The sequence below is a fragment of the Pontibacter sp. E15-1 genome, assembly GCF_022601975.1.
Lineage (GTDB): Bacteria > Bacteroidota > Bacteroidia > Cytophagales > Hymenobacteraceae > Pontibacter.
In genome coordinates this window covers 1-162,965 of the sequence record NZ_JAKVIR010000012.1, presented here as the reverse complement: position 1 = coordinate 162,965, position 162,965 = coordinate 1, and the positions used below count along the sequence as shown (strand labels likewise).

General features: G+C 54.4%; 142 protein-coding genes, 1 pseudogene and 1 riboswitch. Of the genes and pseudogenes, 70 read left to right on the top strand and 73 right to left on the bottom strand.

Annotated features, from left to right (window positions below; genetic code table 11):
- Positions 1-196 precede the first annotated feature (196 nt).
- Positions 197-397: pseudogene (locus MKJ04_RS22955) on the bottom strand (IS3 family transposase); the annotation flags it as partial.
- Positions 398-959: 562 nt separating this feature from the next.
- Positions 960-1,604, bottom strand: coding sequence for a fasciclin domain-containing protein (locus MKJ04_RS10420; RefSeq protein WP_241641573.1), 645 nt, complete (start codon positions 1,602-1,604; stop codon positions 960-962).
- A gap of 147 nt (positions 1,605-1,751) precedes the next feature.
- Here MKJ04_RS10420 and MKJ04_RS10415 point away from each other — a divergent pair, with 147 nt between their 5' ends.
- Together MKJ04_RS10415 and MKJ04_RS10410 are read left to right on the top strand one after the other, a co-directional pair.
- Positions 1,752-2,210 (top strand): peptidylprolyl isomerase, encoded by a 459-nt coding sequence (locus MKJ04_RS10415; RefSeq protein ID WP_241641572.1) that lies wholly within the window; start codon positions 1,752-1,754, stop codon positions 2,208-2,210.
- A gap of 373 nt (positions 2,211-2,583) precedes the next feature.
- Positions 2,584-3,888 carry a dicarboxylate/amino acid:cation symporter gene (locus tag MKJ04_RS10410; protein WP_241641571.1) on the top strand — a complete coding sequence of 435 codons (1,305 nt, stop codon included), beginning with the start codon at positions 2,584-2,586 and terminating at the stop codon, positions 3,886-3,888.
- Here the strand turns inward: MKJ04_RS10410 and MKJ04_RS10405 are convergent.
- Positions 3,866-4,591, bottom strand: a complete 726-nt coding sequence (locus MKJ04_RS10405) for a hypothetical protein (protein WP_241641570.1) — start codon at positions 4,589-4,591, stop codon at positions 3,866-3,868. The genes MKJ04_RS10410 and MKJ04_RS10405 overlap by 23 nt on opposite strands.
- A 294-nt stretch (positions 4,592-4,885) precedes the next feature.
- Here MKJ04_RS10405 and MKJ04_RS10400 point away from each other — a divergent pair, with 294 nt between their 5' ends.
- The 3 genes from MKJ04_RS10400 to MKJ04_RS10390 all read left to right on the top strand — a co-directional run bounded on the left by MKJ04_RS10400 (position 4,886) and on the right by MKJ04_RS10390 (position 6,487).
- Positions 4,886-5,560: a hypothetical protein gene (locus tag MKJ04_RS10400; RefSeq protein ID WP_241641569.1), complete on the top strand. Its 675-nt coding sequence runs from the start codon at positions 4,886-4,888 to the stop codon at positions 5,558-5,560.
- Positions 5,557-6,006 (top strand): hypothetical protein, encoded by a 450-nt coding sequence (locus MKJ04_RS10395; RefSeq protein ID WP_241641568.1) that lies wholly within the window; start codon positions 5,557-5,559, stop codon positions 6,004-6,006. Before MKJ04_RS10400 ends, MKJ04_RS10395 begins: the two co-directional genes overlap by 4 nt.
- Before the next feature lie 196 nt (positions 6,007-6,202).
- Complete coding sequence (locus MKJ04_RS10390; RefSeq protein ID WP_241641567.1) at positions 6,203-6,487, top strand: hypothetical protein; 285 nt, start codon at positions 6,203-6,205, stop codon at positions 6,485-6,487.
- A gap of 370 nt (positions 6,488-6,857) precedes the next feature.
- Here the strand turns inward: MKJ04_RS10390 and MKJ04_RS10385 are convergent, their stop codons facing one another.
- Both MKJ04_RS10385 and MKJ04_RS10380 read right to left on the bottom strand, forming a co-directional pair.
- Positions 6,858-8,375: a sigma 54-interacting transcriptional regulator gene (locus tag MKJ04_RS10385; RefSeq protein WP_241641566.1), complete on the bottom strand. Its 1,518-nt coding sequence runs from the start codon at positions 8,373-8,375 to the stop codon at positions 6,858-6,860.
- 232 nt (positions 8,376-8,607) lie between these two features.
- Positions 8,608-9,705 carry a vWA domain-containing protein gene (locus tag MKJ04_RS10380; RefSeq protein WP_241641565.1) on the bottom strand — a complete coding sequence of 366 codons (1,098 nt, stop codon included), beginning with the start codon at positions 9,703-9,705 and terminating at the stop codon, positions 8,608-8,610.
- A gap of 191 nt (positions 9,706-9,896) precedes the next feature.
- Between MKJ04_RS10380 and MKJ04_RS10375 the strand changes: the two genes are divergently transcribed.
- Positions 9,897-10,178 carry a DUF427 domain-containing protein gene (locus MKJ04_RS10375; RefSeq protein WP_241641564.1) on the top strand — a complete coding sequence of 94 codons (282 nt, stop codon included), beginning with the start codon at positions 9,897-9,899 and terminating at the stop codon, positions 10,176-10,178.
- 330 nt (positions 10,179-10,508) lie between these two features.
- Here the strand turns inward: MKJ04_RS10375 and MKJ04_RS10370 are convergent, their stop codons facing one another.
- From MKJ04_RS10370 to MKJ04_RS10350, 5 genes are all read right to left on the bottom strand, one after another.
- Entirely contained in the window at positions 10,509-11,489 is a 981-nt protein-coding gene (locus tag MKJ04_RS10370; protein WP_241641563.1) for an acyl-ACP desaturase, read from the bottom strand.
- Positions 11,490-11,681: 192 nt separating this feature from the next.
- Entirely contained in the window at positions 11,682-12,644 is a 963-nt protein-coding gene (locus MKJ04_RS10365) for a glycosyltransferase (RefSeq protein ID WP_241641562.1), read from the bottom strand.
- The gene (locus MKJ04_RS10360; protein WP_241641561.1) at positions 12,641-13,900 is read right to left on the bottom strand and encodes a hypothetical protein; all 1,260 of its coding nucleotides are present in this window, start codon (positions 13,898-13,900) and stop codon (positions 12,641-12,643) included. Before MKJ04_RS10360 ends, MKJ04_RS10365 begins: the two co-directional genes overlap by 4 nt.
- A 102-nt stretch (positions 13,901-14,002) precedes the next feature.
- Positions 14,003-15,115: a DegT/DnrJ/EryC1/StrS family aminotransferase gene (locus MKJ04_RS10355; protein ID WP_241641560.1), complete on the bottom strand. Its 1,113-nt coding sequence runs from the start codon at positions 15,113-15,115 to the stop codon at positions 14,003-14,005.
- 19 nt (positions 15,116-15,134) lie between these two features.
- The gene (locus MKJ04_RS10350; protein ID WP_241641559.1) at positions 15,135-15,548 is read right to left on the bottom strand and encodes a sugar 3,4-ketoisomerase; all 414 of its coding nucleotides are present in this window, start codon (positions 15,546-15,548) and stop codon (positions 15,135-15,137) included.
- Between the two features lie 145 nt (positions 15,549-15,693).
- Here MKJ04_RS10350 and MKJ04_RS10345 point away from each other — a divergent pair, with 145 nt between their 5' ends.
- Together MKJ04_RS10345 and corA are read left to right on the top strand one after the other, a co-directional pair.
- The gene (locus tag MKJ04_RS10345) at positions 15,694-16,296 is read left to right on the top strand and encodes an IMPACT family protein (RefSeq protein ID WP_241641558.1); all 603 of its coding nucleotides are present in this window, start codon (positions 15,694-15,696) and stop codon (positions 16,294-16,296) included.
- A 334-nt stretch (positions 16,297-16,630) separates the two neighbouring features.
- Positions 16,631-17,761 (top strand): magnesium/cobalt transporter CorA, encoded by a 1,131-nt coding sequence (gene corA / locus MKJ04_RS10340; RefSeq protein ID WP_241641557.1) that lies wholly within the window; start codon positions 16,631-16,633, stop codon positions 17,759-17,761.
- Between the two features lie 321 nt (positions 17,762-18,082).
- Here corA and MKJ04_RS10335 read toward each other — a convergent pair whose 3' ends face one another.
- Entirely contained in the window at positions 18,083-20,806 is a 2,724-nt protein-coding gene (locus MKJ04_RS10335) for a hypothetical protein (RefSeq protein ID WP_241641556.1), read from the bottom strand.
- A 74-nt stretch (positions 20,807-20,880) separates the two neighbouring features.
- Between MKJ04_RS10335 and MKJ04_RS10330 the strand changes: the two genes are divergently transcribed.
- Complete coding sequence (locus MKJ04_RS10330; protein ID WP_241641555.1) at positions 20,881-21,858, top strand: universal stress protein; 978 nt, start codon at positions 20,881-20,883, stop codon at positions 21,856-21,858.
- Positions 21,859-22,085: 227 nt separating this feature from the next.
- Here MKJ04_RS10330 and MKJ04_RS10325 read toward each other — a convergent pair whose 3' ends face one another.
- Positions 22,086-22,982 (bottom strand): RimK family alpha-L-glutamate ligase, encoded by an 897-nt coding sequence (locus tag MKJ04_RS10325; RefSeq protein ID WP_241641554.1) that lies wholly within the window; start codon positions 22,980-22,982, stop codon positions 22,086-22,088.
- A gap of 146 nt (positions 22,983-23,128) precedes the next feature.
- On the opposite strand from MKJ04_RS10325, the gene MKJ04_RS10320 reads away from it, so the two are divergent.
- The 4 genes from MKJ04_RS10320 (at position 23,129) to MKJ04_RS10305 (ending at position 26,209) form a co-directional block, all read left to right on the top strand.
- Positions 23,129-23,779, top strand: a complete 651-nt coding sequence (locus tag MKJ04_RS10320; protein WP_241641553.1) for a hypothetical protein — start codon at positions 23,129-23,131, stop codon at positions 23,777-23,779.
- Positions 23,780-24,392: 613 nt separating this feature from the next.
- The gene (gene dtd / locus MKJ04_RS10315) at positions 24,393-24,845 is read left to right on the top strand and encodes a D-aminoacyl-tRNA deacylase (protein ID WP_241641552.1); all 453 of its coding nucleotides are present in this window, start codon (positions 24,393-24,395) and stop codon (positions 24,843-24,845) included.
- Positions 24,846-24,951: 106 nt separating this feature from the next.
- Positions 24,952-25,857, top strand: a complete 906-nt coding sequence (locus MKJ04_RS10310) for a hypothetical protein (protein WP_241641551.1) — start codon at positions 24,952-24,954, stop codon at positions 25,855-25,857.
- 22 nt (positions 25,858-25,879) lie between these two features.
- Positions 25,880-26,209, top strand: coding sequence for a nucleotide pyrophosphohydrolase (locus MKJ04_RS10305; protein ID WP_241641550.1), 330 nt, complete (start codon positions 25,880-25,882; stop codon positions 26,207-26,209).
- A 67-nt stretch (positions 26,210-26,276) separates the two neighbouring features.
- On the opposite strand, the gene MKJ04_RS10300 is transcribed toward MKJ04_RS10305, so the two are convergent.
- A complete protein-coding gene (locus MKJ04_RS10300; protein WP_241641549.1) occupies positions 26,277-26,981 on the bottom strand; it encodes a 2-phosphosulfolactate phosphatase in 705 nt (234 codons plus the stop codon).
- A 168-nt stretch (positions 26,982-27,149) separates the two neighbouring features.
- Positions 27,150-28,238, bottom strand: coding sequence for a glycine cleavage system aminomethyltransferase GcvT (gene gcvT, locus MKJ04_RS10295; RefSeq protein ID WP_241641548.1), 1,089 nt, complete (start codon positions 28,236-28,238; stop codon positions 27,150-27,152).
- Positions 28,239-28,608: 370 nt separating this feature from the next.
- Between gcvT and MKJ04_RS10290 the strand changes: the two genes are divergently transcribed.
- Positions 28,609-30,090: a sensor histidine kinase gene (locus tag MKJ04_RS10290; protein ID WP_241641547.1), complete on the top strand. Its 1,482-nt coding sequence runs from the start codon at positions 28,609-28,611 to the stop codon at positions 30,088-30,090.
- Positions 30,091-30,134: 44 nt separating this feature from the next.
- Positions 30,135-30,572: a response regulator gene (locus MKJ04_RS10285; protein WP_241641546.1), complete on the top strand. Its 438-nt coding sequence runs from the start codon at positions 30,135-30,137 to the stop codon at positions 30,570-30,572.
- Positions 30,573-30,602: 30 nt separating this feature from the next.
- Here MKJ04_RS10285 and MKJ04_RS10280 read toward each other — a convergent pair whose 3' ends face one another.
- The 27 genes from MKJ04_RS10280 to lon all read right to left on the bottom strand — a co-directional run bounded on the left by MKJ04_RS10280 (position 30,603) and on the right by lon (position 66,994).
- Complete coding sequence (locus MKJ04_RS10280; RefSeq protein WP_241641545.1) at positions 30,603-31,199, bottom strand: ribonuclease HII; 597 nt, start codon at positions 31,197-31,199, stop codon at positions 30,603-30,605.
- Positions 31,200-31,512: 313 nt separating this feature from the next.
- Positions 31,513-32,901 (bottom strand): SusD/RagB family nutrient-binding outer membrane lipoprotein, encoded by a 1,389-nt coding sequence (locus MKJ04_RS10275; protein ID WP_241641544.1) that lies wholly within the window; start codon positions 32,899-32,901, stop codon positions 31,513-31,515.
- A 19-nt stretch (positions 32,902-32,920) separates the two neighbouring features.
- A complete protein-coding gene (locus tag MKJ04_RS10270) occupies positions 32,921-36,190 on the bottom strand; it encodes a SusC/RagA family TonB-linked outer membrane protein (protein ID WP_241641543.1) in 3,270 nt (1,089 codons plus the stop codon).
- 848 nt (positions 36,191-37,038) lie between these two features.
- A protein-coding gene (prfB, locus tag MKJ04_RS10265; RefSeq protein WP_241641542.1) for a peptide chain release factor 2 occupies positions 37,039-38,116 on the bottom strand; the annotation gives its coding sequence in 2 pieces (ribosomal slippage) (positions 37,039-38,055 and positions 38,057-38,116; 1,077 coding nt in all).
- Between the two features lie 102 nt (positions 38,117-38,218).
- Entirely contained in the window at positions 38,219-39,292 is a 1,074-nt protein-coding gene (locus MKJ04_RS10260; protein ID WP_241641541.1) for a branched-chain amino acid aminotransferase, read from the bottom strand.
- A 28-nt stretch (positions 39,293-39,320) separates the two neighbouring features.
- Positions 39,321-39,869: a cob(I)yrinic acid a,c-diamide adenosyltransferase gene (locus tag MKJ04_RS10255; RefSeq protein ID WP_241641540.1), complete on the bottom strand. Its 549-nt coding sequence runs from the start codon at positions 39,867-39,869 to the stop codon at positions 39,321-39,323.
- Complete coding sequence (locus tag MKJ04_RS10250; protein WP_317246713.1) at positions 39,866-40,594, bottom strand: ABC transporter ATP-binding protein; 729 nt, start codon at positions 40,592-40,594, stop codon at positions 39,866-39,868. The genes MKJ04_RS10255 and MKJ04_RS10250 overlap by 4 nt, the downstream gene beginning before the upstream one ends.
- A 10-nt stretch (positions 40,595-40,604) precedes the next feature.
- Positions 40,605-43,646 (bottom strand): tetratricopeptide repeat protein, encoded by a 3,042-nt coding sequence (locus MKJ04_RS10245; protein ID WP_241641539.1) that lies wholly within the window; start codon positions 43,644-43,646, stop codon positions 40,605-40,607.
- A gap of 126 nt (positions 43,647-43,772) precedes the next feature.
- Positions 43,773-44,060: an Asp-tRNA(Asn)/Glu-tRNA(Gln) amidotransferase subunit GatC gene (gatC, locus tag MKJ04_RS10240; protein ID WP_241641538.1), complete on the bottom strand. Its 288-nt coding sequence runs from the start codon at positions 44,058-44,060 to the stop codon at positions 43,773-43,775.
- On the bottom strand, positions 44,008-44,808 hold the full coding sequence (locus MKJ04_RS10235) for a lysophospholipid acyltransferase family protein (RefSeq protein WP_241641537.1): 801 nt from the start codon (positions 44,806-44,808) through the stop codon (positions 44,008-44,010). The genes gatC and MKJ04_RS10235 overlap by 53 nt, the downstream gene beginning before the upstream one ends.
- A 99-nt stretch (positions 44,809-44,907) precedes the next feature.
- A complete protein-coding gene (locus MKJ04_RS10230) occupies positions 44,908-45,468 on the bottom strand; it encodes an NUDIX domain-containing protein (protein WP_241641536.1) in 561 nt (186 codons plus the stop codon).
- A 151-nt stretch (positions 45,469-45,619) separates the two neighbouring features.
- The gene (locus MKJ04_RS10225; protein ID WP_241641535.1) at positions 45,620-46,330 is read right to left on the bottom strand and encodes a flavodoxin family protein; all 711 of its coding nucleotides are present in this window, start codon (positions 46,328-46,330) and stop codon (positions 45,620-45,622) included.
- 94 nt (positions 46,331-46,424) lie between these two features.
- Positions 46,425-47,603, bottom strand: coding sequence for an MFS transporter (locus MKJ04_RS10220; protein ID WP_241641534.1), 1,179 nt, complete (start codon positions 47,601-47,603; stop codon positions 46,425-46,427).
- A gap of 129 nt (positions 47,604-47,732) precedes the next feature.
- Positions 47,733-48,158, bottom strand: coding sequence for a YwiC-like family protein (locus tag MKJ04_RS10215; protein WP_241641533.1), 426 nt, complete (start codon positions 48,156-48,158; stop codon positions 47,733-47,735).
- A 196-nt stretch (positions 48,159-48,354) separates the two neighbouring features.
- Positions 48,355-48,735, bottom strand: a complete 381-nt coding sequence (locus tag MKJ04_RS10210) for a group III truncated hemoglobin (protein WP_241641532.1) — start codon at positions 48,733-48,735, stop codon at positions 48,355-48,357.
- A gap of 82 nt (positions 48,736-48,817) precedes the next feature.
- Positions 48,818-49,603, bottom strand: a complete 786-nt coding sequence (locus tag MKJ04_RS10205) for a copper resistance protein NlpE N-terminal domain-containing protein (RefSeq protein ID WP_241641531.1) — start codon at positions 49,601-49,603, stop codon at positions 48,818-48,820.
- A gap of 417 nt (positions 49,604-50,020) precedes the next feature.
- Entirely contained in the window at positions 50,021-52,216 is a 2,196-nt protein-coding gene (locus tag MKJ04_RS10200; RefSeq protein ID WP_241641530.1) for a family 16 glycosylhydrolase, read from the bottom strand.
- 200 nt (positions 52,217-52,416) lie between these two features.
- A complete protein-coding gene (locus tag MKJ04_RS10195) occupies positions 52,417-53,175 on the bottom strand; it encodes a DUF1835 domain-containing protein (protein ID WP_241641529.1) in 759 nt (252 codons plus the stop codon).
- A gap of 259 nt (positions 53,176-53,434) precedes the next feature.
- Positions 53,435-54,298, bottom strand: a complete 864-nt coding sequence (locus tag MKJ04_RS10190; RefSeq protein WP_241641528.1) for a hypothetical protein — start codon at positions 54,296-54,298, stop codon at positions 53,435-53,437.
- A gap of 366 nt (positions 54,299-54,664) precedes the next feature.
- Positions 54,665-56,563: an acetate--CoA ligase gene (acs, locus tag MKJ04_RS10185; protein ID WP_241641527.1), complete on the bottom strand. Its 1,899-nt coding sequence runs from the start codon at positions 56,561-56,563 to the stop codon at positions 54,665-54,667.
- Between the two features lie 575 nt (positions 56,564-57,138).
- Positions 57,139-58,830: a sodium:solute symporter family protein gene (locus tag MKJ04_RS10180; RefSeq protein WP_241641526.1), complete on the bottom strand. Its 1,692-nt coding sequence runs from the start codon at positions 58,828-58,830 to the stop codon at positions 57,139-57,141.
- Between the two features lie 18 nt (positions 58,831-58,848).
- Positions 58,849-59,112 carry a DUF4212 domain-containing protein gene (locus tag MKJ04_RS10175; RefSeq protein WP_241641525.1) on the bottom strand — a complete coding sequence of 88 codons (264 nt, stop codon included), beginning with the start codon at positions 59,110-59,112 and terminating at the stop codon, positions 58,849-58,851.
- A 681-nt stretch (positions 59,113-59,793) separates the two neighbouring features.
- Complete coding sequence (locus MKJ04_RS10170) at positions 59,794-60,525, bottom strand: SDR family NAD(P)-dependent oxidoreductase (protein ID WP_241641524.1); 732 nt, start codon at positions 60,523-60,525, stop codon at positions 59,794-59,796.
- Between the two features lie 239 nt (positions 60,526-60,764).
- Positions 60,765-61,493, bottom strand: coding sequence for a spondin domain-containing protein (locus MKJ04_RS10165; protein WP_241641523.1), 729 nt, complete (start codon positions 61,491-61,493; stop codon positions 60,765-60,767).
- 414 nt (positions 61,494-61,907) lie between these two features.
- The gene (hslU, locus tag MKJ04_RS10160) at positions 61,908-63,305 is read right to left on the bottom strand and encodes an ATP-dependent protease ATPase subunit HslU (RefSeq protein WP_241641522.1); all 1,398 of its coding nucleotides are present in this window, start codon (positions 63,303-63,305) and stop codon (positions 61,908-61,910) included.
- Between the two features lie 66 nt (positions 63,306-63,371).
- Complete coding sequence (porQ, locus tag MKJ04_RS10155; RefSeq protein ID WP_241641521.1) at positions 63,372-64,418, bottom strand: type IX secretion system protein PorQ; 1,047 nt, start codon at positions 64,416-64,418, stop codon at positions 63,372-63,374.
- Between the two features lie 65 nt (positions 64,419-64,483).
- Positions 64,484-66,994 (bottom strand): endopeptidase La, encoded by a 2,511-nt coding sequence (lon, locus tag MKJ04_RS10150; protein WP_241641520.1) that lies wholly within the window; start codon positions 66,992-66,994, stop codon positions 64,484-64,486.
- A gap of 280 nt (positions 66,995-67,274) precedes the next feature.
- Here lon and MKJ04_RS10145 point away from each other — a divergent pair, with 280 nt between their 5' ends.
- Positions 67,275-69,260 carry an OmpA family protein gene (locus tag MKJ04_RS10145; protein ID WP_241641519.1) on the top strand — a complete coding sequence of 662 codons (1,986 nt, stop codon included), beginning with the start codon at positions 67,275-67,277 and terminating at the stop codon, positions 69,258-69,260.
- 351 nt (positions 69,261-69,611) lie between these two features.
- On the opposite strand, the gene MKJ04_RS10140 is transcribed toward MKJ04_RS10145, so the two are convergent.
- Genes MKJ04_RS10140 through MKJ04_RS10115 form a run of 6 tightly spaced genes read right to left on the bottom strand, consistent with a single transcriptional unit; the run spans position 69,612 to position 75,755 of the window.
- Entirely contained in the window at positions 69,612-70,118 is a 507-nt protein-coding gene (locus tag MKJ04_RS10140) for a DUF6702 family protein (RefSeq protein WP_241641518.1), read from the bottom strand.
- A gap of 6 nt (positions 70,119-70,124) precedes the next feature.
- On the bottom strand, positions 70,125-71,246 hold the full coding sequence (locus MKJ04_RS10135; protein ID WP_241641517.1) for a LysM peptidoglycan-binding domain-containing protein: 1,122 nt from the start codon (positions 71,244-71,246) through the stop codon (positions 70,125-70,127).
- A 15-nt stretch (positions 71,247-71,261) separates the two neighbouring features.
- Positions 71,262-72,575, bottom strand: a complete 1,314-nt coding sequence (gene rseP / locus MKJ04_RS10130) for an RIP metalloprotease RseP (RefSeq protein ID WP_241641516.1) — start codon at positions 72,573-72,575, stop codon at positions 71,262-71,264.
- Positions 72,576-72,630: 55 nt separating this feature from the next.
- Positions 72,631-73,803: a 1-deoxy-D-xylulose-5-phosphate reductoisomerase gene (locus tag MKJ04_RS10125; protein WP_241641515.1), complete on the bottom strand. Its 1,173-nt coding sequence runs from the start codon at positions 73,801-73,803 to the stop codon at positions 72,631-72,633.
- Between the two features lie 6 nt (positions 73,804-73,809).
- On the bottom strand, positions 73,810-74,196 hold the full coding sequence (locus MKJ04_RS10120; protein ID WP_241641514.1) for a four helix bundle protein: 387 nt from the start codon (positions 74,194-74,196) through the stop codon (positions 73,810-73,812).
- Between the two features lie 59 nt (positions 74,197-74,255).
- The gene (locus MKJ04_RS10115) at positions 74,256-75,755 is read right to left on the bottom strand and encodes a GH3 auxin-responsive promoter family protein (protein ID WP_241641513.1); all 1,500 of its coding nucleotides are present in this window, start codon (positions 75,753-75,755) and stop codon (positions 74,256-74,258) included.
- A gap of 168 nt (positions 75,756-75,923) precedes the next feature.
- On the opposite strand from MKJ04_RS10115, the gene MKJ04_RS10110 reads away from it, so the two are divergent.
- Together MKJ04_RS10110 and MKJ04_RS10105 are read left to right on the top strand one after the other, a co-directional pair.
- Positions 75,924-76,358: an OsmC family peroxiredoxin gene (locus tag MKJ04_RS10110; protein WP_241641512.1), complete on the top strand. Its 435-nt coding sequence runs from the start codon at positions 75,924-75,926 to the stop codon at positions 76,356-76,358.
- Between the two features lie 67 nt (positions 76,359-76,425).
- Positions 76,426-76,929 carry a hypothetical protein gene (locus tag MKJ04_RS10105; protein WP_241641511.1) on the top strand — a complete coding sequence of 168 codons (504 nt, stop codon included), beginning with the start codon at positions 76,426-76,428 and terminating at the stop codon, positions 76,927-76,929.
- Positions 76,930-77,036: 107 nt separating this feature from the next.
- On the opposite strand, the gene dnaA is transcribed toward MKJ04_RS10105, so the two are convergent.
- The 4 genes from dnaA to MKJ04_RS10085 form a co-directional block, all read right to left on the bottom strand.
- Positions 77,037-78,461 carry a chromosomal replication initiator protein DnaA gene (gene dnaA / locus MKJ04_RS10100; protein ID WP_241641510.1) on the bottom strand — a complete coding sequence of 475 codons (1,425 nt, stop codon included), beginning with the start codon at positions 78,459-78,461 and terminating at the stop codon, positions 77,037-77,039.
- Positions 78,462-78,566: 105 nt separating this feature from the next.
- The gene (locus MKJ04_RS10095; RefSeq protein WP_241641577.1) at positions 78,567-79,499 is read right to left on the bottom strand and encodes a bifunctional metallophosphatase/5'-nucleotidase; all 933 of its coding nucleotides are present in this window, start codon (positions 79,497-79,499) and stop codon (positions 78,567-78,569) included.
- A gap of 16 nt (positions 79,500-79,515) precedes the next feature.
- Positions 79,516-80,271, bottom strand: a complete 756-nt coding sequence (locus MKJ04_RS10090) for a 5'-nucleotidase C-terminal domain-containing protein (RefSeq protein WP_241641509.1) — start codon at positions 80,269-80,271, stop codon at positions 79,516-79,518.
- Positions 80,272-80,652: 381 nt separating this feature from the next.
- Entirely contained in the window at positions 80,653-81,987 is a 1,335-nt protein-coding gene (locus tag MKJ04_RS10085; protein WP_410896820.1) for an amidohydrolase, read from the bottom strand.
- A 298-nt stretch (positions 81,988-82,285) separates the two neighbouring features.
- On the opposite strand from MKJ04_RS10085, the gene MKJ04_RS10080 reads away from it, so the two are divergent.
- The 9 genes from MKJ04_RS10080 (at position 82,286) to meaB (ending at position 93,454) form a co-directional block, all read left to right on the top strand.
- Complete coding sequence (locus MKJ04_RS10080) at positions 82,286-82,666, top strand: YkvA family protein (protein ID WP_241641508.1); 381 nt, start codon at positions 82,286-82,288, stop codon at positions 82,664-82,666.
- Positions 82,667-82,757: 91 nt separating this feature from the next.
- Positions 82,758-84,608 (top strand): methylmalonyl-CoA mutase family protein, encoded by a 1,851-nt coding sequence (locus MKJ04_RS10075; RefSeq protein WP_241641507.1) that lies wholly within the window; start codon positions 82,758-82,760, stop codon positions 84,606-84,608.
- Positions 84,580-84,960 carry a hypothetical protein gene (locus tag MKJ04_RS10070; RefSeq protein WP_241641506.1) on the top strand — a complete coding sequence of 127 codons (381 nt, stop codon included), beginning with the start codon at positions 84,580-84,582 and terminating at the stop codon, positions 84,958-84,960. The genes MKJ04_RS10075 and MKJ04_RS10070 overlap by 29 nt, the downstream gene beginning before the upstream one ends.
- A 2-nt stretch (positions 84,961-84,962) precedes the next feature.
- A complete protein-coding gene (gene scpA / locus MKJ04_RS10065) occupies positions 84,963-87,107 on the top strand; it encodes a methylmalonyl-CoA mutase (protein ID WP_241641505.1) in 2,145 nt (714 codons plus the stop codon).
- A gap of 312 nt (positions 87,108-87,419) precedes the next feature.
- Positions 87,420-87,977 carry an REP-associated tyrosine transposase gene (locus tag MKJ04_RS10060; RefSeq protein WP_241641504.1) on the top strand — a complete coding sequence of 186 codons (558 nt, stop codon included), beginning with the start codon at positions 87,420-87,422 and terminating at the stop codon, positions 87,975-87,977.
- Positions 87,978-88,229: 252 nt separating this feature from the next.
- Positions 88,230-88,625 carry a hypothetical protein gene (locus MKJ04_RS10055; RefSeq protein WP_241641503.1) on the top strand — a complete coding sequence of 132 codons (396 nt, stop codon included), beginning with the start codon at positions 88,230-88,232 and terminating at the stop codon, positions 88,623-88,625.
- A gap of 395 nt (positions 88,626-89,020) precedes the next feature.
- Complete coding sequence (gene treF, locus MKJ04_RS10050; RefSeq protein WP_241641502.1) at positions 89,021-90,649, top strand: alpha,alpha-trehalase TreF; 1,629 nt, start codon at positions 89,021-89,023, stop codon at positions 90,647-90,649.
- A gap of 173 nt (positions 90,650-90,822) precedes the next feature.
- The gene (locus tag MKJ04_RS10045; protein ID WP_241641501.1) at positions 90,823-91,941 is read left to right on the top strand and encodes a hypothetical protein; all 1,119 of its coding nucleotides are present in this window, start codon (positions 90,823-90,825) and stop codon (positions 91,939-91,941) included.
- A gap of 532 nt (positions 91,942-92,473) precedes the next feature.
- Positions 92,474-93,454 carry a methylmalonyl Co-A mutase-associated GTPase MeaB gene (gene meaB, locus MKJ04_RS10040; RefSeq protein ID WP_241641500.1) on the top strand — a complete coding sequence of 327 codons (981 nt, stop codon included), beginning with the start codon at positions 92,474-92,476 and terminating at the stop codon, positions 93,452-93,454.
- Between the two features lie 307 nt (positions 93,455-93,761).
- On the opposite strand, the gene folB is transcribed toward meaB, so the two are convergent.
- From folB to MKJ04_RS10025, 3 genes are read right to left on the bottom strand one after another with little or no spacing between them, the layout of a single operon-like run.
- A complete protein-coding gene (folB, locus tag MKJ04_RS10035; protein ID WP_241641499.1) occupies positions 93,762-94,118 on the bottom strand; it encodes a dihydroneopterin aldolase in 357 nt (118 codons plus the stop codon).
- Between the two features lie 6 nt (positions 94,119-94,124).
- A complete protein-coding gene (locus MKJ04_RS10030; protein WP_241641498.1) occupies positions 94,125-95,099 on the bottom strand; it encodes a DivIVA domain-containing protein in 975 nt (324 codons plus the stop codon).
- Positions 95,096-96,025, bottom strand: coding sequence for a WD40 repeat domain-containing protein (locus tag MKJ04_RS10025; RefSeq protein ID WP_241641497.1), 930 nt, complete (start codon positions 96,023-96,025; stop codon positions 95,096-95,098). The genes MKJ04_RS10030 and MKJ04_RS10025 overlap by 4 nt, the downstream gene beginning before the upstream one ends.
- 98 nt (positions 96,026-96,123) lie before the next feature.
- On the opposite strand from MKJ04_RS10025, the gene MKJ04_RS10020 reads away from it, so the two are divergent.
- Both MKJ04_RS10020 and MKJ04_RS10015 read left to right on the top strand, forming a co-directional pair.
- Positions 96,124-96,759 (top strand): 4'-phosphopantetheinyl transferase family protein, encoded by a 636-nt coding sequence (locus tag MKJ04_RS10020; RefSeq protein WP_241641496.1) that lies wholly within the window; start codon positions 96,124-96,126, stop codon positions 96,757-96,759.
- Positions 96,760-96,781: 22 nt separating this feature from the next.
- Entirely contained in the window at positions 96,782-97,366 is a 585-nt protein-coding gene (locus MKJ04_RS10015; RefSeq protein ID WP_241641495.1) for a thioredoxin family protein, read from the top strand.
- A gap of 120 nt (positions 97,367-97,486) precedes the next feature.
- Here the strand turns inward: MKJ04_RS10015 and MKJ04_RS10010 are convergent, their stop codons facing one another.
- The 4 genes from MKJ04_RS10010 to MKJ04_RS09995 form a co-directional block, all read right to left on the bottom strand.
- Positions 97,487-98,332: a transglutaminase-like domain-containing protein gene (locus MKJ04_RS10010; protein ID WP_241641494.1), complete on the bottom strand. Its 846-nt coding sequence runs from the start codon at positions 98,330-98,332 to the stop codon at positions 97,487-97,489.
- Positions 98,333-98,538: 206 nt separating this feature from the next.
- Positions 98,539-100,167: an acyl-CoA carboxylase subunit beta gene (locus tag MKJ04_RS10005; protein ID WP_241641493.1), complete on the bottom strand. Its 1,629-nt coding sequence runs from the start codon at positions 100,165-100,167 to the stop codon at positions 98,539-98,541.
- A gap of 99 nt (positions 100,168-100,266) precedes the next feature.
- Complete coding sequence (locus MKJ04_RS10000) at positions 100,267-101,349, bottom strand: MlaD family protein (protein WP_241641492.1); 1,083 nt, start codon at positions 101,347-101,349, stop codon at positions 100,267-100,269.
- A 21-nt stretch (positions 101,350-101,370) separates the two neighbouring features.
- Entirely contained in the window at positions 101,371-102,153 is a 783-nt protein-coding gene (locus MKJ04_RS09995) for an N-acetylmuramoyl-L-alanine amidase (protein WP_241641491.1), read from the bottom strand.
- A 72-nt stretch (positions 102,154-102,225) separates the two neighbouring features.
- On the opposite strand from MKJ04_RS09995, the gene MKJ04_RS09990 reads away from it, so the two are divergent.
- The 10 genes from MKJ04_RS09990 (at position 102,226) to MKJ04_RS09945 (ending at position 111,603) form a co-directional block, all read left to right on the top strand.
- Positions 102,226-104,904: a putative LPS assembly protein LptD gene (locus MKJ04_RS09990; RefSeq protein ID WP_241641490.1), complete on the top strand. Its 2,679-nt coding sequence runs from the start codon at positions 102,226-102,228 to the stop codon at positions 104,902-104,904.
- Between the two features lie 76 nt (positions 104,905-104,980).
- Complete coding sequence (gene panB, locus MKJ04_RS09985; RefSeq protein ID WP_241641489.1) at positions 104,981-105,799, top strand: 3-methyl-2-oxobutanoate hydroxymethyltransferase; 819 nt, start codon at positions 104,981-104,983, stop codon at positions 105,797-105,799.
- 184 nt (positions 105,800-105,983) lie between these two features.
- On the top strand, positions 105,984-106,652 hold the full coding sequence (locus tag MKJ04_RS09980; protein WP_241641488.1) for an RluA family pseudouridine synthase: 669 nt from the start codon (positions 105,984-105,986) through the stop codon (positions 106,650-106,652).
- A 166-nt stretch (positions 106,653-106,818) separates the two neighbouring features.
- Positions 106,819-107,589, top strand: a complete 771-nt coding sequence (locus MKJ04_RS09975; protein WP_241641487.1) for an acyl-CoA desaturase — start codon at positions 106,819-106,821, stop codon at positions 107,587-107,589.
- Between the two features lie 143 nt (positions 107,590-107,732).
- Positions 107,733-108,218, top strand: a complete 486-nt coding sequence (locus MKJ04_RS09970; RefSeq protein ID WP_241641486.1) for a hypothetical protein — start codon at positions 107,733-107,735, stop codon at positions 108,216-108,218.
- Between the two features lie 295 nt (positions 108,219-108,513).
- On the top strand, positions 108,514-109,074 hold the full coding sequence (locus MKJ04_RS09965; RefSeq protein WP_241641485.1) for a 30S ribosomal protein S16: 561 nt from the start codon (positions 108,514-108,516) through the stop codon (positions 109,072-109,074).
- Between the two features lie 11 nt (positions 109,075-109,085).
- Complete coding sequence (gene rimM / locus MKJ04_RS09960; RefSeq protein WP_241641484.1) at positions 109,086-109,667, top strand: ribosome maturation factor RimM; 582 nt, start codon at positions 109,086-109,088, stop codon at positions 109,665-109,667.
- Complete coding sequence (gene trmD / locus MKJ04_RS09955; protein ID WP_241641483.1) at positions 109,667-110,347, top strand: tRNA (guanosine(37)-N1)-methyltransferase TrmD; 681 nt, start codon at positions 109,667-109,669, stop codon at positions 110,345-110,347. Before rimM ends, trmD begins: the two co-directional genes overlap by 1 nt.
- Before the next feature lie 158 nt (positions 110,348-110,505).
- A complete protein-coding gene (gene rplS / locus MKJ04_RS09950) occupies positions 110,506-110,859 on the top strand; it encodes a 50S ribosomal protein L19 (protein ID WP_241641482.1) in 354 nt (117 codons plus the stop codon).
- Positions 110,860-111,015: 156 nt separating this feature from the next.
- Entirely contained in the window at positions 111,016-111,603 is a 588-nt protein-coding gene (locus MKJ04_RS09945; RefSeq protein WP_241641481.1) for an inorganic diphosphatase, read from the top strand.
- A 93-nt stretch (positions 111,604-111,696) separates the two neighbouring features.
- Here MKJ04_RS09945 and MKJ04_RS09940 read toward each other — a convergent pair whose 3' ends face one another.
- A complete protein-coding gene (locus MKJ04_RS09940; RefSeq protein WP_241641480.1) occupies positions 111,697-112,395 on the bottom strand; it encodes a DNA repair ATPase in 699 nt (232 codons plus the stop codon).
- 28 nt (positions 112,396-112,423) lie between these two features.
- Between MKJ04_RS09940 and MKJ04_RS09935 the strand changes: the two genes are divergently transcribed.
- The 4 genes from MKJ04_RS09935 (at position 112,424) to MKJ04_RS09920 (ending at position 114,731) form a co-directional block, all read left to right on the top strand.
- Positions 112,424-112,603 (top strand): hypothetical protein, encoded by a 180-nt coding sequence (locus tag MKJ04_RS09935; RefSeq protein WP_241641479.1) that lies wholly within the window; start codon positions 112,424-112,426, stop codon positions 112,601-112,603.
- 6 nt (positions 112,604-112,609) lie between these two features.
- Positions 112,610-113,017: a 6-pyruvoyl trahydropterin synthase family protein gene (locus tag MKJ04_RS09930; RefSeq protein WP_241641478.1), complete on the top strand. Its 408-nt coding sequence runs from the start codon at positions 112,610-112,612 to the stop codon at positions 113,015-113,017.
- The gene (gene folE, locus MKJ04_RS09925; protein ID WP_241641477.1) at positions 113,010-113,684 is read left to right on the top strand and encodes a GTP cyclohydrolase I FolE; all 675 of its coding nucleotides are present in this window, start codon (positions 113,010-113,012) and stop codon (positions 113,682-113,684) included. The genes MKJ04_RS09930 and folE overlap by 8 nt, the downstream gene beginning before the upstream one ends.
- A 126-nt stretch (positions 113,685-113,810) precedes the next feature.
- Entirely contained in the window at positions 113,811-114,731 is a 921-nt protein-coding gene (locus MKJ04_RS09920; RefSeq protein ID WP_241641476.1) for a TIGR01777 family oxidoreductase, read from the top strand.
- Between the two features lie 77 nt (positions 114,732-114,808).
- Here the strand turns inward: MKJ04_RS09920 and MKJ04_RS09915 are convergent, their stop codons facing one another.
- Entirely contained in the window at positions 114,809-117,133 is a 2,325-nt protein-coding gene (locus MKJ04_RS09915; RefSeq protein WP_241641475.1) for a penicillin-binding protein 1A, read from the bottom strand.
- Between the two features lie 188 nt (positions 117,134-117,321).
- Between MKJ04_RS09915 and MKJ04_RS09910 the strand changes: the two genes are divergently transcribed.
- The 4 genes from MKJ04_RS09910 (at position 117,322) to MKJ04_RS09895 (ending at position 120,254) form a co-directional block, all read left to right on the top strand.
- The gene (locus MKJ04_RS09910) at positions 117,322-117,828 is read left to right on the top strand and encodes a hypothetical protein (RefSeq protein ID WP_241641474.1); all 507 of its coding nucleotides are present in this window, start codon (positions 117,322-117,324) and stop codon (positions 117,826-117,828) included.
- An 88-nt stretch (positions 117,829-117,916) separates the two neighbouring features.
- Positions 117,917-118,750, top strand: coding sequence for a class I SAM-dependent methyltransferase (locus MKJ04_RS09905; RefSeq protein ID WP_241641473.1), 834 nt, complete (start codon positions 117,917-117,919; stop codon positions 118,748-118,750).
- Between the two features lie 95 nt (positions 118,751-118,845).
- Positions 118,846-119,721: a UbiA family prenyltransferase gene (locus MKJ04_RS09900; protein WP_241641472.1), complete on the top strand. Its 876-nt coding sequence runs from the start codon at positions 118,846-118,848 to the stop codon at positions 119,719-119,721.
- 59 nt (positions 119,722-119,780) lie between these two features.
- Positions 119,781-120,254 (top strand): hypothetical protein, encoded by a 474-nt coding sequence (locus MKJ04_RS09895; RefSeq protein WP_241641471.1) that lies wholly within the window; start codon positions 119,781-119,783, stop codon positions 120,252-120,254.
- Between the two features lie 156 nt (positions 120,255-120,410).
- On the opposite strand, the gene MKJ04_RS09890 is transcribed toward MKJ04_RS09895, so the two are convergent.
- The 3 genes from MKJ04_RS09890 to rho all read right to left on the bottom strand — a co-directional run bounded on the left by MKJ04_RS09890 (position 120,411) and on the right by rho (position 123,319).
- Positions 120,411-120,785 carry a transposase family protein gene (locus MKJ04_RS09890; RefSeq protein WP_241641575.1) on the bottom strand — a complete coding sequence of 125 codons (375 nt, stop codon included), beginning with the start codon at positions 120,783-120,785 and terminating at the stop codon, positions 120,411-120,413.
- Between the two features lie 29 nt (positions 120,786-120,814).
- A complete protein-coding gene (locus tag MKJ04_RS09885) occupies positions 120,815-121,261 on the bottom strand; it encodes a transposase family protein (protein ID WP_241641470.1) in 447 nt (148 codons plus the stop codon).
- A gap of 258 nt (positions 121,262-121,519) precedes the next feature.
- On the bottom strand, positions 121,520-123,319 hold the full coding sequence (gene rho, locus MKJ04_RS09880) for a transcription termination factor Rho (protein ID WP_241641469.1): 1,800 nt from the start codon (positions 123,317-123,319) through the stop codon (positions 121,520-121,522).
- A 284-nt stretch (positions 123,320-123,603) separates the two neighbouring features.
- Here rho and serS point away from each other — a divergent pair, with 284 nt between their 5' ends.
- Both serS and MKJ04_RS09870 read left to right on the top strand, forming a co-directional pair.
- Positions 123,604-124,878, top strand: coding sequence for a serine--tRNA ligase (gene serS / locus MKJ04_RS09875; protein WP_241641468.1), 1,275 nt, complete (start codon positions 123,604-123,606; stop codon positions 124,876-124,878).
- 214 nt (positions 124,879-125,092) lie between these two features.
- Positions 125,093-125,869 (top strand): hypothetical protein, encoded by a 777-nt coding sequence (locus MKJ04_RS09870; RefSeq protein WP_241641467.1) that lies wholly within the window; start codon positions 125,093-125,095, stop codon positions 125,867-125,869.
- Positions 125,870-126,164: 295 nt separating this feature from the next.
- Here the strand turns inward: MKJ04_RS09870 and MKJ04_RS09865 are convergent, their stop codons facing one another.
- The 3 genes from MKJ04_RS09865 to polX form a co-directional block, all read right to left on the bottom strand.
- Positions 126,165-126,572, bottom strand: coding sequence for a hypothetical protein (locus MKJ04_RS09865; RefSeq protein WP_241641466.1), 408 nt, complete (start codon positions 126,570-126,572; stop codon positions 126,165-126,167).
- Entirely contained in the window at positions 126,559-127,557 is a 999-nt protein-coding gene (locus MKJ04_RS09860; RefSeq protein WP_241641465.1) for a glycosyltransferase family 9 protein, read from the bottom strand. Before MKJ04_RS09860 ends, MKJ04_RS09865 begins: the two co-directional genes overlap by 14 nt.
- Positions 127,558-127,892: 335 nt before the next feature.
- Positions 127,893-129,596 carry a DNA polymerase/3'-5' exonuclease PolX gene (polX, locus tag MKJ04_RS09855; RefSeq protein ID WP_241641464.1) on the bottom strand — a complete coding sequence of 568 codons (1,704 nt, stop codon included), beginning with the start codon at positions 129,594-129,596 and terminating at the stop codon, positions 127,893-127,895.
- 179 nt (positions 129,597-129,775) lie between these two features.
- On the opposite strand from polX, the gene MKJ04_RS09850 reads away from it, so the two are divergent.
- The 5 genes from MKJ04_RS09850 (at position 129,776) to MKJ04_RS09830 (ending at position 134,092) form a co-directional block, all read left to right on the top strand.
- Positions 129,776-130,198, top strand: coding sequence for a hypothetical protein (locus MKJ04_RS09850; RefSeq protein ID WP_241641463.1), 423 nt, complete (start codon positions 129,776-129,778; stop codon positions 130,196-130,198).
- 167 nt (positions 130,199-130,365) lie between these two features.
- On the top strand, positions 130,366-130,770 hold the full coding sequence (locus MKJ04_RS09845) for an EVE domain-containing protein (protein ID WP_241641462.1): 405 nt from the start codon (positions 130,366-130,368) through the stop codon (positions 130,768-130,770).
- Positions 130,771-130,884: 114 nt separating this feature from the next.
- Positions 130,885-132,375 (top strand): hypothetical protein, encoded by a 1,491-nt coding sequence (locus tag MKJ04_RS09840; RefSeq protein WP_241641461.1) that lies wholly within the window; start codon positions 130,885-130,887, stop codon positions 132,373-132,375.
- Between the two features lie 234 nt (positions 132,376-132,609).
- Positions 132,610-133,158: a bifunctional pyr operon transcriptional regulator/uracil phosphoribosyltransferase PyrR gene (gene pyrR / locus MKJ04_RS09835; RefSeq protein WP_241641460.1), complete on the top strand. Its 549-nt coding sequence runs from the start codon at positions 132,610-132,612 to the stop codon at positions 133,156-133,158.
- Between the two features lie 10 nt (positions 133,159-133,168).
- A complete protein-coding gene (locus MKJ04_RS09830; RefSeq protein ID WP_241641459.1) occupies positions 133,169-134,092 on the top strand; it encodes an aspartate carbamoyltransferase catalytic subunit in 924 nt (307 codons plus the stop codon).
- Between the two features lie 268 nt (positions 134,093-134,360).
- Here MKJ04_RS09830 and MKJ04_RS22865 read toward each other — a convergent pair whose 3' ends face one another.
- Both MKJ04_RS22865 and MKJ04_RS09810 read right to left on the bottom strand, forming a co-directional pair.
- Positions 134,361-135,824 (bottom strand): OmpA family protein, encoded by a 1,464-nt coding sequence (locus tag MKJ04_RS22865; RefSeq protein ID WP_317246712.1) that lies wholly within the window; start codon positions 135,822-135,824, stop codon positions 134,361-134,363.
- Positions 135,825-136,194: 370 nt separating this feature from the next.
- Positions 136,195-137,484 (bottom strand): aminopeptidase P N-terminal domain-containing protein, encoded by a 1,290-nt coding sequence (locus tag MKJ04_RS09810; RefSeq protein ID WP_241641458.1) that lies wholly within the window; start codon positions 137,482-137,484, stop codon positions 136,195-136,197.
- Positions 137,485-137,683: 199 nt separating this feature from the next.
- Positions 137,684-137,789, top strand: a riboswitch (TPP riboswitch).
- Between the two features lie 80 nt (positions 137,790-137,869).
- Here MKJ04_RS09810 and thiS point away from each other — a divergent pair.
- The 7 genes from thiS (at position 137,870) to moeB (ending at position 144,776) form a co-directional block, all read left to right on the top strand.
- Entirely contained in the window at positions 137,870-138,073 is a 204-nt protein-coding gene (thiS, locus tag MKJ04_RS09805; protein WP_241641457.1) for a sulfur carrier protein ThiS, read from the top strand.
- Between the two features lie 163 nt (positions 138,074-138,236).
- The gene (thiC, locus tag MKJ04_RS09800; RefSeq protein WP_241641456.1) at positions 138,237-140,099 is read left to right on the top strand and encodes a phosphomethylpyrimidine synthase ThiC; all 1,863 of its coding nucleotides are present in this window, start codon (positions 138,237-138,239) and stop codon (positions 140,097-140,099) included.
- Between the two features lie 58 nt (positions 140,100-140,157).
- Positions 140,158-140,910 (top strand): hydroxymethylpyrimidine/phosphomethylpyrimidine kinase, encoded by a 753-nt coding sequence (locus MKJ04_RS09795; protein WP_241641455.1) that lies wholly within the window; start codon positions 140,158-140,160, stop codon positions 140,908-140,910.
- Between the two features lie 2 nt (positions 140,911-140,912).
- Complete coding sequence (locus MKJ04_RS09790; RefSeq protein WP_241641454.1) at positions 140,913-141,575, top strand: thiamine phosphate synthase; 663 nt, start codon at positions 140,913-140,915, stop codon at positions 141,573-141,575.
- Complete coding sequence (locus MKJ04_RS09785) at positions 141,553-142,326, top strand: thiazole synthase (RefSeq protein WP_241641453.1); 774 nt, start codon at positions 141,553-141,555, stop codon at positions 142,324-142,326. The genes MKJ04_RS09790 and MKJ04_RS09785 overlap by 23 nt, the downstream gene beginning before the upstream one ends.
- A 163-nt stretch (positions 142,327-142,489) precedes the next feature.
- Positions 142,490-143,599 carry a 2-iminoacetate synthase ThiH gene (gene thiH / locus MKJ04_RS09780; protein WP_241641451.1) on the top strand — a complete coding sequence of 370 codons (1,110 nt, stop codon included), beginning with the start codon at positions 142,490-142,492 and terminating at the stop codon, positions 143,597-143,599.
- Between the two features lie 109 nt (positions 143,600-143,708).
- Positions 143,709-144,776, top strand: a complete 1,068-nt coding sequence (moeB, locus tag MKJ04_RS09775; protein ID WP_241641449.1) for a molybdopterin-synthase adenylyltransferase MoeB — start codon at positions 143,709-143,711, stop codon at positions 144,774-144,776.
- Between the two features lie 43 nt (positions 144,777-144,819).
- Here moeB and MKJ04_RS09770 read toward each other — a convergent pair whose 3' ends face one another.
- Both MKJ04_RS09770 and MKJ04_RS09765 read right to left on the bottom strand, forming a co-directional pair.
- Positions 144,820-145,464 carry a thiamine phosphate synthase gene (locus tag MKJ04_RS09770; protein WP_241641448.1) on the bottom strand — a complete coding sequence of 215 codons (645 nt, stop codon included), beginning with the start codon at positions 145,462-145,464 and terminating at the stop codon, positions 144,820-144,822.
- 186 nt (positions 145,465-145,650) lie between these two features.
- On the bottom strand, positions 145,651-146,664 hold the full coding sequence (locus MKJ04_RS09765) for a glycosyltransferase family 9 protein (protein ID WP_241641446.1): 1,014 nt from the start codon (positions 146,662-146,664) through the stop codon (positions 145,651-145,653).
- Positions 146,665-147,006: 342 nt separating this feature from the next.
- On the opposite strand from MKJ04_RS09765, the gene MKJ04_RS09760 reads away from it, so the two are divergent.
- The 4 genes from MKJ04_RS09760 to MKJ04_RS09745 all read left to right on the top strand — a co-directional run bounded on the left by MKJ04_RS09760 (position 147,007) and on the right by MKJ04_RS09745 (position 152,699).
- Entirely contained in the window at positions 147,007-147,768 is a 762-nt protein-coding gene (locus MKJ04_RS09760) for a hypothetical protein (protein WP_241641444.1), read from the top strand.
- Positions 147,769-147,882: 114 nt separating this feature from the next.
- Entirely contained in the window at positions 147,883-149,115 is a 1,233-nt protein-coding gene (locus MKJ04_RS09755; RefSeq protein WP_241641443.1) for a M16 family metallopeptidase, read from the top strand.
- A 75-nt stretch (positions 149,116-149,190) separates the two neighbouring features.
- Positions 149,191-149,835, top strand: coding sequence for an O-methyltransferase (locus MKJ04_RS09750; RefSeq protein ID WP_241641442.1), 645 nt, complete (start codon positions 149,191-149,193; stop codon positions 149,833-149,835).
- Between the two features lie 356 nt (positions 149,836-150,191).
- The gene (locus tag MKJ04_RS09745; protein WP_241641441.1) at positions 150,192-152,699 is read left to right on the top strand and encodes a LysM peptidoglycan-binding domain-containing protein; all 2,508 of its coding nucleotides are present in this window, start codon (positions 150,192-150,194) and stop codon (positions 152,697-152,699) included.
- Between the two features lie 375 nt (positions 152,700-153,074).
- On the opposite strand, the gene MKJ04_RS09740 is transcribed toward MKJ04_RS09745, so the two are convergent.
- A complete protein-coding gene (locus MKJ04_RS09740) occupies positions 153,075-154,394 on the bottom strand; it encodes an MFS transporter (protein WP_241641439.1) in 1,320 nt (439 codons plus the stop codon).
- A 504-nt stretch (positions 154,395-154,898) separates the two neighbouring features.
- On the opposite strand from MKJ04_RS09740, the gene dnaE reads away from it, so the two are divergent.
- Positions 154,899-158,519 carry a DNA polymerase III subunit alpha gene (dnaE, locus tag MKJ04_RS09735; RefSeq protein ID WP_241641437.1) on the top strand — a complete coding sequence of 1,207 codons (3,621 nt, stop codon included), beginning with the start codon at positions 154,899-154,901 and terminating at the stop codon, positions 158,517-158,519.
- 217 nt (positions 158,520-158,736) lie between these two features.
- Positions 158,737-159,282 (top strand): REP-associated tyrosine transposase, encoded by a 546-nt coding sequence (locus MKJ04_RS09730; protein WP_241641436.1) that lies wholly within the window; start codon positions 158,737-158,739, stop codon positions 159,280-159,282.
- A gap of 78 nt (positions 159,283-159,360) precedes the next feature.
- Here MKJ04_RS09730 and MKJ04_RS09725 read toward each other — a convergent pair whose 3' ends face one another.
- Complete coding sequence (locus MKJ04_RS09725) at positions 159,361-160,368, bottom strand: hypothetical protein (protein WP_241641435.1); 1,008 nt, start codon at positions 160,366-160,368, stop codon at positions 159,361-159,363.
- A 414-nt stretch (positions 160,369-160,782) separates the two neighbouring features.
- On the opposite strand from MKJ04_RS09725, the gene trxA reads away from it, so the two are divergent.
- Positions 160,783-161,142, top strand: coding sequence for a thioredoxin (trxA, locus tag MKJ04_RS09720; RefSeq protein WP_317246714.1), 360 nt, complete (start codon positions 160,783-160,785; stop codon positions 161,140-161,142).
- A 68-nt stretch (positions 161,143-161,210) separates the two neighbouring features.
- Here the strand turns inward: trxA and MKJ04_RS09715 are convergent, their stop codons facing one another.
- Positions 161,211-161,726 (bottom strand): DUF421 domain-containing protein, encoded by a 516-nt coding sequence (locus MKJ04_RS09715; RefSeq protein WP_241641433.1) that lies wholly within the window; start codon positions 161,724-161,726, stop codon positions 161,211-161,213.
- A 296-nt stretch (positions 161,727-162,022) separates the two neighbouring features.
- Here MKJ04_RS09715 and MKJ04_RS09710 point away from each other — a divergent pair, with 296 nt between their 5' ends.
- A complete protein-coding gene (locus MKJ04_RS09710; RefSeq protein WP_241641432.1) occupies positions 162,023-162,424 on the top strand; it encodes a DUF5329 family protein in 402 nt (133 codons plus the stop codon).
- Between the two features lie 69 nt (positions 162,425-162,493).
- Positions 162,494-162,856, top strand: coding sequence for an STAS/SEC14 domain-containing protein (locus tag MKJ04_RS09705; RefSeq protein ID WP_241641431.1), 363 nt, complete (start codon positions 162,494-162,496; stop codon positions 162,854-162,856).
- Positions 162,857-162,965: the final 109 nt, after the last annotated feature.

Genomic DNA, 162,965 nt, shown 5'->3' with positions numbered 1-162,965 from the left:
CCTGAAAACCATAAGTTTTACACCTCAACATGTTGAAAAATAAGGATTTATATCGTTTTTAAGGAGCGACTAATTAAACAGCACTTCGACTAGCTTCAACCAAAAAGGTTTAACAGGCTTTTTTTGATTTAGCTGGATAAAAATGCAGGTGCCCTCTGGAATTGCAACAGTTTGCTGGATGGGTTTTATCAGGCAGCTACCTTATTGTTAAGATATATTCTTCCTGCTGACAAGGAGTCAGATAGCCCAGTGCCGAATGCCTCCTTGCTCTGTTGTACAAGATCTCAATGTAGGCAAATATAGCCTGCCTGGTGGTGAACTTGCAGGGGTAGATTAATTCTGTTTTCAGGGTTTTAAAGAAGCTCTTGGCTACGGCACTATCCCAACAATTTCCCTTGGACTCATACTTTGCACGACCGGCAGCCCTTCCAGTTGCTCTCTAAAGACACTGCTGGCATACTACACGCCCCTGTCTGAGTGAAACAAGAGGGGGTGCCTGTTGTTGACCGCCCTCTGAAAGGCGGCCACCGTGGTCACTTCCGCTTCCATGGTCTCGCTCAAAGCCCAACCCTCCCCGATTTAGATGTAAGTCAGAGCGGATACCCATTTCTCTGCCGGTCTTGCCGCTTGAAAATCCCTTGCCAGGTAGCTCTCCGCCACAACATACATGTGGCTGGAGTCGGTGGTTTGCACCCGGCACTTCTTTTGTATAATGCTTTTTTTCTGGCACTTATGCATCAGCCTGGCCACGCGGGGGCACGACACGTGATTGCCCTATTCTTTGCGTTCCACGGCAATCCTGGGGCTGCCATAGCGGCACTGGCCTTCTGCGCCACTTGCTCAACCGACCGGGATCTATACCTACCGATCACTTGATCATTATATCATGGAATGACCCCTATAAAACAGGAAAGGCAGCCAATGTATCGGCTGCCTTTCCTGTTTTATAGGTGAAGCTGCTACTTGCTCACCGTGATCACTTTATTGACGACATGGATCACGCCGTTCTGGCTCATGGCGTTGTCTTTCAGCACCTCGGCGCCGTTTACCCGCATACGGTTGCCTTGCCGGGTCACCTTCAATTCGTCGCCGCTCAGCGTCTTCAGCGTAGACCCGTCTTGCAACTGGCCAGATTTGAGCATCCCTGCCACCACATGGTTACGAAGCAAGCCAACAAGCTGGGTCCTGTTTTCGGGTTTCATCAGGTTTTCCAGCGTATTTTCAGGCAGGCCCTCAAAGGCATCGTTGGTAGGCGCGAAAAGCGTGTAGGGCCCTGTGCCGCTCAGCGCCTCCACAATCTCGGCTTTCCGGAGCGCAGACGCGAGCATAGACAGTTTTGCGTTGGACGTAACGTTCTCGACAATCGTCTGGCTCGGCATCATCTCGTAGCCGCCAATGTCGGGGTCAGTCGCGCCCAGCCCGGCGTCGTTCTCGCTGGCCAGTCCAGAAGAGGGCTCCGTGCCATTGCCGGCGGCCTCGCTCTGCATGGTGGGCTCGGTGCTCTCCTGCTGCGTTTCGTTTTTCATGTTCTCGCCCCCAGATCCGCAGCCCCAGAGGCTCAAGGTCAGGATACAGGCACAGTATAGCATGGTTGTTTTCGTCATAGGGTATAAAATAAGGTGATTTGAAAGGTTCAGGCGGCAGGTTGCCGCCAAGGCCTGGCTGTATAAGAAATACGGCCTTTCGCTCTCTTAAACTTAAATTTGCGTACTTTTGTTAACTACATTGTTTCAACGACTAAATATTACCTCATGAAGACCGCAGAAATTCATACTGGCAAAGGCGTGATGAAAGTAGAGTTCTACGATAAAGACGCCCCAAAAACAGTACAAAACTTTATAGATCTTGCCAAGAAAGGCTATTACGATGGCCTTACCTTTCACCGCGTTATTCCTGATTTCGTGATTCAGGGTGGCTGCCCCAACTCGCGCGAAGGCGCCAAAGGCGTGGCGGGCACTGGTGGCCCGGGCTACAAGATCGACTGTGAGCTGACTGGCGAGAACCAGCACCACGACCGTGGCGTACTGAGCATGGCGCATGCTGGCCGCAACACGGGCGGGTCTCAGTTCTTTATCTGCCACAGCCGCAAAAACACCGCGCACCTGGACCGTAACCATACCTGCTTCGGCAAGGTGGTGGAAGGCGACGAGGTGATCGACCAGATCAAGGCAAACGACAAAATCGAGAAGATCGTCGTGACCGAGGAATAAGTGGCATCGCCCCAAAAGCGATTTTGCCGCAGTACAACAACAGCCAGCCTTTTTAAAAGGGCTGGCTGTTGTCTTTTCAGGGGATACCCGGAAAAGTAGACTAAGCGGGCGCCGGTTGGGCTAGCGTATAGTTTTCTGATTCAGCCTCTGCAAAACCTGCCGGAAGTGCCCTGTAGCCTGCCTAGAGTATGAATTCAGCCAGTTAAAGGTGAAATTTTAGATTGAAACCGCGTGTAGCAGCCTAATTATGCTTAAATTTACCTAACAACTGTTCGGTTTCTGCAAAAGCCCTGTATGGTTGTGATTTGTTAGACTTTAGATTGTATAAAACGGCAGAGAAGCCCCGGCTTTGCACTGCCTGCACCGATTGTGTATGAAGAAACTTGCTTTACACTGGCAGATCCTGATTGGCATGGCCCTGGGTGTGTTATGGGGAATGCTGGCCAGCGGCCTTGGTCTGGTAGACGTGACGATCGATTGGGTGAAACCCTTCGGAACCATCTTCATCAACCTCCTGAAACTGATTGCCGTGCCCCTCGTGCTGGTGTCGCTGATCACGGGCGTCTCCAGCCTCAGCGATGTGAGCAAGCTCTCGCGCATCGGCTCCAAAACGATCGGCATATACCTGGCTACTACGGTGGTGGCCGTGGTGCTCGGCCTGCTCCTGGTCAATATCGCGGAGCCGGGCAAGGCGTTTTCGGCGGAAAAGCGGGAGGAGTTTAACCAGCAGTTTGCCTCCACCACCACGCAGAAATCCACGGATGCCGCCGCCCTGAAGCAACAGGGGCCGCTGCAGCCGCTCATCGACATCGTGCCTTCCAACGTGTTCGATTCCCTCACCAACAACGGGGCCATGCTGCAAGTCATCTTCTTTGCGCTGCTCTTCGGCATCGCCCTCATCATGATTCCGCCGGACAAGGCCGCTCCGGTCAACGACTTTTTCGAGGGCGTTAACCTCGTCATCCTCAAAATCGTGGACCTGATCATGAAAACCGCACCCTACGGCGTGTTCGCCCTACTGGCCGGACTGGTGGTGGAGTTTGCCGGAGATGACCCCGGCGCCGCGGTAGAGCTGCTGCTGGTGCTCGGCTATTACTGTTTGGTGGTAATTGCCGGACTCGCCATTATGATCTTTGGGGTATACCCCTTCCTGGCCATCACGGTGGGCAAAACGAAGTACAAAGACTTTTTCCGGGGGATTTTCCCGGCGCAGATGCTGGCCTTCTCTACCTCGTCCAGCGCAGCCACGTTGCCCGTGACCATGGAGTGCGCTGAGCAGAATTTAGGTATAAACCGCGAGATCACCAGCTTTGTGTTGCCGCTGGGTGCCACCATCAACATGGACGGCACTAGTTTATACCAGGCGGTAGCCGCCGTTTTCATCGCGCAGGCATATGGTATAAACCTCGACATCATGGCCCAGCTCGGCATCGTGATGACGGCCACGCTGGCCTCGATTGGGGCTGCGGCCGTGCCAGGTGCCGGCACCGTGATGCTGGTGATCGTGCTGCAGCAGGCTGGTATACCCGTGGAGGGTATCGCCCTGATCCTGGCCCCCGACCGAATACTGGACATGTGCCGCACCACCGTGAACGTGACCGGCGACGCCACGGTAGCCATGATGGTGGCCCGAACCGAGAACCAACTGCACCCGCCTACAGCGAAAGTAAGAGTATAGCATACAGCGAGGCCCCCAGCACAAAAGCCCAATAGCGGCTTTTACGCTGCTCGGGCAGCTCCTCCTTCAGCACGTTCAGCACCACGCCACCGCCGATGAAGGCCATCACCATGGCCACGGCTGCTTCAGACACTTCCACCACGTAGCCGACGGCCCAGCCTACCACAATAGCCGCCACCAGCACCCAGCGCCCGATCTTGCTATAGCTTTTCTGGTGATGTTCCTGCAGGCCGATGTCGTTGACGATGAAGTGCAGTGCCATGGCCACCGAGAACAGGATCAGCGTCTTAAGCGAGTCTTCCTCCCGCTGAAAAAGCAGGTAGCCGATCAGCGCGTTGTAGATGGCAAACGAGCCGATGTGCACCCAGAACAGGCCCGAGGTCTTTTCCTCCCTCCCTTCCTGATGCACTTCCTCGCGGTTCGTGATCACGGCACGCTCCAGGCCATAGAAAAAAGCCAGCCCCACCAGGGCCATCAGGTAAATGTGATGCTCCAGAAACGACACGGCCTGTAGCGCCTCCTCCACTTTCTCCTGCCCTTCACTCAGCTCCGGGAACAGGTGCAGAAAAACATAGGCCACCGACACGCCACCGGCACTCGACAGCCAGACACTGCGCGGCACCCCCGCCAAAAACCGCAGCCGTCCGCCAAAGAAGTGGATAAGGGCCAGCACCAACACCGGCCAGATTGAAATATGCTCCATGCCCATACGCTACTGCATACCACGCAAAAGGGTTGCTGTAAAAGCTTTCCGGGCACCTGACCGAAAGCACACGTGGTGCAACATTGTTTATCAGGAAATAATGCTATCTTTAGCTATAAATCAGGGGGTAGTTTAGCTGTTGGCTTCGTGCCGTTTAAAAAGTAGATATGCACTCAATTCAGGTCTGGAAAATAACAATAACTTTAGCTCATTTAACTTCACCCATAGTGCAGCAAATAGGTGTAGACACTCCTGCTAACAACAAGTTAAGTGTAATTTCAAAAAGATAAAACTGTGATAGAGGAAATTTGGAATTATAAAGTACAGATTACACCAATAGTTATTGCTATTCTAATAATTGAATTACCGAACTGGATTCGAAAACTGAAGAAACTATATTATGTACCAATCTATTTTTCTATTTTCCCTCTAAGAGAATTAAATGAGGAACTATCCTTTTATTTAGGAGAAGATTATTTCTTAGGAATTGGTTCTGACCTAAATGACGCTGAACTTAAAAGACTTAAGAGAAAAATAATCATTGAATCAATTTTTTCTACCTTAATATCTGCTGTCTTAATTCCTGCAATTGCTGGTTTTATTTTCGCATTTGTCTTTTCAAACGAAGTTCTTCTTCAATCTTTAGTTGCCATTTTTATTTATAAACTAATTATTGTTATAATGGCGATTTGGAATTTTCGTAATCATGCAATTGCAAGTAGAAAGAATATTCTTCTTCTAATCACAATTTACGTTGGCTATATTGGTGTATTTTTCCAAATGATTAGAACCTCATATAATTGGGCAATTCCATATATCGAAAACAAAGATTGGTCAGGGATGGCAAATGGGTTAGCTGATTTGATTTTTAACAAAGGAATCGCTCAAGGTTTAATTCTTGCTGCTGTGACCGCTATAATAGTAGGAATGTTTACTGACAAAGAAATTCGAGATGAAAATTTAAGATGATAGCAAAATCAATTATAAAACAAAATGCCTTTTTGATAAAAAAATTAATTGAAAATGGTAGAACTGATTTGAATGTCATTGCTCTAATTCTTTGTGAATCTTATTTCAGAAAAACAACAGATAGATTAGTTGAATATCTTGCTATGCCTTTTCTTTATTTATTAAACAAAAAGAGATTTGAAAGCTTAAGTATTGGTGTTGGACAAATACAACTTAAACATTGGATTAAAGTTAAAAAAATTCAATCGCCACTTTCGTTAAATGCGTATTCAAGCTACTTTTCAGTCATAGAGAATTATGATTTACTCAATGAACTAATAAAACAAAACTTGGGCTCAAGATATAATGACTCAAAGTTGATCGCATTTCATACTGGAGAGACTAGAAAGTTCCATTTTAACTTGTTCCAAGAATTAAAAACCCAGATAAGTATTACATTTAAATAGACTATAAGTAATTGCCTTTTCACACTACTATCTATAACCTAGACTGTTGCATCACGGGAATATTTCCCCCTTCATCTTTGTACTAAAACCAATTGAAGGCCGTGTTTTGCCGTAAAGGGAGTAAAGTCATTCGAAATTTAGAAGCAACCACTAAGCTCCCATCAAACTTAGTAACACGACTTTCAGAAAACAGCCCATGGACTTCCATACCTTCCAACAAAGCTTACAAGATAACACGCCTCCCGCCAACGCCTCAGTATACCTGCAGGCACTTTGGTATGACGGCAAAGGCAACTGGGATAAATCGCATGAGCTGATCCAGGACCTGCCCGACCAGAACGCCGCCTGGATACACGCATACCTCCACCGCAAAGAAGGCGACACCTGGAACGCCGACTACTGGTACCGCAAAGCCGGAAAAAAGCGTCCGGATTTGAGTTTGGAAGAGGAATGGGAGCAAATTGCAAAAGCGCTTTTATAGCAAAAAGAGCGGGCAGAAATCTCAACGATTTCTGCCCGCTCTTTTTGTTCCCTTTGGGGGTATGATTTAATACCGGACGATAGGCCATACCTGCCAAGGCCTCTACCTTAGATTCAAATCCGTGGCAGAGGCGTTTGTTGTTTCTGGCCCTCCGCCCCATTCGAGTCGCAGACTCGATTTTATTGGCACGTCACAATTCTGGAGAATTGCGCCAGAGAGGAGCGGTTTTTAGTTTTGGCAAGCAGCCTTTCATCTCATCACTGCCCCCTTCTCCGTCGAGGGGCCCTACCCACAAGGCGGACTAGCTGAGTAATGCCCAATTTTATTCATTTATCAACTCGGAACTCATAATTCGGAACTCGGAACTCATTTAAAAGTCATCTTCGTCTTCTTCGTCCGTGAAGCTTGGCATCGAGAACATGCCGCTGAGCAGGTCCTTGAATTGCAGACCGGTAGCCAGGCGGTTTTTGCTGAGTTGGCTGTGCTCGGCCAAACCGTGCAGCACAAACTCCATCAAAAACAGCTTCTCATCGCCCTTCGACTCTGGCTGGAATTTCTCCACCAGTGCCTTCAGGCCCGGCACGTTTTGCAGCGCCTTCTTGTAGTCTGCCTCCGAGGCGTCGTTCAGGATATCCACCGAGTTGCCTTCGCCGAACCACTCCGTGATGCTCTTGTACGGGCTCCCCTGCTTCGACTTCTTGCCTTTGTCAGGGTCCGGGAAGTACTGCAGGAACTGCGTGCGGATGGCCTTGCCCATCAGCACCTGCGCCACATGGCCGGCTCCCTCCTGCTCACCTTCATACACCAGTTCCACTTTTCCGGTTACGGCAGGTATGGTGTTCAGGAAATCGGCCACGCGCACATACGTCGTGTCTTCGCCATTCATCAGGGCACGCCGCTCGGCCGCACTGATCAGGTTCTCGTAAGCTGAGATCGTTAAACGGGCAGATACGCCGCTTTTGGCATCCACGTACTCGCTCTCCCGCGCCTCAAATGCCACCTGCTCAATCAGGTCGCCGATGATGATATTGGTTTTCACCAGTTGCTGGCCTTCTTTTAACTGCGCCTCCTGCTTCGTGATCTTCTTGCCGGTTTCAATATCCTTCGGATAGTGCGTGATGATCTGGGAGTCGATACGATCTTTGAGCGGCGTCACGATGGAGCCACGGTTGGTATAGTCCTCTGGGTTGGCCGTGAACACGAACTGGATATCGAGGGGCATACGCACTTTAAAGCCGCGAATCTGGATATCGCCTTCCTGCAGGATGTTGAACAATGACACCTGGATGCGCGCCTGCAAATCGGGAAGTTCGTTGATCACGAAAATGCCCCGGTGCGAACGCGGAATCAGGCCAAAGTGTATCACGCGCTCATCAGAATACGGCAGTTTCATGGTGGCCGCCTTGATCGGGTCGGCATCCCCGATCAAGTCCGCCACCGACACGTCGGGCGTGGCCAGCTTCTCGGTATAGCGATCCGAGCGGTGCATCCACTCAATGGGCGTATCGTCGCCGTGCTCGTGCACCATGTCTTTCGCGAAGCGCGACAGCGGCTGCAACGGGTCGTCGTTCAGTTCCGAGCCTTTCACCACTGGTATATACTCGTCCAGCAGATCCACCATCTGGCGCGCGATACGGGTCTTGGCCTGTCCGCGCAAACCGAGCAGGTTGATGTGGTGCATCGACAGGATGGCGCGCTGCATGTCCGGAATAACGGTTTCCTCGTAACCCCAGATGCCCGGAAAAACCTCTTCCTTGTTCTTCAGCTTCTTGATCAGGTTGCCGCGCAGTTCCTGCTTCACTGACTGCGGCTCGTAGCCGGCTGCCTTTAGCTGGCCCAGTGTCTTAATCTGTAAAAGCGTTTCGGCTGGTATGTTTTCGTATTTCATGTATCGCGTATGGTTACCTGCTCCCCCTAAAAACAGGAGGATGCGTTATTTTAGGTTATTGATTTATACCGCTCTTTCAGAGATTCCTGCCTGAAGAGCGCTAAGTTGAAGGTGTGCATGTGCTGTGCTTTTGGTTTTAAAAAAATATCTGGGGCACTTTGTAGCATGCACCTTGTGGTTATAAGCCCTGACACTCACAGGTCTTTCAGACACTGTGAGGTCTTGCTTGAGACTAAAAGTTCTTTTTTCGGTTCTGCTTGTAATCCCGGAACACGAGGTGGCCGAGGCCTTTCAGGCTGCTGTAGTAGGCCTGCCCGTTGTTTACTTTCGTGAATTCGTCCACGAACTGCTGGAGGTATGGGTCGGAGGCGATCATAAAGGTGGTGATCGGGACTTTGATGCGGCGGCACTGGGCTGCCAGGTTCAGCGTTTTGTTAACCACCTTTCGGTCCAGGCCGAAGCTGTTTTTGTAGTAGTTCAGCCCTTCTTTCAGGCAGGTCGGCTTGCCATCCGTGATCATGAAGATCTGCTTGTTTGGCGTTTTGCGCTTCCGCAGGATGTCCATAGCCAGTTCCAAACCTGCCACGGTGTTGGTATGGTATGGACCGACCTCCAGGTAAGGCAGGTCTTTCACCTCTATCTGCCAGGCATCGTTGCCAAACACTAGGATGTCGAGCGTGTCTTTCGGGTACTTCTGTTTGATGAGCTCGGCCAGTGCCATCGCTACTTTTTTGGCGGGTGTGATGCGGTCCTCGCCATACAGAATCATGGAGTGCGAGATGTCGATCATCAGCACGGTGGCCGCCTGGGTTTTGTGCTCTGTCTCGGTCACCTCCAGGTCCTGCTCCGTTAGCCGCAGGTCGCCGATGCCGTGGTTGATCTGGGCGTTGCGCAGCGACTCGGTCATGGAGATCTGCTCCATCGAGTCGCCGAAGCGGTACTCGCGGCGGTCGGTGCTGGTTTCGTCGCCCATACCTGTGTGCGGCGTATTGTGGCTGCCCTTGCCCCCTTTTTTCAGCTTGCCGAATATTTCTTCCAGGGCGCTTCTCCGGATGCCCTGCTCACTTTTGGCCGTCAGTTGCAGACTGCCTTTCTCCTTGTCTTCGTCGAGGTAGCCTTTCTTGCGCAAGTCCTCTATAAAATCACCGATGCCATACTCGTCGCCGGTCAGGTTATACTGCTTGTCGAGCGAGCTGAGCCAGTTCAGCGCCTCTCCCACATCGCCGGAGGTAATGGTGGCCAGCTGCATGAAAATCTTCAGCAGCGACTCAAATCCGGGTTTATCGTCTTGTGGGGGTATATATTCTGAGAATCGGTATCCTATTGCCATGGTAAAAGGGTTTGGAGGTACAACACATAGAGCAGGCGCATTGTTTCTGCGGCGCAGGTTAAATAAAATATGATGAGAAGGGTAATCCACCGCCATACCCCATTTCTCAAAACCTTCCGGCAGCGTTGTTAGTTGATAATGTGCCCCGCATGGTATACGCGGCAATTCATTAACCTCAAACGAAAAAACTTATGAAAGCGATATGGAACGAGACCGTAGTTGCGGAGAGCAGTGAGACCATCGTGATTGAAGGGAACCACTATTTCCCGCCGCATGCACTCAATAAAGCGCATTTTGAAGAAAGCAACAAGCAAACCCACTGCCCCTGGAAAGGCGAGGCTTCATACTACCACGTAACCGTGCAGGGAGAAGTGAACCAGGACGCTGCCTGGTACTACCCCTCCCCGAAAGACGCCGCCAGCGAGATTAAAGACCATGTTGCTTTCTGGAAAGGCGTAAAAGTGCAGGAGTAAATTCTCTGGTCAGGTTCTCTGGTCAGGATTTACAACAAACTTCCATACCTATCTAAATACCTTGCTGGAAAAGCAAGGGTAAGCTGCTGAGTTCAGGAAGCTCGTGCTTTGGGAGGCTGCAAACACTGGCGCAAGCGTCCGCTTATGCCGCTATTTTTTGGGATGTGTGGCGGGTTGGATTGCATGTATTGCACAAGCGGACGCTTGCGCCCTAGCGCGTTATGCATGATGATCAATTTATAGTATAACATCCTGATTCCGATATAAAATTAAAGGCCTGAACATTGCTGTTCAGGCCTTTAATTTTATATATGGTATGCCGTCCTTTTTTTAGGCAATCCAACGGAATTTATACTCCAGGGCAGGCGCTTTCATGCGTTCTGCCACGCGCTTGAAGCGGGCGGGCAGGGCAATCAGGTAATCGCGTGCGCGTTCGCCAGCTTCGTTCAGGTCTGTCATGGCCTCAATCTTCCACTCCTTGATCAGGTCTTCCAGAATGTCGGTGTAGTCTGCTGAGGTATACACCCCGATGCGCTGGGCTGCATCTGTGAAGTGGCCGAAGGTTTTGCCGATGTCCACACCAAGCTCGCGCATGTAGTGGGCCGGCATCACGATCTTTTTACGCATCATGTCTTCAAAAGCCAGCATCATCTCGTTCGGATCGGCTTCGAAGATCTTGCTCACGAAGGCTTTGTAGGCTTTGGCGTGACGGGCCTCATCGGCAGCCACGTGGCCGCAAAGCTTGGCCAACGTCTGGTCTCCCTGCCTCTTGGCGATCTGTGCCACGCGGCGGTGCGAGATGTTGGTGGCTGTTTCCTGAAAGCTGGTATACACGAAAGAGCGGTATGGGTCCATGTCGGTCTGCAGGTCAAATCCGTCTGCCAGCAGATACTGCGTAGACGCTTCCATTTCGCGCATGTTGATGCGGCCACTCAGGTAAAGGTAGCGGTTCAGGGCATCGCCATGGCGGTTTTCCTCAGCTGTCCAGCCGCGGTTCCATTTCATCCAGGGGTTATCGGGGTCCTGTGGGAGTCCTTTTATCGTCATCAGCCAGCTTTCGTAGCTTGGCAGTGCCTCTTCAGTTATCGTGTCGCCTACCAATACTGCCAGCAGGTCGTAGCTCAGGTCACGGGCGCGCTCACGCAGATCCTTGATTTCATCGAAGAAAGTGTCCAATGTAGCATCTGGCAAAAGGTCAGCAGGTTGCCAGCTCTCTTCTACCGTTTTTAGAAGTTCAGAGAACTTTTCACCTACAAAATCCTCCATCCATTTTATAACTTCAGAACGGGAAGTAGTGCTTGCTGTGATCATCTTATAGTGGTTGATTAAAAGTCAAATATAGTTATTTTAACGTCAGTATTGCTGCTCTTGGGGCTAACATTTTTATGCGATGTGCAGTTGTGGCCCGAAAGAGAGGTGCAATAACTTATACGTACGTAAAAAGCGGGAAGTGTTTTACAAATGTCGGGCTTCTTAAATAGCAGCAACAGCCTTTTGGCACTTTTAATTCCTGTGCCTCAGGTAATAGTATACCTTTCGCACCAGCCCCAGGTTTATCCTGCGCCTGCCCAGCTGCCGCATCCAGCGATATACCAGCGGCATAGGCCGCTGCTGCTCAAGCAGGTGCAGCAGTTGCTCCGCCTCCCCGAAATTTCCGGTCAGGTAGGCATGCCGTGCCTCGTATTTCAGCCGCACCGCCAACGCTTCCCGCTCCGATTCTGTCTGCACCAGCGTGGCTGCTTTCCTGCACACCGCCACGGTGGAGGCGAGCAGCCTGTTTCCTGTGTTATACCATCCTTTTGAGAGGGAGGCCGCATGCACCCGCCGCTTCGTCGTTACCTTATCCAAATAAAAATAGTGATATAACCTGGAGGAGCGCACCCAAAAATCAAAGTCCTCATAGGCCAGGGTTTCGTCATACCCACCCAGGGCTTCGAACACGCTGCGGCGCACCATCATGGTGGGCGGACAGATAAAGTATTCGCGCAGCAGCGCGGCAAACACATCGCCGGAAGGCGCATTTGCGTCTAACTGCCCGCCGGGCTTGCGCCGGTAGTGGTAGCCGGTAAACGCGCCGTTTTCGGTGATATACGCTGCATCGGTATAAAGCACCCCGTAGCGTTGGTCTAGCTGCCCAAATGCCTCTACCTGCTGCGCCACCCGCTCCGGCAGCAGCACGTCGTCGGTGGCAAAGTCGATGAGGTAGGTGCCCTGGCTGGCGCGCCAGCCGATGTTAAAGGCGGTGGTGTTGCCCCTGTTATGGCCTGTGCTGATGAACCGGATGCGCGGGTGTTTTGCCACGTACTCCGCTATGATGCTGACGCTGCCATCGGTGCTGCAGTCATCCACCACAACGATCTCGATGTGAGGGTATGTCTGGGCCAGCACCGAGTCCAGGGCCTCGCGCAGAAAACGCGCGTGGTTGTAGCAGAGGCAGACAACGGACACAAGGGGCAACGGACTCATGGACGAATGTACTTAGTATAATAGAGCATAAAAAATACCAGCACCACGGCATAGCGGAGGGTATGGGCTATCTGGATCCCCTCCAGCCCGAAGGGCCCGATGAGCAGGTATACCAGGGCAATATACAGCACGGCAGAGCATACCTGCCAGCCAACGTAGAGCCTCACCTGAGCCTGTACCACCAGCAGGTTGGTCAGCATCACGCTCCACATCCTGAAAAAATCGCCCAGCAACTGAAAATCGAACAGGTACTCGGCCTTGAGAAAGTCTTCGCTGAAAAGCAGCAGCAGCACCCAGTCGCGGAGCAGGTAGACGAGCAGGAGCGCAACCGCCAGCAGGGGCAGCACGAGGTAAAAGGTCAGGCGCACGAACTTGCGCAGCTGCTCCGGCACCTTGGCCAGGGCCGCCATGCGCGGGTATACCAGCATACCGACCACAGCGGTATAGACATTGCTGTACTGCTCCGAGACCCGCACCACGGCCTGCCAAAGCCCCGTCTGGTATAAATCGTAACGGCCGATCACGTAGTCGCGGATATAAAAGTCCGTCAGTTTCAGGCAAACGACTGCACTGAGCGCCATCACGATATACTTCCAAAGGTCCAGGTATACCCGGGCCGGAACCGCGACGTGGCTGAAGGAGGGCAGCAGCCTTTTGCGGTAGAGCACTGGCAACAGCACGAAAAAGATCGCTCCCTGCGCCCCGAGTATCAGCAACAGCAACTCGTGCAGCGCCCACTTGCCGGAGGTCAGGTAAACGGCTGCCAGCCCCGCCAGGCTTATGGCACTTACGCCCAACACGTAGCTCCGCAGTTCCTGCCGGGCCAGCAACACCGACAGCAGGTATAAATTTAATGTGAGCAGCAGACTGCCCAAGCCGAACAGCAGGCTCCACTGCCATACCCCGGGCAGCGCGACAGAACGCAGAAAGACCCCCAGAAAATAATCCGGAAACCCTAGTATGCATGCCAGCGCGGCCACAAAGCAAAGCAGGTTGAGAAACAGCGCAGCCATAAAATAGCGCCGGTACCTTATACTGTCGGGTTTGTCTGTAGCCAGCAAAGAGATGGCCCCGATGTTCACGCCTCCGTTTGGCACGGTGGTGATGATGGCGATCAGGTTTTGGAAATGCGCAAAGAGCGTGATGCCGTTTGGCCCGTAGTAAAGCGCGAATAGCTTGTTAATCGTCAGGCTGGACACCGCACGCACCAGCACCGAGAGAAAAGACCAGAAGGAGGATTTTAAAAGTTGCAGCATAGCAGCGTTGGCGGATGCCGCAAAATAAGTGAATTAGCCGAGCACACAAAAACAGCAGCAGGTCGGACTCCCGGCTGAGCCGTGGGCCAACCGCTCAAGCGCCTATTCATACCTAAAAAAACGCCTCACAGCCTCCACCACACGCTCCTGCTCCTCAGGCAGCAGACCTGGGAACAAGGGCAGGCTCAGGCTTGTGTCCGCCAGTTCCTCAGCCACCGGGAAGTCGCCTGCGCCATACCCCAGAAAACGGTAAGCAGGCTGCAAATGCACCGGCACCGGGTAATGGATGGCCGTCTGTATCGCCTGCCCCCGCAGCCACTGCTGCAACGCGTCGCGCTGTTTTGTCCGGATGTTGAAGATGTGGTATACATGGCCGCAGCCCGGGGCGGTATAGGGCAGTATCAGGTCGCCGATGCCGTGTAACTCGTTCAGATAGATAGCGGCCAGGCGTTGTCGCGCTGCGTTCAGGTAGTCCAGGTGGCGCAGCTTTACCCGCAGCACGGCGGCCTGCAGTTCGTCGAGGCGGGAGTTCACGCCAACCATCTCGCTCTGGTATTTCTGCGCCTCGCCGTAGTTCCGGTACATCCGCACAAAGTCTGCCACGGCGGCGCTGTTCGTCACCACCGCCCCGGCATCGCCCAGGGCACCCAGGTTTTTGGTCGGGTAAAAGCTGAAGGCGGCGGCATCGCCGAAGGTGCCCGCCCGCCGGTTTTTATACATCGCCCCGTGTGCCTGCGCGGCGTCTTCCACTATCCTGAGCTGATGCGAATTGGCCAGTTGCAGCAAAGGCTCCATCGCGCATACCTGCCCATACAAGTGCACCGGCAGTATGGCTTTGGTTTTGGATGTGATAGCTGGGGCAACCGTAGCGGCGGTTATAGTATAGGTGTGCCTGTCGGGCTCTACCAACACTGGCGTTGCCCCCACCTGCAGCACGGCATTGACGGTGGCAATAAAGGTATGCGCCGGCACCACCACCTCATCGCCGGGCCCCACGCCCACCGCTTTCAGGGCGAGCACCAGGGCATCGTAGCCGTTGCCCACACCCAGGGCTGCCGCTGCCCCCAGGTAGCGCGCATACTCCTCCTCAAACGCCGCCAGCTCTCTGCCCAGAATATAGTGTTTGCCCTGCACAGCGGCCAGCAACGCTGCCTGCACGGCGGCCTCGCTGCCTTCCGGAAAATCTCTGAACGCAAAATACGGGATTGGCTTCATCAAGAAAAATATATACAGACTACAGCGTGAGGTGCGTGGCCAGCTTCTTAAAGTGTGCCTTGTCCCGGATGTAGTCTTCTTCGGCGTAATCGGTGGAGGCCATACACAGCGCGATCGCCCCCTCCGAGTACCTGATCTCCGTCCAGCACATGGCAGGTATAAACAGGCCGGTCTGCGAATCGCTCAGCTCAAACTCCTGCACCTGCGTACCGGTGTCCGCCTTCACGCGGATGGTGCCAGCCAGGGCAACCAGCACTTCTTCGGTCGCCTTGTTGGCGTGCCTGCCCCGCATTACTTCCGGGGGTGTGCCGTGCGTCCAGAACACGCGCCGGATGGTAAACGGCACGTTGTCGGCATACTGCGTGGTGGTGATATACCCTATATCAGGGCTGCCGATGCGGTCGAAGGTGAGCAGGTAGGGTATGGCAGACAAGTAGCGGTTGTTTTGGTGGTGTACACAAAGTAAAACCTTTTGCGCCAATAATTACAGTTCCGGCCCCTGGTTTTGCCCTTGGCCACAGATCGGCTACCTTTGCGGTTGGCTATACCCCTATAGCCATGCCCTTATTCCGGACACGATGGAAGACACCTACAACACTATAGAAGCCCCCACCGAAGGCCTTTACAAAGAAAAAGGCAGCAAGTTTATCGCCCTGGCATACCCTGTTTTTACTGAGGAGGAGGTAAAGGAGGTCCTCGCGGAACTGAAGAAACAGTACTACGATGCACGCCACCACTGCTACGCCTATATCCTGGGGGCCGACAAAGCCCGCTTCCGCGCCAACGACGATGGCGAGCCCAATCACTCTGCCGGCGACCCGATCCTGGGCCAGATCCGCTCTGCCGACCTCAGCAATGTGCTGGTGGTCGTGATCCGGTACTTCGGCGGCACCAAACTGGGCGTCGGGGGCCTCATTAACGCCTACAAAACAGCCACGGCCGAGGCGCTGGCACTGGCTACCGTGGTAAAGCAACACGAAACGGCGCTGCTGCAGGCCCACTACGCCTATCCGCAGATGAACGATGTGATGAGCCTCGTGAAAGAGTATGACCTGCCGGTGCGGGAACAGCACTTTGAACTGAACTGCCGCCTGACCCTGGAAGTGCGCAAAAAACTTCAGGAAGAAGTAGTCGCCAAGCTTGAGGATATGGAGGGAGTCAGCGTGACGGTGCAGGAGTGACGAATTGTTGATTGTTGATTGTTGATTGGTAATTGTTGATTGTTGTTGGGAGGTGAATTCCCAAAATCAGGTTGCTGCAGACAAGCTTGTAGCACCTATTTTGTGACTTTCCATTACAAAAATCAACCAATTCGCTATTTTGCGCGAATACCAGCTACTTACCCATTGCGATTTATAAAAATCAGATAAACGATCATACCGATAAACCCACTCCTCCCAAAAGGGAAATTTTTCACTATTGCCGAATTCCCTTCCTCGCAGGAGCGGGGGTGGGTTTATATATATAGCAGTTAATCGCAACGTGAGTTAGCTACAAATAACCTGCAATCCACCAATGTCCAAACGCAAACACCGCCGCAAAACCAATAAAATATTAGATCGCAAGGCTGGGCTGAAGCCGGGTTCCGTAACAGTGCCTACCCAGTCGTACCCGCCGCGCTTTTTTCTGATGTCGTTTAACGAGGAGTATCTGGATGAACTGGAGTTCAAATCCTATGAAGAGTTGCTGCGTCAGGTAAAAGCGAAGCCGGAAGCCCGCCACTGGATCGATATCCGGGGGTATGGCGACCAGAATTTGTTGGAGCAGCTGCAACAGGACTTCGGCTTGCACGCGCTGCAAATGGAGGACGTGATCAACGACTACCAGCGGCCCAAGGTAGAGGAGTTCGACAAGAACCGCCTCTTTATCATCTCCCGGATGCTGCGCTGGTCCCCGGAGTTCAAGTCGCTCGACGATGTGCAGCTATCGCTGTTCACGGGCCCCAACTATGTGCTCAGCCTCCAGAGCGACTATGGCGATTGCCTCGACCCGCTGCGTGAGCGCATCCGGGTGGGCAAAGGCATCATCCGCCACCGGCCCACCATGTATATGGCCTACGCCATCCTGGACGTGGTGCTGGACTACTACTTTCCGGTGATGGCCGATATCGGGGAGTACATCGAGGACCTGGAGCAGCAGGTGATCCGGACACCCTCCAGAGACAACCTCAGCCTAATCCTCGACTTAAAGAGCGAGTTGGTGCGCCTGCGACGCATTACCTGGCCGGAGCGCGACAAGATGACGGAAATTTTGCGCATGGATGATCAGGTGATTCCGGAAAGCATGAAAGCCTACTTCCGCGATGCCTACGACCACAGCGTGCAGCTCATCGACCTGGTGGAAAGCCACAAGGAGTTGGCCTCCAGTTTGGTAGAATTGCACATGTCTACGGTGAGCAACCGCATGAACGAGATCATGAAAGTGCTCACCATCATCTCCAGCATCTTTATACCCCTGAGCTTTATCGTGGGCCTCTATGGTATGAACTTCGCGCACGAAAACCCCGACACGGGCAAAGTGCACCCTTTCAGCATGCCGGAGCTCTACCAGCCCTACTCCTACCCGATTCTGCTTGCCCTGATGTTGGTCCTGATCCTGCTGCAACTCTATTTCTTCTACCGCAAAGGGTGGTTCAGAAGCTTTTGAAAGTGGACACAAGACATTTTTAAGACACAAGACGTTAGACACAAGACACAAGACAAATCACTCTGAGGAGTAGGGGGCACTGTAGCAAATTCTCCCCTTGAGGGGATAGTTCGGGACTTGCAACACACTAGATCTCGATAGAAAGGTGCAAGTAGAAAGGTGCAAGTATGAAACATGATCCGATGATGGGTATGGACTGATAGGTATGGTATGGTAAACTACGCTATCGTAGTCCCCAATTTTATATCCTGCGTCTAATTTCTATTGTCTTGCGTCTTGTGTCTAACGTCTTGTGTCTTAAAAATATCTTGTGTCTACTACCTAATCTGGAAGTTTGAAGTCGATCTGCTTTAGCTCGCGGCGGAAGACTTTGTAGAGAGTATACCTGTTGGAGGCCTCGTTGTAGTAGAGCGTTACTGGTTGGCTGCTCTCCAGGATGCGGTTGCCAATGAGGTTGCCTTCGGCGTCGTAGAGATAGGTTTTCTGGGGGCCGGTTTCCGTGATGGCGTAGATGCGGTTGGCGCCGCCAAAGTTAAAGTACTGCACAATCTTGGGCGCGGAGGTGACATAGCGCTTCTCAAACACCTGGTTCAGGTCCTGGTCAAACACTGTGACCTTGCCCTGCTCCTGCCGCACGATGATAGACGACCTGCCCTGGCTGCCCTCGGGCTCCAACTCAAACATGGCGCGCTTGCTCGGCCTATACAGCTGCTCCCGGTTCAGCACTTTCCCCTGCAGGTTAAACGTCACGACGCTGCCATAGCGCGTCACGGAGGTAAGGGTGGTGCGCCGCAGATCGGCCCCGATGTTCACGGCGATGCTGCCCGTTACCGGCGATTTCAGGTTGATGGGGAAGCCGGGATACGTATCGCCCTGGCGGTTGAGGGCATAGATATACCCATTCTCCAGCACCACCACAATTACGTCGCGGCCGCCCACCCGCAGATGCTGCGGCGCAGTAGCCAGCCGGTAGTCCATGCGGCGGGGCTGCCACCCCTGCACGGCGGCTCCCCGCGAGTCATACATATACAGGTTGCCCATACTGTCGTCGATCAGGAGGCGGTGGTTGCGGTCGTTCTCATAATCAAACACCGCCAGGTGCTGTATGCTCAAAGAATCCCCCAGGTTAAAGGGAAAGTTCTCCAGCTCCTGCCCCTGCTCGTTCAGGGCGTGGATATGGTTGGCCGTGGCAAAGAGGTAGCGCAGCTTCTGCTCCGGCCCCATCTCTGCCTGCAGTATAGTGCCCCGGATAGACACGCCCAAGCTATCGACCCAGCCGCGCTGGGCGTTTGCGCTGATGTTATGCAGTACTCCCGCCGAGTCCTGCACCACTACCTCGCGGCTACGGTCGTTGGGGTTTTGGACTGGGAAGGGCCGTGTCTCGAGGCGGCTGCCGAAAGAGAGCGTTTGCTCCGAAGCAAAGATATCCTGCCCCGCGCCGCTGTTGCCGCGGCTTGGCCTCCGGATCACGAGGCTGGTATAGTATTGCTGCTCCACTTTCGAGAACTGCAGGCTGAGCTGGTTGAACTGCTTGATCAGGGAGGCGTTCTGGAGCAGGTCCTCGCGCTCGGTGTCTTCCACGTAGCGGTTCAGCATATACCAGGCGTTCACGGAGTTGAGGTAGAGGCTGAAATTGGCCTCCTGCAGCGTCTGCTCCAGAAAGGCTTTCTGCATCACCGATTTACCCCACACGTTCTCCTCTGAGATATCGTTCAGCACCGTCCGGAGGGTGGCCGCGCGCTCCGACAGCAGCAGGTAGTCGCCCACCTGCACCACGTAACTTTGCTCAAACCCACTGAAAGCCTTGCCCAGAAGCTCTGCTGGCAGCTCGGGCACATTCAGCAGCTGGATGGTATAGTTGCCATACTGCTCCGTCACGGGTTTTTGCTTGCGGGCCGTGGCCAGCTGCATGCTCAGGCTGCCGACCAGCTTTTCGGTGGCGGCCGGGTTGGCCACATGGGCGAAGGCCACCTTCTCGGGTATGGCGCTGATGCTCGGCGACTCGAGGAAGACAAGGGCAGCCTCCTCGCTGAGCGACTTGGCCAGGCTGTCTACCGTAACCGCGTATACCGATGTGTTCTCCTTCCGGGGCAACCGCAGGCGCGCTATCTCCGCAAGGCCAAAGTGCAGCAGCAGCGCCGTGCGGCTCGGCAGGTATGCCTTCAGGCCAAACAGCTGAGGCTTCTGGGACTGCATCAGCTGGTGCAACGAGTTCTTGAGCTTCTCCGGCGACGAAAAGCCGTTGAGGAAGATCTTGTCCCGTTCCAGCTTCAGCTCCAGCATGGCGCTTTGCGTCAGGGAGGAGAGGTAACGCACCTGCGGCATCACCTCCTGCTTCAGGAAAAGGCCCAGGAAATCGGGCAGCGTTCTGTAGTTGACGAAAACGTTGGCGTATACCTGCGGCTTGCCCAGGTAAGAGGTGTTTCGGAACTCCCCGGCCAGCGACTCGGTCTGCTCGCGGCTAACCCGGCGCACGATTTCCTCCACCAGCACCGCCGAGGGGCTCAGGACGATGTTGTTGTGGTAGGTAAAGTAGGTGAAGCGCGTGCCGAGGCGGGTGTTGGCGATGTCGGTGAGCAAGATGCCCTGGTACTCCCGTGTCTCCTCCTGGTACACATCACTCTTGCCGATGTTCTCGGTGAGGGTGCGCAGAAAACGGTGCTCGGCCACGGTGGCCACGGGCACATAGTACACGTAGCCCACGTCTGCCTTGCCCACCACGTGCAGCGAGGTCAGGATGTCTTTCTCGTCCAGAAAGCGGGAGAGGCGCTGACTGCCGGGCGCCACGCTGTCGAGGGCGGCCAGGTCTTCTTCCAGGCGCTGCGCAAAGGGCAGTATCGAGAAGCTCTCCCAGAGCCCCGTCTCCCGCAGGTGCTGGATGAGGGCGGCATGATTGTTCGTTTCCAGCACCAGCACAGCGCTCTCCGGCACCAGCGTCCACAGGTCTACCTTCTCCCTGGAGTCTTTCCAGCGGTTGAACCCGTAGAAAGCCAGCGAGGCGACCATCACAAACCCGATGAAGTAGAATACAATGCGTTTTGGCATGGCAAGTGTTCTCTAGTTACAAAACTAAGCTATTTTTTTAAGTTTCGCCGGAACCCGGTGCCCTATCTTGCGCTATGGCCATACCTACCGGGCGGGTATGGCCTGCCAAAACAAAACGCGACCGCACGCACGTATATACCAGCACACCCAAACCGTACACGCCCATGTTCAAGATCATCGTTCCGGTAGACTTCGAAGACAGCACTTACAACGCCTGCCACTATGCCCTGCGCCTTGCCGCCGCCGCGCCCCCAGCCGAAATCCTGCTGCTGCACTGCTTCAGGGATTACCTGACCGACCCCTGGGAGCTACCCCTGGGCGAGACGCAGGCACAGACCACCGCCTCCGAGAAAATAACAGAGCGCGTATTGCACCGCAACGAAGACGATGAGCGCGCCAAGCTGGACGAACTGCGCCAGGAGCTGCAGGAAAGCCTGACGGACAGCCAACAGGTACAGCTCTCCACGGCGTTTGTGAACGGGTTGCCGGAGGAGGTGATTCCGGTGGAGGCCCGCCGACTGCAGACAGACCTGATTGTGATGGGCACGGAGGGCGACGACAGCCTGAGCCGCTCTGTGTTCGGGACGATTACCACAAAGATGGCCAAGGAGGCCCGGGTGCCCGTGCTATCGGTGCCCGCCCATGCCCGGGAACGCAACTTGACGCGCATTCTCTACGCCACCGACTTCGACGCGGCCGATGCGCAGGCCATCGCCGACCTGCACCAGTTCTTGGCCCCTTTCAGTCCCCAGATTCTGTGCCTCCACATTACCAAGGAACAGGCCACGGCGCAGGACCAGCAAAAAATGGCAGACCTGGAGGCTGCGCTGAAGCGCCTTGTGCCTACAGGCAATATCAGGTATAAGCTTCTGGAGAGCCCCGACGTGGCAGACGCGCTGGAGGATTTTGTGGCCAAAGAGCAGGTGGATTTGCTTGCCGCCACCAACCGCAAAAGATCATTCCTCGATAGCCTCCTGCACCCCAGCCTCACCAAAAAACTGGTGCTGGAGTCGGAGGTGCCGCTCCTGATCTTCCACGGCCGCGACGCGTAAGGCCTTGCTTCATACCCCTATTACCTATAACAGGCCCGATGAGATAGCTTTCATCGGGCCTGTTGTATGTATGGCACATGCTAGTACTCGACCAATTCAATTACCAGAATTAGTGTTTGTTGTTATATAAATAGAAACGGGTTTCATGCCTCATTTCTAATTTTTAATTTCTAATTTTTAATTTGGCATAGCACTAATTTGATGTATAAACTCAGGCTTCTCTTCCTTTAAACTTCGGCATGCTGTGCCTGCTGAAGCTGTGCCATCAGGGCTTCGTAGTAGCGCTCAAAGGCTCCTTCGCTCATCGGCATAAACAGAAAAGGCTCAATTAACTCCAACTCCATCAGCGCCAACTCACCGTTTTGTTCCACCCCGTCTACCCGGGCATACAGGCAGCCGGGCGCGTGTCTGTCCACGATGGTTTGGGCGGTGGCCAGCAGTGCCGCAGGCGGCTCGGGGGTATGCACCGTGCCGCCGAAAAAGTGCTGTACCCTGAAATCGCCGGGCTTGGCCGTTTTGAGCACCGTATGGCTGTAAACGCCGTTGAAGAACAGGAACGACCACTCTCCCTTCGTTTTGATTTCTTCCACAAAAGGCTGCGCCAGAAAACTCTCCTGCTGCAGCAGTTCGTTCAGCTGGCTCGTGCTGGCCGCTGCCTCCTCGGGCGTCAGGGCAAAGGTGTTCTTGGCCCCGCCGCTTACGGACGGTTTCACGATTAGCTGCCCGGCACCCAATTGGGCAAACACGTCTGTGGCGTTAAACATACTTCCTTTTTCGAGCCACACCGTGGGCACCACGTTCACGCCCTGCCGCTGCAGGTCGAGGAGGTAGCGCTTGTCAGCGTTCCAGCGCACTGTTTTCACGGGGTTCAGTACGCGCACCGGCAGTTGCTCCAGCCTGTCGAGCCAAGTATAAAAGGCATCGATCTTGTCAAAATAATCCCAAGGGGATTTCAGGATCAGGAAGTCGAACTGGCTCCAGTCCACTGCCGGGTCATCCCAGATTTGCAGGGACACGCGCAGGCCTTTTTCTGTCAACAAATCGTAGAGTTTGCTGTTCTCCTCATCAGAAATGCCACTGTAATTTCCGGTATCCGTGTAGGTTATTAACGCTATTTGCTGCATTGCCTTTTTTGTATCATCTTTGCCCCAAAATTAGACGTTCTGCCGGGGCCAGGCAACAAGCGGAGGCGTTTTAGCCATAACTTTTAAGCGGCATCATCACGTATGTATGTATAATTTCGTCCAGCTTGCTTTTTACCCCCTTATTCATGTTATTCCTCCGCTTCCGCATCTCCCGTTATAAGTACAGCCTTGCTGTACGGCTGATGCTGCTGTTGCTGCTCGTGAACGTGTTTACGACCGCCTGCAGCGCCGACATGGGGCGCAAGGAAGATGCCGATGCCCCCGAAGAGCACCGGCTCGCCGCCGCTGATACCGCATCAACCCGGCGCCGCTCCGCAGATGCCGCCCTGACGGTGAGCCTGCTGGGAAACCCCTTTGTTGCCAGCCGCAGCCAGGGCAATAGCCTGAACACGTACTTCGACCACATCAACGCTGATTTTACCGTGGACGCCGACGCCATCGAAAACCGCCACAAGCCCAATATGATCGACACCATCTTCACGATCCGGTCGGGCAATTCGATGATGGAGTTTTACGCCCCGAGCCAGTCCGGGGAACTGCTGCTGCAGGTGGCCGACATCCAGAGCGGCGATGTGCAGCTGCGCCACAACATCCGGGTGGGTATGACGGAGCAGGAACTGCTGGGCAGGCTAAAAGCCCAGGGCAACGAAGTGGTGATTACGCACACCAAAGACCGCATTGTAGCCGCCAACCGAGAGGGTGCCCCTATCTCCCTCCAGTTTCACCTCAAAAATGGCAAAGTAAGCCGCATCCGCTACGAGGGGTATGTGGATTGATTGCTGATTATTAATTGCTGATTGATGATTGTTGATTGCTGTTTCGCCATGCCTTCTTTTGTCCCCCTTCGAAGCCAATCTTGTAGGAAAAAATTTAGAAGCTTTCGAACACCTAAAAGCATCCATGCTACTTCCTTTTTTGTCATCCTGAAAGGATCTTGTGGGCAAGCCGCAATTGCTTAACCTCCCTTCCACCAAGATTCTTTACAGAATGACAATGGATTTTGATGCTTTAAATGCTTTCTGTTTTTTCCCTACAAGATTAGCTTCGAAGGGGGCAGGGGGATGAAACTCTCTGCGGACAATCACCTGTAAGCTATTTTAAAAGCTACTCCCCGTCAAGCAAGAGCCATAAAGGTGCTTCCGGCCGCCTTTCATCCCCCAACCCCATTGGGGACTTTTACAAACGCGCTGCTCTTTTGCTTTACGTCGTTGTTAATTGTTCGCACCCTGGGTGGAGTTGTTTCAAGGTTGATCATACCATACTTTTTGCGATCCATCAATCAGCAACTAACAATCAACAATTATACTGCGAACCAACAATCAGCCACTAACAATCAACAATTAACTCCTTCAACCCTTATCTTTGCCCCAAAAACACACACCTATTTCTATGCGCATTGTATTACAGCGGGTAACGGAGGCTTCTGTTGAGATCGATAAAAGAACGAAGGGCAGGATTGGGCTCGGGTTACTGGTTTTGGCTGGTTTTTGTCCGGAAGACACCGAGGAAGACCTGAAATGGATGGCCGGGAAAGTGGCACAGCTGCGTGTTTTCGGGGATGCGGAGGGCAAGATGAACCTGAGCGTGCAGGATGTGCAGGGGGAATTGCTGGTCATCAGCCAGTTCACGTTGTTTGCCAGTACCAAAAAAGGCAACCGCCCCTCCTATACCAATGCCGCCCCTCCGTCGCTTGCCATTCCGCTGTATGAGCGGTTTGTTGCCCTGCTGGAGCAGGCCCTCGGAAAGCCCGTGCAGACTGGCGAGTTTGGGGCAGACATGAAAGTGTCGCTGCTGAATGATGGCCCTGTCACGGTGGTGATCGACTCCAGAAACAAAGAGTAGCCCGGCAACAAAAAGGCTAACCAATATTACTATATGCAAGTATATTTGTAATATTGGGGCATACCCCTTACGTGTCTACTTATTCCGGACTTAACGCCTGTCAGCTATGCGCAGCATCTCCCGTATTTATGCATTTCTCACGTTCATATTTCTGAGTGTCGCGCTTGCGGGCACGGTAGCGAACGCGCAACAAACCGACAGCACCCAAACCCAGGAAGCAAAGCCACAGCGGTGGCTCGTCGAGACGCTTGACGGTTCCGTGTTTCAGGGGGTATACCTGGGGCAGAGCGAGGCGGGTATACGGCTGCTCACCGACACAGCCGGTGAAATCACCATACCGATGCAGTCCGTGAAAGTATTCCGCATACTAGACGAGCGAAACTTCAGAAACGGGGCTTTCTGGTTTGACAACCCCAATGCCACCCGCTACCTTTTCTCGCCATCGGCCTACAGCCTGCGTAAGGGCGAGGCATACTACCAGAACACATACCTCGTCCTGAGCTCGTTTAATTACGGCGTGACGGACCGGTTCACCATCGGGGCCGGTTTCGAGCTCATTTCCACATTCTCCGGGGAGCCAATCTTTTTCATCACCCCAAAATACTCCTTCCCCATCAATGAGAAATGGAGCGCCGGGGCAGGTGTGCTCTACGCCAACGCCCCGATAGAAGACTTTGATGGCCTGGGTATAGGGTATGGAATCGTGACTTACGGCAACCGCGACAACAACGCCACCCTGGGCGTCGGTTTTGGTTACGTAGACGGGGAAGTATCGGGGCGGCCCCTGTTCACGCTTAGCGGCATGACCCGAATAGGCCGAAAAACCGCCCTCGTTACCGAAAACTGGATCGTGCCGACTGATACATACTATGGCGTGTATTCCTACGGCATCCGGTTTATGGGTGAGAAGATTACCGTAGACCTGGCTTTTCTGAACAGCCCCGACATTGCCCGCGATGTATTGTCCATCGGTATCCCATATGTCGATTTTGTGGTTAAATTTGGGAAATAACATACCAAGCAACACACCGCATATGACGTTAGCCGAGGCGCAAGCCACCGTGGATAAATGGATACAGGAGAATGGGGTTCGTTATTTTAATGAGCTCACCAACATGGCCATCCTGACGGAAGAGGTGGGCGAGGTGGCCCGCATCATCGCCCGCGAGTACGGGGAGCAGTCTTTCAAGAAAAGCGACGAAGGCAAGCACCTGGGCGACGAACTGGCCGACGTGCTGTTCGTCCTGATTTGCCTGGCCAACCAAACCGGCATCGACCTGACCGAAGCCCTGCACAAAAACCTGGAAAAGAAAACCTCCCGCGACAGCCAACGACACAAAGACAATAAAAAGTTAGAGAGTTGAGGAGTTGGAGAGTTTAAATGAAATAAAAAGCTCTACTCACTCCTTAACTCTCTAACTCCTCAATTCTCTAAACTCCTATCAGCTTGTCGTGTTGCCAGACGGGGAGCACTTCGTAGAGGTCGTGCTGGAGGCAGTAATGGATGTCCTGGTGTATGTCCAGGTTCTGGAGGCGGCGCACATGCGACGATTCCTTCAGGAAGGCGAACAGGTCTGGCTTGGCGGCACGGTACAGATGCAGGGAGGCCAGCGTGGCGTCGTTCTCAAAAGTAAAATCCTCCAGCAGGCTCTCGGCCAGGGCACCGGCAAACAGCGTGTCTTCGAGGTTGAACATACCCTTCCAGCCAGCGCATACCACCAACACGTCCAGCTGAAGCTGCTTTAAATGATCCGCCACGCGTTTCAGGTTCAGGAACGAGCCGATCACAATCTCCTCGGCCGCCTCCGACAGGCGAATGGCCCGCGTGCCGTTTGTGGTGGTGATGGCCACTGACCGCCCTTTCACTGCCCCGTCCATGTAGCTGAACGGAGAGTTGCCCAGGTCAAACCCCTCAGCTTTTATACCGTTCCGCTCTGCGGCAGTCAGGCACCCCTGCTGGCTAAACGCCTGGCACTCCTCCAACTCCATTACCGGAAAAATAGCTGTGGCCCCATGCGCAAACGCTGTAACCATAGTGGACGTGGCGCGCAGAATATCCACCGCCACTACTGCTTTTCCTTTCAGATCATACAAGTGCAGCAGCTCGGGGCTGTAGCACACATCTATACTTGCCATCTATTTGATTTTTCGTTGATCGATATTGGTTGTTCGCCGCTCATTCGGCTGGCAGCCCCTGGTCCTGGGAAATGTAGAGCGTTTTTCGTTGATCGATATTGGTTGCTCGTCGCTCATAATTCGCATTCGGAAAGAGGCATCGAACAACATGCAATGAGCAACGCATAACTATTTCTGAACGAAAGGCAGTTTCACCACCTGTGCTTTCATGTCTTTTTTGCGGATGCGGATGTATAGCTCGGTGCCCACTTTGCTCAACTCCTTCGTGACATAGCCCAGGCCGATGCCTTTGCCCAGCGAGGGGGACATGGTGCCCGATGTTACCTCACCCACCACGTCGCCTTCTAAGTTCACGATCTCGTAATGCGCGCGCGGGATGGCTTTCTCCAGCATCTCGAAGGCAACCAGCTTGCGCTGCACCCCGGCTTCTTTCTGCGCTTTCAGGGCATCGGAGTTAGTAAACGCCTTGTCGAATTTGGTGATCCAGCCCAGGCCCGCCTCCAGGGGCGAAGTCGTGTCGTTGATGTCGTTGCCGTAGAGGCAGAAACCCATCTCCAGGCGCAGGGTATCGCGCGCGCCCAACCCGATCGGCTTGATGCCATAGGCTTGCCCCGCTTCCATGATCGCATCGAAAACCGCTTTGGCATTGTCGTTCTTCACATAGATTTCAAAGCCGCCCGCCCCGGTATACCCCGTCGCCGACACAAGCACATCGGGTACGCCGGCAAAGGTGCCTTTGGCAAAGGTATAATAAGCCATACCCGGCAGGTCCAGCGCAGTGAGGGGCTGGAGCGCCTCGATTGCCTTCGGGCCCTGCACCGCAAAAAGCGAAAGCTCGTCTGAGATGTTCGCGAGTTCCACACCCTGCGTGTTAAACTTGTTCACCCAGGCCCAGTCCTTCTCGATGTTGGAGGCGTTCACCACCAGCATGTATTCCTCCTCCGAAAGGCGGTATACCAGCAGGTCGTCCACGATGCCGCCCTCCTGGTTGGGGAAGCAGGAGTACTGCACCTTGCCATCGGCCAGCTTGCTTGCGTCGTTTGAGGTGATGCGCTGAATCAGGTCCAGGGCCTGCGGGCCGCGCAGCAGGAACTCACCCATGTGCGATACATCAAAAATCCCCACCGCATTGCGCACCGTGTTGTGCTCTTCTATATCAGAGGAATAGCGCACGGGCATGTTATACCCGGCAAAGGGCACCATTTTGGCGCCTAACGCTTCGTGCACGTCATTCAACGCAATTTTCTTAAGTTCCATGCTTATCTCAGGTTCTAGCTGTTGTGCGACAAAAATAAGTAAAATTCGCCCCTCTTCCGAACATAATCTCCCGCACGTGCAAGGCCCGCACCTGTTGCCGGCAACGGGCGTCAACATTCTGTGCACGCAAGCCGTACCAGTGTCACTGCCCGCCGGCTACCGTGCCTGTACTCGGGGCCCATAGGATTCTTTTAAAAGCAGCATATAACGCACCTATCAGACCATACAGCAACGTGTTAGACCCCATACCCTTCCATGTGCCTGACCTGCGGCCGTTTTGGCTTCGCGGGCTTCCCGAACTCTCAAAAACTATTGTACCTTTGGCTTCCGCAGCATTGCCTGCCTTTGTGACCAAGGAGAACGCCCTCAAATGAAACTCTCAGTAAAGCTATTCGCCGGTTTTTTACTTATCTCGCTGCTGTTCACGGCAGTGGCCATCGTCAATTTTCAGCTCTCGGAGGATGTGATCGACAATACCGTCTGGGTAACGCGCTCGCAGATTGTTGTGCGCAACTCGGCCTCCTTGCAGCGGAACATCATCGATATGGAAACCGGCTTGCGCGGCTACCTGCTCAACGGGAACGAGACATTTCTGCAGCCTTACCTGCAGGCCAAGGAGCAACTACCTAACCTGCTTCAGGAAACCCGGAGCTTCGTGACCGACTCGCCGGAGCAGACCGACAAGATAGATGACATCATACGGCTGCAGACCAACTTCGAGAACCTGTATGCCGAGCCCCTGATTGCCCTGAAACGCGGCAACACCCGCGACTCGCTGGACCAGGACATCTCCGCCAAGCTTGACAGCCTGGTGCTCGGCGAGAAAATCCTGATCGACTCCGTCCGCGCGGCCTTCCGTGACTTCAACTCCTACGAGTACCAGGTTCGGGGCGAGCGCCGCGCCCGCCTCGAGAAAAGTATCAACACGACCCGGCAGGTGTCCACCATTCTCACCCTGCTCTCGATTATACTCGGGCTTGGCTGGGCATATTATATCACGCGCCTCATCACCGACCGGATCATTAAAATGGTTGGCCTGGCGGAGGAAATCTCGCGGGGCGACTATAAAACAAAGATCATCGACACCTCCCGCGACGAGCTCAGCCAGCTATCGAACTCGCTCAACCGCATGGCCCTCACGATCGACGAGACCTTCAGTGAGCTGGACCGCAAGAACACGGAGCTGGACCAGTTTGCCTACGTGGTGTCGCATGACCTGAAAGCGCCGCTACGGGGCATTGAGGTGGCTTCGCGCTGGGTAGAAGAAGACATGGGCTCCCAATTGCCGCCCAACATACAGGAGTACCTCATGATGATGCGCATCCGGGTGCACCGCATGGAGAACCTAATCAACGGCATACTGGCCCTGGCCCGCATTGGCCGCACCAACCAGATTGCGGAAGAGGTTGACACCAACATTCTCCTGAGCGAGGTAGTGGATATGCTTGCGCCGCCTGCCGGCTTCAAAATAGAAGTGATGGATAGCCTGCCGACGCTGCATACCATCCGTATACAGCTGCAGCAAGTCTTCAGCAACCTGATCAGCAACGCCCTGAAGTACCATGACAAAAAGGCGGGGCTGATAAAAATATCGCACTACGAGACAGACGATTTCCATGTGTTCTCCGTTTCAGACGACGGACCGGGCATCGACCCACAATACCATGACAGGATTTTTGTGATTTTCCAGACCCTGCAGGAGCGCGACGCCGTAGAAAGCACCGGCGTGGGCCTAACCATTGTGAAGAAGATTGTGGAGTGGCAGGGGGGCACGATTTGGCTCACGTCGCAGCCCGGCGAGGGCGCGGCCTTTACCTTTACGTGGCCCAAAAACGCGGAAGACGCGGAATAATTTAATAGTTTTGTCTTAGTTTTACCAGTAGCACCGAATATATAATGAGTGATAAAATTGTGAATATCCTTTTAGTAGAAGATGATTACCTGGATATTATGAATGTAGAGCGCGAGCTCGGAAAAATCAACCTCACGCACCCCTTACATGTCGCTCGGAATGGCCGCGAGGCACTGAATATGCTGAGAGGCACCGAAGGAGCCGAAAAAATCTCCCCGGCACCCAGCCTTATTCTCCTCGACATCAACATGCCCAAAATGAACGGGCTAGAGTTTTTGGCCGAGCTGCGCCACGAGCCGGAATTCAGTCACATCCCTGTCTTTATCATGACGACCTCCAACGAGGAAACAGACCGGATGGCGGCACAGCGCCTGAACGTGACGGGCTACATTGTCAAGCCCCTCACCTTCGACAGCTTTGAGCGCAGCCACTCTTCCCTCGACAGCTTCAGCCTTTTCCTCGACCTGATCAAATTGAAGTAAAAGCATTTGCTAGGCCCGCATAAACCCGACTTAATCAGTTTTAGGGTCTTTGGGTAGCAGGGTGAACGATTGCCGGTGGTGCTCTGTGGCACCATGCATTGCTATACCCGCCCGGTGCCGCCGCGTAGGGTAGCCTACGTTCTGCTCCCAGCCATACTGGTGATGCGTTTTTGCCAGCGTGCACATCAGGTCGTCGCGGTAGGTTTTGGCAAGCACCGAGGCCGCTGCAATGGAAAGATAGCGCCCATCGCCTTTTACCATGGAGCTAAAGGGCACCTCCCCGAAAGGCTTAAACCGGTTTCCGTCCACGAGCAGATAGGCCGGCGACGGCTGTAGCTTTGCCAGCGCCCGGTGCATGGCCAGGTAGGTAGCATTCAGGATGTTGATCTCGTCTATTTCTATAGTCGTGGCCTCCCCTACTGCCCAGGCTACCGCGTCTTTCAGGATATCCACCCGCAACAGGTCCCGCTGCTTTTTGCTCAGTTTCTTGGAGTCGTTCAGGAGCGGATGTTGGTAGTCGATGGGCAGGATGACGGCGGCGGCCACCACAGGCCCGGCCAGGCAGCCCCGGCCTACCTCGTCTACGCCCGCCTCCAGGGTATGGCCACTGTGGTTTGATAGGAGCATGTAAATGGTTACTGTATTGCTGATAATTTACTTTAAGGTACTATTGGTATAAATGTAGCTTCTGCGAACATACCCAATACTACCAAATCGCTCAAACACTTTCCCATACATACGATCATGCTTTATTGATGAAAGAGCTAGCGGCATCAGAACACGCTTTTGCTTTGGAAGGCAATATATATGATTTGGTATAAAATCTCGCAGAGCGCCACCATATACAAAAGAAGGCCTTTCAATTAAAAATTGAAAGGCCTTCTTTTGTATGGACTAATTTATGTTCTCAGGCACTTCGCCCAGAACGCCTTCACCAAGCTTATTTGTTCAGCGCTGTCGGCTCAAACAAGCCAGGCAGTGGGCTTGGAGTGTTCGGGTTTGAGTTAACCTCATCCTGTGGGTAGAGGAATCTCTCAGGAATCTGATTTCCTGAACCCTTCACTGGTATGTTCAAACGGTTGTCCGTTCTCCTGACATCGTTGAAAGCTTCGATATTGCCAATGAAGGTTACATAACGCTCTTCCAGAATCTCATTCAAAAGCGATTCTTTTGGCAAAAGTGATCCATTGTTCTCAAATCCGCCAATAGCAAAGTCAGTAAGCAGGAAGGATTGGTAAGCACCTGCTCCAAACTTGTCATTCAACTTGCTTCTGTACGCATTCAGCGCATCAACAGCGCCCTGCAGGTTATCCTGCCTGGAACGGGCTTCTGCAAGAATCAGCTGCGTTTCTCCGTAAGTAACTAAGGCAAAACCCTGATTTTTGGCAAATGCCCCCGTATAGTTCAGGTCGTAAGCACCAGAAGTGCTTTTATAATAAAAGTTAAAACGGGCTGTTTCATTCGTCTTAGCATTATTACGGTTTCTGGCAAAAACGTCCTTCTGAGCCGGATCGATCAGTTTAGGGGCAAATGCTCCTTCAGCTGTCATGTAGCCGGGTCTTTCGAGCACACCGAATGAGTAAAACACATTCGCATTGTAATATGATTCGAAGTGAGGCACAACCATATTGTTTGCTGGGTCACTGATACCTTGCAGCGCTGCACTCTCAGCCTTTGCATAGTCCCCTGCCTGCAGGTAATAGCGGGCTTTGAGCGTATACGCTACACGGAGCCATTTTTGAGCGTCGCCTCCGAAATAGATGTCCTTCTCAGCTTTTAGGAGTCCTCTGTTCAGAGCAAGATTGGTTATGGCAGAATCCAGCAACACCTGAATGCTACTGTATACCTGAGCCTGTGAGTCAAAAGAAGGCGTTTCTGTGCTGCCAACCTCAGAGAAAGGAATATCTCCGAACAAAGCCGTTGTAGTACCTGCCGCATGGGCCTCCAGTACCTGTGCCACCCCCACTATTTTAGGGTTTATCTCGTTTCTGGCTTTTCCTTTTGCGATACGGGCTTGCGTAATGGTGGCGTAGTAGATGTTAGACCACGGGCTATCGAAGTCGCCTGCTGTAACAATATACTGGTCCAAGTTTACATACTGTCTGTCCACACCAGAAAACTGATCAGTCCACATGCCGGTTATACGGGACATCTCGCCTTCGTGAATCAAGCCGTCAGCCAGCATTACCCCCTGAATCATGTTGTTAACGTCAACAGAATTCCCGCTTGGGTTATTCGGATCTTCCTCGAACCCTTCTACAAAGCTCTCACAACCCATCACCGATAATGCTAGTGAGAAGATGGAGATGTATCTATATATCTTTTTCATTTAAAATTTTCTTTTAGAATTAGAAATTAACTCTGATGGACGCTAAGTAAGACTTAGTACCAGGGTTGTTAAAATACTCTAGGCCGCGCCCGTTACCGGTACCGGTCAGGTTAGTCTCAGGGTCAACGCCCTTAAACTCTTTAGACCAGATAGCCAGGTTACGACCTGTCAGCGAGAACTGCACAGACTGTAGCTTAGTGAAGTTTTTGAACCCCTGGGTAGCCAGCGTATAAGATAGCGTCATTTCCCTGATGCGCATCCAGGAAGCATCCTGAATAAACTGCTCACCATTCGGGCCGAATCCACCTCCGATAGAAGTGAAGTAAGCCTGATCCAAAGCAACGTTACCGCCGCCAAAGTCCTCTACCCTGCCACGGAAGGTATAAGAGCCATCTGCATTGGGGGCATACTTCTCAGAAACCAGGTTGCCACTGTAGGTATAGATAGAAGCAGCGTCCTGTGCAGAAAGAGTTACCTCATCTGCGGTATAAGTAGATCGTCCGAAGTTCCGCAATACGCCTTCTGTACCAGCCCAGATGTCACCACCCTTCGAGTATTCGAACAGTGTGAACAGGCTAAGCCCTTTGTAAGCCAACCTCGTATTGATACCGCCTCTGAAGTCTGGGTTCGGGTTACCGATCACGCCCTCAGTTGCTGCGGTGAGCGGGAACCCATTTTCGTTCGTGGCGATGCTACCATCCTCGTTACGCTCATACCGGCCACCCCAAAGTACGCCAACTGGTTGTCCTTCCACTGCTCTTGATGATACTCCAGTGAAACCAGCAAGGAAAAGCGACTCTACGCCTCTCAAGTCAGTTACCTTATTGCGGTTTCTTGTCCAGTTACCACCAACGTTCCAGGTAAAGTCACCCTTTGACAGAATGCGTCCGTCCACTTCCAACTCAATACCTTTGTTCTCCAAAGTAGCGGCGTTAGCAGTTTTGAACAGGTAACCAGAAGATGGCGCCTGCGGCAGATTGAAGATCGCGTCAGTGGTTTCGTTCGTGTAGTAAGTAGCGCTAAGCGTCAAACGATCCGCGAAGAAACGCAGGTCAGTTCCTACTTCAAACTCTTTTTTGCGCTCTGGCTTCAGTTCGGGGTTACCCTTCACGTCATTTCGCACGAAGGCTCCGTTATAGGCATTGGCATCCAATCCTGGACCCCAGCTTTCGCTGAAGAAGGCAGGAACCCAGTCATCCGTTGTCAGGTATGGACCAGGCTCAACTCCCACTTCACCGTAACCTGCGCGCAGTTTACCAAAGCTCAGAATCCTGCTGTTTGCAAATGGGGCTAACTTACTGAACTGGAAAGCCACGTCGGCGGCAGGGTAAAAGAAAGAACTCTGAGCCTGAGAGCCAAACGTAGAGGCGCTCTCCAAGCGGCCTGAAGCGTTCAGGTACACCATGTCGTTGTAGCCAATCGTGGTTGTTGCATAAGCTGCTGCATTACGACGTGTCGACTCAAAGTCAGACGGTGTTGTATTCTCATTTGTGGCGTTAGAGAAGTTGCTGATACTCTGGCCAAGCACGAAGTTACGATATGTACCCCCAATGCTGTTGTACTTGCGCTGGTTCAGGTTCATACCCACTAGGAATGAACCTGTGACCAGATCTCCAAAAGAATGCGTCGCGCGGGTGATGAAGTCTGCGTTTAGCTGCGTTTCTGCGAGTGTTTCCTCAGTAGCAGATCCGTTTCCGGCATTCTCAGCCGAGAATAACGGGAAGAACGTTAAACGCTGATCAGTGTAATGGTCCGCTCCCGCACGTGCGATAAAGTTTAACCATGTAGTAGGCTCATAGGCAAACTCAAAAGAACCGATAAATCGATCCACATCACTGGTATTGCGCTGCTCATTGATCGTCCAAAGCGGGTTGTTGTAAATTGGGCTTGCATTGTCTCCCAAATATCTTCTGTATGAGCGCTGCCTGCCCAATAAGGCGTCTCCGGCGGCATTGAAGTAGGTGCCTTTATAGTCTCTGATGTCGAAGTCGGAAGGCGTACGCAGGAAACCCAGGTATAATCCAGATGTATTTGACCCTTGCTGCACTCGGTTAGAGCTTATTTTAGAGTAGGTTACGTTACCGCTGGCCTTAAACGCTGGAGCTAATCTTTTCTCTGCATTGATACGGGCAGTTGTTCTGCGGTAGTCGCTGTTGTTACGAATGATGCCCTCCTGGTTCAGGTCAGAAATACTGGCATAGAAGTTTCCATCCTGATCACCGCCACTGAAGCTCAGATTTTGCTCCACAAAGTGGCCGTTCTGGAACACAGCATCAAAGTTATCATCTAGAAATACAGAACGATCATTTTTCTTCGTGATTGGGAAGTATTCCGTGCCATCCTGAGCAACAAATTTTCTACCTGTTTTATCTACATCATCGGCACCCCCTGTTCTGTCCGCAATCTTGTCTCCGAAAGAAAGAGAATTGGTTGGCGAATAATTTCCACCAGACCCTTGGCCATATTTATCCTGTAGGTCGTGCGTGTAGCTAATCTTGTCTAAAGAGTAGGTTACATCGTAGCCAATATTGATTTTCCCCTTGCCTGAAGAACCTCTTTTGGTTGTAATAACCATTACTCCGTTTGCAGCGCGAGAGCCCCACAGCGCGGCGGCTGAGGCACCTTTCAAAATCTGAATAGATTCAATATCGTTCGGGTTGATGTCGTTCAGACGAGACTGCTGTACCACACCGCCTACCCCTGACCCCAAGGAACTGTTGCTAACCGGCACACCATCTATAATGATGAGCGGCTGTACTGAGTTTGTGATGGTAGACTGACCACGAATCTGTATGTATGCACCTGCACCTGGATCACCAGACGAACGGGTAATTTGAATACCAGAGGCTTTGCCTGAAAGGCCAGTTACCGCACTTGTTTCGCCAGACTGAGCAATTTTGGAACCAGATACCTGGCTGGTCGAAGCACCTACTTTGTCTTTGTCTTCTTTGAAGCCCAGAGCCGTTACTACCACTTCCTCTAACTGCTTATTGTCTACAGAGAGCGCAACATTTACAGTGCTTGCGTCGCCTGCCTGGCGTTCAACAGTCTGATACCCAATGTAACGGAACACCAGTGTCGCGCCGCTCGTCGGAACATTTATAGTGTAGGAGCCATTCACGCCTGTGGCAGTCCCAACGGTTGTGCCTTTTACAATTACCGCGACCCCCGGCAACCCTTGGGATGTGCTTTGGTCAGTCACCGTGCCGGTAACCGTTCTGCTCTGCGCATGGGCCTGCTGAAGCAGCATGAGCACCATCGCAAAACTTATCAGTAATAATTTTCGCATGTGTTGTGTGTAGTTAAGGTTGAAATTAATGTTAAAATAAACTGGTTAATTGGAATTACAAGGCAATATAAATTCATTAGCACAGCACCTATGCTACAGATCGGTACAAAAGACGCTTCTGAGACTGGGTGTACAAATCTTCTTAAAAGTCTACTATCAAAGTTTTGGTGAATATTAATCTTAGCTATTGCGCTCTACAACAGACACATCGAAGCTAAAATAAGAATGGATCGATATAAGGGCATTCAATTAGCAAAGATTACTACTTTGCCACTGTGTTGTCCTAAGTAAAAATCGACTGTCAATATTATGGATTAGCAAATTCAAAAGCAATAGGCGATAAAAAAATTAATTCTACAGTAAAGGCCCTGCATTATTAATGTCACAACAATATTGTTATCTATCCTTTGTTATTGTAGCAAGCAAACACTTGACTTAAGCAAGCACTCACTTTAAATCAACTATATTGATGCTTTTTCTCTAACACTAAAGTTATATTTTTAGCATTCTGGCAAAACACTATATTACTTACTATACTACCACAGGCCAGTCCATAACATTAAATACCTGTAATTGTGATATTTTCACATGTGACTCAAAGATTTTTTGAATCATTTCCAGGCATGTACTGACTCACTTATCGCAATAGTATACCAGTAAATGCTGTTTCCCTACAAGAAAATGATAGGACAGTTATGCCTGATAAACGCCCAAATTGTTATGCCTGGTGAGTGTGCCATCTTTCAACAACTTCCTAAAAGCTACAGTGCTCTAGGTATGAAAAAGGCAGAAAAAAAGCAGCGACACCTGTAGGGTACCGCTGCTTTTTTTTGTCTGGAAACAGGTAGCTATGCCTGCATCAGGAACGCTTTGATGTACTCGTCCAGGTCTCCGTCCAGCACGTTTTGCACGTCGGTGCGCTCCACACCGGTCCGGATGTCTTTGATGAGCTTGTAGGGGTGCAGCACGTAGTTGCGGATCTGTGAGCCGAAATCGATGCGCTTTTTGGTGCTCTCGATACGGTCGCGCTCCTCGTTGCGCTTCTCGATCTCCATCTGGTAGAGGCGCGAGCGCAGCATGCGGAGTGCGTGCTCCTTGTTCATCAGCTGCGAGCGCTCGATCTGGCACTCAATCACGATACCGGTTGGCTTGTGCTTCAGGCGCACGGCCGTTTCCACCTTGTTCACGTTCTGGCCGCCCGCGCCGCCCGCGCGGTATGTGTCCCAATCGATATCGCCTGGGTTCACCTCAATATTGATGGTGTCGTCCACGACGGGGTATGAGAACACGGAGGCAAACGAGGTATGACGCCGACCGCCTGAGTCGAACGGCGAGATGCGCACCAGCCGGTGCACACCGATCTCCGACTTCAGGTACCCGTACGCAAAATCGCCGGTAATCTCGAGCGTGGCCGATTTTATACCTGCGCCGTCGCCGGGTTGGTAGCTGATCTGCTTCACGCCAAACTTGTGCGACTCGGCCCACATGATGTACATGCGCATCAGCATCTCGGCCCAGTCCTGGCTCTCGGTGCCGCCCGCGCCCGGGTTGATCTCCAGGATGGCGCTCAGCTGGTCTTCCTCGCCGCTCAGCATGCGCTTGAACTCCAGCCCCTCCACGGCCTCGCTAGCTTTTTTAAACTCCTGCAGAATGTCCTCCTCCGACACATCGCCCTCTTTGTAAAAGTCGAACAGCACCTCGAAATCCGAGACGGCTTTCTCCACCTCCTCGTAATGGTCTGTCCATACCTTCACCAACTTCACCTCTTTCAGGATCTTCTCGGCCTCCTTGGGGTCATCCCAGAAATCGGGGGCCGTGGTTTTCTGCTCCGTCTCTTCTATTTGCTGTTTCTTGGCAGCGTAGTCAAAGATACCTCCTCAAGGCCTCAACTCTGACCTTTAACTCCCTAACCTGTTCAGTTGTCATGGGTTTTAGTGTTTATGTAGATGATGTATACTGTATAAAAAACGAAATGCTGCCATACAAGCCTATCAACTTATACAGCAGCACCCGTCTCTGATTTAATTGTTACAGGCTAACTTTGTGCACCCAGTTGTGGGTATCGGGCGCCTGGCCGGTTCTGATTTTGTTCAGCTCTTCGGCTACGCGGTTCGAGATCTCGCGGCCTTCCACGGCTGGCAATTCATAGTCGGTGCCGTCGTGGTGGATCAGGGCGATCTGCGAGATGATGGCCGCCGTTCCGGTTCCGAACGCCTCTTTCAGCTTGCCGGCCTTCTGTGCCTCAATCACCTCGTCTACGGCCACCTTGCGCTCCTCTACTTTATACCCCAGGTCTTTGGCTACCTGCAGCACGCTGTCGCGGGTCACGCCGTGCAGGATGCTGGTGCTCAGGCTTGGCGTCACCAGCACGTCGTCGATCACGAACATCACGTTCATCGTACCCGACTCCTCCACGTACTTGTGTTCCTTTGCGTCTGTCCAGATCAGCTGGTCATACCCCTTCTCCTGCATTTTGCGCGATGGCAGCAAGGCGGCGGCATAGTTTCCGGCGGCTTTGGCATAGCCTGCGCCCCCCTCTGCCGAGCGTACGTAGTGCGGCTCCACCGCTACTTTCACAGGCTTGTCGTAGTACTTGCCCACCGGGCAGGTGATGATCAGGAAGCGGTACGTGAGCGATGCCCTTACACCGATGTAGTCGTCTGTGGCGAACATCACCGGGCGGATGTATAGCGAGCTTCCCTCTTGCGTAGGCACCCAGTCTTTGTCCAGCTTCAGCAGCTGCTCCAGTCCCTGCATAAACAGGTCTTCCGGCAACTCGGGCATGCACAGGCGCTCCGCCGACTTGTTGAGGCGCTGCAGGTTAGCCAAGGGTCTGAAGAGAAGGATATCGCCGTTCTTGTCCTTGTAGGCTTTCATCCCCTCAAACAGGGCCTGGCCATAGTGCAGCGAAGAAGTGGCCGGGCTCAGCGACATGTTGCCGTAAGGCACCACTTGCGGCTCCTGCCAGGCTCCGTCCTTGTAATCGACCATGAACATATGGTCTGAGAAAGTTTTCCCGAACTGCAGGTTGTTGAAGTCCACCTCCGAGATGCGTGATGTTTCGGCACGCTGAGTAGGTATAGTGAGTGTATCCACTGACATAGTGATTTGTTTTTTGTTGATAATTATTTCAGACACGCGGCTGCCAGGTTATTTCCTCGGCGCCGAGCTCCTGGGTCATTTTACGGCAAAGTGCAAACAGATAGTCAGACAGTCTGTTCAGGTATTTTATAACCAGCTCTTCCACTGGCGAATGCTCCTGCAGATGAATGGCGAGGCGCTCTGCCCGACGGCACACACAACGCGCCACATGGCAGAAGGAGACAGACTGGTGGCCGCCCGGCAGCACGAAGGCGCGCAGCGGCGGCACCTCGGCCGTCATCCTGTCTATTTCCTGCTCAAGCAGGGCAATGTCCTCCTCGTGCAGGTCGGGGGTTTTCATCCTCGACTTCTCTGGGTCGGTGGCCAGCAAGGCGCCGATGGTAAACAGGCGGTCCTGCACTTCCTTCAGCACGGCGGCGCGCCCCTGATTCACGTCCTGGTCGCGCACCAGCCCGATGTAGGAGTTCAGCTCGTCCACGGTGCCGTAAGCTTCGATGCGCAAGTCAGACTTGGCCACGCGGGTGCCCCCGATGAGCGCGGTGGTGCCGTTATCGCCTGTTTTGGTGTATAGTTTCATGGGTGGTGCGGCGACTGCAGTTTCCCGGCAGTCGCAAAATCCTCGTTTATGGTGTCAGACTCGATCAGGCCGTCGCGCATCCGGATGATGCGGTGCGCGTACTTGGCGATGTCCTCCTCGTGGGTCACCATGATGATGGTGTTTCCCTTGGAGTGCAGGTCCTCAAACAGCTCCATGATCTCGTAGGATGTCTTGGAGTCCAGGTTTCCGGTGGGCTCATCGGCCAGGATGATGCTGGGGTTGTTGATCAGGGCGCGCGCGATGGCCACACGCTGCCGCTGGCCTCCCGAAAGCTCGTTCGGCTTGTGCTTGCCGCGGGTGCCGAGACCTACGCTCTCCAGCGCCCGCTGCGCCTTCTCCTCGCGCGCGCTCTTGCCGTAACCGGCGTAAATCAGCGGCAGGGCCACATTGTCTAAAGACGACTGGCGGGGTAGCAGGTTAAAGGTCTGGAACACGAACCCAATCTCCTTGTTGCGCACCTCGGCCAGCTCGTTGTCGGTCATGTTGCTCACGTCGTTGCCGTTGAGGATATAGGTGCCGCCGGTGGGGGTGTCGAGGCAGCCGATGATGTTCATGAACGTAGACTTGCCAGAGCCTGACGGCCCCATAAAGGCCACATACTCGCCTTTGGTTATCGTGATAGACACCGACTTAAGGGCGTGTATGGTTTCCGCGCCCATGCGGTATATTTTCGAGATGTCGTGCGTTTCGATCAGTACGTTCATACGGCCTTTTTCATTGTTGCCATTCGTCGGCACGGGCCGCTATCTCCTGGCGTTTCTGTTCTAATTTCTCACTAAATGTACTATATTCTGACGGATCAAGCAAGCTGCACAAGTTTTCCTGCGCCTGCTCCGCGTAACTGAACAGCCCTTGCTCCAGGCTTTCCAGCGCGTAGGCTTTTTGCAGCCCGGCTGCATAGGGGTTATAGGTGATGCCGCTGAGCAGGATGTTGTAGGCCTGTTCTCCTTTGGGCTTGTAGCTTTTGTAGAAGTCGGCGGCGGCCAGCACCACCTCCTCGTCGTAGAGGAGCATCTTCAGGGCCTGGTCATACCGTGCGGCGGCCTCCTCCTTCCGGCCCCTGGCCTCGGCAACCCGGGCCTTAAAGTACAGCCCCTTGCGCTTGTCGCGGTCTGTGAGGTATAGCTTGTCCATCTTGTTGAGGAGCGCGTCGTAGCGCTCGGTGTGCAGCCATACCTGCAGCTGCTGCAGGTTCAGGGCCGACCGCAGTTCGCCTTCGGGCTGCAGCTGCGGCGAGGCTTCCTGTATGGCCTGGTAGGCGGCGGCCCAGCGGCGCTTGCCCAACAGGTATGCCACGCGCGCCACCAGGGCCCTGCGCTTCAGGTCTTTCTCGGTCACGGCCCGCACCAGCGTTTCCATGTCTGCCTCGCTGAGCTGGGGCAGGAAGGTGAGCAGATACTGGACTTTCTCTTTGTCGGGCACCTCGGTGGCGATGGTTTTCACGTCCTGCTGCAGCACCTCGGCCAGGTCCTGGGCCACGCCGATGGCCGCCTCATTCTCTGTGTAGCCTACTTCCTGAAGCGCCGCCAGTGCCTCCCGGGGCTGATGCGCCAGCGCCAGCGCATACCCATGGCTCAGGTAAGCGGAGGTATAGCCATGGTCTTTTGCCTGCTTAAAGTAAGCCGCCGCGGCGCGATAGTTCTCCTCCTCCAGCATCCACTGGCCCAGCGCGTTGTAGTAGTAGCCGCTGTTGCGCTCCGACTGCAGGGCCAGGTTCTCCACCACCCGCCTGCCCTCTTTGGGCAGGCCGTTGTAATGGTGCACGAGGCCTTTCAGGTAGAGCAGATCGGTATAAAACACCTGGTTGGCCGGCGAGGCCAGGTAGGCGTTGATGCCTTTCAGGCGGGTGGTGTCGCCTTTGTCGAGCCGGCTGATGGTTTCGTTGTAAAACAGCGTGAAGTCCTCCACGGCCTGCAGCGAGTCGGGCATGAAGGTCTCGTCGGTCTGCCAGTCCAGGCCGAGCAGCTGGCGCAGGGTAGCCATGTTGCTGCGCAGGGCCTTGCTCTTGCCCGACCGGCTATCTTCCAGCACTTCCTTGGCGGGGCCCAGCAGGGCCTGGCGGGTATAAAAGGCCAGCCTGTTGCTCCGCACAAAGTCTTTGTCATGGCTGTAATGCTGCGCCAGGTCGAAGTAGTAGGCGGTGCTGTCCTGCACGCTGGTCTGGGCATACAGCAGGGCCAGGTTGTTGTAGAGCTCGCCACTTTCCGGGAACTTCTCCGCCCCCTCCTGCAGCACGTACAGCTTCTCGAAGAAAAACTGTTTCTCGTCGTAGAGATTGCCCAGTCGCACGTACAGTTTCGGGCTAGGGCGCTTCGCAATGGCGTCTTTCAGCCGCAAGATCTCGTTGTTCCGCTGGTTCTGCTGCCGGTAGCGGGCAGCCAGGCTGTAGTTCGCCTTCACGTTGTTGGCGTCATACAGGTCGCTCTCCTGATAGAAGCGCTCCGCCAGAATGCTGTTGTCGGAGGCGGTATACAGGTCTCCGAGGTAATTGTAGTACCCTGCCTGCACATCGAAATAAGATCGGTACTGCGTGCGCATCACCAGTATGGCGCAGGCAATCAGGCTCATCAGGGCAAACGAGAAAAGCGAAAAGCTTCTGGGCTCATACACCACTTTGTATACGGGCAGGCGCTGGTCTATCAGCCGCCCGAAATTAAGCATGATGTAGAGGAAGAACCCGGCCCCGAACGCCAGGTGCGTGTACACGATCATGTCGTGGAAAAAGACCGTGAGCGGATCGTTGGCCGTGGCAAAGGCGTAGCCGATGCTCAGGAAGGCGATGGTGGCGAAGACGAGGTAGAGCACGGCCCCCGTGGGGCGGAACAGGAAAAGGCGCTTGTAGTAAGCCTCGCGCTGCCGCATGCCCCAAAAGCCCGCCACCGTAGAGAGCAGCAGGATCACGTAGCCGTTGATGTAGAACAGGTCGAGGTGCAGGTAGCCCACGTTGCGCAGGTACAGCAGCACCAGGTTGGTGAGGTACAGCATGCTGATGAGCACAAACTGCCACATGCTGAGCCGCTTTTCCGGGGCTTTTGCCTGTGTGTTGAGCCAGAGCAGGGCGTTCACATTTTCGTAGGCCACCCATACCATAAACAGCACGGTGGCCACCAGCGCGCCGATGGAGCTGTAGCTAACCAGATGCAGCGTCACCAGCTCGGCCGGGAACTGGGCCACGCCATACACCATCAGGCCGACGATCAGGATGAGCACCAGCATGGCAAGCAGCCGCAGCGAGAACGTGACCTGCGGCCAGAATGCCTGAAACGCGTAACTCGTGGTGGCCAGCAGCCCAATCGTGATCAGGAGGAGCATCTGGCTGGCGCCATTGCCGAGGCTGCCCAGCAGATCGAGGTTGAAGGTGGCCAGAAAGAGCATCAGCAGCAGCACCCCACCGAAGTAGGGCAGCCGGCGCATGGTGCTGATGGCCGCCGTGTAAAAGGCGAGGCAAATGGCCAGGATACCCAGCAGCAGAGTGGCGGCCACGGTGTTGATGGCGGGCAGGCCCACGTCATACTGCTCGAAGAGCAGGTAGCCGTCGGCGGCCAGCGTGAAGGGCTCCAGCAAGCGCGTCACCTCGTGCACCGGCACCGGCACCACCTGCAGGTCCGTGATTTTATCCCAGCCAAAGGCCAGGTCCTCTCCGGTAAAATAATGGTATACCCCCAGGAGCAGGGCCAGCACTCCCAGCAGCAGCAGAAAAAGATAGGGATACTTGATAGAAGTATCCCAGGCTTTCCAAAACTTGATTTTGTTCATATAGGTGAGGCGACACAAGTATCAAGACACAAGACATATTCAACCCCGCACGCGCAGCGTTGGCTACAGGGACTTTGCCCGGCAGCCAAAGCAAACCAAACCTGTCTTTTTACTTATGGTAGTGGGTTACTCCAGCACTTTCGGTACCCGGAAATAGTCAGAGTCTTTTTTAGGGGCGTTCAGGAGCGCCTCCTCGTGCGACACGGTGTTCTTGCGGATATCCTCGCGCAGCACGTTCACCTCCTCCGACATGTGCGTCAGGGGCTCCACGGCCGTGGTGTCGAGCTCGCGCAGCTTGTCCATCCAGTTCAGGATCTTGTTCAGGTCCTGAAGCATGGCCTGCTCTTTCTCCTCGTTAAACTCAAGCCTGGCTAAGTGTGCTAATTTCTTGATAGTCTGAATATCCGTTGACATGCGTCTTAGTGTGTTTCGTTAGTTCTGTTTGAATGATGTTAAATACCCGCTCTTTCAGCTCGGGCAGGTTTGCCAGCGTCATGCCCTGCGTCTCGATCGGCTCGTGCACGATGATCTTGAGCGGGTGCCAGCGCACTTTCAGCTTCCCGTCCAGGTCGGGCAGGAAGTGCTGGTTGTAGGGCATGGTTACCGGCACCACGGGCAGCTGCTTCTCGATGGCCAGCTTAAACGGACCGTCCTTAAAGGCCATCAGCTTCTCGCCTGCCGTTTTCGGGATCGTGCCCTCCGGGAAGATCGCCAGATTGCGGCCCTGCTCCAACGTCCTGACTGATTTTATATAGCTCCGGGCGCTGCTCACCGGGTTGCGGCGGTCTACGGTGATGTATAATTTATCGTATACCTTGCCCCACAGTGGCACCTTAGCCAGCGAGCTCTTACCCACAAAGTTAAGAAATCCGGGGATGGTATGCAGCATCATCGGGATATCCAGGTAGGAGCTGTGGTTGGCCGTGAAAATATAGCGGCGGGCCGGGTCGAACTTCATGCGCCATTCTACCTGCAGCGGGGCCAGGAACATGCGCAGGAACACCGTAGACCAGCCCCGGTTGATGTTGTGCACGCGGTGCCACCACTTCTCCTTCCGGATCAGGAGCGCCTGCGCAGGGTAGCTAACCACAAACGGAAGCACAAACCAGGTGCAGCACCAGGTGGTATAAATCCGTTGTCCGATATACTTGACCGCTTTCATTTATCCAAAAGTAATCATTCTCGCTTATTGTACAAATTCAACGGGATATCGCCGCTCCGTGTATGGTATAAACGCACCGCCCGGCACCAATGGTATAGATTAGCCCTCCTGCTGTTGCAGCAGCAACGCAACCTTCAGGATGCCTGCCACGCTGATGGCGTCGGTGATCTGGTTGCTCATGGCCATGTGCACGGCCTCCGAGAATTTCACCCGTTTGATGTGCAGTTCCTCGGTTTCTTCAAAAGCGGTTTCGCCGGGCTTTAGTTCCTGCGCCAGAAAAACAAAGCCCTCCTCGTCGGTCACGGAGTTGGAGGTATGGAGCCGCGCGATATTGGTCCATTTTCCGGCGGTAAAGCCCGTTTCCTCTTTCAGCTCCCGCTTCGCGGATTCCAGGATGTCGTTTTCGATCAGGCCGCCGCCCATGGGTATCTCCCAACTGTACTCGTTGAGGGCGTAGCGGTACTGCCCCACCAGGTAGGTATAGCCTTCGTCGTCGAGGGGTATGATGCCGATGGCCTTGTTCTTCATGCTCACCACGCCGTAGATGCCCTCGCCGCCTTTGGGGTTGAGCACCTGGTCTTCGCGCACCCTGATCCAGGGGTTCTGGTATACGTCCTCAGAGGAAAGGGTGGTCCAGGGGTTGTGGGTTTCGTCAATCATCGCTCGGTTTTTGGTCCGGTGCAAAGATAACGGAAGCGCATGGAAAATACGATGTTCCGCTTTTAGGTATGGGAGGAGATTTTATACCTCCCGCGTTAGGTTAAGAGCTGCAAAACTCAGATTTCTCCCTTAGGTCGAAATGACAGATAAGTTAGCGGTACTCCGGGTTCTCGAAGCTCCAGTGCGTGCCGCTGTCCCAGTCTTTCCGGGAGTTGCCGTAGGCGGGATAGCCATTGGCGGCTTTCAGCATGCGGGCCAGGTGCAGCAGATTGTAGGTCATGAAGGTGGTGTTGCGGTTGGTAAAGTCGTTCTGAAAGGCATTGGCTTCTTTGTCGAGGTAGCTCGGGCCGGGGCCTATCTCCCCGATCCAACCGCAATCCGACTGCGGGGCGATGGAATAGCCAATGTGCTGCAGGGCGTATAGCACGCCCATCGAACAGTGCTTCACGCCGTCTTCGTTGCCCGTCACGATGCAGCCGCCCGCTTTGCCATAGTACAGGTACTGTCCTTTATCGTTCATCTTACTGCTCATACCATACAGGCGCTCGATCAGCTTTTGGGCCACCGACGACTTCTCCCCCAACCAGATGGGCGTGCCGATGATCAGGATATCAGCAGCGAAAATTTTCTTAAACAGCTTCGGCCATTCATCCTTTTCCCAACCTTGTTCCGTCATATCGGGGTAAACGCCGGTGGCTACCTCGTGGTCTATCAGGCGTAGCTGGTCAACTGTCACGCCCTCCTTCTCCATGATCTGGATGGCCACATCCATCAAACCCTGCGTATTGCTCACGGCCGGAGATTTCTTCAGGGTGCAGTTTACGTACATGGCCCGAAGCCCGGAAAAATCAATCTTATCCATATCTTTTTGTGTTTGCCTGCCCGTTGCCTTTTTGATGGTATAAAATGTGCTTGCCGCACCAGCAGGTTGGTGTGGCAAGCACAGCCCTGAGGACCTATACCTTTGCGGCCACTGTTTGTACGGCAAAAAGCAGGTAAGCGATGATGAGCAGGGTGGCAACGCCTGTAACCAGAAAGACGGCGGAGGCCCTAAACTGAAACCAGATGAACCCCGCCAGCGAACTGGCCAGCATGGTGCAGATGCTCTGGAAACCGGAGTAAGTGCCGATGGCGGTTGCCGTGTCCTTTTTATCCACCATGTTGCTGATCCAGGCTTTGGAAATGCCCTCGGTGGCGGCTGCGTAAACGCCGTACAGGAAAAACAGCCCGAAAAACACGTAGGTGCTGTGGGTGGTCGCCATCCCGAAATACACGAGCGCAAACAGGGCCAACCCTGCCAGGTACATCTTCTTCAGCCCGAAATTATCAGCCACAATCCCCAGCGGGAACGCAAACAGGGCATACACGAGGTTGTAGAAAATGTACACGCCGATGATCATGGTATCGTCGAGGCCCGCCTGCTTGGCCTTTAGCAGCAGAAACACATCGGAACTATTGAACAGCGTGAAGGCCAGCAGCCCGATCAGCAGTCTGCGGTAGCTTTCCGGGCTGTCCTTCCAGTAATGGAGAAAGGAGAAAAGGGGGGTGGTCGTTTTGGACTTTACCACGCGTTCCCGGTTGTCTTTGAGGTATAGCGAGGCGGCCACGGCCAACACGCCTGGTATAAACGCGATGAAGAACAGGGTGCGGTAATCCTCGGGGTAAAAATAGAGATAGAGCAAGGCAAGGGCTGGCCCCAGCACCGCGCCCAGCGTGTCCATGGAGCGGTGGAAACCGAAGACTTTTCCTTTAGTGGCAGGCGTGGCCTCTTCAGAGAGAATGGCGTCCCGGGCTCCGGTGCGGATGCCCTTGCCAAAACGGTCGATGGTGCGGGCGAAAAACACCCAGAGCGGATAAATAAAAAGGGCCAGCAACGGTTTGGAAACGGCGCTGAAGGCATACCCGAGCTGCACGAACGGCACCCGCTTGCCGGTGTTGTCCGACAGCTTCCCGAAATAGCCTTTGCTCAGCCCGGCCGTGGCCTCTGCCACTCCCTCCAGCACCCCGATCAGGATAATGGAGAAGCCGATTGACTTGAGGTAGAGCGGCATGATGGGGTATAGCATCTCGCTGGCCGTATCGGTGAACAGGCTCACGATCGACAAAATCCAGACAGTGCGGGTGATGTATTTCATTATCGATCCAGTTAAGGCCCACGAATTGAGGTATACCGGTGTGTATACGGAAGAAGCCAGTATACGCAGCACGCTGCTGCGTATACTGGCTTCTATATGTGATGCCCGTCCCTGGGCCAGGCCATAGTATCAGTGCTTTTTGAGGAGGCTGTCTTTCTCTATCCGGATCAGGTACCAGTTGCCGTCGCCGTCTTTGGCTACCTTGGCCTCTAGCAGCAGGCTGGCTTTGCTCCCCCGCAGGGTAAACTTCAGGTCAGCGGGGTTGTCGGCTTTGCCGGGCAGGTCGTCTTCCTCAAAGTTCAGGGCTTTAAACTGGCCTATCCTAGATTTTACCGCTTCCTGCTCCTTTATAAGCTCCACGCCCTGCTTAAACGAGTCCGGTTTGTCTGTTCCGGTAAAATAATAGCCAATCGTGGAGATCAGGAGGGCACCGCCATACAGGAAAAGAAACCAACGAAGCGTCTTTTTCCGGTTGATTTTGTTTTTCAGGAAGGGATAAAACACAAAGTAAAGCACGCCACCTGCCACAAACAAAAGTACTATCGCCTTCACCATATCAGTTTAGTATAAGAGCATGTTTAAAATTCATCTTTTGGGCTGCAAATTGTTCATAAAGGAACCTGACTTCGCCTTTTTATCACCCCATAGCGCTGCTATGCGGCTCAAAAAACGCTTCGCCAGAACCCTTCCTGAACAATTTTCGCTTCCAAAAACGAAATTTAGACATACTCGAGCATGTTTCCGGCATAGCCTATTTCCGCTGCTGCCCGATCTTAAATTGCATCAGCGTTGCCACCTGGCCCGCCCGTTGCACGGCCTCATCCGCCTTCGGCCCGCTGAAATTCTCGGAAACAGTGGCTTGCCAATGCGCCAGCCACCGCTCAAAATGCTCCGGCTTCAGGGCTTCCATACCGTTTAGTTCGATGTGTTTCAGCATGGGGTTCCCTTTATACTTCATCTCCCCGAACAAGACGGTTTCCCAGAAATCATACATCACCGGCATATGCACCTCCCAGTCCAGCTTCACCACGCGGGTGAAGAAATGGCCGATCAACTCGTCTGCCAGTAGGCGGGTATAAAATGTATCCAGTAGCCGCCTGATGTCCTCCCTGTTTTGTATGTCCTGCTTCATGTTCATCTCTCTAAAAATATGGCCGCCACACCCGCGTTCGAAGTATGGCAGCCGAAACCGGGCCAGGGTATGGGTTTGTGTGTTAGTTGAGGTCAGCAGCGACGAATTTGGCCAGCGAGGCCCCTCCTGCTGTCTGCAGGGTGAGCGTATCGCCTTTCAGCGAGAAACTGTCGGCTGTTTCCATTACCTGCAAATACGCGTTTTCATGCGTCATCTGCAAACAGGCCATCCGCGTGGAGGCCATCTTCGAAAATCTGATGCCGTTGCTGCCAGACAGTGCATAGGTCCCGACAAACGAGTTGCACCCTGTATACCCTGTTACGCTGTTGCCGTCTGGCTGAAGCACAAAATGTGGGTCGCGTTGTTGGTTCGCTTGCCGGGCCAACTGCTGCCCGTTCAGCGCCACGAGCTTCCAGTGCGTGGCCATGATGTCGGTTTCGGTGCCCGCTTTCTTCAGGACATACTTTTCTGCCAAGGCTCCCTGTATGCGTTTTCCGCTGCGGTCTAACCTAACCAGCGCATTCTCCTCCACTTTATATGCTTCGGGCGCAGTGCTTATAGAATCGCTGGACAAAACAATGCGACTGCCGGTTTTATCCCAGGCAAAGGAGCCACTGTCTTTGTATACTTCCTGCCCCTTGCCCAAGTATTGTGCCTCCTGCGTGTACGTCAGATCCTGGTTTAGCGTAAGCACAGTCCGGATTCCGGCACAATCGGCGCAGGGCAGCACACCAGTATACCTGCCGCTCCAGTCTAAGGCGTTTTGGCTGTTGTGCAACGGATCAGCGCTATCTGGCTGCTCTCGCCCAGTTTTGCAACCGAAGGCCAGTGCGGCCAACGTGACCAATAAAATCAACTGCTTTTTCATACTGTTCGCCATTGGGGTTTTATGTGTGTTTGCGCGTAGCGGCAACTGCTTCCGCTGTGGGTATAGCGCCTATTTCCAAGAGTTGGAAACCGCTGTCACTGCTTGTAACGTTTGTCAGGCAGTATCCTTATGCGCGGTTTTTTATCCATCTGCAGCTGAACCAAACAGCGCATGAAGCAATCAAGTTGCATTTCTGCCCAAGCTTGAGGTAGCAGGTGTTGGTGGCAGGGTTCAATCTTTTCTACTCCTTTAAGCAACTGGGCGGCGCTCTTTCCCTCAAATCACTAAAAACAATTACTCAGATTTCCCGCTGGTCGAAATGACAGTATGTATTTGAAAAGACATAACACAATACCCCGCCCTAAACAGAAAGGCCCTGGGTATTCCCCAAGGCCTTTCAATAAAGTATAAAATAGTTTATTTCTGAATTACCTGTCGCAGTTGGAACTCCTGTTCGTTCACGCGTACTTTGATCAGGTATAACCCTGCCTCTTTAAGTGGCTTGCCAAATGTTAGGGTATGCGTTCCGGCGGATAATTTAGCGGCTGGTGCCTGCTCTATCACCTTTCCCTGGAGATCATATAGCGTTAACTGCACCTTGCTCGTTTCCGGCAAGTTTAGCTGCACGTAGAAGGCTCCTCTGGAGGGGTTCGGGAAAGATTGCACGCTGGCAGCAACTGGAGCGCTGATATTTTGCGTAGTGCTGGCGCTCATACCACTTGCCCCGGTGCAGGTAACTGTGTTTTTCGATGCATCATAGGGCAAAGCACTGTGCGTTACGCTGTTCACGCAGAAATTCACGGTGACAGTGCCTTTGGCTGTGCTTGTAGTCACAATGTCTACGGTGCCGTTTGCCCCTGTCACGCCGCTTTTGGTATCGGTATAGGAACCCGAGAAGGTGCCCGAAACCGTTGCGTTGGCCACCGGGTTGCCCAGGTTGTCTTTTACTGTAACTGTGGCTAAGCCATACTTACTTCCGCCTGCCGCACTCACCGTGCCGGTTACGATAGAGGAAACAGCTACAGAGGTAGCAGTGGCACTCTGGCTACCCGCCTGGTAACTATCCAGGTTATCATAGTAATAGGTATCGCCGGTATAGGTGTTGGAGGCAAACAGCAAGATCATTTTGGTGACGCCGGAGTTTGAGGCCGCCGGGTCTGGCCTGTCGAGCAGCGTGAACGGGATGCGCTGCCACTGGTTCTGTACGGTCGTTTTTCCGGTGTACCGGCTATGCCGCCCTGTAGGGTAATTGCTGGAAGTGGCTGTCGCTGTTTCCAGTTGCAGCGTAATCTCAGTGCCTACCGGGGCACTTGTGTACACGTCAATGTAAAACTTCTTGCTCTTGCTCGTGTACTGGCTGGCGTCTGCGATGTTGGTCACGTTGTAGGTCAGCACATCATACTGCTGCGCCGCGTTGCGCACGTATTTACCCACCTGGGCCGACGTGTTCACGCCGCTCACCGAAGGGTTCGCTACTTTTGAGTGCGTTCCGGTATAGGTGCCTAGTGTGGCCGTAGCTGGCTGGTCGAAGTTCTCGAAGCTGAATTCTTTTGTAAAGGGAGGCTCTACCTCTACTGGCACGGAAATCTGCTGCGAGCCGCATGAGGTGGAGAAGGTTGCCGTTACGTTGCCGCTGGCGTCGCCGAAGTTTACCACAATGTTCCTGGTGCCCTGCCCAGAGGCGATGGCAGCGCCAGCTGGTACTGTCCAGTTCACCGTGGTGCCGGCAGCAAGGTTGCCAACACTATAGGCCACGCCTGCTTCTTTATTCAGCACCACGCGATTGCCAGTGGCATAGGGCTTAAAGCCATTGTATACCCGCACATAGTCCACATCCATGGACTTCGGGAAGATGCTGTCATCCACGGTACCACCCAGGTTACCTCCAACGGCAACGTTCAGCAGGAAATGGAAACGCTGGTCGAAGGGCCAGTTATAAGGTGCCACATCTTGGGCCGTTTTGGTCAGGAAAAGGATGTCATCCACAAACCAACGGATTATACCCGGCTCCCACTCAATGGCAAAGTCATGGAAAGCGTCTGAAAAGGCGCCGGAGTTTACATAATAGTTAGCTCCCTGGTGCTGGTTGTTTGGGTAAAGGTCCCCGTAATGGATCGTGCCCAAAACCTTATTTGCCTCCGCCGACACATACTCCATAATGTCGATCTCGCCGCTCTTAGGCCAGTTGCCATATACCTGGTCCGTAGACAGCATCCAGAAAGCTGGCCACAAGCCTTTGCCCGCTGGCAGCTTTATCCGCGCCTCAAACCGCCCATAAGCCCAGTCGCCTTTGTTAATCGTCCTGATTCGGCCGGAGGTATAGGCCTTGGACTGTACCCGCTGCTTTTTGGCCGTGATGTGCAGCTGGCCATTGGTTACGGTCACATTGCTTTCCTGGTAATACTGCAGTTCGTTATTACCCCATCCGCAAATGCCCTCGGCACAGCCGTCACCTGTTTGGTGGCTCCATTTGTTGGCATCCAATGTGGTGCCGTTAAACTCATCGGCCCAGACAATTGTTGGGCACTGCTGTGCGTAAATAATCTTCGGACAAATAAATGCCGCAGCAACCATCAAAGTTGCGATCAACCACTTTCTGTAACTGTTTCTCATAATGTTCTGAAGTAAGTTAACACGTACATAATTCATACCCCTAAGGTACTTGCTTACAACCAGTTTGTTCTGGTTTTGGGTACACCATACGCACGTGGTTACTACGTCATAACTACGTCACTTTTAGCTTCAGAAATGAGAAATTCACACATCCAATAATTAATATGAGTAATCAATCACTTAGTGGATATTTGATAAAACTATGCTTGCCCGAGCAGGCGGTTATAAATCGTTTTGACTTGAAGGTCGCTGAAGCCGTAAATACCTTCCCTGGCGGAGAACTCCGCAAATACGGTCGGGAAGTCGGTAGCGGTGGTATTCAGTATTTCTTTGATGACACGCTCGGGCCTGTCCAAGTTGCTGTCCTCCGGAAACCTGTCGCTGTGGGCCTGGCATACCTCTTCCAGATACTGAAAGCAGTCTGAGGGAGTATGCGACAAGGCCTTCAGTTGCTCTAGGTCATGCTGCTGGTATGCCGTCCATAGGTTTTGTCCTAAGGCCATATCTTCGGGTGATAGTTGCACCCTCGCCTGGTAAGCCTGTAGCAGCAGGTTGGGAGAGTAGTCGGAAAAGCCTCTCCATCTATCCGCGCCGGGCTGCGCCACCGGGAACACCCGGTATACGTTGCGCACCGGGAGCGTGGCAAGCAGCGAGAGCACGAACCACATATTTACCTGGCAAAAGAGATCGTTTTCGAACCACAGGCAAACCTCCGATGCACTGGTGAGTTGGTATAGCTTCTCAAACTCCTTGACCGTGTTGCTGAAATAAGTGCTTGGCTGCACGTTATAAGTGGCGGCAATAAAGGCAGCCCGTGTGTTCCAAAAATCCGTGAGGTTTTCGGCTTTGGTCTTGCCCTCCACCAAGCACTCCCGGCACACGATCACCTCATCCTGGAGAGTAAGGTCCCTGAACTGCGTTGCCAGGCAGTCGCCGTTTAAGATGTGGTAGATGCCCATACGCGGTGAATTGCATGCATCTTATAAAGGACGTCTTGACTTTATAGGCTTGCTGCATCGTGCTATTCTTTTATAAAACAGAATATGCCAGTTACAAACTGGCTGCAAAATATAGCCACAAGTTACGCTTTCGCTAAACTTGCGGGATAAGGGGTTTAAGCACATAATTTAGCAAATAAAAACCGAATAGATAATCCGCGAAGATTTTCGTAAGTAAGCTTGAACTAGCCATTAATTATACACGGTGTTGGCAAATCGTTTATTTTAATTCACTTGACAATTTATTTATTGATTCAATTACTTTTTTCAGCTTCAAAGGTGCTTTAGAGTAAGAATAATTTTTTAATTCATATTGTTCAACCACATTGGTGATAACCAAAGATGTAATTCTTGAGCACAATAATGTCACAGTCGAAAATGAACTTTCGTATTGAGAATTATCATTTACCGCAGATTTTAATTGACGAATGCTTATATATTCCGAGTGAATATGATTTGAATACAAAGAATGAGTTCTTGATATGTTACCAATTTTTATTAAAGGATATATTTCGTCCAATTTAATTAATCTTGCATATGATGGATTTATAAATCTTTTTCTTTTAGAAAAAGGTAATCTTTTGAATTCATCCAACTTTCTGATTTTCCTTAATTCTTCAGCCAGTTCATTCCTCATTTTTATAATCGGTTCAAAATCCTTTGGATGCTTTTTAGTCAGCTCAATTTGTTTCCTCAATCCCTGTATTTTATAAACATATGCTCTTATTTCTTTAGAATATTCAGAGTCGACAAAAAATATGTAAGATAAATTAATGAATGTTTCAATTTGAAGTCTTGCAATAGAGTAAACAGCTGTTAGGTCATTTATTTTTAGTTGCTTATCCCGAATTTCAATTAATTTCCCACTTGTAAGGGTTAAAAGTGTTTCATTATGAAATATTATTTGAAATAGCAATTTTTCAAAAAGTCCTGCATCCTCAAATTTTATTCCATTATCATATAAATCTTGAGTACATTCTATAAGAAGAGAATTTAATTCAGTAAGAATTGCTTTTTGATTAGACAAAGACAAGTCATTAACTAACATTAAGGCTTCTATGCTTGTTCTTTGTTGTTCGTTCATAAATGTTTGCCAACTAGCAGATAAACGGAGGTCTATTCGGCTTATCTGCACTATAGGTGGAAATAACTGATACAGGACAATTTTCTTTTTTAGCACGTTATGCACCTTAGCAACTCATTTCATTCACTGTATATCGTCATTACAATATAAGAATTCCAATGGAATCCATACGCTTCTTTTTTATTTTAAAAGTTTCAACTTTCAATATCCCATATCTACAGGTATATCCTTCTAGCATACTTCCCTTCCGAGCTCAACTTTGTTGGCACTTCGATAGAACGGCTTTGGGCAGCATGAAAAACAGCAATACATAAAAAAAGCCCTGCAGCACGATGCTACAGGGCTTTCCTTTAAATACAAAAACGCTTACAACGCACCTGCCTTAATCTCCTCTACCACTGTTGGGTCCAGCAGCGTGGAGGTGTCGCCGAGGTTGGAGGTGTCGCCTTCGGCTACCTTGCGCAGGATGCGGCGCATGATCTTGCCGGAGCGCGTTTTCGGCAGGCCGCTCACGATCTGTATCTTATCCGGGCGGGCAATCTTTCCGATCCTCTCCACCACGGTCTCGATGATCTCGGCGCGTAGCCAGTCCACGTGCTCCGGGCGGTCTTTCAGCGTCACGAAGGCATAGATGCCCTGCCCCTTCACATCGTGCGGGTAGCCCACCACCGCCGACTCTACTACATTCTCGTTGTGGTTGATGGCTTCCTCTATCTCGGCTGTCCCGAAACGGTGGCCCGACACGTTGATCACATCGTCTACGCGGCCAATGATGCGGTACAGGCCATTCTCGTCGCGCTTGGCCCCGTCGCCGGTAAAGTAGAGGCCCTTGTAGGTTGAGAAGTAGCTGAGGCGGGCACGCTCGTGGTCGCCATAGGTTGTTCGGATAATGCCCGGCCACGGAAACTTCATGCACAGGTGGCCTTCCACGCCATTTTCGGTTATCTCGTTGCCGTCGCTGTCTACCAGTATCGGCTGTATGCCCGGTAGCGGCAGGCCTGCGTGGCTTGGTTTCATTGGCGTTACGTTAGCCAGCGTCGAGATCATGATGCCGCCGGTTTCGGTCTGCCACCAGGTGTCTACCACCGGGCAGCGGCCCTTGCCCACATGGCGGTGGTACCAATGCCAGGCCTCCTCGTTTATGGGCTCGCCCACAGAACCCAGCACCCGCAGCGAGTCGAGGCTATACGAGAGCACATCCTCGATATCGCCGCCCATCAACGCGCGAATCGCCGTTGGGGCGGTATAGAAAATGGATACACCGAACTTATCGCAGACCTGCCAGAAACGACCGTTGTCCGGGTAAGTCGGAACGCCCTCAAACATCACAGAAGTAGCCCCCGAAAGCAGCGGACCATACAGCAGGTAGGTATGGCCAGTTATCCAGCCGATGTCGGCGGTACACCAATACACGTCGCTTTCCTGGTACTGAAACACATTGCTGAAGCTGTACTGCGCGTATACCATGTAGCCGCCGCAGGTATGCACCACGCCCTTCGGTTTGCCCGTAGAGCCGGAGGTATACAGCACAAACAGCATGTCCTCGGCATCCATCTCCTCGGCTGGGCACTCTTTGCTCACGCCCTTCACCTCTTCGTGGTACCACACGTCGCGGCCTTCCACCATGTTCACGGCCCAGCCCAGGCGCTCCACCACCACTACTTTCCGCACGCTGTCGCACTGCTCCAGCGCCTCGTCCACCACCCGCTTCACGGGTATCTGCTTCGAGCCGCGGTTCAGGCCATCGGCTGTCAGCACCATGCTGCACTGCGCGTCGTTGATACGGTCGGCCATGGCCGAGGCCGAGAAGCCGGCAAACACCACCGAGTGGATGGCCCCAATGCGGGCGCAGGCCAGCACGGCAAAGGCCAGCTCCGGAATCATGGGCATGTAAATGCAGATGCGGTCGCCTTTTTTGGCCCCGTTGTTTTTGAGCACGTTCGCAAACTGGCATACCTTCTCGTGCAGCTCGCGATAGGTATACCGGATGTATCTTTCCTTGGGGTCGTTGGGCTCCCAGATCAGGGCCAGCTTGTTGCCCCGGGTTTTCAGGTGGCGGTCCAGGCAGTTCTCCGTAATGTTGAGCTTACCTCCCTGGAACCATTTTATATCCGGCTCGTCAAAGTTCCACTCCAGGGTTTTATCCCATTTCTTGCGCCAGGTAAACGTTTCGGCTATATCAGACCAGAACCCCTCCGGGTTTTCTACGCTGCGCTGGTAGGCATCCTGGTATTCTTCAAATGTCTTCACTTGGTAGTTCATCATGACTGAAGTAGTTTTATTTCGTTTAAGATTTACAGTAAATTCTACAGCTGAACGCGTTGCCGGTGCCACTTGCTTTCGCCGCTACTAGCATGTTCGCTATGGTCAGCTGAATAACGGTCCCCTTTCTCTTGTGGGGCAGGAAACGCGTGGTATATGGCTTCGGCATGTACCCATCAGCCCCGGATACCCGCGCCTCTATTAAAGATAAACAGTTCAAGGGTGCCGCGCCAGAAACAGGGTATAGATAATAATAGTCGTCTGCCTTTTATTTTGTTGCGCACCCCTTTGGCACTTAGAGCATGTTTAAAATTCATCTTTTGGGCTGCAAATTGTTCATAAAGGAACCTGACTTCGCCTTTTTATCACCCCATAGCGCTGCTATGCGGTTCAAAAAACGCTTCGCCAGAACCCTTCCTGAACAATTCTCGCTTCGAAAAACGAAATTTAAACATGCTCTTATCCATACCCCGACTCTGAAAACTGTTTCCTGCATGAAGCGAGGCACGGGAGCCGACCGTTTGCCCTGGCCTGTTCCCGTGCCTCGCTTAACAGCAGCGCACGAATGTATGCGCCGGTTAATGATGCACGGTGGCGGCACTTGCCCCGCGCGGAACCCGGATGTCTTCCACTAAATCCTGCACGTGCGCCGGTGGCGCAGGTGTAAACCTGGAGACCACATAAGATACGAGAAAATTCAGAAGCATGCCAAGCGTGCCGATGCCCTCCGGAGAAATATGAAACCACCAGTTCTCCGGCACGTTGGCCGCTGGGTTGACAAACTTAAAGTACACGATGTAGGAAATGGTGAACAGCAGGCCGGAAATCATACCGGAGATCGCGCCCTCCTTGTTCATGCGCTTCGAGAAGATGCCCATAATGATGACCGGGAAGAAGGACGCCGCAGCCAACCCAAAGGCGAAGGCCACCACCTCGGCCACAAAGCCCGGAGGGTTTATACCGAAGTATCCCGCGACAACCACCGCCGCCGCAGCGGAAAGACGCGCCGCCAGCAGTTCGTTTTTCTCTGTAATATCAGGCTTGAAAGTCTTTTTGAGCAAATCGTGGGAGATGGACGTGGAGATCACGAGCAGCAGACCGGCCGCTGTGGAGAGGGCCGCTGCCAGGCCACCCGCCGCCACCAGCGCGATCACCCAGTTGGGCAGGCGTGCGATCTCCGGGTTGGCCAGCACCATGATGTCTTTGTCGATCGTCAGCTCGTTCTGCTCCGGGTTCTTCACGTACTGGATGCGCCCGTCGCCGTTTTTATCCTCATACCCAATCAGGTTGGTTTTCTGCCAGTTGTTTACCCACTGTGGCAGCGAGGCGATCTCCCGGTTACTGGTGGTGTTCAGCATGTTAAACATCCCAAAAGCGCCAACAGCGGGTGCCGTGGTATACAGGATGGCGATAAACACCAGCGCATACCCCGCAGACTTACGGGCGTCTTTCACTTTGGGCACCGTGAAGAAGCGCACGATCACGTGGGGCAAACCGGCCGTGCCCACCATCAGGGCGGCCGTGATGAAGAAGACGTCGATGGTGGCTTTGCTGCCATCGGTATAGGCCGCGAAGCCCAACTGCGTCAGCATGCCGTCCAGTTTGTCGAGCAGGTAGGTGCCGTCGCTCAGCGTGCTGCCCAGGCCCAGCTGCGGGATCGGGTTGCCGGTCAGCATCACCGAAATGAAGATGGCCGGCACCATATAGGCAAACATCAGCACGCAGTATTGCGCCACCTGGGTATAGGTGATGCCCTTCATACCGCCCAGCACGGCATAAAACAGCACAATCACCATCCCGATCACCACACCGGTCTCGATCTGTACCTCCAGGAAGCGGGAGAACACGATGCCCACGCCGCGCATCTGCCCGGCCACGTAGGTAAACGACACGAAAATGGCGCACACCAGGGCCACCAGTCGGGCTGTTCTGGAGTAGTAGCGGTCGCCCACAAAATCAGGCACCGTGAATTTGCCGAACTTGCGCAGGTAGGGTGCCAGCAGCAGAGCCAGCAGCACATAACCGCCCGTCCAGCCCATGAGGTATACCGAGCCGTCGTAGCCCATAAACGAGATCAGGCCCGCCATTGAGATGAAGGACGCGGCCGACATCCAGTCGGCGGCGGTGGCCATACCGTTGGCCAGCGGGCTCACGCCGCCCCCCGCCACGTAAAACTCTTTGGTAGAACCGGCCCTCGACCAGATGGCGATGCCGATGTAAAGGGCGAAGGTGATGCCCACGAGGATATATGTCCAGGTTAAAATTCCCATTGTTTTGCGTTATTAGCGTTAGTCTTCGTTCACATCAAACTCTTTGTCCAGCTTGTTCATCAGAATCACATAGACAAAGATGATCACGACAAAGCAATAGATGGCCCCCTGCTGGGCAAACCAGAAGCCCAGTTTAAAGCCGCCCAACCGGAACTGGTTCAGCTCATCCACGAGCAGAATACCGAACACGTATGACACCGCAAACCAGAGCCCCAGCAGCGTGAGCAGGATGCGCACGTTGCGCCGCCAGTATTCCTGCATTCTTTTCTTTTGATTTTCCATGGTATAAGTATAGGGGTTTTTAGCGTGTCGTTGATAAGTTTTGCCTACAAATAAACTGTTGCCTGTAGCCACGCGCCCTACCTGTACCTGAGGCCGTTAGGGTCCGTAGAATGCGGTTGAGTAAGGCAGTGGATGTTGCGTTTGGCAGGTGCCCACTCAGCAGAAAGTCTTCTGTCTGACCACACTGAATAGCGCTGATGCCGGTTAACGGCAGGGCATTGCCATACATCCTGTAGGCGGTATGGATAGGGCTTTTCTCTTGGTTCAGGGGCATATTCAGAAATACATCAACCCCAAATAAAGCAATATTTCCCAAAAATGTATCCTGCTGTGTCGGGATTATACTCTTTGGCGAGGTAGAGCACCGTAGCTGTTGCGCCTCAAAACAGCCCACGCCCGGTGCTGACGGAGAGGCGTCACATTCTCCTATTCCTGTCATCCTGAAAAAATCTTGTGGAAGCGTGCTGCTATTACTAGGCGATGTGCAGCAGGTTGGGTTGCTCACGAGGCACAAGCGGACGCTTGCGCCATAGAGTTCCGATGGGAAACACATGCTCAAAAACGCCCTCGAGCTGTACCTATCCTCTGGCAGCTTTCCAATAGCTACAGCAGGAGAAATAAAAAAAGAACCTTGCCGGTTGGGCAAGGTTCTTTTTGTGTGGCAAACTGGTTGGCGAAGCACTAGGGCATGTCGCGCACGGATACGATGACATCCTTATACTGGTCTGTGTTGTGTAGAAAATGTACGATCTTCCGGCCTACCTCTTCGGGTGTGGCTAACTCTCCATTGGCTTTATAATCCTGGAACTTCGCTACGTTACTGAAGCGGTTCACGTCGGCCTCCCGGATACTCGCCTGCATGGCCGTATCGACCACCCCTGGCGACAGGGCGTATATTTTTGTACTCGTGCCGCGCACCTCCTGCTCTTTCTGCACCGTCAGCGAGAGCATATCCAGGGCGGCTTTGGAGGCGCAGTAGCTCGCCCAACCGTCCACGGGGTATTTGCCTGCGCCGGAGCTGACGTTCACCACTACTTTCCGGGCCGGGTGCTGCCGGTATACCTCCAAAAACGTGTTCATCAGCATGGCTGGCACAATCACGTTGATGTCGAACACAAACTCAAAGCGCTCGTTCGGCATCTGCTCACCCACATATCCGATATCGCCCAGCGTGCCTGCGTTGTTGATCAGCACCAGCTTTTCGGCACCTTCGTAGGGTAAAAACACCTTCTGCAGGTTATGCTCCACGGCCTCGATGTCCGAAAAATCCATGGGCTGGTGGCGGTAGTTGGGATGCCGCAGGGTGTCGGTGCGCTGCACGCCCACCACGCGGTTATTCTCGTCTTTCAGCAGTTCCTGGGCTATGGCTTTGCCGATGCCTTTACTGGCTCCCGTTATGATGTAGATGTTCACTTCGTTGGATTAAAAATTAGAATTTCTGAATTAGAAATTACGAAGAACAGGGTATAAAGGTATAGCTCCTACATGGTGCTTATGCGGTATGGGCTCGCCCGCATACAAAATAACAGGAGCTGGCACCCTTGCCAAAGCAATAGCGCCAGCTCCTGTTGCTGTAGGCTTACCTGACTTAGAGCCAAGCCCAATTTCTGCTCCTCCATACCCGGAGCGCACATCTCAGCGAACGTTGCCGTTTACTGATGTGTGATCGTCACTTTAATGACAGCCGCGGTGGACGGTATGGTGAAGTCAGGATGCCGGGTGGCCGCTTTCTGAATCTGATTCACCGCATCGTCGGGGCCTATGTTAGTGGCCAGCGGATCCTGAACGGGCTTTTGGAAAGGGCCGGTGCCGGGTGCGGTGTCCTCCTCCGTGCCGGCATCATACAGCACCAGATGCGAGGTCACATCGCCCTCCACGGCATGCAGGCCGTCAAACAAGTCAAGGCCCTTGTCGCCGAAGGCATAAAACCAGTCGTTTGACTGCACAAACATCGTGGCGATCTGCAGGCGGTCGCCGGGTGAGGCCCTGAAGGTAAATGTGGCGACTTCGCCAGCAAAGATCGCGGGTCCGTTATCCGGGCCGCCCGGCGACATGAACGTGCCGGAAAGCACTTTGGACATGCTTTGCAACTCCATAATTTCCTGCTCCGGGAAGCCGTCCTCCGCAATTCGTGAAATCCCCTCGTCGGCTGCCATCCCTACCCGAAACATCGGGTTGTAATGGTCATATACCGCGTACACGCCCGGCGAAAGCGGTACCGTGCCGTCAGCCCGAGGCGTATTGACCAGGTTTGCAGTAGAAACGTTCTCAATGCGCACCGTAAATTTCTTAGAAACAAACTCAAAATCATCAGCCTCTTTGCAGCTGCCAAGCGCCAGCGCCAATAAAAAAATCCAGCATCCTCTAAACCTATATCCCATCGTCTTAAACAAATAAAGTAAAACACACTCCCCAATCGGGAGACCGCCTATACTTACGATTTTAAACAGCTGATTTTAAATCAGATACCAAGACTATTAGCGAATAACGGCTTTTGTGATGCAAGGGTATAAATTATGGAAGTTAACCAAGGTTAAGCTAGATAAAATCCAGATACCTTTCAGCCGGAGGAGGGTATAACCGCACTACATCGAAATAAACCAGTGTAATTGTTATCCTCCGATTCAGGCAGGCAGCACTCCGTGGCGGAAACCACACCAGCCTACACCAAAAAAGCTGGCGCCCCTGCCAAAGCAAAGACGCCAGCTCTTTTAATATATGTTCAGAAAATGCATGAGGTGAGGTGGGGCTAACCTCACATTCGTAATTCGTAACTCGTAATTCGTAATTCGTAATTATAAAATATACTGGCTCAGGTCGCGGTTTTTCACCATGCCCGAGAGTTTCTCCTGCACCGTTTCGCGGGTAATGACGATATGGGCATTGGCGCTGATCTTGTCGGGCACATCGAAGAGGATGTCGTTGAGCAGGCGGCTCATCACCGTATGCAGGCGGCGGGCACCGATGTTCTCCACTTCTGTGTTCACCTCGAAGGCAATCGAGGCGATCTCGTCCAAAGCCTCATCGTTGAAGGTCAGCTCCACGTCTTCCGCCTTCAGTAAGGCCTCATACTGCTTTGTCAGGGCGTTTTTCGGGAACTTCAGGATCTGATAGAAATCTTCCTTCGTCAGGCTGTTCAGCTCCACCCGAATCGGGAAACGGCCCTGCAACTCCGGGATCAGGTCGGAGGGCTTGGCCACGTGGAACGCACCGGCGGCGATGAACAGGATATGGTCGGTGTTGATGATGCCATACTTGGTGTTTACCGCCGAGCCCTCCACAATCGGCAGCAGGTCGCGCTGCACGCCTTCGCGGCTCACGTCGGGGCCTCCGCCGCCCTTCTTGCTCGAGCTGGCCACCTTGTCTATCTCATCGATAAAGATCACGCCGGAGTTCTCCGCCTTGAAGATCGCCTCCTCCTTCACCTCGTCCATGTCGATGAGCTTGGACGCCTCCTCCTCCAGCAAAATCTTGCGGGCCTCGGCAATAGTCACCTTGCGCTTCTTCGTTTTCTTGGGCATCATCCCGCTGATCATCTCCTGGATGTTCATCATCGATGCCTCATCCATACCGGGGGCCAGGCCGCCCATACCCGGCATCGCGCTCTGCTGCACCCGGATCTCGATCTTGCGGTCTTCCAGCTCGCCTTTCCGGATTTTCTCTCTGAATTTCTCGCGGGTGCGCTCGTTCAGCTCATAGTCTGTGTCGGGCATCGCATTCGGGTCGGAAGATGCGTAAGACACCGGCGTGCTGCTTCGGCCCTGGATCGGGGGTATGAGCGCATCCAGGATAATGTCTTCCACCAGCTCTGCGGCCTTTACCTTCACTTCCTCTTTCTTCTTCTGCTTTACCATATTCACCGACTGCTCCATCAGGTCGCGCACCATGCTCTCTACGTCGCGGCCCACGTAGCCCACCTCGGTAAACTTGGATGCCTCCACCTTGGTGAAGGGCGCATCGGCGATTTTGGCCAGGCGGCGGGCAATCTCTGTCTTGCCCACGCCAGTCGCCCCGATCATCAGGATGTTGTTCGGCACGATCTCGCTTTTAATGTTTTCTGCGGCATTCATGCGCCGCCAGCGGTTGCGCAGCGCTATGGCCACGTTGCGTTTGGCGTCGTTCTGCCCAATGATATACTTGTCCAGCTCCGCTACAATCTGGGCCGGGGTTAAGTGTTCTATATTATCTAACATGGTCTTTTCTCCTTTTGATTAAATTGCAGGCACTATTACCTAACAAGGGTATGGCCTGTTGCGTTATCAAATACTTTTATTTTTCAGGAACGTTCGGGTATTGGTGCTCACGGTGATGTAGTGCGTGGCTCCGGATGGATGGAAAAAGGCGCTGCCGTAGTTCAGCTCAAAGGTCCGCACCCGCAGCATGGCCCCCACCGAGAAACCGGCCCCGCCCGAGGACGTATCGAGGCGCAGCTCCCGGCGGCGCAGGTGGTTATACCCGGCCCGAAGCTGAAAGTTCTTGCTGAACACAAACTCAGCGCCCGCCACAAAGTGCCGTGCGATCTTATCGGCCAGCTTTTTCTCTTCCTTCACCTCGTTGCCGTTTTCATCCAGTTGCCCCGGCTCGTTTGGGTCGAGGTACACGATGTCGAACTGGTAGAGGCGGTGCGCCGTGAGCGACAGCCGCACCGGCATGTGCAAGGGCTTGTAGCTTATACCCAGTTGGGCATCAAACGGCATGGGCTGGCGGTCTCCGCCGTCATAGGCTTTCACCTGATAGCCGATGTTCTTGAAGGCGAGGCCCACCGTCAGGTCTTTCTCCGGATGGTTAAAGGCCACCCCTGCATCGGCCAGCAGGCCCACCGCCTGGCTCCCGGCGATGCTGGATACCGCCACCTTTGCCGTGGCCCCCATCGTGAAGGCCTCCGCTTGCCGGGCATGCGTTAGGCTCAGGGTATAGTCGTTTACGTTAAAAGTGCCTAGCTCCGTTCCGGTCGCGTCGCGCTGCACAAAATCCCCGTAGTTCAGGTAATTGACGCCAGCGGCCCAGCGGCCGTATTTCTCCGAGTGGAAGGCGTAGGCTACGCTGCTTTGCCGGATATCCGCCAGATAGCCGATATAGCTCAGCGAAAGCTGGTTGTCCATCTCCTCGTTCAGCAGGGCGGGGTTAGCGGCCACCATGTTCACATCGTGCGCCCCCGCCGACACGTTTATACCCCCCAAAGCCGCCCGCTTGGCACTGTGCGGCAACTCCAGAAAGGAGAAAGCACGCTGCCCGCCTATCTGTGCCTGCGCTGTCAGGGCGAAGCATAGCAGCAACATACTTAGCAGTGGCTTGTGTGCTTTCATGGCGTAATAGGTAATTCTGAATACCAGATAGTATATAAAATGCTACCTGCTCAGTCAGGAAAAGGTCAATTGTTCAGTTCGTCACTCACACGCCCATTCAGAATTTTCTCTTCCGTCACCGTCAGCTTCAGCGGGTATTTCACTTTCTCCTGCAGCAGCGCGATCCGGACCACGTCATCCACACGGTCTACATAATGGATGGTGAGGCCCTTGATGTAGTGCGCCGGGATGTCGTTGATGTCTTTTTTGTTTTTCTGGCACAGGATAATGTCAGTGATGCCGGCACGCTTGGCAGCCAGTATCTTCTCCTTGATGCCCCCTACCGGCAACACCTTGCCGCGCAGCGTAATCTCGCCCGTCATGGCCAGCCGCGACTTTACCTTGCGCTGCGTGAACACAGAGGCAATGGACGTGAAAATGGCTATACCCGCCGACGGGCCGTCTTTCGGCACTGCCCCCTCCGGGAAGTGGATGTGCAGGTCATACTGGTCAAAGAGGCGGTAGTCGATCTCCAGCAGGTCGGCGTGCGCTTTCAGGTAGGAGATGGCCGTCATGGCCGACTCCTTCATCACATCGCCCAACTGGCCCGAGAGCGTCAGCTTGCCCTTGCCCCTGCTCAGGATCGACTCAATGAACAGGATATCACCGCCCACCGAGGTCCAGGCAAGGCCCGTCACCACTCCGGCCGTGTCGATGTCCTGGTAAATCTCTTTGTCGAAAATCTCCGAACCCAGGATCTTGGTCACGTCCTCGGGCTTGATGGACTTGGCAAACTCCTCCTCCATCGCCTTCAGCTTGGCCGTGTTGCGCACCAGCTGCCCGATTTTCCGCTCCAGGTTCCGCACGCCCGACTCGCGGGTATAATCGTCGATCAGCTTTTCGATGGTTGGCTTCGGCACCTTCACGTCCTCCGGTTTCAGGCCGTGCTCCTTGAGTTGCTTCGGCACCAGATGGCGCTTGGCGATCTCGGTTTTCTCCTCCAGGGTATACCCCGTGATCTCGATAATCTCCATCCGGTCGCGTAGAGCAGGCTGAATGGTCTCGAGGGAGTTGGCTGTGGCAATGAACAGCACCTTCGACAGGTCATACTCCACGTCCAGGTAATTGTCCATGAAGGTATGGTTCTGCTCCGGGTCCAGTACCTCGAGCAGGGCAGAGGCCGGATCGCCCCGGAAATCGGAGGCCAGCTTGTCTATCTCGTCCAGGATAATGACCGGGTTGGAGGAACCTGTTTTCTTAATCTGGCTGATGATCTTGCCTGGCATTGCGCCCACATAGGTGCGGCGGTGTCCGCGGATCTCCGCCTCGTCGCGCACGCCGCCCAGCGACATGCGCACGTAGTTACGCCCCAGCGCCTTGGCAACTGAGCGGCCCAAAGAGGTTTTACCCACCCCCGGAGGGCCGTACAGGCACAGAATTGGCGCTTTCATGTCGTTCTTCAGCTTCAGCACCGCCAGGTATTCCAGAATGCGCTCCTTCACTTTCTCCAGTCCGTAATGGTCGGCATCAAGTATCTTTCTGGTGCGCTTCAGGTTGAAGTTGTCTTTGGTATAATCGTTCCAGGGCAGGTCGAGCAGAAACTCGAGGTAATTCACCGCCACCGGGTACTCTGCCGCCTGCGAGTTGAGGCGGCCCAGCTTGTCAATCTCTTTCTGGAAGTGCTTTGCCACCGGCTCAGCCCATTTCTTTTTCTTAGCCCGCTCCCGGAAACGCTCAATCTCCTGGTCGGGCCCCTCCTGCCCCAGCTCGTCCTGCAGCACCTTTATCTGCTGCCGCAGGAAATAGTCGCGCTGCTGCTGGTCAATGTCGGTGTGCACTTTGGAGTGGATTTCCTGCTTCAGCTCCAGCATCTGAATCTCGCGGAGCATCAGCTCCAGCAGCTGGGTGCCGCGCTCGGTGCTGTCGTTCACCTCCAGCAGCAGCTGTTTCTGGGCCACCTCCACGTTCAGGTTGCTCGACAGGAAGTGGGTCAGGAAGCTCGGGCTGTCGATGTTATCGAGCGCCACCTGCGCCTCCTGCGGTATCTCCGGGTTTAGCTTCAGCATCTTGCCAGCCGCGTCTTTCAGCGACTGCACCAGGGCTTTCACATTCTTGCTTTTCTTGTCGAGCGGGGTTTCCTCGCACAGGCTTACCTTGGCCGTCAGGTAGGGGTCTTCCCGCTTGATCTCCTCGATCTTGAAGCGGCTCTGCCCCTGGATGATGATCGTGGTGTTGCCGTCGGGCAGCACCAGCATCTTCAGGATCTTCGCGATCGTGCCGATCTCATACAGGTCTTCGCCCATGGGGTCGTCGCTTACGGTGTTCTTCTGGGCCACTACCCCGATGATCTTGTCGCCGGTATGGGCTTTGCGCACCAGTTTCACAGACTTTTTACGGCTCACGGTAATCGGCAGCACCACTCCCGGAAACAGCACGGTGTTGCGCACTGCCAGAATGGGCAATTCGTCCGGCAGCTCCTCCGTTTTCACGTCATCCTCAATGTCTGCCGTGATGATCGGGATGAGCTCCGTGTCGTCATCGTCTGAAATTCCGCTAAGCAAAAGGTTGTGTAGAAAATGATTGAAAGTATAGTTCATATATAGATTAGTGCCATTATGACAGAAAAAACATCGTATCCCCCGTTTTTCTGATTTGCATTGTATTGTCAAGTCTTGTGCCAAGGCAGGTATGGCAGGTTTTTTTATTTGTCTCGAAGTAAAATTCTGTACTATTGCATGCAACTCTGTTGCTCCCGGCCTCAGCACAGGCTTGGCCGCACATTCCGCGCGCATACGTAGAAGTTGCACGGGTTCAGGCAGCAGCCTGGAAAATATAGTAAAGAATTGATATCTTTGTCACGGTGCAACAATTATCCAGATGAAACGATCGCTCCTGCAGGCCATTTGCTTGATGCTGCTCTGCTTGCCTTTTGCAGGGCAGGGGCAGGGGTATAAGCAAATCCCGCTGGCCCCGGGCAATGGGCAGATCGTGCACAAAAAATCATACAATCCCGGATATGGTATACAATTTCCCAATTTAAATAAAATACCTTACTATCACGAGCCCAAGAAGCTGGCAGCCATACAAAAATTAGAAAAGCGCCGCAAATACGCGCAAATGCTGCCCCTGCTGGAGCGCTACGTGCACAATTTCGGCATCGAGAACTTCTACAAAGACACTCCGTTGTTATGGCGCCTCGGCCAGCTCTATGAAAAGCAGGGCCAGACGGAGAAAGCCACGGTGCTTTACCGGCTGGTGCTCAAGCACCACCGCTCCGATGTGCGCCGCGTCACCTCGCACTTCGACTCGCTGGAGCAGAACACCAAAGACTACTATGTGCCGCTCGACTATTACTACGAGATGGTGGAGTACCGCAAGTCTATCGCTACCTTCAAGCCGCCCAAGGGGGTATACCTCAACATGGGCAACGCGATAAACTCCGACTATGCCGACTACGGGCCCACGCTGAGCGACGAGAACCAGCTGTTCATTTATACCTCTAAGCGCAACATCAACTACCAGGGGATGGAGACGCGCGTGAACGAGGACCTTTTTTACAGCAAGCAGAACAACGGCTTCTGGGAGGAGGCCAAGTCGTTTGGCAAACCCATCAACAGCATTTACAACGAGGGGTCCGCCTGCCTGAGCCGCGACGGGAAAACGCTGTACTTTGCCCGCTGCGAGGCACCCGACGGTATGGGAAACTGCGACCTGTACATGGCCACTCTGCAGCCCGACGGCACGTGGGGAGCCATCAAAAACCTGGGTACAAACGTCAACTCCAAAGCCTGGGACTCGCAGCCGACCCTCTCTTCCAAAGAAGACACCCTGTACTTTGCCTCCGACCGCCTCGGGGGCTTCGGCCTTTCCGACATCTACTTCACCCACAAGACAAAAAGCGGCAGCTGGGCTCCGGCACAGAACGCGGGGCCAGTGGTGAACACGCGCGAGAGCGAGGTGAGCCCCTTTTTCCACCCGCTATACCAGGTGCTGTACTTCTCCTCGCGGGGCCAGCTCTACAACTTCGGCGACTTCGACATCTACAAGACCTACAAGATACAGGGGGAGTGGCAGGAGCCCCGTAACATCGGCCCGCTGGTAAACGGGCGGGGCAGCGAGTATTACTTCACCATCGACGCCGCCTCCCGCAACCTCTACTATGCCCGCTCCGAGGCCGACGACATCGACAACCTGGACCTCTACTCGTTCCCGCTGCCCATGGAGGCGCACCCGCTGGCCGTCACGAAGGTGGAGGGCACCCTCACCGACTCCGTCACCCGCAAGCCGCTGTCGGGCATAATCTCCATCGTGGATTTGGACAACGGCATCGAGATCTCCTCGAAGTACATCCGGCCGGACGGCACTTTTGAGTTCGACCTGATTGACAAGACGCGGTATATGATGCTGATCCAGAGCCCCGATTTCTTCACGATAGAGCGGGAACTGTCGCTGCAGCAGGACACGTCGTTTCAGGTAATGACCACCGTGATCGACTACAGCATCCCGATGGTGTTCCGCAACATCGAGTTCGACCAGAACATGTCGAACATAAAGGAGGAGATGGAGCCGATTCTGGATGAGGTGGCGCTCTTTCTGATCGACCACCCCAAATTCCGGCTGGAGATCGCCGGCCACACCGACGGCTTTGGCGACCCCGATTTTAACCGCTCGCTCTCCCAGGACAGGGCTGACGCCATCAAGCGCTACATCGAGCGCAAAGTCAACATCACCGACGACCGCATCGACGCCATTGGCCACGGCAGCCAGAAGCCCATCCGAACACCGGAAAAGACAGAGGAAGACCGCCGCATGAACCGCCGTGTGGAGTTCACCATCATCAAACCGAAAAAAGGCAACCGCTGACCCGACAGCAGGGCCATACCCTATCCGGCTCTACCCAATCAAATCCCATCAGCTTCTGGAGTTACAAATACTGGCGCAAGCGTCCGCTTGTGCCGCTCTTGAGGCTGGTTATACTCATACCAATATCAATCGATAAGCGCATACAGCATTACCTTTCAAGTAATGCAATTCCCCTCGTGGGGGTAGGGGTGGGGTATTCTGCACAGACACTTCCACATGCACAGAATCTATTTGATAACGGTATTATTCTGAGGCACAAGCGGACGCTTGCGCCATAGAGGGGGTATAAGCAAGGGGGCCAGACTATCGGTGAATAGTCTGGCCCCTTTGCTGCCTTTAACAGGCGATACTTTAAAACGTGAGTTTTTTGCCTGTGTCGCCGCGCTGCATCAGCACGCTTTCGGTCTTGCCCATATGGTTCACGTTCACGATGTTCATCTGGTCGCTGAAAAGGTCTGTCAGGATGGCGTTTTTGATGTATAGCTGCCTGAGGGTGGCCTGCTGCACCGGCACTTCGATGTAGAGCCATACCACGTCGGCTTCCTCCTCAGAGCCCACCAGCCTGGACTTCAGCGGCTTACCTTTCTCCAGTTCAAATGTCAGGGCGGTGCTCAGGTAGGCTGCCAGTTGCTGCTGCACCGCCGCCGAGCTGCCGCTGTACACGACTTTTGCTTTGGCGCGCTGCGAGAGGAGCTGTTCCAGATCATCCATAAAAACCTTCACGGCCACCTCCAGGTGCTGGGTGCGGGGATTGAACTTCACGTCGGTGATGCTGGCATGGTACTCGTGCGCGCTGGCGGGTTGCGTGGCCAGCAGCGCCAGCAGCAGCACTGTACTTAAGAAAAACTTGTGTAGCATAGGATATTATTTGCCGGCGGGCAGGTCGGCCAGTACGCGTTTGGCCATAGTGGGCATGTTCTCGCTCACAATATGCTGCACGTCGTTGATGTTCGACTGGTAGGGTATGTTCACCTTGTTGCCCGACACCAGCTCGCCGTTACTGTCATAGATCGAATAGTGAACCAGAAAATCGCGCTCATAGTTCTCCGCCGCCCTGTCTAAACAGTTCTCATACACGGTTTTCACCTCAAACTGATTGATGAACACATAGTAGTCGATGCCATACTGGCCGTTGAAATAGCTGAAGAAGTTCGGGTCCTTCACCTTCACGCCAAAGTGCTTGCTGGGGTCCTGGGCAATCGAGATTTCGCCTTCGCCCTCTTTCAAACCCAGTTTCTCCTTCTGGCGCTTCATCCAGGCCGCGGCCCCCTCCTTCTCATCCCGCACAGTAGGCTGGTGGTTATACCGCGACTGTTTGTTGTCCTGATAGCTGTAGTTGAGCGATTTATAGACACGGTTCAGTTCGCTTACACTGTCGCGGTACACGCCGCCCAGCAGATGTATGGTTTCGTAGCCCTGGGGGGCGAGCATGGCGTTCAGCCTGTTCCGGAACACGTGCCGCACGTTCTGGCGCGGGATATGCGACTGCCGGGCAATCTCGTAGTCGGCATCCGAAAAGTAGAGGTATGGGTCGAAGGGGATGACCAGGATGCGGCTCTTGGTCTTGTTGCCTGCCAGGGTGGGTGCAGGGGCTGCGGCGGCAGAGTTACTTTCCGGCGTACCCGTCGGAACTGTGGGGCCAGATATAGCCGCGCTGCTGACATGGGTGCTTTTGGCAACCGGTGCCGGGGCGGAAGCGGGTGCTGCTACGGGCGTGGCGGCAGTTTGCGCATCCATGCGCGACAGGTATAGCGTCTGGCCGATTTGCAGCGTATGGTTGTTCCAGGTCTGGAGCGAGTCCAGCGGAATGCCGAGGCGCCGCGAAAGGCTGTAATAGGTATCGCCCTGCTGCACCACATACACGCTGTCGCCGGAGGCTGGCGTGGGTGGCGGAAGCTTGCCGGCGTGGGCTGCTTCTGCGGTACTAAAAACGAAAATAAGGGGTAAAAATAAGCTTGTAAGGGTAAGGGCAAAAAGGGATTTCATGGATGAAACCGTTGGTTAGAAGATCAACTTGAACACATCGTTAAAGATAGCGAAAGCCATCAAGCCGAACAAAATAACCATACCCACTTTTTGGGCGTTCTCCAGGAAGTTGTCAGAGGGTTTGCGCCCGCTGATCATCTCATACGTCAAAAAAACCACGTGTCCGCCATCCAGGGCCGGTATGGGCAGGAAGTTCATAAACGCCAGCACCATCGAGAGCATGCCCGTGATCGTCCAGAACTTATACCAGTTGAACGTATCGCCGAAAATCTGTGCAATTCCGATCGGGCCGCTCAGCGACTTGGAGGCCGACACCTCGCCCCTGAAAATCTTGCCGAAGCCTTTCATGTTGGCCGCGATCACGCTGAAGGCCTGCTCGGTGCCCATCGGGATGGACTCGCCCAGCGTATAGTCGCGGGTGGCCAGCTGCAGCAGCGGCATGGAGTGGAACCCGATGGTGCCGTCTTCGCTCACGTCTGTTTTCAGTTTGATCAGTTTGCCGTCGCGGTCCACGGTCATGGTCACGGCTTTGCCCTTGTTCTGCTGCATCGCCTGCTGAAACTCATGGAAGAACTGCACGCCCTGCCCGTTTACCTTCGTGATGAAGTCGCCCTCCTGCAGGCCTGCCTTTGCGGCGGCGCTGTTGGCCACCACATCGCCTACCTTAAAGGGCACGCGCGGCTCCACAAAAAACGACTCGCTCTTGTTGTCTGCCAGCTTGTCCATCAGGTCCAGGGGCACCTGTATGTCCAGCAACTGGCCGTCGCGCTCCACAGTGTAGTAGGCGTTGCTGCCCAGCAGGGCATCCATCGAGCGGATATCTTCGAAGCGCTCCAGTTTCTTGCCGTTCACCGCCACCACTTTGTCGCCGGTCTTAAATCCGATCTCCTGGCCAATCTCGTTGGCCACGATGCCGTATTTCACCTCATCGGCGGGGATGTACTGCTCGCCGTAGTTGTAGGTGAGCGCGATAAAGATCACGATGCCGGTGATGACGTTGACGATGATACCGCCCATCATTACGATCAGGCGCTGCCAGGCGGGCTTGGCCCTAAACTCCCAGGGCTTCGGCTCCTCTTTGAGCGCCTCCGTGTCCATCGACTCGTCCACCATCCCGGAAATCTTCACAAAACCGCCCAGCGGGATCAGGCCCAGCATGTACTCTGTCTCGCCGATCTTCTTGCCGAATATTTTAGGGGGGAAGCCGATGGCATATTTCTCTACCCGCATCCCGAACCATTTGGCCGCCAGCATGTGGCCCAGCTCGTGCAATCCTACCAGTATCGTCAGGCCCAGCACAAGCTGACCCACCATTACAATTATGTCCATCTAAAAAAGAAAAATTATCACCTACAGCTTATCTGAACGCCCTAGAGCAACAGACTTATTTCGTACTTGTTTTCGCACCCTTCCGGATTAGCTCCGTAGCCTGCACGCGTGTCTCCTTGTCCGTCTCAACATAGCTGTCGTAGGAAGGATTCGCAATATACGCAACTTTTGCCAGACAGCTTTCGATGATGTCGGACATCTGCAGAAAGCCCACTTCCTCGCGCAGGAAAGCACTGACGGCCACCTCGTTGGCGGCATTGAGGATGCAGGGCATGTTGCCGCCCTTTTCCATGGCACTGAACGCCAGCTCCAGATTCCGGAACGTCTTCAGGTCGGGCTGCTCAAAGGTCAGCTGCGGGTAGTCCATGAAGTTGAAGCGCGGGAAGTCAGACTTCAGCCTTTCGGGGTAGCCCATCGCATACTGGATCGGCAGCTTCATGTCGGGCAGCCCGAGCTGCGCCTTGAGGGAGCCATCCTCGAACTGCACCAGCGAGTGGATGATGGACTGCGGATGCACCACCACCTCTATCTGGTTGTTGCGCAGCCCGAAAAGCCATTTTGCCTCGATCACCTCCAGCCCTTTGTTCATCAGCGAGGCAGAGTCGATAGTGATCTTGGCGCCCATCTCCCAGTTCGGGTGCTTCAGGGCCTGCGTCTTCGTGACCTGAGCCAGCTGCTCCGTGGTATACCCCCTAAACGGGCCACCGGAGGCAGTGAGGATGATTTTCTCGATCGGGTTGTGGAACTCCCCGGCCAGGCACTGAAAAATAGCGCTGTGCTCCGAGTCCACGGGGTATATGTTCACGCCATACTCCTTCGCCAGCCCCGTTACCAGTTGCCCGGCCACCACCAGCGTCTCTTTGTTGGCCAGCGCAATTTGCTTGCCAGCTTTGATCGCCCGAATGGTGGGCTGCAGTCCGGCGTAGCCTACCATGGCGGTGAGCACCATGTCCACGGTGCCCATCTCCACCACGGCGCAGAGCGCGTTGGTGCCGGCGTATACCTTTATGTCCTGGTGCTGCAGGGCGTCCTGCACCTGCTCGTACAAATCTTCGCGGGCAATCACCACGGTATTGGGCCTGAACTCGAGGGCCTGCTGTATCAGCAGGGCGGCGTTGCTGTGGGCGGTGATCACCTCCAGCTCAAAATGCCCGGGGTTGGCCCTGATCACATCCAGCGCTTGCGTGCCGATGGAACCAGTAGAGCCAAGTATGGCGATTCTCTTCATAGTGAGTTACGAATTACGAATTCCTGGTTCCGAGTTGGTTTTACTCTTTCCCTGGCTCGTTAATATGATACTATTTAATATTTTAATCAGGCCCTGGCAGTCAGCGTGTGTGCTCTCGAACTGCTTCGCTTCCAAGTAGCCTGTATCATGTAAAAGCTGAAGCCAGTAGGCGGTTTCCCGTGCTTCTTTCCGGGCGATGCTCAGCTTATGTATAAAATCAGATGTTGACTGCCCTCCGGTTGCCTCCTGTACGTTGGCACCGATGGATGTCCCGCTTCGTAGTACCTGCTTCGACAGTATAAATTCCTTTTTGTCTGCAGATAAGTGCTGATACATCCTTACGATTCTCACCGCAAAGGCATAAGATTTCTCAGCAATGATGCTTTTTCCCATCCACTTATTTTTTACTTCCCTCTAACTCGGAACCCGGAATTAGGAACTCGGAACTATCATCAGGAATTCGTAATTGCCAACAGGCCTGAGGCCAGTTGGCGGTCGTTGCTGAGGCGGGGCACTTTGTTCTGGCCGCCGAGCTTGCCCTGCGATTTCATGTAGTGCTGGAAAGCGCCTTTGGGCAGCGGCGTCAGTTTCAGGGGCTGCAGGATGTTTCCGGCAATAAGGTCGTCGTAGTAGGAGTTATACCTGCGCAGCTGGGTATCCAGCTCGGCGGCGAAGGCGGCCAGCTTCGCGGGCGGGCGGGCAAACTCTACCAGCCACTCGTGGTATGACTGCCCCTGGTCCTGGCTCACATAGGGCGCTACCGTAAACTCCGTCAGTTCCACCTCCGGAAACAGCTGCATGGTCTGCTGCATGGCCTTCTCCACCTCCTCCCCGATCACGTGTTCGCCGAAGGCGGATATAAAATGCTTGATGCGTCCGCTCACCACCAGCTTATAGGGCTTCAGGGAGGTAAACCTGACGGTGTCGCCGATGGAGTAGCCCCACAGGCCGGCGTTGCTGCTGATCACGAGCGCGTAGTTCACGCCAAGCTCCACCTCGCCTATCGTCAGTCGGGTCGGGTTGTCGTCGAAAAACTCATCTACGGGTATAAACTCGTAGAAAATGCCGGCGTCCAGCAGCAGCAGCAGCCCGCTGTCGCCCTGTTTGTCCTGATAGGCGAAGAAGCCCTCGGAGGCCGGGAACAGCTCAATGGAATCCACCTCTTTGCCAATCGACTCGAACAGTTTCTTGCGGTATGGCTCGAAATTGACGCCCCCATACACAAACAGCTGGAAATTCGGAAAGATGTCCTTCACCAGCTTGCCCGTCTGCTGCTTCAGCTTGTCGAAATACATCTGCACCCACGGCGGGATGCCCGAGATCAGCGTCATGTCCTGGTCGATGGTCTCCTCGATGATCTGGTCGAGCTTGGCTTCCCAGTCCTCGATGCAATTGGTCTCGTAACTGGGCAGCTGGTTGGTGCGCAGATAACCGGGCACGTGGTGGTTGGCGATGCCCGACAGGCGGCCCGTGTTTATACCCCCTACCTGCTCCAGTTCCGGGCTGCCCGACAGGAAAATCAGCTTGCCGTCCAGAAAAGCGGAGCGGCCGGTTTCATACACGTAAGCCAGCAGCGCGTCGCGGGCGCCGTTGATATGGTTCGGGATAGAGTCGCGGGTGATGGGGATGTACTTGGTGCCGGAGGTGGTGCCCGAGGTTTTGGCCAGGTAGAGTGGCTTGCCCGGCCACAGCACGTCTTGCTCGCCCTCCTTCACCAGCTTGAAATAGCTTGCCAGCCCCTCGTAGTCGCGCACCGGCACGGCTTTCACAAAATCGGCGTGCGAGGCAATGGCCGGGAAGCCGTGGTCGCGGCCGAAGCGGGTGTGTTGTGCCGTGTGCAGCAGCTTTTTGAAGGTGGCCTGTTGTGCCTCCACCGGGTTTTCGATCCAGCTTTGGTGCTTTCTATGCACATACGCAGCCAGTGGCCTGCTCAACAACGCTTTTACACCCATACATCCTATTTTAGTGTGAGGTAAAGATAATTAGTTAAAGCGGCAATGCCATAACCCTCCCGGAAACATCGGAGTATTTACTTAGGTGATTTTTTAACAAAATTTCAGAACTTCACACAGTGGTATAAGTTTATACTACAACCTATAACCCCAAAAAAAAGCAAAACCATGAAAAAACACAGAGCAGAAGCAAAATGGAACAAGGGCCTGAAAAACGGCGAAGGTGAAGTAAAGACAGGCAACGGGGCTGTGCAGGCCAAGTATACATTCGCCTCGCGCTTCGGCGACAGCACCAGCGGCACCTCCCCTGAGGAACTGATCGGGGCCGCCCACTCGGGTTGCTTCTCCATGTTCCTGAGCGCCCTTATGGAAGGCGAAGGCCTCTCTCCGGAGTTTGTGGAGACAAAGGCCACCGTGTTCCTCGGCGAGAAAGACGGCGGACCGCTGATCGAGAAGATAGAGCTGGTAACGCAGGCAAAGGTCGCAGGCCTGGAGGATGCCAAATTCCAGGAACTGGCGCAAAAAGCCAAGGCAGGATGCCCCGTGTCGAAGGCGCTCGGCGCGGTGCCGGAAATCACGCTGCAGGCCAGCCTTGCAGAATAGCAGAATAAAGTAGTATATTGCAGTTGGGCGATACATCAGCCGCTTTTGTTTCACTTAACCTTTATATATGGCAGCATCTGGCAGTAATGCTCGGTCTTCCCTGATTGTGCAGCTTAGCCCTACGCGCAGCGCCAAGCTATCATTCACTGTGCAGCTTGTGCTCGCGCTGTTTTGGCTCGGCTGGGCAAGCTTAGTACTTTTCGCACAGGACGTCCCGGACCGGAACAATATCTTTTATTATGCATTCTTCGGTCTGGCGGTGCTGTTTATGGGGTATGTGGTGCTGCAGAACACCTCGGTATTCGGGGTCCAGTCATACATAGAGGTCACGCGGCAGTACATTGTCCAGAAGTTCGGGGTGTTCCGCACCAAGCACATCATACCTATCCCGGACATAAAGGAGGTATACATCTCGCCTCTGGCCCTGCGTGTCACCCTGCTCGATGAGTCGAAAATTTACCTGGACCTGAAGCAGGTGCGCAAGAAAAAGGACCTGGACAAGATAAAGAACAAAGTACGCGACCTGGGTTCAGAGCACAGCTTTGCCGTGACGGACGGAGCCCAGTTGTAAGGTATAAACTGCATTCAGATTACACATAAAAGCGAAGGGGCTGCACAAATGAATGTGCAGCCCCTTCGCTTTTAGTTACAGTTATGTATAATTTCTTAAGTGCCGGATCAACCGGCTTTGGACTTGAACTTCTTTTGAAGCTCCTGTATGCTCACTTTGAATTTTTTGTCGGTATCGATCAGGTCGGAGACGGTTTGCACGGAGTGGATCACGGTGCTGTGGTCGCGGCCGCCGAAATGGTAGCCGATGGATTTGAGGGAGTGGCTGGTAAACTCCTTGGCGAAGTACATGGCCACCTGCCGCGCGGTCACGATTTCCTTCTTGCGGGTTTTGGCCTTTAGCGAGTCCAGGCTCACCTGAAAGTACTCGGCCACCGTTTTCTGAATAAAGTCGAGGTTTACCTCTGTCTCTACATCCTCGATGATGTGCTTGAGCGCCTGCTTGGCCAGCTCGAGGTCAATTTCTTTGCGGTTGAGGGAAGATTGCGCGATCAGCGAGATCAGCACGCCTTCCAGTTCCCGCACGTTGGTATCCACGCTGTAGGCCAGGTACTCCACCACATTGTCCGGAATGTCGATGCCGTCGCTTTGCATCTTCTTCTGGATGATGGCCATACGGGTCTCAAAGTCCGGGCTCTGCAAATCTGCCGTCAGGCCCCACTTAAAGCGCGACAGCAGGCGCTCCTCCAGGCCTTTCAGGTCGCGCGGGGGGCAGTCGGAGGTCATCACGATCTGCTTGCCGGACTGGTGCAGGTGGTTGAAGATGTGAAAAAACATCTCCTGCGTTTTGTCCTTTCCGCTCAAAAACTGCACGTCGTCGATGATCAGGATATCCACCAGCAGGTAAAAGTTGGCGAAGTCCTGCACGTTGTTCGTCTTCACCGACTCAATGAACTGGTTCACGAACTTCTCCGACGACACGTACAGCACAAACTTGTCGGGGTTGCTGGTTTTGATGTGGTTGCCGATGGCCTGCACCAGGTGCGTTTTGCCAAGCCCCACGCCGCCGTATACCATCAGCGGGTTAAAGGAAGTGGTGCCCGGCTTGTTGGCCACGGCAAAACCCGCCGAACGGGCCAGGCGGTTACAGTCGCCCTCAATGTAATTCTCGAAGTTATAGGCTGAGTTCAGCTGCGAGTTGAGGAAGTTGCGGTCAATCGTCTTCGACTCGAAGGGGCTCTTGATAAAGTTCTGCTCCGGGCGGTATGAGTTGACGACGGCCTGCGGTATTTTCTTGGTCGGGATGTTGACGGTCTGGGGCTTGTTGGCCTCGTTGCCGCGGTCGATGATAATCGAGTACTCCAGCCTGCCCTCGCTCCCCAGCTCCTGGTAGATGACCTTCTTTAAAAGCTGCACATAGTGCTCCTCCAGCCATTCGTAGAAGAATTGGCTGGGCACTTGTATGGTAAGCACGCTTTCGCGGAGCGATATCGGCTTAATCGGCTCAAACCAAGTCTTAAAACTTTGCTCGCCGATATTTTCCTTTATCACCTGCAGGCAGTTACTCCATACAGTAGAACAGTCTTTTATCATCCAATTTTCCAAAACTAACAAGATTCGTTTGGTGAAACAAACCTCTCCTTTAGGGGCAGGGGGTTACAAATTTGATCAAATATCATCAAACAAAAAATTATTTTTTTACGAAGTTGTTACAGGTGTGTTTACCGGCACGAGCGCTGTTCTCACATCTGTCCGCTGCTTTGTTCTCCTGCTGAAAGCGAAGTCGACACGGCCCAGAAAAAGTCCGGACCAGCCCACTTGGTTCACCAGCGTTTCGTGGCCGCTCTCATGGCGCACAAGCTCAGGCGTTTCAAGGAATGTGTGCGTGTGGCCTCCCAGGATCAGGTCGATGCCAGCTACCCGGTTTGCGAGCTTAAGGTCGTCAATTTTTTCCTCTTTATAACTATACCCCAGGTGTGAAAGGCAAATCACGAGGTTACACTTTTGTGCCTGGCGCAGTTCCTGCACCATCTCGCGGGCCACTGCCACAGGGTCTGTATACACCGTTTCGCCAAAGTTGTTTTTGCTCACCAGTCCCTCCAGCTCAATGCCCAGCCCAAACACGCCGATGCGCACCCCCTGCTTTTCGAAAACCCTGTAGGGCTGAAAGCGGTTTTGGAGGATGGTTTTGGAGAAATCGTAGTTGGCCGAGACGAAGGGAAACGCCGCATGGGGCAGCTGCTCCTCCAGCCCCTTCAGGCCGTTGTCGAAGTCGTGGTTGCCGAGCGTGGCCGCGTCATAGCGCATGTCGCTCATCAGCTTATACTCCAGCTCGCCGCCGAAGAAGTTGAAGTAGGGCGTGCCCTGCCATATATCCCCGGAGTCGAGCAGCAGCACGTTCGGCTCCTGTTGCCTGATCTGCTCCACCAGCGTGGCTCGACGGGCCATACCTCCCATGCCTCCGTATTTGCGGCCATCGTCCGGAAAGGGGTCAATGCGCGAGTGCTGGTCGTTGGTGTGCAAAATAGTGAGGTGGATGTTTTGCGCGGCCTCCGCCGCGAACGGCAAGCCCAGCAGGCTGACGCCAGCCGTGCCTACTGCCGCGTGTCTCAGGAAATCTCTTCTGTTAATCATGAGGTATGGATGCTTAAGGAAGGACGGTGACTCTGTTGGTGGTGTCGGAGCCGATGGCCCGGCCCTGGGCCGTGAGCTTGCGGATGTGCTGCAGGATGGCGTCGCGCATCATGATGCCCACTTTCTCGGTCTTCAGCGCCTGCCTGAACACGCCCAGGTTGTCGCCGCCGCCCGCCAGGTAGTCGGAGGTGACGAGGGTATAGTTTCGGGCTGGGTCAAAGGGCTCCCCGCCGATTTTGATGGCCGTGGCCTTCCCGCCCTGAACGGTATAGGTGGCGTTGGCGATGGGGGCATACCCCACCCCGGCCGCCTGATCAAAGAATTCCTGCACGGTGCTGCCTTTCAGCGTCAACACCACCAGCTCGTTCTCGAAGGGCATCAGCTCGAAAATAGTGCCTACCTTCACGGCTCCTAGCGGAATAGGCACGCGCAGGCCGCCGTTGGTGGTGGTGGCCATGTCGATCGGGCCGCTATACAGGCTCCGCGACTCCTCCAGCATCAGGTCTACTACAAAGTTGCCCAGCGGCGACTGGTAATCGGCCTTGCCCAGCGCCACCGGTGCGTGGCCTACGATTTCCTCCATCTTGGCCGTCACCTGCTCGCGGTAGGGTATGATCTTCGCCTCAAGATGCGGGTCGGGGGGTATGGCCCTGGCTACCGGCACATCGGTTTCGGCAAGGCGGGGCGAGGCCACCCACGGGCGCTGGCACGAGGCGAGGCTGAGGGCCAGCAGCAGCCCTCCGACAGCCTTGGGGATATATCTTGTCATGCGTTGTTCTACAGTTCTGTCTGGATTTGTCTTCAAAGTTACCAGCCTCCCCAACACTTACCAAACGAAGTAGGTGCTGCAGCGACACCAGTTACGCGCGCATTCTCCCGCAATCAGCAAAAGGCACACGTTAAGTTGCAGGCAAAACCTGGGGTATAGGCGGCGTTTTATACCAGCACGCCGCCAGCGGCGACTTCTGCTCCTGAGCAATGCTACAGCAACCTGCAACCTCCCAGCCACTCGGGAAATAGCAAAAATACGGTTGCAAATAATAAATGGCTGCATGGTTGGCTGATCCTGTCACAGTCGGGACAACCGTGATTTCAACCATTGCACCATGCAGCCATTTAGCCTCAAAATAGCATCAATCAACCGTGAAGACTATTTTCCCTTGCTTTCCATATAGTTGAGGGTGAGGCCGGTGAGTGTTTTCACGCCCAGTGTGAGGCCGCTTTCATCTATGTAAAAATCGGGGGTATGGTGTGGGGCCACTTCCTCTGGCTTCTTGCCCTTGGCCATACCACCCACAAACACGAAAAGCCCTGGAATCTTCTCCTGGTAAAAGGCAAAATCCTCTGCGCCGGTCACCGCTTTGGTCAGGATCACGTTGTCGCGGCCAGCCACGGTTTGCAGGGTGGGCAGCATTTTGGCGGTCAGGTCAGGGTCGTTAAAAGTGACGGGCGTTTGCGGGATGATAGTGACCTCGGCGGTTGCCCCGGCGCTCTCGGCAATCTTGGTGGCCGTCAGCCTGATCTTCTCGTGCAGCTTCTGTTGCATGTCGGTGTTCAGCGAGCGGATGGTGCCTTCCAGCAACACCTCCTCCGGAATAATGTTGTTGCGCACCCCGCCATGGATCATACCCACTGTAACCACAGCGGCATCCTCAGGAAGCTCCGTCTGGCGGCTGATGATGGTCTGCAGGCCGTTGATGATCTGGGCAGAGGTCACGATCGGGTCGATGCCGTTCCAGGGGTAGGCTCCGTGCACCTGTCTGCCTTTCACCTTGATCTTGAAGACGTCGGCGCTGGCCATGGTGCCGCCCGGCCTGTACTTCAGCTTGCCCACCTCGGTCTGGGAGTTGATGTGCAGCCCGAAGATCACCTCCGGCTTGGGGCCTTTGTCCAGCACGCCTTCCTTCACCATCAGTTTGGCACCGCCCTCCTCTCCTTCCGGCACGCCCTCCTCGGCAGGCTGAAAGATAAACTTCACGGTGCCTTTCAGGTCATTTTTCATACTGGCCAGCACCTCGGCAGTGCCCAGCAGCATGGCAATGTGCGTGTCGTGGCCGCAGGCGTGCATCACGCCCACCTCCTGCCCGTTGTATACCCCTTTGGCTTTGGAGGCGAAGGGCAGGTCTACGCGCTCGGTCACGGGCAGGCCGTCGATGTCGGCGCGCAGGGCCACCACGGGCCCCGGCTTGCCGCCCTTCAGGATGCCCACCACGCCGGTGTGCGCCACCCCGGTCTGCACCTCGATGCCCAGTTTCTGCAGCTGCCTGGCTATTTTGGCGGCTGTCTCGGTTTCGTGGTTGCCCAGTTCCGGGTGCTCATGGAAGTCGCGGCGCCACGCGATCACGTTGGGCTCCACTTTTTCGGCCAGGGCGGTTGCCTTAGGCAGGAGTTTGCTGTTTTGCTGTGCCATGCCGGGCGTAGCCAGCAGGGCCAGGCCCAGTGCCGCCAGCAGGCGGTAGTTTTTTAGGGTATGGATGCGATTCATGTCGTTAGGTGGTATAAAGTGAGGCGCTGAAGATACAGCGTAATTTTCATATTCCCTCAAGCCGCCCCTCACCTTCTGAAGCACACCTTCCCTCACACCGAAAACACACCCGGCATGCGATTCGCCGCCACGCAAATTTTGGCAGGGATGAAGTAGTTGATGAAGTAGTTATGGTATACGTCGCCAGTTTATACCCCCCGCACGACGCTGATCAAGGAAAACGGGCACAGCTAAGTATAAGCGGCTGCATCTTCAGTGCTTCCCGCCACCTCGCTCCTGCTTTCCCGTACAACGGACTATGCTTCAGAAATGGAAAGAATTGGTCAGGCAACTGAAAGAGGATGTGTATACCCTGTACCTCGCCTCGAAAGACCCGCGGGTGCCGTTTGCGGCCAAGGTGGTGCTGGTGGTCACGGTGGCCTACGCCTTCAGCCCCATCGACCTGATCCCGGACTTTATCCCGTTGCTGGGCTACCTCGACGACATGCTGATTCTGCCGCTGGGCATCTGGCTCTCCATCAAGCTTATACCTGCCCCGGTGCTGGCGCACTACCGGCAGCTGGCCAGGGAGCAGATGAACCTGCGCAAGACCAACTACGTGATGGCGGGAGTCATCGTCATCATCTGGCTGCTCATCGGCTACTGGATGTACCAGGCGTATATAGCCCAAATCGGCTAAGGAACGCCTATACCCCCTGTTGCCGCGCTACCCCGCTCCATTTACTTCATAAGGTAAAAAGCCTATCTTTACAACGCAAATAACGACAAGCATGACGACAGAAGAGCAGCAGCACCCCCAACCGCTTTTCCCGGAGTTCCAGCCGACAGGGCCAGAGGCATGGGAGCAGAAAGCCCGGAAAGACCTCCGCGGCACCCCCCTCGAAACCCTGCACTGGCATACCTACGAGGGTTTTGCGGTGAAGCCATACTATACCGCCCAGGATATCGCCGATCTCCCGTTCGCGCAGCTCCGGCCCGGCAATTTCCCGTTTCTGCGCGGCAACAAGACCGGGAACAACAGCTGGCTGAACATCCAGGAGCTGCGCGTGGACGGTGACAGCCAGGCAGCGATTGACAAGGCGGCGGATGCCCTGCGCCGCGGCGCCGACGGCATCCACTTTGTGCTACCCACGCCCGGCGACTTTGACATGGCTTACCTTGTCGCGACCATACCTGTTGGCCAGCACTGCATCAGCTATACCCTGCGCGAGCAGCCAAAGGACTTCCTAAGGAGGCTCTACGCGGCGATGGGAACGCAGCAGGTATCGCACCGCAACCTCAAGGGCTTTGTGGCTTACGACCCGATGACGGCCCATGGCACGCTCTCGAAAGACGAAAGCAAGAACATGACCCGGGTGCTCGACATGACCAAAGACAGCCTGGAGCTATATGGCGTCACGGTGAACGGCACCAACTTCAGTGGCATTGGCGCCTCCGTTACGCAGGAGATCGCCTATACCCTGAGCGCCGCCGTGGCCTACATCGACACGCTTACCAAGGCCGGGCAGCCGCTGGAGTCGGTGCTGCGCAACATGCAGTTCCTGATGGCATCCGGCACCAACTACTTCTTCGAGATCGTGAAGCTGCGCACCGTGCGCCTGCTGTGGGCCGCCGTGATTGAGGCATACCAGACCGAAGGCGCGATGGCCGCCAAGCTGCGCATCCACAGCTCTACTTCCACCTGGTACCAAACCACCCTGGACCCCTACGTGAACATGCTCCGCGCCACCACCGAGGCCATGGCCGCCGTGCTGGCCGGGTGCGACTCGCTGACGGTGCTGCCCTTTGACAGTACCTTTGAGCAGCCCACGGAGTTCTCAGAGCGCATTGCCCGCAATGTGTCCACCATCCTGAAGGAAGAGGCCTACCTCGACAAAGCCATTGACCCTGCCGCCGGCTCTTACTACCTCGAGTCGCTGACGCACCAGCTGGCCGACCGTGCCTGGAAGCTTTTCCTGGAGGTGGAGGGTATGGGCGGTTTTGAGGCTGCCTACGACAGCGGCCACATCCTGGGCACGATCACGGAGGTGAGCCGCCGTAAGTTCAAAAACATCGCTTCGGGCCACGACGTGCTGGTGGGCACCAATAAATACCCCAACCCCACAGAGACGCTGACATTTGAGCCGGAAGCGCTTCTCCAGAGCGCCGACTTTGACACGACGCGGGCCGCATACCCCACTGAGGTGATGCGCATGGCCACCGAACTGCACCTGCGCAAGCGCCGTCGCCGTCCCAAAGCGGTGGTAGCCGTGGTAGGCGAGGCCATCAAGCGGCACGTAAACGCCTCATACGCCCAGGAGTTTTTCAGTTGCGCCGGTTTCGACACAGAGGTAGTTCATTTCGACTCCGTGGCTGTAGCCGACGAGGAGCTGGACAAGGCAAGCGCCGAGGTAATCATCGTGTCGGCCCCGGAAGTTGCCTACGCCAACGAGTTTGGCCCCAGGTTACGCAACCGCCACGCGCGCCCTACCCTCATACTGGCCGCCGACCCCGCGCACATGAAAGAGGAAATGCTGGCCAATGGGTATGACGACTTTATCTTTGAGGGGTGCGACATGTCCACCATCATGGGCTTGGTTCATAAAAGGCTGCATGGCGCAGAAGGCGATGACAGCAAGTAACCGCGCAGCCTGCAACGCCAGCCAGTCGGTACAACAAGCGCTGGACCAGCAGGTGCAGGCCTGGAACAAGGGCGACTGCCGTGCGTTAATCGTTTTTCGTTTTTCGAATGAGCCTGTTCGAATGTTGCATTTACAGGCGAAAAGGGAGATCGATTCGGATATGACGCAGCTCTTTTTGAGGGTTACCGCAGCGCTTTTGCGCGAACGTAACACATCCCGGTTGTTTCAGGGAAACCATTTACGGATTCGGAAAGCGCACCTTTGCAGCGCAAATGATAAATTTAACATAGGCTCCAGGGTATACGCCGCACGGACAGCGACTTGTGGCTTGCCTCCAACATATAACGTCTAAACATGAAGCCAGACTTTTCTAAAATAGATATCGCCAAAGTGTCGGACCCAAGCAAGCGCCCCAAGGCACCTGCGCCGCCCACCACCTGGCATACGCCCGAGAAGATAGCCGTCAAGAGCTATTATACCCCGACAGACACCCAGCACTTTGAGCACCTGGGCTTTGGGGCCGGTTTGCCGCCATACCTGCGTGGCCCTTACACCACCATGTATGTGCAGAAGCCCTGGACCATCCGGCAGTACGCCGGCTTCTCCACCGCCGAGGAATCCAATGCCTTCTACCGCCGCAACCTGGCGGGCGGGCAAAAGGGGCTCTCGGTGGCTTTCGATTTGGCCACGCACCGTGGCTACGACTCTGACCACCCGCGGGTGGTGGGCGACGTGGGCAAGGCAGGGGTGGCCATCGACTCGGTGGAGGACATGAAAATCCTCTTCGACCAGATTCCGCTGGATCAGATGTCGGTGTCCATGACCATGAACGGGGCCGTGCTGCCGATCATGGCTTTCTATATTGTGGCGGCCGAGGAACAGGGCGTGAAGCCGGAAGAACTGAGCGGCACGATTCAGAACGACATCCTGAAGGAGTTTATGGTGCGCAACACCTACATCTACCCGCCGGAGCCGAGCATGAAAATCATCGCGGATATCTTTGCTTATTCCTCTAAAAACATGCCGCGCTTCAACTCTATCTCCATCTCGGGCTACCACATGCAGGAGGCCGGAGCCACCGCCGATATCGAGCTGGCCTATACCCTGGCCGATGGCCTGGAGTATGTGCGCACCGGCCTGCGGGCAGGTATGGATATTGATGATTTCGCACCGCGCCTGTCGTTTTTCTGGGCCATCGGGATGAACCACTTCATGGAGATCGCCAAGATGCGCGCTGCCCGTATGCTATGGGCCAAGCTGATCCAGCAGTTCAACCCGAAAAATCCGAAGTCGCTGGCGCTGCGCACGCACTGCCAGACCTCGGGCTGGAGCCTGACCGAGCAGGACCCGTTCAACAACGTGGCCCGCACCTGCGTGGAAGCCATGGCCGCCGCCCTGGGTGGCACGCAAAGCCTCCATACCAATGCCCTAGACGAGGCCATCGCGCTGCCAACTGATTTCTCTGCCCGCATTGCCCGCAACACGCAGATTTACCTGCAGCAGGAAACCAACATCACGAAAGTGGTGGACCCCTGGGGAGGCTCTTATTATGTGGAGGCCCTCACACATGAGATTGCGCACAAAGCCTGGGAGTTGATGCAGGAGGTGGAAGAACTGGGGGGTATGGCCAAGGCCATCGAGACGGGTTTGCCGAAAATGCGCATCGAAGAAGCCGCTGCGCGCAAGCAGGCCCGCATCGACTCCGGCAAAGACGTGATTGTGGGCGTAAACAAGTATAAACCTGAGCAGATCCAGGAAATCGACATTCTGGACATTGACAACACCGCCGTACGGGAATCGCAACTGAACCGCCTGGCACGTTTAAAAGAAACGCGTGACGAAGACAGCGTGCTGAACGCCCTGCAGGCGCTGACAGATGCCGCCGAATCCGGTATGGGCAATCTGCTGGAGTTGGCCGTGGAGGCTGCCCGCCACCGCGCCACATTAGGAGAGATTTCCGATGCCTTGGAAAAGGTATACGGCAGACACAAGGCAACCATCAGAGCAATTTCAGGCGTGTATTCCGCAGAACTAACCGACGACGAAAACTTTGCGCAGGCGAAAGCCCTGGCCGATCAGTTTGAGGCACTGGAGGGGCGCAGACCGAGAATCATGGTCGCCAAAATGGGCCAGGACGGTCACGACCGCGGCTCCAAAGTAATCGCCACCTCCTTCGCCGACCTCGGCTTCGACGTGGACATCGGGCCGCTGTTTCAGACGCCCGCCGAAGTGGCCATGCAGGCCGCCGAGAACGACGTGCATGTGGTGGGGGTGTCCTCGCTGGCAGCAGGGCACAAAACGCTGGTGCCGCAATTAATAGAGGAGCTTCGCAAGCTGGGCCGCGAGGATATCCTGGTGATCGTAGGCGGCGTGATTCCGGCCCAGGACTATGACTTCCTGTACCAGGCCGGGGCCGTCGGCATTTTCGGCCCAGGCACTATCATCTCGGTGGCAGCGCAGCATATACTGGAGAAGCTGATTGACTCAGTTAAGAGTTGAGAATTAAAAATAAAGAGTGCTTGAAACAGCCGCAGTTGACCAGTTCAGCTGCGGCTGTTTACCTTCCGCCCCACTCTGGCGCGGGACTCAGTCCCGTGCCTCCATATAAAAGCGAGTCTGCGACTCGCCTTGAACAAAATTATTTTTCAGTAACAGTGCTCTCAGAAAAAAGATTTATTCAGCATTGTTTTGGAAAGCAATTTCCTTTAGCCGCGAGTCACAGACTCGCTTTTATTGGGTGGGCACGGAAGTGACTTCCGCGCCAGAGTGGGACTTCCGCGCCAGAGTGGGATGAAACCAAACCATCACAACATGCGTGCTTACAGCATGAGCGACAAGTACAAGGCCAACGCACCCAACGAAATTCACTTTATCACCATGGCAATTGTGCAGTGGGCGGATGTGTTTACAAGGCGGGAGTACTGCGAGATAGTATGCGACAGCCTTTCCTACTGCCAGAAATCGAAAGACCTGACACTTTACGCCTGGTGTATCATGACCAACCACCTGCACCTGATATGTTCTGCCCCCACGTTGCCAGCCGTTGTCAGAGACTTTAAAAAATACACCGCAAAAGAGTTGTACAAATCCATCCGGGAAAACCCGCAGGAGAGCCGAAAAGGTTGGCTGCTGTGGCTGATGAAAAGCGCCGGTGAGCTTAGCTCAAAACATGAAATATACAAACTTTGGCAGGAAGGATACCACCCTGTATTGTTATACAACAACCAGCTGATGGAACAGAAACTCGACTACCTGCACGGCAACCCCGTTAAGGCTGGCTTTGTAAGCGAACCCGAGCAATGGAATTACAGCAGCGCCATAGACTATGCCGGTGGCAAAGGCCGATTAGAGATCGCATACATCCAATAGCATCTCCTAAAGCACCATACATGGCGCGGAAGTCACTTCCGTGCCTGCCCAATAAAAGCGAGTCTGTGACTCGCACAAACCACTTACTTTTTTACCTGACTTGACCACCACAACTTCCTAAACCACAAATGGTATCAGCCTTTGCCCACCCGCTGTCCGACCTCCCACGTCCCTGCAGTTCGCTCCTAAAGGGCAGAAAAGATAAAACTAAAGGCAAGCCAGCTCAGTTTAGATTCCCATAGCCTCTACTCCATGAAACTCAAAACTATACTCCTTGCCCTTTCCGCCGCCCTCATCATCTGGTTTATATATGACTCCTTCTCGCAGCCAGGCCCGCAGGACCTGAAAGGGGATTTCACGGAAGTGGCCATGTACCGGAACGAGAACAACACCGGTCCTATCGTCCGGGTATATGCCGTAACGGTGGCGGACACGCTTTGGGAGGAAATGCAACAATACGGGGCATACATGCCGCACACCAAGTATGGCAACACCAAAGTGTATTTTTTCCTGAAGGATGCGCCTGCCCCTGGCAAAGTTTTTCCGGGTCCGGAGAGCATTGCGCCAGAGTATCGGCGGCATGCTGTGGCTATGTATGAAAAGGACGCCATGAGCCAGGTGTCCTTCCAAAAGCACCCATTCCGGTAAGCGCAGTCTGGTATACGATCAATTTAATTACCAGAATTAGCTTTTGTTTTTATAGGCATAGAAACGGCTTTTATGCCTCCTTTCTAATGCTTAATTTCTAATTTCTAAATTGGCGGAGCACTGGCCGATAGCCTCATGACGCCTCCGCAGAAGCTCATTGGCTTTTCCACGTGAAAACCCAATTTGTGGCACTGGCATGCCCCTGTTATTACCGCAGCATATACCCCTTCCAGGCTCCGGTACACGGCATCCCGACGATTTAAAGAAACAATAGCATTCCCGGTATAAATCAATTGTAACGCGCTGCCGGCACTTTTTATATTGCCAAAGGCCTCGTATTATTGCCGGTGTCACCATTTCTCCCGTAAGGTGAAAAGTCACTAAAGCTCAAGAAAATGAAGTATCGCAACACGTTCCCCCATCCTTATAAACTAATCTACCTTTTCTTGTTTTCCATCATCTACCTTTCGCAACCCTTAGCGGCGCAGAAACTGTACAAGCCCGAGCAAGACCTGGGCGAGTTGTTTGAGCAGGTGCAGCTCCAAAGCGTCTTCCCCGATTCCAAAACCTTTCCGGACTGTGTGCCCCGTGCCGCGCCCAATCAGATTGTGCAGGCATACCAACGGAAAAAAGGCCAGCCCGACTTTGACCTGAAAGCCTTTGTGCTGGCCAACTTTGAACTGCCGCCCCAGCCCGCCACGAACTTCACCTCCGACACCAGCCTGACGGCAACAGAGCATATCGAATACCTCTGGCCCGTGTTGACGCGCCAGCCCGGTGCCGACGGGGGCTCGCTGATCCCGTTGCCGGAACAGTATATTGTGCCAGGCGGCCGCTTCCGCGAGATTTATTACTGGGACAGCTACTTTACGATGCTGGGCCTGCAGGCAAGCAACGAGACGGCGCTCATCCAGCACATGGTCGATAACTTCACGAGCCTCATCAACACCACCGGCCACATCCCCAACGGGAACCGCACCTATTACCTGAGCCGCTCACAGCCGCCGTTTTATGCGCTGATGCTGCGCGTGCTGGCCCAGCAGCAGGGCAAGCAGACCCTCACAAAGTATGCTCCGGCCCTGAAGAAGGAGTATGATTTCTGGATGGAGGGGGTGAACACCCTGAGCGCGGCCAACACGACCCACCGCCGCGTGGTGCGCATGCCGGACGGCAGCATCCTGAACCGCTACTGGGATGATAACCCTGCCCCCCGGCCCGAAGCCTACAAAGAGGACGTGGCGCTGGTGCGGGAGTCGGGCCGCAACCCCGAGGAGGTATACCGCCACATCCGGGCGGCGGCAGAGTCGGGCTGGGACTTCAGCAGCCGCTGGTTCTCCGATGCCAACAGCCTGGGCACCATCCGCACCACCGACCTGATCCCGGTTGACCTGAACGCCCTGCTGTTCCATATGGAAATGACGCTGTCGCAGATGGCGGAGATGGCAGGCAACAAAGCTGAGGCAAAGACCTACAAGCGTCGGGCAAAGGATCGCCGCAAGGCCCTGCTGCAGTATACCTGGAACGAGGAAGAGGACTTTTTCTACGACTACGACTTTGTGAACGGCACCACTACCAACATTCCCACCCTTGCAGGCGTTTATCCGCTGTATTTCTGCATGGCCAAGCGAAAGCAGGCCACCGCCGTGGCCCAGAAGATAGAAGCCGATTTCCTGAAGCCCGGCGGCGTGGTGACCACCCTGAACCATACCGGCCAGCAGTGGGATGCGCCCAACGGCTGGGCTCCGCTGCAGTGGATGACCATACAGGCGCTCCGCAATTACAAGCAGGGCCGCCTGGCTGACGCCGTTGCCCGAAACTGGACCAGACGCAACATTGAGGTATACCAGAAAACAGGCAAGCTGGTGGAGAAATACAACGTGGAGGATCTGAGTCTGGAGGCAGGCGGCGGCGAGTACCCGAACCAGGACGGCTTTGGCTGGACAAACGGCGTCCTGCTGAAGCTTCTATCCCTGCATCCGGAGCTGCTTCAGTCACCCAAACCAGCAGAAGTACTCCAGAGATAGGAAAGAGTAAGAAAGAGAAGGTATAAGTTGAGAGCGGCGCGTCAGAATGCGCCGCTCTTTTTTTGTGGCAGTATGGTGCGCCAGTTCTTACCTCATGCCGTTCGTTTGCCGCACGCGGCCACACTTGGCACTACGTTTGCAAAAAGGTCGTTTAGGAAACAAAGCACACCACCATGATCAAATTTAAACACCTGACAGCCGCGACCTTTCTTTTTGCGGGTAGCTTTACAGCCTTGGCGCAAGGCGAGAAATCGAACTGGTACTTCGGCAAGGGTGCGGGCATCCTTTTTTCCGGCGACTCGGCCGTAGCAACCAGCAGCAGGCTCTTCACGGAAGAAGGCAGTGCTACCCTCTCCGACAAAAGCGGCAAGCTGCTGCTTTACACCAACGGCATTACCGTCTGGAACGGCAGCCACCGCGTGATGCCAAACGGCAACGGCCTGATGGGCGGAAAATCCTCCACACAGTCTGCCCTGATCCTGCCCAAGCCGGGGAGCGAAAGCATCTACTATATTTTCACAACCGACATCCAGGCGCAATCCAATGGCCTGCGCTATACCGTGGTGGACATGACCAAGGCCGAAGGCAACGGCGATATCGTGTCTAGGAACAACTTCCTGATCGCGCCAGCCACCGAAAAGCTGACGGCCGTGCGCCACAGCAACAACCGCGACTGGTGGGTAATTGCGCACCGCTGGAACAGCAATGGCTACATGGCATTTCTGGTGTCGGCGGAAGACGGGGTGCAGGTGCAGCCGGTGATGAGCCTGGTAGGCACGGTGCATGGCGGCGCGAACCGAAAGGCCATCGGCTATTTGAATGCTTCCCCGGACGGCACAAAACTGGCCTCCGCGCTCTGGGATGCCGACAGCAACTTCGAGGTACTGTCTTTTGACCGCAGCACGGGCAAGGTTTCCGATCCGGTGCTGCTGAAGGGGTATGAGGAAGCCTACGGTGTGGTGTTCTCGCCAGACGGCACGAAGCTGTATGGCACTGCCAATGGTGTGGGGGGCGGCAAGGCGCAGGTCATCCAGTTCGACTTGGCGGCGGGCAACGCTGACGCCATCGCTCAATCGGCAGTGGTGGTGGGCACCTCCTCCAGCCCCCGGATCGGGGCGCTACAGCTCGCTCCGGACGGCAGAATCTATGTGGCCCGCCAGGACAACAGCTACCTCGGCGTGATCAGCAGCCCCAACGCCAAAGGCACCGCCGCCACCTATACCGACGATGGCTTCCATCTGGGCAAGCACAAAAGCGACCTGGGCCTGCCGAACTTCCCGCAAGGGTTTTAAAAAGGACACAGGTAGCAGGACATAAGACACAGGATTATACAACGAAGCATTGAGACCTGGTTAGAATCGCGGCTAATTTTGGAGCAATCTGTGAAGTAATTATACCTCACGGACGGGTATTCCCGCTGGCGCGGGAATACCCGTCCGTGTCCTCATTCCGCTCGGAGACGACAAAGCCTATCCACTAGGATGGGCTTTTACTTTTTAACCGTCCCGAAAAACCCCAGTATCACGTGACAGTCAGGGCCAACCCTACAATTGGGGCAGAACGCTGGGTTTCAAAGGCGGCGCATGCTCCTTTTGCCGTCTCATTCATCAAATCTGAAGTTAGCCGCCCCGGTACCTTATCGACCTGTGGAGGGCTTCAGGAAACGGGAGAAGGATGGGCATCCCAGTGATGAACCCCGCAGGATAGTTGCCTCTGCCCACCTGCTACGCCCCTTTCTTTTCCAGAAGGAAAGTGAGATGCTTTGCGCAATAAGTTTAAATTTGTGACAGGCAACAGCCACTCCAAACCTTAACCCATACCCCCTTGGCCAAGCGACTCAGCGCAGCGACGTACGTAGCAGGTATTTTAGCCGGAGACAGAGTAATGCTAAGCCGTGCCATCACGCTGGTGGAAAGCAGACTTGCCTCCGATCAGGATCTGGCGCAGGAGGTGATCGACGCGGTGCTGCCTCACAGCGGCAATTCCCTGCGGATAGGTATAACCGGTGTGCCAGGCGTGGGCAAGAGCACGTTTATCGAGGCCTTTGGCCTATACCTGATTCGGGAGCAGCGGCAGAAACTGGCGGTGCTCGCCATCGACCCGACCAGCCAGCGCTCGGGGGGCAGCATTTTGGGCGATAAAACTCGTATGGATGCCCTGTCCACCAACCCAGATGCCTACATACGGCCTTCGCCGGCTGGCAAGTCGCTGGGCGGCGTGGCCCGGAGCACCCGCGAGTCCATTATCCTCTGCGAGGCCGCTGGCTTTGACACGATCTTTGTGGAAACCGTGGGCGTGGGCCAGTCGGAAACCGCCGTGCATGCCATGGTTGATTTTTTTCTGCTGCTGATGCTGGCCGGTGCCGGAGACGAGCTGCAGGGCATCAAGCGCGGCATCATGGAAATGTCCGACGCCATCGCCATCACCAAAGCTGACGGCACCAATGTGCAAAAAGCCAAAACCGCCCGCGCCGAGTACCGGAACGCGCTCCATTTATACCCCAGAGCCGCCTCGGGCTGGCTTCCGCAGGTCAGTACTTGCTCTGCGCTCCAGCCCTCCGGACTAGACACGATCTGGAAAACCGTAACAGAATACCTCTCCCTCACCAAAGGCAACGGCTATTTCGAGCAGAAGCGCCGCGACCAGAACCTCCAATGGCTCCACGAAGCCATCCGGCAGGGGCTGGAAGAGAATTTCTACCGACATGGGCAAGTGAAAACGCAGCTTCCCGCCATTACCTCAGAGGTGAAGGAAGGCCACAAGTCTGCCTTTGCCGCGGCAGCGGAGTTGCTGCGGTTGGTATAAATGCGATCTCTATAGGTATAAACTCATCTGTTGTATCCAACCACCCCCTGCCCCCTCCTTTTCTAAGGCGGGGAGTCTGCCATAGCGAAACCAATTGCCCGTTTTCATAGCATCGATATATTCAGGAACGCTATACTTACTTCAGCTAGATGGGTATAAGCCGAAGGAATGATTACAAACTCCTCTCTGGAGTAGAGGTACTGAATTGTATAAGGAGGGGCCGGGGGTGGTTGGAATGGGTATAAACCAAAAGCAGCTGGCCCTAAACCTAGAACCAGCTGCTTTACGGATCAATAAGTAATCTCTTTTATCGGGCCTCCTCCAGGCTGACTTTAGCCCATTTGCAGATGCCGCCGAGCGGTGGGTTGTATTTGTATACGTTCACCTTCACAGAGGCCACAAACGGAAATTTGTCATACACCTTGTCGATGATGCGGTGGCCGAGGTGCTCCAGCAGGCGGGCCGGTGTAACCATTTCGGCCAGCACCAGTTTGTAGAGCACTTCGTAGTTCACAGTCTGGTGCAGGTCGTCGCTCTCGGCGGCGCGGCGCAGGTCGGTGTCGATGTAGAGGTCGATGCCATACTTGTTGCCGATCTTCTGCTCCTCGTCGTAAAACCCATGGAAGGCGAAGAATTCCATACCCTCCAGCGCAATCTGCCCCATATCGCCTTAGCCTATCTCATCAAAAAACGATCCTGCGGACTCGCGCACGGGCACGCGGTTGGCATAGCCGTTGCGCGATGGCTCCGTCATCGGGGGCTGTATCTCGGGGGTATCGGGTGTTACGGGCTGGATTTCGGGCACAGGCTGCTCAATATCGGGGGCTGGTACGCGGCCCGGATAGTCCGGCTTCGGCTGCTCAATTTCAGGGGCTGGCACGTTGGGCACCATCGGCTCGGCGGGGCTGGGCACCTCGGGCTGCGGCTGCGTTACGTCGGGCGCCGGGTCGCCGAGCGGGTGATAGCTGTTTGGGCTGTGCACTGTGGCCACGGGCGCGTTGGTGGCCGTGGTCTCTGGTAACTGGTAAGTTTCGTTCGTTGTCTTCATATCTTTCAGGTTTTGCAGCAGCTCGGCGGTTTCTACTTTTACACCGGCGGCTCTTGAAAGAATACTATGTGAGTTCGTTTTAGGTTTTGCATTTGTCTTCTCGGCGCGTTCCAGCGCCTCGTTGGCCAGGTTCTTCAGGTCGCGCACCATGGTCTCAAGGTAGCCCTCCATGCGCTGGTAATCCTGCTCCAGCGCCTTCACCTCCTGCTGCATCTCGGCAATCAGTTTTTCCGACTGCTTGGTGGCTTCTTCCAGCACCTGGCGTGCCTGCACACTGGCCTTGTTCAGCAGTTCGTTGGCCTGCAGCTCCGCCTCGCGTGCCTTCAGTTCCGCCGATTTGGTGGCCTGCTCCACAATGCTGCTGCCGGTGTCTTCGGCCGTCTTTAAAGTTTTATAGAGCGATGATTCCACCTCGCGCAGTTTCTGTGTTTCGCGGTGCGAGGCATCCAGTTTCAGGCGCAGGTCTTTGTTCTCATCCAGCAGCTTTTCCCACTGTTGCGAGAGCGTCATCAAAAAGGCGTTTACCTCATCCTTATCCAACCCCCTGAAAGCCTTCTCAAACGTTTTTTGTCTGATCTCTAATGGTGTAATTTTCATAACTCAAGCTGTTTTATATCCCAAACCGAAATGGTGCGATCGTCACTACACGAAACTAACTGATTCTGATGAGCCGACCAAAATAATTTGTTCACGGAGGTGCCGTGGCTGGCGTTGCGCACCTTGTCGATCACCTTCAGCAGCTTAAAGGTTTGCGCGTCCCATATCTTGATCGACTTGTCCATGCTGCAGGTGGCGAAAAAGCGGCTGTCGGGGCTGTAAGTGATATGGTTGATGGTATACATGTGCGCGATGGTATAACCGCGCTCCTTATACCCCAGCTCCACCTCCCATACCCGCAGGTGCGCGTCGCGGCTGCCCGAGAGCAACAGCTTGCCGTCTGGGGAGTAAGTTACCGTGAACACCGAGTTGGTATGGGCGGCCAGCTCGTGCTTCAGCGCAAGGTTCGTGGCGTCATACACCCGGATCAGGTTGTCGCTATACCCTACGGCAAGCTCCTGGGTCTGCGGGTTGTAGGCCAGGCTGCGGGCGCTTTGGTCTGATTTCCGGAGGATGGTCTGCAGCTCAAACGTCTCGCCGCTCAGCACGCACACGGCCCCGTTGCCCATGGCCACAAACACCTTCTGCAGGTCAGCCAGGTATAAAATATCGAAAATAGCCGCCTTTGGCAGCGGCACCGATTTCAGGATCGACTTGTCTTGCAGGCTGATCACCTGCAGTCCTTCCTGGTTCTGCCCGATGAGCAGCAGGTTACGCTCCGGCACGTAGCGCAGCGCGTACACCGAGGTGTTCACTTTGGCCACCAACTCCCCGTTATCCGGGTTATTCATGTCCCAGGCCACCACCATGCCATCGCCGGCGGCCGAGAAAACCACGTTCTCCTCCCCCGACTGCTCCAGGGTATACACACAGTCGCGGTGACCGGTGAGGGTGGCTAATTTCTGTATCTGTAGGTTACTGGCCATGTTGCCGTATCTCTTCTAAATCTATAATTTTAGTTAAATTTACGAAAATACAGCGAAGCCATGCCGCTTGTTCCCATAAATCGCCTTGTTCCCCGCCTATGCCTCTCCTGCTTACCCAACAGATAACGCCGCATACCTGGCTTGGCATATGGCAACTCCAGGAAAATGAGGCGGATTTATACGCTGCCCTGCCCTCTTATGCCGATGTGAGCGCCGTGGCCGGCAAGGTGCACCCGCGGCGGCGGCAGGAGTGGCTGGCCAGCCGGGTGCTGGTTTATACCCTGCTGCGTCACTTCACGGAAGCGCCGCTGGCGCTGGCCCGCAACCCAGACGGCAAGCCCTATTTCCCGGGTCAGCCGCTGCAGGTCTCCATCACGCACTCGCCACAGCTCGCCGCCGTCATCCTATCAGACCGGCATGAGGTTGGCATAGATATTGAACTAATCACCCCGAAAGCCTTGCGGGTAAGCGACCGGTTTCTGGCGGAAACGGAAAAGCAATTCACGGCTGCAGATGAAACGACCACTTGCCTGTACTGGAGCGCTAAAGAAACACTCTACAAATTACACAGCCAGAAGCGGCTGGTTTTAAAAGAAAACCTGCTGATTTGCCCCTCCTCAGAACCAAATGTGCTGACGGGGCGTGTGCAAACCGAAAATATTTCTAAATTGTATCGGATTCAGCACGAAATTATACAGGGCCACGTACTTACCTACTGCATCGACAGCCTTTAAACAGACAATTAACCTTATCCCTATGAAATATCTTGCCTCTTTTGCCACAGCCTTTTTACTCTCAGCAGGCGCTTTTGCACAGTCTGGCGGCTATCAGCTAGGCGATAAAGTGGCTAACTTCTCTTTGAAAGGCAGCAACCAGCAGACCACTTCGCTCAGCGATTTTGCAAGTGCCAAGACTGTGGTGCTCGTCTTTACCAACAACCAGTGCCCGTACGCAAAATTGTACGAAAACCGTTTGGTTACCCTCGCCAGCGCCTATGCCAGCCAGGGCGTGCAGTTTGTTTTCGTGAACCCCGGGGTGGGCGATGGCAGCGAAACGCTGCAAGACATGGCCTCAAAAAAATACACGTTCCCATACCTTGCCGACGAGGGCCAGAGCCTGAGTAAGCAGTTTGGGGCCACCAAGACACCGGAGGCCTTTGTGCTGCACAACACTGGCGGCGAATTTGTGCTGAAGTACAAAGGAGCCATTGATGACAATGCGCAGGTAGAGAGCGGCGTGCAGAACTATTACCTCAAAAACACGATCGACGCGATGCTGGCTAACAAAACAGTGTCGGCTGGCGACAAGCGCGCGACGGGCTGTCTGATCAAGAAATATTAAATTCATACCCTAATTTAGTTGCAGAGGTATAAAAAGGAGAAGGCAGCCCACTCGGGCTGCCTTCTCCTTTTTATACCTCATGGTCTATACCCCCTCTGCCGACGTCTCTTTATACCGGTTTTATACCGTGCCTTCGTCGGTGATCGCTGTCAGGAGCTTGGTTACCTCGGTGGCCTTCTCCAGGTCGTCCATCTTCTCGAACGAGAAGGCCAGGTTGCGGAGCGCGCGCTTCACCACGTCGATGTTGGCGCATGGCTCATAGAATATGTCGATCGGGTTGAGGTTGAGCTGCAGGATATAGTTGTCGATGTCTGTTTTGGAAAGGATCAGCCCCTTGTTATAGACGTTGATGTAAAACTGCACCCCGTCCAGCTTGTAGGTCAGGATAAACAGGTTGGGCAGATTCACGCCATACACCGGCAAGCCGAGGCGCTGGGCCAGGGTCATGTAGATCACGCACAGTGTCAGCGGGTTGCCACGCTTCGACTCCAGCACCAGGTGTAGCATCGAGTTGGCCGGGGAATGGAAGTTCTTGGTGTTCGCCGAAAAGCGCTTCTCCCGGAACAGCACGTTGTTCAAGGCCTTCACCTGGTCGTAGGGGTGCATCTCCTCCTTCATATGCGTCCAGGCATCGAAGTACAGCTGATCCATCGTCTTGTTGATCGCGCCAAACTCCACGTCCGGGTACATGTATGAATTTACCAGCCACATACCCTCCAGCAGGTTTTCAGCGCCGCTGTCTTTCCAGGCTTTGAGCTTTTCCATCAGGCCGTCGAACTGCAGGCTGTGTATCAGGTCCTCTATCTTCTTCTGCAGCTCCGAGTCCAGGGTCTCTTCCCATTCCTCCTCCAGAAAGGGTATAATCCCCTCACCCAACGACACAATCCGTTGCTCTACATGGCGCGCCACCTCGTTGTCGTTATCCTCCAGCAACGAGATGAGCGCCTTAATTTCGTTTTTCGTCACAGTATTTTATTCATTAGAAATTCAAAATTAGAAATTAGCAAGGCTAAATCACCCTGATCAGTTTTAGGGCAGGTTTAAAATTCATCTTTTGGGCTGCAAAACGCCATCAAATAACCTGGTTTCGCTTCTAAAAACGAAATGTCAACATGCTTTTAAAGTAACTGCCATTCCTAATTTCTAATTCATAATTTTTTAATTTATTACGCTCAGGTCTGGATTACGCCTACGTTATAGGGCTTTTCGATGGGGGCGTGGTTGGCAGCCTCAATGCCCATCGAGATCACCTTGCGCGTTTCCAGCGGGTCGATGATGCCGTCTACCCACAGGCGTGCGGCCGCGTAGTACGGCGACAGTTCCTCGTTATACTTATCGGTGATGCGCTTAAGCAGCTCGGCCTCCGCCTCCGGGGTTATCTCCTCGCCCTTGGCTTTGAGCGACGATACCTGGATCTGCAGCAGCGTGTTGGCCGCCGCGGCCCCGCTCATCACGGCCAGTTGCGCCGTTGGCCAGGCATAGATCAGGCGCGGGTCGTAGGCCTTGCCGCACATGGCGTAGTTGCCAGCCCCGTAGCTGTTGCCGATCAGGATGGTAAACTTCGGCACCACCGAGTTGGCCATGGCGCTCACCATCTTGGCGCCGTCTTTTATAATGCCGCCGTGCTCCGACTTACTGCCCACCATAAAGCCGGACACGTCCTGGAGAAAAACCAGCGGAATCTTCTTCTGGTTGCAGTTCATGATAAAGCGGGCGGCCTTGTCGGCAGAGTCGGAGTAAATCACGCCGCCCATCTGCATCTCGCCTTTTTTGCTCTTCACGATCTTGCGCTGGTTGGCCACGATGCCCACCGACCATCCGTCGATGCGGGCAAGGCCGCAGATCAGTGTCTGGCCATACCCCTCTTTGTAAGGCTCAAACTCCGAGTTATCCACCAGCCGCAGGATGATGTCCATCATATCGTAGGGCTTCACGCGGTCGGAGGGCAGTTGGCCATACAGCTCCTGCTCGTCCAGTTTAGGGGCAACTGGTGCGGCGCGGTTAAAACCGGCCCTCGGGTTGTCGCCCATCTTGTCGAAGATGTTGCGGATATGGTCCAGCGCCTCCTGGTCGTCTTTGCACTTGTAGTCGGTCACGCCGGAAATCTCGGAGTGTGTGGTGGCCCCGCCCAGCGTCTCGTTGTCGATGGTTTCGCCGATGGCGGATTTAACGAGGTATGAGCCCGCCAAAAACACGGAACCGGTGCCTTCCACGATCAGCGCCTCGTCGCTCATGATCGGCAGGTAGGCCCCGCCGGCCACGCAGCTGCCCATAATGGCGGCAATCTGGACGATGCCCATCGAGCTCATGACGGCATTGTTCCGGAACATGCGCCCAAAATGCTCTTTGTCCGGGAAAATCTCGTTTTGCATCGGCAGGAACACCCCGGCACTGTCCACGAGGTATACAATCGGCAGTTTGTTCTCGATGGAGATTTCCTGTGCCCGGAGGTTCTTCTTGGCCGTGATCGGGAACCAGGCGCCTGCTTTCACGGTGGCATCGTTGGCTACCACCACACACTGGCGACCTTTGATGTAGCCGATACCGGTCACCACGCCGCCGCTCGGGCAACCGCCCACCTCTTCATACATGCCCTCGCCGGCAAAAGCACCGACCTCCAGGAACGCGCTGTTCTCGTCGAGCAGGTAGGCGATGCGCTCGCGGGCCGTCATCTTGCCTTTGGCGTGCTCCTTCTGGATGCGTTTCTCCCCTCCTCCCTGGTGTACCTTTTTCAGTTTTTCCTGCAGCCGGAAGGTCAGCTGCTTCAGGCCATCTTCGTTTTTGTTGAATTCAATATCCATGAGTAGTTAATTTGAGGACATAGGACAGACAGTAAATGAAAAATCCGCCCCTAGAAGCGGATTTTGCAAATATACGATTTTAACCTGTATGCCTTTGGGTTACTTGAGTGAGTCTTTCCTCACTGGCTGCATGGAAGCGCCGCTGGCTTGGGGCACTGGCACATACACGGTGTCTGGCACGGTCCTGAACTCGGCGGGATGCGCTTCCTGCATCTCCTTTACCTCCTCCAACGACACCACGCGGCCTGTCTCATCCACTTTATACTTGTCCTTTCGGCCCAGGAACGAGAACTGCACGTAGCGTTTCGGGTAAGCCTGTATATCGCGGAGCAGCGAGTTTAGGGCGGCGGTGGAGCCGTTCAGGTTTTCGTACAGCGTCTCGTCGTTCATCAGCCTGCCGATGGAGCCCTGGTTCGAGTTAAGCTTAATTGCGGCGGCCTCCAGTTCTTTTACAGCCCCGTTCGCGTTGCGCACCAGCTGGTTTATCTCTACCTGCTTCAGGGTGTCGGTTATGTCTGCCATGTTCATAGAGAGCCTGTTGATGTTGCGCTCGGTCTTGCGCAGCGAGCCTGTCAGGGCACTTATATTGGCCGTAATCTGGTTGATATTTTCCTGGTTGGCCATTAAAATAGTATTGAGCGCGTCGGTGGTAGCCTTGGTGTTTGCCAGGATGTCCTTTATGTTTCCCTTGGCTTCACTGTCCAGCATGCGATTCATACGGGCCAGCGTGGTGTCCACTTTCTCGATCACGGGCACGGTTTTAGTCGAGATCAGTTCGGTGATGCTGCTTTCCTTAAAGCCGATGAGCCTTTCGCCGCCGTCATATTTCTTGCTGCTGTTGCCCAGGTAAAGCACCACAGCCTTGCTGCCCAGAAAACCGGAGTTGGCGAGGGAAGCGATGGTAGAGTCCCCGACCAGGATGTCCTCCTGCACGTCCAGGCGCACCAGAATCTTGTTTCCCTCTTCAGGCTTCAACGTCATTTGCTGCACCGACCCTACCTGTATGCCATTCAGTAAAACCGGGTTAGATAGGGCCAGCCCGTCTACATCGCTATACATCACATAGTAGGTCCGGGTGTCGGAGAAAAGGCTGGAGCCTTTGAGGAACATAAAGCCGAAATACAGCAGGCCGATGGCCACTATACCCAGCAGGGCAACTTTGATCTCTTTAGATATCTTCACGTAAGGGGAGCTTATTGTACTTTAGTTCATAACCTCCAATTCTTTTTTGTATTCCTTGAAGGCACGGTATATACCTGATGCCATATACGTTTGCCCTGCCTTATCGTTAAGAAATTTCTCTTCTGTGGGGTTCGTGAGAAACCCGCACTCGATCAGCACGCTTGGCATATAGGATTTCCAAAGAACCAGAAAGGGAGCCTGCTTCACGCCGCGGCTTTTGCGGCCCACCTTAGAGCGAAACTCGCTCTCCACTTTGTCGGCGAAGCGCAGGCTGTTGTCGATGTAGGCGCTTTGGTGCAGCGTGAACAAAATGTGGCTCTGGGGGGAGTTCGGGTCGAACCCGTTGTAGTTTTCCTTATAATTGTCTTCCTGCAGCACCACGGCGTTCTCGCGCTTGGCCACCAGCAGGTTGCCCTCCGACTTCTGGATACCCATGGTATAGGTCTCGGTGCCATAGGCCGTGGGGGGGCCGGCGTTGAGGTGGATGGAGATGAAGAGATCCGCGTTGTTTTTGTTGGCGATGCCGGCACGGTCGATGAGCTCCACGAAGTTGTCGGTCTTGCGGGTATACACCACCTTCACATCCGGCAGGTTCTGCTCGATCAGCTTGCCCACCTGCAGCGCGAGGCGCAGGGCAACGTCGGCCTCATGCGAGTATTTGCCGTTACAGCCCACATCCTTCCCCCCGTGGCCCGCGTCTATCACCACGGTGCGCACTTTGTAATCTCTCCTAAATTCCAGTTTACTGGAGGAGCACAGCAGTAAAACGACAGCCAGAAACGAAACAACAACAATATTCTTCACAACTTTCGTTAGTTAAAAGTTAAACAATAACTTTGTACAAAAATAAGGAAACTTTTAGGGAACTCTGACGATTTGCGCCACTTTTTAATTTTTTTACTGCTCCTGCCACTTGTCATTTTAGCCCCGTTTGCGGCGAAAGGACAGGGCACGCGGCAATTATCTGCAGCGCGGCAAGACACAGCCACAACCCTGGCTACACAGGACTCGGTGGCCCTGGCAGCCCCGAGCGGCGACATTGAGGCCACTATCAAATACTCGGCCAAAGACTCTATCCTGTTTGAGGTGGAGCGCCAGATCGTGCATTTATACGGTGATGCCAAGATCAATTATGGCACCATGTCGTTGGAGGCGGCCTATATAGAAATAAACTACGAAACCAATCTGCTGACCGCCTCCACCCTCGCCGACTCCACCGGGAAAGCCCAGGGCGTGCCCGTGTTTGCCGATGGCGGCGAGACCTACGCGGCAAAAAACATCGCCTACAATTACAAAACCCGCCGGGGGCGCATCTCGGAAGTGGTGACGCAGCAGGGAGAAGGCTACATTCATGCCGAAGTGGTGAAGCGAAACGACAACAACGAGTTTTACGGCCTCCACTCCCGCTATACCACCTGCAACCTGGAGCACCCGCACTTTTACATCGGCGCCGAGAAGTTCAAGGTGATCCCGAACAGCAAGGTGATGTCGGGCCCCTTCAACCTCGTGATCGGGGACATTCCCACCCCGCTGGGCTTCCTGTTCGGGCTCTTCCCTGCATCCAAAACGCAGAAAAGGTCGTCGGGCATACAGGTACCGAGTTTCGGGGAGAACACGCGCGGCTTTTACCTGCAGGATGCCGGCTACTACTTTGCCTGGAACGACTATGTGGGCACGCTGATACAGGGCGATATCTACTCACTAGGGGGGTATAACATCGACACCCGCACAGACTACGTGAAGCGCTACAGCTACCGCGGCTCGCTCAGCCTGACGTACGACAACTTCAAGAACGATGAGGCAGACGTTGAGCGGGCCAAGTCTACGTCGGAGAGCATTTACGACGCGCTTCCCCCGTCGCAGCGCACCGTCTGGATCAGGTGGTCGCACTCGCCGGTGCAGAAGCCGGGCCGGGGCCGTTTTTCGGCCAGCGTGAACGCGGGCAGCCAGTTGCACCAGCGCCTCAACTATACCAGCTCCGCCAACTACCTGTCGCCGTCGTTTAACTCCAGCGTCTCTTATCAGAAAACCATCCCGAACTCGCCCTTCAGCTATACCGTGAGTGCCCGGCAGTCGCAGAACACCACCACGGGCGCCATGGACTTCGTGCTCCCCGACCTGAGTATGAGTATGAGCACCGTCAGCCTGTATGAGCTGTTCAGCAACGCCCCCGCCACCGGCAAGTGGTATGAGAACTTTACCGTCGGCTACAGCCTGCGTGCCCGCAACGAGGTGAACAACCGCATCACGGGCCGTCGGCTCAGCGGCGTGAGCGGCATCATCGGCGAAACGGTCGCCGACACCACCCTGCCGGTGAACGCGACGAACCTGCAGGAAATCTGGGAGAACGGAAAGCAGCAGGCCGACCACAACCTCAGCATTGGCCTGGGTAACTACAAGATCTTCCGCTACTTCAACTTCTCTCCCTCAGTAAGCTACAGCGAGACCTGGCTGGACGAGAAATACAGCTACCGCTTCGACCCCGACTCACAGAAAGTGGATGTGGACACGACTGGCTTTGGCAGGGTATACCAGTATGCCGCCGGGGCCTCGCTCAGCACCACCATCTACGGCACAGCCTACATCAAGGGCAAGCGCGTGGAGGCCATCCGCCACCTGATCAGGCCCAGCATCAGCTATAACTACCGCCCTGACTTTGGCGATGCCCGCTTTGGCTTTTACCAGACGCTGATTACGGGAGTGAACGAAAGCACGAACCAGCCACGCGTACAGACGCTCTCCCGCTTCCGCACCGGGGCACCGGGCTCCTCGCTCAGCAGCTCCATGGGCTTCTCCATCGACAATAACCTGGAGATGAAGGTCCGCTCCAAGAGCGACTCTACGGAAAACAAGTTCGAGAAAGTGAGCCTGATCGACAACCTGCGGCTTAGCTCCAGCTACGACTTCGCGGCCGACTCCTTCAAGCTGGCCCCTATCCGCCTGACCATGAACACGCGCCTGTTTAAGCTAATGGACGTGACCTTCAGCTCTACGTTTGACCCCTATGATCTGGAGTATAACGACGCGGGCGTGGGCAGAAGGACAGACGCTTATTACTTCGACCCGCAGCAGTTCCGGCTGGCCAGGCTCACCAACGCCAACCTGAACCTGCGGGCCAACCTGAACCCGAAAGCCAGCAAAACCGATACCCCGTCGCCTACCAACCTGCCGGCGCTGCAGCAGGACATGGACCCGCTGCTGCCGGAGTACATCGACTTTAAGATTCCGTGGACGCTGGCCGTGGACTTCACCTTATACTACTCCAAAGCCACGTCCCTGACCCAGGACGACAGAGTTGATAAGACGATGGGTATAAACGGCACCCTGGCCCTGACGGAGAAATGGCAGATATCCTACAACGGCACCTACGACATCACGAACCAGAACATCTCTTACGCCACCGTCAACATCCACCGCGACCTGCACTGCTGGGACATGAGCATCAGCTGGATTCCGTTTGGCACACAGCGGGGCTACAACATGACCATCAATGCCCGCTCGGCGCTGCTCCAAGACCTGAAACTGACTAAGCGCAGGTCGAGATGGACCAGATAAACAAAAACAGCCACAGCCCATGTGGCTGTTTTTGTTTGCGGATTTTATAGCTTTACATATCCAAACCGATACAACTATGTCTGTTCATAAAAGCGACGTAAAGAAAATAACCACGCACCAGCTGCAGAACATGAAGGAGCGCGGCGAGAAGATTTCCATGCTCACGGCGTATGATTTCTCGATGGCCACCATCCTGGACGCAGCAGGCACGGACGTGCTGCTGGTCGGCGACTCTGCCTCTAACGTGATGGCGGGCCACGAAACCACCCTGCCCATCACTCTCGACCAGATGATCTACCACGCCAGCTCGGTGGTGCGGGGCGTCAGCAGGGCCTTCGTGGTGGTGGACATGCCCTTTGGCTCCTACCAGGGCAACTCCTCCGAGGCGCTTCGCTCTGCCATCCGCATCATGAAGGAGTCTGGGGCGCATGGCATCAAACTGGAGGGCGGCGCTGAGATAAAAGACTCCGTGACCCGCATCCTGAGCGCCGGCGTACCGGTGATGGGCCACCTGGGCCTCACGCCACAATCCATATATAAATTCGGAACTTATACCGTGCGCGCCAAGGAAGACACAGAGGCACAAAAGCTGATAGAGGATGCGCAGCTGCTTCAGGACCTGGGCTGTTTTGCCATTGTACTGGAGAAAATCCCGTCGGAGTTGGCCAGGCGCGTGGCCGAGGCGCTCACCATACCCATCATCGGCATCGGGGCTGGCCCGCACGTGGACGGGCAGGTGCTGGTGGTGCACGACATGCTGGGCATCAACAAGGAGTTCAAGCCCCGCTTCCTGCGCCGCTACGCCGACCTGCACGCCGTGATGACCGACGCCGTGACCAACTACATCAAAGACGTGAAAAGCCTCGACTTCCCGAGCGAGAAAGAAGCTTATTAATTACGAATTACGAGTTCCGAATTACGAATGGGGGTATGGGTATAGAATTATCCAACTGCATTATTGTTCGCCATCCTCTGAGGGGTAGGTTTAGGTATACCTAAAGCCTTTAAAAATTCGCCTCCCTTTATTCTAACTCGGAATTTGAAATTCGTAATTCGTAATTATCAATTCGTAATTAAAAATGCTAGAGGTACTGTATGAGGACAACCATGTGCTGGCGGTAAACAAGCCCGCAGGGTTGCTGGTGCATGGCGACGAAACAGGCGACGTGACCTTGGCTGACCTCGCCAAAGAATACATCAGGGAGAAGTATAACAAGCCGGGCAACGTGTTTGTGGGCGTGGTGCACCGCCTCGACCGGCCTGTGAGTGGCGTGGTGTTGCTGGCGAAAACCTCAAAAGCCCTCGCACGCCTGAATGAGCTTTTCCGAAGCAAAAAAACGCAGAAGACCTACTGGGCCGTGGTAGCAAACAGGCCAGCGCAGGAAAAAGGCACGCTCGTGCACTGGCTGATCAAGGACGGCTCCAAAAACATGACGAAGGCCTACGCCAAAGAGAATAGAAGCGGACTGCGCTCTGAGCTGCATTACAAGCTGTTGCAAGAGCAGCAGGGCAAGTATTTGCTGGAGGTAAACCCCATCACGGGTAGGTCGCACCAGATACGGGTGCAGCTGGCCTCCATGCGCTGCCCCATCCTCGGCGACCTGAAGTATGGCGCTTCGCAGCCCCTGCCCGACAAGAGCATTGCCCTGCACGCGCGCCAGTTGCAGTTCGAGCACCCCACCCTGAAGACCAACATTACCGTGAGTGCCCTGCCGCCGCAAAATGCCACCTGGTCGCCCTTCCGTTAGCCGGAATTTCCACGCTAAAAAGATGATTTTAATCATTTTCTGAACTTTTACGCCGTCTTCTCTATTTAACTTTAAATTCGTGTTGTAAATTTGCGGGAACGCATGGCACGGTTATGGCAACCAGCCGGACAACAGACTCAACTCATACCCATCATTCCTTAAGTTAATGGCCATACTTGTATTCTTTGTGGTGCACTGGTACCTGTCGCTTTTCGTGCAGACCTTTTACCTGCACCGTTATGCCGCCCACAAAATGTTCACCATGAACCCTTTCTGGGAGAAGGCATTCTACCTGCTGACATACATGGCGCAGGGCTCTTCGTTCCTGTCGCCGCGTGCCTATGCCATTTTGCACCGCATGCACCACGCCTTCTCCGACACCGAGAAGGATCCGCACTCGCCGCATTACTCCAACAATGCGTTCACGATGATGTGGAAGACAAAGGAGATCTACAACAACGTGCTGCATAAGCGTGTTGACCCGGAGCGCCGATTCGATGGCGATTACCCGGTATGGCCTGCGCTGGAGAAAGTAGGTGACTCCTACTATTCCAGGATAGGCTGGGGCGTGTTCTACGTGGTGTTCTACATTGCCTTCGCTACGCAGTGGTGGATGTTCCTGCTGTTGCCGATCCACTTCCTGATGGGCCCGGTACACGGCGCGATCGTGAACTGGAGCGGCCACAAGTATGGCTACCAGAACTTCGACAACAACGACAAGTCACGCAACTCGCTTTTCTTCGACTTCCTGACGGGCGGCGAGCTGTTCCAGAACAACCACCACAAACTGCCTAACCGCGTGAACTTCGGAGTGAAGTGGTGGGAGGTAGACCCAACCTGGCCGGTGATCTGGACGCTGGACAAACTAAGCATCATTAAACTGAAGCCAGTGAAAGTGAAGGCGAAAACAGCGCCCCGGACAAGAGCCGCCGCCTAACATCATATATGATTTTATATACAGAAAGCCCTCCCGCAACGGAGGGCTTTCTTATTTTCCGATAGCCGTTGTGAATATAGAATATACCTTTATATTTATACCTAACCTAAATCTCCCTGAAAACAATCTTAAATAAACAAGCCATGAAAAAATTACTATTCATCCTGCTCTTCATCCCGCTGTGCTTAGCCTGCAAGAAAGAGCAGATTGGGGAGCCGCTTATTCAATATCACTTTATCAATTTTGTAGATGCGTCAGGCCAAAACCTGTTCGAGAGCGGCAAGATTTCAACATCCAATTTTTACTATGAATCAGGTGACATTAAATCGACATGGGAGGAAACTATGGCTTATAAAAAAGAAATTTTAACCCCGGAGGTCATAAAGTCAACTCCTACGGAGTACCAGGATACAGTTTCTGCCATGTTAAGCAATGACAATTTATTGTTTGAACCTTGGCAAGGCAACTTGGAAAGGGAACGGGTGATTTTTATAAACGGAGCGAAACACACATTCAGGTATTCGCTTAAAGAAGGCTTCTACCAGAACGGCAAAAAGCTACAGTCTAAAACCGATGTTATTGACGAGCATAATATATACCTGCACCACATTGTGCTGGAAGAGTTTTAAGTACCTGACTAAATCAACTACAAAGTATAACAACCGCATCTCGGCTTGCTGGTGAAAACACGCAGCAAGGGCGGAGGCAGTTTTTGGAGTTTATGTTAAGCGAGTGCTTACCATTTTAAAACTCAAAAGCCCAAAAAGCCCACCCGCAACGGGGGGCTTTTTGGTGGCTACACTTTAGGCCGGCTTTCAATAGCTTAATAATTCAGAAAAGGCGGTAGATTATCAGACAATAATCCTTACCTTTGCGCTTCTAAACTGGTGGACGGGTTCCACCGACGTAAATTTTATATACAAAATGGCAGTAAAAATCAGACTGGCCCGCAGAGGCCGCAAGAAAGCAGCTATCTACGATATCGTAGTAGCCGATGCAAGATCACCACGTGATGGTAAGTTCATCGAGAAACTGGGTACTTACAACCCAAACACAAACCCTGCATCTATCGACTTTAGCGAAGACAAGGCGTTTCAGTGGTTGATGAACGGTGCACAGCCTACCGACACGGTAAAGGCAATGCTTTCCTACACTGGCGTGCTCTTCAGAAGACACCTTCAGATTGGTGTGATCAAAGGAGCGATTACACAGGAAACTGCTGACGCTCGTTTAGCCGAGTGGAAAGAAGCGAAAGAAGCGAAGATCGAAGGCAAGCGACAGGACCTTGGTTCTGCCAAAGAGGCTGCCAAGAAAGCCGCTTTCGATGCCGAGACGAAAGTGAAAGAGGCTCGTGCAGAGGCTATCCGTCAGCGTGAGGCTGATAAGGCTGCTGCAAACGCCCCTGCCGCTGAGGCTGAGGCTGAGGCTGAAGAGGCTCCGGAGGCAGCTGCCGAAGGCAAAGCAACTACAGAAGAGCAAGCATAATTTAAACTGCCATGAACATTGATGACTGCTTCCAGCTAGGCTTTATCGTCAAAACCCATGGCACCAAGGGGCAAGTAGTCGCGTTTTTCGACGTAGACTACCCCGAAGATTATGAAGATCTGGAATCAGTTTTCCTTGAGCAAAAGGGAAGGCTGATTCCTTTTTTTATTGATACCTTGGAGCCTGTGCAGAAAGGCCGCTGCATCATTAAGTTCGAAGACGTGAAAACCATCGAACAAGCGGAGGCGTTGCGCAACACAGCCATTTACCTGCCACTCGACGAGCTGCCGGAACTGGAGGAAGATCAGTTTTACTTCCATGAGGTGATCGGGTACCAGGTGGTAGACCAACAGCACGGCCCGCTTGGCACCGTGAAAGAGTTTTACGACCTGCCGCAGCAGCAGCTGATGGTGATGGACTACCTGAACCAGGAGATGCTGGTGCCGGTGATGAACGAGATTCTCCTTCGCGCCGACCACGAGGCCCGACAACTCCATGTGAGTTTTCCGGAAGGCCTGCTCGAAGTGTATACCCAACCTGCCAGCCCCGACGAAGCCGACGACCGCGACGACGACACGGAGGAAGAAAACTAATGCGATTTGACATTATCAGCTGCCAGCCAGACCTGCTGGAAAGCCCCTTTAGCCATTCTATACTGAAGCGCGCGCAGCAAAAAGGCCTGGTGGAAGTCCATATCCATGACCTGCGCAAGTACGCCGTGAACAAGCACGGCCAGATAGACGACTACGCCTTTGGCGGCGGGGCCGGTATGGTGATGATGATCGAGCCCATTGACAAGCTCCTCTCCGAGTTGAAAGCCGAGCGCACCTACAACGCCATTATTTATATGACGCCGGACGGGAAAACGCTGAACCAGGGAATTGCCAACCAGTTTTCGCTGCTGCAGAACGTGGTGATCCTGTGCGGCCACTACAAAGGCGTGGACGAGCGCGTGCGGCAGCATTACATCACCCACGAGATCAGCATCGGCGACTATGTGTTGTCGGGCGGAGAACTGGGTGCGGCCGTGCTGGCAGACGCGATCATCCGGATCATACCGGGTGTGCTCAACGATGAGTCCTCGGCCCTGACGGACTCTTTTCAGGATGGCCTGCTGGCCCCGCCTGTTTATACCCGCCCGGCCGATTACAAGGGCATGCAGGTGCCGGATATACTGTTGTCGGGCAACAACCCGAAGATTGACGAGTGGCGTTTTGAGCAAGCCGTGGAGCGCACCAGACAGCGCCGCCCCGATCTGCTGAACGGCGCATAACACCTTTACAGCAAACGTAAAAGGCTACAAGCCTCAAACTCATAGAGAAAAGGCGGCCAAAAACTATATTTTTTTTCTGCAATGATTCTTATGTATGAAATTATTACATATCTTTGCAGTCCGAAATTTGAAGAAGATACTTTAAGAACATAGCCATCATGAGCGAATTAATTAAATTCATAGAGCAGGAATCTACCGACAAGCGTGCCTCTTTCCCAACTTTTCAGGCAGGTGATACCGTTAACGTACACGTGAAAATCCGCGAGGGTAACAAAGAGCGTGTGCAGCAGTTCCAGGGCGTTGTGATTCAGCGTAAGAACGTGAACACCAACGGTGAGACGTTCACGGTAAGAAAAGTATCTAACCAAATCGGCTTAGAGCGTATCTTCCCGCTCCTTTCGCCAGCAATCGAGAAGATTGACCTGATCAGAAAAGGTAAGGTAAGAAGAGCGAGACTGTACTACCTGAGAGGACTCCAGGGCAAGGCTGCTCGTATCAAAGAGAGAAGATAAAAATACCTGTTTTCATAGAGTACCCATAGTGTTAGTGAAAGAGGAGCCGCTCAAAACGGCTCCTCTTTTCGTTTCTGCACTTTTGCTTTGCCGCTGGCCGCGTATACCCGCAAACACGTTGTACCTTTGTAAAACCCTGAAGCCAAACCACCGCATATGAACTTAACGCTTAGCCGCTACCTCACGCTACTTTTGGCAGTGCTGCTCTGCTCCTGCAATACAGACTACGCCTCGCTGCCAACCTATACAAGCAACAAGCAGTTGCAGGCCGTGATTGAGACACCCGCCGGCAGCAACCACAAAATGATGTATGACGCCGAGCAGAAGGCGTTTGTCAACGACAAAGACGCGGGCCAGGACCGGGTAATCGGTTTCCTGCCCTACCCCGCCAATCTCGGGTTTATACCCTCCACCGAAATCAACAAGGAGGGAAAGGGGCTGGAGATCCTGGTGCTGTCGGAGCGGCTGGAAACCGGTACCGTGGCCGAAGTGATCCCGATCGGGCTGATACAACTGGAAACAGATGGCGAACTGCAGCACATTGTGGTGGCCGTGCCCGCCCGCCCGAGCGAGCGCCCGATAAACGCCACCAATTATACCAGCCTCAGCGTAGACTACCCGGCTGTGAAAGATATTTTGCAGCGCTGGTTCGCCCATTCTAACCCGGCAGCCAACACCAACTACGTAGGCTGGCGCGACGAGAAATTCGCAGAGAAGGAGATCCAGCGCTGGATGCGATTATAGCCCGGCTCATACTAAATTAAAACAAGATACCACAGAACACAGAAGGCCCGCTATACTAGGTGTAGCGGGCCTTCTGCGTATAGCCGAAACTGCTTACTTAATGTTCAGGAGCTTCGCCCGCACCGCCTCCACCGACTTTTCCATATCCTGCACCTGCTGGCGGCTCACTTCCTGCTGCCGGGCGTTATGCTGCACGCTAAGCTCGAGCTGCTTCAGTTCCTCGGCGTTGCGCACCAGCTCGGCTTCCAGGTCTTTTCTGCTTTGCTTGTTTTTGTCTATCTCCTGCTGAATCTTGTTGGCTTCCTTTACCACCCGGTCCTGCTCCGACTTGGTGGCGCGCAGCACGTCCTCGGCCTCGTTTATCTGGCGCAGCACATCGTCGCGGTAGAGTTTGCGGGCAAAGCCGCGCAGAAACTTCTCAGCGGCAGCATACTCGGCGGGGGTAGCCTCTTTGTCGACATAGGCCGTGCCCATGTCCAGGCTCCACCATACGGTGCTGCCCTGGGCGCTGCTGCCCACCACCGAAACTACCCGCATCGGAGAGCTTGAAATTGTATCGATTACGGCTCCTTCCACCGTGTATACCCCCCTGCTGCTTTTTACCTTTCCGGCTTTTTTACCAAGGTAGTCCTTCCACGACCGGTCTACCGTTTTAGGGTCCAGCTGCACCGAAAGCTGCTGCCCGCGCCGGATAACGCTGTTTACCTCCTGCTCCTTCTCCACTACCTGCACCACTTGGGCCTGGCTCACACCCGAAAGCATCAAAAATATTACAACTAAAATTCTTTTCATCTAAAAGGTGGTATTGTACTGTATAAAGTTGTTCTCGTCTACTAAAGTAGAGAATCAGGAGGAGAAAGAAGGAAAGACCGGGAAATTATTTTCACCTGAAATTGGTTTGGGAATCGTGGCGGGTGCGTTACCTTTGCAGGCTATCGCTTTCGCAGCCGCAGGCGATTATGCCCGGCGGCGAACAATTGAGCCGCCGCAGCTGTTCTAAAACCCTATGAAAGTAACCATTTGCCGAAAGGAGCATTTTAATGCCGCACACAGGCTACACAACCCAGCCTGGACGGATGAGAAGAACAGCGCCGTGTTTGGCTTATGCAACAACCCCAACTACCACGGGCACAACTATGAGCTCTTTGTGAAGCTCACAGGCACAGTGGACCCGGAGACCGGCTATGTATACGACCTCAAGAGACTAAGCACGCTGGTAAAGGAAGAGGTGCTTAACCGTTTCGACCATAAGAACCTGAACCTCGACACTGCGGAGTTCAAGCAACTGAACCCCACGGCCGAGAACATCGCGGTGGTGATCTGGGAGAAGCTCCGGGAGAAAATCAGCCCCGACTACGAATTAGCCGTAACACTTTATGAAACAGAAAGAAACTTTGTGGAATACCATGGATAGCCACAAAACCGATATAGACCGAGACGAAGAGGCAATGGACGACCATATCATGAGCTCGCTGGATACGCCCCTGCGTCCGGACGCCTTTGCGCTGACCGACGAGGCGAAGATCGCCATCATCGAAGGCCACTTCCACGAGATTATGCACACCCTGGGCCTAGACCTGACAGACGACAGCCTGAAAGGCACGCCGCTGCGCGTGGCCAAGATGTATGTGAAGGAAATCTTTAGCGGCCTGCACCCCAAAAATAAGCCTGTGGCGCGCCGCTTCGAGAACAAGTACGGCTACCACAAGATGCTGGTGGAGCGCGACATCACGGTATACTCTTCCTGTGAGCACCATTTTGTGCCCATTATCGGGAAGGCGCACGTGGCCTATATCCCCAACGAGCATGTGATCGGCCTGTCGAAGCTGAACCGCATTGTGCATTACTTTGCCCGCCGCCCGCAGGTGCAGGAGCGCATGACCATGCAAATTGCCAACGAACTGAAGCAGGCCCTGAAGACAGACAACGTGGCGGTGATGATTGAGGCTGACCACCTGTGCGTGATGAGCCGGGGCGTGAACGACGTGAGCAGCAGCACCATTACGGCAGAGTACTCTGGCCTGTTTGACCAGGAGCAATACCGCAACGAGTTTTTAGGGCATATCCGCACCAGCAAATAGCAGGCTGCCCTTTAGGGGCTTCAACTGTTCGCCCACTTTGTTTTTTCCTATGCAATACCAATAAACTTTAATACAGTTGTATTGCGTATAGGGTAATTCTATGCCGAATCATATTTAAAAGCACATATGGCTGATAAAATATTAATAACAGGTGGGTCAGGATTGGTTGGGATGCGTCTGTCTGAGATGCTCATCGACCAGGGGTATGAGGTGTCGCACTTAAGCCGGAACCCTGACAAGGTATCTACCTATAAAACCTTTCGGTGGGATGTGAAGGACGGCTACATAGATGAGAACGCCATTACCTACGCAGATTATATCGTGCACCTGGCTGGCGCAAGCGTAGCCGGCGAGAAATGGACGGACGAGCGCAAAAAGGAAATCGTAAACAGCAGGGTACAAAGCGCCAACCTCCTCTACAAGTCACTGAAGGAGATGGACCACCATGTGAAGGGCTTTATCTCGGCCTCTGCCATAGGCATTTACGGCGACTCTGGCGACCAGCTGATGTCTGAGGAAAGCGCTACCGTTGCCGACGACTTCCTGGCCGAGGTATGCGAAGCCTGGGAAAACGCGGCCTGGCAAATGCACGAGCTGAACCTACGCACCGTGATTCTGCGCATGGGCATCGTGCTGAGCACAAAAGGCGGCGCTCTGCCCCAGATGGCCCGCCCCGTGAAGCTGATGGCCGGTGCCCCCCTGGGCTCGGGCAAGCAGTATATGTCGTGGGTACACCTCGACGATGCCTGCCGCCTTTACATCAGAGCCCTCGAAGATACCCACTATCAGGGGGTATACAATGTGGTGGCTCCGCACCCTGTAACCAACAAAGAGTTTATGAAAGAGCTGGCTGAGGCCATGAAACGCCCCCTAGTGCTGCCCAAAGTGCCGGCTTTCGCCATCAACCTGATGATGGGCGAGATGAGCGAGGTAGTGCTGGCTGGCCAGCGCGTGAGCGCCAACAAAGTGCTGCAAACGGGCTTTACCTTTGAGTACAACTATCTGGAAGAGGCCCTGGAGTCTTTTTATGAGGAGGAGAAGGACTGAGGCGATTGCCACATTAACCAAACAGGAGAGGGCGCTACGTGTAGCGCCCTCTCCTGTTTTATATAGGTGTTCGAATCCTACAGCACGTTGCCCATGTTCAGCAACTCCAGCACAGAGTCGATTTGCGTGGAGTCTGGGGCCGCCTTTGGCAATACCGTGGTGCAGTTGTACTTCTTGCTGACCTTGACGGTTGGCCCCGGGAAACGGCCCATCGTATAGCCCAGTTCCTTGTCCTGGTATACCTTCTCCATATACAGGCCAAACACAGGCAGCGCCGTTTTAGAGCCCTCCCCCAGCTGCGAGGTCCGGAAGTGGATGCTGCGGTCTTCGCCACCCACCCATACCCCCGTCACGAGGTCTTTGGTCACGCCCATAAACCAGCCGTCGGAGTGGTTAGAGGTGGTGCCGGTCTTGCCGCCGATCTCGTTGCCTTTCCAGAGGTCATACTCCCAAAGCGCTTGCGAGGTGCCGCCCGGCTCTTCCATACCCCCTTTCAGCATGTGCATCATCAGAAAAGCCGTCTCCTCGCTCAGCACTTTCTTCTGCTTGGGCACAAACTGGTGTATGAGGTTGCCATTGCGGTCCTCGATGCGGGTAATGAACATGGGCTTGGTATGGAAACCCTGGTTGGGGAAGGTGCTGTAAGCGCCCACCATATCAAAGATAGACACATCGCTGGGCCCCAAGCCAATAGACGGCACGGCCTGCAGCGGACTCGTGATGCCCAGGCGGTGCGCATACTTCACCACCGTCTCCCATCCCACCTTCTCGGTAAGCTGCGCCGTAACGGAGTTCACGGACTTGCCCATGGCGCGGCGAAGCGTCATCGGCGCACCGGTATACTGCCAGTCGGCGTTGGTGGGCGACCAGCTTTTTTTCTCGCCCTTCTCCACGTAGTTGATCGTGATGCGCTTGTCCACGATCTTGTCGCAGGGAGAGTAGCCGTTGTCGATGGCGGACACATACACGAAGGGCTTAAACGTGGAACCCGGCTGGCGGCGTGCCTGCTTCACATGGTCGTACTTAAAGTATTTGAAGTTGATGCCACCCACCCAGGCCTTGATGTGCCCGGAGAACGGGTCCATGGTCATCATACCGCCGTGCAGGAAGTGCTTGTAGTAGGCCAGCGAGTCCAGGGGGCTCATCGTCATGGTCTTCTCCAGCGAGTCGTTCTCCCAGGTAAAGACCTTCATCTCGTGCGGGGTATGCAGTGCCTTGCTGATGGCGGCAGTGTCGTTGCCGTATTTTTGCTTCAGGCGCTGGTAATAGGCGGTGCGCTTGATGGTCTCTTCGATAAAGCCCGGTATCTCCTTGTCCTTTTCATCCACCCACGGGTTTTTGCCCTTCCAATGGTTGTCGAAGCGGTGCTGCAGGGCGCGCATGTGCTCTTCCATGGCCTCCTCGGCGTGCGCCTGCATCCGCGAGTCGATGGTGGTGTATATTTTCAGGCCGTCGCGGTATAGGTCGTAGCCGTTTTGCTTGGTCCACTCTTTCAGGTAATCCGCCACAGCGCCCCTGAAGTAGGTAGCGGGGCCGTCGTAATGGTTCTCCACGCTATAGTCCAGCACCAGCGGCAACTGGCGCAGCGAGTCGGACTGGGCCGGTGTGATGTAGTTATACTTGGCCAGCTGGGCCAGCACCGTGTTGCGGCGGCGTGTGGCGTTCTGGGGGTTAAAGCGGGGGCTGTAGTAGGTCGGGGCTTTCAGCAAACCCACCAGCACGGCGGCCTGCTCGGTCTTCAGGCTGTCCGGGGAGGTGTTGAAGAAGGTCTTGGAGGCCACTTTTATACCGAAGGAGTTCGAGCCGAAGTCCACGGTGTTGAGGTACATCGCCAGGATCTCTTCTTTGGTATAGCGCTGCTCCAGTTTGATGGCCGTCAGCCACTCCTTTGTTTTGGAGATGACCAGGTTTGCCACCGGGATGTGGCCCAGCACTCCCTTGGAGTCGTCGGTGCGGGTTTTGTAGAGGTTCTTGGCGAGCTGCTGCGTCAGGGTGCTGGCCCCGCGGGCATCGCCGTGCAGGCTGCCGTACACCGCCGAGACGATGGCGGCAGGGTCGATGCCGGAGTGCTCGTAGAAGCGCGCGTCCTCAGTCGCGATCAGGGCCTGCAGCAGGACGGGCGACAGGCTGTCGTAGCCCACGGGGCTGCGGTTCTCTCGGAAGTACTTCCCGATCAGCTTGCCGTCGGCGGTATATAGCTCCGAGGCAAGGTCTGAGCGCGGGTTCTCCAGCTTGTCCAGGCTCGGCGACGACCCGAACAGGTAGAACAGGTTATTGTCTACGCTGAGCAGGTAGCCCAGCACGAAGGCAACGCCCAGAAACAGGCACTTCCAGGTAAACGCCACCACGCTTTTATAGACAGACTTCTTTGGCTTTTCTACTTTCTCTTGCTCTTGCAGCATGCTTATCCACTAAACGACGCCCTGATAAATTCCCGATCACGCTCTCTAAAACGACTGCAAATATACCTTTTGTACACAACATCTTTGTTTTAAAGGTGCAAAACTTCGTAAACGTTCAGTTGCACGCCAATTCTTTTGGAGAGCCTGCCTATCTTTGCGCCACACACGTTTCCTGAACGCCTCTGCCTATGCAACTAACAATCCTACAAGCCTTTAGCCGCCTGGCAGGCTTGCCGCTCACCAAGACTACCCGCCACGAGCAGGTGCAGTTTTTCCATTTCGGCAGCATGCATTATACCACTCCGCAGGGCCTGATCCTGGATATCGGGGAGATAACGCTGGCCGTGAACTGCCCCTGGCACTTGCAACCGGCAGGCGGGGAAACGATCAACCACAGCGATGTATACATCCGAAAACGCGAGGCGGGCCTCCCCTCCCCGGTATGGGACTGGAAAATCCCCGGCTCGAGCCTGCGCGACCAACGCCTGCTGGCCCACGTGAAACAGATCCCGGCCCCGGTAGTGGAGCGGGTTGAAACCAAAGAGGCGGAGGGGTTCGTCCTTCACTTTTCTGACCAGAGCACCCTGACGGTGTCTCCCGCCCCGGAAGAGCCTGCTGAGATGTATTGGGAGCTCTTCAGCAACACCGGCGATGGCCTGAAGATAGCCGCGGGCAAAGACGGCCTCAGCACATAGGCTCCGGCCGGTGTAGCAGGTATACCGTTTCGGGCTGACGCGAAAACCTTTCGGGCTGGGGCGGGGTATGGCATATAAAAACCCGCCCTTGAACTTCCGCCTCCAGCTTTTCGAATTTGAGGACCAACACTGGTTCCCGCACGTTATCCGGCAGGGCATGCTCGACTTCCTGCGCTTCATGATCTCGAAGCTGGGCGCGTACGAAGCCGCCTTGCCGCTCCTGCAGGAATTGCTGGAGCGCACGCGGCAGCGGCACATCACAGACCTTTGCTCCGGGGCAGGGGGCGGCATCGCGGTGGTACAGCGGCAGCTAAGCCAACGCATGGGCACTACCGTCCACGTCACCCTCTCAGACCTCTACCCCAACCTCGGTGCATACAGCTACCTGCAGCAAACAACTGGCGGCATGCTCGATTTTATACCTGAGCCCGTAGACGCCACCGCCGTGCCGGACCATCTCAAGGGAGTGCGCACTATCTTCTCTTCTTTTCACCACTTCCCGCCCCGCGTGGCAAAGGCCATACTGCAACACGCCGCCAGCCGCAGGGCAGCGATCGGGATTTATGAGGGAGCAAGCAAAAGCTGGCTGGAATTGCTGCTGCTCTGGACCGCTTTTCCGGTGATCATCCTCGTTGCGACGCCATTTATCCGGCCGTTTCGCTTCAGCCGGCTTTTTTTCACCTACATCCTCCCGCTTATTCCGCTGGGCATTATCTGGGACGGCACCGTGTCGTTGCTCCGTATGTATACCCCGCGCATGCTGCAGCAGATGGCCGACGAGGTGCAGGAGCCCGGTTACAGCTGGCGATCCGGGAAAGCTGGCACGCGCATGGGCAAGCACGTCGTCTACCTGATCGGGTACCCAGACCCGGAAGACGAACCCGGGGCGAGCATATTGAACGATCCGAAAGAATACGCTTAACTTTGAAAAACGCCTGTGCCAGTTCAGGTATAAATGCGGTAGCTTTATATCCAGCCGCTGTGCCGAGCCGCAACAAGACCCATACTCCTCACTGAATGAAAAGCTATAGCAGTGCCCTGACGCTGATGCGGATTCCGTTTTCTGTTTACCTCATGCCCATTTTCTGGTTCGCGCTCAGCACCGTGACCGGATTTGAGGTATGGCGGGCGGTGGCCGTCTTCGTGATCCTGCATGTGTTGGTATACCCCGCCAGCAACGGCTACAACTCCTACTACGACCGCGACGAAGGCAGCATCGGCGGCCTGAAGCATCCCCCGAAGGTAACGCGGCATCTCATGCATCTTGTGTTAATATTTGATACCCTGGCCGTCCTGCTTGGCTTGCTGCTTTCGCCCTTGTTTGGTTCCCTGGTGGCAATTTATCTACTCGTCTCGAAGGCGTATAGCTACGAAGGCATCCGACTGAAGAAATACCCGCTCCTGAGCACTGCCGTGGTCACGCTTTTCCAGGGGGCCTTTACATTTATGATGGTGCAGATCGGGCTTGGTTTTGGGCTGTCGGCAGTGCTAGGCGCACCTGCCATCTGGTTTGCCTTGGTCAGCACGCTCTTTCTTTGCGGTTCATACCCCCTCACCCAGATTTACCAGCACGACGAGGACAGCCGGCGCGGCGACCGCACCCTCAGCCTGATATTGGGTATAAAGGGCACGTACTTTTTTGCTGCCGTTAGCCTTCTGCTAGGCACCTCCCTGCTGCTTTATATATACCTCACCAATGGGCAGGTAAAGAATATCTTTATCTTTTTGGTCTGCACGGCACCGATTATGTACTTTTTTGTGGGTTGGGCACTGAAGGCGCAGCGCGACCCAAGGGTGGTAAATTATGAAAACACGATGCAGATGAACAAGATCTCCTCGCTCTGCATCAGCGCGGCCTTCATCGCCATGATCGTGGTGCGGGCATATAGCTAGCGGCAATCTTACACATCCGCCCACAGGCTCGTATACAGGTGAAACATACCGCTTCCGCTATGAAACTTATGTATGCGCTTTTGGGCGGACTGGCTGCCACCGCTGCCATGACCGCCTTTTTATACCTGCTGTCCTATGCCACGCACCGTGTGATGAAGGTAATCAAAATACTGGGCACCATGCTCATGTCGCGCACCCAACCTGACGGCAGCCTCTCGGACGCGGTGAGCACCAAAGCCGTCGGGACGGTGGCCAACTATGCCATCGGCATTTCCTTCGCACTCATCTACCTAGCTCTCTGGGATGCCGGGGTAGGCCAACTGACGGCATCATGGGGCTTGTTTTTGGGTCTGGGCCACGGTCTTTTTGCCATGGTAGCCTGGTATTTCTTCTTCATGGTCCACCCGAAGCCACCGATCCTGGCCCTGAAATCATACCTGATCACGCTCATTTTTGCCCACCTGATCTATGGCCTGGTGATTACCTATACCGTTAATCTGCTGGAGCAGCCGGGGTATGCTTTCTGGCAGTAAGCTGAGTTGGACGTCAGAACGCTGATGCATCCTATTTTCAACCGCAGCTGCTAACGCATTTTCCCACTCCCCTCCTTTTTTCAAGGAGGGGTGCCGCAGGCGGGGTGGTTCTTTTCAACCACAAGAGCGGACCATTAGACATCTTTCCAAATAAATTCAAGGGGTGGCATGGCTGAGGTGTCGGCAGGCCACCTTCAGGTTGTTGATGGCCGCCACCAGATTCCAGTTCAGGCCATAGTTCCTGTGCTTTCCTCTGTAGGTGTCCTTGACGATGCGGAAAATCTTGCACTGCCGGTTGACGTGCTCCACCGGCACCCGGATGGCCGCCTGCGCCTTGTTGTGCCTCTTCTGCTCCTTTGTCAGGGGGTGCTTGCTGATGGCCTTGAAAGGCAGCACCGACCTGGCGTGGAGCTTGCCGATGCCCAGAAAACCCAGGTCGGCGAACAGGGCCGACTCAGGCGTGAGGCGCCACCTGCTCTCCTTCCAGAGTTTGAAGTCGTGGAGGCGGCCCTTGCCGCAGCAGGCACACAGAATCAGCCCTGTGAGCAGGCAAACAGCGATCAGGGCCTTAACCGTGTGCCGTTTTTTTTACCCGAATAGTAGTCCCACTGCCCCTTTAGTGGCCGCTCCACCGGCTGCTCGCTCACGTCCACGGCCACCTTCAGCGGCCCTGTGGGGGCCAGCAGCCCGGCAGGCATCTCAAGCACCTGCACAAGGATGCCCCGCATGTGGCAGTAGCGCTTGTGGGCATAGGACTCGCTGACGGAGAAAGCCTGCCCCAGCGAGAGGAACGTGTGGTACTGGCGCATGTACATCAGGGTGAGAAGCAGCTGCTGGGAGAGGCTCAGCGAGCCTTTGCGGCCGCGCCTGTGGATGGGGTTTTGCTCCTTGAACTGCTTTACATGCGCCGCTGCCTTTTCCAGAATAATGGTGAAGGTGGCGTAGTTGACACCGGTGGTGCGGAGAAACTCCGCTGGCCTTTTTGCTAATTCCGTCGCTGTTTTCATCGCTTTTCCTCCTTAATCTACTAAAAACGTAGATTTAATTGGAAAGATGTCTATTAAACGAATAGTAAAACAATCCCGGGTCAAACCACCCCTGCCCCTCCTTATCCAAGGAGGGGCGTTTTCCACTAATGTAAACTTTTTCCTTGTTTGCGAAATTTCTGTCTGACAATGGCACAACACAGAATCATGCAAAACGCAACAGCCCGCTTACCTTTCGGCAAGCGGACTGTGCTTTTATAGAGAATGCGAAACTTGCGCTTAGCTGTTCATTGAAATCAGGAATTCTTCGTTGCTCTTGGTGCCTTTCATTCTGTCTTTCAGGAACTCCATGGCTTCAATCGAGTTCATATCGGACATAAACTTGCGCAGGATCCAGATGCGGTTCAGCTCGTCTTTGTCCATCAACAGGTCTTCGCGGCGTGTACCGGAAGCAGGCACGTCGATCGCCGGGTAGGTGCGTCGGTTGGCCAGTTTGCGGTCCAGCTGAAGCTCCATGTTACCAGTACCTTTGAATTCTTCAAAAATCACCTCGTCCATCTTAGAGCCCGTATCGATCAGGGCCGTAGCGATGATCGTTAGGGAGCCGCCGTTCTCTACGTTACGGGCAGCACCGAAGAAACGCTTCGGCTTGTGCAGCGCATTGGCATCCACACCACCTGATAAAATCTTACCAGAAGAAGGCACTACGGTATTGTAAGCACGGGCCAGACGCGTGATAGAATCCAGGAGGATAACCACATCATGACCGCACTCTACCATGCGCTTGGCTTTGTCCAGCACAATGCTCGATACTTTCACGTGGCGCTCGGCAGTCTCATCGAACGTAGACGCGATTACCTCTGCTTTTACGCTGCGGGCCATGTCGGTTACTTCTTCCGGGCGCTCATCAATCAGCAGGATCATCAGGTATACTTCCGGGTGGTTTTCGGAGATAGCGTTTGCGATCTCTTTCAGCAGCACGGTTTTACCTGTTTTCGGCTGTGCCACGATCATACCACGCTGGCCCTTGCCTATGGGGGCAAAAAGGTCTAGCACGCGGGTGGAAAGTTGGCTTGGACGGGTTGTTAGTTTTAAACGCTCTTCCGGGAAAAGCGGTGTCAGGTGCTGGAACGGGATACGGTCGCGGATCTCCTCAGTAGTGCGCCCGTTTACGGTCTCCACTTTCAGCAGCGCAAAGTATTTTTCGCCTTCTTTCGGCGGTCTGATCTGGCCTTTCACGGTATCGCCTGTCTTCAGGCCGAACAACTTGATCTGCGAGGGCGACACATAAATATCGTCCGGACTAGCCAAATAGTTGTAGTGCGTGGAGCGCAGGAAGCCATACCCATCCTGCATCAGTTCCAGTACTCCCTCATTCAGGATTATACCGTCAAATTCTTTGAAGTTAGTGGTATTGGTGTGCTGCGGCTGTGGGTTGTTACGACGCGGATTCGCTTCGTTACGGTCGCGGTCGTTGCGGTTATCCGCCCGGGCATCGCGCTCAGGGCGGGCCTCACGTACCTCATTGCCTCTGTTATCGTTGCGGTTGTCTCTGTCGCTGCGGTTGTCCCGGCTGGCTTCGTTTCCCCTGTTATCGTTTCCTCTGCTGTCGCTTCGGGAGCTGTTATCCTCGCGGCTATCGCTTCTCACGTCGCGGCGAACGCGCTCGCGGCTGTTCTGGACACCATTTTCTTTGGCTGGAGCTGGGGCTGCTGCTGGCGTTGGAGCGGTGGCTGTGGTTGCAGCACTTTCGCTACGGACAGCTATCTTCTCGCGGACAGGGCGTTTTTCTCTTTTTGCTGGGGCTGGGGCATCGGCTACCGCCACCTCTCGTACGGGGGCTTCTTCTGCTACAGCAATTGTGCTATCCTGGGCTTCAGCACCACTTGCAGCGGCTGCACCAGCAGCAGCCTTGTACTTTTTAGGTAATTGTTCGGTGGGAGTAACGGCTTGCTGGTCGAGGATTTTGTAGACAAGGTCTTGCTTACTGAGTTTCTTAAAGTTTTTGACACCTAAGTCCTCAGCAATTTCCTTGAGTTCTGAAAGAAGTCTATCTTTCAATTCATCAATATTATACATAAATAACGGTATGGTAGTTTAGTAGCCTGCCAGGTTGCACAGTGAGCGAACGCAGCGAGAGGTTTTGTTATTAGTTAGGAAAAAAGAATAGGTTGCGAAAGAGTCAGAGAGGCACGGGAAATGACCTTCTTCAATTGTAACGCAATGTTATTGCAATACCTTATAATTAACAAATATTACGGAGTGTTTTATAAAAAAAGTTTCAATATTAACCGAAAAGATTTCGAAAATGCCTCTAACTCCTCAAAAAAGTATATTTTTGCACCTATACATAATACCCAACTATGCTACAGGTAACAGTTTTAAGAGAACAGACGGCACACGTAATTGAAGGTCTGAACAAGAAAAACTACAAAAATGCGGCCGAAGAGGTAGCCGCCTTGCTGGAACTTGACCAGCAGCGCCGCCAACTGCAAAGCGAACACGACGAACTGCAGGGCAGGGCTAACTCCATCGCCAAGGAAATCGGTGTGTTGATGAAGAACGGAGAGCGCGAGAAAGCCGAGGCTTCCAAAGCTGAAACGTCCGAACTGAAGCAGAAGACAAAATCACTGGCCGAGCAACTGTCTACGGTGGAGGACCAGATACAGCAGGCGCTTTACAAGTTGCCAAACCTGCCGCACGAGAGCGTGCCTACGGGTAGAACAGCAGAAGACAACGAAGTAGTTCTCGAAAACGGAGAAATTCCGAAATTATTTGACGGGGCGCAGCCACACTGGGAACTTATCCAGAAGTACGACATCATTGATTTCGAGCTGGGCAACAAGATCTCGGGGGCCGGTTTCCCGGTGTACAAAGGCAAAGGAGCCCGGCTGCAGCGCGCGCTCATCAACTTCTTTCTGGACGAAGCCATCGCCGCCGGCTATATGGAGATACAGCCTCCGATACTGGTAAACGAGGCCTCTGGCTTCGGCACGGGCCAGCTGCCCGACAAGGAGGGCCAGATGTACCACGCCACCGAGGACAACCTCTACCTGATCCCGACGGCGGAGGTGCCGATCACGAACATATACCGCGACATGATTCTGCCTGTCGCTCAGCTGCCGGTGATGAATACGGGCCATACCCCCTGCTTTCGCCGCGAGGCAGGCTCGTGGGGGGCAGACGTGCGCGGCCTCAACCGCCTGCACCAGTTCGACAAGGTGGAGATTGTGCAGATCACGCTGCCCGAGAAGAGCTATGAGGCGCTGGAGCAGATGAGCCTGCACATACAGGGGCTGCTACAGAAGCTGGAACTGCCTTACCGCGTGCTGCGCCTTTGCGGCGGCGACATGGGCTTTACCTCTGCCCTGACCTACGACATGGAGGTATACTCTACGGCCCAAGGCCGTTGGCTGGAGGTGAGCTCCGCCTCTAACTTTGAGACCTACCAGGCAAACCGCCTGAAGCTGCGCTACAAAAACGAATCGGGTAAAACGCAGCTGCTGCATACCCTGAACGGAAGCGCCCTGGCCCTGCCGCGCATTGTAGCCGCAATTCTAGAGAATAACCAAACGCCCGACGGCATCGACATGCCCAAGGTGCTGCACTCCTATCTGGGCTTCGACAGGATTTCCTAAGAAACCGGAGAGCTAGTGCTCACTCGAAGTAAAAAGCCGAAGCGCCCTGTCAAGATGATGGGGCGCTTCGGCTTTTTTAGGCCTGTTATATAATATGCTTCATTTTGCCGTGGCTATATAGTATATTCGGTAGGCCAGTTAGGGTTAGCTGTTGCGATTTAGGTGTATATTGTAATAGATTCTGTTTAGAAATAAGTTGTGGTAATTATACAACATGGTCAATTACTCTCTAAAATATGGAGTTGCTGAAGTGGCACGCATTTTTGACGTTGATAAGAACACTGTTAAATCTTGGGTATATCATTTTCCCGCATACTTGAATTCACAAGCGAACCCAGAAAAGGGATTTAGTCGAATTTTTACCATTGAAGATATTCGGGTTTTAGCCTATGTAAACATGCACTGGGAAAATTATCCAGACCTAGAATATATCAAGTATGGGCTAAAGTCGAACAATCACTGGGATAACGAACCAATCGACAACACCATTTTAAGCCTAATTCCAATATTTAGAGAAATGCCAGAGGCCATTGATGAATCTTGGCGTGGAGTAGTTTTTGGTGGAGAGTTTAAATTCACTGACATCTTTGAAACTGCTAAATCCTTCAAATTGGCTGGAGACAAGCTAGTAGATATTGCCCACGAAAATTATGAAGAACGAGAACTATTTCAACCTGCTATTTATAATTATCGACATGCAATAGAATTATACATTAAAGCTGTCTCTGGAGTAGAGAAAACTCACGATTTGAAAGTACTAAAGGAAAGACTAAATCGAATTCTAAAAGAGAAATTCAATGCTGTGGTTCCACCTTGGTTTGACAATATCATTGAAGCCTTTAACTATACTGACCCTAAGAGCACTGCTTTCAGATATGGAACAACTGTACCAAATGAAGAATTATATGCTGATCTGAAGCATATCAAAACATTGATGAATAGGCTATCAGAATCTTTCCACACAATCAGAGAAGAAATAGAAAGCCGTTAATATATGCTATGAATGAATGGATTTTTATCGATCAGAACACTTTAGGGGCTGGAAAGTCCACCACAAATTGTAAATTTATTAATCGGTGTGGCTTTGAGCAGATGGAAAGGAAAACCTATATGATTCTCCGATTGCAATGAAAAGTAAAAGCCGCCAGACTGATCCGGCCTGTAGGAACTTCGCCTTGTTAGCTAGTAGTGCACTGGATGCTCTTCAGGTATAGGTAAAAGTACTCCCATGCCTAGTAATATGAAAGTGTAGCTGTTGGCAAAATGATACATCGCCAATCTAAATATTACCCTCCAAACTGCTCGGTATACTGCTGGTAGTAATTCTTGAGTTTGTACTTTTTAAGGGTGGCGCGGGTTTCCTCCTTTTTCGGCTCTGTCAGTTCCTTGGCTTGCAGCAATTGCAACAGTTGTGCTTGCTCCTCGGCATTTTCTTCTACTGCAGTAGCGGTATAAGCCTCCATAAAAGCAGCCGAGAGTGAAAGCTTGTTTTTTTGCACGCTTATATAGCCTACAGCCACCAGTTTTTCCAGCGCCTGTTCTACTTCCTGCAGCGTAAACACCGAGCCGTCTATGGCATCAGCCATCAGGAGCACGTCTTGTAGCGTGGCCCCTCCCTCACCGCCAGTGGCCAGCAGCAAAGCCTCCAGAAACTGCGCGTCTGTTTCCTCCCAATTCATACTATGCTTCGGCATGGTTTGCTGTTAGGTTATCAAAAGATATATCCTGCATGCATTTAAAATGGCCTTTCGGGCACTTGCTGTAGCCAATTTTGGAGCATGGCCGGCAGCTAAGTCCCTGTACTTCCAGCACCTTATACCTGGTCCGGAAAGGATACATACCAAACTCCGGAATGGTGTTGCCCCAGATACTGATAATCTCTTTCCGGAAAGCCGCCGCGATGTGCATCAGGCCGGTGTCGTGGCTTACCACTTTCGTTGCCTGCCGTACCAAAGAGGCCGAGCCGTTGAGGTTGTATTTGCCACAGGCGTTGTAAATCGTTGTTCGTTGTTCGTTGTTTGTTGTTCGTGTGTCGAAGTGGGCGGCGATCTCGTCTCCGGTGGCAGCGTCCTCTTTGCCGCCTAGTAGTGTAATGGGTTGCTGCAGACGCTCACACAGCGCGATGATACGCGCGGTGGGCAGACGCTTGGTATAATGCTGCGCACCGATGGCAAAGGCTACGTAGCCCTGCCGGAAGGGCGCAGGCAGTGTTTGGGTGTCTACTTCGTCTGGGGCAGGTATAAAATAGTCGAGGCCCTGGCCATCGTCTTTCACGCCAAGGGATGCTGCGGCATCAAGGTAGCGCTGTACGATGTGCTGCTCTGGCAAGCGGTTGATCTTGAAGTTCACCATCAGCCACTTCTGATAGTTCAGTTTGTCGAAGCTGCGGGAAGGCTTGCCCAGCCGTGCCTTGATCACGCGCGTGCGCAGGTTGCTGTGTAGGTCCACGACATAGTCAAAGTCCTCTGCCTTCAGCTGCTGCACCAGTTCCTTCAGGCTGCCGCCCAACAGATGCACCTTGTCTATGTATGGGTTCGGCTCCAGGATGCTTTTGAAAGCCTGCTTGGTACAATAATGCACCTCCGCCCCCGGCACCTGCTGTTTGATGCAGCGCACCACAGGCGTCGTCAGGACGATGTCGCCGATAGAGGAAAAACGGAGGATGAGTATTTTTGGCATTTTATACGGTCAATAAATCAAATTCCGGCACAAGCAGCTATATGTGCCGGACCAAGTGATTACGCAAGCTCGGGGTAATAATTAAAGGACAAAAGCAGAGGCTTCCGCCATAGCTTGAGTTACTTCTTTATACCCTCTCTAATAAAAGTCCCCCTTTGAAGGGGGCAGGGGGATGATTACAATTCCCCAAAGTGCGCGCGAGTTTGCATGTAAGGCCCAGTCGAGTCACAGACTCGACTTTATGGGAAGACACAATTCTGGAGAATTGCGCCAGTGAGAACCTTGTTATCAATTTATACCTAACAATTTATACCTGATAAGTTATACCAAACGGGCTACTTTATCTTCGCCTTCCGCTCCCGGAAGTACGCTTCCACCTCCTCAGCCGACCTGGTATTGAAGGTCATTTCTTTGGTCAGGCCTCCTTTGCGGCCCACCAGCACGCCATACTTCATATCGGCGTAGCCACTGGTATGGTGGGCGTCGGGGTTAATGCTGAGCAGCACACCCTTTTCCATAGCATACTGCACCCAGCGCCAGTCCAGGTCCAGCCGCCAAGGGTTGGCGTTGATCTCGATGATGACGTTGTTAACGGCACAGGCATCGATCACCATTTTGTGGTTAATCGGGTAGCCCTCGCGGCGCAGCAGCAGGCGGCCCGTCGGGTGACCGAGGATGGTGGTATACGGGTTCTCGATGGCGGTGATGAGGCGGTTCGTCGCCTTTTTCTCGTCCATGTTCAGGACACTGTGCACCGAAGCCACCACAAAGTCAAACGTTTTGAGGATGTCGTCTTCGTAATCCAGTGAGCCGTCGGTTAAAATATCCGACTCAATGCCTTTGAAGATTTTGAACGGAGCCAGTTTTTTGTTGAGTTCATCCACTTCCTTTTGCTGGCGCAGCACATCGCCTTCGCGCAGGCCGCCGGCATAGGAGGCCGTTTTGCTGTGGTCCGAAATACCCAGGTAGCCATACCCCGCATCGCGCAGGAAAGTGGCCATTTGCTCCAGGGTATGGGCACCGTCGGAGTAGGTGCTGTGGTTGTGCAGGCTGCCCTTCAGGTCTGATTGCTCGAGCAGTTTCGGCAATTTGTTCTCCATGGCCAGTTGCAGTTCGGTGGTGCCTTCGCGCATTTCGGGCACCACGTAAGCCATACCTGCCGCGGCGTAAATATCCTCCTCGGTAGCGTGGTCTTCCTGCCGTATCACAGAAAGCATACTTTTACCAGCGGCGAAAATAGTGGTCAGGTGCGCAGCTGAGGCCGAGTGCTTGAGCAGTTCATTGGCAAACCGTGCTGCAGGCACCAGAAAGATCTCGGTGCTGAGACCGCTCACGGTATGCTGCCCGCGCCATACCCAGGGGCCTGATGCCTGCTCCTCCTGCGCCAGCACGTCCAGCTTGTTTAAAGCAGCTGTGGCAGCGTCCGGCGTCTCGGTGGCCACCATCACCTGCAGCGACTCCACGATCTCCATCCGGCGGCGCACATCGCCAGCCAGGGCGATTGGCGTATCCGGGAATATCGCCTTCAACTGCTGTAATAATTCTTCGGCGGCGGGCTCGGCCTCGGCGTACAGCAGCTTGCCGCGGTTCTGCTGCGTAAAGAGCAGCGCCTGCCGGATGTTGTCCTGGGTTTTGGCCCCGAAGCCTTTCACCTTGCTCAGCTTATCCTGCTCGCAGGCTTCCAGCAAATCCTCCACGGTTTCGGTGCCCAGCTCCTTCCAGATGGTGCGTACTTTTTTTGGCCCGATGCCTTTGATGCGGAGCATTTCCACCACGCCCGGCGGTGTAGCCGCCAGCATCTGGTCCAGCTCCTCGAAAGAGCCCGTGGTGTTGATTTCCACGATCTTAGCCGCGATACCCTTGCCTACCCCGCCGATTTCCTCGAGCTGCGGCTGGCTCATACCGGCCAAAGGTGCCTCCACCAGCTCCAGCGCGCCGACGGCATTCCCGTAAGAGCGAACCTTAAACGGGTTCTCGTCGTGCAGCTCCAGCAACTCGGCCGTGAGCTTAAACAGTTTGATGATCTTCTTATTTTCCAAAGCGCGTTTCTGTATAGACACAAAGATAGAAAATGCCACCGAACCTTGCCTGCCGCGCGGTTTATATTCGGCCAGCCTCTTTCGTTTTCGGCCATGCCTATACTTCGCGGTTTTATATTAGTCGACTTCAATGTAAAGCCGGAAATGCCTATCTTGGCCCTATAAACCGAATACGAAGCATGAAATACGCCTCCTTCCTTTGCCTCATCAGCCTTATGCTGCTGGCTGCCACCTGCAAGAAAAGCGACAAGCTGGCGACAGCGCTGGTGAACAAGACCTGGTTACACTCTTTTGAGGAAGACAGCGGCGACACGGTGGTATACCGTCCCAACACCTTCGACTTTCCGCCCTCACGCGGGCGCACCGGCTTCACGCTCGAGTCGGGCGGCGTGATCAAGCGCTACGAGATCGCCCCGGCCGACGGGCTGGAGGAACAGACTGGGGTATGGGAACAGCTGACCCGGGACCGGGTACAGATCAGGATGCAGCCCGGCAGCAACCCGCCGCAGGCGTATGAGGTGCAGATCCTCTCGCTGGAAGGCGAAGTGCTGAAAGTGCGCCGCCTTTCTCAGGCACAGGTAAACGGGGCAAACGAAAACTAAAAGCCGCTGCAGATAAATGCTCGACAACCCTTTCTTCACTACTAAACTTGGTTGTTCCCGCAACGCTGCTCCTCCTTTTTTCCGTAAGCCTGTCATTTTAAACCACTCGGTAGTCTCCCTGTTATGGGTTATACCTATACATCTACAAAATTCAATTATACTTAAGCATGCAACACTGGCTTGTAAAATCAGAACCCGATAAATATGCCTGGGCCGACCTGGTCCGCGATGGCCGCACCATGTGGGACGGCGTGCGCAACTACCAGGCGCGCAACAACATGCAGCAAATGCAGCCTGGCGACCTGGTGCTCTACTACCACAGCGTGTCGGAGAAGGCCATTGTAGGCATTGCCAAGGTGGATAAAGCCGCTTACCCCGACCCCACCGTTGATGACGGCAAGTGGGTTGTGGTGGACCTGGTGCCATTTCGCGCGTTTAAAGAACCCGTGACGCTGGAGCAGATAAAGAAGGACACACGGTTGGAGAATATCGCCCTGTTGCGCCAGTCGCGCTTGTCTGTGATGCCGCTCCGCGCCGAGGAGTTTGACATTCTGCTGGCCCTTGGCAACTAACACCAGCAGGTAAAACCGACCGCCCAAACAACGAATAGCAGCTAAATGCAGTAAAATGCTTTAGCTGCTATGTTATATATAGCCGTACCTGATAGCGCTCTCAACCTGTTATTTATGGTCCTTCTTCGTTACCTGCTTTCCTGTATTTTCTTTTTCCTGTTGTATCCGCTGATGGCGCAAGAGCCGGCGCAGCCCATACGCCTGGAGCTGCCCCTGGAGTACGAGAAAACAGATGCCGACCTGATTGCACTGCCCGACAGCAGCCTTTTGCTGTACTACAAGATCAACACTCTTTGGCAGACATCGGCCACCTTTAACTTCACAAAGTATAATACGCGCCTCGAGCCTGCCTGGGCCGACACCGTTTCCATCCCGCCAGACAGTGAGTTTTTACGGCAGTATACCGAGGCCCCCTATACCTATTTTATCTTTGGGGAGGAGAACCGGCAGCAGTATACCATCGTGCGCGTAAACTATGTCACCGGGCAGCTGCAGCACAAACGGTATAAGCTGGATCAGATTGAGGCCGTGTATGAGTTTGTGGTGCTGGAAGGGAATTACTTTATCATCGGGCACAACACACGGGAGCGCAAGCCCCAACTGTGGCACATCCACGCAAGAACGGGCAAAACCCAGCAGCTGCCCTCGATCTACGGAGACCAGTCCACGTTCTCGGACCTGCTCGCAGACCCCGAGAACGGCCGCGTGGACGCCGTGCTGGCAGAGTCGAACGGGCGGATAACGCGGCTGCAAGTGAAGGCCTTCGATGCGATGGGCAAGCTGCTCGACAACCGGTTTATACTGCAGCAGGAAAGCCGGAACCTGCTGAATGCCGAGGTCTCTCCCGGCGACAGTACCCGGAAATTGCTGCTGGGCACCTACGGCACCCGCGACCTGCAAAATGTGCAGGGCTTTTTCACGGCACCGCTCGCTGCCGGGCTAGTGGATGAGGAGGGGGCTTTTTACAGCATGCTCCAGCTCAAGAACTTTTTCAAGTACCTCAAACCCCGCCAGGAAGAACGCCTTCGCCGCCGGGAGGGCTCCCGCCTCAAGCAGGGCAAAAAGCTGGGCTACCGCTATCGCCTGCTCCTCCACGACCTGATCGTGACGCCCACGGGCTACGTGCTGGCCGCCGAGGTATACTTCCCGCAGTACATCAGCAACAACAACTCCTTCGGGATTGACAGGGCCATATCGATGGGCAGGCGGCAGCAGGAAGGGTATAAGCGCACGCATGCGGTGGCCATCGCCTTCGATGCTCAGGGAAAGTTGCTTTGGGATAACATCTTCCCGCTGAAGGGGCTGGTGACGGCGCAACTGGTGCATACGATAGAGGTCGGCTGGCTACCCGACGGCCGGGTGGTCATGGCCTACCCCGACGAGGAGAAAATCATATACCAAGTGATGGACCAAGGGAGGTATAACGAGGAGGAGACCGAGACGGAAGTGCTTACGTATGCGGAGAGCGATAAAATACAGGATACCATCGCGCCCGGCATTATCAAGTGGTATGGCAATCACTTTGCGGCATTCGGTTTCCAGCGCATCAAGTCCAAAGAAGATGGTTTCCGCACCGTTTTCTACATCAACAAAATCTCTTTCTGAGGGCTGCTTATTCGTTGCTGATTGTCAGTTGGTAATTGCTTAAGGCTGCTGTATACATATGTTATACCTCCGCTGTGCTCTTCTGCTGTTGTGATTTTTCTGGCGCGTGCCAATCAGTATCATGTGAAACACGCAGCAAATATCAATCAGCAACTGACAATCCACCATCACACCCCAACAATTATTTCCGCATCTTAATCTGGTGCGCTATATTTGCAATTAATACATCCGGCTATGCAGAAAAGACTCATCGTAAACCCTCCACTGCTCGAGATCATGGTGTTGCGCCTTTGCCACCAGCTTATCGAGAACCACGGCGACTTTTCTGATTCTGTTATCCTGGGCTTGCAGCCGCGCGGTAGGTTTGTTGCGCAGCGCATTCAGAGCACCCTGGCCGCCATTCTGGGCAAGCAGGTGCCTACCGGTTACCTCGACACCACGTTCCACCGCGATGACTTCCGTCGCCGCGAAACGCCGCTCACCGCCAACGCCACCAAAGTGGATTTTCTGGTAGAAGGCAAAAAGGTGATTCTCGTGGACGATGTGCTGTACACGGGTCGTTCGGTGCGGGCCGCCCTAGATGCCATGATTGCCTATGGCCGCCCTGCCAGCGTGGAGCTTCTGGTGCTCATCGACCGCCTGTACACGCGTCACCTGCCCATACAGGCCACCTATGTGGGCCGCCAGGTAAACTCGCTGCAAAGCCAGCGGGTGCTTGTGGAGTGGAAGGAGCAGCAGGCCCCCGAAGACAATATATGGCTGATTACCAAAACCGAAGATTAAACTTTCCCACATGCAAGAGCTCAGCGTCCGGCACCTGTTAGGCATCAAAGACATTACTCCGCAAGACATACAGCTCATTTTTGAGACGGCGGACAACTTTAAGGATGTGCTCAACAGGCCAATCAAGAAAGTGCCCTCGCTGCGCGATATTACCATCGCCAACGTCTTCTTCGAGAACTCCACCCGCACGCGCCTCTCCTTCGAGCTGGCCGAGAAGCGGCTTTCGGCCGACGTGGTGAACTTCAGCAGCAGCAGCAGCTCCGTGAAGAAAGGCGAGACCCTGCTCGACACCGTCAACAACATCCTGGCCATGAAGGTAGACATGATCGTGATGCGCCACTCCAGCCCGGGTGCGCCGCACTTCCTGTCGAACCACATCAAGGCCAATATCGTGAACGCCGGCGACGGCACCCACGAACACCCCACGCAGGCGCTGCTCGACTCTTTCTCCATCCGGGAGAAGCTCGGCGAAGTGGCAGGCAAAAAAGTCGTGATCATCGGTGATATCCTGCACTCACGGGTTGCGCTGTCCAACATCTTCGCGCTCCAGAAGCTGGGAGCCGAGGTAATGGTGTGCGGCCCTACCACGCTCCTGCCCAGGCACATCAGGCAGCTCGGGGTGCTGGTGGAAACGGATGTGCGGCGGGCGCTGCAGTGGTGCGATGTGGCAAACGTGCTGCGCATACAGCTGGAGCGGATGCAGATGAAGTATTTCCCGTCGTTGCGCGAGTACACGCTCTACTATGGCATCGACAAGAAGATGCTCGACAGCCTGGACAAAGAGATTACGCTGATGCATCCCGGCCCCATAAACCGAGGCGTGGAACTGAGCAGCGATGCTGCCGACTCCCACCACTCCATCATACTGAACCAGGTAGAAAACGGTGTGGCAATCCGGATGGCAGTGCTATACCTCCTGGCTCAGAAGCAGTAACAGCACTGCTTTTATACATACTCATTAACAAGGCCTCTATGGTGCTCAATTGAGCACCATAGAGGCCTTGTTAAATATAACCGATCCGCAAAATGCTTATCGGTTTGCTCCAGCATATATAGGCATAGCACCTTCTGTTTGGCATATATACCCTAAATGCACTGGCTCTGATTGCTAATGCGTATGAGCCGCTTGCAATGTGCGTGCCTCTAAAACAAAAGAGGCCGCAAGATAATCCTGCGGCCTCTTTGTACTTAATGATGAGTTGTTACTCAAGGTTCAGTTGCATGTCAGGTGTGTTCATTTCGAAACCTACCCTTCTGTTTTTCGCTCTCGCGGATTCAGTTCTGCGACGTGACTGGCGCTGGTTAACCTGCACCAGTGGCTGTGTTTCACCGTAACCTTTTGTTACCATACGGTCAGGGTTCTGCACACCTTGCTGAATCAAGTACTCTTTCACGGCTTCTGCTCTACGCTCAGACAGAACCTGGTTGTACTCCTCAGAGCCGATGAAGTCTGCATGGCCTTTGATCAGCAACACATGGTCAGGGTACTTAGAAAGGGCTACCACAATGCTGTCAAGCAGTTGCTTGTATGAATCCTGCACACGGGCTTGGTCAAACTCAAAGCGAACTTTCTCTTCCAGTAACTTCAATGTTGCCTGGTCAAGCTCAGGGCATCCTTTTGTCTCGATTGTACCCGGAGAGTTAGGGCAGTTGTCCTCGTTGTCTGGCACACCGTCACCGTCAGAGTCTACTGGGCAACCATTCGGGCCTACCTGCACACCTGCTGGCGTGTCTGGGCACTCATCCTGGTCATCTGCTACACCGTCACCATCTGCGTCAGGGCAACCCTGCAGCGCTACAGTACCCGCTTGGTCTGGGCAACGGTCATCTTTGTCAGCTACGTTGTCGTTGTCACGGTCAGGGCATCCCTGCGTTGCAACAGTTCCGGCCTCGGTTGGGCACTGGTCCTGATAGTCTGCCACGCCGTCACCGTCAGAGTCAATCGGGCAACCTTTTTTGTCTACCTGCACACCCGTTGGGGTATCCGGGCATTCATCTCTTTTGTCAGACACGCCGTCACCGTCTGTGTCTGTCGCTCTGCCAAGGTTAAAGCCCAGGCCTACATTGTGCATCAGGAAGCGATCGTTTTCACCGCTAAAAATGCCGTCGATCTTATCCTGGCCAATAATCATGTAATTTGATTCTACAAACGCGCTTACGGCATCAGAGAAACGGAAACGGATACCCGCGCCGCCTTTCAGGGCACTTGTAAAGAATTTGTCGTCCTGCTGGCGGATTTGATTGGCAACAGCGTCTGTTTTAGCCCAGGCACCACCACCAGCAACCTGCAGGTATGGCCCAATGAAGGCATCCTCTTTCAGGATAGTGCCATACATTTTTAGCCGAACGGCAAGCATGGCTGTTCCTATCTGCGCATCAAAATGGGTAAAGTCATCTATGCGCGCTTCTGCGCTACCGTAGGTTAGATGCAATCCAGCGTCGAACGAAGGACTGATATAGCGGTTGAGGTTTAGGCCACCGCCCCACTCGAGCCTATTGTTATCCCAGAACTGGTTTTCAACTTCACCCTTATACTGTAAAGCGCTTCCGTATATCTGGAGATTCATTGGCTGGTCTGAGCTTTGCGCGAACAGTTGATTGCTTGCCGTGAGCAAGAAAACAAGCGCCAAAGCCAGTCTACTTAGTTTTGTAAGTTGTGTTTGCATGATTTTACAAAGTATATTTTGATATGACAATACGTGCATGTTTGGAAAGGTGTTTCTATTCTGCCTAAAAAATAGGCGCGCCTCTGCATTCAAGGCAGCGGCTTTTGCACGAAAATTTAGCGGGAGGAGAAGTTTTTCCATAGGCACGGTACAAAGGTTAGTGTTCTAATACCCTCACTGCCACTGTCATTCTCAGTTTGGAAGCATTTGTGGGGGCACATTTTATTATACTTCAAACTCATACAGCTGCACAAGGTTGTACACGGCTATTTTTTTTGATGCAACCGAACGAATTTCAGTGTAAGGACAACAATAAAGGTTGCCGGCACTTTGCTGACAACCTATTCTGTGGCTTTGTAAAGAGCAGTTCTTACTGTTGCATCAGCCGCTCAATAGCGTCGGCTTCAATCGGAATATGCTGCATCAGGTTTTTGGGCCCCTGCGGGGTAATCAGGATATCGTCTTCCAGCCGGATTCCGATGCCTTCCTCCCGGATGTAGATGCCTGGCTCGCAGGTGAACACCATACCCGCCTCAAACGGCCGGAACCGGTTGCCGACGTCGTGCACATCCAAGCCGAGGTGGTGCGAGGTGCCGTGCATGAAATATCTTTTGTAGAGCGGATTCACCGGGTCCTGGTGGCGGATATCCTGCTCGTTCAGCAAGCCGAGCCTGATCAGTTCGTTTTCCATCACGGTGCCCACAAACTTATGGTACTGCCCGAGCGTGTTGCCGGGCACCAGCATCTGGGTAGCGGCCTTCATCACAGCCAGCACCGAGTTATACACCTCCCGTTGGCGCGGCGTGAACTTGCCGCTTACCGGCACCGTGCGCGTCAGGTCGGCGGCGTAGTTGGCATATTCCGCCCCGAAGTCCATGAGTACCAGTTCGCCCTCCTCGCACTCCTGGTTATTGTCTGTATAGTGCAGGATGCAGGCGTTGCCGCCCGAGGCGATGATGGGGGCGTAGGCCGGGCCCCGGGAGCGGTTGCGCAGGAACTCGTGGTACAGCTCGGCCTCTATCTCATACTCCATCACGCCGGGACTGATGAAACCGAGCAGGCGGCGAAAGGCTTTCTCTGTAATGTCGCAGGCCTGCTGGATCAGGGCCACCTCCTGCTCCGACTTAACGGCACGCAGCTGATGCAGGATTGGGGCGCTGCGCTCATACTTGTGCAGCGGGTAAAGTTCTTTTACTTTCTTGATAAACCGGGCATCGCGGGTCTCCACCTCTACCACGGCGCGCAGGTGCTCGTTTGTGTTCAGGTAGATGTGCTCCGCCTCGAACAACTGGCTGCCCAGCACTTGCTCAAACTGGTGTGTCCAGAGGATGCTCCCGATGCCCGACACCTCCCGCGCCTGCTCCTTGGTGAGTTTATACCCCTCCCAGGTCAGGATTTGGTCGTTTGTCTCGCGCACAAAAAGCACCTCCCGCATGCGCTCGTCCTTCGCATCCGGGAAAAGCATCAGGATGCTTTCTTCCTGGTCTATGCCAGACAGGTAGAACAAGTCGCTGCTTTGCCGGAAAGGCAGCGTGCCGTCGGCGTTGGTCGGCATCACGTCGTTGGAGTGAAAGACAGCGACGGAAGATGGCTTGAGCTGTTTTACAAAGCGGCGGCGGTTGCGCACAAACAACCCTTGCGCTATAGGCAGATACTTCATGGTTCGTCTCTTTTTGTAGCGTTGCGTAACGTCTTAAATGTACTAAATTTTGCTTGATTGGCAATTGAGGCACTTTTTCATACTCCCCTCCTGCCATCCTTCCCGGCAATAGCCCAATCGCCATACCCAGCAAAGCATTTTTTTATGGCGATTAAAGGCGGCGCATTTGGATATTGCCCGAAACTTTTCCTACATTTAGCACACACTTTAGGGGTGTTCTTCCCAAACCAACGCGGCAGAACTGAGAAATACCCTCTGAACCTGATACAGTTAGCACTGACGAAGGGAAAAGTCATGACGATACACACACCTGTCCTCCTACTTCTTCTTGTTTCCGCTTGGGCGGTAAGCGCCACTGCTAGCTGCATCCCAAACCGAGCAAACCATGACAATTTTCCTGAATAACCACGAAAGGGAGCTCTCTGAGCCGGCCACAGTAACTGCTGTGCTCCAGCTTCTGGAGCTTCCGCACAGCCGCGGCCTTGCCATCGCGATCAACAACGAGGTGCTACCCCGCGACCAATGGCCCACGCACCAGCTACGGCCCAACGACCGCCTCACGCTTATCCGCGCGACCCAGGGCGGCTGACCCGACCCTATACCAATTTAAATTGGCTTTCTATGGTGCAAGCGTCCGCTTGTGCTAGCCAGAAGGTCAGCATTCGCAAAAGGGCACAAGCGGACGCTTGCGCTGGGAATTTTAGATGATTGCGCCAGAAACCCTATCAAGAAATTTATCACACCAAGAAAATATGAGACAAGAGAAAACACCAACCGACAACACCATTACGCGCACGCCTTTCCCGGGCTCGCGCAAGGTATACATCCCCGGACAGCTCCACGACATTAAGGTGGCCATGCGCGAGATCTCGCTGGAAGACACTGTGACCAGTTTCCTGGGGGTAGAAGAGCGCGAGCAAAACCCGGCCGTGACGGTATACGACACCAGCGGCCCCTATACCGACGAGGACGCAGCGATTGACGTGCGCAATGGCCTGCCCCGCCTGCGCGAGGAGTGGGTGCTGCGGCGTGGGGACGTGGAGCAGCTAGCCGGTATCACGTCGGCGTATGGCCAGGAGCGCCTGCACGACGAGCGCCTGCAAGAACTGCGCTTCGGGCACCTGAGCAAACCCTACCGCGCCAAAGCGGGCCAGAACGTGACGCAGCTGCACTATGCCCGCAAAGGCATCATCACGCCGGAGATGGAGTACATCGCCATCCGGGAGAACCAGCGCCTGACGGAGCAGGAGAGCATCAGCCATCAGCACGTGGGCAACAGCTTTGGCGCCAACACCCCGAAAGGCTTCATCACCCCGGAGTTTGTGCGGCAGGAGGTGGCCGCCGGCCGTGCGGTTATACCCTCCAACATTAACCACCCCGAAAGCGAACCGATGATCATTGGCCGCAACTTCCTGGTGAAGATCAACGCTAACATCGGCAACTCGGCCGTCACGTCCAGCATCGAGGAAGAAGTGGAGAAGGCGGTATGGGCCTGCCGCTGGGGCGCCGACACCATCATGGACCTCTCGACGGGCAAGAACATCCACGAAACCCGCGAGTGGATCATCCGCAACTCGCCTGTCCCGATCGGCACCGTGCCGATTTACCAGGCGCTGGAGAAGGTGAACGGCAAAGCCGAGAACCTGACCTGGGAGATTTTCCGGGACACGCTGATAGAGCAGGCCGAGCAGGGCGTGGATTATTTCACTATCCATGCCGGGGTGCTGCTGCGCTACGTGCCGCTCACGGCCAAGCGTCTGACGGGCATCGTGTCGCGGGGCGGCTCGATCATGGCCAAATGGTGCCTGGCGCATCACCAGGAGAACTTCCTCTACACCCACTTCGAGGAAATTTGCGAGATTATGAAAGCCTATGATGTGGCCTTCTCGCTGGGCGACGGCCTGCGCCCAGGCTCCATCGCCGATGCCAACGACGCCGCGCAGTTCGCTGAGTTGGAGACACTGGGAGAATTGACCAAGATTGCCTGGAAGCACGACGTGCAGGTGATTATCGAGGGGCCGGGCCACATCCCGATGCACCTTATTAAGGAGAACATGGACAAGCAGCTGGAGGTATGCGGCGAGGCGCCCTTTTATACCCTCGGCCCCCTCACCACCGACATCGCCCCCGGCTACGACCACATCACCTCGGCCATTGGCGCGGCTATGATCGGGTGGTATGGCACGGCCATGCTTTGCTACGTGACCCCAAAAGAGCACCTCGGCCTGCCCAACCGGAAGGACGTGAAAGATGGCGTGATCACCTACAAGCTTGCCGCGCACGCCGCCGACCTGGCCAAAGGCCACCCCGGTGTCCAGCACCGCGACAACGCCCTGAGCAAAGCCCGTTTCGAGTTCCGCTGGCAGGACCAGTTTAACCTGGCCCTCGACCCCGATACCGCCCGCGAGTACCACGACGAAACACTGCCGGCCGAAGGTGCCAAGGTCGCCCACTTCTGCTCGATGTGCGGCCCAAACTTCTGCTCGATGAAAATCACGCAGGAGGTGCGCGACTACGCCCGGCAAAAGGAAACGTCAGCGGAAGAGGCGCTACAGAAAGGCATGCAGGAGCAGGCGGCTGTTTTCAAGGCCAAAGGCTCTGAGATTTACTCATAGCCCAAGAGTAGTCGCTGGCGCGCGCTTGCAGCCTTATCCTTTTAACTAACACCACGCCATGCCAAAGCAAAGACCTTATACCCTTTCCATTGCCGGGTTCGACCCCAGCGGGGGGGCGGGCCTAACGGCGGACAGTAAAACGTTTGAGGCGCTGAAAGTGCAGGGACTGAGTGCGTGCACGGCCATCACTTACCAGCATGAGGCGATGTTTGCGGGAGTGGACTGGCTGGGTATAGGGCAACTCGAAAAGCAGCTGACCGCCCTGCTGGGCAGGTATAAAGTGCCCTTTGCCAAGATCGGGCTGGTGCAAAGCATGGATGCGCTGCTACAGGTGCTGGAGTTGGTGCAACGGCTGTCGCCGGAGACGAAGCTGGTCTGGGATCCGATTCTGAAGGCCAGCGCGAGCTTTCCCTTCCACGAGGAGGTGCATGCAGCGCAGTTGGAGGAACTTTGCCAGCGGCTATACCTCATCACCCCAAACTGGAACGAGATGCAGCAGCTGATGCCCCACCTGCCCCCAATGGAAGCCGCCGCAGCTCTGAGCCTGCATTGCCACGTGCTGCTGAAAGGCGGCCACAACGAGGCTAAACCCGGCTACGACTACCTGTTCAGCAATGGCACAATGCGGTCTTTCCGGCCCAAGCAGCCGGTGCCGCAGGGCAAACACGGCTCTGGATGTGTTTTGTCGGCCGCAGTTACGGCGCTGTTGGCGCAGGGCTACCCGCTCCCCAAGGCCTGTCGCAAAGCCAAAGACTATACCACCCGCTTCCTCAACAGCAACAGCACTTTGTTAGGCTATCACTATTTATAAGTATGATTTCGAAACTACATTATATTACACAGCAGCAACCAGGCTTTACCCATGCCATGGCGGCCGAAGCTGCCTGCCGGGCAGGGGTCGACTGGCTACAGTTGCGCGTAAAAGGCCAGCCCGACGCGGTATGGAAGGACCAGGCCCTGCAAACAAAGGCCATCTGCCGCCACTATGGCTGCACTTTTATCCTGAACGACAATGCGGCCCTGGCTGCCGAGGTAGATGCTGATGGCGTGCACCTGGGCCAGCAGGACATGCCGCCAGTGGAGGCGCGCGCGCTGCTAGGCCCGAACAAAATCATCGGTGGCACAGCAAACACCTTTGCAGACATCGAGCGCCTGGCTGCGCAAGGAGTCGATTACATTGGCTTGGGCCCGTTCCGCTTTACCCGCACCAAGCAAAACCTGAGCCCCATACTCGGCCTGGAAGGGTATACCGCCCTGCTCCGGCAATGCCGTGAGGCAGGCATTCTGATCCCAATTATTGCCATTGGCGGCATCGAAGTATCGGATCTGCCGCAGTTGCTGTCCACAGGAGTTCATGGCGTCGCCGTTTCCTCGGCCATTGCGCAGGCAACAGATAGAAGCGACGCCGTTGCCAACTTCCACCATCACATCAGTTTAAACCCAGCACCTTCGTATGAAACCACTACAAATAGCTGATAAAACCTTTACCTCGCGCCTCTTTACCGGCACCGGCAAGTTCGGCTCGGGCCGGCAGATGGAAGAGGCGCTGCTGGCCTCCGGCTCCGAGCTGGTGACCGTGGCCCTGAAACGCGTGGACGTGCAGCACGGCCAGGATGATATTCTGCCATACCTTGCGCACCCGCAGTTCAACCTGCTGCCCAACACCTCAGGCGTGCGAAATGCCAAAGAGGCTGTGTTTGCCGCCCAGCTGGCGCGCGAGGCACTGGAAACAAACTGGCTCAAGCTGGAGATCCACCCAGACCCGAAATACCTCCTCCCCGACCCCATCGAGACGCTGAAGGCCACCGAGGAACTCGCGAAGCTTGGCTTTGTGGTGCTGCCCTACATCCACGCCGACCCGGTGCTGTGCAAGCGCCTCGAGGAAGTGGGTGCGGCAGCCGTCATGCCCCTGGGCTCCCCCATCGGCAGCAACAACGGCCTCCTGACCCGCGAGTTCCTGAAGATTATCATTCAGCAAAGCAAGGTGCCCGTGGTGGTGGATGCCGGTATTGGGGCGCCCTCGCATGCCGCCGAAGCCATGGAACTGGGGGCCGATGCGGTGCTGGTGAACACCGCTATAGCCGTATCCCAGAACCCGGTGCAAATGGCCCGGGCCTTTCAGCTGGCTGTGGAGGCCGGACGTATAGCGTATGAGGCAAAACTGGCACCAACCGGAATCACGGCGCAGGCCAGCAGCCCGCTCACTTCTTTTCTGGATGCGCTTTAATTGAGGTATCGTAGGGCCAGGTCGCGACCTGTCCGCTACAGCCCCTTAAGCAACCATGATAGGATGAGGTTTTAATGAGACGGTTCAGCAAAGAATTAACCGGCACCATTGCCGGTGTAGATTGGACAGGTCGCGACCTGTCCCTACTTAACTTTTAACTAAAATGAGTTTTAACGCCATTTTCGAAAATCACAACTGGGACGAGGCAAAGCAAAGCATCTATGCCAAAACCAGCGTAGATGTGGAGCAGGCGCTGGCAAGGCCGGTGCGTACCCTGGAGGATTTCAAAGCGCTGATCTCGCCGGCGGCGGCCCCTTACCTGGAGCAGATGGCGGCCCTGAGCCAGCAGCTTACCCAGAAACGGTTCGGGAAAACGCTGCAGCTATACATCCCGCTCTACCTCTCCAACGAGTGCCAGAACATCTGCACTTACTGCGGCTTCAGCCTCGACAACCCCATGCCCCGCACCACACTTACCAAGGAGCAGATTCTGAAGGAGGTGGAGGTGATCAAGGGGTATGGCTACGACCATGTGCTGCTGGTAACCGGCGAGGCCAGCAAAACTGTGGGTATGGACTATTTTAAAGAGGTGCTGCCCTTGATCCGGCCCTACTTCTCGCACATTTCCATGGAGGTGCAGCCGCTGGACCAGGAGGAGTATGCACAACTGGCTTCGCTGGGGCTGAACACGGTGCTGGTATACCAGGAGACGTACCACCAGGAGGATTACAAAAAACATCACCCGAAGGGAAAGAAATCGAATTTCCAGTACCGCCTCGAAACCCCCGACCGACTGGGCCAGGCCGGTATCCACAAAATCGGTCTGGGCGTGCTGATCGGGCTGGAGGACTGGCGCACCGACAGCTTTTATACCGCGCTGCACCTGCAGTACCTCGAGCGCACCTACTGGCAAACCAAGTACAGCATCTCGTTCCCGCGGCTCCGCCCATTCTCCGGCGGCCTGCCCCCCAAGGTGGAGATGAGCGACCGGGAGTTGGTACAGCTGATCTGCGCTTACCGCATCTGGAACGAGGAAGCAGAACTTTCGCTCTCGACGCGGGAGAGCCAGCATTTTCGCAATAATGTTATTAAATTAGGGATTACGTCTGTCAGCGCGGGCTCTAAAACCGATCCGGGCGGGTATGCGGGGGGTATAAACGCCCTGGAGCAGTTCGAGATCAGCGACGAGCGCACCCCGGCCGAAATCGTGCAGATGATCCGCCACCAGGGGTATGACGCCATCTGGAAAGACTGGGACAGCGTTTTAAGTTAGAGATATAGAAAGTTAGAGAAGTAGAGAGTCAAGAAATTAAAGGGTATGAGTTTAGCGGGGGAACGTTCAACAATCTAACCATTCAACAATTTAACAATCATCAACCAAAATGTTAGGCAAAGCAGAGAGAGAGCGGTATGGCAGGCAGATGATTTTGCCGGAGTTGGGCGAGACTGGCCAGCAAAAGCTGAAGCAGTCCCGGGTGCTGGTGATTGGCGCGGGCGGACTCGGGTGCCCGGTGCTGCAGTACCTGACTGCGGCAGGCGTGGGCACCATCGGCATTGCCGACATGGATGTGGTGAGCGAGAGCAACCTGCACCGTCAGATCCTGTATACCTCCGCTGATGTGGGCGAGCCGAAGGTAACAGTTGCTGCCCGGAGGCTGGCCCAGCAAAACCCATACGTGCAGTTTGCGCTGCACCCCGCCGGAATAAGCGTGGAAAATGCGCTGGAGCTGGTGCAGGACTATGACCTGGTGGTAGACGGCTCCGACAACTTCCCGACCCGCTACCTCGTGAGCGACGCCTGCACCATCCTGCAAACGCCGCTTGTCTTCGGGGCCATCTCGCAGTTCGAGGGGCAGGTGTCGGTGTTCAATTACCATAACGGACCAAGTTACCGTTGCCTGTTTCCAGAGCCCCCTCCCGCTGGTGAGATCCCGAATTGCGCCGAGGCGGGTGTGCTTGGGGTGCTGCCGGGCATCATCGGCACGCTGCAGGCAACCGAGGCGATAAAGATTATCTGCGGTTTGGGCGAGGTGGCTTCCGGCAAGCTGCTACTGTTCGATGCACTTTCCCTCCATTTTTCCTCCTTCAAGTTTCCGCGCACCCACTATGCCGATACTGTAACTTCGCTTCAGGCAAGTTATGGCGTTACCTGTGCCGTGGATCGGGAAATATCGGCGAGCGAGTTGCAGGCCTGGCAGGAAGCGGGCAAACAAGTGCAGGTGCTGGATGTGCGCGAGTTGCAGGAGTATGAGGCCTATAATATTGGCGGTGACGCAGTGCCACTGTCTGAGTTGGAGGAAGTGCTGGACACGCTGGCCCTGCAGCCTGAGGTAGTGGTGCTTTGCCAGTCGGGGGTGCGCAGTAAGCGGGCGATTGCCTTGTTGGAAGCTCGTTTCCCGGAGGTGCAGTTTTACAACCTGGCGGGTGGCCTGGCGGCGTGGGAGGAGTAGCGGTGTAGAAATTTGTGTCTGTTTTATTAGCAGCTGCCTTCGCTCAGACACTCACAGGTCTTGCAGACGCTGTGAGGTCTTCTCTGAACTGAAGCAGTCTGCGGTATGCCTGCACTGGCTCCGGGTTTCCCCAAACAGCCCCTAGCACGGCGGCCCCGGCAAACCCCAGGTTTTGTACCAGTGGTAGTTTTTCCGCAGTTATACCACCCAGCGCCACAAGCGGCAGCGTTGCCTTTGGGAGGGCTGCTTTCAAATCATCTGAGGTAAAGGCGGCGGGGTAGTCTTTTTTGGAGATGCTCTGGAAAACCGGGCTCAGGAAAGCGTAATCAAGGTATGGCTGTGGCTGCTGCACGGCCCCGAGGGTATGAAACGAGGAGGAGAAAATGAGGCGTCCTTTCTCAGTTGTGGCAGTGGCAGCTCGCTCAGTCTCCCGGAAATGCAGCCCTTTTACGGCAAACTCCTGCGCCAGCGCATGATGCGTGTGCAGCATGATGTGCCGGTGATACCGCTCCGGCAGTAGCTGCAGCCAGTTGCGTAGTTCCGGCAGGGTTGCCCCGGGCTTGCGCACATGCAGTGTCTGCAGCCCAAGCGCAAAAAGCTGGCAGCATACCTGCTGCTCCTGCCCCACCCGCTCCGGCGACGTGATCACGATCAGTTCCATCCCGCATTCTCCAGACAACCCATCCAACTAGTGCTTCGCCAAATTAAAAATTAGAAATTAAGAATTAAAAATGAGGCATAAAAGCAGCTTTTCTTCCTATACAAGCAAACGCTAATTCTGGTAAATAAATTGTTCGAGTACTAGTTAACTCTATAAATTTATACCTCAAATTTATACCCCTCTAACTTTCTAAATCATACCTCTCTAACTTTTCTACCTCTCCAACTCATACCCCTCTCTAACTTTCAACACCTCCAGCAGCTGCTCATTCCGGATCTCGCGGGCGCACTTAAAATGGCCTTCGGGGCAGGCTTTATACCCATGCAGGCCGCAGGGGCGACAGTACAGCGGCTCTTCGCGCTCCACCACCGTGGCAAAATCAGAAAGGGGGCCGAAGCCGAAGCGGGGCACCGTGGAACAGTAGATGGCGCAGGTCGGGGCGTTCAGGGCCGAGGCGAGGTGCATCGGGCCCGAGTCGTTCACGTAGTTCAGCGCCGCGTCGCGCATCAGCGCCGCCGACTGCAGCAGGTTCAGCTGGCCGCACAGGTTCTCAACGCGGGGGTTGGTGCTCTGGCTGATGATCTCGTCGCAGTGCTGTTTGTCGGCTGGCGAGCCCAGCAGGTATACCTTGTAATTCGGGTCGAGGGAGTTGAGCAACGTGACCCACTGCTCCTGCGGGTACTGCTTGGTAAACCACACCGAGGTAGGGGCCAAGCAGATGAAGGGCTGCTGTTTCCAGTGCTCCACCTTCGCGAAATCCACCGGGCTGGGGTATAGCCTGGGCTTGGTCGGGAGGGCGTTGGTCAGGCTTTGGATGAGCAGGTCGTTGCGCTCCACCTCATGCGTGCCCGACTGCACATCGTGCACGTAGCGGCGCGTGAAGAGGCGCGAGAACGGGTTCTTCTCAAACCCCACCGTTTCCTTTGCCCCCGACAGGGCCGTCAGGATGCCGGTCGCCCCGAAGCGCTGCACGTTCACCACCAGGTCGTACTGCGCTGCCCTGATTTGCTTCAGCAGGTTCAGCAGGCTTTTGTACTTCCCTTCCTGCTTGTTCCATACCAGCACCTGGCGCAGCAGCGGGTGGTCTTGCAGCAACCCCTCGTTGCCCTTGCGCAGCAGGAAATCGAGCTGGGCCTCCGGGTAAAAGGCATGCAGTTTCTCCACCAGCGCCGTCGCCAGCACCACATCTCCCAGAAAGGCCGTTTGTATAATCAGTATCTTGTTCATGCTGCTCTTGCTGCTTCGGGCAAAACTACGCCTGCCGAAACAGGCCGCCAACTACCCTGCAAAGCTGTTTGGGCATTGCGGAAGCATCGGTGCCGTTCCGGGCTAATCAGCAAGATAAAATTGTTCGGCCAATAGCCCAAACGCTAGCGCGTATTTCCCCTTGTTTTAAGTCTACTTTCACATAATACTTCCCCAAAGCTTGAAATATATCAAATACAGTCTTGATATTTGTGAAAGGAAGCCGTGTACCTGCGGCCTGCAACACCGCGACTGCGCCGGCAACTGCATTTCGGCCATCGCATACAGGCAAAGGACACGGGCCGCCCCTGTTTATACCATCATATGAAAAGAATTATCTCCCTTGCCGGCTTTTGCAGTTTAGTGGTTTTCATGTCGGGTTGCGTGTCGGCGTATATGCCCAACGTGCCCAACGTGCCCATGTTTACCCAGAAAGGCGAGCTGAGCGCCGGGGGCCACATCACGCCCAAAGGCAACATCACTTTTAACACGGCCTATGCCGTATCGGATCATTTCGGGGTGCTGGTAAACGGCTCGATGCTGAACAGTGAGCGCCGAAAGCGCGATTTCCGGCACAACCTGCTGGAGGCGGGCGGTGGCTACTTCACCACCTTCGGCCAGAACAACAACCGCATTCTGGAGGTATACGGCGGCTTTGGCGGCGGCAGCAGCGACCGCACCGACAAGGAGGAGGACGAAAAGGGGAACATGACCTTTCAGCGCCGCGAGGTAAGCTTCAACAAGTATTTCGTGCAGGTGAACTTTAGCTCCAAACGGAAAAAGTCCCTGCACTTTTTTGGCAAAGACTTCCCGCTGAACTACGGCACGGCCCTGCGCGCCAGCTACGTGGACATGAGCAAGCATCTGCTCAACGGCGTGGTGAAGGATGAGGAAGACAACATCTTTCTGGAGCCGATCTTTTATACCCGCCTCACCCTGAACCCCGCCGTGCAGTTGCAATATACCAGCGGCTCTAACTTCGGCCTCAAAAACAGGGACGCCCTCACGGCCGGCTATGCCGTTTTCTCGCTCGGCCTCGTGATCAACGTGGGCAGTCGCCCGGCGCAAAAGCCTGCCGCCCGCTAACCGCGCGCGCAAAATAATTATACGTCCGGGGGTATGCCTCTCTGCACACGCCGGGAGGTATGGCTTTTAACTCATCGCGCTTTCCCGTACCTTTGCAGGCTAATTTGAGATTGAATGCCTGATTACCATATCCATACCTTACCCAACGGAATCCGGGTCGTACACAAGCAGGTGCTGCACACCAAGATAGCCCACAGCGGCTTCATCATGGACATCGGCAGCCGCGACGAGCTGACCGACCAGACCGGGATTGCCCACTTCTGGGAGCACATGGCCTTTAAAGGCACCGAGAAGCGCAAGTCGTTCCATATCCTGAACCGGCTCGAGTCGGTGGGCGGCGAGTTGAACGCTTATACCACCAAAGAGAAAATCTGCTTTTACTCCTCTGTGCTGGACAAGCACTTCGACAAGTCTTTTGAGCTGCTGACCGACATCACCTTCCGGTCGGTGTTTCCGGAGCGCGAGATAGAGAAAGAGCGCGGCGTGATTCTGGAGGAGATGGCCATGTACCTAGACGCACCCGAGGATGCCATTGTGGATGAGTTTGACGCCGTGGTGTACGAAGGGCACTCGCTGGGCAGCAACATCCTGGGCACCAAAGAGAGCGTGTCGGGGTTCGAGAAGCAGGATTTCCTGCGTTTCATCGACCGCAACCTCAGCACCGACGCGCTTATTTTCTGCTCTGTCAGCAACCTGCCTTTTGATAAAGTGCTGAGGCTGGCGGAGAAATACCTCGGCGACATCCCAGAGATAAAGAAGCCGCGCAAGCGCGTGCCCTTCACGGCCTATACCCCCAAATCGATCACGCTGGAGAAGCCCATCTCGCAGGCCCACTGTGTGATCGGCTCACCGGCCTATGCCCTCTCCGACGACCGCCGCATCCCGTTCTTCATGCTCGTGAACCTGTTGGGCGGCCCCGGTATGAACTCGCGCCTGAACCTGGCCGTGCGCGAAAAGCATGGCCTCGTGTATACCATCGACGCCAACTACGCCACCTACATCGACACCGGCCTGCTCACAATATACTTCGGCACCGAGAAAAAGCAGCTGAAGCGCACCACCTCGCTGGTGCTGAAGGAGCTGCAGAAGCTGCGCGAGAAACCGCTGGGATCGCTGCAGCTGCACACGGCCAAAGAGCAGCTAATGGGGCAACTGGCCATGGCCGAGGAAAGCAACATGGGCCTGATGATGATGATCGGCAAGAGCCTGCTGGACCAGGGCAAGGTGGACTCGCTAAACGAGATCTTCGCCCAGATCAAGAACATCACCGCCACCGACCTGCTCGACATTGCCAACGACGCCCTGCGCGAAGACCAGCTCAGCTTCCTGAATTATGTACCGGGTTAATAGCTGATTGTTTATTGTTGTGATAGCTTAAGGACAACCATTTAACAATCAACAACTAACAACTGACAATCAAATATGGAATTCATAAACGAAGACCTGCTACGCTACTCGGAGGAACATACCTCCCCTGAAAGCGAGCTGCTGCACAAGATCAACCGGCAGACGCACCTGAGCGTGCTGAAGCCACGCATGCTGTCGGGGCACCAGCAGGGGCGCCTGCTCTCGATGTTCTCGAAGATGATACGGCCGCAGCAGATCCTGGAGATCGGCACCTATACCGGCTACTCTGCTTTATGTATGGCCGAGGGCCTGCAGCCGGGCGGCACCCTGCACACCGTGGACAAGAATGAGGAGCTGGAAGACCGCGTGCGGGGCTATTTCGACGAATCCGGGTGGGGTCCGCAGCTAAAGTTATACATGGGCAATGCCCTGGAGATCGTGCCAACCATCGACGCCGTATTCGACCTGGTGTTTATAGATGCCGACAAGATCAACTATACCCATTACTATGATATGGTGATCGACAAGGTGCGTTCAGGCGGCTACATCATTGCCGACAACGTGCTCTGGAGCGGGAAAGTGCTGGAGAAATACCGCAAAAAGCTGGATGAGGACACCAAGGCCGTCATCGACTTTAACCGGAAGGTGCACCAGGACCCGCGCGTGGAGAACATCCTGCTGCCTGTGCGCGACGGCCTGCTGATAGCCCGCAAAATCTGACGCCGCTGCCTGTCTCCTCTAACACCGCCGCCATCTGCGCAACCGGGAGCGCCTGACGGCTTCGCCCGATTTTTTTACAAAAAGCCTTTCGGCTCCAGGTTCATTTCATAACACGCTACAAGCCTGCCGCTTGGCCTTTATACCACCCCTCTTCGCGGGAAAGATCGCCCTCCGCCTGCCAAAATTATAAGGAAAGAACTTAGCCAAGCGTTTTAAAATGCGAGGCAAATTGCGTTATTTTTGCAACGAGATACAGTACCTTTCGAACATATTAGCGCATAGCTATTTAGCTGGCACCAACTCAACGGTAAGTAGAGCACCAGCGCCAACTTTTAGCCAAGATCAAGTACCTAGCCATGAGAAAATCCATCAGCAGCCTTTTCGTCCTGTTGCTTCTGCCCCTGCTGGCACTGGCGCAGTTTGTCACTGTACCCCGAAACGTCAACTTCGCCGACATTCACCTGGTGCTTTCCGGGGGGGCGCAGGAGGAGATCCAGAAGAAGGTGGATGCCCTGCACCGCAACCAGACCTATTTTAAGCTGAAAGTGGACCTGGCCGATGCCTATTTCCCGATCATTGAGCGTGTGTTTAAGGAGGAGGGCGTGCCGGACGATTACAAGTACCTGGCCCTGCAGGAGAGCGGCCTGATCGGCGATGCCGTGTCCACGTCGAACGCGGTGGGCTACTGGCAGTTTAAGCGCGAGGCCGCCTCAGACTTTAACCTCCGCATGGACAACAAGGTGGACGAGCGCCGCCATATCATCGAGGCCAGCCGGGGTGCCGCCAAGTACTTCAAGCGCAGCAACAATTACTACAACAACTGGTTCAACTCCCTGCTTTCGTACTACCTGGGCTACTCGGGGGCCAAAACCTATACCCAGCCGTCAGACAACGGGGCGCGCAAAATGGAGATCACAGAGCGCTCGCACCCCTACGTGCTCACCTTTCTGGCGCACAAAATCGCCTACGACGCGTTTGTGGGGAAAAGCAACCCACCTGCGCTTTCGCTGCGCGAGATGCGTTGCACTCCCGGCCAAAGCCTGGCCGATATTGCCATGGACACCCAGACCGATTATATAGAACTGGAGAAATACAACAAATGGCTGCTGGGCGGGTCAATCCCCTCCGATAAGGATTACTACGTGATTGTGCCGGTGCGCAACGGCGGCAGCGATGCCGGTCTGCTGGCATCCAAAGACACGGCCCCGCCGCTGGCCAAAGGAAACCGCGTGGGGGCGCTGGTGCGGGCTGAGCGAAACGGCCTCACCACCGTGATTGCGCGCCCCGGCGACACCAAAGACAAGCTGGCGCTGCAGGCGGGCATTTCCACCCGCAGGTTCCTGAAGTACAACGACCTGCGCAATTTTGACAGGATTGAGGCAGGCACCGCGTATTACATCGAGTCGAAGCGAAGCAGCGCGGAGGTGGAGTACCACGTGGTGCAGCCCGGTGAAAGCATGCAGCAAGTGGCCCAGCACTATGGCGTGAAGCTGAATTACCTGCTCTTCAAGAACCGCATGAACCGCAACGAGGTGCCCGTGCCGGGCCGCGTGCTGTGGCTGCAGAAGCGCCGACCGGCCCATACCCCCGTGGAAGTGCGCGACCTGAGCCAGAAGAAGCAGATGACCAAAGTTGAGGCTGCGCCAAGCTATACCCAGCCCAAGGCCACGGTAACCAGCCCCACACCTGCCCGCAAGCAGGACGAGGCCCCGAAAGAAAACATTTTCAAAAGATTCATCAACAGCTTCAAACGCTTTAACAAGGAGGAGACAACCCCGCAGCAAGAGGTTGAAGACGAGGAGGAACTGGTTGCGACAGAAGGTGCGCCTGTGCCAAGCACACCAGCCCAAAAAGCCACCGTTCGCAGTGCCGCCACTGTGCCTACGGCGAAAACAGAGGCTGACGACGCTGATTTCATAGACCCTATCGTGCTGGAGGCAGAGACGGATACCTCCGTTTCCATACCTAAAGCGGATGTTCCTGCCAAGCCACTGCCAACCCCCGCACCTGTTCAGAAAAAAGCCGTTTTATACCCCCAGACCGACACCACCAGCTGGGTTACGCTACCTGCACCGGAGGAAGCCACTGCCACTGTTGCAACCGACAGCGCTGCGTTGGCCTTGCCAGCAGACACGGTAGCAGAAGAAATAGAGGGAGACTGGGTAATTAGGGACACTGCTGCGGAGGATACAGACACAGTCACGGCCGTACGGGATATCTTTGTGGAGAGCGGTCCCGAGCCAGCCGCAAAGCCAACCGCTGCCCCAGCCAAACGCACTCCCGCTGCCGCACCTGTACAGCCGGTTCCTAAGCCTACCCGCCATACCGTGAAGGCAGGCGAAACGCTCTATGGCATTTCCCGGATGTACGCTGTTACGATACATGACCTGACAGCCTGGAACAAGCTCGGGAGCGAGGCGTTGCGCCCCGGCCAGGAACTGTATATAGCCGAGCCGTTGGCACAGCCCGCCCAGGAGGCAGTCGCTGCAAACGATCCGACTGCGCACAGAAGCCTGGGAAGCGCTTTCCATACCGTGGTTGCCAGCGAGACCCTTTACCAGATATCCAGGCAGTATGAGGTGTCGTTGGAGGAACTGCGCAACTGGAATAATTTAGCCGACAACAGCATCCGGCTGGGTCAGGAGCTGCGCATACAGGCTCCCGCCAAAGCCGCCTCTACCGCCACCGACGACGCTGCGACCAGCGCAGCCCCTGCCAGCGGCTACCATACCGTGGCCTCTGGCGAAAGCATGTACCAGATCTCCCGCAAATACGGCGTCACGATCAAAGACATCATGGAGTGGAACAACAAATCCGACTTCTCGGTGAGTATCGGGGAAAAGCTTCGGGTGAGGAAGAAGTGATTTTTTAGACGTTAGACGTTAGATGTTAGACTAAAACGGTAAAGGCCCACTGGACAGTGGGCCTTTACCGTTTGAATAGGTTAAGCATTTAAAGGTAGGAAATCAGTGGAATGGACTTATAGCGCATCAAAAAAGCAAGATGCTGTCCTTCCAGTGTGTTTCGTAGGGACAGGTCGTGACCTGTCCAATCGTTCCCTAACCAAGCCGTCAGCATCAGCATCAGGGTTTCAGAACTGAATCAGTTCAGGTATGGGATTGCATAATCTTGGCCGATGCGCGGACAGGTCACGACCTGTCCCTACAAAATCATGGCTCTTTTCTCAAGTGAACATGCGGGAACATAACCGGCACAGGAAACACAATCCCCAATCGCCATTACCGCCTTTCCTCCGGTGCGGTGCTCAGGTTAGAGGCCGACTGAAGGCCAGAGGCAATCTCGGGCACGATGCCGAGGCGCTCGTAGATGGGTTGTACCATCTGGCGCAGTTTGGGTCTGTTCACGGCGAAAGGCACAATGCTGATGGCACACAGGAAACCGCAACCAGCGAGGGTATAGGCTACCCCCACGTGCTCGGCCACAGCGCCCGCCAGCATACTCCCCACCGGGGCCATACCCATAAACGCCGTGGCATAGAGGCTCATCACGCGGCCACGCTTGTCGTCGTCCACAATGGTCTGGAGCAGCGTGTTGCAGGAGGCCATGGTCACGATCATGCCAAAGCCGCTTACCAGCATCAGTGCCAGCGAGAGCAGCAGCACCACGGAGAAGGAAAAGCCGATGAGCGCAACGCCGAAAAGCAGCATCGTCAGGATAATCACCTTGCCCAGGCCCTCTACCGATTTCCGTTGCGCCAAAAACAAGGCCCCGCCCAGCGCCCCAAACCCCGAAGCGCCCATCAGGTAGCCGAGCGTGTTGGCCCCGCCATGCAGCACATCGCGGGCAAAAACGGGCAGCAGCACGGTAAACGGCATCCCGAAGAGGCTCAGCAAAGCCACAATAACAATAAGCGCCCGGATGGGCGGAAAGCCAAAGGCATACCGGAAACCGTCTTTGAGCGAGGCCCATACCTTGCGCTGCTGCTGCACCCGCACAAAAGGCTTCAGGTGCATGAGCAGCAAGGAGGCCAGCACAGCCAGGTAACTGACCGCATTGATCAGGATACAAATCCCTTCCCCCACGACCGATATCAGGAGTCCGGCCACGGTGGGGCCGATGAGCCGCGCCATGTTAAACATCGAAGAGTTGAGGGCGATGGCATTGCTCATATCCTCCCGCTTCTCCACCAGTTCCACCACAAAGGCCTGCCGGGTGGCAATATCAAACCCATTGATGGTGCCCAGCACCGCACTCAGCGCCAGCACATGCCAGATCTCAATCGTGTTCGTCAGGACGAGCACGGCCAGGGTAGTAGCCTGAATCATGGAGAGGGCCTGGGTAACGAGCAGCACCTTGTGCCGGTTAAACTTATCGGCCAGCACACCGGCAAAGGGGCCGAGCAGGAAAGAGGGAATCTGGCTCGAGAACGTGACCGCGCCCAATAGGAAAACGGAGTCGGTGAGGCGGTACACCAGCCAGCTCAGGGCCACCTGCTGCATCCAGGTGCCGATCAGCGAAATGCCCTGCCCCACAAAAAACAGTTTGTAGTTGCGTGAGCGTAGCGCCCGGAACATTTCACTCAATTTACCTGCTGCCATAGAATATTTTTGCTGCGCCAATTCAGGCACAGGCTTATACATACGTGCCGTTTATACCCTGGCGTTGTAGTACCTACCGGTATAAAAAGCATAAATAAGCGATTGGGGTATAGCCTTCGTCCTGGGCGGGCATGCGTTGCTCCCCAAAACCCGCGCTGGCTAACCCATCCCCCTCGGGTACTAACCCTGCCGCCGCGGTTTTGTTAGATCAAAAGGCCCTTACTTGCCGGGATTATTCCCGATGCATTTTTGTTAGGGTTAAGGTCGGTTTGGGTTTGGGAGAGGCGCCTATTTTCCGTAATTTTAACATCCCGAAAATGACTTGAGCTACGCCAAATTAAAAATTAGAAATCAGGGATTAAAAATGTTAAAGACGTTTAATTCGCTTTGATTTTTCTGATTCTTAATCTTTGGTTTTAATCTGCTAACGCTCTACTCAGAAATGATTTTTCAATTGATTTGTCATTTCTAATTCGTAATTTTTAATTTCTAATTCTCAGAAATTTGCCTGTTTATTCGCATTTACATACCCATACCCAGTACTCGCTGCTCGACGGCCAGGCGAGCATCAGCGCGCTCATGAAAAAGGCGCAGGCCGATGGCATGCCCGCCGTTGCCATGACCGACCACGGCAACATGTTTGCCGCCTTCAACTTTGTGGCCGAGGCGAACAAGTATAACGTGAAGCCGATCGTGGGCTGCGAGTTTTACCTGGTAAAGGACCGCCACCTCAAAACCTTTACAAAGGAAGTGAAGGATGTGCGCCACCACCAGTTGCTGCTGGCCAAAGACCAGGACGGCTACCAGAACCTGGCCAAGCTCTGCTCCCTCTCCTACATCGAGGGCATATACAGCAAATGGCCGCGCATCGACAAGGAACTGCTTCAGAAATACAGCAAGGGCCTGATCGCCACTAGCTGTTGCATCGGAGCCGAGCTGCCGCAAACCATTCTCTGGAAAGGCGAGGAAGCGGCCGAGGAGCTGCTGAAATGGTGGCTCGACCTGTTTGGCGACGACTATTACATTGAGCTGCAGCGCCACGGCATCCAGAACATCGACGGAACCGGTATGAGCCAGGAAGACGTGAACCAGGTGCTCCTCAAGTTTGCGCTCAAGTATAACGTCAAGGTGATCTGCACCAACGACTCGCATTATGTGGACCAGGACGACTGGAACGCCCACGATATCCTGCTGTGCGTGAACACCGGCGAGGACCAGAGCACGCCTGTCGGGGATTTCCAAACGAAGTACTACCGCTTCCTGTCGGATGACCAGAAGGTGATTTACGACACCGTGGACAACGTGCGCAACCAGCACGGCCATATGTCCAGTGTGCGCCAGATGCTGAACCGCATTGATGAGGCGGGCCCAAAAACGCGCTTCGGCTTCCCCAACGACCAGTTCTACTTTAAGACGCAGGCCGAGATGAACGAACTGTTCAAGGACGTGCCTGCCTCGGTAGACAACACCAACGAGATCGTAGACAAGATCACGCCGCCGAAACTGAAGCGCGATATCCTGCTGCCCAACTTCCCTATACCGCCGGAGCACGCCAACGCCGACGCCTTTCTGCGCCATCTGACGTATATGGGTGCCGCTAAGCGCTACGGGGAGATAAACGCAGAAACCGAGGAGCGCCTCGACTACGAGCTGCGCATCATCGAGACAATGGGTTTTGCCGGCTACTTCCTCATTGTGCAGGACTTCATCAACCGGGGTCGCGACATGGGTGTGGCCGTGGGGCCGGGCCGTGGTTCGGCGGCTGGCTCGGCGGTGGCTTACTGCGTGGGTATCACCAACATCGACCCGATTAAGTATAGCCTGCTCTTTGAGCGATTCCTGAACCCGGAGCGTGTGTCGATGCCCGATATCGATATTGACTTCGACGACGTGAACCGCCAGCGCGTGATTGACTACGTGGTGGAGAAATACGGCAAAACGCAAGTGGCCCAGATCATCACCTTCGGCACCATGGCCGCCAAATCGTCTATAAAGGACGTGGCCCGCACCACCTCCCTGCCGCTGGCCGAGGCCAATGAGCTGGCCAAGATGGTGCCGGAAACACCGGGCACCACGTTGGCCAAGGCCTTTATCGAGAATCTGGAGCTGGCTGCCATCCGTGAGGGCAACGACCACCGCGGCGCCACGTTGCGCCTGGCCGAGAAGCTGGAAGGCTCCATCCGAAACACAGGTATACATGCCGCCGGCGTTATCATCGCCCCCGACGACATCACCAACTACATCCCGGTATCAACCTCAAAAGACTCCGACCTGCTGGTAACCCAGTTTGACGGCAAGGTGATTGAAAGTGCGGGTATGCTGAAGATGGACTTTTTGGGTCTGAAAACCCTGACCATTATCAAAGATGCCATCGAGCTGATTAAGAAAAACCACGGGGTGGAGGTTGATATTGACGAGATTCCGATAGACGACGAGAAAACCTACCAGCTCTACCAGCGCGGCGACACCATCGGTACGTTCCAGTTTGAGTCGGAGGGTATGCGCATGTACCTCAAGGACCTGCAGCCAACCAACATTGAAGACCTGATCGCGATGAACGCCTTGTACCGCCCGGGCCCGATGCAGTTCATCCCGAACTTTATTAACCGGAAGCATGGCCGCGAGGAGGTAGAATACCCGCACGAGTTGCTGAAACCGATCCTGGAGTACTCCTACGGGATCATGGTATACCAGGAGCAGATTATGCAGACCGCCCAGATTCTGGCGGGCTACTCACTTGGCGGTGCCGACTTGCTGCGCCGTGCGATGGGTAAGAAGGACATGAAGAAGATGGCCGAGGAGCGTGAGAAATTCATTGCTGGAGCCGGGGAGATCCACAAGATCCCGGCGAAGAAAGCCTCTGAGGTGTTCGACGTGATGGAGAAGTTTGCCCAGTACGGCTTTAACCGCTCCCACTCTGCCGCCTACTCAGTGGTGGCATACCAGACGGGCTACCTGAAGGCCCATTACCCGGCCGAGTATATGGCCGCCGTGCTCACCAACAACATGAACGACATCAAGAAGGTGACGTTCTTTATTGAGGAGGCACGCAAGCAGGGCGTACAGGTGCTGGGGCCGGACGTGAACGAATCGTTGCTGAAATTTAACGTGAACGAGCAGGGCGACATTCGCTTTGGTCTGGCCGCGATAAAAGGAACCGGCGAATCGGCCGTGGATGCCATCATCTCGGAAAGGGAAAAAGGCTTGTACCAGGATATCTTCGACTTTGCCAAGCGCGTGAACCTGCGGGCTGTGAACAAGAAGACGTTTGAGAGCATGGCCCTGGCCGGTGCCTTCGACTCGTGGGAGCTATACCACCGGGCGCAGCTGATGGAGGTGCCCGAGGGGGAGAATATCAGCTTGCTAGAGAAAGCAGTGCGCTTCGGAAACAGCTACCAGGCAGAGTTGCAGGCAGCGCAGCAGTCGCTGTTTGGCGGTGGGGCCGCCGTGGCCGCCCCGATGCCCAAAATACCGGAAGTGCCCGTCTGGACACAGGCCGAGATGCTGCGCCGCGAGAAGGAAGTGGTCGGTTTTTACATGTCGGGCCACCCGCTCGACCAGTTTAAGCTGGAGATCGACTCCTACTGCACCTGCTCGCTAGACAGGATTACAGACTACAAGAGCCGCGATGTGAACGTGGCCGGCATGGTATCGGAAGTGGTGATCCGGACGGCCAAGAACGGCAACCCTTTCGCGCTGTTCTCCATCGAAGACTACGACTCGACCATGCAGATGGCCCTTTTTGGGGAGGACTACGTGAAGTTCTCGCCCTACCTGAAAACGGGTTTATACCTCTTTATCCGGGGTAAGGTGCAGCTACGGTATAAAACCGAGGACCAGTGGGAACTGAAGCCGACCAACATCCAGCTGCTCGGCGATGTGATGGACAAGATGGCGCAGGGCGTGCAGCTCAACATCAACATGCAGCACTTCACCCCGAACCTGGCCGAGGCCCTGGAGACCGCCATTACGGAGAGCGCTGGCCAGAAACGCCTGGAGATCACGCTCCATGTGCCGGAAGAGAAACTGGTGCTGCCCATGTACTCCCGCAAATACCGCATTGACCCGAAACTGTTTCTGGAGACTATCAAAGGTATGGGCGTGGGCGAGTGTAAGCTGATATAGGTGGATTTATATATGGAAAGCTATGCTGTTCCCGCTCTTTCCGCTCTTTCGGACTTCCTAGTCCGAAAGCCACCTGCCGGGGATTTCCTAATCCCCGTGGTTCTGCTAACGCGGATTAGGAAATCCGCTTCAGGAAAAGTTTCGGATTAAGAAATCCGAAACAGCAGAAAATCCATAACAGCAGAACAGCTTCTTGCTTTTAGAAGTATAGCTACGCATGGGGCTCAAAAACAGGATTATACCCGGCGGCATATACTTTCTGACCATGACGGTGGTGGACTGGGTGGATGTGTTTACGCGGCCCATATATAAACACATTATCGTGGATGCGCTTCAGTACTGCCAGCACAACAAAGGCTTGCGCCTTCATGCATGGTGCCTGATGAGCAACCACCTGCACCTGATTGCCTCGGCTGAAGAGGGCAAGAACCTCTCGGACATCCTGCGGGATTTTAAGCAGTTTACCAGCCGGAAAATCGTGGCTGCCCTACAGGAAGAACCCGAGAGCCGGAGGCAGTGGCTGCTGCACCGTTTCCAGTTCAATGCCATACAAAACCCGAAAGTACGACACTATAAACTCTGGCAGGACGGCAACGAGGCCAAGGAGCTCATCAGCAATGCCTTTATCGACCAGAAGCTAGGCTATATACACCAGAACCCGGTACGGGCAGAATGGGTGAGTGAGCCGGAGCATTACCGCTACAGTTCTGCCTGCAACTATGCTGGGGAGCGTGGCTTACTCGATATCTTGCTGCTGGAGTAAAGCTGGTTCCGCAGAAAACAGTGCAAAAAAAGACCGGACCCCATTGAGGCCCGGTCTTTTTTTGCACTATGGAAATTGCTATTGCATCACGTAGATAGAGGAAGCTCCGGCCACGTTTTTAACATAGATAGGAGAAGGGTTTCCGTCTGCGGCAGGCATGCTGAAGATGAGCACCTTGCCACCCCCGTTGGCTCTTTCGGCCACATAGATGCTCTTCGACTCATGATCATACCCTACATCCACCGGGTTGCCGAGCATGGTGTTGCCGCCCTCAATCCTGATCTGGTCATCGGCACCAATCGTTCCGCCGTTGGCCATACCACTATACAGCGCATGGAAGTTGTTGATAACCACGATTCCGCCATCGTCGGCCACGGCCGCGTCGCCTACGTCGGTCAGCACCATTCTGTCATCCATCTTAGAGTATGTGATGCCGTGCGTGCGCACCAGGCCTTCAATTGTCACCCGCTTCGTTGGCTGAATCATACCACTCGGGTTGGAAAAGAAATTGTCGAAAGACACGATGTCGCCGGAATTGTCGACTACGGCGAAGAGCGTAGAGCCCTCGGCATGAATGCCCCACAGGTTGAAATCAACATCGTATGTGTTGCGGTAACGGACCCCGCTCGGGGTGCGCTCATACACATACAGCTTGTTCATGTTGTTGTTGAGGGCCGGGTCTCCGTCCTGCACCACCACAATCATGTTGCCGCTTACGGCTATCTCGCGTGCGTTGGTAAACCTGGGGTCGCTGGTGGTTTTGATCTCCAGGGAGCCGTCTTTGCGCTTTTGGTAAATCTCGATTCGGTTGGTCGATCTGGACGCCAGGATAATTTCTTTTCTGTCTTCGTTGTAGTAGACGCCGTCGGCATCCATCGAGGCGATATTCTTCTGCCTGGCCTTCACATCGGATAGGTCCTCTCCGTTGAGCATCGTGAGCATGCCGCTGGTATTGCTGGTAATGTATGCGTTTGCCTTATCGCCATGCCCGGGCAGGGGAAAGTCAATCTCATCCTCCACGTCGCAGGACGAGAAGGTGAGCAACGTGGCAGCAAACAGTGTACTGTATAGAAGTAAGTTTTTCATAAGTAATTATTTGAAATTGAACATTATAAAAAGATATGTACGGATTCATCTACGCTATAAGATTTAATCTTGCCTCCTAATTTTGATCCATTCACCAGATGTGGGGCAGGCATGGCAAGTATTTACTCACTTATAGCTATAAATCGCTCATCGCAGTTGCGCCAGGGTATGGCCTCCGCTCCCGGACCACGTGCTGTTGAGGCAATGCACAACGACTGCTTAAAGGCTGCCTCTTTTTTCTTTCGCAGCCGCTGAAACTTTTCCCGACAACATTTGTTCATACAAACGACAGCGACCATTACACGGCTTACGCCGTATGTATAGTTTGCCTTGCAGGATATGTTTCCGACAGCTTGTCAGGCAGTTTTAGTTTGGGCTGTTATTTGCCCAAAGAGTAATTGTTATTATATTTAAATCAAGAAACTAACACAAAAAAACGCTAAAGTCATGGCTAACAAAGCAATAGAAATCACAGACGCAAATTTTGATGAGATCATCAATTCAGATAAACCCGTATTGGTAGACTTTTGGGCAGAGTGGTGCGGTCCGTGCCGCATGGTAGGCCCGATTGTGGAAGAACTGGCGGGCGAGTACGAAGGCAAAGCCATTATCGGCAAAGTAGACGTAGACGCCAACCCACAGACTTCCGCTAAGTTCGGCATCCGCAGCATCCCGACGCTTCTCGTTTTCAAGAATGGCGAAGTGGTAGACAAGCAGGTAGGCGCTGTTCCGAAAAACGTGCTCTCTCAGAAACTAGAGTCGCAGATGGCATAAGCTGCAAAGCTTCCATTCTAACACATAACCTTAAAAGGCTTTCCCGCGCCAGCGCGGGAAAGCCTTTTTTATTTCCCCTCTTTCTCCGGTTCCTTCAGTATGATGCTGATGTTGCCGCTTCGCTCCAGGTACGCCCGGTCCACCTGGCTCAGGTCCGTGACCGCACCCGTGCTTCGGGCCGCCTCCAGTAGGTCGTTCTCCGTAATGCTGCTAGCCTTTAGTGCTTTTTCCTGCAATTTGCCGTCTTTCACCAACTCCCGGGGGCGCCCTTTGATCACATTCCCAAAGCCAAAGCTGGTATGATAGGCCAGCATGGCCAAGCCCTTGTGCAGCAGCACCAGCGTGAGCGCGGCGGCTATCGTGGGCCAGAAAGGCGCATTGCCCGTAATCGCCCTGCTCAGCACCGAGCCGTAGATAATGCCGAGAATGATATCGAAGGCCGTGTTCTTGCCGAAGATGCGGTGGCTCCCCACCCGGATGATAAATAAGGCCGCGAAAAAAACACCGATGGCCCGCACAGACATTTGCCACCAGGTTAGCGTTTGGTCATGGATCCCGAAAACACTGTTGAAGATATCCTGCATACCTCACACAACGCAAGTCCATATCCAGGGTTATACCTCCTGCCGCCAGTGCCCCCCATACGGGTATATGGCCTCTCTCAGTTTCAGGCGTTGGCCAAAATTATACCTGTGCAGCCCCGCTGAAATTGCGAAGCGGCAGGTTGCCATAGCCCAAACACATTATTATCTCCCGAATAAATATCAACTTAAGTAGTCGAGTTAAAAGAATTGTCGCTTTGGGCCACTTTAGGCTACAAATGCAGTATAAGTGCATGAATCTTGCCTTATACTCTTGATACACACTTAATAGCGTAACCATGCGACTTTACCATTTAGTACTGACAGCGTTGCTGGCGGCAACGCCGGGGATGCAGGAGGCGACTGCCCTCCCCCGAATACCTCATCTTACCGATGCCCCCCGGCCTCACCTCACAGAAATCCAGAAAGTAGAGAAACTGATTGCTTTCGTGAGCAGTATGGAAGGAGCTACCTTTATCCGGAACGGCAGCAAGCACAGTTGCGCGGAGGCTGCGCAACACCTGCAGGCGAAATGGCAAAAACACAAAGCCGACGTGAAAACGGCCGAGGAGTTTATTGAGAAGCTGGCCTCCAAATCAGGCATGTCGGGCGAAGACTACCTCATACAGTTCAGCGACGGCCACACAGAAACCGCGGCGGTTGTACTAACCCGCGCCCTACGGGAAATGGAGCAGCAGTAACCGCCTGTTTCAGGAACGCATGGAGCAGTAGCCCCGTAGATATAGTCATACCATCTGATTCCTTTTGCCATGTTACAGCTATTAGACACACCTACCCCCGACCTGGTGGCATTTCGCGTTTCCGGGCGGATTGACGAGAACGACTACGCGATCCTGCAGCCTATGTTTGCGCAACGCATCGCGGAGTTCGGTAAGATCAGGGTATATGCCGAGATGCTCGACCTGGAGGGAATCACGTTGCAGGCAATCTGGGAAGACCTAAAAATGGACGTGAAATACGCGCCCGACATCAGCAGGGCAGCCATGGTGGGCGACAGCAAATGGGAGGAAATACTTGTGAAAGCTGCTTCCCCTTTCCTGAGCGGCGACCTGAAGTATTTTGATTTCGATCAGCGCGAGGCAGCCTGGAAGTGGGTAAACGATAATTTTTAACGGCATCTCCTGGCTAAGTTCTATCCGGCGCGAGCCATACCATACCATACCATACCATACCATACCATACCATACCATACCATACCATACCATACCATACCATACCATA

What these genes read in the sequence shown, in the direction of transcription:
- MKJ04_RS10420 (WP_241641573.1), bottom strand. Translation starts at nt 1,604, where the DNA reads ATGACGAAAACAACCATGCTATACTGTGCCTGTATCCTGACCTTGAGC.
- MKJ04_RS10415 (WP_241641572.1), top strand. Translation starts at nt 1,752, where the DNA reads ATGAAGACCGCAGAAATTCATACTGGCAAAGGCGTGATGAAAGTAGAG.
- MKJ04_RS10410 (WP_241641571.1), top strand. Translation starts at nt 2,584, where the DNA reads ATGAAGAAACTTGCTTTACACTGGCAGATCCTGATTGGCATGGCCCTG.
- MKJ04_RS10405 (WP_241641570.1), bottom strand. Translation starts at nt 4,591, where the DNA reads ATGGAGCATATTTCAATCTGGCCGGTGTTGGTGCTGGCCCTTATCCAC.
- MKJ04_RS10395 (WP_241641568.1), top strand. Translation starts at nt 5,557, where the DNA reads ATGATAGCAAAATCAATTATAAAACAAAATGCCTTTTTGATAAAAAAA.
- MKJ04_RS10390 (WP_241641567.1), top strand. Translation starts at nt 6,203, where the DNA reads ATGGACTTCCATACCTTCCAACAAAGCTTACAAGATAACACGCCTCCC.
- MKJ04_RS10385 (WP_241641566.1), bottom strand. Translation starts at nt 8,375, where the DNA reads ATGAAATACGAAAACATACCAGCCGAAACGCTTTTACAGATTAAGACA.
- MKJ04_RS10380 (WP_241641565.1), bottom strand. Translation starts at nt 9,705, where the DNA reads ATGGCAATAGGATACCGATTCTCAGAATATATACCCCCACAAGACGAT.
- MKJ04_RS10375 (WP_241641564.1), top strand. Translation starts at nt 9,897, where the DNA reads ATGAAAGCGATATGGAACGAGACCGTAGTTGCGGAGAGCAGTGAGACC.
- MKJ04_RS10370 (WP_241641563.1), bottom strand. Translation starts at nt 11,489, where the DNA reads ATGATCACAGCAAGCACTACTTCCCGTTCTGAAGTTATAAAATGGATG.
- MKJ04_RS10365 (WP_241641562.1), bottom strand. Translation starts at nt 12,644, where the DNA reads ATGAGTCCGTTGCCCCTTGTGTCCGTTGTCTGCCTCTGCTACAACCAC.
- MKJ04_RS10360 (WP_241641561.1), bottom strand. Translation starts at nt 13,900, where the DNA reads ATGCTGCAACTTTTAAAATCCTCCTTCTGGTCTTTTCTCTCGGTGCTG.
- MKJ04_RS10355 (WP_241641560.1), bottom strand. Translation starts at nt 15,115, where the DNA reads ATGAAGCCAATCCCGTATTTTGCGTTCAGAGATTTTCCGGAAGGCAGC.
- MKJ04_RS10345 (WP_241641558.1), top strand. Translation starts at nt 15,694, where the DNA reads ATGGAAGACACCTACAACACTATAGAAGCCCCCACCGAAGGCCTTTAC.
- corA (WP_241641557.1), top strand. Translation starts at nt 16,631, where the DNA reads ATGTCCAAACGCAAACACCGCCGCAAAACCAATAAAATATTAGATCGC.
- MKJ04_RS10335 (WP_241641556.1), bottom strand. Translation starts at nt 20,806, where the DNA reads ATGCCAAAACGCATTGTATTCTACTTCATCGGGTTTGTGATGGTCGCC.
- MKJ04_RS10330 (WP_241641555.1), top strand. Translation starts at nt 20,881, where the DNA reads ATGGCCATACCTACCGGGCGGGTATGGCCTGCCAAAACAAAACGCGAC.
- MKJ04_RS10325 (WP_241641554.1), bottom strand. Translation starts at nt 22,982, where the DNA reads ATGCAGCAAATAGCGTTAATAACCTACACGGATACCGGAAATTACAGT.
- MKJ04_RS10320 (WP_241641553.1), top strand. Translation starts at nt 23,129, where the DNA reads ATGTTATTCCTCCGCTTCCGCATCTCCCGTTATAAGTACAGCCTTGCT.
- dtd (WP_241641552.1), top strand. Translation starts at nt 24,393, where the DNA reads ATGCGCATTGTATTACAGCGGGTAACGGAGGCTTCTGTTGAGATCGAT.
- MKJ04_RS10310 (WP_241641551.1), top strand. Translation starts at nt 24,952, where the DNA reads ATGCGCAGCATCTCCCGTATTTATGCATTTCTCACGTTCATATTTCTG.
- MKJ04_RS10305 (WP_241641550.1), top strand. Translation starts at nt 25,880, where the DNA reads ATGACGTTAGCCGAGGCGCAAGCCACCGTGGATAAATGGATACAGGAG.
- MKJ04_RS10300 (WP_241641549.1), bottom strand. Translation starts at nt 26,981, where the DNA reads ATGGCAAGTATAGATGTGTGCTACAGCCCCGAGCTGCTGCACTTGTAT.
- gcvT (WP_241641548.1), bottom strand. Translation starts at nt 28,238, where the DNA reads ATGGAACTTAAGAAAATTGCGTTGAATGACGTGCACGAAGCGTTAGGC.
- MKJ04_RS10290 (WP_241641547.1), top strand. Translation starts at nt 28,609, where the DNA reads ATGAAACTCTCAGTAAAGCTATTCGCCGGTTTTTTACTTATCTCGCTG.
- MKJ04_RS10285 (WP_241641546.1), top strand. Translation starts at nt 30,135, where the DNA reads ATGAGTGATAAAATTGTGAATATCCTTTTAGTAGAAGATGATTACCTG.
- MKJ04_RS10280 (WP_241641545.1), bottom strand. Translation starts at nt 31,199, where the DNA reads ATGCTCCTATCAAACCACAGTGGCCATACCCTGGAGGCGGGCGTAGAC.
- MKJ04_RS10275 (WP_241641544.1), bottom strand. Translation starts at nt 32,901, where the DNA reads ATGAAAAAGATATATAGATACATCTCCATCTTCTCACTAGCATTATCG.
- MKJ04_RS10270 (WP_241641543.1), bottom strand. Translation starts at nt 36,190, where the DNA reads ATGCGAAAATTATTACTGATAAGTTTTGCGATGGTGCTCATGCTGCTT.
- MKJ04_RS10260 (WP_241641541.1), bottom strand. Translation starts at nt 39,292, where the DNA reads ATGTCAGTGGATACACTCACTATACCTACTCAGCGTGCCGAAACATCA.
- MKJ04_RS10255 (WP_241641540.1), bottom strand. Translation starts at nt 39,869, where the DNA reads ATGAAACTATACACCAAAACAGGCGATAACGGCACCACCGCGCTCATC.
- MKJ04_RS10250 (WP_317246713.1), bottom strand. Translation starts at nt 40,594, where the DNA reads ATGAACGTACTGATCGAAACGCACGACATCTCGAAAATATACCGCATG.
- MKJ04_RS10245 (WP_241641539.1), bottom strand. Translation starts at nt 43,646, where the DNA reads ATGAACAAAATCAAGTTTTGGAAAGCCTGGGATACTTCTATCAAGTAT.
- gatC (WP_241641538.1), bottom strand. Translation starts at nt 44,060, where the DNA reads ATGTCAACGGATATTCAGACTATCAAGAAATTAGCACACTTAGCCAGG.
- MKJ04_RS10235 (WP_241641537.1), bottom strand. Translation starts at nt 44,808, where the DNA reads ATGAAAGCGGTCAAGTATATCGGACAACGGATTTATACCACCTGGTGC.
- MKJ04_RS10230 (WP_241641536.1), bottom strand. Translation starts at nt 45,468, where the DNA reads ATGATTGACGAAACCCACAACCCCTGGACCACCCTTTCCTCTGAGGAC.
- MKJ04_RS10225 (WP_241641535.1), bottom strand. Translation starts at nt 46,330, where the DNA reads ATGGATAAGATTGATTTTTCCGGGCTTCGGGCCATGTACGTAAACTGC.
- MKJ04_RS10220 (WP_241641534.1), bottom strand. Translation starts at nt 47,603, where the DNA reads ATGAAATACATCACCCGCACTGTCTGGATTTTGTCGATCGTGAGCCTG.
- MKJ04_RS10215 (WP_241641533.1), bottom strand. Translation starts at nt 48,158, where the DNA reads ATGGTGAAGGCGATAGTACTTTTGTTTGTGGCAGGTGGCGTGCTTTAC.
- MKJ04_RS10210 (WP_241641532.1), bottom strand. Translation starts at nt 48,735, where the DNA reads ATGAAGCAGGACATACAAAACAGGGAGGACATCAGGCGGCTACTGGAT.
- MKJ04_RS10205 (WP_241641531.1), bottom strand. Translation starts at nt 49,603, where the DNA reads ATGAAAAAGCAGTTGATTTTATTGGTCACGTTGGCCGCACTGGCCTTC.
- MKJ04_RS10200 (WP_241641530.1), bottom strand. Translation starts at nt 52,216, where the DNA reads ATGAGAAACAGTTACAGAAAGTGGTTGATCGCAACTTTGATGGTTGCT.
- MKJ04_RS10195 (WP_241641529.1), bottom strand. Translation starts at nt 53,175, where the DNA reads ATGGGCATCTACCACATCTTAAACGGCGACTGCCTGGCAACGCAGTTC.
- MKJ04_RS10190 (WP_241641528.1), bottom strand. Translation starts at nt 54,298, where the DNA reads ATGAACGAACAACAAAGAACAAGCATAGAAGCCTTAATGTTAGTTAAT.
- acs (WP_241641527.1), bottom strand. Translation starts at nt 56,563, where the DNA reads ATGATGAACTACCAAGTGAAGACATTTGAAGAATACCAGGATGCCTAC.
- MKJ04_RS10180 (WP_241641526.1), bottom strand. Translation starts at nt 58,830, where the DNA reads ATGGGAATTTTAACCTGGACATATATCCTCGTGGGCATCACCTTCGCC.
- MKJ04_RS10175 (WP_241641525.1), bottom strand. Translation starts at nt 59,112, where the DNA reads ATGGAAAATCAAAAGAAAAGAATGCAGGAATACTGGCGGCGCAACGTG.
- MKJ04_RS10165 (WP_241641523.1), bottom strand. Translation starts at nt 61,493, where the DNA reads ATGGGATATAGGTTTAGAGGATGCTGGATTTTTTTATTGGCGCTGGCG.
- hslU (WP_241641522.1), bottom strand. Translation starts at nt 63,305, where the DNA reads ATGTTAGATAATATAGAACACTTAACCCCGGCCCAGATTGTAGCGGAG.
- porQ (WP_241641521.1), bottom strand. Translation starts at nt 64,418, where the DNA reads ATGAAAGCACACAAGCCACTGCTAAGTATGTTGCTGCTATGCTTCGCC.
- lon (WP_241641520.1), bottom strand. Translation starts at nt 66,994, where the DNA reads ATGAACTATACTTTCAATCATTTTCTACACAACCTTTTGCTTAGCGGA.
- MKJ04_RS10145 (WP_241641519.1), top strand. Translation starts at nt 67,275, where the DNA reads ATGAAACGATCGCTCCTGCAGGCCATTTGCTTGATGCTGCTCTGCTTG.
- MKJ04_RS10140 (WP_241641518.1), bottom strand. Translation starts at nt 70,118, where the DNA reads ATGCTACACAAGTTTTTCTTAAGTACAGTGCTGCTGCTGGCGCTGCTG.
- MKJ04_RS10135 (WP_241641517.1), bottom strand. Translation starts at nt 71,246, where the DNA reads ATGAAATCCCTTTTTGCCCTTACCCTTACAAGCTTATTTTTACCCCTT.
- rseP (WP_241641516.1), bottom strand. Translation starts at nt 72,575, where the DNA reads ATGGACATAATTGTAATGGTGGGTCAGCTTGTGCTGGGCCTGACGATA.
- MKJ04_RS10125 (WP_241641515.1), bottom strand. Translation starts at nt 73,803, where the DNA reads ATGAAGAGAATCGCCATACTTGGCTCTACTGGTTCCATCGGCACGCAA.
- MKJ04_RS10120 (WP_241641514.1), bottom strand. Translation starts at nt 74,196, where the DNA reads ATGGGAAAAAGCATCATTGCTGAGAAATCTTATGCCTTTGCGGTGAGA.
- MKJ04_RS10115 (WP_241641513.1), bottom strand. Translation starts at nt 75,755, where the DNA reads ATGGGTGTAAAAGCGTTGTTGAGCAGGCCACTGGCTGCGTATGTGCAT.
- MKJ04_RS10110 (WP_241641512.1), top strand. Translation starts at nt 75,924, where the DNA reads ATGAAAAAACACAGAGCAGAAGCAAAATGGAACAAGGGCCTGAAAAAC.
- MKJ04_RS10105 (WP_241641511.1), top strand. Translation starts at nt 76,426, where the DNA reads ATGGCAGCATCTGGCAGTAATGCTCGGTCTTCCCTGATTGTGCAGCTT.
- dnaA (WP_241641510.1), bottom strand. Translation starts at nt 78,461, where the DNA reads ATGATAAAAGACTGTTCTACTGTATGGAGTAACTGCCTGCAGGTGATA.
- MKJ04_RS10090 (WP_241641509.1), bottom strand. Translation starts at nt 80,271, where the DNA reads ATGACAAGATATATCCCCAAGGCTGTCGGAGGGCTGCTGCTGGCCCTC.
- MKJ04_RS10085 (WP_410896820.1), bottom strand. Translation starts at nt 81,987, where the DNA reads ATGAATCGCATCCATACCCTAAAAAACTACCGCCTGCTGGCGGCACTG.
- MKJ04_RS10080 (WP_241641508.1), top strand. Translation starts at nt 82,286, where the DNA reads ATGCTTCAGAAATGGAAAGAATTGGTCAGGCAACTGAAAGAGGATGTG.
- MKJ04_RS10075 (WP_241641507.1), top strand. Translation starts at nt 82,758, where the DNA reads ATGACGACAGAAGAGCAGCAGCACCCCCAACCGCTTTTCCCGGAGTTC.
- MKJ04_RS10070 (WP_241641506.1), top strand. Translation starts at nt 84,580, where the DNA reads ATGGCGCAGAAGGCGATGACAGCAAGTAACCGCGCAGCCTGCAACGCC.
- scpA (WP_241641505.1), top strand. Translation starts at nt 84,963, where the DNA reads ATGAAGCCAGACTTTTCTAAAATAGATATCGCCAAAGTGTCGGACCCA.
- MKJ04_RS10060 (WP_241641504.1), top strand. Translation starts at nt 87,420, where the DNA reads ATGCGTGCTTACAGCATGAGCGACAAGTACAAGGCCAACGCACCCAAC.
- MKJ04_RS10055 (WP_241641503.1), top strand. Translation starts at nt 88,230, where the DNA reads ATGAAACTCAAAACTATACTCCTTGCCCTTTCCGCCGCCCTCATCATC.
- treF (WP_241641502.1), top strand. Translation starts at nt 89,021, where the DNA reads ATGAAGTATCGCAACACGTTCCCCCATCCTTATAAACTAATCTACCTT.
- MKJ04_RS10045 (WP_241641501.1), top strand. Translation starts at nt 90,823, where the DNA reads ATGATCAAATTTAAACACCTGACAGCCGCGACCTTTCTTTTTGCGGGT.
- folB (WP_241641499.1), bottom strand. Translation starts at nt 94,118, where the DNA reads ATGGGGCAGATTGCGCTGGAGGGTATGGAATTCTTCGCCTTCCATGGG.
- MKJ04_RS10030 (WP_241641498.1), bottom strand. Translation starts at nt 95,099, where the DNA reads ATGAAAATTACACCATTAGAGATCAGACAAAAAACGTTTGAGAAGGCT.
- MKJ04_RS10025 (WP_241641497.1), bottom strand. Translation starts at nt 96,025, where the DNA reads ATGGCCAGTAACCTACAGATACAGAAATTAGCCACCCTCACCGGTCAC.
- MKJ04_RS10020 (WP_241641496.1), top strand. Translation starts at nt 96,124, where the DNA reads ATGCCTCTCCTGCTTACCCAACAGATAACGCCGCATACCTGGCTTGGC.
- MKJ04_RS10015 (WP_241641495.1), top strand. Translation starts at nt 96,782, where the DNA reads ATGAAATATCTTGCCTCTTTTGCCACAGCCTTTTTACTCTCAGCAGGC.
- MKJ04_RS10005 (WP_241641493.1), bottom strand. Translation starts at nt 100,167, where the DNA reads ATGGATATTGAATTCAACAAAAACGAAGATGGCCTGAAGCAGCTGACC.
- panB (WP_241641489.1), top strand. Translation starts at nt 104,981, where the DNA reads ATGTCTGTTCATAAAAGCGACGTAAAGAAAATAACCACGCACCAGCTG.
- MKJ04_RS09980 (WP_241641488.1), top strand. Translation starts at nt 105,984, where the DNA reads ATGCTAGAGGTACTGTATGAGGACAACCATGTGCTGGCGGTAAACAAG.
- MKJ04_RS09975 (WP_241641487.1), top strand. Translation starts at nt 106,819, where the DNA reads ATGGCCATACTTGTATTCTTTGTGGTGCACTGGTACCTGTCGCTTTTC.
- MKJ04_RS09970 (WP_241641486.1), top strand. Translation starts at nt 107,733, where the DNA reads ATGAAAAAATTACTATTCATCCTGCTCTTCATCCCGCTGTGCTTAGCC.
- MKJ04_RS09965 (WP_241641485.1), top strand. Translation starts at nt 108,514, where the DNA reads ATGGCAGTAAAAATCAGACTGGCCCGCAGAGGCCGCAAGAAAGCAGCT.
- rimM (WP_241641484.1), top strand. Translation starts at nt 109,086, where the DNA reads ATGAACATTGATGACTGCTTCCAGCTAGGCTTTATCGTCAAAACCCAT.
- trmD (WP_241641483.1), top strand. Translation starts at nt 109,667, where the DNA reads ATGCGATTTGACATTATCAGCTGCCAGCCAGACCTGCTGGAAAGCCCC.
- rplS (WP_241641482.1), top strand. Translation starts at nt 110,506, where the DNA reads ATGAGCGAATTAATTAAATTCATAGAGCAGGAATCTACCGACAAGCGT.
- MKJ04_RS09945 (WP_241641481.1), top strand. Translation starts at nt 111,016, where the DNA reads ATGAACTTAACGCTTAGCCGCTACCTCACGCTACTTTTGGCAGTGCTG.
- MKJ04_RS09940 (WP_241641480.1), bottom strand. Translation starts at nt 112,395, where the DNA reads ATGAAAAGAATTTTAGTTGTAATATTTTTGATGCTTTCGGGTGTGAGC.
- MKJ04_RS09930 (WP_241641478.1), top strand. Translation starts at nt 112,610, where the DNA reads ATGAAAGTAACCATTTGCCGAAAGGAGCATTTTAATGCCGCACACAGG.
- folE (WP_241641477.1), top strand. Translation starts at nt 113,010, where the DNA reads ATGGATAGCCACAAAACCGATATAGACCGAGACGAAGAGGCAATGGAC.
- MKJ04_RS09920 (WP_241641476.1), top strand. Translation starts at nt 113,811, where the DNA reads ATGGCTGATAAAATATTAATAACAGGTGGGTCAGGATTGGTTGGGATG.
- MKJ04_RS09915 (WP_241641475.1), bottom strand. Translation starts at nt 117,133, where the DNA reads ATGCTGCAAGAGCAAGAGAAAGTAGAAAAGCCAAAGAAGTCTGTCTAT.
- MKJ04_RS09910 (WP_241641474.1), top strand. Translation starts at nt 117,322, where the DNA reads ATGCAACTAACAATCCTACAAGCCTTTAGCCGCCTGGCAGGCTTGCCG.
- MKJ04_RS09900 (WP_241641472.1), top strand. Translation starts at nt 118,846, where the DNA reads ATGAAAAGCTATAGCAGTGCCCTGACGCTGATGCGGATTCCGTTTTCT.
- MKJ04_RS09895 (WP_241641471.1), top strand. Translation starts at nt 119,781, where the DNA reads ATGAAACTTATGTATGCGCTTTTGGGCGGACTGGCTGCCACCGCTGCC.
- MKJ04_RS09885 (WP_241641470.1), bottom strand. Translation starts at nt 121,261, where the DNA reads ATGAAAACAGCGACGGAATTAGCAAAAAGGCCAGCGGAGTTTCTCCGC.
- rho (WP_241641469.1), bottom strand. Translation starts at nt 123,319, where the DNA reads ATGTATAATATTGATGAATTGAAAGATAGACTTCTTTCAGAACTCAAG.
- serS (WP_241641468.1), top strand. Translation starts at nt 123,604, where the DNA reads ATGCTACAGGTAACAGTTTTAAGAGAACAGACGGCACACGTAATTGAA.
- MKJ04_RS09870 (WP_241641467.1), top strand. Translation starts at nt 125,093, where the DNA reads ATGGTCAATTACTCTCTAAAATATGGAGTTGCTGAAGTGGCACGCATT.
- MKJ04_RS09865 (WP_241641466.1), bottom strand. Translation starts at nt 126,572, where the DNA reads ATGCCGAAGCATAGTATGAATTGGGAGGAAACAGACGCGCAGTTTCTG.
- MKJ04_RS09860 (WP_241641465.1), bottom strand. Translation starts at nt 127,557, where the DNA reads ATGCCAAAAATACTCATCCTCCGTTTTTCCTCTATCGGCGACATCGTC.
- MKJ04_RS09850 (WP_241641463.1), top strand. Translation starts at nt 129,776, where the DNA reads ATGAAATACGCCTCCTTCCTTTGCCTCATCAGCCTTATGCTGCTGGCT.
- MKJ04_RS09845 (WP_241641462.1), top strand. Translation starts at nt 130,366, where the DNA reads ATGCAACACTGGCTTGTAAAATCAGAACCCGATAAATATGCCTGGGCC.
- MKJ04_RS09840 (WP_241641461.1), top strand. Translation starts at nt 130,885, where the DNA reads ATGGTCCTTCTTCGTTACCTGCTTTCCTGTATTTTCTTTTTCCTGTTG.
- pyrR (WP_241641460.1), top strand. Translation starts at nt 132,610, where the DNA reads ATGCAGAAAAGACTCATCGTAAACCCTCCACTGCTCGAGATCATGGTG.
- MKJ04_RS09830 (WP_241641459.1), top strand. Translation starts at nt 133,169, where the DNA reads ATGCAAGAGCTCAGCGTCCGGCACCTGTTAGGCATCAAAGACATTACT.
- MKJ04_RS22865 (WP_317246712.1), bottom strand. Translation starts at nt 135,824, where the DNA reads ATGCAAACACAACTTACAAAACTAAGTAGACTGGCTTTGGCGCTTGTT.
- MKJ04_RS09810 (WP_241641458.1), bottom strand. Translation starts at nt 137,484, where the DNA reads ATGAAGTATCTGCCTATAGCGCAAGGGTTGTTTGTGCGCAACCGCCGC.
- thiS (WP_241641457.1), top strand. Translation starts at nt 137,870, where the DNA reads ATGACAATTTTCCTGAATAACCACGAAAGGGAGCTCTCTGAGCCGGCC.
- thiC (WP_241641456.1), top strand. Translation starts at nt 138,237, where the DNA reads ATGAGACAAGAGAAAACACCAACCGACAACACCATTACGCGCACGCCT.
- MKJ04_RS09795 (WP_241641455.1), top strand. Translation starts at nt 140,158, where the DNA reads ATGCCAAAGCAAAGACCTTATACCCTTTCCATTGCCGGGTTCGACCCC.
- MKJ04_RS09790 (WP_241641454.1), top strand. Translation starts at nt 140,913, where the DNA reads ATGATTTCGAAACTACATTATATTACACAGCAGCAACCAGGCTTTACC.
- MKJ04_RS09785 (WP_241641453.1), top strand. Translation starts at nt 141,553, where the DNA reads ATGAAACCACTACAAATAGCTGATAAAACCTTTACCTCGCGCCTCTTT.
- thiH (WP_241641451.1), top strand. Translation starts at nt 142,490, where the DNA reads ATGAGTTTTAACGCCATTTTCGAAAATCACAACTGGGACGAGGCAAAG.
- moeB (WP_241641449.1), top strand. Translation starts at nt 143,709, where the DNA reads ATGTTAGGCAAAGCAGAGAGAGAGCGGTATGGCAGGCAGATGATTTTG.
- MKJ04_RS09765 (WP_241641446.1), bottom strand. Translation starts at nt 146,664, where the DNA reads ATGAACAAGATACTGATTATACAAACGGCCTTTCTGGGAGATGTGGTG.
- MKJ04_RS09760 (WP_241641444.1), top strand. Translation starts at nt 147,007, where the DNA reads ATGAAAAGAATTATCTCCCTTGCCGGCTTTTGCAGTTTAGTGGTTTTC.
- MKJ04_RS09755 (WP_241641443.1), top strand. Translation starts at nt 147,883, where the DNA reads ATGCCTGATTACCATATCCATACCTTACCCAACGGAATCCGGGTCGTA.
- MKJ04_RS09750 (WP_241641442.1), top strand. Translation starts at nt 149,191, where the DNA reads ATGGAATTCATAAACGAAGACCTGCTACGCTACTCGGAGGAACATACC.
- MKJ04_RS09745 (WP_241641441.1), top strand. Translation starts at nt 150,192, where the DNA reads ATGAGAAAATCCATCAGCAGCCTTTTCGTCCTGTTGCTTCTGCCCCTG.
- MKJ04_RS09740 (WP_241641439.1), bottom strand. Translation starts at nt 154,394, where the DNA reads ATGGCAGCAGGTAAATTGAGTGAAATGTTCCGGGCGCTACGCTCACGC.
- MKJ04_RS09730 (WP_241641436.1), top strand. Translation starts at nt 158,737, where the DNA reads ATGGGGCTCAAAAACAGGATTATACCCGGCGGCATATACTTTCTGACC.
- MKJ04_RS09725 (WP_241641435.1), bottom strand. Translation starts at nt 160,368, where the DNA reads ATGAAAAACTTACTTCTATACAGTACACTGTTTGCTGCCACGTTGCTC.
- MKJ04_RS09715 (WP_241641433.1), bottom strand. Translation starts at nt 161,726, where the DNA reads ATGCAGGATATCTTCAACAGTGTTTTCGGGATCCATGACCAAACGCTA.
- MKJ04_RS09710 (WP_241641432.1), top strand. Translation starts at nt 162,023, where the DNA reads ATGCGACTTTACCATTTAGTACTGACAGCGTTGCTGGCGGCAACGCCG.
- MKJ04_RS09705 (WP_241641431.1), top strand. Translation starts at nt 162,494, where the DNA reads ATGTTACAGCTATTAGACACACCTACCCCCGACCTGGTGGCATTTCGC.